The following is a 224865-nucleotide window of genomic DNA, read 5'->3' as shown; positions in this document are numbered from 1 at the left end:
GCCGACCGCCACGATCGCGAGCACCCCGTAGAGGAACAGCATCGGAGCACGCTCGATCGACATCCCCAGCAGTGTCGCGACGCCCAGGTAGATCCCGGACACCACCGGCGCGACGACCACCAGAATGCCCCATTTGAGCAGCAGCGTCCGCACGCGCGAGATCGGTGTCGCCGGGTAGTGGACGTACCAGGGACCGTATTCGGTCGGCGCGAAGCCCAGTGCCGAGTCCACCATCGCGTGGATGATCATCGCGCCGGTGAACCCGGCCAGCAGCAACAGCAGGGTGTAGAAGAACGCCGACAGTCCCCCACCGGCGCCGTCGGGGAGCTCACGGAACGGCACGACCACCACCGAGACGGGCTCGGCCAGGGCGAGGCGGCTCACGCCGGAGAGCTCGGTGGCGGGTGCGTCCGAGGTCGGCTGGAGCTGGTTGTCCACCCGCTCGAGCAGTTGCTCGCCCACCGCCTTGTTCGCCGCGTCCGTCGCCTGGGTGGTGATGCGCAGCATGATCTGCGTGGCGTAGGCACCCGCCGCCGGATTCGTTTCGACGGTGATGACGGGCCAATCGACATCGCCGGGCACGACACCGGCCGCGCCCAGGATCGACACCCGCTTGGTGAAGTCACTCGGGATGACGATCGCCCCGTAGATCTCGCCGTCGAGCATGGCCCGATGCAGGGCAGGCAGGCCCATCTCACGCACCTCGACCTTGTCGGCAGGGATCTGCTGAACCATCGAGGCCGCGATCTGATCGCCCACGTTGACCTGCTCACCTCCGATGGTGTCGCCGTCATCGAGGTTGACCAGTCCGATCGGGAAGTCGTGCATGTGCTTCTCCGGGTCGACGATGTATCCCAGATACATGGTCGCCAGCAGTGCCGCGAGCACCGCGACCACAGCACCGGGGCGCAGCCACCTCGCCAGATTCCTACCGGTGATCGCCATGGAACCACTCCTTTGTCATCAGCTCGGCAACTTCGTCGCAACCCACCACGTCGATCATCGAGCACCAGCTCTTGACTGGTCAAGCTATTACTGATGAAAAGATCAGCATGTGTCGCCGGATACCGGGAGCTCGGTACCGCCACCGCGGAGTTCGACCCGGATTCCCGAGTCGGCCACGGTCACGGACTCCGGCCGAAGCCCCAGCGGATAGTCGCGGAGGCTCTCCGTGAGCAGGTCGGCGATCTCGTTCACCAGCTGCGGCGGGACCCCGCGAGAAGAGACGACCTCGACGCGGATCACCCCATCTTCCACGTAGGGGCGCAGCCGCACCGACACCACGCCGACGATCCCGGTGACATCGACCGTGCCGTCGGCAGCGGACATCCGCACATCACCGGCCAGCCCGTGCAGCGTGCGCTGGATCGCGTCGGCGCTCCAGTCGACGCGTGCCTCGGAGCTGCCCACGGTGGCCGAACCCCCGTCCTCCGCCATCGAGACCTGATGCAGCGTGGCATGGACCGCCATGCCGACCGCCGGACCGAACCGCGCGTCGTCGCTGTCCACGGTCAGCTCGGGAATCTGCCGGTCGATCAGACCGATCACGACGGGTCGCGGACCGAGATCCACGTCCACCGAGGAGCTGAAGTCGTCTCGCAGACCGTCGGCGAGGCAGCCCTCGATGCGGTTGCGCAGATACAGCTCGGCGGACACGATCCCGAGCGCCGTGAGCACGAGCGTGACAACGAGTCCGAGCGTGACACCGCGCGTGATTCGTCGCCGTACCCGCCAACCGGGCACGTCGCCCTTGTCGACGGGATCCAACTCTTGAAGCTTCATGGGTTCTCCTCCAGATTCCCCCTGACGGACCCGGGAGATGCTCCGGGGCACGATGCGCTGCACTCACACACCGATACTGACGAAATCATCATATCTGACTTCTTCGTCCACTATGCGTGACATCGCCCACGCGTTTCCTATTGGAGGTCTGCGGATCGCCTGAGAGTTCTCTGGCGACGATTGACTGATCAAGGCGTCATATATGACGGTCTGTACCAGCAGTGAGCGCCTCCGCCGATGATGCCGGTCGCACTCCTGCCCAGGAAGACCGGTTCAGCCACCTATCGCATCGCATCTGATACTTTCATCAGCGATTCGCGCATCGCTTCGCTCGATCAGCTCGATCGAGCACTCTCCACCCCGCAGCCCCTCCCCGTTCGAGCGGACTCCGACCGCGCCGACCGGGATTTCGCGATGCACCTGAAACAACCGAAGGAAAGGACATCTCGTGAACGAATCCGATACTCCGTCGCGCGCCGGTGTGAGCCGCCGCCGCATGCTGGGAGGAGCTGTCGCAGGCACGCTCGGTGTCGCCGCGGCGACGGCTCTCCCCCTCGGTACGTCGACCGGAGTCGGCGCGGCCGGAACCGCCCGCGCCCAGTACGCCGCGCCCACCGGCACCTACCGCATCGACCTGCACACCCACGTGCTGCCACCGGACTACCGGGCGGCACTGCTGTCGAACGGGCACTACACCGTCGGCGGCTACCCCACACCCGAGTGGTCGCCCGAGTCCGCGATGCAGTTCATGGACTACTACGGCATCCAGGCCCAGGCCTTGTCGGTCTCCGACCCTGGTGTCGGGTTTCTCGCCCCGGGCAAGGAAGCCAACGACATGGCTCGCTACTGCAACGAGTACGTCGCCGGACTCACCAGGCAGTACCCCACGCGCTTCGGCTCGTTCGCGGTGCTGCCCATGCCCGACATCGCCGCCTCGGTCGCCGAGGCGATCTACGCCCTGGACGTCCTGCATGCCGACGGCATCGTGCTGCTGTCCGCCTACCAGGGCGTCTACCTGGGCGACCCGCGCTACGAGCCCTTGATGATCGCGCTGAACCAGCGCAACGCCTACGTCTTCGTGCACCCCGCCGGAATCGCCGACGACGCCAAGCCGAATCTGCCCCTGCCCGACTTCCTCATCGAGTACACCTTCGACACGACCCGGGCCGCGACGATGATGATGCTCACCGGTGTCACCAAGCGCTACCCCAACATCCGGTTCCAGCTCTCCCACGCGGGCGGCACCCTGCCGTTCCTGTCCTGGCGCGTCGGCGTCGCCTCCGAGACCACGGTCGGCGAGAACTGGCCCCAGGGTCTGGACAAGCCGTCCTTGCTCGACGCGAAGGCGCAGATCTCGCGCTTCTTCTACGACACCGCGCTGAGCGGATCCAGCGCCGCGATGTCGGCGGTGTCGGCCGTGACGAGCCGAGACCACATCGTCTTCGGCTCCGACTGGCCCTTCAGCGCGACCACGCTGCCGCAGTCCGGCACCAACGACCCCGCCCCGGGACTCAGCGAGATCTTCGACGCCGAACAGCGCATGGAAGTCGAGCACCACGCCCCGCTGCGCCAGCTCCCCCGCCTGGCCGCGGCGATCAACGCAGGCTGATCTCCACCCCTCCGGCCGGGCGCGGTGGCTCCCCACGCGCCCGGCCCGAGCCGAACGTCAGATCTCCGGCAAGGCACGTCGACTGATGTCGTGGGCCTCGTCCGCGCCGAGTCCGAGCATGCGCAGGAGGTCTTCGGTCACCTGGTCGACCGCCGCGGCGTCGTCACGGTCGGTCTGTTCGTGCAACAACTGGCCGAGGCGCAGCGCGGCGCCCGACACGATCACCAGCGCGAGTTCGACATCGCGTACCCGGAACCGGCCGGCGCGCATACCCATCTCGATGTCCCGGCGCGCTCGTGCGGCCACGCCCCTGTCCGACCCGGCGTAGACCAGTCCCTCCGCGAGCAGAACCTTGCTGGCGGTGGGTTCACGCCGATGCACCCTGCCCACCAGACGGAAGCTCTGCGCGAAGACGTGCGCCGGATCATCGATGTCGGCTGTCAGTTCGTCCAGCGCGCCACCGAGCCGGTCGAGCACCTCCCCGACGGCCACCTGCAGGAGTTGCTCCCGGCTCGAGAAATGGTTGTAGAACGACCCCATGCCGACGTCCGCGGCCTGGGTGATCTCCAGAATGGGCACGTTGAGCCTGCCCTGCGCGATGAAGACCTGCGCCGCCGCGACGAGCGCTGCCCGGGTCCGGGCTTTCCGCCGCTCCAGCCGATTGGTGCCGCCAGTGTCATCCATCGTGCCCTCCACACCGAGCCAGTCGATTACCGATCGCACAAATGACCACTATCTCATAGTTGATGTTATCCTCCAGATGATCCCAACTGATGCATACGTCTCAAGTGATGATATCGTCAGTATATGAGCAGCTGATCGGCAGAAGGAAGTAGCGTTCATGGCACACACCGTTCTCCGCGCGATCGACGGCTGGTGGCTGCTGACCTCCGCGGGCGCGGCCCGGATCGCGACCGCCGCCACCACGACCGCCGCCCTCCTCGCCGACCGCTCCGCGATCATCCGCGCGGCGCGAAACACCGATCTGGTCCCGGTGCACGAACTCTCGTTGCTCTCCCCGGTCACGGCACCGTGCCGGGTGGTCGCCCAGATGACGAACTTCGCTTCCCACGTGAAGGATTCCGGCGGAGATCCCGGATCGGTCCCGCTCACCTTCTTCCGGAAGGCATCGGGATCGATCAGTGGCCCCCACGACGACGTCGTCCGTCCGAGCCATGTGCGACTCCTGGACTACGAAGTCGAAATCGGGTTGGTGTTCGGCCGGGAAATGCCCGTCGGTACCGAGATCGACTCCGGGAATCTCGGCGAGTACATCGCGGGACTCGTCGTCACCAACGACATCTCGGCGCGCGACGTGCAATTGCCGCAGACCCAGTACTACGAGGGCAAGTCGTATCCGACCTTCACCCCGACGGGACCGGCACTGGTTCTCCTGGAAGCAGGCGAACTCGACCGATTCGTCGACTTGCGGCTGCGGCTGTGGGTCAATGGCGAGAAGCGCCAGGACATGACCGTAGAGGACATGATCTACCAACCGCTCGAGACCGTGCGGGCGCTGTCCCGATTCCAGCGGATGGAGGCCGGTGATCTGCTGCTCACCGGAACTCCGGTGGGGACCGCGATCAGCGCGCCACCCAAGCCGGTGGAGATCATCGGCGCGATGTTGCCGCCCAAGATCAAGTGGAAGCTGTTCTTCGACCGCCAGGCCAAGAACCCGAAGTACCTGCGCGACGGTGACGTCATCGAAGCGACGGTCGCCACCGATGACGGCGCGATCGATCTCGGACGGCAACGTACGACCGTGCGGCACACCTAGCGGCGGAATAGTTCGGGGTGTGTGGCCGGTTGGCTCCGGCATGACCAAAGTTGTCGGGACGTATGGGGTGTGGCGCGGGTACAAGGGGTTCACGCCGGAGGCGGCGCGGGAGATCGAGGAGTTGGGGTTCGGGGCGTTGTGGCTCGGGGGGTCGCCGCCTGCGGATCTGCCGGAGGTCGAGGCGCTGCTGGAGTCGACGGAATCGTTGACTGTGGGGACGAGCATCGTCAACATCTGGACGGCGCCGGCCGGGGCTGTGGCGGAGTCCTTTCACCGGATCGAGCAGCGGTTTCCCGGGCGGTTCCTGCTCGGGATCGGGGCTGGTCATCGCGAGGCCAATGGCGCGGACGCGATCAAACCGTATGACGCGTTGGTGCGGTATCTGGACGAACTCGACGCGGCGGGGGTGCCGAAGGAGAGCAGGGCGCTGGCGGCGCTCGGGCCGCGGGTGCTGAAGCTGGCGCGTGACCGGACCGCGGGGGCACTCCCCTATCTCACTCCGCCGGAGCACACCCGGATCGCCCGCGAGATCCTCGGTGCGGACGCGCTTCTCGTCGCCGAGCACAAGGTCGTCGTCGACGACGATGTCGACCGCGCGCGGGCCATCGCGCGGCAGATGGTTCCGATGTATCTGGGGTTGGTGAACTATGTCAGCAACCTGCGTCGTCTCGGCTTCTCCGAGGAGGATCTGGCCACGCCGGGCAGCGATCATCTGATCGATGTTCTCGCGATCAACGGCACCCCGGCCGAGATCGCGGCGGGGCTGGCCGAGCACTTGGCGGCGGGGGCGGATCACGTCGCGGTCCAGGTCCTGAACGAGGACTACCTCGCGGCGCTGCGCACATTGGCGACGGCGCTGCCGCTCGCACGCTGACCCGCTCTCCGGGTCGGGCAGGCGGCCTATCCTCCACTATATGGGAAGGCCACCGAGGCACGACGCCGATCGACTGCTGGACGCCGCCGCCGAACTCCTGGCCGGCGGCGGGCCGGCCGCTGTCACCATGTCCGGAGTGGCCAAGGCCGCCGGGGCGCCGAGCGGATCGGTGTATCACCGCTTCCCGGATCGCCCTGCGTTGCTGGCCGCGCTGTGGTCACGCGCGCTGCGGGGGTTCCACGAAGAGCTGTTCGCCGCGTTGAGTCCCGGAGAACCGCAGGAGGCGATCCGTCGCAGTGCCCGTGCGAGCCTGGACTGGGCGCGACGCAATCCCGGCGATGCGCGTGTATTGCTCGCTGGGGCAAAGGAATTGGATGAGCAGAACTGGAGCGAACAGGCTCGCGCCGACACGGCGCGAGCCAATGCCGCGCTCCACGACGCGCTCGGTGCGCTGATCGAGAACGGCGACGATATCGCTCCCGACGCGGCGGATCGGGTGCTCCTCGCGGTGGTCGACCTGCCCTACGCCATGATCAAGCGATACCTGAGCGTCGGCCGGCAGATTCCCGACCACGCGCCCGAACTCGCTGAGCAGGCTGCGGCAGCGCTGTTCGCCATGCGGCAGACCTAGACCAACCGACCGGTGTACCAACAGCACCCGACCTCGACGGATCAGCGTCCATTCCGGTGGAGCGCGGTCACCGCGCCGACGGTCGCGTAGCCACGCCATTCGAGTGCGGCGATCTCGGAGTAGCTGGCGAAGTCGACAGCCCATCCGCCGTCGGGCTGTTGTCCTTGCTCGAGCCGGTCGAGGTCGGCTTCGACCGCATCGGCGGTGAGGTATTCGCGGATCGGACGGCCGGGCTCGGGCGCGTAGTCCAGCAGATGGATCGTCTCCCCTTCCGCGCCTCCCGCGACGGCGACCGCTCCATCGGCGGAAACGAACTGGGCCAGGTGATCGAGGAGCTGGCGAGCCCGCGGGTGGGTGTCGGTGGCGATGTCGAGGAATCGCAGGGCGAAGGAGAGGACGTAGGCGAAGGGCGCGCCCTCGATCTTTCCGATCGCGTCGAAGCAGTAGTCGATCGACGCCGTCAGCCATGGGTGCGTGTGGATCGACGCGTCGGCGCGGGCGGCGCGAAGGGCCTGGGTGGTGATCGCGGCGGTGATCTGCAGTGAGGATTCGCCCGGGTCGGCCTGGACCCAGAACGGTGCGCAGGCAGTCGGATCGGCGATCGGTAAGGCGAAGGGAAGTCCGCCGTCGGCGAGGGCGGTGCGCTGCAGCCAGGTCAGCAGCGGTCCCGTGTACGCGGGGACGGCGGCCCCGGCGTCGGCGATGGCTTCCCACGCGTGCAGCGCACCGCCGGGCTGACTCTCCGGAGCCCGCAGATCCGATTCCAGGCCCCACCCGTAACCGCCGTCGGGGTTCCGGTAGGCGCCGAGGCTGCCGATGACGGCCGCTCGCGCCACGGGGTTGTCGGCGACGGCGACCTCGAAACGATGACGATCGAGCGTCCGGGCGTTCGAGGTCATGAACGCGCGTGCCCGTGCGGTACTGAAGGTCATGCCGTCACGATGTCACGGGACGGCCGCCCGAGGATTGAACGAATCGGACAGGCGCGGGCAGCGAATGCGCGCGCCCTTGGTCACGCCGGAGGGCGATACGTGACGTCCAACGCGACAGCTGCGTCGACCTGCGCGGAGGTCAGCAGACCGACGGTGTGCGAAACGGCGGCGCCGGCAGCCGCGGTGCGAATCGCGAGTGCCGCGGCCGCGACTTCGTCGGGGACGTCACCGATGACGAAAAGATCGTCCTCCCCGAAGGCGAAATAGCACGATTCCACCCGGCCTCCGACGCTCTCGACCATCTCCGTGATCGCCGCTTGCCGTGCGGTACCGCCCTCGGCGAGCAGTCCCTGCGCCCCCTCGGGGAAATAGCTGACTCGCCACAGATACTTGGGCATATCCACCAGCCTCCTCGGTCGACACGATCTCGTCGAGACAGAGCCTAGGTTCCCGAGGCCGCCGTATTCGCCCCCACCGATCGCTGTCGCCGCAATGATGCGCCACCGCAACAGCCGCGATACCTGAGAGTTCGCCGAAGAGTCACGCGATGAGGTTGCCGCCGTCAGGTCGTCACCGAAGGTTTCGACCAGGCCGAGCACCATTCGGGCTACGCGCCTGCCAGGACACGCTCGAGTGCCGCCCGGCCCGCGGGGCCCCAGTGCGGCTTTCCGCCGGGAAGGCCTCGATCTCCGTTCTGGCCCATGAGCATCAGGAAGAGGCTCTTCAAAGCGGCGAGGCCGCGGGCGCGGCAGATCGCCGCCTCGTCCGCCTGCGCATAGGTGTCGAAGAATCGGGGGGCCGTGCCCGCGGGGAGGAGGACCCAGGCGGCGGCGAGGTCCCAGGAGGGGTCGCCGGCTAGGAGGTCACCGAAATCGACTATGCCCGAGAGTGTTCCGTCCGCGACGACGACGTTCGCGGGGTGGAGGTCGCCGTGTACCCACACCGGTGGGCCCGCCCAGGCGTTGGCCGCGACGGCGTCGTGCCAGACGGTTCGGACGTCGTCGGTGATTCCGTCGGGAACAACGGCTCGCAGGACGTTCTCGAAGCTGTCCGTGTAGTTGCGGGGGTGGGCGCCGCGGTCCGCGGAGATCGGCGCCTCGGCGGGTGCCGCCACGTGGAGCGCCCGGAGGAAGCCCGCCAGTGTGTCGGCCGCGTGGGCGCCGCGGCTGATCACGCCGTGGTCCAAGGGCTCGCCGGGGATCCAGGTCATCACGGTCCAGTGCTTGGGGAAGCGGGCGGACGGTTCGCCGTGCCGCACCGGGGTCGGGACCGGGAGTGGCAGCTGCGGGGCCAGCACGGGCAGCCATCGCCGCTCCTTCAGCTGGAGGTCCGGAGTCAGGTCCATGCGTTGCATGCGCACGGCCAATTCGTCGCCGAGGCGCCACATCTGGTTGCCCCAGCCGCCCGCGACCTCGCGGATGGCCAGCCCCGCGAGGTCTGGATGTTGGTCCCGCAGCAGGTCACGGACCAGGTCCGCGGTGATCTCGATCTCGGTGCCGGTCATACGAAGTCACAGTACCGAGGCGGCGAGCCCTTCCCTCGTTGTGGAGGCTGTGCTCTAATTCGTTTTAGAGACTCATCTCTATAATTGAACGAGGAGCTGGAACATGGCTGTGGTCAACATTCATCGACGTCACCTACCCGCCTCGGAGGGCGAGGTCGGCGCGCTGGCGGACACCCTCGCCGACGAGGACGACGCGCTCTGGCCGGTGCGGTCCTGGCCGGCGATGCGGTTCGATCGCCCGCTCGGCGTGGGCGCGGTGGGTGGGCACGGACCGGTTCGGTACACGGTGGAGCACTACGTGCCGGGGCGCTGGGTGCGCTTCCGCTTCACCGGGCCCCGCGGCTTCCACGGTTTCCACGAATTCACTGTCGAGCCCGCGGCCGACGGCACCGATCTGGTTCACCTGCTCGCCATGGAGGTTCACGGCTGGGCGCGACTGAGCTGGCCCCTGGCCTACCGGTGGATGCACGACGCTCTCCTGGAAGATTGCCTGGATCGCGCCGAACACGCCCTCACCGGCACCGTTTCCCACCCCGCCCGGTGGACCCGCCGCGTCCGCGCGCTGCGCCGGATCGTTGGCGGCTAGCCCACGACGGACCGTGGATCCGCGTACGCGACGAGCATGTCGACGGCCCGGTCGAGGTCACGCTTCGCGCGGTCGGGATCGGGATTCACCAGGTATTGGATGATGAGACCGTCCATCATGGCCAAGCCCAGGCGTCCGAGGGTCGCGAACTCCACCGCGCAACGTTCGCCGGCGGCCCGGGCGGCGCGCTCCCAGAAATCGGCGACCAACGAGGTGTAGCGCTCGTACTGCAACTGCGCGAGACCGCCCTTCCCCTCGCTGCGGACCGAGTACATGGCCAGCTCGTACTGCATGATCTGCAATCCCGGCGCGTCCGCCACCAGACCCTGCCACACACGTTCCACGGCATGCCGAATCGCGTGTACCAGGCCCCGGTCGACGGCCGCGTCGGACTCGATGGCCGCCACGACATCGGCCGTGACCGTGTTGATGACGGCGCGGAGCATCGAGTCCTTGGTGGCGAACACGTAATGCAGAGTGCCGAGCGGGATTCCGGCTTCGGTCGCGACACCGCGCAGGGTGGTCCCGGCGACACCGACGGAACTGAGCACCCGGATAGCGGCAGCGACGATGTCCTGCTCGCGCTGCGCCGCCTTCACGTAGGCCACCGTGTTTCCTCCCGCCGCATTCCTCCGACGCCGACAGATCAAGTCGTACGTCCGTCCAACAATAGGGTAATCTCCGACGCCGGTGCGCACAGGCGGACCGCGTCCGCGAATGTCTAGAAGACGGCTTCGTCGAGTTCCATGATCGAGGAGTCGATTTCGGAGACGACCGCCCAGTCGGCGCTCAACCGGGGCAGCACCGTCCTGGCGAAGAACGAGGCGACGGCGATCTTGCCCTCGTAGAAGGCACTGTCGGTGCCGCCGTCGGCGGAATCCAGTACGGTGAGCGCGATTTCGGCGGCGACGAGTAGCCGCCACGCGATGAGCAGGTCGCCGACGGCGAACAGGAAACGCACGGATTCCAGGCCGATCTTGTTCAGTTCGGCGGGGGCCTGCCGGGCAGCGAGCAGGTGGCCGGTGAGTCGGCCTGCCATGTCCTGCACGTCCTCGAGCGCGGCGGCGAGCAGGATCTTCTCGTTCTTCATGCGGCCGTTGTCGACCGTGGCCTCCCTGACCCTGCCGGCGATGTGGGCCAGCGCGACGCCCTGATCGCGCGCGATCTTGCGGAAGAAGAAGTCCTGCGCCTGGATGGCGGTGGTGCCCTCGTAGAGCGAGTCGATCTTGGCATCGCGAATGTACTGCTCGATCGGGTAATCCCGCAGGAAGCCCGAGCCGCCGAAGCATTGCAGCGATTCGGTCAGGCACTGGTACGCACGTTCCGAACCCACACCCTTCACGATCGGCAGCAGCAGATCGTTGACCCGGGCGGCCAGTTCGGCGTCGGCACCCGAGACATGCTGGGCGACAACCGGATCCTGGTGGGCGGCGGTGTACAGGTAGAGTGAACGAAGACCCTCGGCGTAGGCCTTCTGCGTCATCAGCGAGCGACGCACGTCCGGGTGATGGGCAATGGTGACCTTCGCGGCGGACTTGTCGAAGACCTTGGACAGCGCGCTGCCCTGCACGCGGTGCTTGGCGTATTCCAGCGCGTTGAGGTAGCCGGTCGACAGCGTCGCGATCGCCTTGGTGCCGACCATCATCCGGGCTTCCTCGATGACCTCGAACATCTGGGCGATGCCGTCGTGCACGTCACCGACGAGCCAGCCCTTCGCCGGAACACCGTGGCCGCCGAAGGTCAGTTCACAGGTGGCCGAGGCGGTCAGGCCCATCTTGTGCTCGACATTGGTGACGAATACGCCGTTGCGGTCACCGGGTTCGCCGGTCTCGGCGTCGAAGAGATACTTCGGCACCAGGAACAGGCTCAGCCCCTTGGTGCCGGGCCGCGCCCCCTCGGGGCGGGCCAGTACCTGGTGGACGATGTTCTCGAACAGGTCGTCGGAGTCGGCGGAGGTGATGAACCGTTTCACGCCTTCGATGTGCCAGGAGCCGTCTTCCTGCTCGATCGCCTTGGTTCGGCCCGCCCCCACATCCGAACCGGCATCCGGCTCGGTCAGCACCATGGTGGCGCCCCAATTGCGTTGTACCGCAAGCGTTGCCCAGTGAGCCTGCTGTTCGGTGCCGATGCCGTCGACGATGTCGGCCATGGTCGGCCCCGTCAGGTACATGTACGCGGCGGGCTGCGCGCCGAGGAGGAATTCGCTGATCGCCCAGCTCAGCATTCGCGGCGCGGGGACGCCACCGATCGCCTCGGCCTTCCCCACCCGCCACCACTGGCCGTCGGACCAGGCGCGCACCGACCGCTTGAACGCCTCGGGCAGCCGCACCGAATGCGTCGCCGGATCGAACTCCGGCGGATTGCGATCGGCCTCGGCGAAGGACTCCGCGACGGGCCCCTCGGCCAGGCGGGCGGCTTCGGTCAGCATCGCCCGCACGGTCTCGCCGTCCAGATCACCGAACGCTCCGGTCGCCAGCACTGTCTCGAGACCGAAGACCTCGAACAGATTGAACTCGAGATCACGCACATTGCTCTTGTAGTGGCCCACCGGCCCGCCTCCTCGTTTTCGGTCACGACAACGAATCAAGTCGGTCGCTCGTACGACATATAGTAGGCCACAGCCGGCGGATCGCAGCAAGCAGCAGCCCAGGTCTTGCGCACCAGCAGCACTCTGTGGCCTACTTGATGTCGGACGCACGTCCGACATTTTGTCGCACCAAGACCGCTTCGAGACAGGGGTTGCGCATGGGGCAGGAACCAGCAGCAGGGGCACCGGAAACGGCCGTGGTGGTGATCGGCGCCGGACTGTCCGGACTCGTCGCCGCCCGTGAGCTGCGCCGCCAGGGTGTCGAGGTCGTGGTGCTCGAGGCCGACGACCGGTTGGGCGGGCGCGCGCTGAGCGAGACCACACCGCTGGGCTCGCGGGTGGATCTGGGCGGACAGTGGATCGGCCACGACCACCACCGCATCACCGCGCTCGCCGCCGAGCTCGGTGTCCAGAAGTTCACGATGCACACCGGGACGCTGCCCACCGTGCTCGACGGATCGCGGCGGCTGCCGCTCTGGTCGCCCTCGCTGCTGTTCACCGGCGTGGTCATCGCCGCCGTGGAGGTCCTCGCCCTGGTGGGTGCACCGCGGCGGTGCAACACGCTGACCCTCGCCGAGGGGCTGGGCAAGCTGCCGGGACACACCTCGCGCCGGCTGCTCGAGCTGGCCGCGCTCATCTCCTGGACCGCCGATCCGGATCGGTTCTCGATCCACGCGATGACGAAGATGATCCGCAAGCAGGGCGGCCTGCGCACCAGCCTGGCCACCCGCGGCGGCGCCCAGGAGGCGCTGCTGGTGGAGGGTTTCGGCGCCGTCGTCGACGCCATCGCCGCCGAGCTCGGTGACCGGGTGCGGTCGGGTCATCGGGTCACCTCGATCACCCAGGGCGAGGACGGGGTCACCGTGGCGACGACCGCGGGACCGGTGCGTGCCTCGAAAGTCATCGTCACCGTGCCACCGCCGAACCTGCGGCACATCGACTTCGACCCTCCCCTGCCCGAGCACCGGGCCGCGCTCGCCCGCAACACCTACATGGGTTCGGTGTACAAGGCGATCGCGGTCTACGACCGCCCGTTCTGGCGCGACCGCAGCAATGCCGAGTTCCTCGTGCTGGACGCGCCGGGCCGGGCGATCTTCGACACCAGCCCGCCGGCGGGGCCGGGCCACCTGTGTGTCCTGGTGGGCGGCCCGGAAGCGCGCGCACTCGACCACCTCGATCCCGCCGAACGGCGCGCGGCACTGTTCGGCACGCTGACCGAGCACCTCGGCCCCGAGGTACTCGAACCGGTGAGCTGGCACGAAAAGGCCTGGCATCTCGACGAATACACCGGCGGCGGCTACCTGGCACTGCCCGATCCCGGGACCACCGAGGGAGTCGTTCCGCTGGATTCGACACCGGTCGGCGACATCCACTGGGCGGGCACCGAATCCGCGGGCGACCACGCCGGCTACTTCGAGGGCGCCGTCGAGTCCGGCACCCGCGCGGCGGCCGAGGTGGTCGCGACCCTGACCCACCGGAACTGAGGAGCACACGATGCCCGGCGCACCGAATACCTCGACCATCGAACAGCCCTCACGATCGGCGCTCGGGGCGGTGGCCGCCGCGCGCGGTGTGTTCGACTCTGGCGCGACCCGGCCGCTGGACGCCCGCGCCCACCGCCTGCGGGCGCTGCGCGCCATGCTCACCGACAACGAGCCGGCGTTCGAGGCCGCGCTGTGGGCGGATCTGCGCAAGAACCGCGCCGAGGCACAGTTCACCGAGATCAGCGTGGTCGTCGCCGAGATCGACCACACGCTGCGTCACCTGCGGCGCTGGGCCCGGCCCGAACGCGGTCCGGTCCCGGTGGCACTGTGGCCGGGACGCGCGCGGGTGGTGTCCGAGCCGCTGGGCGTGGTCCTGGTGATCGCGCCGTGGAACTATCCGGTGCAGCTGCTGCTCGACCCCCTGGTCGGTGTGCTGGCCGCGGGCAACACCGCGGTCCTCAAGCCGAGCGAGCTCGCCCCGGCGACCTCCTCGCTGATCACCCGGCTGGTGCCGACGTATTTTCCCGACGGCTCGGTGCGCGCGGTCGGCGGCGGGGTCCCCGAGACGACCGCGTTGCTCGAGCAGCGGTTCGACCACATCGTGTTCACCGGCAGCGGCGCGGTCGGACGGATCGTGATGCGGGCGGCCGCCGAGCATCTGACGCCGGTCACCTTGGAACTGGGCGGCAAGTCACCGGTCTGGTTCGACGACGACGCCCATCTCGCACAGGCCGCGCGCAGACTGGCGTGGGCGAAATTCACCAACGCGGGCCAGACCTGCGTCGCGCCCGACTATGTCCTGACCACCCCCGACCGGGTGCCCGCGCTGGCCGAGGCGCTGCGCGACGCGATCGCCGACATGTGGGGCACCGACCCGCGGGCCGGTCGCGACTACGGGCGCATCGTCAACGAACGCCACTTCGACCGCCTCGTCGGCAGTCTCGACGGCGCGCGGATCCTGGTCGGCGGCGACCACGATCGCACCGACCGCTATCTCGCACCGACGGTGGTGACCCTGCCCGGGCATCCGCCCGTCCTCGGACCGGACGCCGCGCATCCGCTGATGCGGGAGGAGATCTTCGGCCCGATCCTGCCCATCGTGGCCGTCGACTCACCGCGGCGCGCGGTCGAGCTGATCAACAGCTGGGACAAGCCGCTGGCGCTGTACGTGTTCTCCGGCTCGGCCGAGACCCGCCGCCTGTTCGAACACCACACCTCCTCCGGCGCGGTGGTCCATGACGCGGGCCTGATCCACGTGGCCGCCACCGGCCTGCCCTTCGGCGGAGTGGGCGGCAGCGGCATGGGCGCCTACCACGGCATCTACTCGTGGCGCGCCTTCTCCCACCACAAGCCGATCCTGCGCAAACCCCTGACCCCCGACTCCCTGCGCCTGATCCAGCCGCCCTTCACCGGCCTCCGTCAGCGCCTGGCCACGCTGCTCATCCGCCGGGGGTGACCCGCGGCAGGACCCGACATCCCACCGCTCGTCATTCGGTGTCGCGGCGCAGGGCGCCGATCATCGTGAGCGCGAGTTGCCCTGCCTCGCCGCGCGTCTGCTCGTCGGTCGTGTCGGCGAGACTCCAGGCCAGTTCGGTGAGCAGACCGTAGATGGCGCGGACGGTGAGCTCGGGCGAGCGGTGGACGAGGGCATCGGCGCGCGACAGTTCGTCGACCAGATCGCGGATGAGGCCGACCATGTAGCGCTCGTCGAGTTCGCGCCAACGGTCCCAGCCGAGGGCGAACGGTCCCTCCTGCAGCACGATGCGCTGGTAGGCCACGTCGGTGCATTCGTCGAGGAACACGTTCACGCCGAGGACCACGGTGTCCCAGGAGGCGCCCGCCTGGCCGAGCGCACTCGTCAAACGGTCGGTCAGCTCCTGCTCGACCTGCTCGAACACGGCCTCGAACAAGCCCTGCTTGCCACCGAAGTGGTGATAGACGGCGCCGCGGGTCAGGCGCGCGTCCTTGGCGATCTCCTCGGCGGACAGTTCCGCGTACCGCCGTTCGATGAACAGTCGGCGGCCCGCGTCCAGCAGTGCCGACCGGGTGGCTTCGGCGTACTCCGCACGTCGTCCCTTGACAGTCACGACTATCAGACTACATTGACATACATCGTGTATCTGAGATGTGAGGTGTATGCGAATGTCGGATCTCGTCGATGTGATCGTGGTGGGCGCCGGTGCGGCCGGGCTCACGGCGGCCCGCGCGCTCGTGGCGGCCGGACGCGAGGTGGTGGTGCTGGAGGCGCGGGTTCGGGTCGGCGGGCGGACCCTCAATCTCGAGGTGCCGGGGAGCGACACCTACGTGGAAGCGGGCGGCATGTGGGTCGGCCCTGGTCAGGACCGGGTGCTCGCGCTCGTGGACGAACTCGGGTTCGCCACGTTCCCGACTCATGTTCAGGGCGTGAACGTCGGTGAGTTCGCCGGGCGCATGACCCGGTTCTCGGGTCGGATACCCCGGCTCAATCCACTCGTGCTCGCCGATATCGGCCTCACACAGCTCCGGCTGGACCGCTCCGCGCGGCGTATCCCCCTGCAGGCACCGTGGACAGCGCCGCACGCGCGAGAACTCGACGGTCAGACCTTCGACACCTGGCTGCGCGCGCATTCGCACACCGCCGCCGGACGCGCGTTCTTCCGGCTCATCACCCAGGCCGTCTGGTGCGCCGAACCGGAGGAGATGTCGGCACTGTGGGCGCAGTTCTACATCCACTCCGGTGGCGGGGTCGACTCGCTGATCAACACGGCCGGTGGCGCACAGCAGGATCGGGTCGTCGGCGGCACGCAGCGACTCTCGATCGCCATGGCCGAGGAGCTGGGTGAGCGGGTCGTGCTCGACGCCGCGGTGACCGAGATCGACTGGAGCGACACCGAGGTCCGGGTGCGAGCCGGACAGCGGCAGTGGCGGGCGCGGCACGCGATCGTCGCGGTCCCGCCGCCGCTGGTGCAGCGCATCCGGTTCACGCCCGGCCTGCCCGCCGAGCGCGCGCACCTGCTGCAACGGATGCCGATGGGCTGGACCATCAAGGTCAACGTGGTCTACGACGAGCCGTTCTGGCGGGCGCAGGGGCTGTCCGGACAGGCCAACAGCGACACTCGCGCGCTGGGCACGGTGTTCGACGCCGGTCCCCCGGACGGCAACCCGGCGGTTCTGGTCGGCTTCCTCGAAGCCACCCATGCCCAGACCGCATCCCGGCTGACGCCGGCGCAGCGCCGCGCCGTGGTGCTCGACGACCTCGCCGCGTACTTCGGTCCCCGTGCCCGCAATCCGGTCCACTACGTCGAACAGGACTGGGCCGCAGAGCCTTTCAGCCTCGGCTGCTACGGCGCGTTCGCCACCCCGTCGACCTTGACCCGCTTCGGCCCGGAGTTGCGCCGCCCGACCGGTCCGGTGCACTGGGCGGGCACCGAAACCGCGACGCGCTGGGCCGGGTACATCGACGGCGCCATCGAGTCCGGGCACCGCGCCGCGGCCGAGATCCTCGCCGCAACCGCACCTTGAACGGTCCGGGTGCGGGCGGCGCAGGGTGTGTCGATCGCCCACGAAACGAACTCTCGGACCTGCCGGTGTGGAGAATGGCCAGTGCGGTTCGTCGTCCTGATAGAAGGGGTAGTCGGCCCCTCGCATCGAGGAAGGGTTACGCCATGCACTATCTGGTGACGCTGGTAGGACGCGAAGACACTCCCGCCGCACGCCCCGGCACGCCGGAGTTCGACGCGGAGGTCACGCGGTACGCGGAATTCGAGGAGAAGGAGGGCGCGGCCGTCGCCGGTGGCGTGGCGCTGTTCCCGTCGGCGGAGGCGATCCAGGTCCGTCGCTCGGCCGGGCAGACCCTGGTCACCGACGGCCCGTTCACCGAGCAGGCCGAGGTGGTCGGCGGGTTCTACGTGTTCGAAGCCGACGATCTGGACGAGGCGATTCGCCTGGCGCGGCAGTTGCCCGCGGTCGACAGCGACGGGGTGGAGGTGCGCCCGCTCGTCGAGTGGCTGCCGCACGACACCCCGCGAGCGGACTGGTGGATGGCGCTGCTGTGGGAAACGCCCGCGGCGGTGGTCGAGCCGGGTACTCCGGAGTGGGAGGCGATGGCGGCCGAGCACGCGCGGTTCGGCGAGAAGTACGCCGACGCCCTTCGCGGCGGGGGCGCGTTGCGTCCGCCGTCCACCGCGACCACGGTGCGGGTGCGCGACGGGCAACTCCTGCTGACCGACGGCCCCTATCCGGAATTCGCCGAGGTGGTCGACGGGCTCTACCTGTTCGCCGCCGAGGGGCGTGACCGAGCCGCCGAGATCGCGGCGGCCATCCCGCTCGGCGCCGGCGGGCGTGCCGAGGTGCGCCAGGTCGTTGACCTGGACGCCTGACCGTGCCCACCGGCCCGGCTGTGACCGTCGACGCGGTCTACCGCGCGGAGTTCGGCCGGGCCGTGGCGACGGTCGCCGCGCTGACCGGCGATATCGGACTCGCCGAGGACGCGGTGCAGGAGGCTTTCGCCGACGCCATGCGCACCTGGCCCGACCGCGGGTGGCCCGCGAACCCGGGTGCGTGGATCACCACCGCCGCCCGCCATCGCGCCCTCGATCGGCTGCGGCGCGAAGCGGCGAGGGCGGACAAGGAACACGGCGCCGCGCTGCTGCGCGCACCGGCCGAGGAGGTCGAGGTGTCCCCGGTGGCCGACGACCAGTTGCGGATGATCTTCACCTGCTGCCACCCGGCGCTGTCGCCGCCGTCCCAGGTGGCGTTGACGCTGCGCCTGGTGTGCGGCCTGCGCACCGCCGAGATCGCGCGCCTGTTCCTGCAACCGGAACACACTGTCGCGCAACGACTCTCCCGAGCCAAGGCGAAGGTCCGCCAGGCAGGCATCCCGCTGCGGGTACCCCCGCCACACCTGCTGTCCGACCGGGTGCCGGTGGTGCTGGCCTGCGTGTATCTGGTGTTCACCGAAGGGTATTCGGCCACCGCTGGTCCGGTCGCGGTGCGTGACGAACTGTGCGACGAGGCGATCCGGCTCGGCACCCTGGTGTGTGGGCTGCTGCCCGGCGAATCGGAGGCACGGGCGCTGCTCGCGCTGATGCTGTTGCAGGACAGCAGGCGCGCCCAACGCCGTTCGGATGACGACGAATTGGTGCCGCTGGAGGACCAGGACCGCGCCCGGTGGGACCGCGCGGCCATCGCGGCCGGTCTGTCCTGTCTGGATTCGGCCGCCGACGGAGCCGGGCCGTACCTGGCGCAGGCCCGTATCGCCGCCGCGCACGCGAGCGCGCCGAGCTGGTCGGAAACGGATTGGCACGCGGTACTTTCCGGCTACGACGAGCTGCTCGCGTACACCGAATCGCCCGTGGTCCGGGTGAACCGCGCCGTGGCCGTCGGTTTCGCGCACGGTTTCCCCGCCGGGCTCGCGGCCCTCGACGAGGTCGCCGGTGACCCGCGCCTGGCGGGCACCCACCTGGTCGACGCCACCCGCGCCGACCTGCTGCGCCGCGCGGGCCGTCCGCGGGAGGCGGCCGAGCACTACCGCGCCGCGCTGGCGATCGTCGGCAACGACCAAGCGCGCCGCTTCCTGGCGCGCCGCCTCGCCGAGGTCGAGGCCGAACCCTGAATCCCACCGGAATCCGGCGCCGACCTGCCGGACGCTGTGGTGCCGCACATTCCGAACCGCTGGGTGTGACCCGCCCTGCGCAATACAGTGGACGAATGCGTGGACGATCTCGAATCCTGGCGTGTTCAGCCGCAACAGTCGCCGTGGCCCTGGCCCCGATCACCCTCCCGGCCGCGGCCGCCGAGCCGACCACCGGCCCGACCGGCTGCGCGGAGGTCCGGGTCGTCACCGTCCGGGGCACCCTCGAGCCGCAGCTCGGTAGCCTGCTGCTCACTCCGCTGGGCCGGCGGATCGCCCAGGAATCCGGACGCCACACCACGGTGACCGAACTCGAATACCCGGCCTCGATGGCCACCGACAGCTCCGTCCGCGGCATCGAGAATCTCACCACGCTGCTGAACGAGACCGCCGCCACCTGTCCGGACCAGCAGCTCGTCCTCCTCGGCTATTCCCAAGGCGCCCGCGTCATCGGGAACACCCTCGCGCGAGCCGCGCTGACCGACGAGGCGGCCGCGCGGATCGACGCCGTCGCCCTGTTCGGCAGCCCCGTGTTCAACGGTGCCGAACCCTACAACCGCGGCACCTTCGATCCCGCCCTGTCCGGCACCGGTCCGCTGCCCACCGGCGCGCTCGCCGGATTCGCCGACCGCCTGCGCGACTACTGCCACGCCGGTGACCGTGTCTGCCAGGGCGGCGACCCGGCCGTCGGCTTCGGCAACGCGCTGAGTTACGGCCACTTCGCCTACTTCGTCAACGACAACCGCGACCAGGCCGCGGCCTTCGTTCGCGAACAGCTCAGCTCGTAGCCGTCGACGCCCGCACCGCACCGCGGATCCTTCCGGACAGGCGTCACCGTATCGTGGCCACAAGCCATCCACCACTCTTCAGGAGCGCCAACGCGCATGCGCAGTGACATCTTCCACGCGAACAATTCGGCCCAGCCCGCAACCCAGCTCGGCCTCACCTTGCAGCACTCGAGGTGCGTGAAGGCGTGCGTCAACGGCGAAGTTTTTGCCCGCCAAGGCTCCATGATCGGCTACCGCGGGCAGTTCGCGTTCGAGGTCAAGAGCCAAGGGTTGGGCAACCTCGTCAAGCGATTCGCCACGGGTGAGGGTGTGCCGTTGATGAGCTGCCGAGGCCAAGGCGAGGTCTGGTTCGCCCACCATGCCTCGGAGTGCTTTCTGATCGACCTCGATCCCGGCGACGCGCTGTCGATCAACGGCAAACACATCCTGGCCTACGAGCCCTCGCTCGGCTACGAGATCCAGATGGTGTCCGGTGCAGGCGCTTTCGTCGGCGGCGGCCTGTTCAACTGCGTCTTCCAGGGACAGGGCCGACTGGCCATCACCAGCCACGGCCAGCCGATCGTCATCCCCGTCGGCCCCCAGCAACCGGTGTTCGCCGATTCCGACGCACTGATCGGCTGGTCCTCGGGCCTGCAGACCTCCATCGTGCGCACCCAGAGTTTCGGATCGATGCTGCGCGGCGGCTCCGGCGAGGTGGCACAGGTGCGATTCGACGGCGCGGGGTTCGTCATCCTCCAACCCTCGGAATTCAACTTCGGGCCGGCAGCCGCGAGGTAGCCCGCGAGCTGCCGGTGGCGGCGCTCCGGTCCCGGAGTTCGGCATCCGAGCGTGCGGCCAGGTTCGCCGAGGACTGGCATCGGCACTGGGCATGCCGGTCTGACCTTGCCCGAGTCGGCCCGGGGTGCTCGGGGGCGGCGACCCGGCCGCCGGCTTCGGCACCTGGCGAAGTCGGCATTTCGCGAGGACACTGAGGGCACAGCACCCAACTCCCTCAGGAGCACATGCGATGGCAACCAATGAACCATTCGGCATCGATCCCGAAGATTTCGAGCGTGCGCTGCGCGGGGCGGGAAGCGAACTGCTCGACCTGCTCGGCAAGGCCGGTGTGTATCTGGATCGGGTGGATCAGGCCGACCTCGGTTCACTGACATCGCTGGTCGGTCAGTTCTTCCAGCAGCAGCGGCCACGTCCGCCGAAGCCCGAAGGCGAGACCACCGGTGAAACCGGCAGCGGGGTGTGGGCGATCTACAGCATCGACGATGCCGGCCAGGCCAACGTCGACCAGGTGTTCCCCACCGAACTCGAGGCCTTACGCGCACACCGCGACAACACCGACGATCGCCGCCGGGTGCGCTTTCTGCCCTACGGAGTTCCGGCCAGCGTCTTGGACGCCCCCTGAGGTAGCCCGCACCGATTTTCCTTTCCGGTCACGCCTCGACGACGCGGGCCACCGATTCCGCGACGACCACCGGCTTCTCGCTGCCTTCGCATTCCACGACCTGGCGCAGCACGATCTGGATTCCGCCCGCGACCTGCTCGACGGAAACGATGGTGGCGCGCAGCCGAATTCGCGAGCCGACCGGGACCGGGCCGGGGAAGCGAACCTTGTTGTAGCCGTAATTCAGGCTGTGGGTGAAACCGTCGAGAGCCAGCAGTTCGGCGGACATCGCGGGCCCCAATGCCAGGCTGTACAGACCGTGCGCGATCGTTGTGCCGAACGGACTGGCCGCGGCACGCTCGGGGTCGACATGAATCCACTGGTGATCGCCGGTGACATCGGCGAAGGCGTTCACCAGCCCCTGCGTCACCTCGTGCCATCCGGTCGGACCGAGTTCGCACCCGATCAATTCGGTGAGTTCGGCGAAAGTCTTCGGGCGGACGGGCAAGGTCGTCGTGTCGACCATGACTACTCCTTCGATACTGACGGACTGGGAATCTTCGCGGTGTAGAGCTGTTCACCCGGAACAGCGCGATGGTCGGCCCGGACCTCGGCGGGATTGGTCTCGCGCAACAGCCAGGCGCTGACGACGGTGACCAGGCCCATGGCCGCGAGATAGACCGAGACCAGGGTGGTGGAGCCGGTGTTGGCAATGAGTGCGGTCATGATGAACGGGGTGCCGCCGCTCACCGTGATGGCGGCCAGTTGGTAGGCCATCGACGCACCCGAATAGCGCAGTCGCGGTTCGAACAGCTCGCCCATGAATGCCGCGAGCGGGCCATAGGTCATCGACTGGAACACCGTCCCGACGGCGAGCGCGAGGAAGAACATCGGCAGTTTCCCGGTGTCCACCAGCCAGAAATAGGGGAACGCCCACACCATGAGGCCGATCCCGCCGATCAGAATCAGCGGTTTGCGCCCGACCCGGTCCGAGGTGGCGCCGGACCACAGGATGATCGCGCCACCGAACAGCGAGACCAGTAGGGAGATGGTCAGGATGTCGTTGTACTTCATCCCGAGTTCCTGGGTGCCATAGCTCAGTACGCCCGCGATGCTGATGTAGAAGGCGGCGTTGGTGGCGGCCAGCAGACCGCAACCGAGCAGGATCTTTCGCCAGTGCAGCCGGATCGCCTCCGACAGCGGCGCGTGAGCGACGGCGGTGGTGCGTTTGTCGGCGACTTCCTTTTGCAGCTCACGGAATTCGGGCGTGTCCTCGACCCTGGTCTGGATGTAGAGCACGACCGGGAACAGCAGCGCGCTGCAGAAGAACGGCACCCGCCAGCCCCAGCTCAGGAAGGCGTCCTCGGCAACCGCACGGGCCACGATCAGGAACACCACATTGCCGAGGATCACGCCGAGCGGAACACCCATCTGCCCGAAGGTTCCCGCGAACCCCCGCTTCTTCGGATCCGCGGATTCGGTGAGCAGCAACACGATTCCGCCCCACTGCCCGCCGCAGGCCATGCCCTGGACGAAGCGCAGCGTCACCAGCAGGATCGGCGCCGCCACGCCGATAGCGTGCGCGCTCGGCAGACAGCCGATGAGGAAGGTGGCCAGACCCATGCCGAGCAGGCAGGTGACCACCGCGGGTTTGCGGCCGTACTTGTCGCCGAAGTGCCCGGCCAGCACACCGCCGAGCGGACGGGCGACGAATCCCGCCCAGAACGTGCTGAACGAGAGCAGCGTGCCCATCAGCGGGGAGCTGTCGGGGAAGAACACCTGCGGAAAGAACAGGGCGGCGGCCGTTCCGTAGAGGAAGAAGTCGTACCACTCGATGGAGCTGCCGATGAGGCCGGCGGCCAGCAACTTTCGATGGGCGCGGCGACGCTGCTGTGCTGCCGGGATGGCCGGGCCTGCCGGTTCCAATGGGGGTGCGGTCATGCGCGTACTCCTCGGGCTGCACGCCCTGTGAGAGACCTGACGGAAGTAGAACTTGACGCCAACTTCAAGTTGGTGGGATCAGTGTGGGGTAGCTACCGGGTAATGTCAATCACACTTTTCGACGCGACCTCGTCTGATCCGCGCGGTTCACCGCCGCACTCCACCGCGGAATGGCCGCTCATCTCGACGAACTCGATCCGATCGCGTGATTTGATCGGATTTGACGTCAGATTCAGATAGCGTGTGGGTCGTCGCGCTCGCCGCCGTGTTCGAAGGAGCCGCCCATGGTCGACGTCATCGATCCCATTCGCCGCCATGCCGACACCGCGCCGGACCGCTCGCCCGATTCGATGCCGGCCGAGGTCCGCGAGCAGGACGCCGAGAGGTGTCCGTGGTAGCGCGTCAGACCGGTGGCGCGCGGTGGACCACGCCGATGCCACGCACCCACAGGGTGGACAGGGTGGCCGCGGCCGCGTCGGCGTCGATCGCGGCATCGGTCTTGGCCCAGTGCGCGCAGAATTCGCGGACCATCCCGCACAGTGCGGTCGCCGCGTAGTGGGCGTCGATGTCGCGGGCGGCCAGGCGATTGTCCTGTAGCCGGGTGATCATCTTCTCTGCCCGGTCGATGAACAGGTCGATCTCGGCGCGGAGCAGCTCGTCGAGGTCGGGATTGAGTCCGGCGACCTCGCCCCACATGAGCATCAGCCGTGCGTGATCACGAAAGGCCATGACATAGGTCCGCACGGCCGATTCGATCGCCTCCACCGCGGAATCGGGCTGTGGGCCGGGGCCCGAACGCACCTTCTCGCGCATCACGGCGATGAGTTTCAGCACCACCGCGCGGAAGATCGCCTCCTTGGAGTCGAAATACACGTAGAAGGTGCCGTGGGCGACGCCCGCCTCGGCCACGATGTCGGCCACCCGGGTCTCCACGAAACCGAGCCGAACGAACACGAGTTCGGCGGCTTCCACCAATTTCGCGCGGGTGCGCTCGCCCCGTGGCGTCAATGCCGGTGATTGCCCACCTGCCCGCGTGTTCACCGAATCTGGCACCCCACCATCGTCGCAGACAGTCCCGCACACCGACGCCGACGGCCCGGCGTTCCGCCGATCGCCGGGCCGCTGACCGCGCGGAATGTCACTCGTGGAATCCGAACCTGTCGACGAGTTGGCGGTGGGTGTCCACCGCGTCGGTGTGCAGCACCCCGGCGATACCGAGCCGGGCCGCGCCCGCGAGATTCTGCGCGAGATCGTCGATCATGACCGCTCGATCCGGCCGCACGCCCAACTGGTCACAGGCGATCTGATAGATCCGGCGCGACGGTTTGCGCACCCCGATCTCGGCGGAGATCACCACCACATCCGCGAGTTCCGCCAGATCGAACCCGGCGTAGCAATCCCGGCCGAACGCGTTCGACACCAGGGCGACCGGAACACCGGCACGTCGCTGCCGCCGGATCAACTCGATACTGGCTTCGTCGCGCCGGAGTCCGTGCTGCATGCGGGCGCTGAGCCCGGCGGCCTCGACATCGGCACCGTGGGCGCGCAGCCGCTCGGCGAAACCGGTGTCGAAGGCGTCGGCGTCGATGCGACCGGACTCGTGCTCGGCGAGCAGCCTGCCCGCGGCCGCGTCGGTGCTCAGCAAGGTGAGCGGCAGCTCCGGATCACCCAGCGACGCGCCGAACTCCCGGAACGCGTCGAGCACACTCGTGGTCATCACGCCGCCGAAATCGACGAGAATCGCGTCGCGGGGATCGTGCGCCGAATCCCTCACGGCTCGAACACGATTCGTCCGACGGTCAGGCCGTCACCGAGCCGGCCGAGGCCGTCGGCGACGTCGGCGAGTGCGAGCCGCTCACTGACCAGCGGCTTGACCGCACCGGCGGCCGCGAGCCCGGTCAGCTCCGCGTGACAGTCCTGAATCGCCTGCGGGTTGTACTGCTTGTACAGACCCCAGTGCAAGCCGATTATTGAGTAGTTCTTGATCAGCGCGTGGTTGAGCGCGGGCTGCGGAATCGTGCCGCCCGCGAAACCGATCACGAGGATCCGGCCTTCGAAGGCAATGCATTTCGTGGATTTGGCGTAGGCCTCACCGCCCACCGGGTCGTAGACGACGTCGGCGCCGCGCCCGCCGGTGAACTCCTTGACGACCGGCACGAAATCCTCGGTCCGGCGGTCGATCACCAGGTCCGCGCCGAGTGCCCGGCAGTACTCGGCCTTCTCCGCGCCGCCCACGACGCCGATCACCGTCGCGCCCGCGGCTTTGCCGAGCTGCACCGCCGCGCTGCCGACACCGCCCGCGGCGGCGTGCACCAGCAGCATCCCCCCCGCCAGCAGCTTCGTGCGTCGATGCAGGGCGAACCAGCTGGTTTGATAGCCGATACTCAGCGCCGAGGCTTCGGCGTCGTCGAGTGCGGCAGGCGCCGCGAAGGCATTGGCCTCGTCGAGGACCGTGTGCTCGGCGAAGGCGCCCGCGGGCAGGTTCGGATTGCCGATCACCCGGTCGCCGACGGCGAACCTGGTCACACCGTCGCCGATTTCGACGACCTCACCGCACAGTTCGACACCGGGGGTGAACGGCAGCGGCGGCGTGATCTGATATTTGCCGCGACACAGCAGCACATCGGGGAAGTTCGCCGGTGCGGCCAGGACCCGCACCACGAGCTGCCCGGGCCCCGCGTGCGGGTCCGCGATCTCTTCCAGGCGCAGCACCTCGCGCGGCTCGCCCGTCTCGTGCACTCGCCATGCTTTCACGTTCAGCTCCTCGCTGTCTTCGCCGGAGCCACCGGCAGATCGATGAGTTCGGCGAGCCGGGCCCGGTGGCGGTAGCCGGTGCCGAACGCCAGCTGCGAACTCTTGGCGCGCTTCAGGTAGAGGTGCGCCGGATATTCCCAGGTCATGCCGATGCCGCCGTGCAGCTGGATGCATTCCTCGGCGGCGTGCACCGCCACCTCACCGCAGTAGGACTGCGCCACGGCGGCGGCGATGTCGGCATCGTCGTCGGCCCTGGCCCAGGTGTCCGCGGCATAGCGTGCCGCCGAGCAGGCCGACCCCACCTCGAGCCACAGGTCGGCGAGCCGGTGCTTGATCGCCTGGTACGAGCCGATCGCTCGGCCGAACTGCCTGCGGTCCTTCACATAGGCCAGCGTGGTCTCGAAACACCAGCTCGCCACACCGAACTGCTCGGCGGACAGCAGGGCCGCACCGCAGCGCAGCGCGTCGGTGACCGCATCGGCCGCGGCGGCGCTGACCAGGGAGGACGGTGTGGCGCCGAAGGTGAGATCGGCGAGCGGCCTTGTCATGTCCAGGCTCGGCACCGGCGTCACTGTGACGCCCTGTGCGTTCCGGTCGACGGCGTGCAGCTCGACACCGTGCGGCCCGAGCGCCGGAACAATCAGCAAATCGGCCTCCAGCGCACCCGCGACGCTGCTGACGGCGCCGGTCAGCCCGCCCGCGGTGGCCAGCACGGAGGTCATGGCCGCACCCGGTTCAGTCGACAGCGGCACCACCAGCGTCGCGGTGCGATCACCCTCGGCCAGCTCGCCGACGAAGTCGGTGTCCCCGGCGCGCAGCAACGCCAGCGTGGCCAGCACCGCGCTGGTCAGGAACGGCACCGGCGCGACCGCACGCCCGAGCTCCTCCAGCACCACCGCGGCCTCGCGGGCCGTGGCGCCCGCGCCGCCGAGTTCCTCCGGTACCAGCAGCCCGGCGACGCCGAGGTCGACCGCCAGCGCTTTCCACACCGGCGCGAAATCCCGTGGCGCCTGGTCGTAGACGCCGATCACGGCGTCCGGCGGGCATCGATCGGCGAGCAATCGCCGCACGCTGTCGCGCAGCGCTTCCTCGGTGTCGGAGTACAGCAGGTCCGCGGCGCTCATCGGGGTAGGTCCTTCCAGGCGACGGTCTTGTCGACACGATGTTCGGGCGGCAGACCGAGCACCCGCTCGGCGATGACATTGCGCAGGATCTCGGAGGTGCCGCCCTCGATCGAATTGCCCTTGGCGCGCAGATACCGGTATCCCGGCTCGCGGCCGGTGAAGTCGACGACCTCGGGCCTGCGCAGGGTCCAGTCGTCGTAGCGGAGTCCGGCTTCGCCGTGCAGTTCGATCTCGAAGCCCGAGATGCGCTGGGCGAGCCGGGCGAAGGCCAGCTTCATCGCCGATCCCTCCGGCCCGGGCTGACCGGCGGCGAGCCGCTGGCGCAGTCGTTCCCCGGTGAGACGGGCGACCTCGGCCTCGACCCACAGCCGAAGCAGTTCGTCGTGCATGGCGGGATCGCGCCGGTGCGGCTGCTCCCGCCAGGTCTGGGCGACCTTGCCGATCAGTCCGCCTTCGCGCGGCGCGCCGGATCCGATCGCCACCCGCTCGTTGTTGAGGGTGGTGGTCGCGACACCCCAGCCCTGGCCGATGCCGCCGAGCCGATTCTCGTCGGGGACGCGCACCCCGGTCAGGAACACTTCGTTGAACTCGGCCTCACCGGTGATCTGGCGCAGCGGCCGGATCTCGATTCCCGGATCGCTCATGTCGCACAGGAAGTAGGTCAGGCCCGCGTGTTTGGGCACCGACGGGTCCGTGCGCGCGACCAGGATCGCCAGCTGCGCGTTCTGCGCGCCGGAGGTCCAGACCTTCTGCCCGTCCACCACCCAGTCCGCGCCGTCGCGCACCGCGCGGGTGGCGACCGCGGCCAGGTCCGAGCCCGCACCCGGTTCGCTGAACAGCTGGCAGTAGATGTGTTCCCCGGTGAACAACGGCCGCAAGAACTTTCGCCTCTGCTCGGCGGTGCCGACGGCCGCGATCGTGGGCGCGGCCATGCCGAGGCCGATGCCGTTGCGGTCGACGGCGGGACCGGGCGCTCCAGCCGCGGCGAGCGCGGCGTCGACGCGGGCCTGATGGATCTGCGACAGCCCGAGGCCACCGTCGCCGACGGGGAAGTGCACCCAGGCCAATCCGTGATCGAAACGGGCACCGAGGAATTCGCGAACGTCTGTCGTCGCCGGATCGTGGGTCGCGAGCAGCCTCGCGACGCGGGCATCGAGATCGGCGGCGATCGCTGTCCCGGTGGTCATCTCGTCGTCCTCGTCTCTCGGCCGCGGTTCAGTCCGTCGGTCCGCCGGCGACGTACACGACCTGCCCGGAAACGAATCCCGCCCCCGCGCTGACCAGGAACGACGCGGTGTGCGCGATGTCGTCGGGAACGCCGGTGCGCTGCACCGGAATCTGCTTCGCCATGGCCGCGGTGAATTCGGCGAAGGGCAGGCCGACGCGTTCGGCGGTGGCCGCGGTCATCTCGGTTTCGATGAAGCCGGGGGCGATCGCGTTCGCGGTCACCCCGAACTTGCCCAGTTCCAGGGCGAGGGTCTTGGTCAGGCCCTGCATCCCGGCCTTCGCGGCCGAGTAGTTGGCCTGGCCGCGGTTGCCGAGCGCCGAGGTGCTCGACAGGTTGACGATCCGGCCGAACCCGGCCTCCACCATGTGCTGCTGCACCGCGCGCGTCATCAGGAAGGCGCCGCGCAGGTGCACGTTCATGACCGCGTCCCACTCGTCGACGGTCATCTTGAACAGCAGGTTGTCGCGAATGATCCCGGCATTGTTGACCAGGACCGTCGGCGCGCCGAGGGTCTCGGTGATCTGCTCGACGGCCCTGGTGACCGCGGCTTCGTCGGCGACGTCGGCGCCGACGGCCAGCGCCCGGCCGCCCGCGACGGTGATCGCCTCGACGGTGGCCGCGCAGGCGGCGGCGTCGAGATCGAGGACCGCGACGGCGAATCCGTCGGCGGCGAGGCGCTTGGCGACGGCGGCACCGATGCCGCGGGCGGCGCCGGTGACGATGGCGGTCCTGGTTTCCTGAGTCATCTGTCTCTCCTGGTTCTCGGTCAGATTCCGGCGGCGTCGGCCACTGCGGTCGCCTGGCGCACCACCGCGTCGACGCGCTCGACGGTCGGGGTGCCCGCCGGGGCCTTGTTCTCGGGTTCGTCCATGGCACGGCGCATCACGCCCTCGGCGATCACGGCGAGCTTCCACAGGCCGAACACATGCCAGTACCGCAGGGCGGCCGGGTCACGACCCGTTTCGGCCAGGTACACCTCCGCCATTTCCGCGCGGGTGGGAAAGCCGGGCAGTGACGAGGCGGGGAAGTCGCCGCCGGTGTCCTCGCCGGGTTCGGTCCAGTAGGCCAGCAGGCTGCCCATGTCGGCCAATGGCTCACCGAGGGTGGACAATTCCCAGTCCAGGGCGCCGACCAGGTCGCCGGAGTCGCGGTCGGCGATGATGTTGCGCAGGTGGAAATCGCCGTGCACGAGGGTGATCTCGCGCTGCTCCGGTATCGCGGCGACGAGCCTGCGGGTCAGGTCGTCGAGGGCGGGCAGTTCCCTGGTCTTGGACTGTTCCCATTGCCCGCCCCAGCGTTTCAGCTGACGCTGTGCGTACGGCTTGTGGCTGGCCAGCTCGGTGAGACCCACCGCCGCGATGTCTACGGCGTGGATCTGGGCCAGGGTCCGCACGAGCGACAGGGCGATCGCGCGCCGTCGCCGCGGTGTCAGCGAGCGGATGACGTCCATGGTGTCGATGACCTGGCCGTCGACGAACTCCATCAGGACCAGCGGCACCTCGGCGAGCGCCGGATCGGTGCCGACCCCCAGGATGCGGGGTGCTGGCACGGCGGTGGCCTCCAGCGCCGCCATGATCCGCGCCTCCCGCACCACATCGTGCGCGGAGGCGAGCAGATGGCCCAGTGGTGGTCTGCGCAGTACCCAGCGCCGGCCCGCGGCGTCGGTGAGCAGGTAGGTCAGATTGGACTGGCCGAGACCGATCCTGGTGAAGCGCAGCGGCGCCTTGTGTTCGATGCCCAGCGAGTCGAGCCAGCCCGCCACTGCTACCGGATCGACTGCGCCGGTGTGTGTCTCAGGCACCGGCGACCGGTCCCTTCCGGAACAGCGCGGCGTCGCCGAGCCGCTGTCCGCCGTCGATCACCATGGTTTCGCCGGTGACCCAGCTCGCGGCATCGGAGGCGAGGAAGGCGATGGCGGCGCCGATGTCCTCGGGCTCACCGATCCGGTTGAGCGCGGTGGCGTCGTTGAGCAGCTGCTCGTGTTCCTGCCACAGCGCCGCGGCCAGGCGGGTCCGCACCACGCCCGGGGCGACCGCGTTGACCCGCACCCTGGGCGAAAGCTCCAGCGCCATCTGCTTGGTGAGGTGGATGAGCGCGGCCTTGCTCGCGTTGTACAGACCGAGGTTGGCCTCGAATCCCAGCCCACCGATGGAGGCGGTGTTGATCACGGCGCCGCCGTGCTCCCCCAGCCAGGCTTCGGTGGCCAGTGCGGTCCACAGGATCGGGGCCCACAGGTTCACGTCGAAGGTCTTCTGGAATCGCGCGTAATCCTGGCTGATCACCGGGCCGTAGGCGGGGTTGGTTCCCGCGTTGTTGACGAGAATGTCCACGCTGCCGAACTTTTCGATCGCCAGGTCGACGCAGCGCCGGGCCGCGTCCGCGTCGACGGCGTGCGCGGCGACGCCGAGGGCAGCGCCCCCGACCTCCGCGGCCGCGGCGTCGGCCGATTCCTGGGAGCGCGAGGTGAGCACCACATTGCCGCCCGCGGCGGCGATGGCCTGTGCCGCGGCGAGTCCGATACCGCGCGAGGCGCCGGTGATGATGGCCGTGCGGCCGGTCAGGTCCATGGTCGTCATCAGGCCAGCACTCCCCTGCCATTGCTCTCGGCGGACACCTCGGCGCGGTACTTGCCGAGTTCCTGGCGGGCGATCGCCCGCTTGTGCACCTCGTCGGGGCCGTCGGCCAGGCGCAAGGTGCGCAGGTGCGCCCAGGCAAGAGCGAGCGGGAAGTCCTCGCTGACACCACCCGCTCCGTGCACCTGAATGGCCCGGTCCACCACCTTCAGCGCGATGTTCGGCGCCGCCACCTTGATGGCCGCGATCTCGGTGCGCGCCTGCTTGTTACCGGCCGTGTCCATCAGATACGCCGCCTTCAAGGTGAGCAGCCGGATCATCTCGATCTCGATCCGTGATTCGGCGATCCAGTCCTGGATGTTGGCGTTCTCGCTGATCGGTTTGCCGAAGGTGCTGCGCGAGCGCGCCCGCTTGCACATCAGCTCGAGTGCGCGTTCGGCCATACCGATCGAGCGCATGCAGTGGTGGATACGGCCGGGGCCGAGGCGTGCCTGGCTGATCGCGAAGCCCTCGCCCTCGCCCTTCAGCACGTCCTTGGCAGGCACCCGCACGTCGTCGAAATCGATCTCGGCGTGGCCCTCCCGGTCCTGGTAGCCGAAGACCTGCAGCCCGCGCAGCACGGTGACCCCCGGTGCGTCGATCGGCACGACCATCATCGACTGCTGGCGGTGCGCGGCGGCGTGCGGATCGGTCTTGCCCATCACGATCAGCACCTTGCAGTTGGCGTGCATGGCGTTGGAGGCGAACCACTTTCGCCCGTTGAGGACGTACTCCTCGCCGTCGCGAACCATCGACAGCTCCACATTGGTCGCGTCCGAGCTGGCCACCTGCGGCTCGGTCATCGCGAACGCCGAGGCGATGGTCCCGTCCAGCAGCGGCTTCAGATACTTCTCCTTGTGCTCGTCGCTACCGAACAGCGTGAGCACCTCCATGTTCCCGGTATCGGGGGCGTTGCAGTTGAACGCCTCCGGGGCGATGAAGCTGCGGCCCATGATCTCGGCCAGCGGCGCGTATTCCAGATTGCTCAGTCCCGGACCCCATTCCGGGTGCGGGTGGAACAGATTCCACAGGCCACGCTGTCGAGCCTCGGCCTTGAGCTCCTCCAGGATCGGCGGCTGGAAGTGCGGATCGCCGGAATCACGCATCTGCTGCTCGTAGACGGGCTCGGCGGGATAGATGTGCGAATCCATGAAGTCGAGCAGATCCGCCCGATACTTCTGCGCGCGCTCGGACAGGACGAACAGGGACATCTCGACTCCTGGGTCAATGCGGACTGGTCGGCGATCAGCAGGTGCGGTCGAGCCGACTTCGGGGGTCACGACCTGTGATCCACACCCCACACTGGTCTACATGAACTTGGCGTCACTTTCAAGTATTGCGCGTAGAAATGGCCCTGAACAGGTAATACATCAGGTTCAGGACCGTCGGGGACTGCTCACCCGGCAGGTCGGATGTGCAATGCGTTGAGCCACAGGCGGGTCGCCGTGTCGATCACGTCATCGAGCGCGGGAGGCTCGGAATCGCCGTACCCGGCGACGAAATGAGTGAACGCGAGCCTGCTGACCATCCCCGACAGCGCCCGCGAGGCCAGCACCGGGTCGACCTCCTGATCGGCCAGCCCACGCTGCTGCAGGTTCGCGATGCTGCGCGCATTGCGGAACATGAACGCATCCGCGCGATTGCGCCGTAGCTTGGCGAATTCGGGATCGATCCCGGCGACCTGCTCCAACAGCCCCATGAGGTCGGCATTGCGCCGGTACGCCTCGAAGTAGGCGCGGTTGCTCGCCGCGATGATCTCGGCCGGATCGGCGTCGTCGGCCACCCGCGGCATGCCCGGATGCATCATGTCCTCCTGGGCGACCTCCATCACCGCGGCGAAGATCTCTTCCTTGCCCGCGAAGTACGTGTAGAAGGTGCCCGACGAGCACTTCGCCGCCTCGGTGATGTCCGACAGGCGAGTATCGAGATACCCCCGCTGCCCGAAAACGCGCCGTGCCGCCGCGACCAGCGCCGCCCGCGTCCGCAAACCCCGTGGTGTCGACGGCAACTCCCGCAACAACGACGACCGCGCCATCGACGGCGGCACGTCCTGTTCCTCGACCTCGAACCCGGGCGTTTCCATTCCGCATTTATACGTCAGTGCCGACGCCCCCGGCGGCGTCGGCCACTCCGAGCGTCCCCCTATCCGCGCGGCACCAGTCTCGAGTTCGGCAGCGGCGGGGCGGGCACCGGCCGGGGCTGGCCGGCGGGGAACTCACCGAACAGGGCGCGTTTGCCCGCGTCGGCCGGGTCGGCGGGGTCGAAATCGAGTTCGGCCTGGTAGCGGCGGCGGTACTCGATGATCTCCTCGTGGCTGCGGCCGACGAAGTTCCACCACATCACGATCCGCTCGCCCAGTGGAACGCCGCCGAGCAGGATGATGCGGGTTTCGCGCTCGCCTGCGGTGATGACCAGTGTCTCGGAGCCGGGTGGGAGGTAGGCGAGGAACCGATGATCGACGGCGGCCGAGTTCACCGTGACCGCGGTGTTCTCGGCGAGGACGGCGTATTCGAAGTCCGAGCGCACCGGAAGTCGTACCGAGGCGCCGGGCTCGAGGATCAGTTCGGCGCCGAGCAGGTCGGGTGTGCGGGTCTCGATCGGCGAGGTCGAGCCGAGCAGCGATCCGATGAACACGCGCGCGGTGACACCGGGGCGGATCACCGGCTCCGGGGCGTAGTGCTCGAAGGCGTTCTCGCCGAAACGGGTCTGCTCCGGCAGCGCGTACCAGAGCTGCACACCGTGCAGCGTGCTCGTCGCGGGGTCGCTGAGCTCCTGATGGGTGATGCCGCGGCCCGCGATCATCAGGTTGAGTTCGCCCGGCACCACCGAGCCGGTGTTGCCACCGGAGTCGAGGTGCTCGACCCGTCCGGCGAACAGCCAGGACACCGTCGCGAGACCCGTGTGTGGATGTCGCGCCACCTGCATCCCGCCGGTCGCCGAGACGTCATCGGGGCCGAAGTGATCCAGAAAGCACCACGCGCCCACCAGCGATCGCTGCCGCTGCGGGAGGGTCCGGTACACGGTCATCGCCCGGACACCGCCGAGCGGCACGACCCGCGGTTCGAGGATCTCTGTCGTGGTGGCCGATCCCTCGACCGCCAGTACGTCGATCTCGGCGTGTTCGTCGAGGTTGCTCATCGGATGACCTTGCCTTTCGCATTGCGGGGACGCACCGGATGCCGGCTGAGGATCGAGATCCGGTTGAACGCGTTGATCGCGATCGCCACCCATTCGGCGGCCACGAAGGTCTCGTCGCCGAGAACTGTTCGGGCACCGAAGAGTTCGGCGTCCGCCTCCTCGGTCAGCGGGAGCGACGCGGCCGCCTCGGCCACCGCGAGCACCGCTTTCTGTCGCTCGTCGAACAATTCGGTGTCGCGCCACCCCGGCAGCAGATCCAGCCGCTGCTGGGTGATTCCGGCTTTCCTCGCCTCGCGCGCATGCAGATCCATGCAGTACGTACACCCGTTGATCTGCGACGTACGCAGCTTGATCAGCTCGGCCTCCTGCGCCGTGAGCCCCCGGCGCAACACCGCCTCGCGGATCACCGCCGAGAACTCTGCCGCTGCCTGCCATGCCTCCGGCATGACCTTGTCCACGAACGGACGCATCCCCATTCCTCTTTCTCTCATCCCCGCGGGGGGACGGCCGCGGCGATGATGACGCTGTTCACGATGGTCGCGGTGGCGGTGCGCGCCACCGCCTCCGCTGCGGCACCGGCGCCCCAGTTCCCGTTCTTCAGCTCCTCGGCACGGGCGATGACCGGTGCGGTCCAAGGGATGTCGCGGTCGAACTGCGGTAGCGTTCCGCTGCCGTAGAGCAGCGCGGCCAGGGCCGCGACGCGGGGCGTCGGCTCCGCGCCGTCGACGAGCACGGCGCGGACGTCGGCGAGCAGGCCGTCGCGGCGTCGGCTGTCGCCCGCTTCGAGCACGGAGGTCCGGAACAGGCCGAAGGTCTTGCGTGTGCCGCGGCGGAGGTCGCCTCGCTCGACGAGTCGATCCAGCAGCGGTGCGCGCAGCGTCGGACCGGTCGCGGCGAGGACGGTTTGCACGCCCCTGGGCTTGTCCGCGACATACTCCCAACTCTCCCGAAGGAGCGGATCGGACGGCGGTTTGTCGGCGACGGCCGCCACGGTCACCGTCCCCAGCCGCCCGGTGTCGGTCCGCACGTGGCCGCCGAGTCCGAGATCGGCGAGGACCGCTCCGGCGAGCACGTAGTAGAGCGTGCCCTCCCCCGCGATGCTGCCGGTCCCGGAATGGAGACCGGCATTCGGCTGGAACAGCAGCAGGAGCAGGTCCTCGGCCAGAATCGGGCTGTTGCTCGGCATCATTTGAGGAAGGCGCTCAGGGCCGCGTTGACCTCATCGGCGTGTGTCCAGAGCAGGCCGTGCGGGGCGCCTTCGATTTCGACGTACTCGGCCTCGGGGAACGCGGCGTGAAAACGTCGGCCGGTGGCATCGATGGGCAGAATGTTGTCCTTGGTGCCGTGCAGGATCAGCGCGGGCTTGCCGCTCGCGCGCACCGCTTCGATGTCACCGCGGAAATCCTCGATCCACGACGGCACGACCGCGTAGGCGGCGACCGGCGCGCTCGTGATCGCCACATTCCAGCTGCCGGTGACGGCCTCCTGGCTGATCCGCGTGCCGAGGTTCTCGTCCAGGTTGTAGAAGTCCTGGTAGAACTGGGTGAACCAGGCGTACCGGTCGCCCTTCGCGGCCGCGGCGATGCCGTCGAAGACTTCCTGCGGCACCCCCTCGGGATTGTCCTCGCGGGCAACCAGGAACGGCTCGATCGACGCGAGGAATGCCAGCTTCGCCACGCGCTCGTGCCCGTACCGGGCCACGTACCTGGCCAGCTCGCCGGTGCCCATCGAGAAGCCGACCAGCACCACATCGCGCAGGTCGAGGGTCTCCAGGACCACGTTCAGATCCGCGGCGAACGTGTCGTAGTCGTACCCGGAGCCCACCTTCGACGACTGCCCGAATCCGCGCCGGTCGTAGGTGATCACGCGGTATCCGGCGGCGAGCAGTTCCCGTGTCTGACGCTCCCAGCTGTGCCCGTTCAGCGGGTAGCCGTGAATGAGGACGACCGGCTGACCCGAGCCCTGATCCTCGTAATAGAGCTCGACCGGCGTGCTGTTCTCATCTCCGACGGTGAGGTAACCCATGAGGTGTCCTTTCGAATTCGACCAGCCGAACGCTGGCCGTTTGCTGCAAGGTTAGAAGCCGGAGCCGCGCGATTTCACCAACCGCGTTCCGCGCTGGCGATTTCCCCGTCCGCGATCGCGGCACATAGATCCGCGTGATCGACGCGGGTCTGTTCGGCGTAGGCGCGGGCAAAGCGGAGGATGCCGTCGGCGAAGGCGTTTCCTTTGCCGAGGTAGCCGGAAATGGCTTCCGGATCGCCGCTGCGCGCATGCGATTTCGCCAGCGCGTGCCCGCACGCCGCGGCGAACTGGGGCAGATATCCCGAGATCTGCTTTCCGTTGGGAATGATCTTCATGTCGCGGAATTGGCGGACGTAATAGTCATAGCCGTCGACCCGCATATGGCCCAGGAAGATGTCGCTCGCCGACTGCATGAGCCGTTGGCCGACGACGACGCGCTCGCCATGATTCGCGAATTCGCTGGGCCCGAGGAACTCCTCGTAGACCGATGCCGTCGCCTGCTTCGCCTGGGAGAACAGCGGTTGCCTACCACTGTCCCCTTCGAGCAGGTGCAGCCAGACGCGCATGCCGACGCTGCCGACACCCACGATCTGCCGGACGGAATCGACACGGCCGAATCGACCGACGAGCCGACGCAGATGAGGCGGGATCGAAGCGAGGTAGGTCTCGTAGACCTGTTCGTAGGCCCTGATCCGCTGCTCGTGGGTCATGCCCTCGTCCCGGCGCTTCATCGGATCCAAGCTGATCCGGCGCTGCCCGTCGTCCTCGGAGACGAGTTGCCTGGCCACCCCGCGATGTGTCCGTTTCCTCGCCTGCTTCTCGATGCCGCGTGCGGTGGCTTCGGCGAACTCCGAGGTCAGGCCGCGCAACGGCACATCCGAGGTGATCCGGTCGTACCAGATGTCGAGCTCCCCCATCCGGGCGTACCGGCGCATTGCCGTGCGGTATCCCTCGACCGCCGCCGCGGCAGCGTCGTCACCGCACCCGCCCGCGAGCTGTTCGGCGTCCGCGAGCACGTAGACGCTGGTGGTGAGGCGCTTCAGATCCCATTCGAACGGGCCGGGGAGGGTTTCGTCGAAATCGCGGGCGTCGAAGAGCAGCTGTCGCTCGGGCGAGGCCCAGAGCCCGAAATTGAGGATGTGCGCGTCACCGCACATCTGAACCGTCAGTCCCGAGTGCGGTGCGGCGGCGAGATCCGCGGCCATGACGGCGGCGGCGCCGCGCAAGTAGGTCCACGGCGAGAACGCCATCCGGGCGTACCGCAGCGGCAGCAGCTCGGGATCGCGCACGGACTCCTGCGCACGCAGACGATCGAGGGCGCTCCGGTGCCGAACACCGGGGTCCCACTGTGCCGCGGCCCGGCGCGGTGCCCGCCGACGCGCACGGCGACCGTCGTCGGCGCCCGCGGTGACGTTCTCCGATGCGCGCACGCGGACGGCCTGCTCGCTGTTCATGTGTCGCTCTCTCCGTTCCGAGCTGGGTTCTCGCGTTGGGCGACAACGTGATTCACGACCTGCGTGATGTCGGCGAGGACGGTGACCCGGCCACCATCGCCGGGATCGGGGTCGGGGAGCATCGATTCCGGGTCGACGAGGTAGACCTCGTGCCCGTCGAGCGTGAGCCGGCGCGCGAGCTCCAGCAGCATGCGCCGCGCCACGTCGTTGATCGACGAAACCAGCGTGAGGTCCACGACCACGCCGGGCTCCGCGGGCGCGGTGGCGACCGTCTCGCGAACGATTCGCTCGGCACCGGCGAAACCGACCCCGCCCTGCAGTTGCAGGACCCGGATCGCCGCGGGTCCGGCGCCGACGACGTGGTTCGATCGCACGACCGCTCGCGCCGCGGGCGGCACCTCCATCACGTGCATGCCCATGTCCGTGGAGAAGCGTTCGAACAGTGCCACCCCGCGCACGCTGTTGCCATGGCTGTCCAGGCGCGGCGAGAACGTGGCGATGCCGATCTGACCGGGCAGCGCGCCGATCAGGCCACCGGCGACGCCGCTCTTGGCCGGGATACCCACCTGGGTCGCCCAGTCACCGGCCGCGTCGTACATTCCGCAGGTGGACATGACGCTCAGCACCTGACGCACCACCGGTTCGCGGATCACCCGTTCGCCCGAGACGGGGTTGATCCCGCGATTGGCCAGCGTCGCGGCCATCATGGCCAGGTCGCGCGCGGTGACGAGCACCGAGCACTGGCGGATGTAACCGTCGACGACGGCGGTCGGGTCCTCGGTGAGGATGTCGTGGCTGCGGAGCATGTGGGCGATGGCGAGGTTACGGTGCGCGTGCGCCATCTCCGAGGCGCACACCGCCTCGTCCACCGTCAGCCGACGACCCGCGAACGCCGAGAGTCCCTGCACCACCCGCTCCAGCCGCGCCGCGGGATCGAGTCCCTCGGCGCCGGCCAGCGAATGCGCGGTGATCGCGCCCGCGTTGATCATGGGATTACGGGGGCGCCCGGTGTCGCTTTCGAGGGAGATCTCGTTGAACGCCTCGCCGGACGGCTCGACCCCGACCTTGGCCAGCACCGCGTCGAAGCCGCGATCCGACAGTGCCAGCGCATAGGTGAACGGCTTCGAGATCGACTGGATGGTGAACTCGGTATCGATGTCACCGACGCCGTACACCTGGCCGTCGACCGTGGCGAAGACGGCGCCGAGCCGCTCGGGATCCGCCGCGGCGAGCTCGGGGATGTACCCCGCCCGCTCGCCGGAGGTATCCGGTTCCACCGCCGCGAGTACCTCGGTCAGGTAGTCGGGAATCATGGACTGCACTGGTCGTTCTCCCTCGTTACGGATCGGCGCTCACGCCCCGCCCCGGGCGATGCGGGTGACCAGGGCGATGTCGGCCGATGTCGGTGGACGGAACACGCCGCCGTTCGCGACGAACTCATCACCATGCTTGCGCAAGTGCGCGGCGAACAGTGGGCACACCGGCACGACGGTGAGCTTCTTGCGAGTGCTGTCGGCGAGGGCTTCGCGCACCAGCAGACCGGCCAGGCCACGTCCGCCGTACTCCTGGTCCACCTCGGTGTGGAAGAAGATCCGCTCACCGGCGACCTCGGGCGAGTCGACGAAATCGGCTCTGCCGACACGAGATCCGGCGACGTTCACCACATAGGAACTGATCAGCTCGGCGAGTTCGAGCGCGACCGTCACGGCGGCACCGGTGTTGTCCGTCAGTCCTGGAGTCATCGGGTCACCGCTTCGGTCGGCACACCGGCATCGGCGGTGGGCGTGGCGAGCAGTTTGAACGTGCGGTTGATCGGCTGCTGCTCCGGGAAGACGTCCTGGAGTGCCTTGATGAGGTAGCCGCCGCGCTCTTCGATCACCGTGGTGAGGATCGTCGGGACACCGAACACCTTCGCGTATTTGGCCAGGCCGACGGTGTTGTTGACGATGGTGGTCGCGTCATGGCTGGCGAGACTGGCGAACTGGAAGGGCTGGTGGTCGATGAGCAGCAGGATGCTCTCTTCGGGGGTGAGCAGAGCTTCCAATCCGGCTTTTGCGGTGCGCGTCAAGATACGTCCTTCTGAATCGGTTGAACCCTGAAAACGAACGTACGGCGGCCATCCCACGGGCGTCCAAGACCTATTCGTCTACGAAACGATAGGATCCTTCTATCGATATCAGCCCGCGCGTCCTCCGCTACTTCATGGCCGTGGCCGAGGAACTCCACTTCGGCCGCGCGGCTTCGCGTCTCTACATCGCCCAGCCCTCTCTGAGTCATCAGATCCGCAAGCTCGAGGAATCCCTCGGCACCCCGCTGTTCGTGCGGTCGAGCCGTCGGGTGCAGCTCACCGCCGCGGGCAAGACACTGGCTCGCGAAGCGCCGGTAGCACTGGCCGCGCTGGAACAGGCCGTGCAGCTCACCCAGCTGGCCGGGTCGGGGATCGAGACGACGATCCGGTTGGGCTACACCCCGGTCACCGGCTTCGACACGCTCACAACGCTTCTCAACGCCTTCCACGAAGCGCACCCCACCTTCACCGTCGTTCCGCGCGAGATCTTCAGCGCCGAGATCCCCGGTCGGCTCTGCGCCGGTGATCTCGACATCGGTCTCGCTCTCGCACCGCAACCTTTCGACGGTGTCAGTGGCGAGATCCTGCGCAGGGAGCCCGTTTCCGCGCTCCTCGGCACACGCCACCGCCTCGCCGCCGAATCGACGATCCCGCTGAAATCGCTGCAGGACGAGACGCTGTTGCTGTTTCCGCGCCGCCTGGCCCCGGCGTACTACGACGGCATCGTCGCGGCGTGCAACGAAGCGGGCTTCACGCCGACGATCCGCGCGTTCGACGATCCGCCGGTGAACGCCATGCTCGCCCGGCTCGCCAGCGGACGCGAAGTGGGCCTCGCCCCTGCCTCGTTCGCCGAGAACGCCGCGAAGCCGTCGAGCAACATCGTTCTCCGCGACGTCGTCGATCCGCCGATCATGGCCGAACTCTCGGTGCTGTGGCCCACGAACGATCCGTCACCGGCCATCGCGGGCGTCCTGGCCACCGCCCGACGCTGCGCGCGACGCAACGGCTGGTCGACCGGTTTGTGACCGCCCGCCCAGGTGCCGGGCCAGGAAGTGCTCGAGCGTTCGGTAGAGCTCGATCCTGCTGTCGGAGTTGATGAACCAGTGCCCCTCGTGCTCGTTCAGCAGGTACTCGACCTCGATGCCACGGGCGCGCAGTGCCTCGACCATCCGGTCGGAGTGCCGTCGGGCGACGCGGACGTCGTTGGCGCCGTGGATCAGAAGCATCGGCGCGGTGATGTCCTCGACCCGGCTGATGGGTGAGCGGGCGAGCATGTCCGCCTCCTGACCGGGATCGTCCGGGTCACCGATGTAGCGCAGGTAGTTGTTCTCGATCGCCCGGCGGGCCACGGGGACGACCGACCGGACGAGGTCGGTAAGGTCGGACATGCCGGTGTAGCTGACCGCGGCGGCAAAGCGGTCCGGGGTGAACGCGGCGCCGACCATCGCGGCGTAGCCACCGTAGGAGCTGCCGTAGATCGCGACCCGGTCCGGATCGGTGTGGCCCTGGGCGATGGACCAGTCCAGGGCGTCGATCACGTCGTCGTGCATGCGCCCGGCGAACTGCCCGATGGCGGCCCGGGTGTGGGCCTTGCCGTAGCCGGTGGAGCCGCGGAAGTCGACCTGCAGCACCGCGTAACCACGGTTGGCCAGCAGCTGGACCTCCGGGTCGTAGTTCCAGCTGTCGCGGTACCACGGTCCGCCGTGCAGCAGCACGACCGTCGGCAGGTCGCGCGGCTCGAGCCCGACCGGCAGGGTGAGGTGACACGGCAGGTCGAGGCCGTCGCGGGTGGTGAGGGTGATCGGGGTGACCGGTGCGAGCCGGGCCGGGTCGAGGTGTGGGAACGGCCGGAACAATCGGCGCGTTTCGCCGGTGGCGTGGTCGTAGAACCAGGTGACGCCGGGATCGCGGTCGTGGGTGAAGTCCACGATCCACCGCTGTGCCGTGGCATCGCAGGAGACGTGGCCCAGATCCCCGTCGGAGAGTTCGGCCAGCCGTGGCAGCACGGCGGCGAAGTGCGGGTCGAGTGCGTGGATCGTCTGCCGGGCACCCAGGTATCGGACGCCGAGGAGTTCGCCGGTGCTCGGGTGCAGGATCAGTGAGGACGGGTAACGCGGGTCGACCTCGGGGCGTGGGGTGTCCAGGTCGAAGACCGGGTGGCTGTCGACGTCGATCTGCTCGCCGGTGTCCAGGTCGAGCCGGACCAGACGGGTGCGGTCCGAGCCCCGCGTCGAACCGATCCACAGGCCGTTCCCGTCCGCGGTGAGCACCATCGGAACCACCGCGTAGACCATCTCGGTGCCGGGAAACCGTGCGATCAGGCGTCGTGCGGCGGCGGTCCACTCCCAGAGCACATGGTCTCCGCCTTCCGCCATGGTGATGGCCAGCACGCGGTCGGGAGTGCTCAGCCAGTGGATGACGTCGCCGGGGTTCTCGGCGACGGTGGTCAGTTCGCCGGTGGCGAGGTCGAGTTCGAACAGGTCGATCAGGTCGGGGCGGCGCTTGTTCATCTGCACGAACGCGGTTCCCGGCCGGTTGGGTGCGAGGTGCGCGTCGGTCACCCGCACGCCCTCGAAGGGGGTCAGGTCGACGGCCGGTTCCTCGGGGCGGGCCGGGTCGACCCGGTGCAGGTGCCAGTTCTCGTCGCCGTCGGCATCCTGTTGGAACAGCAGGTAGCGCCCGTCGGCGGTCCAGAAGAAGCTCTCGATGCTGCGCCGGCTGTCGGCGGTGACGCGGCGTGCGTGCGCGCCGTCGTCGGGGGTGGACCAGTCCGAGTCCACATCCCGGACGAACACGTTGAGGCGATCTCGCCACGGGGCGAGGTAGGCGACTTTCGTCCCGTCCGGGGATATTCGGGCGTGACTGCGGGTGGGCGGGGTGAAGAACTCTTCGACGGTGATGAGCTCCGACGCGCTGGTCATGGCGGATCCTCCGGTTGATCTGGCGAGTGAGGGCCCCAGTTCAGACCCTGACGTCGCGTCGGAGTCAAGGCCGGATGCGCGCGAGCCTCGTCAGCGTTTGCCGAGCGGGACCAGGAGGTGGTCGATCCGGTCCAGTACGCGATGTTGCGCGGGATTGAGAGTCTGTTCGCTCAGCTTGCCGATCAGCGCCGAGGCCTGCGGGTCGAGCGGAGTCAGCGCGGCCAGCCGCTGCAGCAGCGGTGCCAGGTAGGCCGCCAGTTCCTGGACCAGCGAGGAGATCTCCGCCTCCGGGGCGTCGGGCGGTAGGGCGTAGAAGCGTGCCATGAGCGGTTCGGCCGCGGCCATCTCCGCGTCGATCTCACCGAACAGCGCGGCGATTCGGGCCGGACCGTCGTCACCGAGCAGATGCCCGAGCAGGACCAGTTGCTCGCGTTCGTAGCGGACCATCTCCGCCGGAGTATCCGCCGCGGGCGCGGAATGCCACGGGGACAGCTCCGGCGGCAGGTCCGGCGGGGCACCGGTGCGACGCAGCGCGGCGATACTGGCCCGACGGGCCGTGAGCTGTTCGATCTCGGCGGCGGCTCGGCGATCGAGGTCGTCGAGCAGTTCCGCCGCGGTGGTCGGATCATCCAGCACCGCGGGCAGTGCGGACAGCGGAATGCCGAGCGCGGTCATCCGGGTGATGCGAAGGAGCCGGACCAGATGGCCGACGTCGTAGCGCCGGTACCCGGCGGACGAGCGCGGCGGCTCGGGCAACAACCCGATCTGGTGATAGTGGCGCAGCGTGCGGACAGTGACCCCGGCCAGGTCGGCGAGTTCGCTACTGAGCATGGGTGTCCCCTTCGAGTCCGGATCGCGCCTGAACCATCGTCAGCCATGGTCCGCCACAGAGTTCGCGGACCGGAAGCCGGGCCCGCGGCTCATCGGGAAGTACGGCGGCACAGGCAGACCCACCCGGTGGCGGCACCATCGCTACCGCTCCGGCGCGGACAACTCCCGATCCCACTCCTTACCGCGGTGACGCGCGGCGATGAGGTCGGCGGCGGCCACGAGCAGCCACCCGCCGAATGCGGCGCCGACCACGGTGATCGCCGCCGCGCCGATGCCGTTCATCAACGCCGCCACCGGCTGCCGGGGTCGGTCGACCGGTGTGCCGGAGGGGTCGAGCCACACCGAGATCCGATCGCCCTGTTCGGTGTAGCGCGTGACCGGCACGGTGGCGACGACCGTGCCCGCCTCCGTGTTCCAGCGCACCCGGGCCTGTCGCACGTGGGACGGCTGGTATTCGGGTCGTTCCGTCACCACCGCCTCGACCATCGTGCGCTGTGCGTGCTCGGCACGGATCAGCACGGCGTCGTCGTGGTAGGCGATCGTCCCCACCGTGCCGGCGATCGGCACCGAAGCCAGGACGACGAGCACGGCAAGCAGGCGGACGAAGGCCCGCAGGCGATCCGGCCACCGCATCAGCGGGTTGGTGCTCCACGGCCGACACCGCCACCAGCGCAGCAGCAGCGCGGCCGGACCATCGATGCGGAATGTCGACGATGTCATCACGGTCACCTCGCAGCCGGTCAGCCGGTCAGGTCGCGGCGCCGGAACCCGAGCAGACCCGCTCCCGCGATGACCGCGGCCACCACCAGCAGGGCAACCAGCGCCGACGGGTCGATGTCGTCCATCGGTACCGGTGCGGTGTGCCGGAGCGGCGAGGCCGCCGCGAACCAGCCGGGCAGACCGAACGCGTCGGCGAAGATGGTCGCCACCGCGACATATCCGAAGTAGACCCAGGTGAGAGTGGCCGAGACACGGGGACACCAGCCGACCGCGGCGGTCGCGACGGCCACGATCACCCAGACCGCGGGCACGTACACCGCGGCGGCGAGCGCCAGCCGCGGCGCCTGGCTCAGCTCGTGGACGGTCACGCCGTAGGCCAACCCGGTGCCGAGGCCGCCCGCGATCAGCACGGCCGCGCTGCCCGCCATGGCCACCGCGAGATACCCGCTCAGCCACCACACGCGTCCCACCGGTCCGGCCAGGATCAGCTCCGCGCGACCGGACGACTCCTCACCACGCGCACGCAGTACGCCGCCGATTCCGTAGGCCGCGGCCGGTAGCGCCAGCATCGAGAGGGTCAGTGCCAGATACGAATTCACGGCGTCCTGAGCATCACCGGCCAGGTAGGCCGCGATCTCGGGGTTGTCGCGCAAGAACTCCTCGATGCTGTCGGCGAAGGACCCGTAGGCGATGCCCAACACGAAAACCCCGACGCACCAGGCCGATATCGCCGCCCGCTGCAACCGCCAGACCAGGCCGATCGAGGAACCCAGCAGCGGGGACGCCGTCGCGCGGCCCGTCCGGTATCGCAGCAGTCCCGCGCCGAAATCGCGGCGCTCCGACAGCAGGAACGCGACGGCGATCAGCGACGACGACGCGACGACGAACAGCGCGATCGGCCACCAGCGATCGGCGACGTAGGGCAGCGTGCGCTGACCCCACCCGATGGGCGAGGTCCAGGACACGGCGTCGGGACCCACATCGCCCACGGCGCGCAGGATGTAGGCCGCCGCGATGAGGGCGGTCACCGCGCCGTAGACCGTGCGCGGATTCTCGAACACCTGCGCGGCCACCGCGGTCGCCGCCGCGAAGGTGAAACCGACACCACCGATCGCCACCCCGAGCAGCAACGAGCCCGCCACCGGCAGTCCGGTCAGCGCCGCGGCGCCGCCGACGACCACGGCGACCGCCACATCGGCGATCAGCGCCGTGCCGAGGGCCGCGGTCATCGGGGCGCGGCGCCCCACCCGCGCCGACCTGACCAGTTCGGCCCGCCCCGACTCCTCGTCGGACCGTGTGTTGCGGCCGATCAGGAACATGTTCATCAGCGCGGCGGTGATCGCGAGGTAGGCGAAGATCTCGAAGACGACCTCGCCGCCGATCGTGTCGAGCAGACGCGTCGGTCCACCCATCGCGACGGCGGCCGCGTTCGCGCTCATGGTCTCCCGCAGCTGTGCCAGCTTCTCCGGTGTGTCGTACAGGGACTGGCTGCTCGTCGACTGCACCGCCATCAGCGTGCCGATCCCGGCCAGCCACCACGGCACGGTCCAGCGTTCCCGGCGGATCGTGAAGCGCACCAGCGTCGCGGCGCCCGCGATGCCGAGCTTCGACGGGGCCGTGCTCGGGGTGGTCACGACGCCACCGGGTCGGGCGCGTTGGCGTAGTGCCGGAGGAAGATGTCCTCCAGCGTCGCCTCGGCACAGGTCATCTCGACGACGCCGAGCCCGGCCAGCGCGCGCAGCACGTCGTCGTAGCGCACGGTGTCGACCTCGAAACGCGCCTGTCGCCCGTCCACGGTCAGGTTGCGGACGCCGGGCACGGCGGACAGCGACGCGGCCGACCGCTCGGTCTCGACGGTGATCGTGGTGGCGCGCAGCTGCCGCAGGTCGGTGAGGGAGCCGCTGTCGACGGTGCGGCCGTGGCGGATGATGCTCACCCGATCGCACAGCGCTTCGACCTCGGCGAGGATGTGGCTCGACAGCAGTACGGTGCGTCCGTCGTCGACGAGTTCACGGACACATCGCTGGAACTCCACCTCCTTGAGCGGGTCGAGGCCGACGGTCGGCTCGTCGAAGAGGAACAGTTCGGCGTCGGAGGCCAGCGCGGCCACCAGTGCCACCTTCTGCCGGTTGCCCTTGGAGTAGGCGCGGCCCTTCACCGACGGATCCAGATCGAACCGTTCCAGCAGCTCGGCCCGGCGCCGCGGATCGATGCCACCGCGGAGCTCGCCGAGCAGATCGATGGTCTCGCCGCCGGTGATGCCCGGCCAGAGCGTGACCTCGCCGGGGACATAGGCCAGCCGGGCGTGCACGGCGACCGCGTCGGACCACGGATCGGCGCCGAGCAGGCGCACCGTGCCCGCATCGGCGCGCAGCAGGCCGAGCAGGATTCGGATGGTGGTGGTCTTGCCGGCGCCGTTGGGTCCGAGAAAGCCGTGGACCTCGCCGGTCCGGACGGTGAGCTCGAGCCGGTCCAGCGCGGTGGTCCGGCCGAATCGTTTCGTCAGGCCCGCGATGACGATGGCGGGGGCGCTGTCTGTGGTCATGATTCCATCGTCGTCCGCGGCGGACCGGCGGTGGAGAGCCGAGAGTCGCGGTTCGAGTCCGCGATGGTCGCCTCGAAAGACGGCAGGCCGAGGACCTATGCCAGCACCCGGGGGGACCTTCGGCCGTATCGGCCGGTCCGGGCACGGACCACGCTGGAAACAACACTCGACCAGCAGCCGAACGGCAAGGGAGAGGAACCCGTCATGACCATTCCGGGAGATCCGAAGCAGCCGGTCGTCGTCGGTGTCGACGGTTCGGAACCGTCGCGCCGGGCGCTGTACTGGGCCGCCTACTACGCCGCGCACCACCGGGTGCCGTTGCGGGTCGTCCACGCGGCGGAGTTCCCACTCGACTACGGCCCGGGTCTGACCGGCCCGGTCTACGATCTCGAAGCGCTGCGCAGGCACGGCGAAGCGGTCGTCTCCGCCGCCGCGGCGGAAGCCGGCGAGCTCACCGCACCGATCGCCGACATCGTCATCGCGACCGATGCCGTGGCGGGGCCCGCGGTCCAGGTGCTCCGGGACCACAGCGAATCGGCGCGGCTGGTGGTCGTCGGCAGCCGCGGGCTCGGCGCCATCCGACGGACGCTGCTCGGCTCGGTCAGCACCTCCCTCGCCCGGCACGCGCTGTGCCCGGTCGCGGTGGTCCCGGAATCGACGACGCCGCTCGGTGCCGCCGTGGTGGTGGGCGTCGACGGCTCACCGTGCAGTGTCGACGCGGTCGCCATCGCCTTCGACGAAGCGGCCCGGCGCGGTGCCCGGCTGGTGGCGGTGCACGCCTGGTCGGGGTCCTACCGCAACGAGGCACACGCGACGATGCAGGCCGAAGCCGAAGCGGTGCTCGCGGAGAGTCTCGCCGGGTACGCGGAGAAGTATCCCGAGGTCGCGGTCGAACGCATCGTCGTCGAGGAGCGTCCGGCGAGAGCCGTCCTCGCGGCCGGTGCCGATGCCCAGCTGATCGTCGTCGGCAGCCACGGTCGCGGTGGCTTCGCCGAGATGACCCTCGGCTCGGTCGCCCAGGCCGTCCTCCACGGCGCCACCTGCCCGCTGATCATCGCCCGGCCCGGCGTCGGTCACTGATGGCGATGTGCTCGACGTCCGCCATCACCCTGGCATCACGCAGGGATCGCCAATAGACCGCGGGCAATGCCACCGAACACTGTGTGGTCAGGTCGATTTCGCGCTGCAGCAGCAGTCCGTAGGTGAAGGTCGACTCCCCCGCGTTCTCCGCCGTCCTGGTGATCTGGATCAGGTGGTGTTTGGCCACCGCCGCGTCCTGGTGCTCGCCGAGCAGGTCCTGCACCGCCTTCAACCCCTCGCAGGCCTGTGTGCTGCGCGACGGTGCGAGATCGTGCACGCTCTCGAGGTAATAGCGGGTGCGCCGGATCGCTTTGCGCAACGCGTGGACCGCCGCGTCGCGCGCGTCCTCCTCCCGCGCCGACTCGATCGCGCGCATCCGCGACCGCACGCGCTCCAGGAGCGCGCTGAGCACCTCCTCGTGATCCACGTCGTCGATCCCGGCCACGATCCCACCGCGCAGCAACCGTTCCTCGGCCATCATGTCCTCGATCATGGTGGGAAACCGGGGTGAGCCGAGCAGGCCGCGCGCGGCCACCCACGCGAGTCTGGCTCGCTCGCCGAAGTATTCGGTGATCCTCGCGTTCACCGGACCGCGGACATAGCGCGGCCGCAGCACGTCCACGGCGGCGTGCAGCCGGGCCGACTGCGTCCGCAGCTCGTGCGCTGCCCCGAGGTTGATGCCGAACCAGCGCAGTTCCTCGATCAGCCTGCGGACCTCCGGCTCCGAACGCACCGTTCGCCGATGTGCGCTCAGCGCACTGCGCGCCCGTCGCGCCGCGATCACCATCCCGGGCACAGAATCCGGATCGTCGTGGGTCTCGACGGTGATCTGCCCGTCCAGGATCGTCTCCCGCTGTGTGTGCAGGTAGTCGGCGAGCAGGGTGCTCGCGACTGCGGGATCGGCTGGAGTGCGCGTGTCGGCGGGGATCTCGATCTTCATCACAGGCCTGCCTCGGTGAGTGGATGAGAGGTTCTGCTTCCAGCCTGCGCCCCGCGCGGTCGCCGACCCAGGGCCGTTCGTCCCCGCCGGTCCCCGATCGGGGTGCTCTCGACGACGACCTAATACCCCCGCGACGTGGGCAATCCGCCTCTCCTCCACACAGCCGGTCCCCTGCGGCTCGTCATCACACCGGACGGTCGCGCAGGCGGCGGACCGCGTCGTCCATGTGCTCGACGAGCAGGGCACGCGCGCGGTCCGGGGAACCCGTGCCGATCGCTTCGCGCAATTCGACGTGTTCGCGCGCTTGTTCGCGCAGGTCCGGGTAGGTGGTCTGGAGTGCCCCGAGGCACATGCGGGTTTCGATGAGCAGGGTGCGGGCGGCGCGGACCAGGCGGGGACTGTCGGTGGCGGTGACGAGGGCTTCGTGGAAGGCTTGATCGGCGTCGGAGACACCGGTGGCGTCGCCCGCTTCGGCCGTGGCGAGCATGGCGGTGACGCTGGGTTCCAGTGCGGCATAGGCGATCTCGCGGCGGCCGTCAAGGAGCAGTTCCAGCGCGCCGCCTTCCAGGGCGGTGCGGGCGCGGTAGATGTCGACGACGTCGTCGGTGGTGAGTTCGATGACGAAGATGCCGCGGTTGCGGATGCTGAAGAGCAGCCCCTCCTGGACGAGGCGCTGCATGGCCTCGCGGACGGGTCCGCGCGAGACACCGAAGCCGGCCGCCAGGTCGGCTTCACCGAGCTGGGCGCCGGGGGCCAGTGCGCCGCGCATGATCGCCTCGCGCAGCCGGTCGGCGATCATCTCCGCGGTCGACTGCTGGTTGACCGGCTCGAAATCAATGATCGACATGCCGGCTCCCCCGCGCGAACAGCGCGCCGAGTTCGGGCGCGACCGGGGTGACCCCGGCCAGCCGCAGACCTTCCCAGATGGTGACCTGGTTCGCCGTGAGCACCGGCTTGCCGAGCGCGGCTTCGAGTTTCGGGAGCACTTCGAGAGTATGCATGGCGGTGTCGGGGACGAGCAGCGCCTGGGCGTCGACGTGATCGTTGGTGACGGCCAGCGTCAGGACCTGGTCGGGGGTCAGGGTGCCGACCTCGGCGGCGGTGTCGATCCCGGCACTCGACATCGACACGACCTCGATGCCCGCGTCGGCCAGGAAGTCGACGAACAGTCGTGCGACGTCCTCGGGATAACTCGCGACGACGGCGACGCGCCGCACCCCGAGCGCCCGCGCCGCTTCGACGAAGGCGAAACTCGTGCTCGACGCGGGTACCCCGGCCGCTGCGGCCAGGCTCTCGACCTGTCCACGAGCACCGTCCGGGCCGTAGACGAAACTGCCCGAGGTGCAGGCCCAGACGACGGCGGCGGGTTCGTCGGGGGCGAGCAGTTCGGCGCCATGGCGCAGTTTCTCGGGGCTGCCGAGGTCGAGGAGTTCGGGGATCGCGTGCAGGTCGGTGCCGTAGATGTGCGCCACCGGCAATGCGGCGTCGAGCAGGGCCGCGGCGCGCGGGTAGTCGTCCTCGGCGGCGTGGTCGGGATAGATGAACCCTATTGTCGGCGTTGGCATCTCACTCCGTTCAGAACACATCGACGAGCCATTTCCCCGGTCCCATCATCGGTAGTTTCATTCGGCCGAGGCAGGCCCACATGGTCAGTTGGTTGGCGGTGAGGACGGGTTTGCCGAGTGCCCGTTCGAGCGGTTCGATCACGTCGTAGGTCGGCAGGTTGGTACAGCTGACGAAGATCGCCTCCGAGCGCGGGTCGTCGGCGCGCAGGATCCGTTCGGCGATGGTGCGGTAGTTGACCTTCCAGATACCGCCGCCCAGCCCGAGGTGATCGGACTTGATCGTGGTGCAGCCCGCTTCGTCGAGGAAGTCGCGCAGTTTGCCGGTGAGGATCTCGTCGTAGGGCGTGATGACCGACATGCGGGTGAGGTTCAGGCGCCTGATCGCCTCCACCAGGGCGCCGGAGGTGGTCACCGCGTCGGGCGCACCGGCCAGACAGATCGTTTCCCGCAGTGACCGCTCATAGGCGAGCCCGTTGATGAAACTGCCCGACGTGCAGAGGTAGGCGACGACTTCCGGTTCCACGTGCAGCACGTCATGGGTGGCCGCGGTCAGGTGCAGCGGGTTCGACACCAGTTCGGCCATGGCCAGCGACACCGGCACGGGTTCATAGGGTGTGCGGGCCAGGTGCAGACTCACCTCCAGGGGCGCCCACCGCCACAGTTCCCGTTCGAGGGCGAGGTCGAACGGCGCGATCACGCCGATACCTCGTTGGGCTACCGGCCCGTCGATGTCCGGGAAGCTGAACTCCACTTCGGCCCCTCTCGCGCTCAGCCGGGCAGACCTCCGAACACGATCGGATTGTTGACAATCATACGATCTGAACTTACGGTGTCAATGTGGAAAACGGGCCGATTGTCACCGTCCTACATCGTGACAGTGCGCCCGAATCGGACCTCATGGCCCCGGTCGCCCAGCGCGCCGACGTGCGCTATACCGAGGCCGACGGGCTCGCCGATGCGCTACGCGGCGCCGATGTGTTGTTCGTCTACGACTTCCAGACCCGCGCCGTACCGGGCGCCTGGCACAGCGCCGACCGCCTGCGCTGGCTGCACATGGGCGGCGTCGGCGTGGATCCGGTGATGTTCCCGGAGCTGCGCGCCTCCGAGGTGGTGGTCACCAATACCCGCAACGTGTTCGACACCGCCATCGCCGAATACGTTCTCGGGCAGATCATCTCCTTCGCCAAGGATCTCCCCGGCTCGATCCGGTTGCAGCAGCGGCAGGAATGGCGCCACCGCGAATCCGAACGCGTGGCCGGGGCGACGGCGCTGATCGTGGGCACCGGCTCGATCGGGCGGACCATCGCGCGACTGTTGCGCGCCGCGGGAATGACGGTGCGCGGGGTCGGCCGCCGCGCCCGCACCGGCGATCCGGATTTCGGCACCGTCAGCGCCGATCTCCACGCCGAACTGCCCCGCGCCGACTACGTGATCGCGATCGCGCCGCTCACCGCGCAGACCAGGCACATGTTCGACGCCGCCGCGTTCGCGGCGATGAAACCCCATGCCAGGTTTGTCAATGTCGGGCGCGGGGAATCCGTGGTTACCGACGATCTCGTGGCCGCGCTCACCGACGGCTCGATCGCCGGGGCCGCGCTGGACGTGGTCGACCCGGAACCGCTGCCTGTCGGTCATCCGCTGTGGGATCTGCCGAATGTGGTGCTCACGCCCCACAATTCGGGCGATTTCCACGGGTGGCGCACCGAGATCGTGCGCGCATTCACCGACAACTTCGGCCGGTGGGCAGCGGGTCTGCCACTGGACAACGTTGTCGACAAGACGCTCGGGTACGTGCCCGGCTGAAGGAGCCCCGCCATGACGCAGCCCGACCCCGGTCTCCCCACCGATCCCACCGCGATGACCGCGGTGCAGCTGGTCTCGGCCTACGCGGCCGGGCAGCTCTCCCCCGTCGAGGCCACCCAGGCCTGCCTGGACGCCATCGCCACCCGCGACGGCGCGCTCAACGCCTTCTGCCTGGTCGACCCGGATCGGGCGCTGGTGCAGGCCAAGGATTCCGAGGCGCGCTGGCAGTCGGGCAATCCGCGCGGCCTGCTCGACGGCGTGCCGATCTCCATCAAGGACATCTTCCTGACCGAGGGCTGGCCGACGCTGCGCGGTTCCACCTGCATCGACGCGGGCGGGCCGTGGACAGTGGACAGTCCGGTGGCCGCCCGGCTGCGCGAGGACGGGATGGTGTTCGTCGGAAAGACGACCACCCCGGAGATCGCGTGGAAGGGCGTCACCGACAGTCCGCTCACCGGGATCACCCGCAATCCCGCCGATCCCGCGACGACCGCAGGCGGTTCGTCCGGTGGCAGCGCGGCGGCGGTGGCGGGCGGGATGACGCCGGTCTCGGTCGGCACCGACGGCGGCGGCAGCATCCGGATTCCGGCCTCGTTCTGCGGAATCGTCGGTTTCAAACCGACCCACGGGCGCGTTCCGCTCTACCCGGCCAGCCCGTTCGGGCCGCTCGCGCACGCCGGCCCGATGACGCGCACCGTCGAGGACGCGGCACTGCTGATGGACATCCTCTCGCTACCCGACCCACGCGACCCCACGGCGCTGGCACCCACCTTCACGACCTTCCGCAGCCAGATGCAGCGGGATGTACGCGGACTGTCGGTCGGCTACTCCGCCACACTCGGCTACGCGCGCGTCGACCCCGAGGTCGCCGAGATCGTCGCGGCCGCGGTCGGCCGGCTCGCCCAGGCCGATCTCACCATCGACGCCGTCGATCCCGGATTCCCCGATCCGCGTGCGGCATTCGAGACACTGTGGGCGGCGGGAGCGGCCACCATGCTGTCGAAGTTCCCCGCCGGATCCCGCGAGCGAGTGGATCCCGGTCTGGGCGAAGTGTGGGCCCGCGGTGACTCCGTGACCGCCATCGACTACCTCGACGCCCGCCACGTCGCCGCCGAAGTAGGCATCACCATGGGCAACTTCCACACGGCCTACGACGTCCTGATCACCCCCACCATGCCGATCCCCGCCTTCGAAGCCGGCCACGACGTCCCACCGGGCAGCGCCCTGACCGGCTGGCCCGCCTGGACCCCCTTCACCTACCCCTTCAACATGACCCAGCAACCCGCCATCAGCATCCCCGTCGGCACCACCCGCACCGGCCTCCCGGTCGGCCTCCAGATCGTGGGCCCCCGCCACTCCGACGACCTGATCCTCGCCGTCGCCCGCCACGCCGAATCGGTGCTGAACAGCTGAAATCGGCAGGCGTGACAGTGCTCCCCACGTGAGGTCTGGTACGAAGAGTCCTCAGGGACGGCACCGCTAGGGTCGAGATGTGGGGAACCATTTCAGCGTGGATGCGGTCGGGATGAACATCAACATGACCAACGGCGCCACCGACGTGTTCTGCGATGTGATCGCACTGGCCGGTTCCGCCGTGGCGAGCACGGTCTGGCAGCAGAACCTGGTGCTGCACTTCTGCGACCTGGCGCGATACGCCCGCGGCACGGCCGGATTCGACCTCGCCGAACTGCCGTGGACCCAGAACCACCGACAGGAACAGCAGTTCTTCATCGAGCTCCTCGACCGCGCGATCCGTCGAACCGATTGGCACAAGCTGCACTACACCCCGGCGATCGATGACCACCTCGATGCCTTCCTGCGGATGCTTACGACGTTCCGTGCCGACAGGACGGCCGACTCGAGTTTCGGTGACTGGACCATCGCCCCGAACCCGTCTCACCTCGACAGGTGCACCCGACACGGTATTTTCCAGGGCGAGTTCGAATGCCGCCTGTGCGATCCCTCCACACAACCGTGCGACGCACCCGCCCCGTCAACGAGCCACTCGACCATCGAGCCGGCAATTGGCTGCACAAGGTCATCACCTGACCACCGGCGCGATGCTCGGTCCTGAACGTCCGCCCCGTACTGGCACAGTGATCGACCGTGTGGGGGAGAGCCCGCGGCCGCTGAGTCGACAGTCGTCAATCGGTGGCACTCAAGGACAGGCGAGCCGCGTGCGTGCGGGATACCAAGACGAAATCATCCCAGATGTTGGCGTAATAGCCGTCCGGTTGGATCTCCACCTTTGCCGCGAATCGGATGGTGCCGAGCAAGCTCTCGACGTCGCGGGCGTAATCGTCTATCAGCGCGTCCAGCACGCCATCATGCGCCGACGGCCCCAGCGGTGGGGACATCCGACGGACCGCGCTGCGGAAGTGCTCTGGCCATCGTGAAACCGGCTTTATCACTACGGTGTCGACAACCGGGTCAGTTACGACGCGGAGTATGCGATCCCGCAGTGGCGTACGGCGGATGAAGAGCTCGCCATCCAACGCAATGACTGGATCGAGGCCGATGCTGACGTCGTGGTTGGTGGCCCACATCGTTTCCTCGAGTAGAAGCGCAGCGTTGGCCGCCGCTGACAACAGGGACCGGTCCGCCGGATCGGCATGGTCGCAACTGTGGCCAGTCTTCTTTCCCATGAACAGAGTATCGATCAGCGATCGGAGCCAAGCGACCGATTTCGTCTGCTGGGACCGCCGAACGAAAAGCCCGGCCATGCCCGCTTTCGGACCGTCCGAGTCGAGGAGGTCCAGTGCACGCCATCGTGCCGGGTTCCGTGGGCTTGTCATCGCCTGGCATGGTCTTGTGGGTGGGTATCTGGACAGACCAATTCCTCGCCCCCTACGAGGCGTACCTGCCGGAAGTGGCGGACTTCGCCGAGTTGGCGGCAAGCATGATTCGGTATCAGGTAGCGTGCGCGCCCTGGACACTGGTCGCCGGTGACCTGTCTGCCAATACCGAACAGCCCTCTATCGGGCTGCTCGGCGAGATCCGATCAGATGTCCGCGCCGGTTCGCTGACCGTGGGCGGCAAACGAACCACCGACACTTTTGGCCGCACCGACCAGGAGCAGGGTCAGGTTCCGCCATGGGGCCAGGCCGTGGAATCGGGACGGGTGCTGACAACCGGGAGCGACCCGTCAGAAATCGCGCCCGCACTCTCCGCCGCCCCATACGGGCGAGAGGACATCGCCATCGTCTTCGACCGGCTCGACTTCGGCAATCATGAAGTGCAGAACTACTTCTGGACGGAGGACAGCCGAATCCTGTTGACCTGTTTCGCGCTCGCCCGCCCGCAAGACCGGCCGTTGTTCGCCGATACGCTCGCTGATCCGGACAACGGCCCTGTGCACCCGGTGCAGGCATTCGTGTCGGTCGGCTACAAGCTCGGTGGAGACCGCTATCCGTGCCCGGCTATCGCCGATGCCGTGGTGCGAATGCTCGGTCCAGGCCTGGTGGTAGGTCAGACGATGGGATGAACCGCCCCGATACCTCCATTCGGCGAGGCAGGCACAGGCGCTGGTGGCCGCCTCGGTGACCAGGCCACCGCGAAAGTCTCGCTGAGCATCGCGTATCGCCGCGGGTCGCATGACAAAAGGAAGCTGACAGCCCGGCCGAACGTACCCTCGTGTCGGTTTCAGAACGATGTCACATCACTTGTTTCCCGGCGTATCCCGAGTTCAGCTGCCAGGTAGGCCAGATCGTCATCGAAATTCTGGCAGAAGGCGGTGAAGTTCAGGTGCTGCGGGTTGTCCACAGAAAGGACGCTCCGGAACGTCTCGGCGGTGCGGGTCGCAAGTGCGCGCCGCCAGGGACGCGTTTCGGTCTCAGAATTCGGATCGACCCACAGCGGCGCGTCGATCTCCGGCAGGCTGTCGGACTCGGACCATCCCAGCTCGTACATTCGGCGACGGCAATCCTCTGGGCTGAGCTCGCCATGGTCATGAAGGATGACCTCGGGCAACACATCCAACTCGCAGTAGAACTGGACGAAACTGGAGACTCCGGTGCACGACGGCGCCGAGATGATCAGCACTCCGCTCCACGGCATCGTCGTCAGCACCCACTCCAGTCGATCGACGAAATCAGCCCAGTCGGTGCATTGTTCAGCACGGCCGCGCCGTGTGGGCCGGTCCGGGACCGCCACCGAGGCCAAACCCCATCCGGTGTCGTCTCCCGGTCGATCGCGTCCCCAGACGCTCGATCGCAGATGATCAGGGCTCATACCGAGTACATCGCGCATCACCTCGATCACCGACAGACAGACTATGGCCGGCCGCTGCGCGCTGCCCGCTGACTGCCGCCACCCCGACTCCCATTGGCGCGGACCGTCGATGGGAGGACTGAACGTCCCGTCATCGTCTTCCTCGAGATAGAGATATCGTTCCCTCCACAGGTGGTCGGGATCGTTCCGGCAGTAGGCCGATAGGGCGGCCGCGTGGTGCTCATTGTCGGGTACGTCGATGAATACCTGCACGTCATTGCCGTTGGCGAAGAACTCGACTCGATAGCCGGTGCGGTGATCCCGCAGCTGGATGTGGCGTCCGTTCATCGAATGTTGCCAGTCGTCGTCGTTCCAGTCCGGCTCGAAGAACCACCGCATCCGCTCCAACAAAGCCGCCCACTGTGCCACGCTGAATTCCCTCTCCAAGGTCCGACCAGAACAACGTACCGGCAGCTCATGACAGCATTCGCCGAATATGCCATTCGCTGATCGCGCTGAGGCTAGTAGATCAACTCGATGCCTCGAGACCGCAAGACCGTCCTGAGATGGGGCGCCAGCAATTCCGCACCTAGAACCCGCTTCAAATTCGGGAGGAGATGGAGGTCGTCGAGACGGGCGACGTCGAACTGCTCGCCCTCGCCGTCCCAGTGCGGGCAGCATTCGGCGTAAATCCGGCTGCCTCCGTCGAAGATGAGCTGTTCAATCCCTGCGAGCAGTTCGGCAGAAAGCTCGAGACTCTCGAAGTGGGCTCGAGCTTCCGGCATGACCTGGTCGAAGTAGTTGTCGGTGGAGTACCCCCAGAGGTCACCGTCGAAGCCCTGGGCTACCAGCGTGTCCTCGAGGGACCACGGCGCGAGCTTGGGAGACTCGCCGTACATGAGTTCTTCGACAACTGCGAGTTTGAGATTGAAGTCCACGAACGTAGTCACACGCCCAATCTAGCGTCGGCCTACGACAACCATGTCGTGACGATCTTCGAACCAGTCGACCTCGGAGCATCAGTGTCGGCAGGTGCCGGTCTTGATCGCGTCCGAACATCGATGATGCCGCTTGCTGCGTGGTCGCGAACGTCCGCATCTACGGATGACGGCGCAGTCGCATCTGTTGTGATCGAGTTTGTCGGGGTTCGGTAATACTGTGCGGCGGTGGCAGATATCTATGAGCTCCTGATCTCGGTGGGCCTTCGCGCCGACCTCTCCGGCGAGGACATCGCGGAGTTGCGCTGGCAGGTGGGAGAGGGCGAAGCGCCCACTGATGAGCGTCGGCTCTCACGGGGGTACGTCTGTGTTGTGGAAGGTGAAGACGGGGAACTCGTCTGCACCGATCCACAACCGTTCCTGAGCCAGGACGGGCCCGCGTGGAAGATTGACGGAACGCTCAGCTCGAGCTTCCGAAAGACCTCGACCGGCTGGCACCTCGACGCCCGACAAGAGGTGCACCCCGAGGATTTCGAGATGCTGGAGCCACTGCTGATCTGGCTGTATCGACACGTCGATTTCCGGGCGATCGCAGCAGATGGTTCGGTCGAACTCGGCCGACTGCGCTGGTACGAAGACACCGATTCTCGACCTCTCGTCATACGCGACAACCAAGTCTTCTGGCCGTAATCCGTCTTTCGCCAACCGTGCGTTGTCGCGGTCACGGCCGGGTGAGCGGGTTCCCTGCGCGCGGTCCAGTGCGCGAAAGATCCCGATGAATGGGAACCCCGCATTTGATTCGGGTGAACAGCTGCTTCTGTGATACACGCCACTCCGGATTCCGGTTCTTCGGCATACCTGAAGTGGCGTTCTCCACGATGAAAGGCATTCCCACCCATGCGAATCCGATCTCTTCGATTGTCCATTGCGGTGATGGCGGCCGCAGCTGCGGCCGCAACCGCCACTACCGGTGTCGCGTCCGCCGATATCGACTTCGGAAGCTCCGGGAGCAGTTCCGGAAGCGGCTCCGGCGAAATGGTCATCACCCTGGTGCGCCATGCCGAGTCCGCCGGTAACGCCTCCGGCCTGATCGACACCAAGGTGCCCGGACCCGACCTGACCGCGCGCGGCCGGACACAGGCAGACAATCTGACCATCCAGCTGGCGGACAGGAAGTACGACTGCGCCTTCGCGTCCAACATGGTGCGTACCGAGCAGACCGCGGCACCGATCGTCGCCGAGAAGGACCTGAGCCTCGACATCCAGCCCGGTTTCCGGGAGATCGAGGCGGGCGAGTACGAGGGCACCCCGGAGGCCGAGGCGCTGTCCGGGTACCTCCAAGCGCCGATCAAGTGGCTCTCCGGCGACCTGGACGCACGGATTCCAGGCTCCATCGACGGCAACGAGTTCGACGGCCGCGTCGACCAGGCACTGCTCGCTGTGCAGCGCAGCGGCTGCGACAACCCGGTGATCTTCTCGCACGGCGGCACCATCATGTTCTGGTCGATGCTCAACGCCGACAACGCCGACCCGAACAAACTCGGCACCGATCCGATGCGCAACGGCGGCCGCGTCGTCCTCGAGGGCAGCCCGCAGAAGGGCTGGACGATCACCGAGTGGGTCGGCCACCCGGACCTGGGCTGATTCACCCTTCCGCGCCCCGGATGTCACCGACACAATCGATGGCACCGGGGCGCGATTGTCTCTCAGCGCATGGTCCCAAGGGACATTGGACCGAGATCGCGCCGCGGACCGGCGATATAGTTCCTGAGCTGTCGTCGGAGGAGGCACAATCTACGAATCTGCTCAACGAGTCGAGACCTGCGACCATTGTGGTGCAGAGGCTTTGAGCGTTGTCAATGAGTCTGTTGTCGCTGGAACGCTCGGGTGGGCTGTCGATGGCTCCTGTCGCGACTGCGACCACATTTGGCATGCCAGTGGCGACGGTGTCTCGCCGGAGGTCCGCGCGACGATCATCGCCGACAACGGTCCGAGCGGACTACGAATTTCGGACCCGACCCCCTCGGTGGGCGCAATCATGCGGGTGATCCGCAGCCGAGAACCGCTGCCGCTCAACGAACTGAGAGCCGCGGCCGGTGATCTGTTGGCGGACGGGCGTGAGGGGACCCTCGTAGAAATGTCGCTGCTACGCGAGGAACTGGAAGAGCTCGGGGTCCGGGCCGAAATCGTCTTCGCGACGCCGCGACCATCCGGACGCGCGATCAACCTCACCAAGTGCATCGTCCACATCAGCCCACCCAAACGGCTCATCGACCCCGATACCCAGGTGGCACTGGCCCCCTACAGTCTGGCCGAGGCAGAGGCCGAGCTCCTGGCCTGCTATCTGGAATCGGCGACACCGTTGGTTGTAGCCCCTGGAGTGGTTCCGGATCGACTGACCGGGCGCCTGTTGTTCCGGCTGGGTGTCGTGACCGATGGAGAGTGGGTGTGGGGTCTGGACTGGGCGGATTATGTCCGAGCCTATCGAGTGCGCCCACCCCAGGAATTCCGTGATCACGCCCGCCGTCGCAATTATTCCCCGGTCGAACTCGATGAGCACCGCACCCAGGAGATCGCTCGCACCCTCGGTATGCCCGGGTAGCGCTGGCACTGTCGTCAGCGCGCGGTCCATCGTATCGACTGGTACAGAGACTCAGTCTGCGGTCCGACTTCGGCGCGAGGACGCATCAGTCGAAGTCCTGACCGTCCAGCACCCACGCGGTGCGCTGGGCGGGGTCTTCGACGGCCAGGTGCATGTACCAGATGTCGTCGCTCCAGTCCCGCCAGGTCATGCAACGGATTCGAGCAACGAAGTCATTGATGTCGTCGACATCGGTCGACCCCGCCATCAAGTAGAGGAGCCGCCAAAGTTTCAGGCGCCCTTCGGATTCAGAGGCCCTTCCGAAGGCGCCTTCGCCACCCAGGATACTGAGCAGCGCGGGGTAGGCGTCGGAGAAGTCGACCATCGCCGCGTCTGCCGGTTCTTCCGGTTGTTCCCATTCGTTGATCGTGAGCTGGTGGGCAATGGCTTCCTCGGCTGTGCCGCGAACGACGGTGATCTGGTTGATGATCGTCTGCCCTATTTCTGCCGAGCCGAAGTCCGAGGTGTTGGCAGGCTGATCCTGGCTCTTCTTGGGGTACACGAGCATCGGGAAAGTCAGATGCACGGGAGGGAACTGGAAGGCCTCACCGCTGCTACCGCTGTGTTGTTCGTGGTAGCGCCAGAGATAGTCGGTATTCCAGTTCTCCGCTTCCCAGGGCTGCAGTCGTAGTGGGACCAACCAGCATTCGGCTTCCTCTGGTGCGCAATCATCGGGTTGCTCCGCCGAAAGGTCCCGTCCTGCCAGGTCTTCCTCGCGTAGCACGCGTGCATGGGCGACCCGTAGCCGCAGTCGAGGATCGTGGAGGTTCCCATCGGCCTCAGCCCAAGGATGATTCTGAGCGAAAATGTCGCAAAGGTGCCGTTCGAACGCCCACCAACTGTCGTCCCTGGGGATTGACTCGAGGGCTCGTGCCGCTGCATTGGTCGAGGCGCTGAGGATGGTGTATCGAATTGTCATCACTCATTCGACCCGGTATCGCATCTCCAGCTCGCGTTCCATCGCCTCCTCCTCGTCGGAGGAGAGGCAGGTCTTCGCGACCCGCTCCGCATTGGCGGCAGACCCGAATCGCGAACTCGTCCAAGAATCTCGATCGTCGACAAAGACCAGCGTGTCCCACCCTCCGCCCATGCATCGGGGACGCCCGACCAGTTGGTCGGCCAGTGCACGCCATATGACGTCATCCTCGTCGGCGAGCAGGTCTACCGCATCGGCAACGACTACGCAGCTGCGGTACCCAGAAGGGCGCTCGCCTACCGCTTCTGAGAATTGCCACAGGGTTCGCGCGGCACCATACGGAAGCTGCATGACAGTAGCGAAGTGTTCCAACGCACGCTCCAACGTCGAGCCGGCCGCCCCGAGTGCCAGCCGCACGTCGGCACCATCATTGATGTCGAAGCCATAGCTGTAGATCGATTGGAGACGAGTGACCAGTTCCGACACCTGCTCGCGATGCGGTACCTCCACCGCGACCAGCTGGCCCGGGTTCGCTGTGATCACCTCGACGATCACGTCGATTTCAGCGCTCTCTCCAGGGTGTCCGCTCGTATTCACGCTGCTATGTTGTCACGCCCGATCCGGACATACAGCACCTTCCGGCACGCACTGTATGCCGCGAACCGCGCTGACCGAACCGGCCACCGCGGCATTTCGGAGGATCAACGAATCGGGTCAGGTCCCCCGCCGGGCCTCGACTCGCTGTCCGACCGCGATGATCGAATAGATCAGGCTGGCCACCAGCGCGACGAAGCCGACGACCAGCGATATCAAACCTTCGTTCTGATTGGCCGACCGCTGCTCGGCGTAGCTGCGCTCACGCAGCGAGGAACCGCCGATCTCCTGGCAGCGGTCGCCCCGGCTCATCTGCTGGTAACCGCACGACACCCGGGTCTCGGTCAGTTTGTCGTAGCTGTTCGCGAAGCTGACGATCGCGATCACCACACCGAACAGCACCCAGACCACAGCTCGCATCGGCCATCCCCCATAACACTCGCTCCCGCCGATCGCGGGCTGGCGGGAGATTAGCAGCGGCTGTGGGTGTGACGTACAAAGGGTCGTGCTGCGGCGGTCGCGGACAAGAAGCCCTGCGGCTCAGAACGTCCGCATCTACTCCGTGCAAGACCAAACGCTGTAGCGGGCATCAGCGACCGCACCCCAGATGATTCCCGTCAGCCGCTCCATCATCTCGAATACGTAGTCCTCATCGAGCGGCTCGGGAGCATCCTCCTCTTCAGGAATCGCTGGCCCGTGCTCATCAACGACCTCGCCTTCGGCATAGATGATCTGGCGCACCAACTCTCCTTCGCGGTACCAAGCGAACCCATGAACAGTTGAGACGCTGTTGGTTACCCAGGCCAATGCTCTGCTTGCCCCCGCGATCCGCACCACGGCCTCTTCATCGAAAATCACCCGGAACCCAGGATCGGCTATGAAGGTCCAGTTGCCCACCACAGCCACCCCGTACTCGCAGGGCCGACCGTGCACCGTGTCGAGATCAACTACTTCGCCGGATTTGCGAGGACACCCTGGTAGATCGGCCGGATTGACAGACCCCTCAACGATCAACCCCTCAACTTTCCACCCCACACCCAGCCCACTTTCCGTGCCGATCTTCGTTTGCAGCACACCGGACTGTAGGTGATGGCTCCGACATCTCAGCGCGCGGTCGGACGCGCTAGCTTCCCATGAAGCTGTCGAGTTGGCGTGCGCGCTCACGAAGAGTGACGCTCCATTCGAACCCGCCGCCGTGGCCGGACGAGGGACTCGAGCGAACCTGCACGTCATGCACCCCACCCGTTCCACTGCCGGCCAGAGCAGCCCAAGACGTGACGATGCCGGCCCGCTCGGCCATGACCAACAACGTGGCGAGAAACCCGTCGGACAGCGCCTGCACAACAGCATGGTCAGTACGGCCACGCCAGGCTAGAACGGTCGCCAAGAACACTTCCAACACAACAGGGTCGACCTCGCACACGTCCGATTCCATCGGGCCGATTCCTGAGGGAACACCGAGTTCCTCCTCGAAGAATCCCGCCTGGTTCAAGAACAGCCGTGAAGCGCCGTTCGAGGGATTCCACAGTGTGGTCCCGTCCATCTCGTAGTACTGACTCATCCGATCGCCTGCCTGCCACTGAGCGAATCATGGGCTGTCCAATCCGAAGCCGCTGGTGACGATAACTGGACGCCTGACGGATCGGCGGCGTCGAAACGGCCGGGTCCAGCGCCGCGGCTGCGACAACCTGGTGATCTTCTCGCATGCGCCACCATCATGTTCTGGTCGATGCTCAACGCCGACCCGAACAAACTCGCCACCGATCCGATAAACAACGGCGGCCGCGTCGTCCTCGAAGGCAGCCCGCAGAAGGGCTGGACGATCGTCGAGTGGGTCGGCCACCCAGGACCTGGGCTGAATCACCCTTCCGTCCCCGGATTTCACCGACACGATCGATGGCACCGGGGCGCGGTTGTCTCTCAACTCAGGGCTCCACGGGCACTCGGCAACAGCTTTCACTCCCGACCGGCAGGCGCGAGCACGTCACCTGTTGCCGAGCGGCGATCCTGTTACCTTTTGCGGATCGCACTCGTCATGGATGCGAGGACCGATACGGACGGTCCCGCATCTACGACCGAAGTGGAGCAGCCGATGCTGACCAACATCATGTACGTGACGATCTACGTCACCGATCAGGACCGCGCGTTGGAGTTCTACACCGAAGGACTCGGCTTGGACAAGCGGATCGACTCCGCCAGCCCCGACGGTCGCTTCCTCACCGTGGGAATCGCCGACAGCCCGGTGCAGATCATTCTGTGGTCGCAGGCGGCAGGCAAGCTGTCCGAAGCGGCCCGGGCGGGCGCGCCGGGCCCGCTGATTCTCGAATCCAATGATCTGCGAAGGGATTTCGAGATATTCCGCAGCCGTGGTGTGACCTTCGTGGAATCCGAGCCCGAGGAGTATCCGTTCGGGATCCGCGTCGAGGCGACAGACCCGGACGGCAACCGGATCTCGCTGCGGGAGCAGCGTAGGCCGTGACCGTCAACCCATCCGGCCTGGTGGCCGAGACGTTCGAGGCACAGCGCGATCGGCTGCGCACCGTCGCCTATCGCGTGCTGGGCTCGCACGCCGATGCCGAGGATGTGGTCCAGGAAGCTTGGCTGCGTTTGACCCGCCAGGACACGACGACGATCGGCAACTTGGCGGGCTGGCTGACCACCGTGGTCGGCCGAATCAGCCTGGATCTGCTGCGCTCCCGCCGAGCCCGCCCCGAAACCGGATACGGTCAGGAATTTCCTGGGTTCGTGGTGACGGCCGACGACGACCCCACTCCGGATGAGCAAGCAGCACTGGCAGATTCGGTGGGGCTCGCCCTGCTGGTCGTGCTCGACACGCTCGCCCCGAGCGAGCGACTGGCGTTCGTCCTGCACGATATGTTCGCGGTCTCGTTCGCCGAAATCGGGCAGATCCTCGGCAAATCCGCCGAGGCCAGCAAAATGATCGCCAGCCGCGCCCGCCGCAAGGTGCAAACCACCGACCGTCGAGTGGGACCCGGACGTGAGCACCAATCGGTCGTCCAAGCCTTCCGCGCCGCGGCCCGAGCCGGTGACTTCGAAGCGCTCCTGCGCGTCCTCGACCCACAAGTGAAGCTGACCGTCGACACTTCCGACGGTGTGGTCGTCACCCTGGGCGCGACCGCGGTCGCCTCCGGCGCGCGCATGTTCTCCGGCGAGGCCGCTCGACAACGGTCCGTGCTGGTCAACGGCGTCCCCGGCCACATGTCCTGGCGTCCTGACGGCACCCCGCTCTCGGTCATCGCCTTCACCGTGACCAATGGCCGGATCACCGAGCTACACATCGTGATCGACCCGGCCGAACTTGCCTCGATCCAGTTACCCGAACCGGCCTGAACCGATGCCATCAGAGGCCTTTTGCGGCGCAGTCCATGTCGTGATCGGGTACGCGGCCTGGAAGGCCAATCGCTGATCGGCGTCGGCCGCGATCCTGTCGAGTTCTTCGTCGAGCATCATGAAGACCTGCCAGGGTTCTTGCCCGCCGGCGGCGGCCACACGCTGCACGATGAGCTGTTCGAGCTCGGGAACCCGCTTGGCCTTCCAGATCTTGTCGGCGAGACTGACCAGAAGGTCGTCCATGCCGATGTCGGGTTCGGTCCACGCGGCATGGGTGCGCGCGAACCGCGCAGCGCTTTCGTGTACTCCCTGGTCGAGCAGAAGTTGCTGCCCGGCGGCTTCGTGCGCCGAGCCTGGGCCGGACAGTTCGGCAGGGTGGAGGACCTTCCCGATGTCGTGGGTGGCCGCACCGAACAAGACCGCGTCTGCGTCGAAAAGCACCGTGTCGTAGGTGGTCTTGAGCCAATCGGCCAGCTGGCATGCCACGTCATGAACCGCCCGCAAGTGTGCGGCCAGCCGGGGCGGAGCGTCCAGCACTCGGACAATCGCCGCAGCGCTGTCGGGCAGCTGACGCAAAGGAAGTTCGGGTCGGTTGGTCAGTGCATGCTCGAGCATGCTGGAAGTCATTCGATCACGGTAACTCCCACCAGCCTGGATTCGCCGGACCTACACGGACGCAACGCTTTACCGCTGAACGGCCGTACGGTCCGATGAGGCCGAGCGCACCTCGTCGAGACACGGCCTAGCAGCGCTCGTACTGGCGCGCGTAGGGCTGCGACTCCGGTGGAACTTCGCGCCAGGAGGGCTGACAACCGCCGATGAAGACCGCGAAAACAGGCTGGACGGATGTTCCGATCGTGTAGTCGATGACGGCGCCGGGCTGGGCCAGGTACGGAAGATGTCTTTCGGCGAGTTGTATTGCCTGCGCAGCGGTGATTTGTTGACCAGCAGGCGGGTGTATTTCGACGTCCATGGTGCGGCCTGTTCTACCGGACGGGTCGTAGATGGATATATCGACGATGAACGGACTGGATTGATCGGTCAGGAACCATTCCCAGAGGTCGAGTTCGCGATCGGATGGGAAGCGGCGCCCGTCCGGCGGGGTGGGGAGTCGCCGGCCCGGATTGTGCCACCCGGGTCCCAGCTTCGAGTGCTCGTCGGACCCGCTCTCCACAGAAACGGTGGACATCGTCCACTCGTTGGGCGCCAGTTCGGGAAAGTCCTGGATGATCCGGCGCATCGCCGCAGTGGCATGGTGGGGTTCCGCCTCGGAGCCCGCTTCGAGCCGGATGGCGTTGCTCATGTTGTTCACATCGTTGCCACGTGACAACCAGTCCACCTGAGTGCCGGGGGCCGAGAGTCTCGCCCAGGCGTGTGCCGAGGTCGCTTCCCTACTCACGTCCCGGCCGAACCGCCAATTCGCGGTGAAGGAGTCCGGCATCCGGTCGAGATCGACCTCGGTCTGGTCACCTTCGTACTGCGACGGAAGCGGCTGGGCACCCATGGTGCGCACCACGGCCGCGGCCTCGTCCGGGGTCGCATCGTCCTCGAGCTGCACCGCGAGCCGGGAATGGTATGTGCGGGACTTGCCCTCGTAATCGAACAGATGTGACGCGTCGACCACCCCGGGAAGAGCTTGGATGGCGGTTTCGATCGCGCGCGACCAGCTGTCGCGCTCGGTCTGGTCTGGTCCCTGTGTCGGAATGGCGCATCCTGTCAGCAGGACTGCCGCCACCATGGACAGGACGGCCGGAATAGCAACGCGCATAACGCTTATTCTGCCGTCCGGGACGCCAGGAGGAGCCAGCGGATTTCGGTCACGGCCGTGGCGGGTGCTCAGGTGCTCGACCGTCTCACCTCCGTCGCAGACGCGATGAACGCAGCGGCGGCTACTCGTCAGGGGACGCGCGGCGATTGCGTTTGACGACCCCGCGCCGCTTCTTCGCCGAAATCCGACGTTCCTTCGCTCCGCGCGAGGGCTTGGTGGCACGGCGGACGGGCGGTGGGGCGGCAGCGGCGTCGCGGAGTAGCGAGGCCAGGCGTTCGCGGGCGGCCGCGCGGTTCTGCAGCTGTGCGCGCTGTTCCGACGCGGCGATCGTGAGTACCCCGTCGACCAGGCGGGTGGCCAGGCGGTCGAGCATCCGGGGGCGCAGCGACTCCGGCACCGAGGGCGAGTTGGCGAGGTCGAACGACAGCTCGACCCGGCTGTCGGTGGTGTTGACGTGCTGCCCGCCCGGACCGGACGATCGGGAGAACCGCTCGCGCAACTCGGACGCGGGTATCACCAGCGTCCGAGTCACCCTCAGGTCCTCTGCCATCCTCCGGCGCTCTTTTCCGGTCCGCGAGCCGATTCAGCCATGTCGGTCTCGCCGCGACCGAAGGGTGATCTGCTATAGATCTTCCACCGAGTCGCCGTTGATCAGGTCCGTGCAGCCGTGATGGTATGCCCCCGCCAGTCCGTGGGTTCCGGGAGCGGTCCCGGATCGGTGCACCATGCGATGAGTTCGGCCACATGTGATGGGCGGATCTCGCCGGGGAGGCCGAACTTCGGGCAGCGAAAGCGGCGAGCTGGGCCATTCTGGGACTCGCCGCGGAACTCGGGACCCAGCACGGTGACATGCTGGGAATCCTCGTCTTGGTTCAGGGCGTAATCGAGCAGAATCCGTCGATCGTCGGTTGCGACCGTCACGGTGGCTACACCGGGCGCGTTGTGGTTGTCCCAGTCCGGGCGGACCCACCACAGGAATTCACGATCGCCCACAACAATCCTGCGCCGACCCTTCTTTGCGATTGCCATGCGCCGAACGCTAGAACGCCGATGTGCCGAGCGCACTTGGTTTTCCGTCCGGTCCGGCACATCCAGAATCTGTCGGCGGGCTGTGACACGGTGGACCACGCGGTGTTCGACAACGAACCTGCGGGCTCGGAGGGTGACGGATAGTTCATGACAGTCGACGACTGGATCGCACAGCTGACAACCAGCGAGGAGGAAGCTCGCCAGGCGGCGGTGGAGACGCTCGTCGCCACCGGGCGTAGTGCGATACCGGCACTCTTGGGCGAATTGTGTACCACCGACTCGGAATCCGTGGCCACGGCGTGCATTCAGGCGCTCGACCGGCTCGGTCCGCTCATCCACGAGCCGGTGCTGAGAGCGCTCAGCGGTTTTCACACCGAGGCCGCGACCGAACCCATGAGCCCCACCGAGTCCCGCCTGTGCCGGTTGCTCGGCATCTCGCACATCCATGATGCCGTCGTCTACGCCAAGGATGGTTTCAGCGCGAACTTCTGGGTGCGGAAACAGGTCGCCGATGACATCGGCTGTCATGGCATCCCCGACTACGGTTTCGTGCTCGCGGTGCTGCTGGGCGACAGCAACGGCGCAGTATGCCACGCGGCAGCGAAATCGTTCGCCGCTGTCGGTAGGCCGCTGGTACCGATGCTGCAGCAGATCAGGCGTTCCGCCCTGCCCACGCGACGGGCGGCGCTGGAGGTGCTGGCCACGATCGGCTGGGACACCATCGATTCCACCGACCTCATGCTGCTCACCCGGCTCATGAACGCCGAGATCGCCCGGGAGCTGCCCAGTATCCCGTCCTGGACCAGTTGCCTGTGGTGGGCGCTGCCCACCGAGGATCAAGCAGCCGTCCTCGACGCGTTCGGGCTCTCGGACCCGATCCCGGCGACCGCGGCGATGGGTGCCGCGGTGGCTCGCAAGAACAGCGGCCTGCTGTATGCGTCCGCGCAACCCGATCAGGTCTACGTCAGTCCCGCTCTGGACGGTTGGACACTCGTGTTCGGCGACCCGATATCGCAGTACCCGCGGGATGAGAACCGGATTCGCCGAGCGCGAGAAGACGACTACTTCACCTTCTTCTACGCCGACGAGCCCGAGGAGGAACGAGCGGCCTGGCTCGAGCAGCACGCGCGGCCCTCGCGCAAGGAACGGTCTGTGGAGTTGAGCGCGCGTTTCGGCGCAGCACATTGGTACAAGGTGGTCGACGCCTACGACTGGGGTGGATGGTGCATCGCCGAGAACGGGGAAATCAAACGACTGGCACACCAGGGCGATGGGGTCAGTGATCTGGATCTGGATTCAGATCACGATCCGCATCCATCGGAGCACGGATTGCGTGCGGAGTCGGTGTCGGAGTGGTTGAGTACGCACGGCTTCGCACCAGAGATGTGGGATGAGATCAGTGATGAGATCCTGCAACGCACTCTCGGGAAACCCCCCGACGATCAGAACGCCGAATGGGACGCGGCGTGGGCGAAGTTTCAGCAGCACACCGGAATTCCCGACGAGATGACCGCGTCCCTGATCGCCGAAAGGACCTCGATCGGGCCAGGCGGGCTGGGCCCGCACACCAGGGTCACCGGTCAGGGTGTCATCGCGCTCACCGAACACGGCAGGCAAGGCGGCGGACATCGCGGTGTTCTTCGCTTGCGCACCGACGAATGAGCCCCCGCCCCGACGCTCGCATGGCGCTCTGATTCACGCGCGAGCGAAGGACAGGGTCTCGCCTTCCACTCCCCTGAGCCACAGCCCGTTGCAGGCGGTGGCGAGGTCGGGCAGACCTTCCTCGATAGTGGCGAAGACGCTGCCCGGGACCCAACCGAGGTCGCCGTTGATCAGGAGGTTGTTACGGCCGTAGAACAGGGCAAGATCGGTGGCACCCTGGGCGTGGTGGGCGGCGGAGCCCGGTTCGTAGCCGTAGGCGGGGTTGCCGATTTCCCAGGGTTCGAAGTCGAAGAGGCACACGTCGCCGGGAATCGGTGTGACGGTGGGGTTTTCGCGGTGGGGAGCCGCGGTGATGCGGGGTAACAGGGTGTAGACCTCGTTGCGTGCGTATTTGGCGTGGAAGGCGTCGCCCTCCTGCGGGAGCGCGTCCCAGACGGCGTCGCAGGTGCGTGGCGCTTCGTCGTCGAGGAGGCGGGCGCGGCAGGTGATGCCGGCCTTGGTGAGGGTGATGCTCATGTAGCGGGCCATCGGGTCCTGCTTCCTGTGCGGTGCGAGAGGAACTGGTGCGATCTAGAGCTCGGCGAGGACTTCCGACCAGATCGCCAGCGCGTCCTCGACCTGAGTATCGGTGACGATCAGCGGCGGAATCATCCGCACGACGTTCATGTGCGCGCCGCAGGTGAGCAGCAGCAGTCCCTTGTCCACGGCGGCCTTCTGGGCGGCCGTTGCCATCGCGGTGTCGGGTTCACCTGTCGCCGTGGTGAATTCGGCGCCGACGAGCAGGCCGAGACCGCGGACATCCCCGATCGCCTTCGTGGCGAGCCGCTCGACGCCGCTGCGCAACTGGGCTCCGCGCACGGCGGCGTTGTCGACCAGCCCCTCGGCCTCGATGACATCGAGCGTCGCGACGGCGGCGGCACAGGCCACGGCATTGCCGCCGTAGGTCCCGCCCTGGGATCCCGGCCAGGCCTTCGCCATCAATTCCCGCGACGCCGCGATGCCCGAGAGCGGGAACCCACTGGCCAGCCCCTTGGCGATGGTGATCACGTCGGGACGAACGTCGAAGTGCTGGTGGCCGAAGAACTTTCCGGTGCGGCCGAAGCCGGTCTGGATCTCGTCGAAGACCAGCAGGATGCCGTGCCGGTCGGCGCGTTCGCGCAGGCCCTGGAAGAACCGGGTGTTGCCGGGGATGTAGCCGCCCTCGCCGAGCACCGGTTCGACGATGAACGCGGCGGTCTCGGCGGGTGAGGTGAGGGTGGCGAGCAAGTAGTCGAGCTCGCGCAGCGCGAAGTCGGTGGCTTCCTCCTCGCTCCACCCGTAGCGGAAGGCGGTCGGGAACGGAGCAACGTGCACGCCCGACATCAGCGGGCTGAATCCCGCCGAGAACCGGGTTCCCGAGGTGGTCATGGTCGCGGCGGCGACGGTGCGGCCGTGGAAACCGCCGTGGAAGACGACCACGTTCGGACGCCCGGTGGCCTGGCGCACCAGGCGCAGTGCCGCCTCGACCGCCTCGCTGCCGGAATTGGCGAAGAACAGCGTGTCCAGACCTTCGGGCAGCACGGCGCCGAGCCGCTCGGTGAGTTCCAGCAGCGGCCGGTGCATCACCGTCGTGTACTGGCCGTGGATCAGGCTGGCGACCTGCGCCTGGGCCGCAGCGACCACGGTCGGATGACAGTGCCCGGTGCTGGTGACGCCGATCCCGGCGGTGAAATCCAGGTAGCGGCGACCGTCGGTGTCGTAGAGGTAGCAGCCCGCACCGTGGTCGACGAGCACGGGCGTGGCCTGCTTCAGAACGGGGGACAGCTCGGTCATCAACGACTCCCCAGATTGTCTATTGTCGGATTGTTGACAATATGCATAACATGGCGGGACCATGCACAGCAATGGGTGATCCACCGCGTCGGGAGGCAGGCACCGCATGAACGAGTCCGGGGGCAGCGCACAACTGCTCGAGAACCTGAGCGCCGCCGAGCGAGCCGCCATCGACAGCGTCCCGAAGGGGTTGTTCCTCGGCGGCAGATGGCGCGACTCCCCCGCCGCGCTGCCCGTCCTCGATCCCGCGACCGGCGCCCAGCTGTGCTCGGTGGCGGACGCGACCGCGGCGGACGGACTCGACGCGCTCACCGCCGCGGCCGATGCCCAGGCGGACTGGGCGAACACCCCGGCACGCACCCGCAGCGACATCCTCTCGCGTGCCCACCACGCGCTGCTGGCCGACACCGAACGCCTCGCGCTGATCATGACGCTCGAGATGGGCAAGCCGCTGCCGGAGGCACGCGGCGAAATCGCCTATGCCGCCGAGTTCTTCCGCTGGTTCGCCGAGGAAGCCGTTCGTCTCGACGGTGGGTACCTGCAGGCGCCGACGGGTGGTTCGCGCTTTCTGGTCACCAAGCAGCCGGTGGGGCCGAGTCTGCTGATCACGCCGTGGAATTTCCCGATGGCGATGGGCGCCCGCAAGATCGCGCCCGCGCTGGCCGCCGGCTGCACCTGTGTGGTGAAACCCGCTGAGCAGACGCCCCTTTCGATGCTCGCCCTGGCTGCGATTCTGGCCGATGTCGGCGTTCCCGCCGGTGTCGTCAACGTGATCACCACGGCCGACCCCGGCGCGGTGACGGCGCCGATCATCGCCGATCCGCGCTCGCGCAAACTCTCCTTCACCGGATCGACCGCCGTCGGGAAGTTGCTGCTCGAGCAGTGTGCCCGCACCGTCATGCGGACCTCCATGGAGCTCGGCGGCAATGCCCCGCTGCTGGTGTTCGACGACGCCGATCTCGACGAGGCGGTCGAGGGCGCGCTCGCGGCCAAGATGCGCAATATCGGGCAGGCGTGCACGGCGGCGAACCGAATCCTGGTGCAGCGCGGGATCGCTGACGAGTTCGCCGCGCGGCTCGCGGCGCGGATGGCGGCGCTGCCGATGGGGCGCGGTACCGAGGCGGGTGTGGTCGTCGGGCCGCTCATCGATGCCGACGCCGTAGCCAAGGTCGAGCACCTCGTGGCCGACGCACGACAGCGCGGCGCGCAGGTGCTGCTCGGTGGCACGGCGATCGACGGCCCCGGCACGTTCTACCCCGCGACCGTCCTCACCGGTGTCCCCGACGACGCCGAGTTGTGCCACACCGAGATCTTCGGACCGGTCGCCGCGATCGGCACCTTCGACACCGAGGACGAAGCGATCACTCGCGCGAACGACACCCCCTACGGGCTGGTCGCCTACGTGTTCACCGAGAACCTGCGGCGTGGGCTGCGCGTCTGCGAAGCACTGGAAACCGGGATGGTCGGCCTCAATCAGGGCGTGGTCTCCAATCCGGCCGCGCCGTTCGGCGGGGTGAAGGAGTCGGGACTCGGGCGCGAGGGCGGGTTCACCGGGATCGACGAATTCCTCGAGACCAAATACATCGGCGTCAAGGTTTAGGGAGACAGCGTGCGCGCATACCGGATCGCGACCATTCCGGGCGACGGGATCGGCGTCGACGTGACCGCCGAGGCGGTGAAGGTGCTCGACCGGGTGCTGCCGGGAATCAGCTGGACCGAATTCGACTGGTCGTGTGAGAACTACCTGCGGACCGGCGCGATGATGCCGCCGGACGGGCCCGAGCAGCTCGCCGAATTCGACGCGATCCTGTTGGGCGCCGTCGGTTTTCCCGGCGTGCCCGATCACATCTCCCTGTGGGGCTTGCTGATTCCGTTGCGCCGCGCCTTCGGCCAGTACGTCAATCTGCGGCCGGTGCGACTGCTGCCCGGCACGGAATCGGCCCTGCGCGACCGCACCGCCGACGACCTCGACATCCTCATCGTGCGCGAGAACTCCGAGGGCGAGTACTCCGAGATCGGCGGCATCCACAATCCCGGCAGGCCGGACGAATTCGTGCTCCAGGAATCGGTGTTCACCCGCACCGGCTGCGAACGAATCATCCGCTACGCCTTCGACCGTGCCGCACAACGCTCGGGAAAGCTCTGCTCGGCGACGAAGTCGAACGGCCTGATCCACTCGATGCCGTACTGGGACAGCATCTTCGAGCGCATCGCCGCCGAATACCCGTCGGTGCAGACCCGCCAGATGCACGTCGACGCCCTCGCCGCCGAAATCGTGCTGCACCCCGACCGGCTCGACGTGATCGTCGGCTCGAACCTGTTCGGCGACATCCTCTCCGACCTCGCCGCCGCCGTCACCGGCGGACTCGGCCTCGCCCCCTCGGGCAACATCAACCCCGCCGCGGACGCCCCGTCGATGTTCGAGGCCGTGCACGGCAGCGCCCCCGACATCGCGGGCCTCGGCATCGCCGACCCGGTGGCACAGATCCTCGCCGGCGCCATGCTGCTGGACCACCTCGGCGAGCACACCGCGGCCGCAGCCGTCGACCGCGCGGTCTGCGACGTCCTCGCCGCGGGCAGGGTCTGCACCCCCGACCTCGGCGGCACCGCCACCACCACCGATCTGGGCACCGCCATCGCCGACCGCGCCGCCGAACTCGCGAACGCTCTCACCGAAGCCTGACCGCCGCAGCGCAGTAGGTACCGGGCCCGGTCAGGGGTTCGAAGCCGGGCGCGGGTTCTTCGCCAGGAGCCTGGCACGGTCGAACGTGACAGTCACCGGATAGCCGCCGGCCTCGGGATCGAACTCCGCGCCGTCGATCTCGAGGCTGTCGGTGCTCGCCACCAGAACCTGCCAGCCGATCCCGGTGTCGTCGATCGGGTTCGGCACGGCGGTCAGGCCCTCGACCCGAACGCGCATACCGGCGGTGTCGGCGGTGAACTCGCAACGGATCTCGGTTTCGGGCACCGCGTGCACCATCATGCAGGTGGCGATCTCGTCCAAGGCCACCCGCAGATCGGTGACCTCCTCCATCACGAACCCGGCGACCATGGCGGCCGCCTCGGCGACCGTGCGCAGCATCAGCAACTGGCCGATCTCGGCTTTCACCGTCATACCGAGTGCCGTGTTGCGGATCTGCCGAGCCGCCATGGATCTGTCGGACGGATTCGCCATGGTGGATTCCCCTCGTGTTCTCGACGCTACTGATGCCCGGATACCCGACCGAGGGGTCTCTGAACCGTGAGCAACGGTACCGACCGACCATGCGAGTGCGCTGATTGGTCACGCGAGGCGCGGGAATACGCCCTGGGATCAGCAGAACACCACGGTGGCCAAGGCGACATTCAATGGGGTGGTACATAATTGGGCCCTGCGCAACGGTGCGGTCAATGTCTCGGTCGCCCGGCACCGGCAGGTCGTCGACTCGGCGGCCGCACAACACTGCCCCGACGTTCGCGACCAGGTCACGCAGGTACTCGACATCCCGGATCTGGCCTCGGGACTGGCCGGGATCTGACGACAGCAGTCGGCGACATCCGATGAGTTCGAACACATTTCGGCCCCGGCGTCGCCGCGACGGGACGTGCCCGGTGGTGCCCGGCGTTTGATCGACGCACCGAAAGGCAATCCTGCAGACACCGGACAGACCCGTCGCAGGCCAGGAGCTGATCAGATGTCGCCGTCCACCGCACGCCGTTTCGCCGCCGAACCCACCGTGACCTACGACCGCCCCGAACCGCTGTTCGTGCGGTGGTCGCAGACCGATCCGGGATCGGACGAGCACGCCGCGCTGCGCGACCGGATCATCGAGGTCTGCCTGCCGCTGGCGGAGAACATCGCCCGCCGGTTCACCGGTCGTGGCGAGACCTTCGAGGACCTGCTGCAGACCGCGCGTGTAGGGCTGGTGGTCGCGATCGACCGCTATGACGTCACCCAGGGCTCGCCGTTCCTCGGTTTCGCGGTCCCGACCGTGATGGGTGAGGTGCGCCGGCACTTCCGTGACCGCACCTGGGCCCTGCACGTGCCGCGCCGCGACAAGGAACTGCACGCCCAGATCCGGCCCGCCACCGAGAAGCTCACCCGCGAACTCGACCGCTCCCCCACCGCCTACGAGCTGGCCGATGAGCTCGGCGTGGAACTCACCGACATCACGCGGGCCATGACCGCGGCCGAGGCCCACCACACTCGAAGCCTCGATGTCCGCGTCGAGGACGCCGAGGGCGGTCCGGGACAGAGCATCGCCGACACCGTCGGCGCCGAGGACCCGTCGTTCGAGCTGGCCGAGCGCTCGCTCAGCGTCGCCCCGCTGCTGCGGACCCTGTCCGAGGACGACAAGCAGTTGCTGGCGTGGCGGTACTACGACTCACTCACCCAGGCCGACATCGCCGAGCACCTCGGGGTGTCGCAGATGAGCGTCTCGCGCAAGCTCACCCGGCTCCTTGCTCGACTGCGCGCGCATGCCGCCGACACCGGCGATCACCGGGTGGCCTGACTCCCCTCGCGAGGGATCAGCATGTCGACGACGGTGCCGGTGGCCGAGGGCTGCACGGCGAACTCGCTGCTCAGCGCGCGCATCATGGCCATCCCACGCCCACGCGTGGGGTCGGCGGCCGGGTCGGGTGTCACCCATCGGCCCCGGTCGGCCACCACGACGCGGATGTGCGAGCCGGTGAGCGCGGCGGACAGCTCGACGGTGTCGCCGTCACCGTCGTGGCCGTCGCCATCGCAACCTTCCTTTCGTTCGACCTGGAACGGGTCGCGCCCGCACCACTCTCACGCCTCGGCAGTACCCACCCGGCCGTCGTCCACACAGCGCCCACTCATGCGCGAGCGGGTTTACGACCCGACCGGCTAGGGTAGGTTGCCTAGGCGAGAATCGCTCGCGGAGTTCGCCGGACCGGCGCAGCTGAAGGCAGAGGTACAGAATGTCGAACCGTGACCAGGGAGTCCTCCGGTGACCGTGGAAGACAGGTTCAGCGACCTCGATGTCCAGGTGCGGGCGCAGGACGGATTCGAGATCCTCACGGTGCGTGGTGAAGTGGACATGGCCTCGGCTCCCCAGTTGCAGGCGGCGCTCGAGAAGGCTCGTGAGGGCGGCAGGACCCTCGTGGTCGACATGACCCAGGTCGGTTTCCTCGGCTCGGCCGGGCTCAGTGCCCTACTGATCGTGTCCAAGGGCGCGCCCGACCAGCTGCGTGTGGTGGCCTCGCGCGAGGTGGCCCGGCCGATCGAACTGACCGGGCTCGACAAGTTGCTTGCCGTCTACGACACCCTCGACGCGGCGATCGCCGCCGAGGCGCGCAGCTCCTCGAACTAGCTCGGTGGGCGCGACGCCCGCACTCGTGGCAGGCGCACGACCTGCACGAAGAACTCGTCGATCTGTCGGATCGCGGCGATGAACTGGTCGAGGTCCACCGGTTTGGTGACGTAGGCGTTCGCGTGCAGCTTGTAGCTGCGCAGGATGTCCTCCTCGGCCGCGGAGGTGGTGAGCACGACCACGGGAATGTGCGTCAGCTCCGGGTCGGCCTTGATCTTCTCCAGCACCTGTCTGCCGTCGTACTTCGGCAGATTCAGATCCAGCAGGATCAGGTCCGGGCGCGGGGCCTCGACGTGGGCACCGGTGCGGTAGAGGAAGTCCAGCGCTTCCTGCCCGTCGCGCACCACGTGCAGCGTGTTGCCGATCTTGTTGTCCTCGAAAGCTTCCCGGGTCATCAGCTCGTCGCCGGGATCGTCCTCGACGAGCAGGATGTCGATCGGCTGGCCTGGGTCGGTCATGCGGTGGTCTCCTTCTGGGCGGGGGTGGGCGGCGCGGACGCGTCGGCCCGCAGCGTGAAGCACAGGCGGGTGCCGTGCTGGTGGTCGGTGTCGATCCAGATCCGACCACCGTGGAACTCCACGATCTTCTTGCAGACGGCGAGGCCGATTCCGGTGCCGCCGTAGGCATCCCGGGGGTGCAGACGCTGGAAGATCACGAAGACCTTCTCCGCGAACTCGGTTGCGACGCCGATGCCGTTGTCCGACACCGAGAACTGCCACTCCTCGTCCTCGGCGCCGGGAGCGCAGGAGACGCGGACGACCGGTGCCAGATCGGGAGCGCGGAATTTGATCGCGTTGCCGATCAGGTTCTGCCACAGCATGATCAGCAGGGTCGGTTCGCCGACCAGCCGCGGCAACGATGCCGGCCGTTCGATCCTGGCCCCGGATTCCTCGATGCTCGCCGACAGGGCCGACAGGGCGTCGTCGAGGGTCCGATCGAGCTCGACGGGTTCGGTGCCCTCCGACACCCGGCCGACCCGGGAGAAGGTGAGCAGGTCGTTGATGAGGATCTGCATGCGTTTGGCGCCGTCGACCGCGAAATCGATGTACTGCTTGGCGCGATCGTCGAGCTGGTCGCCGTAGCGTTTGTCGAGCAGCTGACAGAACGAGGCCACCTTGCGCAGCGGCTCCTGCAGGTCGTGGGAGGCGACGTAGGCGAACTGCTCCAGCTCGGCATTGGAGCGGCGCAGTTCCTCGGCCTGCTGCTGCGACAGGCCCTCCTGGATCCGCGAGGACTCGAGTTCGGTGACGATCTGGTGGCGCATGTTCTCCACCGCCTCGCACACCAGGGCGATGTCGGAGGGCCCGACCGCGTCGATGCGGGAGCCGAATTCGCCCGCGGCCACGCGCCGGGACGACTCGGTGAGATACCGCAACGGCGCGACCACCAGCCGCCGCATCAGCACGGTGAGCAGTACCCCGATCAGCAGGAAGGCGGCGAGGATGCCCGACAGCACGACCGTGCGCGTGGTACGCATCGACGCCAGGTCGACGGTGTCCCTGTCGACCGCGGCGGTGAGATCGTCGTGCTGCGCCGCGAGGCGGTCCCGCAGTTCGTCGAAGAGTGCCTTCCCGGCCACCGCGACCGTCGCGTCGGCGCCGCTGCCCGCGTCGGCGGGCGAGGAGGTGGCGACGGGTTCGGCGTAGTCGAGACGCCACCGCTGGGCGGCCTGTTCGACCGCGGTGAGGTCGGCGAGCAGCTCCGGGTGCCCGGCGAACAGCTCGCGCAGGCGAGCCGCGGCCACCGCCTGCTCGTGCCTGCCCTCGGTGTAGGGCTCGAGGAACTGCGGGTCACCGGTGCCGGCGTAGCCGCGGATCCCGGTTTCCTGGTTCACCAGCGCGTTCTCCAGGCGAGCGGCCTCGGTGGCCGCGGGCCGGGTCTGCGTGAGCAGGCGGTCGGTGACCCGGTTGGTGTGCGCGATGACCTGCGCGCCCGCCGCGGCACCCACGATGACCGCCAGGATCATCAGCGCGAACACCAGCTGGAACCAGCCCTGCGCGGTCATCCGGCCCGCCAGCCGCGGCGAACCGCCGAATCCCCTCGTCATGGCCGCTGCCCTCCCGTATCACGCCACCGCACGTACAGCACGGCCACATCGTCGTCCAATCCACCTGCCGCCGAGGACAAGTCCGCCACGCGCGCGATCACCGCGTCGACGAAGACCTCCGGTGGCCCGGCCCGCAGGCTGCGTGCCAGCTCGAGCAGACCCGCTTCGCCGAGCCGTTCACTGCCGCGGCCGACGTGTCCCTCGAACAGGCCGTCGGTGAACAGCATCAGCCCGGAGTCCGCCGCCAGCGGCACCGCGTGCGCGGGCCACCGCGCGTGGCCGGGCACGAAGCCGAGGGCAGGCCCGCCAGGGACCTCGATCCAGTCCACCGCTTCGGGACCGTGGCGCACCATGCCGGGGTGTCCGGCGCGCCGGACCAGCACCTGGTCGGTCGCCGGGTCCAGCAGCAGGCTGGTGGCGGTGGCGAAGGTCTGTTCGTCGGCGCGTTCGGCGAGCAAGACCTCCTCGAGCAGATCCAGCTGCCGGGCGCCGGTGACGCCGCTGAGGACCAGGGTGCGCCAGGCCAACCGCAACGCGACCCCGGTCGCGGCGGCATCGGGCCCGTGGCCGGAGACATCGCCGATGATGGCGTGCACCAGGCCGTTCGGGTCCTGCACCACGTCGTAGAAGTCGCCGCCGAGCAACGAGTGGTCGCGACCCGGCCGATACCGCGAGACCACGTCGACCACGCGGTCGACGCCCAGCAGCGGCGTCGGCAGCAATCCCCGCTCGAGGCGGGCGTTCTCCTGGGCCCGCATCTGGCTGGCCTGTAGCGCGGCACTGGTGCGTTCGGCCTGCTTGCGCTGGATCGCGTAACGCACCGCGCGCCCGAACAACTCCGGCTCCACCCGGCCCTTCACCAGGTAGTCCTGCGCTCCCGACGCCAGTGCGGCGAGCCCGGTGTGTTCCTGGTCGAGGCCGGTCATCACCACGATCGCGACCCGGTCGTTGTCCGCGCGGATCCGAGCCAGCGCTTCCAGCCCGGTGGCATCGGGAAGGTGCAGGTCCAGCAGCACGCAGTCGGGAACGTCGGTGCGCAGGAGATGGCCCGCCTCGGCGAGCGTGCGCACCCAGACCAGTCGCGGGCGCGGGGTGAGGTCGACGACCATCTCCTCGACCAGAACGGCGTCGCCGGGATCGTCCTCGACCAGCAAGATGTGGGGTCGACCTCGCTCGTGCGCAGAGACCTCGTCGTCGAGCGGATCGGCGTTCAACGCGTCACCACGCGCCACGACCACGACCGGCCTGACGGTTCCGCGGCCGGCTCCGGTCGCCCGGCTGCCACCTCGACCCTTCCCAGACGGACAGCACGAATCCCACGGGGTGCACGAATGCCTCCGATCACAAGCGCCCACAGCGCGACACTGACTCCGTCGGCCGGTTGCTGGACCGAGTGGTGCGAGAATGTTATCCGATCTTCGACCACTCACCACGCCATCGGCGCGCGTCTCGGCCCCGGCCACCGATCGCCACCGAGATCACCTGTCCCGCTTGGGTATTCGATTGCCGACGACGACGGTGTCAGAGGGAACCCAGTCTCATGGCGACCGGCCAGGCGATCGGGCGGGTTGTCGAGGGATCGCCCCACACGGCGGCGAGGTCGGCGGCGAAAGCGCGCAGGATCTCGGAGTTGCCCGCGTCGTCGACACGGCGGACCGCGGACCAGGTCGAGAGATAGCCGAGGAACTCGTCGAGGGTCCACTGTTTCGTGAGGCGCATCGGCGGCGCGGGATGCTCGTCGAACGGGAACTCGATGTCGGCGTAGCCGGTGTCGACGAGTCGGCGTTCCGGTGGCCAGTACGGGCCGATCTCGTCGTGGTAGAAGCGGTGGAAACGTTCGGCCAGGTCGGGTTCGAGCTCGACCACGCCATAGCTGACCAGAGCCAGCACCGCCCGGTCGACGGCGATCCGGCGGACCTCGGCGTAGAAGGCGGCCCGGTCGAACCAGTGGGCCGCCTGCGCCGCGGTGATCAGCGACGCGCGCTGCTCGCCGACCGGCAGGTTCTCGGCCGGCGCCCGCAGGTAGCTCACCCGATCGCCGGGCTGGGCGTGCTCGAGCTGAGAAGCACTCGGGTCGATCCCGATCGTCTGGTCGAAGAACGGGGCGAGGCGGGTGGTGAGCTGTCCGTTCCCGCAGCCCACATCGACCGCGAGATCCGCGGACGGCGCCAGCGAGGCCAGGAACTCGGCGAGCGGATCCGGATACTCGGGCCGGTACTGCGCGTAGGCCCGACCACCCCGCTCGAACCAGTTCACCACCGGCTCTCGCGTGGACGGTTGCGTGGTCTCCTGCTGCCGATCAAGGGGCTCCTGCACAAGCCACGGTATCGCGACACCGATCGACCCGGCCACCGCGCGAAGTCCGTCCATCACGTGACGTCCGGTCCTCACCACCGGTGCGGCTAACGTGTGAAGTGCGGCCGGGGATGCTCGGTTGACCGTCATCCCCGGGATGACGGCCCGTGCCGGGTGACCGGTTGCGGTCCGGCCGCGGAGTCAACGACGACGAGAAGGAGCCAACCGGTGGCCGTCCTGGACGCGAAGCTGAGCGACATCTACGACGAAGTGCTGCGGCGCAACCCGGGGGAAATCGAGTTCCACCAGGCCGTCCGCGAGGTGCTCGACAGCCTGGCGCCCGTTGTCGTCAAGCATCCGCACTATGCCGACGCGGCCGTGATCCGCCGGTTGTGTGAGCCCGAGCGGCAGATCATCTTCCGGGTGCCGTGGGTCGACGATTCCGGCGCCGTGCAGATCAATCGTGGCTTCCGGGTGGAGTTCAATTCCGCGCTCGGCCCGTACAAGGGCGGACTGCGCTTCCATCCTTCGGTGTACCTGGGCATCGTGAAATTCCTGGGGTTCGAGCAGATCTTCAAGAACGCGCTCACCGGACTACCCATCGGCGGCGGTAAGGGCGGTTCGGATTTCGATCCGAAGGGTCGTTCCGAGGGTGAGGTGATGCGGTTCTGTCAGGCGTTCATGACCGAGCTGTACCGCCATCTCGGCGAACACACCGACGTCCCGGCCGGTGACACCGGCGTGGGTGGCCGGGAGATCGGTTATCTGTTCGGTCAGTACAAGCGCATCACCAACCGCTACGAGTCCGGTGTGCTCACCGGCAAGGGCCTGACCTGGGGCGGTTCGCAGGTACGCCGGGAGGCCACCGGATACGGCGTGGTCTATTTCGTCAACGAGATCCTGGGTGCGTCGGGTCGTTCCCTGGACGGCCAGCGGGTGGTGGTGTCGGGCTCGGGCAATGTCGCGATCTACGCGATCGAGAAGGTCCAGGAGCTCGGTGGCACTGTGGTGGCGTGCTCGGATTCGAGCGGTTACGTCCTCGACGAGCAGGGCATCGACCTCGACGTGCTCAAGGAGATCAAGGAAGTCCGGCGTGGGCGGATCGCCGACTACGCCGAGAACCGTGCGGGTACCGCGCGATTCGTCTCGGGCGGTTCGCTGTGGGAGGTGCCCTGCGATATCGCGCTGCCGTGCGCGACGCAGAACGAACTCGACGGTGCCGCCGCGGGCAAACTCGTCGCCAACGGCTGCCACATCGTCGCCGAGGGCGCCAACATGCCGTGCACGCCGGACGCGGTGCGGGTGTTCGGCGAGGCCGGGGTGATCTTCGCACCGGGTAAGGCGGCCAACGCGGGCGGCGTGGCGACCAGCGCGCTGGAGATGCAGCAGAACGCCTCCCGCGACTCGTGGAGCTTCGAGCACACCGAGGAGCGGCTGGCCGAGATCATGCGCGGCATCCACGACCGCTGCCTGGCCACCGCCGACGAATACGGCGTACCGGGCAACTATGTGGCGGGCGCCAACATCGGCGGCTTCATCCAGGTCGCGGACGCGATGCTGGCCCTCGGCGTCATCTGAGCGGTTCGCCGCCCGTATCGACCGGCGGTTCAGCGTGATCCGGAACGGGGTCGTTGGTCCCGGGGATACGGGCACCTCGACTCTGCTCCGGCGGGCGGTTCGCGCGCGAGGCTGACTGTATGACCACGACACCCGCACCTCGAATCGCTGTCCTGTACGCCACCGCGCACGGCTCGACCCGCGACATCGCCGAGTTCGTCTGGGAAGACCTGGTCGCGCGCGGCGCCCGCGGCGAGCTCTACGACATCGACCACGCACCCGACCTCACCGGCATCGACGCCGTCGTGCTCGGCAGCGCCATCCACGACATGGCACTGTTGCCCGAGGCCGCCGCCTACATCCGGCACAATGCGCGCACGCTGGACGACAAGGACGTCTGGCTGTTCAGCGTCGGGCTCGGACCGGCGCTGCGCGGTCCGGTCGGGCGCTGGGTCGGACGACGGGCGCCTCGCAAGATCGCGGCGGTCCGCGATCTCCTGCGGCCCCGCGGCTACGCCGCCTTCGCCGGTTGCTACGAACGCGAAGGCGTCTCGTGGCGGGCCAGGACGATGTATCGAATACTCGGCGGCGCCCGCTACGGCGATCTGCGGGACTGGCAGGCCGTGCGCGAATGGTCGAGCGGGATCGCCGACGCACTCGCCCTCCCCCATGCCCCGGCCCACACGATCCATCCCTGACCGGGACTGTGATCCGGGCGCGCTTCCCGCGCGCGGCGGGCACGAGGAGGATCGAGGCGTGCACGGCGAACGAAGGTCCGCGGCTGCGCGAGCGAGGCGCCGCCCGTGGTGATGCGACTGGAGCACCTGCCGGTACCGGCGGGCAGGACCGCGAACGGTTTCGGCGCGGTGGTCTTCGACATGGACGGGGTGGTCACCGACACCGCCTCCGTGCACGCCGCGGCCTGGAAGCGCCTGTTCGACGACGTACTGCCGCGGCTGGCCGACGGGGAGGTCGCCGGGTTCGACATCGACGCGGACTATCGGCGCCATGTCGACGGGCGCAGTCGTGACGACGGCATCCGGTGCTTTCTGGCAGCCCGCGCCATCACCGTCCCCGACGGCTCGGCGCAGGACGGCCCCGACGCGCTGACGGTGGCCGGGATGGCCGCCCGCAAGCAGGACCTCTTCGCCGCCGAACTCGCCCGATCCGGCGTGCGCGTGTTTCCCGACGCCGCCGCGCTGCTGCACCGGCTCCGCGCCACACGGGTGCCCACGGCGCTGGTCACCGCCAGCGCCAACTGTGCCGCGGTGCTCGACGCGGCCGGTCTGGCCGAGGCGTTCACCGTGCGCGTCGACGGGACCGACGCGCTGCGCGATGCCCTGCCCGGCAAGCCCGATCCGGCGATGTTTCTCGAAGCCGCGCGCAGGCTGCGGGTCGCGCCGATCGACGCCGTGGTGCTCGAGGACGCCACCGCCGGCGTGCAGGCGGCCGTCGAGGGCAGGTTCGGTCTCGTCATCGGGGTCGACCGCGTGGGGTCGGCCGCGCTACTCGCGCAGGTGGGCGCCGACATCGTCGTCACCGATCTGGCCGATCTGGCCCTGGTCTCCGCGAACGCGGACCCGATTCCCGCGGCCGCGCCACGCTGGGGCGGCGGCGCGGTCCGCGCGAGTTCCGGCGGCTGGAATCTGATCTACGACGACTTCGACCCGGCGCAGGAAGGGACGCGCGAAGCGCTGTGCACCACCGGCAACGGCTACTGGGCCAGCCGTGGCGCGGCCGCGGGATCGGTGGCCGACGAGGTGCACTACCCCGGCACCTACCTGGCCGGGATCTACAACCGGGTCGTCTCGACGGTGGGTGCGCGCGTCATCGAGACCGAACACCTCGTCAACGCCCCGGACTGGACCTTCGTCGCGCTCCGGCACGCCGACGGAACGGTTCTTCGTCCCGGTGGACCGGACATGGTCGGCCACCATCAGAACCTGAACGTGCGCGCGGGCATCCTCACCTGCATCGACCGGTACGCCGACGGCGCGGGCAGGCAGACGACGGTGACCACCCGGCGATTCCATTCGATGGCCGACCCCTACGTCGCGGTGCTGGAACTATCCGTCCAGGCCCAGAACTGGACCGGTGAGCTGGTCGTCGAGTCGACGGTCGAGGGCGCGGTGGGCAATCGCAACGTCGCCGCGGACGCGGCGTTGAACCCCCACCACGTCGACGCGGGCACCCATCGAAGCCTCGACGACGAGACGATCCTGTACGAGGCGCGGACGACCCAGTCGGGTCTGACGATCGCCACGGCCACGCGCACCCGGATCGACGGGACGCTGCTCGACCGCCGTGTCCTCGACGAACCCGCCAGGGCGGGTGTGGTGGCGACCGTCCGGATCGGCACCGCCGATCCCGTCCTCGTCGAGAAGGTGGCCGTGGTCAGCACCGCACGCGACCGCGGCATCAGCACTCCAGGGCTGGCCGCGGCGGACCGGATCGCCCGGGCCCCGCGCGCATCCGCGCTCCGCGATGCGCACGTGACCGCCTGGGCGCAGCTGTGGGACCGGTTCGCCATTCGCCTGAGCGAAGGCCACGACAGCAGCCTCGCGCTCAACCTGCACGTCTTCCATGTCTTGCAGGCGGTGCACATCTCGGCGACCGATGTCGATGTCGGCGTCCCTCCGCGGGGCCTGCACGGCGAGGGGTATCGCGGGCACATCTTCTGGGACGAACTGTTCGTCCATCCGATGCTGACCCTGCGGCAACCCGAGCTGACCAGGGCACTGCTGCAGTACCGCTACGAACGGCTGGCCCGGGCCCGTGACGCGGCCCGCGCCGCCGGGCTCGACGGTGCCCTGTTCCCCTGGCAGAGCGGCAGCGACGGCCGCGAGGAGACCCCCGCGGAGCTGTTCAACGTCCGCAACGGCCGGTGGATGCCGGATCATTCGCACCGGCAACGCCATGTCGGCCTGGCCGTCGCCTACAGCATCTGGCAGTACTACCAGACCACCGGCGACGAACGATTCCTCGTCGACACCGGCGCCGAGATCATGGTCGAGGTGGCCCGCGCGTTCGCCGCGATGGCGGTGTACGACCCGGCCGACGACCGGTTCGACATCGACGGCGTCATGGGCCCCGACGAATACCACGACGGCGGTCCGGACTCGCCGGGACGCGGGCTGCGCAACAACGCCTACACCAATGTGCTCGCCGCGTGGACGTTGACGCGTGCTCGCGATGTGGTGCGCCTGCTGCACGGCCGCGACTGCGCGTCGCTGTGGCATCGACTGCAACTACGCGCCGACGAACCGCTGCACTGGGATCGCGTCGGCAGGCGCCTGCGGGTGCCGTTCCATCGCGACGGCGTCATCAGCCAGTTCGAGGGCTACGAGGAGCTCGCCGAATTCGACTGGGCCGCCTACCGGGCCCGCTACGGCAACATCGAACGGCTCGACCTGATCCTGCACGCCGAAGGCGACACCACCAACCGCTACAAACTCTCCAAGCAAGCCGATGTGCTGATGCTGTTCTATCTCTTCTCCGCCGAGGAGCTGCGCCACGTCCTCGAGCGGCTCGGCTACTCGCTCGCCCCCGAGATCGTGCCGCGCACGGTCGAGTACTACCTGGCCAGGACCAGCCACGGCTCGACGCTGAGCCGCCTCGCGCACGCCTGGGTGCTGGCCCGCACCGACCGCGCCGCCTCGTGGTCGCTGTTCGCCCGCGCGCTCGAGGCCGATCTGGCCGACACCCAGGGCGGCACGACCCGCGAGGGCGTGCACCTCGGCGCGATGGCGGGCACCGCCGACATGGTCCTGCGCTGCTACTGCGGCATCGAGACCCGCCACGACGTGCTCCGCCTGCACCCGGTGCTGCCCGCCGAACTGCCCGAGGTGGAGTTCACCGTCTCCTATCGCGGGCAACCGGTGACGGTGTCGGTCACCCACACGCGCGTGCGGCTGCGTCTGCACCCGAGCGCCGCCGAACCCATCCGGGTCGATGTCGAGGGCATCGAGCGTGTGCTCGCCGCGGGACAGATCTGGGAGGTCCCGCTCGCGGGCGGCGCCCGGCGGGCCCGCTAGCGCGGTGGGAACTCTCGGGACCAATGCCAGCGCACAGCCAGGACCTTCGACCGTATCGGCGGCAGGCGGCACGGACGACGCTGGAACTGGAAACGATGCCGAGCACCGACGGGAAGGTTCGATCATGGCTGATCTTCATGGACGCAGCGTCGTCGTCACCGGGGGTGCGCGCGGGATCGGCGCGGCCGTGGCACGCACCCTGGTCAAGGAGGGCGCCGGGGTCGTCATCGCGGACCTGCTCGCGCGGGAGGGCCGCGAGACCGCGGAAGCCCTCGGACCCCAGGCGGTGTTCCGGCACCTCGACGTCACCGACGAGCACGAGTGGCGCCGGGTGCTCGACGACGCCGAGGCGGTCTTCGGCCCGCTGGCGGTGCTGGTGAACAATGCCGGCATCGTCGATTTCGGTGGTGTCGAGTCCGAGTCGCCCGCGCAGTTCCGCCACGTGCTGAACGTGAATCTCGTCGGCGCCTGGCTCGGGATGCACCTGGCCGCGCCGCGACTGCGGGCGGCGGGTGACGGTGTCATCGTCAATGTCTCCTCGACCGCCGGGCTGATCGGCTACTCCGGGATCTCCGGCTACGTCGCGAGCAAGTGGGGGCTGCGCGGCTTGACCAAGGCGGCCGCGCTCGAACTCGGCGCGGCGGGCGTGCGAGTCTGCTCGGTGCACCCGGGACCGATCCGCACTCCGATGACGGCGGACATGGACCCCGGCATCGCTGCCGGACAACCGCTTCCCCGGTTCGGTGAGCCCGAGGAAGTGGCCGCGATGGTCGGGTTCGTCGTCACCGAGGCGACCTTCTCCACCGGTTCGGAATTCGTCCTCGACGGCGGCGCGACGGCAGGCGCCGCGCTGGTGGTGCCGTCGTGAACGCGTCGATCGGGGTCGGCCAGGCGCAGGTGCGCGAGACCCACACGGGCGTGGTCTTCCTCTACGGCGATCGCGCCTACAAGGTGAAGAAGGCACTGCGCACCGACTTCCTCGACTTCAGCACATCGCGGCTGCGCGACCGCGCCTGCGCGCGCGAACTGGCGCTCAATGCGCGACTGTCGCCGGATGTGTACATCGGGGTGGGTCACCTCGACGATCCCGGTGGCGGGCCCGCCGAACCGGTGCTGATCATGCGCCGGATGCCCGCCGATCGACGCCTGTCCGCCCTGCTCGCCCGGCCCACGCGGACCTCGGCCACCCTCGCCGAGCTCATCCACCTGCTGGTGCGCTTCCACAACGACGCCGAGCGCGGGCCCGAGATCGACAGCGCGGGCACGGTTTCCGCTGTCCGCGCCCGCTGGCGTTCGCTCCTCGACCCGCTGCGCGCCGGTGTCCGCGACCCCGCCGACGCCGAGGTGCTCGCGCGGATCGATCGGGCGGCGATGCGCTATCTCGACGGCCGGGCCCCGCTGCTGGAGAGCAGGATCGCCGAGGGGCGCATCGTCGACGGCCACGGTGACCTGCTGGCCGAGGACATCTTCGAGCTCCCGGACGGCTTCCGGGTGCTGGACTGCCTGGACTTCGACGATCGGCTGCGCTACGTCGACCGGGTCGACGACATCGCCTTTCTCGCCATGGATGTCGAGTTCCTCGGGCACCCCGAGCTGGCCACCGGATTCCTCGACGAGTACCTCCACGAAACCGGCGATCCCGCCCCGCCGTCACTGCGCGACCACTACATCGCCTACCGGGCGACCGTGCGCGCGAAGGTCGACCTGATCCGCGCCGAGCAGGGCGATCCCGCCGCGGCCGACCAGCTGCGCGCGCACCTGCGGCTCGCCGACCACCATCTGGCCCACGGCGCGGTCCGTCTCGCCCTGGTCGGCGGGCTGCCCGGCACCGGCAAATCGACCCTGGCCAGGGAACTCTCGGCGCGCACCGGAGCGGTCGTGCTCTCGAGCGACCGGGTCCGCAAGGAAATCGCGCGGGTCACGACGGTGGGCGGTGAGGTCGGCCGGTTCGGCGCGGGACGCTACTCCGCCGCGAATCGGTCCAGGGTCTACGACGAGCTCCGGTGGCGGGCACGGGTCCTGCTCGCCGAGGGTGTCTCGGTGATCCTCGACGCGAGCTGGACAGATCCCGAACAGCGCCGGCGGGCGGCGGCGCTGGCCGAGGAGGCCCGCGCCGATCTCGTCGCCCTGCGCTGCGCGTGCCCCACCGAGCTCGCCCACCAGCGGATCCGCGCACGCCACGCCCACGAATCCGATGCCACCACCGACATCGCCGACGCGATGGCCGCCACCGCTGCGAGATGGCCCGATGCCGTCACCATAGACACCGAGGGCGCACTGACCGATTCCGTCACCGCGGCCTGTCGTGGCTGGCACGCGACGCCCGAGAGGCGCGCCGAATCCGTCGAACGACCAGCGTGATCCGCACACCCGACCAGGAGGGCACGATCATGACCCAGGACAGCGACAGCCCGCACGGGATGTCCTCGGCGGCGGTTGTCGTCGGCATCGACGGATCGGCCGGCTCCGGCAACGCGGTGCGCTGGGCCGCCCGCATCGCCGCCGAGCGCGGCCGTGCGTTGCACCTCGTGCACTGCACGGAACCGTTCGCCGCCAGAACACCGCGCAGCGCCTACGACGCGTTCATCTACGCCACGATGCAGGACATCCATCTCGCCGCCGAGCAGACCCTGACCGCCGCACGTGAGCAGGCCATCGCCGCCGCCCCGCAGGTCACGGTGACCACCGAGCTCGCGACGGGCAATCCGGCCCGGACGCTGATCGAGGCGTCGGCGCAGGCGTATCTGGTCGTCCTCGGCGTGACCTCGGCGGCGGGTTCGATCGTCCACCTCGGCTCCACCCTGCTCGCGGTCACCGCGCACGCGCGCGGTGCCGTGGTGATCGTGCGCGGATCCGATCCCGACCGCCGCACCGGACCGGTCGTCGTCGGTGTCGACGGCAGCCCGGTCGGTGAGCCCGCCGTCGCCGCGGCGTTCGCCGAAGCCACCCAGCGCGGTACCGAGCTCGTCGCCGTGCACGGCTGGAGCGATCTCTCGCGCGGTGAACTCGGCGGAACCGACCGTCTCGCGCTACCGGTCGACGACTTCGTGGCCGCGGAGACGGCACTGCTGGCCGAGCGGCTGGCCGAGTGGACCGAGCGGTATCCCGATCTCGTCGTCCGGCGCGAGGTGGAGATGTACGGGGTGCGCGACCGGTTGACCGAGTGCTCGCGCACCGCGCAGCTGGTCGTCGTCGGCAGCCGCGGCCGGGGCGGATTCCGCGGCCTGCTGCTCGGGTCGACCAGCAACTACCTGGTGCAGCACGCCGACTGCCCGGTCATGGTCGTCCACCCCGACTGATCACCGTTCGCTGCGGACCACGATCGTGGGAATCTCCACCGAGTGCAGCAGCGCGTTGCTCGTCGATCCCAGCAGCATGCTGGTGAACCCGCCCCGTCCGCGACTGCCGACCACCAGCAGCTGCGCCGACGCGGATTCGGCGAGCAGCGAACGCACCGGACGATTCGCGACCACGATCCGCCGCACGGACACGTCCGGGTACTGCTCGGCGTAGCCACTGAGATTCTCGGCCAGCGTGGCCTCGGCGCTCTGCCTGCCGACCTCCCAGCCGAACGCGGGCAGATCGAGCCCACTGGCATCACTGAAAGCGTGCAACGCGACCAGTTCCACCTTGCGCCGCGAGGCCTCGTCGAAGGCGAGTTCCACCGCGGGCACGCTGTTGGCGGTGCCGTCGACGCCGACCAGCACCGGGCGCGCCGCCGACACCGGGTCGACGGCGGCACTGTCGTGGATCACCGCGACCGGGCAGTGCGCGTGATGGACCGCCGCCCGGCTGACCGAGCCGAGCAGTCCGCGCTGGAACGCCCCGAGGCCACGGCTGCCGACGACGAGGATCTGCGCCGAGCCCGAACGCCCGATCAGCAGCGGCGCCGCCAACTCGAAACTCACCTCGGTGGTGATCACCAGGTCCCGGTCGGGCACCGCGGCGCGCGCGACCCGTTCGGCTTCCTTGACGACGCGCTCGGCGTCGACCCGCAACCACTCCAGGTCCTCCGCGCCCAGCGACATCCCCGGTTCCATCCCGGTCTGGACCGCGCCGGAGGTGAGGATGTGCAGCGGCAGCTTGCGCAGCACGGCTTCGGCCGCGGCCCACGCGGCGGCCTGATACGAGCTCGCCGACCCGTCGACCGCGGCCAGCACCGGCCGGACCCCCTGCTCGGTGGGCACGTGTTCGTTGTCCGACATCATCGCTCCCTTCGTCGTCGCGATCGGGATCGATCGCTCGTCTGCCTCGAGCATCGTCCGGTCCGATTCCCGGCAGCAGGGGACAAGGTCCCCGCCGGAGCGGCCGATCGGCCCGGATTCGGGGTCACGGCACCAGCACCGCCGCCCCGTCGAATCGGCCGAGCGCGAGATCACCCAGCGCGCGATCGGCGTGGTCGAGCGAGTACCGATGGGTCGACACGGTCAGCCGATGCCGCTGCGCCGAGGCGAGAAACGCGCGGGCCTGGGCTCGCGTATTGGAGGTGACACTGCGGAGCTGGCGTTCCCGGAACAGGTGCCGCTGATAGTTCAGCGCCGGGATGTCGCTGAGATGGATCCCGGCGACGGCCAGCGTGCCACCGCTGTCGAGTGCCGCCAGCGCGGGCAGCACCAGTTCGCCGACCGGCGCGAACAGGATCGCCGAATCCAGCGGCTCCGGCGGCACGGCCGCGGCGTCGCGCGCAGAGGCCGCGCCGAGCGCGAGGGCCAGCTCCCTGGCCGCGGCGCCGCGGGTCATCACGTGCACCCGCGCGCCCTGGGCGATCGCCACCTGCGCGGTGAGATGGGCACTGCCGCCGAAGCCGTAGATTCCCAGCACCCCGCCCTCGGGAACCTCTGCGCGAACCAGCGCGTGATAGCCGATGATCCCGGCGCACAGCAGCGGTGCCAGCTCCTCGTCGCTGTATCCACGCGGCAGTGGCAGCACGAAATCGGCAGGGGCGGTGGCATATTCGGCGTAGCCGCCGTCGTCGTCCCAGCCGGTGTAGCGCGAGTGCGGGCACAGGTTCTCGGCGCCACGCGCGCAGTAGCGGCACACCCCGCAGGTGTGGCGCAGCCACGGAACGCCGACCCGGTCCCCGACCGCGATGTCGGTGCGGCCGTCCGGGACCGAGACCACCTCGGCGACCACCTCGTGCCCCGGCACCACGCCCGGTCGATGGACGGGAAGATCGCCTTCGACGACGTGCAGATCGGTGCGGCACACCCCGCACGACAACACCCGCACCAGCAGGTCGCCGGGCCCCGGAACCGGGATCGGTTCACGGCCCATCACCAGGGGTCCGTCCGCGATCGGACCCGGTCGTCGCACTCGCCAGACTCGCATCATCTCGTCGCCTTCGATGGTCTGCTCGCTGCCGCCGTCTCCACCATCGCACACACACCTTTGGGCCCATCGATCGAGGACCAATGCCCGCAGTGGGACCGGCGCGCACCCTCGTAGCGTGATGAACACGCACTCCACCTGATGGTCAGGGAGCAGGACTATGACGTGCGATTCGTGGCATGCGCTCGATCCGGACGTGACACTGGACCGGCTCGATTCGACGGTGACCGGGCTGAGTTCGGCGGAGGCCGCGCGGCGGCTGGCCGTGCACGGACCCAACTCGCTGCCCGCCGGGCGCACGGACCGCTGGTGGTGGCGGCTGCTGCGCCAGTTCCACAACGTCCTGCTGTACGTGATGATGGGCGCCGCCCTCATCACGGCGTTCCTCGCGCACTGGGTCGATACCGCGGTGCTGCTCGGCGCGGTCGTGATCAACGCGATTCTCGGGTTCGTCCAGGAGGGGCGGGCCGAGTCGGCGCTCGGTTCGATCCGCGCGATGCTGGCGCCGCGCGCCCGCGTGCACCGCGACGGTGTGGTGGTGGATGTACCGGCGGTCGAACTGGTGCCGGGCGATGTCGTCCGGCTCGTCTCCGGTGACCTCGTCCCGGCCGATCTGCGTTTGATCGACGTACACGAACTACGCATCGACGAATCCGCGCTGACCGGCGAATCGGCGGCCGTGACCAAGACCGCCGCGTCGGTGGACGCCGACGCCGACCTGGCCGACCGGTACTCGGCCGCCCATGCCGGAACCGTGGCGGTGTTCGGACAGGGCGACGGCGTCGTCACGGCCACCGGAGTCGACACCGAGCTGGGCCGGATCAACGCGCTGCTGGCGGGCATCACCAAGACCACCACCCCGCTGCTGCGGCAGATCGCGACCTTCGGCCGGTGGCTGGCGGTGGTGATCCTGGCGGCCGCCGCGGCGACCTTCGTCCTCGGCGTGCTCTGGCGCGGGGAGAGTCCCGCCGAGATGTTCACCCTCGTCGTCGCCCTCGCCGCCTCCGCCATTCCCGAGGGGCTGCCCGCGATCATGACGGTGACCCTGTCGCTGGGGGTGCAGCGGATGGCTCGCCGCAATGCCGTCATCCGGCGGCTTCCGACGGTGGAGACCCTCGGCGCGGTCACGGTGATCTGCTCGGACAAGACCGGAACGCTGACCCGCAATCAGATGACCGTGCAGAAGGTGGTGTGCGCGCACCGCACGGTCGATGTCGGCGGTGTCGGCTACGCGCCCGTCGGCGACTTCAGCCAGGGCGACGGCGTCCCGGTCGATCCGGACACCGATCCGGCGCTGCGCCTGGCGATCCGCGCCGCGGTCTCGTGCAACGACGCGCGGTTGTACCGCAGCGAGGGGGCCTGGACGATCGACGGCGATCCCACCGAGGCCGCGTTGCTGGTGCTCGGGGCGAAAGCCGGTCTCGACCACGAGGCCGCCGAGCGGAGGTGGCCGCGCCTGGACGTGATTCCCTTCGAGTCCGAGCGCCGCTACATGGCCACCCTGCACCGGGGAGACCGCGCCGGCACCGAACAGATCTACCTCAAGGGCGCACCGGAACGGGTGATCAACGCCTGTGCACATCAACTCGAGAACGGGCGAGCCGTCCGGATCGACGTCGCCCGCTGGCAGCGGCGCGCCGCGGAGACCGCCGGTCGCGGACTCCGGGTACTGGCCCTGGCATATCGCGACCGGCGAGCGACCGGAGCACCCCTCGAGCTCGTCGACGCCGAGCACGGATTCACCCTGCTCGCACTCGTTGGCATCATCGACCCACCGCGCGACGAGGCGATCGAGGCGGTCCGCGACTGCCACCGCGCGGGCATCACCGTCAAGATGATCACCGGCGACCACGCCGCCACGGCCGCGGAGGTCGGCGCCCAGATGGGCATCGGCGCGGGCCGTCCGCCGGTCACCGGCGCCGACATCGAGAAACTCGACGACGCCGCCCTGCGGGAAGTCGCCGCCGGCACCGCGGTCTTCGCCCGCACCAGCCCCGAACACAAGGTGCGCTTGGTCCGCGCCCTGCAGGCGGACGGGCAGATCGTCGCCATGACCGGCGACGGCGTCAACGACTCCCCCGCGCTCACCCGCGCCGATGTCGGCATCGCCATGGGACGCGGCGGCACCGAGGCCGCCAAGGAGGCCTCGGACCTGGTGCTCGCCGACGACAACTTCGCGACCATCGCCGCCGCGGTCGCCGAAGGACGCGGCATCTACGACAACCTGAAGAAGTTCGTGCTCTTCATGTTGCCCACCAACGGCGGTGAGGCCCTGGTGGTGATCGCGGCGATCCTGTTCCAGCTGACCCTGCCGCTGATACCGGCGCAGGTGCTGTGGATCAACCTGGCCACGGTCAGCACCCTCGGTCTCGCGCTCGCCTTCGAGCCGACCGAGTCCTCGGTGATGCGGCGAGCACCCCGACCGCCCACCGAGGCACTGCTGTCCGGCTTCTTCATCTGGCGGGTCGCGTTCGTGTCGACCCTGATGATGCTCGGCGCCCTCGGATTGTTCCTGTGGGAACTCGAATCCGGCACCTCGGTCGAGGTCGCCCGCACCATCGCGGTCAACGCCATCGTGGTCACCGAGATGTTCTATCTGATCAACAGCCGCCACATCCACGCCTCGGTCCTGCACCGAGAGGGCCTGTTCGGCAACCGGTACGTGCTCGCCGCGATCGCCGCCTGCGTGCTCCTGCAGCTGCTGTTCACCTACCTGCCCGCCATGCAGACGATCTTCGGCTCGGCCGGCCTCACGCCGATCGAGTGGGCCAAGGTCGTCGGGGTCGGTGTGACGGTGTTCCTGCTCGCCGAAGCGGAGAAGGCGATCATCGCCCGGCGGAACCGCTCCCCGAGCCGCTCCCCAGGGCGCGCAGCGGATTCGCCCACGAAGTCGCGTGCGGCGAGCACGACATCGCCGCCCACATTCCCGATCCCGCCGAAGGCCTGACCCGTTCGACCGTGCCGTAGAGCGGAAACTTCACCACTGTCACAGCGGCGTTGTTCGGTTGGGTACGAGGTGGGCGGTCAGGAAGTCGATCTGATCGGCGACGATCTGGTCGACGGCCGGTGGGTGGTAGACCGTGAAGTGGTCGGCGTCGTAATGCCTCAGGACCGCGCGTGGTGCCGTGGCGGCCACCCGGCCCGCGATGGCGGGGTCGATCAGATTCTCCTGCTCGCAGGCGCACACCAGCAGCGGGCAATGAACGTGTGGCGCCGAGGATGCGGCGTTGTAGAACAACATCCCCAGACCCGATGCCGCCGTGATCCGGTTGTCGAAGTGGTGGCCGGGCGGTGTCACCGACTGCCAGCCCTCGAGGGCGCCGGGCTGGTTCACGAACGCCAGATCTCCGGGCTTGCCGACCAGCGGGACGTAGCGGCGCGGCCGACCGAAGGCGGCGCGGACCAGGTCGGCGGCGATCGGCACGGTGAAGCGCAGCAAGTGCGGTATCCCCGCCCGTGACACGACAGCACGCCCGCTGAAGACCGGGCACTGCACCACCGCGGCGCGAAGGTCGTCGTGGCGCGCGGCGGCTGCCAGGACATGGCTGGCACCGAAGGAGGTGCCCCACAGCGCGATTCGATGTGCATCCAATTCGACGCGGGAGCGAGCGAAGTCCAGGGCGGCATCGACATCCTCGGCGTAGCGCCGCTGACTCACGAGTTGGCGCGGGTGGCCGCCCGATTCGCCGAGGTGACGGAAGTCGAAGGCCACCACGGCGATTCCGGCTTCGGAGAACCACTTCTCATACTGGGCGAGCATCATGTCGTGGGTCGCGCCGCCGCCATGGACGAGTACCACGGCGGGGTGCGGACCTGGCCTGTCGGGCAGGGTCAGCCATGCCGCGCACTCGTCGCGGCCAGAAGTGAAGGTGGTGCGAATGGTCATGACACCTCGATATAAGTACGTTGTACGTGAACGAGCCCCAGTTAAACACGTACGATGTACTTAAACAAGGAGGAGCATGCCTGCCCCCAGAAGATTCGCGCGCGAACAGCTCCAGATCGCCGCCCTGGCCTTGGTCGACGACCAGGGTCTGTCCGGCCTGACCATGCGTAGCCTCGCGTCGGCCCTCGGCACCGGCCCGATGACGATCTACAACTACGTCGACGGACGTGAGGGGCTCGAGCAACTCGTCACCGAGGCCGTGATGGCCGAAGCGCGCTGGGACTCCACGGTTCCCGACAGCTGGGAGGACGAGGTACTCGCGATCGCCGAGGGAATGTGGCACGCCGTGCGCGCGCATCCCCACGCCATCCCGCTGATCCTCACCCGCCGTAGCCTCGACCTGGCAACACTGCGGCCGACCGAAGCCCTCTTGCAGGCGCTCGCGCGCAGCGGTCGATCCGCCACCGCGTTGCTGGTGGCGTTCCGTACCGTGTCCGGCTTCATCACCGGATACGCACAAGCCGAACTCGTCGGCCCTTTGTCCGTGGCGCGCGAAGAGGACCTCACGACGATCACCGACCGGATCGCCGCCTTGCCGCCCGAGCAGTTCCCCAAGCTCATCGAGATCGCGCACGCCGCCGCCTCGAGCGACCCCGCAGCCGAGTTCCGGGCCGGGGTACGAATAATCCTGGGCGGACTGACGAGACCGGATTCCCTTCCGTGAGGAGCCTCCGGAAGGGAGATCAGCGCATCATCTCTCCGAGGAACCGCTTGCCGATCCACTCCCCAGAATGCACAGCGGATTCGCCACCATCGCCGCCTGCGCCGAACCCGACGACGAACCGGTGATCCCGGACTCGACCGGTGGTGTGTTCGGCGCCGGTGCTGCCGGGTTGCCCGAGCCGCCCGTCAGCATCGACCTGCCGTCGAGATTCGCGGGAGCCGAGACGTCGAGCAGGTCGAGCACGGTCGGGGTGATGTCGGCGAGGGTGTATCCGTTGTTCTCCGTTCCCGCCGCGAACCCCGGTCCCCGCGCGATCACGAAACTGGCTGTCTCGTAGGCACTCTGCCCACCGTGCCCGCCGTCGGGCTTGTGTCCGTGGTCGGTGGTGACCAGAATCGTCCACCGCTCGTTCGAGTGCGAAGCCGCTCGCGCGTCGACCGCGGCCGTGATCTTGCCGACCAGGCCGTCGGCTCGGGCGATGGCATCGCGGTAGGCCTGGGGCCAGATTCCGCGCAAGGTGTGTCCGACGATGTCCACCTGGTCGAGGTGGGTGAACAGCAGATCGGTCCCCTCGGCGATGGCCGAGACGACCTGCGCGGTGGCGTTGGCATCAGCGGTGGTCTCGCAGACGCCCGCACCGGTGGGATCGATCTGCGTGACGGTCACCCGGTCGGCCCGCGGGCTGCCGGTGCGCGCGATCATGCCGATTGTGTCCCAGGTCCCGATGGAGGCCGTCGACAACGCCGGACGTGCCCGCTCCACCTGCGTGAACACCGTCGGATACTGCGCGAAAGGTCCTGCGTTGCAGGTGGACCCATTGTCCCGAATCCCGTGCTTGTCATCCCACACGCCGGTCAGCGCCGTCGCCCACGAGACGCACGACATGGTGGTGTGCGGGGCGATGGAGGTGCGTGCCAGGGTGCCTTCCGCGGCCAGGCGGTCGAGGTTGGGGGCATCGGCCGCCACCACCTCGCTCCACAGTGTGCCGTCGATACCGATGACCACGACCTTGTTCACGATCGGAGCCGCCGGGGCCGGCGCTGCCACGGCGAAGGGGACAGCGGCCAGGGCGGCGGCCGCGAGGATGCGGAGAGTACGAGACATGCGCGGCACCGTAGTCGCCGAGCACGGCCCGCCACCCTCCGACACAAAATCTGAAATGAAACTGTGTCTGAAAGTGTCGGCGGAACCGGCGACCAGTGGAGAGAATTGGCCACAGCGGTTCGGCGGGATTCAGCACCTGCCGCACCGCCACGAATACCCTTCGGCGACAAAGGACTTGGACGATGAACAGGTTGTCGAGATCCGCCGCCGCGACGTTGGTTGCCGCCGTCGTCGCGGTCGGAACCGCGGCGGTCGGCGTCGCGCGGGCGGAAACCGCTGGCGCGTACCCCTGCACCCCGTACACCGCGATCTTCGGGCCGGGGACCTGGGAGACCACGCTCGGCGCCGACCCCCGGGTGCCCGTCGGCATGCTCCGGCCTGTCGGCGAGGGCCTGCAACGGCAGTTCGGTCGCGACATCACCGCGCTCTACGTCCCCTATGCCGCAAGCGCTTTCGACCAGGGTCTGAGCTACGCGGAGTCCCTGAGCACCCTGGAATCCCGCGTGCGCCAAATGCTGCGCGGCCTGTGCGGTTCGACGCGGGTCATCCTCGCCGGATACAGCCAGGGTGCCCACGGCATCGGCGATCTCGCCACCGAGATCGGCAACGGCGAGGGTCCCATCGATGCCGATCGAGTGGTCGGTGTCGGACTACTGGCCGATCCGCATCGCGATCCGAACACCACACTCTCCCTGGGCAATCCGCAGCCCGGCCGCGGTATCGCCGGAACGCGGGGCCGGGACTTCGGCGCGTTGACCGAGCGCGTTCGCACCCTGTGTGCCGACGGTGACCTGTACTGCTCCCTCGATGCCGCCACCTCCCCCTTCCTCGCCGTGCTGGGCCGGGTCCTGAGCGGTGATCCCGCACCGATCGCGAACGTCATCCCCGCCACGGTCGATCCGCGCAGCCTGATCGCGCAAGCCGTGACCATGGGCGCGGGCTGGACCGCCACCGCGGCCAACCTGCCCACCATTCTCGACGACCTCACCCGCCTCCCCGAGCTCCTCGCGGCGGGTGACATTCGCGGTGCGCACCGCACCGCGAATGCCCTGAACCTCGCTCTCGCTCCCCTGGTCCAGGCCGCGGCGGGTGTCGATCGAGTCCTGGTCGCCCAGGTCATCCGCGCGGCGGCCGCCGCCGATCCCTCCGGCCGGACCGCGGGCATCAGCGTCATCGCCGATGCCCTCGTGCACATAGATTTCCTGAGCATCGCCGACGGGGTCGGCCGAATTCAGGAAATCCTGTGGCGTGCGGTCGACTCCCTCGACCGCAACGACCCCCTCGCCGCCGCCACCCACCTGGCGACCTCGATCGCCACCGGCGCCGAGCTCACCGGCTCCGTGCTCGGCCCCGTCGCCACCGGCATCCGCGCCGACCTCCAGGCGACCAGCCGAACCCTGCTCAGCATCACCGATCCCGCCACCGTCGACGAGCTCGTCCAACTGGGCCGCCAGGGCGTGGACATGGCCAACTTCTACGCCTCCGCCGCCCACATCGACTACGGCGACCATGTCCAGATCCTCCTGGGCTACCTGAGTTCCCAGGTCGTTTCGTAGCCCTGGCGGCCCGTGACGCTCAGATCAGCACGACACTGCGTCTCCGGCCGAGTTGTCGAGACGCACCCCCAGCACCCTCTTCAACTCACCGACACTGTCGGCACTGGGTGTCACCACATCGCGTTCCCAACGGCTGATCTGGTTTCCGTCCCGGATTCCGATCCAGTCGGCCAACTCCGCCTGCGTGAATCCGGAGGCCGTCCTCGCCGCCCGAATGGCTTTGCCGATCGTGGACATGGTCTCCCCTCTCTCTCGATGCCCTCGGCGCGGACCGCGTCAGCGGGTGTCCATCGGCGAACACTCGTACTCCTGAAGCGATCTCGCGCGACCACACTCGAACGATATCGGTGAATCGGACGTCGAAAGAGACTGTGACTGCGCAGCAGCTGACTGTGCACGCACAAACTCGGGCGGGCGCGGAACTCCGGCTACTTCGGTGGGTTCTCGGGATCGATGGCGCTGCGGCGCCAGTCCCGTGGCGTCATACCGAACGCTTCGCGGAAGCGCCGGGTGAAGTGGGCGGCGTCGCGGAAACCCACGGTAGCGGCCACCGAAGCGATGGACCGGTGCGCGTAACCCCGGTCGATGAGCATGTCGCGGGCCCGGACCAGGCGTTGCTCGATGATCCACTGCTCGAGGCTGATTCCCGACTGCGCGCAGACCTTGTACAGATGCCGCACCGAGATGTTGTTGGCGGCGGCGATATCGGGGATCTTCAAGGCCGAATCGGCCAGGTGGGTCCGGACGTATCCGAGGATCTGCTCGATCAGCAGCTGGTCCGGGATGGCCGCGCCGTCACCCGGCCCGCGCCCGGCCGCCGAAATCAGCAGTGCCCGAACCATTTCCAGGCACGACTCACCCAGGGAGGCGGCGGCCGGATCGGTTTCGAGCTGGTCGGCGATCCCGACCATGTGCTGGATCTGCGCCTTGACCATCGGATACAGCGGCGATGCCGCCAGCCGCCCGTGCGCCGCGGCGACCGTTTCCACGGAGATGCCGAGGCGCTGCCTGGACAGCTGCAGGCACAGCGTTCCGCCGAGGCCGTACCAGCCGGAGGCGAACGTGGTCGCCAGGTCGATCACTTCGCAGGCACCGGGTTCGATCAGCGTCTGCGCGCCGAATTGCTCGTGCCTGCGGAGCTGTCCGTTCTGCACGGTCACCGTCAGGGTGTCACTGGGCGTGGCGCGCTCGTGCCGACTGGTTCGGCAGACCTGGTGACCGGACACCTCCGAGCGGGTGAGCGCGATCGGACCGAGCATCCAGGACTGGTGCCGGCTGACCACCTCGGCGGGCGCGTCCCACATCTGCAGGTTGGCCCCGAGATCGGCTTCCTGCAGGATCGCGGTGACCGCCTCCCGCCGGTCCGTCGGCGCGAAATACTCGGAGTCGATCAGCACTGCCATGGACGATCTCCACTTCGGATTCTCGCCGGGCGGTGGAGTCCCTCCCGTCACCGGCCGCTACGCGTTTCGGGTGGTGGCAACTCGGGCGAAGGTGATTGCCCGGGGCCCCTAGTCGGCGATGCTATCGCGCCGTGGCGCACCCCGAGCCCGATTCGGCAGGGTTCTACCGACCCACGGTCGCGTGTTCCCGTGCTGCAGTGGGCCGCAACGCCAGGATTCGACGTTCGGCAGCCGTCGCCGTCGCGACCCATTCCGGCTGTACAGCGGCATAGGTGCACACGTCACGCCACCGGCCCTGGGTTCGATACAGCTGTCGCAGCCGAGCTTCCGGCGTCAAGCCCACTCCCGCCATCACCGTGTCCATCACCGGATGATCGTGCCGGTGCCCCGCCCATACCCGGTGAATCCCGAGCGGCCCGAAGGCGAAGGCCGCCAGGAGCCGCCCCGCCTCGATGCCACCCGCCCGCAACGCCCCTTCCGGCACCACGACCAGTCCGCCGATCATCGCGTTGCTGCCGTAATCCTCCACCAGCAGGCCGATGGTGCCGACCATGGTGTCCGCACCCGGTGCCGTGATCGCCAGTGTGTATTTGCGCCGCGGACTCTCGCCGCGCGAGCACAGGGCCGTGTCGAACGACGCCGCGGCCGCGCGGACACCCATGCTGTCGGTGCCCATGTACCGGGTCAGCTGCGGGTCGGTGAAGATCCGTTGGTACACACCCAGATCACCGGCACGCAGATCCCGCAACCGCAGCCGCGAGCCGACCAGTTCCACATCGCGCAGGTCGATCGTCAACGGACCTCCTCCAATTCCCGCACGAATGCCGGTGCGGTCTGTCGACCTGTCGCGGGTATGAGCTCGTCGAGGTCGATATAGGTTCGCCCCGACGGGATCGGCTCGCCGAGCAGGATCCGGCGAGCCGTGTCCGTCACCAAGGCGCCGCCGAGCATCACCCCGGAGGCGAGTTGCGGCCAGCTGGACAGACTCCGGCCGATCTCCCCGATGGCGTCACGCATCGCCGGGCTCAGCCGCGGCTCGTCGACCACCGCCAGCAGCAGCGACAGCAGTTCGTCCCGGTCCATCCGCGCGACATCGGCCGAGGTCGACCCGCCGGCGCGGCCGTGGAACAGCGGGCGATGGGGTTCGTGATCGAAACGCTCCACATCCAGCAGGCCGCGATCGTTGGCGTCCATCAGCACCGGGATCCCCCGGTGCCGCGCGAACTCGCGGGCGGCGACCTTCGCCCAGACCGTGTCGCACTCCTCGACCAGCAGATCCAGCGGCCGGGTGCCGCCCACGCCGTCGAAGAACGGCCCGATCGAGTCCTCGGTCAATCCGCCGGTGAACACCTCGATGTCGAGATAGGGGTCGATCTCGAACATCTGCCGCGCCGCCAGCACCGCTTTGGACACCCCGAGATCACCGATCCCGGCCCGCAGCCGGTTCAGATTCGACAGCCCCACGGTGTCGAAGTCGGCCAGCCGGAACGATCCGCCGACCCCTTCCATCGCCAGCGTCACCGCCGCGCTGTTGCCCACCGACAGCCCGACCACACCGATCCGCCGCGCGCGCAGATCTCGCTGCTGCACCCGGTCGAGCTTGTTGCGATTCCGATCGGTCCGCACCCGCTGGAAACCCTTGCGCGGCAGCACATGTACCAGCCGGCCGTTCCACGGATAGAACACCCACGTTCCCCATTGCCACAGTGGCGTCTCGCCACAGATCCGCCGTCGAGACGCCGCGAGGGAGCCCGGCGAATGCGCGACCGCGGGGTCCTCGCAGCGGATCAGTTCGTCGAGCTGATCCTCGATCGTGTCGTGCACGGCGCCGACCGCACTCGACGCCGCCAGTGCTTCGAGGTCACGCAGTCCTTCCCGGCTCGACGCATCGAGCAGCACTGGACGGAAATGCGATGTCGCGACGCCGGGCGTGAGTACCGCCGGACGCGGAACCGCGCGATGCAGAACCATGTGTGCACAACCTCCGACCCTCATGAGGCGAACGGACACCCGCTCGTCCCCGTCGACCAGGACGCGCAAAGAATACCCACAGCACACTTTCAGCTAATCGATTCTCGGTCCACCGGCATGGCGCGGTCAAACCTCGGACAAACAGGGACTATGACGAGCCGGATAGGCGTGACAGATCATCCACTCGATCACTTATGCGCATTCTCGCAATAATCCCGCAAGCATCGATTCCAGAGCCTCCGGCGACGACGGTGCCGGATATGTCGGCTTCTTCTATACTGGGCTGACACCCGTCGCTGAGATTCAGCGAGGAGAAGGGCCATGGACGACCCTCACAGACCCAGCCGCCCACTCCTCTATGAGCGGGCGCCATGACCCTGGATACGGTCGTCAACATCGCGCTGGTCGTGGTCTTCATCCTGATCGGCGGTGTGTTCGCCGGTACCGAGATCGCGCTGGTGACACTGCGTGAGAGTCAGATCCGCCGGCTCGCCGAGACCGGGGAACGCGGCGCGCGAACGGCGGCGCTGGCCAGAGATCCGAACCGGTTCCTGTCCGCGGTGCAGATCGGGGTCACCGTCGCGGGATTCTTCTCCGCGGCCTTCGGCGCCGCCACGCTGGCGCCCGATCTCACCCCCGTACTCGAATCGTCGGGGCTGCCTGGCGGGGCCGCATCGGTCACCGCTCTCATCGCGACGACGCTGGTCATCGCCTATCTGTCGCTGGTGCTCGGCGAGCTGGTGCCCAAGCGTCTGGCACTGCAGCGGGCCACCGGAGTGTCATTGGCGACGGCCCCGGCGCTGGGCCGGTTCGCCACGGTGATGCGTCCGGTGATCTGGTTGTTGTCGGTGTCAACGGACGCGCTGGTCCGGCTGCTCGGCGGTGACCCGAAGGTCACCGGGCAGGAGATCACCCACGAGGAGCTGCGGGATCTGCTCGTCGGGCACTCCGGTGTGCCGGAGGAGGAACGCGTCATCCTGACCGAGGTCTTCGATGCCGGTCACCGGCGCCTCGCCGCGGTGATGCGCCCACGGACCGGCGTCCGATTCCTTTCCGCCGCAACCCCGATCGGCCAGGCGAAGGCCGAGGCGTTGCGCTGCGGACACACCCGGTACCCGGTCACCGCCGGGTCGCTGGACGAGGTGACCGGATTCGTGCACCTGCGGGATCTGCTGCGCACCGACACCGGCACGGTGGCGGAGGTGTCGCGCTCGATCCTGCAGTTCCCCGCCTCCAAGCCGGCACTGGCCACGCTCGCGGAGATGCGTCACCACAACCAGCAGATCGCGATCGTGGTCGACGAATACGGCGGCACCGCGGGCATCGTCACGCTCGAGGACCTCGTCGAGGAGGTCGTCGGCGAGATCGGCGACGAATTCGACCAACCGGCCGAGCAGCACCCCCACCGATCGACGCGCCGCCACGTCGACGGACTACTGGTCCTCGACGACTTCGCGGCCGCGACCGGAATCACCCTGCCGAAAGGCCCGTACGAAACTGTCGCCGGCTTCGTCCTCGACACCCTGCAACGAATACCCCAACTCGGCGACACCGTCTCCGTCGACGGCCACCGCCTGACAGTCAGCGCCCTCGAGGGACACCGAATCGCCCAACTCCGGGTAACCACACCCGCCCGCCGCAAGCGACACCGAAGCCACCGCCGCTGAGCCGTCGACACAGACCAGCGCCACGGCCGTTCAGTTGCTACAGCGATCGTGCGATGAGGCCCCTCATCACTTCGTTCGTACCGGCCAGAATTCGCAGAACACGGGCGTCGGTGTAGATCTGGGCGATGGGGTACTCGACCATGTATCCATAGCCACCGAACAGCTGCAAGCACCGGTCTGCGACAACTCCGAGCTGGTCGGTGAGCCAGTACTTCGCCATCGCGGCGGTTGCTACATCGAGCTCCGCACGCAGATGCTTGCTGATGCAGTCGTCGAGAAAGACACGGCTGATACGGGCGATGGTCGCGCATTCCGCGAGCTCGAACTCGGTGTTCTGCATGGCCAGCAGTGGTTTGCCGAAGGCATGACGATTCTTGGCGTATTCGACGGTGAGGTCGACTGCCCTTTCCATCATCGCGACGGCCATGATCGCGGTGACCAACCGTTCTTGGGCGAGCAGCTGCATCATTTGATAGAAGCCCTGCCCCTCATCCGAACCGAGCAGATTGCCCTTCGGTACGCGAAGACCGTCGAAGAAGAGCTCGGCGGTGTCCTGGCCCTTGCCGCCGATCTTCTGCAGAATACGTCCGCGGGAGAACCCCGGAGTGTCGTCGCCGACTTCGGCGAAGATCAGCGATACACCCGCGGCCCCCTTGGCCGGATCGGTTTTGGCCGCGATGACGATTCCGTCGCACAGCCAGCCGTTGGTGATGAAGATCTTGGACCCGGTGATGACATACTCGTCGCCGTCTTCGACAGCGCGGGTCTGGATATTCTGCAGATCGGATCCGGTGCCGGGTTCGGTCATGCCGATCGACAGCACCATTTCGCCGGCCGCGACCCTGGGCAGGACCGACTTCTTGAGGCTCTCGGAGCCGAACTCGGCAAGGTAGGGGGTGACGATGGAGCTGTGAATCGATGTGCCCATCGAGGAATCGCCCGCGTAGCACTGTTCCTCGATGATCGCGGCCTCGTGGGCGAACGTTCCGCCGCCACCGCCGAATTCCTCGGGAATGGAGACACTCAGCAGACCGAGCTTTCCCGCTTTGTCGTACAGGTCGCGATCGGGATGTCCCTGCGCGAGGTGTCGTTCCGCGCGAGGCATCACTTCCCGCACGAAGAAGGACCGGGCGAGTTCACGGACGGCGTCGACGGTGTCGTCTGCCCATGGGGGACGAGGCATGGCTTTCTTCCTTCGTTGTGATCGGAAAAGCGACGGCCGCACCGGAGTTGGGGCACAGCCGGTGAGCGCGGGACAATCAGTCGGGTCTCGATGCGAGCCAGCGCCGGTAGCGGCGCAGCGCACGGCGCTGGACCAGGAGGTCGGCGACCAACGCCAAGACCGGACCAACACCTACCGAGGTGTCCAGACCTCGGGCCAACCGGCGGATTCGATGCCGAACCAGCGCCATATCGGCAGCCGTGGCCAGCGACCGGTCCGACCAGGTCACCGGAGGCAACGTGTCCTCGGCCTCGAGGTTGTGGCGCCAGCGGTACGGCAGATCGGGTGTCACCGCCAGAGCAGAGCCCATGCCTATCATCGCGACACCATCGGCGAGGACCTTCTCGGCGGTTGCCCGCTGGGTGATTCCCCCGGTCAACATCAGCGGCAGGGGGCTGGTCGCAACCAATTCCGCGGCAAGATCCGAGAAGTAGGCTTCGCGGGCCCGGGTACTTCCCTCCACGCGGCGACCGGCCATGGCAGGGCTTTCGCAGCTGCCACCGGACAGTTCGACCAGGTCCACACCGAGCGGGGCCAGCATCGCGATGACGGCGCGTGCGTCGTCGGCGTCGAAACCGCCGCGCTGGAAGTCCGCGGAGTTCAGTTTGACCGCGACCACGAACCGGGGCGAAACCAGCGCGCGAATGGCCCGCACCACCTCGAGCAACATTCGGGCTCGGTTCTCCAGCGAACCACCCCACTCATCGGCGCGCGTGTTGACCAGCGGCGACAAGAATTGCGACAGCAGGAAGCCGTGCGCGGCGTGGACCTCCACACCGTCGAAGCCGGCTTCCTCGGCACGCCGGGCGGTGGTGGCGAACCGTGTGATGGTCGCGTCGATCTGCGCAGTGGTCATGGCAGTCGGTTTGCCGAAGCGGCTGCTGAGGCGACCCACGTCGACCGCGAGATCAGAAGGCCCCCACACGATGCCGGGCTGATCTGCCGGTGTCTGACGGCCGGGATGACTGATCTGCATCCACATGGCCGAACCACCTGCCTTTCCCGCCTTCGCCCACTCCACGAACGGCTGCAGCGGCGAGTCCGCATCGAGCACAACTCCGCCCGGCCCTGCCAGCGCCTGTGCGTGAACCATCACGTTCCCGGTGATCAGGACGGCCGCGCCACCGGCACCCCAGCGCCGGTACAGCGTGATGAGACGTTCGTCGGGCACTTGCGCCTGCCCTGATATTCCTTCGTCCATGGCAGCTTTCGCGATCCGATTGCGCACAACCGGGCCGGATGGCAGCTGCAGTGGGGCGAAGAGCCGGGTGCTCTTCATGGCTTCTGGCGCCGGGACGCCAGACCCAAGCGAGCCCGACCGCGGGCATTGACGAACCGCATGGCCCGGAGAACGAGTCCCTGCCGCTTCGGGGTGTACGGGTACCAGAAGACTTCCTGCTCGGGCACGGGCAGCATCGGCGCGGAGATCGTCTTGACGCGGGTGTATTTCAGGATTCCGTAATCGCCGCCACGCGAACCTATTCCGGATTGCTTCCACCCACCAGCGGGAAGGTTCGGGCAGAACGAGGCGATCGCGTAGTCGTTGACGTTCACCGTTCCCGTGTCGATCAGTCGCGCGACGCGCTCACCCTCGGCAGCGGTGCGGGCGAACACCGTGGCGCCCAGCCCGTAGTGGGAGTCGTTGGCGAGACGAACACCCTCGGCTTCGTCCTGCACCCGCATGATGGGAAGGACCGGGCCGAACGTCTCCTCGGTCATGATCTTCATGGTGTGGTCGACATCGACCAGCACAGTCGGCTCGAACCAGTCGCCCGCACGATTGTCCGCGCTGCCTCCGGTGAGGACCTTGGCGCCTTTACTCACCGCATCCTGGACATGATCGCCGATGATCGAGACCTGCGGTGGTGAGGTGATGGCTCCGAGATCGGAGTCGGTCTCGGGGCCATCGATCCCGCGCCTCAACTCCTTGACACGCTGCACGACGTGATCGACGAACTCGGCGTAGATGGGCGCTTCCACATACACCCGCTCGATCGACATGCACACCTGCCCGTTGTTGGCGAACGCGCCCTGCACGGCGCAGTTGGCCGCGCGCTTGACATTCGAACCGTCGAGCACGAGAAACGGGTCCTTGCCGCCGAGTTCGAGACTGACCGGCGTCAGAGTCGCCGCCGCCCGCTCGGCGACTTTCTTTCCCGTGGCCACGGAGCCGGTGAAGGCGATGTAGTCCGAGGCGTCGATCACCGCGGTGCCGGTCTCGGCGGCTCCGTAGACGATGTCGAGAACGGGTGGGGCGCCGATCTCGCCCCATCCTTTGACCACCGCGCGCAGCGCGAGGGGGGTGACCTCGGACGGCTTGAGGAGCACCGCTGAACCAGCCAGGAGCGCGGGTACGGCGTCTCCGATGGAGAGAAGAAGCGGGAAATTCCACGGTGCGATGACGCCGACGAGCTCATGGGGGCGTCGCACGACGCTGAAGCGTTTTCCGATCATCAGGGGCGAATGCGATCGAATTCGTTCGTCGCTGAGCAGGCGAGGGGCCCGTCGCGCGTTGTCGTTGATGACATCGCAGACCCAGTTGATCTCTACCAGCGCTTCGGTGCGCACCTTGCCGCACTCGGCCTGCAGTAGGTCGGCAACATCGGTGGCATTGTCGAGCAACCAGTCACGCATCCGCTCGAGCCATTCTGTTCGGGCGCCGAGTCCTATTGCCTCCCAAGCGGATTGGGCTGACCGAAGGGCCGCGGCTTTTTCGGCGACGACATCCCGCCCGTCGATCGCGACGTCGTCCAGAAGCGTCCCGTCCGCAGGTCGGTAAACGTGAATCACCCCCCGGTCGGCGTCAGACAGTGACGACGTTCGACTCGGCATAATTCCTCCATTGGAAATCGGTTGAGGGTCACCACCTGGCAGCGATACCACCCAAATTACACACTTGCTGGTTGCCTCACAAGTATGTTGCACAGAATGCTCGCCCCCGATGAACACCTACTGGAAAGCAGCTGATCCGACCCGAAACCACGGCCCCTACGGGCGAGGCGAATTCGACGCTTCGGCCGGCGGGTGGGTGGTCAGCGCGCGCCCAAGGCGCCACGCACCATATCGATGCACGCCTTGATCGCGGCCGCGCGGTCGACCGCATCGGGATCGATCAGGATCTGCTGGAGCACGCCCCGCAGGATTCCTTCGATCACGATCGAGACACCATCGATGTCGGCGGGGGGCTCGATCTCGCCGAGCTCGACAGCCTCACCGATCCATTGCCCGATCACGGTCCGGATGAACTGGTTGTTCGCCGCGACCCCGGGAAGAAGATCCGGGGCCGCTGTCATGGCTTCGACCATGACGACGTACATCGCACGCGCGGAGGAGGCATAGGGCGAACGATCACTCAGGTAGGTTTCGAACAGGGCGTCGATCGACGCCAGACCCCGTATCTGCGCCCGCTCCTGCAAGTCGTAGCCGATGGTTCGGACGATGTGCGCGACCACCTCGACGATGCATTGTTCTTTCGAACCGAAATGGTGAGTGACCAGTCCGCGGCTCAGTCCCGCCGCGTCCCCGATCGCGGCGAGGCTGGTACGCGCGTACCCGCGGGTGGCCAGCAGTTCGATGGCGGCTTCGATGAGTCGGCGGCGTGACTCGGCTGTCCGCTCCTCCTGCGTCTTACGTTTCTCCACCCGAACAACGTATCGACCCGACCCCGGCATCACCGCATCCGCACCTTCCCATCACCACTCCCCCGCCGACCCCGCGCAGCTTCAGCGCCCCTTCCACACCGGCTTTCGCTTCTCGACGAACGCCGCCAAGCCCTCGACGACATCCTCGGCGGTCAGCGCCCGCGCCGCGATCGGCAGCTGCGCTTCCCATGCCTCCGTCTCGGTCGCCCACTGGGCGGACTGTTGCATGATCTCCTTCGAGGCCGCCACCGCCGTCGGGCCGTTGACCTGAAGCGACCGCGCGAGCTCGACCGCGGCCCGCAGCGCCTCCCCGGCGGGAACGACACGATTGACCACACCCCACTGCCGGAAGAAGTCGGCACTGCGCAGCTCGCCGGTCAGGGCGACCTCCATCGCCAGGTGATACGGCAACCGCTGGGGCAGGCGGAAGAGGCCGCCACCGACCGCGACCACGTTGTGCCGCACCTCCGGCAGCCCGAACTGCGCGGTGTCCGCGGCCACGATCAGGTCGCAGGACAGGCACAGCTCGAAACCACCACCGACCGCGAACCCCTCGACTGCCGCGATGAGCGGTTTGCGTGGGGGCTTGCGGAACACGCCGAATCCCCCGCGCTTCTCCGTCGAGCCACCCTTGTCACCGCGGGCGGCCGCTTTCAGGTCGGCACCGGCCGAGAAGGTGCCGCCCGCACCGGTGATCACTCCCGCGAACAGCTCGTCGGTGTCCTCGAGCAGGTCCATCGCCTCCTCGATCTGCACCGCGGTCGCGTAATCGACGGCGTTGCGGGCCTCGGGTCGATTGATCGTGATGACGAGGACGTGGTCGTGCCGCTCGAGAAGTACCTTGTCGGTATCCGGGTCCAGCATGTCGTGCTCCTTCAGAGGGAAAGGGTGAAACCGCCGTTGACCGGATAGGTCTGGCCGGTGATCCACGAGCTGGCATCCGACGCCAGGAACAGCGCCATGTTCGCCACGTCGACCGGTTGCCCGGGCCGCCGCACGATATAGCTCGACAGCGCCTTCTTCAGCAGTTCCGGAGCAGCTTTCATCTGCGCGGCCGTTGCCGGGGTCTCGGTCGCCGCGATGGCGATGTTGTTCGCGGTGATCTGATGGCGACCGAGCGTGCGGGCCACACCACGCATGAAACCTGCCGCGCCGGCCTTCGCCCCGCCGTAGATTTCCAGACCGGAGTCCCCGTAACGGCTGGCGTCGGAGACGATGGTGATGATCCGGCCGGGTGCGTTGCGCGCGATGAGCCCCGGTACGACCGCGCTGACGCAGTTCAGCACACCGTAGAAGTTGACGCCGATCGCGCTGTTCCACACCGCCGGACCGGTCTCCCAAAACGGTTTGTACACCTCAGGATTCGGGTTGGCGCCCATGTTGCCCGCGTTGTTCACGAGCACGCCGATCGTCCCCAGCGCGGCTTCGGTCTCGATGACCATCTCCTTGACCGAGTCGATGTCGCTGACGTCGGCCTGCACCGCGAACGCCCGGCCGCCCGCCTCTTCGATCTCGGCGGCTACCTGTTGGGCCCGCTCCAAGACGTAGTCGTTCACCGCGACGCCGCCGCTGGTGTGCTGTGCCAGCCGCAACGCGATCTCGCGGCCGACGCCCTGGCCCGCGCCGGTCACCAGGGCGACGCGTCCATCCAGATCGAGAATGTCGGTACTCATACGTTGCGCTCTCTTCCTTCCCAGTACGGAGCCCGGATATCTTTCTTGAGCAATTTGCCCATGACATTGCGCGGCAGTTCATCGACGATTTCGATCGATTTGGGCCGCTTGTAGGAGGCGAGGGTGTCGCGCGCGACCGCCATGAGGTCTTCCGGCGTGGCGTGCGCGCCCGGCTTGAGCTCGACGAAGGCCTTGACCTGTTCACCGAATTCCTCGTCGGGAATTCCGATGACCGCGACATCCTGCACCTGGTGCGCACTGAGCAGGGCCGCCTCGATCTCCGCGGGATAGAGGTTCACGCCGCCGCTGACGATCATGTCCTTGGCACGATCGGTGATGAACAGATAGCCCTGCTCATCGACGTAGCCGACATCGCCCGTGCGGAAGAACCCGTCGGAGTCGAGCACATCCGGGCCGAACGGGGCAGCGTTGAGATAGCCGTCGATCACGACCGGCGTCCGCACCCAGAGCTCCCCCTGCTCGCCGGATGGAAGGGCGGTGCCGTCAGGGCCGCGGACGCTGAAGGTCACGTGCGCATGGGGGCGCCCCGACGTCGCGGGTCGGTGCCTGAGCATCTCCGGGGTGGCCAGGGTCAGCACGCCGACCTCGGTCGTCCCGTAGGCCTCGTGCAGGATGTCGCCGAAGTATCCGACCGCCCAGTGCTTGAGGTTCGTCGCGACCGGCGCGGCGCCGGTGGCCACCTGGCGCAGGGTGGTCGGGCGCTTGCGAGTGAGCACGTCCTCGGGCAGGGCGGCCAGGCGCTTGAGCATCGTGGGCACGGTGGCCCAGGTGGTGACCCCGTAGCGGTTGATCAAGTCCAGCGCGCATTCTGGCTCGTAGCGGCGTAGGAAGATGACGCGGGCGCCCACCATCAGACACATGCGCGTCTGGCTCGGTCCTGCCCCGTGCGAGTACGGCATCGTCGCCAGGTAGGTGTCGACCGGGGTCGCGGCGATGGATTTGGCGACTTCGAAGTAGTACTCGAGCGCTTCCTTCTCCTGACCGGGCCGCATCTTGATCTCCACGCCCTTGGGCCGACCCGTCGTCCCCGAGGTGTAGATCACCAGGCGAGCGGGTGCCGAGGAGATCCGATGGGGAGCGGGAACCCGGATGAGTTCGTGATAGTCGAGGAATCCCGGCGCCGAGCCGTCCAGCGAGACCGCGACCGAGACCGCGGTACCTTCCAGTGCTGGGGCCAACAGAGTGGGATCGGCGTCGTCGCAGATCAACCCGACTGCCGCGCTGCTGATCAGCATGTGCTGAGCCTCGCTCGGCGTCAGCCGCCAGTTCATGCCGAGCAGTCGACATCCCAGTTTGCTCAGCGCCGTATCGATGACGACCCATTCCATCCGGATCTGAGTCCGCACGGCGACGATGTCGCCTTCGCCGAGGCCGCGTTGCGCGAGCGATTCGGCGAGGCTGTCCGACGCTCGATCGATCTGTTCCCAGGTCATCGTTCGCTCGTCCTCGAACAGGATCTCGCGGTGTGGGTCCGTGCTGGCCCAGTGCTCGACCGATCCCATTCGGGCGGACGGAACGGCATTCTGTGTTTCTTGGACTGTCATATTCTTTCTCCACCTGTGACTGCGACACCGGCCACCGCGGCCAGTTCGCACGAGGGCAACATTCGGGTCAGCGCGTCGGAGCTCACGGACGCACCAGGACGTGGGCGTAGCCGACCGCGCCGAGACCCACCATGTGGGCCAAGCCGATTCGGGCGTCGGCGTGCTGGCGGGAACCCGCCGCGCCGCGGAGTTGGAGCGCGATCTCGCCCACCTGGCCGACTCCGGTCGGCCCGATGGGATGGCCCATCGCGATCAGGCCGCCCGAGGGATTCACCGCGCACTGTCCGCCGATGTCGAAGGCACCCGCCTCGAGCATCGGCACGTATTCCCCTGGTCGGCAGATACCCGATGCCTCCACGTATTCCGCCTCCTCGATCGTGAAGGCGTCGTGGAGTTCGAAGACGTCGATCGAGTCGGCGGGCACCTGCGCCTCGTACAGCGCACGGGCGATGACCTCGGCGCTGACCTGCTTGTCCGACGAGGAGGCGGTCTCGGTGACCGTCGCTGACGAAGCAACCCGCACCGCCTTGGCCGGATCGATGCCCAGCCTGGCGATCGCGGCTTCCGAGGCGACCAGGACAGCCGCGGCCCCTTCCCCCACCGGGCAGCATTGCAGCGACGTCAACGATCCGGCCACGACGTTCCCGCCGAGGATCTCGTCCAAGGTCCGCGCCCGCTGCCGGTGCGCGTGTGGGTTGAGCGCGCCGTTGCGGTGGCTCTTGACCGCGATGCGGGCGATGTCCTCATCGCTCACGCCGTAGGCCGTCTGATACTCGCTGCCGAGCAACGAGAAGTGGGTGAACGGCATGATGGCGTCGTCGGCGAGACCATCGGTTCCGGTCGGGGCCCGATAGGGCATGCGCGGCTTGTCGACGCCCAGCACCAGTGCGACATCGCTGAGGCCGGCCGCCACAGTGATGCAGCCGAGGCGGAAAGCCGCCGAACCCGAAGCCGATGCGTTCTCCACATGGACGAGGGGCTTACCGAACGCACCGAGGTGCTTGAGCACAGAACGTCCCGCGGCCATGCCCAGATGCCCTGTCCCGATGAATGATTCGTCGACATCGGCCCAGGTGATGCCGGCGTCGGTGAGCGCGCCACGGACGGCGGTCAGGCCCAACTCGACGTGATTCGTCTGGCTCAGACGTTGGTAGCGGTGCCATCCTGCGCCCACCACGAAGGCAGGCCGGAGATCGCCGAGAAGCTTGGCCATCAGTTCGACTCCCCATGGGGTGCGACGCGGATGGCGAACCGCTCGTCGTCGACATCGCACGGAACGGTCGTCAGTTCGACCCGGTCCCCCACCTTCGTGTTGGCGTCATCGACGCTGACGCCGCGAAGCACCGGACCGTCGTCGAGGGTGAGCTGGACGATCCGGAAGGGTGCGGCTCGACGCGGATCATGGTGCCGGTGCACGACAGTGGCCGCCGTGCAAGTGCCCTGCCCGCGCAGCGACACCACCTGCAGTGACTCCCCGTAGGCGCCGCACTTCTCGCAGCCGTAGGCCTGAAAGGGAAAGAAAACGAACCCGCACGCGCGGCACGAACCGCCACGAAGCCGCGGTGGAACAACCGACAAATCGAGGATCGACGTCATTGTCACACTTCCTGTTTGACCTAACCGGAGCATGTCCGACCCTAACATACTAGTTGGCTAGCCAACAATTATTTCTGAACTCCCTCGTGCGCGCCGCCGAGCAGCGGCGACATTAAGTTGTTGGTCAGCCAGCATGTTACTATCCATGGCATCAGCTTGCTACCGCTCGGCCGACCCGCCGGTTCGGCCGAACCCCGGTCGATCGAGCCGACCGCCAGAAAGGGCGTATCCCTCGTGCTCAATGAATTCGCTCAATTGCCCGGAGTTCCGGCGATCACGCTCAGCCAGGACGAGCTCGCGGCCCTCCCCGAGAACACAGCACCCGCACCGTGGCCACTGGTGGCACGGGCGATCTTCTGGGCGGGCCGCCCGGACGCAACGGCGCGCGCGGCGATCGAAAAGGTTGTACCGCAAGAGATTCGCGATGGCGCCACACCGCTGGCCGTGTACGGCGGCCTCATCCGGTACGACCGAACCCCGGTTGGGGTCTACTCCGAAGTCACGGCGGTCGTGGTCTACCGGCGAGGACGGCATCTGTTCACGACCGTCCCCTTCATGGCCGTCGACTCGCCGACGAGCGTGGCCGGCGGTCGGGAGAACTGGGCCCTGCCCAAGACCCTCGCCACCTTCACCGGCGAGCCGCAGAACCATACGACGATGTCGGCAACGGGACCGGGCTGGCGGGTAGCGGCATCGATCCATGCCGGTCGAGTGCCTATGCCCTTCGTCGCCCCCAGCCTACTGCCGCAGGTCCAGAAAGGTCCTGGTGGAGAACTGTATTCGGTACGACTCGGCGGACGCGGTATCGCTCGACGTGCCCGGGTGGACATCGCAGTGGACGCCCCACCCGCCCTGCGCGACTGGTTTCCCGAGGGGCAGCGTTCCGGGATACTCCAGACGAGGCTCGTGAGTCACTTCGGCGTCGCCGACCGCAGCACTGCTGGTTAGCGGATCACCGCGGCGGCTGCTCGCCGGAACAGTTCGGCGTTGTTCGGATTGCCGGTGCCGGTCAGGAAATTGAGCGGGTCGGCCGGGTCGAAGGTGTCCGGGACGCCGAGCCGGATGACCACCAGGTCCAGGCTGGGGATCATCACGGCGAACTGGCCGAGTGCGCCGGAGAAGGTGTACGTGTCGGCGGGCAGGCCCTCGAGGACTCGCCGGTCTCGCAGTTGGGCGGGCACATCGACGCTGCGATAGTTCTCGCCCGCGTTGAGCCACCACAGGAACCCGTATCCGCCGTTGGCGGCGCTGGGGGTGGTGCCCGCGCGGATGAAGGCCGGGTCGATCAGCGGGCGATCGGCCCAGCGGCCGTCCTGCAGCAGCAATCGGCCGATGCGGGCCAGATCGGCGGCGCGCATCGACAGCCCGCCGGCGACGGCGGCCTTGCCGGAATCGTCCCGGCTCCAGTTCCAGGCGCCGCGGTCGATGCCGAGCGGGGCCATGAGCTCCTGGTGGACGAAGTCCACGAATTCGGTTCCGGTGGTGCGTTCGACGATCTCGGCCAGCAGGACGAGCACGTTCTGGGCGTAGAGGAACGTCGTGCCCGGCTCGGCGGCCACCGGTGCGGTGAGCGCGGCGGTGACGGAGTCGCTGTTGGCCGTGGACGCGATGTCATCGGCCCAGGTGAAGTGCAGGCCGCTGGTCTGATTCAGGATCTGCCGCACCGTGATTCGGGCGTGCGCCGGGTCGGCTTCCGGGAAGAATGTCCCGATGGGGTCGTCCAGACCGAAGTGACCGAGGGTGATCGCCCGTCCCACCGCGACCGCGGCCACCCCTTTGCTGCCGCTGGCCAACGGCATCGGGAGTTCGCCGGTGGCGAGGTGCTGACCGACCAGGCAGCCGTGCCGATAGATCTGCACGGCGTGCGCCAGATGCTGCGCGCCGAACGCGACGGCATCGGCGACCGCCGCCGCGTCCATGCCCACCGTTTCGGCCGCCCGGATCTCGGGCACCGCGCCCGGGGCCGGTTCCGCACACTGCGCGGGCGGCGCGGCGGTCGCGGCAGGGGCGAGCAGGGCGGCGACGCTCAGCAGTGCGATACCGGAGCCGGCGAGCCGGGCGATGGAACGAGAAGACATGGTCAGCGAGTGTATTCCGTTCGGCGGCTCAGCCGTGCACCAATGGGCTCAGTGCCTTGCCCGCCAGTTCGAGGATGCCCGGCTCGTGACCGTTGGCGACCATGTTCACGATGATGCCGTCGACCCCGTGATCCAGGATGCGGCGCTGGACCTGCTCCGCCACATCGTCGGGGGTGCCGGCGAACACGCTGTCCGCCGAGATCACCACCACGACATCCCGCCGCAGGAACTCCCGGGCCAGCTTGCGCGCCCGCTCGCCGTCCTCGTCGACGACAACGACGGCGCGGAAGCTGGTTTCCAGGGTCTGCGGGTCGCGCCCGGCCTCCTCGCACCGCTGCCGCAGTGCGGCCAGTTTCCGCGGCAGGTCGGTGGTGTGGCAGAGCAGGTTCAGGTGGTCGGCGTACCGCGCGGCCAGCCCGAAAGTCTTGTGCTCACCGCTGCCACCGAGCAGGATCGGCAGGTCCTCGCGCACCCGCGGCTCGTTGATCGCGTTCTCGGCGCGGTACCACTCGCCCTGGAAGGTCGGCCGCTGCCCGCGCAGCATCGGCGAGATGATCCGCAGGGCCTCGTCCAGTCGCCGGAACCGCTCGGTGAAGCTGCCGTATTCGAAGCCGTAGCCGATGTGCTCCAGCTCGAACCAGCCCGCGCCGATGCCGAGGGCCGCGCGGCCGCCGCTGACCACGTCGAGCGTGGTGACGATCTTGGCCAGCAGCGCCGGATTGCGGAAGGTGTTGCAGGACATCAGGGTGGCCAGCTGGATTCGCGCGGTGACGGTGGCCAGCCCGGCCAGGGCGGTGTAGGCCTCGAGCATCCAATCGTCGGGCTGCCCATAGACCTGATAGAGGTGGTCCATGAAGAGCACGGCATCGAATCCGGCCGCCTCCGCCTCCTGCGCCTGCGCGATGACCTGCGGGAACAGTTCGCGCGGGGACACCGCGTAGCCGAAGTAGGGCATCTGGTATCCGAGACGAATGCTCATGCCCGCCGACCCTACGGTCGTTCACCGCGCCGTCGGGGACCGATAATCCATGGCAATCAATCAGGACAGCTTCTCGAGCAGTTGCTCGGCCACGCCCGCGGAGGAAGCCGGGTTCTGGCCGGTGACGAAGTTGCGGTCGACCACCACGTTCGGCGTCCACGGCTCGGCTTCGGAGAAGTCGGCGCCGAGCGCGATGAGGCGGTCCTGCAGCAGCCATTTCGCCTTGTCGGCGAGCCCGGCCTGGGTCTCTTCCGCGTTGGTGAACCCGGTGAGGCGGTAGCCGCTGAAGGCATTGACGCCGTCGACCCTCGTCGCCGCCAGCAGAGCGGCGGGCGCGTGGCAGACGACCCCGAGTGGCTTGCCCGAGTCCAGGGCCGCGACGAGCAGCGCGCCGGAGGTGGGGTCGACGGCGAGGTCTTCCATCGGGCCGTGGCCACCGGGATAGAACACCGCGTCGTAATCGGCCGGCTGAATCTTCTCCAGTTCGACCGGGTTGTTCAATTCCGAGCTGTCGGAGATGATCCCGGCCCGGTGGTCGGAGGTCTCCTGGCCACCGTTGGCCTCGGGCGCCAGACTGGCCTGATCCACCGTGGGTACGACGCCACCGGGTGTGGCGACCACGATCTCGTGACCACCCGCTTTCAGGGTCTCGAAGGGAACGACGAACTCCTCGGCCCAGTATCCGGTGGGGTGGCGTGTTCCGTCGGCCAGAGTCCAGTGGTCGACACCGGTCATCACGAACAAGATCCTTGACATGATCCGCCTTTCGGGTACGCCGTCGATTCGGCATCGAAGTCCGCGAAGCTCGCGGCGACGTCTCGAAAGTAGCGTCGGCGTACTACCGGATGCCAATAGCAATGCCGATGTCCCCTATTGAAATTTCAATACCTAGGCGACAGTCCCGATCACCAGCGCCGCGCCTCGGTGCGCAGGTGTCGCGCCACCCGGTCGACATGACCTCGACCCGCAGCGCCATGTCGGCGCGCCAGGAAGGCGGTGTTGATCGGTGGGTCGTCCGGCTCGAGCAACTCGACGACGCGACCCGCCGCACGCTCGGACTCATACAGATAGCTCGGCAACACACTGATGCCCGCGCCGCCGCACACCGCCGTCAGGACCGCGCGCAGATCATCGACGACCAGTGCCGGTTCGGCATCGAGACGAGTGCCGAAGACATGGCGCCAGTAGCGCCGCAGGATCGGCAGGTCGGCGGCGTAGCTGAGCAGAGGTATGCCCGCCAACGCGATCGGCCCTTGCTCGGCGAGCCGCTCGCGGTCGATCCGGACGGCGACCTCCGGCGCCGCGACCAGCCCGAACGTCTCGTCGCAGAGAGCATCGGCGATCAGTGTTCGACCACGCGGGCGCTGCGTCGAGATGACCAGGTCGAGATTGCCCGCGCGCAGGTCGGCCAGCAGATCGTCGGTCAGACCGGTCCGCACATGCACTCTGACCCCGTCGGCGATCAGCGGAGCCAGCGTCGGCATCGCCACCACCGCGAGAAAGTCCGCTGGGCCACCCAGCAGAACCGGCGGTTCCGGAACGGCCGGGTGATCGGGCGTGAACACCGCGGCCAGGGTGTCGAGCGCGCCGGAAACCCGCGCTGCCAGATCATGCGCCGCCGGTGTCGGAGCGACACCGCGCGGCAGACGTTCGAACAGCGCTCGTCCCAGGTGCCGTTCGAGTGCCTGGAGTTGCTGTGTCACCGCGGGCTGGGAGTACCCGACCTGACGCGCACCCGCGGTGATCGAACCCGCTCGATACACCGCCAAGAACGTGCGCAGCCGAGTCAGATCGAGCTGGGGATCAGCAGACTTATCGACCACCGATCAAACCTATCGAAGCACCGATCGCCGCGACAGACCGAGCTCGGCGGCGAGTGCCCGAAAACCGTTGGAACAGCGGTGCTGTGTGTCATTACCATGCTGCCCAACCACGTCGTCTAGACAAGGACATTCCGCTGTACATCCAGTGAGACCTCCCCAGCGCTGAATCACCGCGCGACGCGCATACGCGCCGCGCTCCTTCTTGCTGCGAAATTCTCACCGAACGGGTGTACTTCCATGCTCAAAATCTGGGCCGTCGTGCCCACCTGCCTACCGCTCGTCGTCCGCCGTTGCCACACGTGCGCGTCCGAGCGCTTCCGGGCGAACGGAAAATTCCGGGTCAACGCACACCACAAGCTCATCGACGCTTGGCTCCTCGCGCTCTGCACCGGATGCGGGGAAACCACCAGGCTCACGGTCCTCGAGCGAGTGAACGTGCGCTCGATACGACCTGAACTGCTGGACCGGCTCCATGACAACGACCCCGCGTTGGCTGCTGAGCTGCTCCAAGATCCGGTCGTGCGGCGCCGCAATCGCGTCGCCCTCGATTGGGACAACGCGTGGCGGCTCGATGTCGGCGAACCGGACCATCTGGACCGCGAGGTGGTCGAGGTCTCGGTCCGTTTCGCGGCCCGGATCCCGGTCCGGCCGGTGCGCCTGATCGCTGAAGGTTTCGGTCTTTCGCGGGCCGAGGTCGACAGGCTCCTCACGGAGGGGAACCTGGTTTCGGCAGTCCGATTGAGCGGCAAGCTGTCCGGCGACTTCACCTTCACCCTCAAGCACTGAGCCCGGCTCGAGCCGGAGTCCTGTCCGCCAGAACATGCCGGACAGGACTCCGCGGGGCGTGCGGTTCGGTGTCAGCAGTGACCGGACGGCCGCAATCTGATGGAGTCACCCGGCTCGACCCGCAGATCCGAGGGTGAGCAGGTCGGAGTGCCCTGCGGAACGATCGCTGCGACAACGGTTTTGCCGGTGGTGACATCGGTGAGCTGGATGGGCGGCCCGTCGGCGTCGCCGAGATAGCGGTCACCCCATTGCATGAGACCGACGATCACGGGATAGAGATCCCACGCCTTGGCCGTCGGCCGATACTCGTAGCGCTCCCGATCGCCGGTCTCGCGGTACGGCTCACGACTGAGCAGCCCCTCGTCGACCATCTCCTTGAGCCTGCGACTCAGAACCGACGGCGAGATGCCGAGATGATCGAGGAAGTCCTCGAAGCGGTGAACCCCGTTGAATGCTTCGCGCAACACGATCAGCGTCCAGCGATTGCCGAGGACATCGAGCGCCCGCACGATCGGACAGTTACCCAGATCGACCGATGTCCACTCCACGGTCCACACCCTACCTCTGGATTCTAGAACAGTATCCAGATAGGGTCTGACTACTGTTTCAGTAGTTTGAGGAGTCCGGTGAGCTACACCTACGACACGCTGCGGATCCGAGTGGAAGACGGCGTCGCATTCGCCGCCATCGACAACCCACCGATCAACCTGCTCGACACGGCACTGATCGCCGATCTGGCACGATTCGAGACCGAGGTTCGCGATGACGAGGCGATCCGGGTGCTCGTCTTCGAAAGCGCCGACCCGGAGTTCTTCATCGCGCACGGCGACATGCGCCTTGTCGTCGATCCAGGTGCCCTGGCGGAGTTCGTCACCGGGCCCGGCGTCGAGCTGTACCAGCGTTACCGCACCCTCCCCCAGGTCACCATCGGCAAGGTCGCCGGCCGGGCCCCCGGCGGCGGCGGTATGCGGCTGGATCCACGCAACGTCGATGGTCAGGGGAACCCGGTGCTGGCAATCCGATCAAGGCCATTTGCCGAATGGGAGGTGCTCGAAATCGACCCCGAATGCTTCGCCTGCCTGTTCGAAGTCGGAGATCTTGGATTGTGTGGAGTAGACGATCAGGACCGACGGCGGTGAGGCCGGCACTGTTGTCCTCGGCCAGGTTTCGAATCCTGTTTCCGTAGGCGCGGTGAGCAAGCTCAGCTCACGTCGGACCCCGAGGGCCGCCCGGACGATCGCCTTTTCGAACCTGGCAACGTGCTTGCACTCGATGCCGAGGACGACCTCGTGGTGGCGCGGATAGCCAGTCACCTCGCTGCCGACCAGCACGATGTCGAGTTCGTGACGGTCGCTGGCGACAGGGCGGCCCTGCTTTCGTTGGCCGCTGTTCGTTCTGAGGTGGTGCCCGAGGGTGACGAACTCGATGTCGGTCCAAGCTTTCAGGGTGGCGCCGCTGTTCCGGTCCCGAAGGTCGAAATGCGAGAAGTTCGGCTTGATCGGCCCAGGAGAGGAACGCAGGTGCAAGTACCCGTCCGCCGACCTGAGCCGGATGTCGAATCCTTCTTCGTTCTTCAGCCTGCGGAGGACGTAGGCAAGGACGTAGGCCTCGTAGAGTTTGCCGAGGCGGGTATCGGCAGTGACGCTGGCGGGCAAGGATGCGTCGATGTCGGCGTCGTCGGCGTGGCGGAAGGACTCGAAGATGGTGTCGATCCACGTTTTCACCTCATCGGGCGTCATCGGCCGGGGTCCTGTGTCTCGGAAAGTACTCGTGTGAGGGCATCCATTTGGGCGATGAGTCGTTTCAGCCCAGGCGAGGCGATGAGATCTACCGACTTCACGCCGACGCTGAGTTCAACACCGTCGACGTCAATCCCGGCCGCGTCGAACATTCCCATGACCGCCCGTGCCGCGGGATCACTGCCTTGCGACAACACGTTCCTCGTCGCTTCGAGGTACCGGATGAGAAGGCCAACCGAGTCGGACCGATACGCGTTGTTGTGCGGCAATCGTTCCCGTTCATAGTCAATTGCCGTATCCAGGCCGGGCCGGATCGATGCTGCCTGTTCCCGGAGGTGGCCAATCAGATTGGCGACGTCACGTTCGTCCACTATTCTCTCCAATTGCCGTGTGCCACTGGATATCTCAGTCTCACGCTACCGTACCGACAGGAAGCGGTATCGGTATGCTTGCTGCTGCGGCGCGCAGGCGAGCGTGTCGAAAGTCATGCTTCCGCGCGATCCAGCAGGCCGCGAACGGCCTTCGAATTGCCGTAGCGGATCTGGCCGTGCGGCAGCCCGCCGCACACGTGAGCGTGGACGTTCGTCCGGGGGAACGCTCCTGGTTCTTCGCGGCCAATCAATGATGCCGAGACGACGGCGGGCATGCTCGAACAGCCAAAGGATGTGCCGGTCACGACCGGCAGAAGCCCGCCTCCAATGCGCCTACGAAGCTCACGTAGGTAGCGGCCGAGTTCACGACAAGGGACGGCAGACCCAGATGCGTCCATGACAATCCCCCGGTGTTGGCGGGGGGACACCGTTGGCTGGGGTGGCGGTGAGGCGTTGAACTGCTCAACCGAACCCTTACCAAGTGCCAGCAAGTACTGGGCCACGACCAGGGCCCCATCATTTTCGCAGTGCGCAAGACCGTCGCGAAGTGAACCAGAGTTCACTCGCGTAGGTCGACTACCTGCGACGCACAGGAGCGCCTGGCCTTCTGCAGACAATGTGGCGTTAGACACACGGCTGGATCAAAGCCAAGAAGTGGCCGCTGCGAAGCAATACGGCTACTTCGCGAAGGTTGTCTGGAGCGCGCTCGGGGCCATTTTTGTGCAATAAGGATTTGAACCTGCGACCACCTGCCCAACGCGCAAGTCTTGCCCGGCTTACCGTAATCGACCGGTGAACCTCGCTAGCGATTCCCCTCGTCACCTGCCCACGCCACGCATTCCATGGCCCACTCGCCGTACTTGCTTGTCCAGTTGGATCTTCAAAGCCGGTCGCCTCGGCAAGTTCATCTCGTAACCCGACTCAACTGGGTCAGCCAGATTTTCGAACGCCGTGTGGGCCGCGGCGATCGCGGGCGGACGGCCCGGTCTGCGGTCCAAGCCGCCCGACCCGCGTCAACCGTATCAATATTGTTGCCCTGCAACACTCTTCGACGACCACCAGGTCATTCCGTCATGGGTCTGGGCCCTGCTTCACTGTGCGCCAAACCATGCCCGAAGGGAAAGACGTCCAGCTACTCAGGCTGTGAGCCGGTCTACATCCCCAGATCGATGACTGTCTCCTCTACACTCGGAACTGGAAGAGCGACTGACCCGGAGAAACTCAGGTCTCCCATGCCTTCCCATGAGCCTCGTTCGGCAGCTCCACGTTCGAACCGCAGGACAAATCCGCAACAGCCGTCCCCGCCCGACGACGAAACCTGGTTGAGCACTGCCGAACTCGCTGCTCGCCTGAAAATACCTGCCAAAACACTCGCGACATGGGCTAGTTCCGGCACCGGGCCTCGCTATGCCCGGATCGGCCGCTACCGACGCTACCGACTAGGAGATATCCGCGCCTGGGAAGCCGAGCGGCTGGATGACAGCTGTGGTGGATGAGGTGGTCACAGAGTCGACGCGCTCGCCGTCCTCCGGGCACCAGTCGGCGATGCGGTAACTCGGACGAGCGAACCACGCTCCGGGACCAGCCAGCACGTTCAGTGCCACTGCTCATCCCGCCTTGCTCGCCTCAGCACAGACCTTCACCGCACGGCGAGACGAAACACCCACATCCGCGCGTTTGACGCCGCCCAACGCCTCGCCCGTCGTACCCACCTACGCGTCGACAACTGCGCGACACCAGCCCGACATGCTCCGCGATGCCCCGACGGCTCATCGAATAGTCGGATTCTCGCTCACCAACCTGGGAGTTCTGATGCCAAATCCACCACTCGCCATCGGTACCTACGGCTCCATCAGCGCCAAACGACAGCCCAGCGGTCGCTGGCGAGCAAGTACCCGCTTTCGCGACGACGACGGTGTCACCCGACCGGTCCAAGCTTTCGGGCCCACCAAACCCCGTGCCATCGCGGCGTTGAAGGATCGCGTGAAGGACCGCCGTCATGCCGGTAGCCGTGCTCTGGACCTGACTCTCGAGACCAAGCTGTCCGAGCTGGCCGACTGGTGGCTCGCCGAGCTCGAGTTCGAGGAGCGGGTTTCGCCGCAGACCATCGACCACTACCGCCGCCACCTCTACCCGGCGAGCAAACGGATCCGAGATGGCACCGTCAAGATCAACACAGCACTGGGCGGATTGCGTATCCGGGAGGCCACCACCACCCGCTTGGATGCTCACCTCAAAGCGATAGCGCGGACAGCTCCTGCGAAGGCGAGGGCCCACAAAGTCGTCCTCACGGGAATGATGGCCTTCGCCGTCAGGCACGACGTCATCCGACACAACCCTGTGCTCAACGTCGCCCGGATCCCGCGCAGGATTCAACGTCCCCGTGCGGCCGACCTCACCACCCTGCGTGAACTCCGAGCCCAGCTCGAAACATGGGTCGCCGGCGCGGCGATCCCGGGCACTGCGGCCCACCCCGGCCGCGGTCCCCGCCGGTCCCGCATCGTTCTCGACGTGGCGGACTTCCTGCTGGGAACCGGCGCTCGCACCGGTGAAGCGCTCGCGATGCGGTGGCAGGACATCGATCTCGACGCGGCACCGCCCCGAGCAACGATCTGCGGAACGATCGTCCGGATCACCCACCACGATGGCGTGCTCCGACCGATCCGGCAGGAATGGACCAAGACGCACGCCGGGTACAGATCCGTCGTGCTCCCTCAATTCGTCGTCGAGGCACTGCGGCGCCGAGCCACCGAGGCCGTTCCCAACCCGTTGGACCTGGTGTTCACCGTCCGCACCGGTGGGATCTATGACCCGCACAACTTCCGGCGTAGTTGGCGCTCGGCGCGAGGCAGCCGGTTCGCCTGGGTGACTCCCAAGACCTTCAGGAAGTCGGTCGCGACACTCATCGCGAACGAGCACGGCGCCGATCGGGCCGCCCAGCAGCTGGGCCACGCCGACCGCGGACTCACCGCGCACCGTCACTACATCGATTCGCCGAGCCAGGTCGGCGACTTCACCAGCGTTCTCGACGACCCGGCACGGTGAACTCGTGTCGAAAGCGTGTCAGAAGTCGAATTCCGGCGCTGGAGGTAAGGGCTGTTGACGCCGTCTTCCATCGGAGTTTCGGGGCCGATCGGGCCCCGTGAACCGGTGCGGGAGAATGGTCTGGTGAGCACCGACGACCTTCTCGACCAAGCCCCTGACCTGCGGGTGTTGCCGCAGGTGGAGTGGCAGGCCGCGGCGGAGTCGCATCGGGAACGGCTCGATCGGCTGGTGGGTCCGTATCTGGAGCGGCGGGCCGCGGGGACCAGTCATCCGGTTGTGGATTTTCTGTTCACCTACTACGGCAACAAGCCCGCGCAGTTGCGGCGGTGGCATCCCGGGTTCGGGATCGGGTTGCGGGGGGCGCGGGAGTACGCGGAGGCTCGGGGGTATCACCGGGTGGCTGGGGAGGAGGACGTGTACACCGCTGATCCGGGGTATCTGGTCAAGCGGCGGGACACGATCGAGTTCGTCGACCGGCTGCTCGGTGCGACTGTGCGGCGGCCCGCGCAGTTGTCGTGCTTCGGGTTGCACGAGTGGGCGATGGTGTATCGGACCGAGGAGGTGCGGCATCAGCAGGTGCCGTTGCGGCTCGGGCACGCGGGGACCGATGCGGTGGTGGAGTCGATGTCGTTGCGGTGCACGCACTTCGACGCGTTTCGGTTCTTCACCCCGGATGCGGTGGGGCGCAATGCCGAACCGCTCACCCGGGAGGGTCAGGTCGATCGGGAGCAGCCGGGCTGCCTGCACGCGAACATGGATCTGTACAAGTGGGGGTTCAAGCTCGCGCCGCTGATTTCGTCGGCCCTGCTGCTGGATTGTTTCGAACTCGCCTGCACCGCACGCGAACTCGACATGCGGGCCAGTCCGTACGACCTGAGCGAGTACGGGTACGAGCCGGTGCGCATCGAAACGCCCAGTGGGCGGGCCGAATACGTGCGCGCGCAGGCCGCCGTGGCCGAGGACGCCGAGGCGTTGCGGGTTCGGCTACGGCGGGCCTGCGCCGAGTTGTCGGCGGCGCTGCGCCGGATCGAGGGTCAGCCCGGCCGCTGATCCTTGTCGAGGCCGATGGCCACGGTGGTGGTGATCTCGTCCTCGGCCGGTTCGGTGACCAGGGTGAAATCGCCCTCGTGCTGCTCGGTGCCCATGTCGACGGCGGTCTCGACGAGGACGGCGCCGCGGTCGGCCCGCAGGATCAGCGGATCCTCGCGCAGATCCTTGTACAGCGACACGCACATCGCCACCATCACCACCAGGAACGGCAGTGACACCACCGTGGTGAGCGCTTGGAGGCCGGTCAACGCGCCGCCGAGATTGTCGGAATCGGCGATCACCAGCATGATCGCCGCGACCGCGCCGGTGGCCGCGCCCCAGAAGATGACGACCAGCTTCGAGGGTTCGATGCTGCCGCGCTGGGACAGGGTGCCCATCACGATGGACGCCGCGTCCGCGCCGGAGACGAAGAAGATGCCGACCAGGATCATCACCAGCACCGTGGTCACCGCGGTGATCGGGTACTGGTCGAGCAGGTGGAACAGGGCGAAGGTCGAGTCGACCGAGCCGTCGTCCTCGGTGAGGGCGCCGTCGGCGGTCTGCTCGAAGATGCCCGCGCCGCCGAAGATCGCGAACCACAGCAGGCTGACCACGCTGGGCACCAGCAGCACACCGGTGACGAACTGCCGGATGGTGCGGCCGCGGCTGATCCGGGCGATGAACATGCCGACGAACGGGGTCCACGAGATCCACCAGGCCCAGTAGAAGATGGTCCAGCTCGACAGCCACGCCTGCATTGCCTCGTCACCCGCGCCGGTGCGCGAGGCCATCGTCGGCAGGTACTCGGCGTAGTCGCCGATCGAGGTCGGCAGGATGTTGAGAATGAACAGCGTGGGCCCGGCGACGAAGACGAACGCCGCGATCACCAGCGCCAGCACCATGTTGATGTTGGACAGCCACTGGATACCGCGCTCGATGCCCGACACCGCCGACACGACGAAGGCGACGGTCAGGCCCGAGATGATCGCGACCAGACCGATTTTGCCGATTCCGTCGATCCAGCCGTTGAACTCCATGCCCGCGCCGATCTGCAGGGCGCCGAGGCCGAGGGAGGCCGCCGAGCCGAACAGGGTCGCGAAGATCGCCATCATGTCGATGGCGCGGCCGCCGATGCCGTCGGCGTGGCGGCCGAGCAGCGGACGGAACACCGCGGAGATCAACTGCGAGCGGCCTTTTCGGAACGTTCCGTAGGCGATGGCCAGACCGGCGACCGCGTAGATGGCCCACGGGTGCAGGGTCCAGTGGAACAGCGTGGTCGCCATCGCGACCTCGGCGGCGGCGGGGCTGCCGGGTTCGGCGGTGTGCGGCGGCGGGTTCACGAAGTGCGACAGCGGTTCCGCCACGCCCCAGAACATCAGGCCGATACCCATGCCCGCGCTGAACATCATCGCGATCCAGGAGACCGTGCGGAATTCGGGCTTCTCGTCATCGGCGCCGAGCGGGATCCGCCCGTAGCGGCTCACCGCCAGCCAGATCACGAAGACGACGAACGCGGTGGCGACCAGGACGAACAGCCAGCCGGTGTTGGTGATGACCCATTTCTGCGCGGAATTGGCGGCCGAGGCGAGACCCTCGTCGTCGAGCACGCCCCAGGCGACGAAGGCCAGAGCACCGATCGCGGTGGCGCTGAACACGAACAGGTCGAGCCGGGGCTTGCCCCGCGATCGACCGGCAACCGCGGGTTCGGCCGCGCCTCCGGACCTGCCTTCGACATCGTTCGACATGGAATCCGAGTCCTTTCCGGTCGCGGGGACAGGTCGGTACATCAGCCCGCTGTTCGATCACAGCAACCGTACAGCGTGGCAGCGATGACCTGAGGTATTGCGCGACCCAGCTCTGACCTTGTTCCCCGAAACCACTCTCGGCAACCATGCGATCGACCTATCATTCGTGACGCGGCACAACTGTCTCAGCCAGTTGCGTTGTCCGGCATCATCGAAACGGGAGGCAATGATGCACCCAGACACCCGCACGGCCCAGGCGATGTCGAGGCCACGCCAGTGGTGGCGACGCTCCGCGCGGCGTGGCACAGCGCTGGCTGCGGTCGCCGCGCTGGTGGCGATCGGCCTGCCCTCGAGTGCGGCCGCGGATCCGGTCGCCGAGCTGTCCGGCATGGTGCGGGAGTTCCTCGATGTCGGGCGCACGGCGGTGCCGCGCGCGGAGTGCGGTCCGGGGTCGCTTCCGGAGACGGGGTTGCAGGGCGACGTCCCCGCCGGTGACCGAGACAGTGGCCGCAGCACCCAGGGATACCGCTGCAACATGTCGCTGGTCGGCGGCTACACCGGGCGCGGGGCGGGGATCACCTCGACCAGTTTCGAGCACTGCGCCTATGTCGGTTCGTTCTTCCCCGGGACGCTGCTCAGCGAGCATCCGGGCGTGCAGGTGATCGACGCGTCCGATCCAGCGAATCCCCGGCTGACCGCGACGCTCACCGAACCGGCCATGCTGGCGGGGACCTGGGAGACGTTGAAGGTCAACACCGCTCGCAAGCTGCTCGTCGGCACGGGGGTGCCGGTGGGCATGGGCGCGGGGTACCTGTCGGTCTACGACGTCTCCGATTGCGCGCATCCGCGCCTGCTCAATCCGGGCACGGGCACCAATCCGCTGATGCCGCTGCCGATCACCACGCACGAGGGCGGCTTCTCCCCCGACGGGCGCACCTACTGGGCCTCGGGGCTGGTGCCCGGGTTCCTCAGCGCGATCGATCTCACCGATCCGGCGAATCCGCGCGTGATCTGGCAGGGGCTCACCGGCATCGAGGCACACGGCTTCGGCGTGAGTCCCGATGGGAACCGGCTCTACATCTCCGCGCTCGGCGGTTTCACCGTCCTCGATGTGAGCGCGGTGCAGCGGCGTGACCCGAATCCGCAGGTGCCGCACCTGGGCCGGACGTTCTGGACCGACGGCTGGGCCACCCAGCACAGTGTGCCGGTGACCTATGGCGGTGTGCCGCACCTGTTCACCGTCGACGAGGGCGGCTCGGGCGGAGTGAAGCTCATCGATGTGTCCGTCGACGGCGCACCGCGGATCACGGCCAAGATCAAGCTCGAGATCAACCTGCCCGACAACATCGACAGCGGAATCGGTTCCAGCATGGGCGGTTCGGCGTTCTCCTACGAATCGCACTACTGCACCGCCGATCGGCCCGTCGATCCGACCGCGCTGGCGTGTGGCTGGATCTCCTCCGGCATCCGGGTGTTCGACGTGCGCGATCCCGGCGCGATCCGCGAGATCGCCTACTTCAATCCGCCCGCGCGGACCGGGCACAACCTCGAGATCTGGAACTCGCCGCACGCGCTGGCCTCGATCATCGGCGTCCCGGTGATGAGCGCGCCCGCGGCGCTGCGGGCGATGGCCGAGGGCCTGTTCGATCCGGCGCAGGTCCTGTCCGCGCGGGCGGGCCGGATCGCCTTCGGTGACCTGTCCAGCGACTGGTGCCTGTCCCCGCCGGAATGGCGCGGCAATCAGCTCTACGTGACCTGTTCCGACAACGGATTCATGGTGCTGCGGCTCGACGACGCCGTCTACACCCCGCCCGCGAATCAGCAGTCCACCCTCGGGTCGTGAGCATGTCCCGCACGCTGCGCGCCGCCGCCTTCGCCGTCGCCGCCGTGTTCCTCCTGGTGCTCGGCGCGGCATTGCGACCACTGGTCTTCCCCGAGATCACCACGCCCGCACCGGTACTCACCGCGACCGAACTCGGTTTCGTCCAGGACATGACGGCCCACCACCAGCAGGCGCTGATTCTCACCGAGCGCCTCGACCCCGCCGCCGATCCGGCCGTGCGCAGGCTCGCCGACCAGATCGCCGACACCCAGCGGATGGAGATCGGCACCCTGCTCGGCTGGACCCAACTCGCCGGGGCCGCACCGACTTCGACCCAGCCGATGGCGTGGATGACCGGCTACCACCACGACACCGCGCCTTCGGCCACCATGCCCGGGATGGCCACCACCGCCGACCTCGACGCGCTGTTCGCCGCTCGCGGCGCCGACGCCGAAACGCTCTTCCTGCAACTCATGTACCGCCATCACGCGGGTGGCGTCACCATGGCCCGCGCCGCCGACGCCCAACTCGGCACCGGCCCGGTCAAACAGGCCGCCCGCGCCATGGCCCAGTCCCAGAGTCAGGAGCTCGGCTACCTCGGCGTGCTCCTCGACCTGCGCGGCGCCCTCCCCTCACCCTGACCGATCACTCGTCCAGAGGGTGGAAGACCTCGTTGAGGATGGACTGTGGGAGTTGGGATTCGGCGTAGGTGAAGGTGCCGCGGGTGAGTTCGGTGGCGGCGTCACGCAGGTGCCGGTAGAGGGTGCGGGCCAGGCTGCCGCCGACGGTGACCCGGCGGACGCCGAGCTCGGCGAGCTGGGCCATCGACAGGGTGGAGCCGGTCAGTCCCATGACCACGTTGAGCGGGCCGTCGAGTTCGCGGACCAGGGTGGCGATGGTGGCGGGGTCAGCGGCGCCGGGGACGAACACGCAGTCCGCGCCCGCGGCCAGGTAGGCGTTGCCGCGGCGGATGGCCGCGGGGAGGCCCTCGTCGACGAGGAGTGCGTCGGTGCGGCCGACGAGGACGAACGGTTCGGCGCTGGCGACCACCGCGGCTCTGGCTGCCCGCACCCGATCGACCGCGAGCCGCTCGTCGAACAGGGGCGTGTCCCGCTCACCGGTGAAGTCCTCGATGTTGCCGCCCGCCGCGCCGAGGGCGATCGCCTGCGCGATGGTGGCGGCCACGTCCTGCGGTGTCGGACCATAGCCCTCCTCGAGATCGGCGCTGACCGGGATCCGCACCGCGTCGGTGATCTCGGCGATGCGGCGCATCATGGTGGTGCGGTCGACCCGGCCGTCCTCGCCGTGCTCGGCGAAGAAGTCGTGATCGGGGCGGCCGAGGGAGAACGCGATGCCCGCGCTGGTGGTGGCGATCGCGGGGAAACCGGCCGCGGCCAGGATGCGCGCGCTGCCCGCGTCCCAGGCGTTGGGTAGCAGGAAGCAGCCCGACCGGTGCAGGTCGGCGAAAGCGGCTGCGCGAGTGCGTCGATCGGTGTCCACTGCGTCCTCCTGGCGCGAATCCGTGGTTTCTCGGACCGACCGTAGTCCACCGGTCCGACAGGTCCGGCTGCGATCGGCCGCGCGAGGAAGTACGGTGTCGGGACCACCACGACCCCTGTCCGGCCCCTCGCGCCGCGATGTGTCCGACTGCGCACCGCCACCGGGCCGATCGGGTGAGCACAACGTCACCGAGGGGCAACTGCGCAGAAAATCGCAGGCAATGGCCGATGCGCACGATGTGTCGGATTGTCGGCGAAGTGTGGCGGAGGCGAACGTGGTGGTGAGCGCACGAGCGGGCGTGGTCGTTCCGGCGGTGGACTGCGGGCTCGCCCGGGTGCGCACGCGGATCGTGGAGTGTCTGCGGCCGATCGGGGTGCGGGAGTTCCCGGTGGCCGACGCGGTCGGGGCGACCCTTGCCGTCGCCCTCACGACCGGGACTCCGCTGCCGCGGGTGGACAGTGCGGCGATGGACGGCTACGCGGTCGCTGGGCCGGGTCCGTGGTGGCGGCTGCATCCGCAGGTCCGCTATGCAGGTCGGGCCTGCTCGGTGGTGCTCGCGCCCGGTGAAGCGGTGCGGATCGCGACCGGCGCGGCCACGCCCCTCGGCACCACCGCGACCCTGCGCGACGAGCACACGGTGACCACGACCGTCTCGGGCAAACCGGTGGTGATGCGCGCGCCCGGCGCCCCGGTACGCGATGACACCCGCCGCCAGGGCGAGCACTGGGACAGCGGCACCGAACTGGCCGCGGCGGGCACCCGGGTCTCGGTGGCGTTGGCCTCGGCCGCGCTCAGCGCCGAAGCCGAGACGGTGACCGTGCGCGGCCCGGTGCGCGCCGACGTCGTGATGACCGGCGACGAGATCCGGGCGGTCGGCCCGCTCGGTGCGGGCGAGACCAGGGATTCCCTCGGCCCGGTCCTGCCGGAGTTCTTGCGCCGCTGCGACATCGAGAGCACCGGACTGTGGCATCTGGCCGACGGACACGACCTGCTGCGCTCGTGGCTGGCGCTGCGCTCACACGCCGATCTGGTCGTGATGGTGGGCGCGACCGGCCGCGGGGCCGCCGATCACCTGCGCGCGCTGCTGACCGAACTCGGCGCGCAGGTGGTGATCGACCGGATCGCGATCCGCCCCGGCGGTTCCACCCTGCTCGCCCAGCTCCCCGACGGGCGTGTCCTGCTGGGACTGCCCGGCAACCCCCTCGCCGCCGTCGCGGCCCTGCTGGCCATCGGCCCGGCCGTGGTCGACGCGCTGACGCTGCGGTCCCCGGGACCGACCATGTGGGGCCGCCTCTCCGACGCCGGAGTCGGGGCAGGCGAGGCAACCCGCATCGTGCCCGTGCAACAGCAGACCGGTGGCGTCTGGCGCAGCACCGGCCCCGCGCACACCCCGCACCTGGCCGGTCTCATCGGCTGCCAGGCCCTGGCCGTCCTCCCGCCCGGCACCGGCCGCGGCACGCTGGTCGAACTCCTCCCGCTCCCCCACTGAGGTCGGCTGCGAACCCGCCTCGCCCGTAACCGCGCGTGTGGGGCGAGCTACGGCAGCCGTTTCGAGCGATCCGGCCCTCACCTGGGGCGACGCCGAAGGCTACGGCCCCGCTACGCAGATGCGCGACGGGGCCGTTGTGCGTGTGCCGGGATCAGTGTTGCGGCGGCTGCCAGGGGCGACCGTACGGGTCGTCCGGGCGCGGTGCGGGCGGCTGCTGGGGGCGGCCGTACTGGGCCTCGGGGTTCTGCGGCTGCTGTTGCTGCGGCGGCGCGGGCTGGTGCTGCGGCGGGGCCGGGTTCGCCTGGGGCGAGATCGGCGGCGGGACGGGCAGCGGGGCCGGAGCCGGCGGCTTCGGGCGCGGGTTGTCGAGGCTTTCGACGGGGGTGCGGGCGGTGGCCTCGGCGGCGCGCACGGCCTGCTCGATCTTGGGATCGGAGGCCGTCTCGAACCAGTCGGCGACGTCGGAGTCGTCCTCGATCTTGACCGGCGGGGTGTCCTCGGTGGACGGCTCGTAGCGGAACACGCCGTCCTCGCCCTTGGTGGCGAAGTTGTTCGCGAAACCTTCGAGGGCCTTGCCGAAGTCGCTGGGCACCATCCACACCTTGTTGGCGTCGCCGCGCGCCACCATGGGCAGGGTCTGCATGTACTGGTAGGCGAGCAGTTCCGGCGTCGGCTTGCCGTTCTTGATGGCCGCGAAGACCTTCTCGATCGCCTTCGCCTGACCCTGTGCCTGCAGGTAGGACGCGGCGCGCTCACCCTGGGCGCGCAGGATGCGGCTCTGGCGCTCACCCTCGGCCGACAGGATCGAGGACTGCTTGCCACCCTCGGCCGCCAGGATCTGCGCCTGCTTGGCGCCCTCGGCGGTCTTGATCTGCGACTCGCGGGTGCCCTCGGCGGTGAGGATCATCGCCCGCTTCTCGCGGTCGGCCTTCATCTGCTTCTCCATCGATTCCTGGATCGACGGCGGCGGATCGATGGACTTGAGCTCGACGCGGGCCACGCGCAGGCCCCAGCGGCCGGTGGCCTCGTCGAGCACGCCGCGCAGCTGGTTGTTGATCTGGTCGCGGGAGGTCAGCGTCTCTTCCAGGGTCATGCCACCGACGACGTTGCGCAGGGTGGTGACGGTGAGCTGCTCGACCGCGGCGATGTAGTTGCTGATCTCGTAGACCGCGGCCTGCGGGCTGGTGACCTGGAAGTACACCACCGAGTCGATCTGCAGGGTGAGGTTGTCCTGGGTGATCACCGGCTGCGGCGGGAACGAGACGACCCGCTCGCGCAGGTCGACTTTCGCGCGGATGCGATCGGCGAACGGAACGAGGAACGTCAGCTGGCCCGACACCGTCCGCGAGTAGCGTCCGAGCCGTTCGATCACCGCCGCCTCGGCCTGCGGGACGAGCGCGATGGACTTGAAGACCACCACCACGACCAGCAGAATCAGGACTGCGGCCACGATCAAGGCAACCATAGGTTCAGGGACCCTTCCAGACGACGGCGGTCGCGCCGTCGATCTTCATCACGTACACGGTGACACCGGCTTCGTACACATCGCCGGGATCCAGCGGGCGCGCGGTCCACACCTCGCCGTCGAGCTTGATCCGACCCGAATGCGCCGCGATCTCCTCGAGCACGAGGCCCGACTTGCCGGGCAGCGCATCGGCATTGGTCGGCATGGGCGGCGGGGTGCCGAAGCGGCGGCGCAGGACCGGCCGCACGCCGAGGAACAGCACGCCCGACACCCCGGCGAACACCAGCGCGTCGCCCCAGAGCGGGAGACCGGCGGCGGCGCTGATTCCGGCGGTGCCCAACGCGGCGACACCCAACATGAGCAGGGTGAGATCCCCGGTGAGCATTTCGGCCGCCGCGAGGACAATGCCCGCGATCAGCCAGAGTATTGCGGCCACACCACCACCGTACCGTCTCAACGGACATTTCGGCCGCACTAGCAGCAAGGTGGTGGCCCGCCGACCAGGTCCTGCGTTGGGGCAGTTGGCAGTTCGCCGGGTGCGGTGATCCCGCCGATCCCGGCCGGGGCGCGGTAGTTTCGGGGAGTGAGTGCACGTGGCGGATACGGCGACATCTTCGCCGGACATCAACGGAAGACGAAGACACCGGTACCGACGGTGAGCGCCGAGCGCGATCTGGTGGTCGAGGACGCGGCGAGCGGATTCTGCGGCGCCGTAGTCGGTTTCGACCGCAGCTACGACGGCGACTTCGTGAAACTCGAGGACGGTCGCGGTGCGGTGCGGCTGTTCGCGCTGCGCGAGGCGGCGTTCCTGATCGACGGGAAACCGGTGACGCTGGTGCGCCCCACCGCGCCGGCGCCGAAGCAGCCGACCCGATCGGCCTCCGGGTCGACCCGCGTCGACAACCTTCGGGCCAGGGTCGCGCGCACCAGCCGGATCTGGGTGGAGGGCGTGCACGACGCCGCGCTCGTGGAGCGGGTCTGGGGGCACGATCTGCGGGTCGAAGGCGTGGTCGTCGAACACCTGGAAGGGCTGGACAATCTCGGTGCCCGGCTCACCGAATTCGGGCCGGGCCCCGGCGCGCGGGTCGGCGTGCTGGTCGACCATCTGGTGACCGGATCCAAGGAGACCCAGCTGACCACCGGGCTGGGTCCGCACGTGCTGGTGACCGGTCATCCGTTCATCGATGTGTGGCAGGCGGTGCGCCCGGCGGCAGTCGGTATCGAGGCCTGGCCGGTGGTGCCGCGAGGCGAGGACTGGAAGACCGGAATCTGCGCGCGCCTCGGCTGGGGAACACCGCAGGAAGGGTGGCGACGTGTCTACGATGCGGTCGGCTCGTTCCGGGATCTGGAATCCCCGCTCATCGGCGCCGTCGAACGGCTCATCGACTTCGTGACCGAGCCCGAGTAGCGCACCGCAGGTCAGACCGGTCCTCAGTGCCCGCACGCGAATCCGGGCGAACCTTTATGCTCGATGATTATGTGCTCCCCCAGTGCCACGTTGACGGTGTGGGCCGGCTCCTGGCTGGCCGGTACCAGCGCGCCCGACGACGTGCTGGAAGCGTTGCACGCGTGGGCGTCGCGGCACACGATCGCCGCGGGCGACCCGGTCACCGGTGGGCGCACCGACCTACCGTGGACCTCCCGCGGTGACCTCACCGGCACCGGCGCCATGCTGCTGCTCAAGGTGATTCGCGAGGCCATGGCCCCGGCCGGCGCGCAGCTGCGCCTGGTGCTGCCCGCCCCCGGTGACGTGCGCGGGCTGCCGGTCGGCACGGCCTTCGCCGCCGACGCGATCGACGCCGAGGAAGGTCTGCTGCTCGGCGTCCCCGGCCGGGAGGGCACCGGCCTGATTCCGCAGTGGGACGACGACGAGACCCTGCAGTGGACCGTGTACAGCGTGGACATCCCACCCGCCACGGCGGCCGACATGTCGCTGGGCGAGGCCGAATACACCATGCGCGAAGCCGTCCGCGACGCCGCCGACGCGCTCATGCAGTTGCACACCACCGCCGTCGGCGCCACCGAGGCCGATCCGCGCGAACAGATCGAGGCCCAGCTGGCCGCCTATGCCCGCCACGCCTACCCCGACTCGATCCCGTTGCGCGCCAAGCGAATTCTCGACACCGCCGATCACGTCGCGGCGATCCTCACCGTCGCCCAGCACGAACCGGCGTCCTCCCCCACCTCCGCCACCGCCATCGGCGCGCACGAATCGCTGCTGCGCCCGCTGTGGAACACGATCCGCGACGCCCGGCTGGTCGCGGTCCACGCCGCCGCGGGCACGCTCGGCTGAGGCGGGTCACCGCGCACCCGAAACGGCAAGGGGCGGTTCAGAGTCCGGCGATGGCCGTCTTCAGGTCCGGTAGTTCGAGCACGTCGAGCGTCGCGGTGCGGACCTCGGGGCAGGTGTCTTCGGTGACGGTGTCGACGATGTGGCGGTCGTAGGAGATCGCGGCACTGGCCACGCCGTCACGAATGGTCCACAGCCGCATGGCGCCGTCGAAGGCCACCCGCGCCACGGGCGGGCCGATGGCCTTCCATGTCCCCTTCTGGGCATCGAGAATGCCGCACAGATCGTTCACTGTCTCCTGGGACATGATCGGCGCGCTGGGTTGTGGTTCCTGGGTCTCGTACCCGGAATCGCCGCCGCAGCCGCTGAGGCCCAGCGCGGCGACGGCCAGGACGAGCAGCGCACCCGTCATCCGGCCGCGGCGAGGCGTTGTCGATCGCATCGGAATACCTCCGATCAGTCGAGCACACGTCCGGAAAGCCTACTCCCCGCGCGGGAGGTTCCAGGCGAATGTTTATCCGGTTGTGCTCAGCGCCGCGCGGGCCGAGCGGGCAGTTCGCAGCAGCCGGGCGCGCACAGGGCGCCGTCGATGGTGCACCCGTACCCGGGGACTTCACCGAGTTCACGCACCGGACCGGCGCTCGCCCGCTCCTGGACCAGCTCCACCACCATGCGCGAGAACCGGGGATCGGTGCCGGGGGTGGCCGCGCGGGCGAAGGCCATCCCGAGTTCGTCGGCGCGGGCCGAGGCTTCGTTGTCGAGGTCCCAGATCACCTCGAGGTGGTCGGAGACGAAGCCGACCGGGCACACCACCACGGCGTCGATGCCCTTGCCGTGCAGGACGTCGAGGTGGTCGACGATGTCGGGTTCGAGCCACGGCACCCGCGGCGGGCCCGAACGCGACTGCCACACCACGTCGTAGTCGGTGAAACCCGTTGCGGCGGCACACAAGCGGGCCGCCTCGGCGACCTGCCTGCTGTAGAGGCGGCCGCCGTCGGCGGGTGGACCGGCGGCGGTGTCGGCGGCGACCGGGATGGAGTGCGCGGTGAAGACCAGGCGCACACCGTCGCGGCGGTCGGCCGGGATCGTGCCCACCGCGGCGGTGATCGCGTCGGCGAAGGACTCGATCAGCAGCGGGTGGTCGAAGTACTGGCGCAGTTTCACCAGCTCGGGGGCACCGGCGCCCACGGCGGCGCGGGCACGGGCGATGTCCTCGTCGTACTGGCGACAGCCGGAGTAGCCGCCCCACGCCGAGGTGGGAAAGACCAGCGCCGAGCGCACGCCGTCGGCGGTCATCCGGGCGACGGTGTCCTCGACCATCGGATGCCAGTTGCGATTGCCGAAGTACACCGGCAGATCCAGTCCGGCATCGGCCAGATCGGCCTCGACCGCGGCGATGATCCCGAGGTTCAGCGCGTTGATCGGCGAGATCCCACCGAAGTGCAGGTAGTGCTGCGCGACCTCGGCGAGCCGTTCCGGCGGTACCCCGCGGCCCCGAGTGACGTTCTCCAGGAAGGGGAGCACGTCCTCGGGGCCTTCGGGGCCACCGAAGGACAGCAGCAGCAGCGCCTCGTGCATCAGTTGGCGGTGAAGCCCTCGGGGAACCACATGTTGTGGCTGGCGCCGCCGTCGACGTAGATGATCGAGCCGGTGGTGCCGGGCAGCCAGTCCGAGAGCAGCGCGACGACGGACTTGCCGACGACACGCGCGTCGGCACCGTCCCAGCCGATCGGCGAGGAGCCGTCCCAGTACTCGTCGAGCTGGCGCAGCTGCTTCGCGTCGTCGGTGGCGGTGCCCGCGATGGCCTTGGCCGCGAGGGTCTTCACCGGACCGGCCGCGATCAGATTGGAGCGAATCTTCTTGGCGTAACCCACTTCCCGGGCCACGTACCGGTTCACCGACTCCAGCGCGGCCTTCGACACGCCCATCCAGTTGTAGTACGGCATCGCCACGCGCGGATCGAAGTCCATGCCGACGATCGAGCCGCGTTCGTTCATCACGGGCAGCACGGCGCGGGCCAGCGAGGCGTAGCTCCACGCGGAGATCTCGAAGGACTTCGCCACATCGGGGCCGGGGCCCTCCAGGAACGGCACCGCGTCCGGGCCCATCAGGGTCTTGGGCGCGAACGCGATCGAGTGCAGCACGCCGTCGATGCCCTCGGGGGCCAGCTCGCGCAGCTTGTCGGCCAGCGCGCCCAGGTACTCCTCGTCGGTGACATCCAGCGGGATCGCCGGGGGCACCTCCTGCGGGAGCCGCTTGGCGATGCGGTCGATCAGCCGCAGCCGCTCCGGGATACCGGTGATGATCACCTTCGCGCCCTGCTCCTGCGCGACCGCGGCCGCGCTGAACGCGATCGACGAATCGGTGATGATGCCGGTGACCAGGATGGTCTTGCCTTCGAGCAGTCCGCCCATGAGTTCTCGGTTCTCCTGAAATCTGTTGGTTGCGCCACCGGAATGTCGGTGGCGCGGTGCGATCCGTTAGCGGATCAGTGGCCCATGCCCATGCCGCCGTCGACCGGGATGACGGCGCCGGTCACGTAACGGGAGTCCTCGGAAGCCAGGAAGCTGATCACCGCGGCGACATCCTCGGCCTGGCCGAGACGGCCCAGCGGGATGAACTTCTTGGCGGTTTCCTTCAGGTCCTCGGGCAGCTCGGCGGTCATGTCGGTCTCGATGAAACCGGGCGCGACCACGTTGGCGGTGATCGAACGCGAACCCAGCTCGCGGGTGATGGAGCGGGCCATACCGATCACGCCGGCCTTGGACGAGGCGTAGTTGATCTGACCGGGGCCGCCACCGAGGCCGACGACCGAACCCAAGAAGATCATCCGGCCCCAGCGAGCGCGCAGCATGGCGCGGTTGGCGCGCTTGGCGACCCGGAAGGCACCGGTGAGGTTGGCGTCGATGACGCGCTCGAACTGTTCCTCGGTCATCCGCATCAGCAGGGTGTCGTCGGTGATGCCCGCATTGGCCACCAGCACCTCGACCGGACCCTGGTGCTCCTCGACCTCGGTGAACGCACGGTCGACCGAATCACTGTCGGTGACATCGCATTTCACGCCGAACAGGCCGTCGGGTGCACCCGATCCGCGATGGGTGACGGCGACCTTGTGGCCGTCGGCGGCCAGCCGCTGGGCGACCGCGAGACCGATACCGCGATTACCGCCGGTGACCAGGACCGACCGGGATGTGACGTTCGACATAGGGTCCAACCTATCTGTTCCAGTTCGTGGGCCCCGCGTCAGGGTCGCGCCGTTGCGACGGCTCACAAACGCGGGGCGGTGCGTGCTAGGGCAGGCGTTGACGATAGAGCAAGCTGAACACGACACCGGCCGCGATGGACACCATGCCCAGCAGCAGCCAGGGCCTGCTCGCGTCGCCGCGGGTGGTCTCGTAGCCGATCTGCTCTTCGAGGGTGTCGTAGACGGCGGTGAGCTCGGCCAGCGAGGACGCGGTGTAGAAGTCGCCACCGGACAGCTCGGCGATCTCGCGCAGCGAGTCGTTGTCGACGGGCACCTTCACCCGCTGGGAGCCGCGGCCGTCGGTGTCGGGGATCTCCACCGAACCCCATTCGGTGCCGAAGGAGATCGTCGAGACCGGGATGCCCTTGTTCTTGGCCAGGCGCGCCGCGGTGAAACCGTGGCGGGGATTGTCGACGTCCTTGTCGTCGGGCACGGTCTGCTTGCCGTCCGACATCAGCACCACGCGCGCGGGCGGAGGCGTCTCGGCGCCGCCGAGCACGGCGGCGAGGGTATCGATCGACTGCAGCGCGGTGAGGATGCCCTCGCCGGTGGCGGTGCGCTCGGCCAGCTTCATGCTGTCGATCGCGTGCTTGACCGCCTCGCGATTGGTGGTCGGTGACACCATCACCGAGGCGGTGCCGGCGTAGGTGACGAAACCCAGGTTGATGCCGGGGGTCAGGCCGTCGACGAAGTTCTTGCCCGCCTCCTGCGCGACCTCGAGCCTGCTCGGCGGCACGTCGGTGGCCTCCATCGACAGCGACACGTCGACCACCAGCACGACGGTGGCCCGGTTGCGCGGCACCTTCTGCACCGCGGTCGGTCCCGCGGCGGCGATGGTGAGCAGGATCAGGCCGACCAGGATCAGCGCGATCGGCGCGTGCCGCATCGGGCTCGGCCGCGAGGGGGCGACCCGTTCGAGCACCGCCATGTTGCCGAACTGCAGCATGCGCTTGTGCCTGGCCCGCTGGACCAGCACATAGCCGAGGACGAGCAGCGCGACGACGGCGAGGAAACCCAGCCAGGCGGCGGCCGTGAAATGCGAAATACTCACTGGCGAGGCACCCGCCCGGTCGGGGCGCCGAGGCTGTGGCGCCGGGTGGAGACGAACCGGACCACGTCGGCGATCCAGTCCCGGTCGGTCTGCAGGGTGAGCACCGGCGCGCCGCAGCTGCGCAGCGCCTGATGTACATCCTCGCGCTGCGCCTTGGCCGCGGTCGCGAAATCGGCGCGCAGGGTGGGCGTGACGCTGAACTCGCGGGTGCGCCCGGATTCGGGATCGTGCAGCACCACGTCACCGCTGTCGGGCAGGGCGACGTCGAGCGGGTCGAGTACCTCCACCGCGAGCAGATCGTGGCGCGCGGAGATGGCGCGCAGTGAGCGCTGCCATTCGACCTCGCCGAGGAAATCGCTGATCACCACGGCCAGACCGCGTTTGCGTTGCGGGCGGCGCAGCGATTCGATGCCCGCCTTCAGGTCGCCGCGCACACCGTCGCGAGCGTGCGGGGTGGTGGCGATGCCGCGCAGCATGGTCTGGGCGTGCAGGCGGCCGCTGCGGGCCGGGATGCGCACCAGGTCCTGGCCGGTGGCGACGACGGCGCCGATGCGGTTGCCGCCGCCGGAGGTGAGATGGGTGATGGCCGCGGCCGCCGCGATCGCCAGATCGCGCTTCTGCACCCGGCCGGTGCCGAAGTCCAGGCTCGACGACAGGTCGACCACGAGCCAGGTCTCGAGCTCACGGTCGGCGATCATCTGCCGCACGTGCGGATGGGTGGTGCGGGCGGTCACCGACCAATCCATCTGTCGCACATCGTCGCCCGGCTGGTACAGCCGCGCCTCCCCCGGTTCCGAACCCGGACCGGGGATCAGGCCCTGGTGGTCACCGTGCAGCACCCCGTCCAGGCGGCGGCGCACGGTGAGTTCCAGCGTCTTGAGTGCGGCGGCCAGCTTCGGATCGGTCAGCTCACCGGCACGGAACGACGGCGGCGCGTGGGACGACATCGGCACTCGGACAACGGGTTCGGGCGCACTCACTGGGGCGCGACGTGGCCGGCGGGCTGGGACTGCTGCCCGTTCACCGGCTGCGGCACGGGCTGAGGCTGGGCGGGCGGCTGCGGCACCGGCGGCTGCTGCGGTGCCTGCTGGCCGCCGACGGCCTGCGGGGCGACCTGGGGCAGCCCGACGGTCTGCAGCACGCGCTTGATGACGTGCTCGGGCGAGACCTCGTCGGCCAGCGCGTCGTAGGACAGGACGAGGCGGTGGCGCAGCACGTCCGGGATCACCTCGACGACGTCCTGCGGGACCACGTAGTCACGACCGCGGATCAGCGCCACCGAGCGGGCCGCGGCGATGATGCCGAGGCTGGCGCGCGGGGAGGCGCCGTAGGAGATCCAGTTCGCCACATCGGGCATGCCGAACTCGGCGGGAGTGCGGGTCGCGGTGATCACCCGGACCACGTAGTCGACCAGCGCGTGGTGCACGAAGGTGTTGGCGGCCAGCTTCTGCAGCCGGATGATGTCCTCGGGGGCGAGGATCTGCTTGGGCTCCGGCGCCGACACACCCATCCGGTAGATGATCTCGCGCTCTTCCTCGACCGAGGGGTAGTCGACGACGACCTTGAACAGGAAGCGGTCGCGCTGGGCCTCGGGCAGCGGGTAGACGCCCTCGCTCTCGATCGGGTTCTGGGTCGCCATGACCAGGAACGGATCGGGCATCGGGTAGGTCTTGCCGCCGATGGAGAGCTTGCGCTCGGCCATCACCTCGAGCAGCGCCGACTGGACCTTGGCCGGTGCGCGGTTGATCTCGTCGGCCAGGACGAAGTTGGCGACGACCGGGCCGAGTTCGGTGTCGAACTCCTCGCGGCCCTGCCGGTAGATGCGGGTACCGATGAGGTCGGTGGGCACCAGGTCCGGGGTGAACTGCACCCGGGAGAACGAACCGCCGACGACCTTGGCGAAGGTTTCCACGGCGAGCGTCTTGGCGACGCCGGGCACACCCTCGAGCAGCACGTGACCACGGGCCAGCACTCCGACGAGCAGCCGCTCGACGAGCTGATCCTGACCGACGATGACCCGCTTGACCTCGTATATCGCCTTCTCGAGAGTCTGGACGTCACGCTCCAGGGTGCTGGGCGTAGCCGATCCGGCGTCCTTCGCCAGCTTCGGCCCGCTCACACCTTCCGTCGAAGTCACCAACATCCCCGCTTTCGCTTTGGTCCTGTGCGTGCCGCCCCAACTATTCCAGGTAATAGCCCGGCGCGCCGCAACCGGCCAGGAGTGGACGCGAATTCGTCGTATTACCCAGCCCAGCTCGGTATGCCCGCCACCCTACGCATGTCGGATTGCGGCCGCCTGTGGGACACGGGCCGCCTGCCCAGTGCCGAACCGCACATGCCACTACCGCAATTATTCGGCAACATGAGCTTGCTCGCAACGGACCTGCGGCATAACGATGCGGATTCAACGGCGGACGGACACCCAGCAAGCGGCCGCATTCTCGAACCTGGTGTCCTTGAACACACAGCTCAACGGCATCTTTCCAGCCTGTTCAACGGTTCTATGGCCTGTATCCGGACACCGGTCCACGGTGCGGACGATTACCAGCCATCAGGCTGATTTCTCTCCATAGAAGGTGATCTGCATGTGGTTCTCCCCCTCAGTTCGGTTATCTCGCGGTTTGCTGTCGTCCGCCGCCCTCGCCACCGTGACCGCCGTCGGCCTCGCCGCCGCACCGATGGCGGCCGCGCAACCGCCGACGCTGCCCGGCGTCAGCGTGGTCGGTATCGACACCGGTTCGGCGGGCCTCGGCGCGGCGGGTGTGCTCGCTCCCGGCAGCGCCGGGAGCGATGCGGTGGGCACTGAACTCGGCCTCGGCACGGGCAGCGCCACACCGCTCGGCTCGGGCAGCGGCACGGCGGCCGGCGCACTCGGCACCGGTAGCGCTGACGCACTGGGCAGCGGCGGTGCGGCAGGCACCGAACTGGGCCTCGGCACCGGAAGCGCGGGTGCGCTCGGCACCGGGACCGGCAGTACGGACGCGGGAACCGGTGGGGTGCTCGGCGCGGGAACAGACGCACTCGGCACCGGTTCCGCGGTGGGCACTGGCAGCGCCGAAACACTGGGTGCGGGTAGCGCATTGGGTGCGGACACACTCGGCAGCGGATCGGCACTCGGGGCTGGGAGCGCCGACGCACTCGGCACCGGTTCCGCGCTGGGCACCGGAAGTGCCGATGCACTCGCGACCGGTTCCGCGCTGGGTACCGGCAGTGCGTTGGGCGCCGGGAGCGCCGCCGACCTGCTGGCGACCGGGAGTTCGGCCGCGGGCCTCGGCGCACTCGCGGCCTTGCTCGACACCGGAAGCGCGGTGGGCGCCGGTGGCGCGGCACTCGGCCTCGGAGCGCTGCTCGGCACCGGAAGCACGGCCGGTGGCCTCGGAATCAGCAGCAGCTTGGGAACCTTGGCCCTGCTGCTCGGCACCGGCAGCGCCGGTGTCGGCAGCGCGGCAGTTGGCAGCGCGGCAGTCGGCAGCGCGGCAGTCGGCAGCGCGGCAGTCGGCAGCGCCGCAGTCGGCAGCGCCGCAGTCGGCAGCGCGGCGCTGGGCGCGGGCGCAGCGCTGGGCGCGGGCGCAGCGCTGGGCGCGGGCGCAGCGCTGGGCGCGGGTTCCTCGCTGACTCCCGCGGCACCAGGCCAGGGCGGGCCCACTGCCCCGACGGCACCAGGGACTCGGGGCGGTCCGGGCACCCCGGACAGCGACGGCTCGGGCGACTCGACAGCACCGAAGAACGGCGGGTCGAGCGACTCGGCGGCACCGAACAGCAGCGGCGGTTCGTCAGCGCACAGCGGCTCGCCACAGGCCAGTGGTCCGGCCGGTGACAATTCGTCGACGAACTCGACAGCGGCGGGCGGATACGCCGCACCCTCCGGCGCACCGGAGACCGGTTCCGGCGGGCGCTTGACCGACGATCGGTTGATGCTGGCGGGTTTCGGTGTTCTGGCCCTGCTCGGCGCGGCCGTCGCCGTGCGGGGGAATCAGCGGTCCGCGCGGCGGAGCCGGGCGTGACCGATCGGCCGAAGCGGCGTTCGCGGATCGCGTTGTCCCGCGGGATGGCGCTGGTGCTGGTCGGGGTGGCGGCGGTGTTGTTCACCGCCGCCGTCACCCAGACTCCCCGCCGCGCCGACCCGCCGCCCGTCGCCGCGGAGACCACGCTGCCCGGTGCGGTTCGCGCGGCCACACCGCTGAACCGCTCGGCACCGACCCGGCTCGAGATTCCGCGGATCGGCCTCGATACGAGCCCACAGCGCAGCGGCACCACCGCGACCGGAGCACTCGCCGCGCCCTCGGATTTCGAGCACGCGTCCTGGTTCGAACCGGGTCCGAGCCCCGGCGAAGCGGGCTCCGCAGTCGTTCTCGGGCACGTGGATTCGACCGGCGGACCCGCGGTCTTCTTCCGGCTCGGCGAGCTGACCGCCGGTGACGATGTGCGGGTGACCCGGCGCGACGGCAGTACCGCCCGCTACGTCGTCGACCGCACCGAGACCGTGGACAAAGACCTGTTCCCCACCGACCGGGTGTTCGCCGACGACGGCACCGCCCGCCTCCGGCTCATCACCTGCGGCGGCGCGTTCGACCCCGCCCACCGACGCTATCTGGCCAATGTCATCGTCTCCGCGACCCTCGTCGCCACCACCGGGCCGACAGCCGCCCTCGACGACGCGGTGAGCAGCGACCGCTGACTCGAATGCGCCTCAGGTGACGATGCGCACCGCGTACGGCATGATTCCGGCGGTGCGGACCGGCGAGATCTTCACGACGTCACCGGATTCGGGCGCCTCGATCATCGTGCCGTTGCCCAGATAGAGGGCAACGTGGGCGCTGCCGCCGGGGCCCCAGAACAGCATGTCGCCACGTTCACGATCTGCGACGTCCACGCGGGTGCCGGCGTTGTACTGGTAGCCGCTGTAGTGCGGCAGCGAGACGCCGATCCCGGCGAAGGCGTAGAGCATCAGGCCCGAGCAGTCGAAGCCGACCTTGTTGTAGTCGCCGTGCCGGTCGGCGACGCCGCCGTCGCGGATGCCGAGGGTCGGGCCGTCCTCGTCACCGCCGCCCCAGGCGTAGGTGACACCCAGTTGCGACATCGCCCGGTCGATCACCGTCTCGATCGCCGCGGAGCCGGTGACCTGCGGGGTGGTCGGCCTCGGCTTGGTCTTGCGTGGTGAGGCGGGCGTGGATTCCAGATCGGTGTGCGGACGCTGGCCCTCGCCCAGCTGGGCGGCGCGATCGCGGGCGGCCTGATCGGCGGCGGCGCGGGCGGCGGCGGCATTGGCGGCGGCCAGCAGCGCGGTCAGCTCGGCCTGGCGCTGGTCGTCCCAGGTCAGGAAGATCTCGCGCTGGCTCTGCAGCCCGGCCACGGTCGAGCGCGCCACGTCGAGGGCGGACTGGGCGGCGGCGCGGTCGCGCTGCAGGGTGTCGCGGGCGGTGGCCTGGGTGTCGAATTCGGCGCGGGCGACCTCGACCGCGCTCTGGGCGGCGTTCTTCCGCTGTTCGGCCGCGCCCGCGGCGGTGTCGGCGTCGGCCTTGGCCTGGCGGGCGGCCGAGTTCTGATTGGCCTGGGCGATCTGGGCGCGCCGCAGGCCGTCGAGGACCTGGCGCTGATTCTTCGAGACCAGGCTCAGCACCTGCGCGCGGTCCATCGCGGCGTCGGGTGTCGAGGAGGCGAGGTAGGTGACGACCGAGCTGGTGGCGGGACGCACGTAGGCCTGGGTGGCGAGCTGATCGAAATCCGCCCGCGCCGCATCGACTTTCGTGCCCGCGTCGGTGAGCTGGGCCTGACTGTCGGCCACCGCGGCCGCGGCGGCGTCGGCGGCGTCGCGGGCGGTCTGCAGATCGACCAGCGCCTGGTTGACCGCCTCGCGTTTGACCGCGAGCGCGTCGTCGAGGGCCTGCAACTGCTGATCGGCCGCGGCGACCCGGTTGATCAGCACCCCGATCTCGCCCACCCGCGCGTCGACTTCCGCACCCGCGCCGACGATCTCGGCATCGGACGGATTGGGGGGAGGTGGTGGCACCGCCGCGACCGGTCCCGCGCTCACCAGCACCGCCAGCGCCGCCAGCAAACCGATCGCTATCCGTAATAGACCTGGCTCGTCCTGCCTGCCCGCACCGCGCACGGCACCTCCGAGTGACTCGACTCGTCCTACGCCACCGGCGCACCAGCCGACTCATCGACCACAGGAGTCGTCCAATGCCCCCTGAACCACTGCTTTCACGATCGCGAACATCGCCACCGTACGACACATACTTCACAAAGGAAACATCTGCCACGGGAACATCGGGCGGCGATTCGCCGATTGCCCAGAATTAGCCTGACGAGCAACAGGTTTTCCCTGCTAAGAACAGACCAGTGGTCTGGAAATGTGACTGGAGTGAAACCAGTTAGCGGGTGGAGCCCGCATCGGTGCGCGCGGGGACCCCGGCGTCGTCCGGCCCGCGACGAGCCTTCACGATGTACAGCCCGGCGATCGCCAGGGCGGTGAGGGCCAGCAGGACACCGGTGATCACGCCCCAGGAGACGCCCTCGGGCTGCTCGAGCCGGTCGACGAAGGCCTGCACGGCCTCTTCGGGGTGGTTGCCCCGGTACTTGGCCACATCCTCGGCCCACTCGAGGCGCACCCGGCTGATGCTGTCGCTGTGCGTGCCGATCCAGTCGTCGCTGACCACCGCGATCGTGCCCTGGGTGGTGTTACCCAGCTCGGTGGCCAGGTCGCGTAGGCTCGAATCGTGGCCGGGATTGCCGGGGACGACGACGACGCTGAGCGGAATGCCCTCGGCGCGCGCCTGGGCGACGATCGCGGCCAGTTCTTCCTGGTCCTTGCCCTTGGGTGCGGCGACGCCGTTGTCGGCCAGATCGGACCGAACGCTGCTCAACTCGATGTTCGGCGGCAGTTCCGCGGCCATCGGGGCGAAGGTGTAGAAGACGGTCATCATCCATCCGGTCTGTCGAGCCACGTTCGCCTACGTCGCGACGGGCATCCAACACTGCCAAGGTGAGCGTCACTGCGTCTATCCCCGACCCGCTCGACAGGCACAGTACGCGACGCCGTGCCCGGACACCGCCACACGGCGCCCCGAACCGGCCCCGCGTATTTCATAGGACAAGCGTACTGTTAGGCTCGTACGGCGAGGAAACCGGCGCTCACGGCGCCGGATCCCCTCCGAAGACGCGAGCCACCGGCACAGCCCCGCCGGTGGCACACCCTCACACATGAGTGGAGCTGACGTGACGAAGATTGATACCTTCGGCGCCAAAGGCACGCTCGAGGTCGGAAGCAACTCCTACGAGATCTTCCGTCTCTCGGCTGTTCCCGGCACCGAGAAGCTGCCCTACGCCCTGAAGGTGCTTGCGGAGAACCTGCTGCGCACCGAGGACGGCGCCAACATCACCGCCGATCACATCCGCGCGATCGCGAACTGGGATCCCTCGGCGCAGCCGAGCGTCGAGATCCAGTTCACCCCCGCGCGCGTGATCATGCAGGACTTCACCGGCGTGCCCTGCATCGTCGACCTCGCCACCATGCGTGAGGCCGTCACCACTCTCGGTGGCGACCCGAGCAAGGTGAACCCGCTGTCCCCCGCCGACATGGTCATCGACCACTCGGTGATCCTGGACGTCTTCGGCCGCGCGGACGCGCTGGAGCGCAACGTCGACCTCGAGTACGAGCGCAACGGCGAGCGTTACCAGTTCCTGCGCTGGGGCCAGGGCGCCTTCGACGACTTCAAGGTCGTCCCCCCGGGCATGGGCATCGTCCACCAGGTCAACATCGAGTACCTGGCGCCCACCGTCATGGTCCGCAACGGCCAGGCCTACCCCGACACCTGTGTCGGCACCGACTCGCACACCACCATGGTCAACGGCCTGGGCGTGCTGGGCTGGGGCGTCGGCGGCATCGAGGCCGAGGCCGCGATGCTGGGTCAGCCGGTCTCCATGCTGATCCCGCGCGTGGTGGGCTTCAAGCTCAGCGGCGAGATCAAGCCGGGCGTGACCGCCACCGACGTGGTGCTCACCGTCACCGACATGCTGCGCAAGCACGGCGTGGTCGGCAAGTTCGTCGAGTTCTACGGTGCCGGCGTGGCCGAGGTGCCGCTGGCCAACCGCGCGACCCTGGGCAACATGAGCCCCGAGTTCGGTTCCACCGCGGCGATCTTCCCGATCGACGGCGAGACCATCAACTACCTGCGCCTGACCGGCCGCACCGACGAGCAGCTCGCGCTCGTCGAGGCGTACGCCAAGGAACAGGGCATGTGGCACGACGCCGACAAGGAGCCGGAGTACTCCGAGTACCTCGAGCTCGACCTGGGCACCGTCGTCCCCTCGATCGCCGGTCCGAAGCGCCCGCAGGACCGCATCCTGCTGAGCGAGTCGAAGATCGCGTTCCGCAAGGACATCTACAACTACACCGACGACGCGGTCGCCACCCCGCACACCCAGCTCGACGAGGCGATCGAGGAGTCCTTCCCCGCGTCGGATCCCGCCGAGCTGTCCTTCGCCGACGACGGCGCGATCGACGTGACCTCGGCCGCCAACGGCTCCGAGGGCCGTCCGTCCAAGCCGGTGCGGGTCAAGTCCGAGCGCGGTGAGTTCGTGCTCGATCACGGCGCCGTCGTGGTCGCGGGCATCACCTCCTGCACCAACACCTCCAACCCGTCGGTCATGCTCGGCGCCGCGCTGCTCGCGCGCAACGCCGTCGAGAAGGGCCTGTCGTCCAAGCCGTGGGTGAAGACCAACATGGCGCCGGGTTCGCAGGTCGTCACCGACTACTACGAGAAGGCGGGCCTGTGGCCCTACCTCGAGAAGCTCGGCTTCTACGTGGGTGGCTACGGCTGCACCACCTGCATCGGCAACACCGGTCCGCTGCCCGAGGAGATCTCGGCCGCGATCAACGACAACGATCTCTCGGTCACCGCGGTGCTCTCGGGCAACCGTAACTTCGAGGGTCGCATCTCCCCCGACGTGAAGATGAACTACCTGGCCTCGCCGCCGCTGGTCATCGCCTACGCGCTCGCGGGCACGATGGACTTCGACTTCGAGACCGACTCCCTCGGCAAGGACACCGACGGCAACGACGTGTTCCTGAAGGACATCTGGCCCTCGGCCCAGGAGATCGACGACACCATCAAGTCGGCGATCAGCCAGGACATGTTCCGCAAGTCCTACGCCACCGTCTTCGCCGGTGACGAGCGCTGGCAGGGCCTGAACACCCCCGAGGGCGACACCTTCGAGTGGGACGAGAACTCGACCTACGTCCGCAAGGCGCCGTACTTCGACGGCATGCAGATGGAGCCGTCGCCGGTCTCCGACATCAAGGGCGCGCGCGTGCTGGCGCTGCTGGGCGACTCGGTCACCACCGACCACATCTCCCCGGCCGGTCCGATCAAGCCGGGCACCCCGGCCGCGCAGTACCTGGATTCCCACGGTGTGGAGCGCAAGGACTACAACTCGCTGGGCTCGCGTCGTGGTAACCACGAGGTGATGATCCGCGGCACCTTCGCCAACATCCGGCTGCGCAACCAGCTGCTCGACGACGTCTCGGGTGGTTACACCCGCGACTTCACCCAGCCCGGTGGCCCGCAGGCGTTCATCTACGACGCCTCGCAGAACTACCAGGCCGCGGGCATCCCGCTGGTCGTGCTCGGTGGCAAGGAATACGGTTCGGGCTCCTCGCGTGACTGGGCCGCCAAGGGCACCAGCCTGCTCGGCGTCAAGGCCGTCATCACCGAGTCGTTCGAGCGCATCCACCGCTCCAACCTCATCGGCATGGGCGTCGTCCCGCTGCAGTTCCCGGTGGGCGAGTCGGCGCTGACCCTGGGCCTGACGGGCACCGAGACCTTCGACATCGAGGGCATCACCGCCCTCAACGAGGGTGTCACCCCGAAGACCCTCAAGGTCACCGCGACCAAGGAAGACGGCGAGAAGGTCATCTTCGACGCGGTCGTGCGCATCGACACCCCCGGTGAGGCGGACTACTACCGCAACGGCGGCATCCTGCAGTACGTGCTCCGGAACATGATCCGCGGCTGATTGCCCGTCCGAGGTGGCGCGACATCCGATGATGCCGCGCCGCAATGGCATCCCTCGTGGATGCCACATAGTGCGACAGCCCCCGTCTCGGTTCGCCGGGGCGGGGGCCCGCGTATTCGCCAGCTGGAGGACTCATGCCCAAGGTCAGCGACGACCACCTCGCCGCCCGGCGCAGCCAGATCCTCGACGGTGCTCGGCGGTGCTTCGCCGAATACGGCTACGACGGCGCCACCGTGCGCCGTCTGGAAGAAGCGATCGGCCTCTCGCGCGGCGCCATCTTCCATCACTTCCGGGACAAGGACGCCCTGTTCCTCGCCCTGGCCAAGGACGACGCCGAACGAATGGCCGAGGTCGCGGCCACGCAGGGCATCGTGCAGGTGATGCGCGACATGCTCGCGCGCCCAGAGGAATTCAACTGGCTCGGCACCCGGCTCGAGATCGCCCGCCGGGTCCGCACCGATCCCGACTTCCGCGCGAGCTGGACCCAGCGCTCGGCCGAGCTCACCGCGGCCACCCTGGCCCGCCTCGAGCGCCGCAAGGCCGCGGGCGCCCTGCGTGACGACGTGCCCACCGACGTCCTGCTCGGCTACCTCGACCTGGTGCTCGACGGCCTGATCGCCCGCATCGCCTCCGGTCACACCGACGACAATCTCTCTGCCGTGCTCGACCTGGTCGAGGCCTCGGTCCGCCGGCGCGACTGACGGCCCGAGAACCGCTCCGCCGCAGCCCTTTCGGGTAGGGTGAGAGGTGTCCGTCAGCCGCGAGTTCGTCCTCGATCTCACCCGCAGAGCCGCCCGTGATCAGGGCATGCGCACCTACTGGACCTCCTGGATCCTGCTGCTGGCGCTGTGGCAGGCGTGCCGCCGTGACGCGCTGAGCCTGCCCGCCGCGGCCCGTCACGACGCACAGCGCAGCGAACTGGCCGACGAACTCGGCGAACTCCGTGACATGGTGTGGCGCGCGGGGATCGATCCCGATCGGGCCGCCGAGACGGCCGCGGCGACCTGGCGTGCCGACCACTCCGCACCGTGCCACGAGGACGAACCGCGCCTACGCCCGCACACGCAGGCCACCCTGGTCTTGGGCCGCATGCACGAGCGGGCCGCGGCCGATCCCCGCGCCACGGGCGGCGACGGCGAGCCCGATCCCCGTGCCGTCCACCTGTTCCTGGGCCTGCTCGACCACCCCGACGGCACCGTCGGCACGTTCCTGCGCGAGCTCGGCACCGATGTCGTCACGGCCAGGGAGGCTGCGGCCGTGCCGGGCGACGAGTGGGCACTGGGCGAGGTGGTCGACGAGCGCTACGAGGTCACCGCGATCATCACCGCGGGCGGGATGGGCGTGGTCTACCGGGTCCACCACCGCGATTGGGGCGTCGATCTCGCGGTGAAGGCACCGCGCGGGGAGCATTTCGCCGACCCGTCGGTGCTGCCGATGTTCGAGGCCGAGGCCCGTGCCTGGCTCGAACTCGGCGAGCACCCGAATGTCGTGGCCTGCCGCTATGTGTCGCGGTATCGCGGACTGCCGCGGGTGATGGCCGAGTGGGTGCCCGGCGGCAGTCTCGCCGACGCGATCGAGGACCGCAGGCTCTACGCGCAGGGCCGGTCGACCGCGCTCGCCCGGATTCTCGACATCGCGATCCAGAGCGCGTGGGGCCTCGATCACGTGCACCGGTGCGGTCTCGTACACCAAGACGTCAAGCCGGGCAATATCTTGCTCGCGTCCGAGCCCGACGGCCGCACGCTCGCCAAGATCACCGACATCGGCCTGGCCAGGGCGTGGACGGTGGGCGTGCCCCGGCAGGTCGAGGCCCTGCGCCGGGCGGTGGATCTGGCCGGGACCGTCGCCGCCGGATACGCCGGATTCACCCCGGCCTTCTGCTCCCCCGAGCAGTACGCCTGGTCCACCGGAACCCGGCAGCTGCTCGACCGCTCCACCGATGTGTGGTCGTGGGCGGCGACGGTCCTGGCGATGTTCCACGGCCACCGCCCCTCGACGCTCGGCACCGAGGCGCCCCACCTGCTGGGCCTGCTCGTCGACGGCACCGGCCCGGCACCGCGTCCCGCACAGGATGTCCCCCCGCTGCCGCCGGAGATAGCCGAGGTGCTCGCACAGTGCCTGCAGCCGTACGCCTCTCGGCCGCACGACATGAACGCCGTCGCCGACCGGCTGATCGCCGCCCACCGTCGGCTCTTCGGTGTGGACCATCCGCGCAGGCGCCCGGCCGCGCCCGAGCGGCGTCCGGTCGAGGCCGTGGTCAACGAGGCGCTGTCGTGGCTGGAGCTCGGCGAGCTCGGTACCGCTCGCGCGCTCCTGACCGCCGCGGTCGAGCAGGACCCCACCCACCCCTACGCGGTCTACCATCGTCTCCGGCTGGACTGGAAGACCGGCGCGATCACCGACCTCCAGATGCGGGCGGGTGTGCTGGACGCGCAGCGCTCGGATCCGCTCGACCCGGTGTACGAGCTGCTCCTCGGCGCGGTCGCGCTGGAACGGTGCGACGGCGGCGGGTCGCGCAGGCACCTCGACCTGCTCTCCTGGCAGCTGCCCCACGATCCGATGGCCCAGCGCCTGCTGGCCACGGCCCATCACCGCCAGGTCCACGGCACGGCGTCCACCGAACGGATCGGCGCACCCATCGGGCGCCTCGATGCCGACGGAGGTGTCCACCTTCTCGCGGACGCACCCGCGACGCCACCGCGTTCCGCCGGAACCGATCCGGCATCGCCGATCGTCGCGACGAGTGCCGACGGCGCGCTGGCCGTGGTCGGCACGGCCGCGGGCGCGGTGTTCCTCGCCGAGGTGTCCACCGGCCGGGTTCTGCGCACCCTCGTCACCGGGGGCCCGCCGGTGACCCACGCCGTCCTGGCCGACCGGGAAACGAAGGTCGTGGTCGCGACACAGAACGGCACGGTGAGCACGTTCTACGTCTCCCGGCGCGTCGAGGCGCCACTGCTGCTGCCACCGCCGGGGTGGCGGCACCGGCACCGGGCCGTGCGCGCCGCCGTCGACCTGACCCGGCAGCTCCTCGACGCCGGGAAACTGCCCGAGGCACGCGCCTGCCTGCGCGCGGCAGACCAGCTGCCGACCGCGCAGCGCCACCCCGCGCTGGTCCGGTTGCGGCGCGAGGTCCTCGGCCACCGGCGCGGGGAATTCCAGGCGCTGTGGCCCCGGCCGCTGGGCATCCGGTCGTGCGAACGGATCCACCTCGCCGCCGACGGCGCCCGGGTCGCGGTGCTCGCTCCCCGGGACTTCGACGGGGTCACCACGCCGGGCTGGTGGTGGATCGACACGATCACCCGGACGATGACCCCGGCCGACGAGCCGGTGCCCGGCGTCGCGCGGCTGGCCGACGGGTCCCGGCTGGACGTCGACCCGAACGGTCAGCTGACCAGGACGACGGCGGAGGGGCAACCACACCCGGTCGGTGTGGACGGCGTGGACCGGGTGCAGGTCAGCGCGGACGGGCGCACCGCCTTGCTCACCGGACACGACGGCTCCCAGCGCGTCTGGTATCCGGACCAGGAGCGGACCGGTGCGGCCCTGCCACCCGGTCCGGTCACCGCGGCCGCGCTCGCGGCCGACGGCACCTTCGCGCTCGTATACCGCAGCGGACTGAAACTGTTCGACCTGTCCACCGGCGAACTGTCCGACGGCACGTACCGTTCCTTCACCGGCCTGGCCGAGATCCAGCTGTCCGCCGACGGTCGCACCGCGGTCACCCGCGAACCCACCGCTGTCACCGTCTGGGAGCTGCTCTGGGACTGATCCGCCGTCGGCAGGATCAGGTTTCCCACTCCCGCAGGAGTTCTCGTGCGATGCGGTCCAGGGCCGCGCGGTCGGCGGGGGCCAGGACCGACAGCATGGCCGTCTCGTTCTCGGTGTGTGCCACCACCACCGTGTCGACGAGCTCGCGCCCCTGCTCGGTGAGTGCCACCCGGACCGCGCGCCGGTCCGCGCGATCGGCGATCCGGCGGACCAGGCCCGCCGCCTCCAGCCGGTCGATCCGCCCGGTCATCCCCGCCCGCGACAGCATCAGGGTGTCGGCGAGCACCGAGGGGTTGAGTTCGAAGGGCTCCCCCGAACGGCGAAGTGCCGCAAGCACATCGAACTCCCCGCGCTGCAATCCGTGCGCCGTGAACACCTTTTCGATGCGGGCGGTGGCCACGCCCATCAACCGGCCCAGCCTGCCGAAGACCGCCATCGCCGTCAGGTCGAGTTCGGGCCGTTCCCGGCGCCACTGCGCCGCGATCGCATCCACCGCGTCCGGGGTCGGTTCATCCATGGACAGGATTCTATTCGATGGGATATAGTTCGATAGCGAATTATCAACCGACGAACGGAATGGCCATGACGAACACCCGCGACATCGCCCTCTGCCGGCCGCAGGACGCCGAGACCCTCGGCACCGACTCCGTGCGGATGCGCCTGCTCATCGACGCCGATGCCAGCGCCGGGGCCGTCAGCACGCTCGAGGTCACCATGAACCAGGGCGCCGACGGGGCCGCGCCGCACTACCACACCCGATCCGACGAGCTGTTCTACGTCGCCGACGGCGAACTGCAGGTCATGGCGGGTGACGAGATCCTGACCGTGGGCGCGGGCGGCTCGCTGGTGGTGCCGCGGCAGATGCCGCACGCCTTCGGCGCCACCCCCGACAGCGGCGCGCGCATTCTCATCGCGCTGATGCCGGGCGTGCAGCGCTTCGAGTACTTCCGCCTGCTCGACCGGCTGCTGCGCGGCGAGGGCACGCACGACGAATTCGTCGCCGCCCAGGAGGAATTCGACAATCACTTCGTCGACGCGCCCGCGTGGTGGGCCGAGCGCACCGCCCACCGCGCCTGAGCTGGGGCCATACCGGACCGGCGGCACTGTGGCCGAGATTGCACCCGCCTCGGGAACAAGTGCCGCGAAGACCTCGGTTATACACCGTATGACGTTCTCCGTACCGGTCCTCGTCCGCGGCTACGAGCTCGACACCCAGGGCCACCTCAACCACGCCGTCTACCACCAGTACGGCGAGCACGCCCGCTGGGAGCTGATGCGCGCGGCGGACATCCCGCAGGACAAGTTCATCGCCAGCGGCATCGGCGCGGTGGTGCTCGAGTCGACGATCAAGTACCGGCGCGAGCTGCGCGGCGGCGACGAGGTCACCGTGACCTGCGAGTTCGACTGGCAGGAGGGCGAGAAGGTGTTCCGCTTCCACCACCGGATCATCAAGCTCGACGGCACCGTCGCCGCGGAGATCACCGTGGTGGCAGGCGCGATGGATCTGCGAACCCGCAAGCTCGTCCCCGAACCGGCCGAGCACTTCCGCAACCTCGCCGAGAATCCCGAACTGCTCGGCCTCTGACTCCGACGCCACGGCGCGGCAGGAATCATCCGGCAACCGTCCGGTGATACCGGCCGCGCCGTCGTCATTCCGGTTTGCTGATCGATTGCCCAGGCGACGGGGCGATCTCGCGCCGAGTTGTCCGAAATTCTCTCCCCACAAGGGGATCACGCGCCGCTCGGCGGTTTGCCCGGGGCTCTGCAAATCTCGCGAACCGGCTCGGCGGCGCACGCGATCACGCTATGATCCGAAGCACCTTCAGGGGTTCTGGCAAATCGCGAGCAGACGAGAAGATCGGAGTGAGTGCCCATGACCGACGCCATCCACCTCCCCGCTACCGCGTCGTCCCGGAGTCGGGGACCCGCCTTGCGCGGACTGCTGGTGGCCGAGTCGGACCGCGACATCTCGGTCCGGGTCGACGGCGGTACCTGGACCTTCGATCGTCGCGATGTCGTGCGGCTCACCGCCGATCACGGCGGGGCCGACCAGCGGGAGGTACAGGTCGACATCCGGCCCGGCGCCACCGCCGATTTCACCCGCAGGATGCGCGTGGAGCTGGTCGACCGGCCGATCACACTGGCGCAGGAACCGTCCGAGGCGCTCGGTGACGACCTGCTGGCCAAGGCCACCCGCGGCTGGGCGGCCAAGTTGCGAATCGCCGAACGAGGCGGCGTCACCGGGGCCACGTTCACGTTCCGCGACGGCATCAACTGCGACAGCCTCGACTGAAGCGGCCGACGGGCATGGAACGCGCGACCGACGCCGTACTCGTCATCTCCGAGACCGACGACCTACACGCCGATGCGATGGCCGCCACCCTCAGAGAACAGCACGGACTCGATCCGATCCGGCTCGATCTGCGCGACTTCCCCACCGAGACAGGCAGTTTCCGGCTCGACAAGGCGGGCACCAACCGCGCCATGTCCCATGTCCACGGGCTCGACGACGTGCGCGCGGTCTGGTGGCGCCGCCCGCATCCGTGCCGGGTGCCCAGCGGCGTGCGCGCCGCCGACGACGAATTCCGCCAGGCCGAGTGCGACGGGTTCATCCAGGGCATGCTCTGGTCGATCCCGGCGTACTGGGTCAACGATCCGGCCGCCGAACGCACCGCGGCGCGCAAGATCGTGCAGCTCGAGACCGCCCAGCGCGCCGGGTTCACCATCCCGGAAACACTGATCACCAACGACCCGGACGAGGCCCGCAGTTTCGTCGAATCCCGTTCCGGCCCAGTGGTGTACAAGCGCACCGGGACCGGCCGCGGCGAGTTCTCCGAGACCAGGATCATCACCCGCCCGGAACTGGGCAGGCTCGTCTCCATCCGGTCGACGCCGACCACGTTCCAGGACTACGTCGAGGCCAGCTGCGATCTGCGGGTGGTGTGGGTCGACGGCGTCGAGTGGACGGTGCGGATCGACTCCCAGGCCGGGGTTGGCCGGGTCGATTCCCGGCTCGACACCTCGGTGGCGTTCGCGCCCGACCGGCTGCCCGCCTCGGTCAGCAAGTCACTGGCCACCCTGATGGGCGCGCTCGGACTGAGCTTCGGCGTCGTCGACCTGCGCCTCGGCACCGACGGGGAGTACTACTTCCTCGAGGTGAATCCGCAGGGGCAGTTCGCCTACCTGGAGATCAAGACGGGTCTACCCCTGTTCACCAGCCTGGCGAACCTGCTGGTCCGCGGGGACGGAGCAGTGTCGGGCTGGTGAGAACCCGCGGCACCAGCCGCCGAGAAACTCAGTCGGCTGGATTCTTGCGCCGGTTGGCGCCACCGCGCCCGCGCAGTTCGACGTGTGATTCGACCAGCACATTGTGGATGAAGCCGTACGAGCGGCCGGTGGACCTGGCCAGGGAGCGAATGCTCGCGCCCGCCTCGTACTGCTTCTTCAACTGGGTCTGCAGCCGGTCACGGGACTTGCCCGTGACCCGGGTGCCCTTTCCCAGCGCGGCCTTGCCGATCGTCGATTTACCCTTGGCCGACCTAGCGGCCTGTCTGGCACTGTCGCTCATGGCTTCCTCCGAGTCGCCGAGCAGCTCATTCCAGGCTAGACACTCCGCACCCGGTGATCAACGGGGAACAGTGATCGAAATCACCCCGACACAGCGAGTTCCCTCGCGACACACCGGATCAGGCCGAGATCACCACAGGATTCAGGCGAGATCGATCAATTCCGCGTACTCCGAGGACCAGTGGTCCTCGGTGCCGTCGGGCAGCAGGATGACCCGCTCCGGGTTCAGTGCCTCGGCCGCGCCCGGGTCGTGGGTCACCAGAACCACCGCGCCGGCGTAGGTGCGCAGCGCGTCGAGGACCTGCTCGCGCGAGATCGGGTCGAGGTTGTTGGTCGGCTCGTCGAGCAGCAGCACGTTCGCCGACGACGACACCAGCCCCGCCAGCGCGAGCCGGGTCTTCTCACCACCGGACAGCGTGCCCGCGGGCTGCTCGAGCTGCGGGCCGGTGAACATGAAGGCGCCGAGCAGGCTGCGCAGCTCCTGCTCCCCCGCGTCCGGAGACGCGTGCCGGATGTTCTCCCAGACCGTGGCCTGGTCGTCGAGGGTGTCGTGTTCCTGGGCGAAGTAGCCGACCTTGAGGCCGCGGCCCTGCTCGACCCCGCCCGCGGTCGGCGTCTCGACCCCGGCGAGCAGTTTGAGCATGGTCGTCTTGCCCGCGCCGTTGAGTCCGAGGACGACCACACGGCTGCCCTTGTCGACGGCGAAGTTGACGCCGGTGAAGATCTCGAGCGAACCGTAGAGCTTGGTGAGGTCCTTGACCATGAGCGGTGTCCGGCTGCACGGCGCGGGCTCGGGGAAGCGGATGCGGGCCACCTTGTCGGCCACGCGCACGTCGTCGAGTTCGGACATCAGGCGCTCGGCGCGACGCACCATCTGGTGTGCCGCAGCGGCTTTGGTGGCCTTGGCGCCGAGCTTGGCGGCCTGCTGACGCAGCGCGCCCGCCTTCTTCTCCGCGTTGGCGCGCTCGCGCACGCGACGCTGCTCGTCGGTGGCGCGGGCGTCGAGGTACTTCTTCCAGCCCATGTTGTAGACATCGGGCTCACCGCGCACGGCGTCGAGGAACCACACCTTGTTGACCACGGCGTCGAGCAGTTCCACATCGTGGCTGATCACGATCAGGCCGCCGTCGTGGTTCTGCAGGAAGCCGCGCAGCCAGGTGATGGAGTCGGCGTCGAGGTGGTTCGTCGGCTCGTCGAGCAGCAGGATGCGGTCCGAGCGCCCGCCACTGCCGTCGGAGGCCGAGAACAGGATGCGGGCGAGCTCGATCCGGCGGCGCTGACCGCCGGAAAGGGTGCGCAGCTGCTGGCCGAGGGCCCGGTCGGGCAGGCCGAGGCTGTTGCAGATGCGGGCGGCCTCGCTCTCGGCGACGTAACCGCCGAGGGAGGAGAACTGGTCCTCGAGGCGCCCGTACTTGCGGATCGCCTTCTCGCGTTCGTTCTCGTCGGCGACCTCGGCCATGCGCAGCTGCTGCTTCTCCATGTCCCGGATCAGCGTGTCGAGGCCGCGCGCGGACAGCACCCGGTCGCGGGCGATCACGTCGAGATCGCCCTCCTTGGGATCCTGCGGCAGATAGCCGATGTCGGTGGAGCGCACGATCTTTCCGGCATACGGCTCACCCTCGCCTGCCAGGATGCGCAGGGTGGTGGTCTTGCCCGCACCGTTGCGCCCGACCAGTCCGATCCGGTCGCCGGACTGCACCCGCAGCATCGGCCCCGGGGCCGAGAGCAGGGTGCGGACTCCGGCCCGGACCTCCAGGTCGGTCGCCGTGATCACAGTGCTTCTCCTCGTGTAAGTACCTCGATGGTCACCGCGCCGATCCATCGTGCACCGTCGGTGGCGGCAAGAACCACTTATTTTACCGTCGCCGCGTTTGCGGACCGAACCCGGCGCTGCCGGATGTGAGCGTGGTTACTCTCGTCGCATGACTACCGATCTACTCGGGCGGACCGCCCTCGTCACCGGCGCCAGCCGCGGCATCGGCCTGGCGACCGCCGCCGAACTGCTCCGCCGTGGCGCCAACGTCGTGATCACCGCCCGCAAACCCGAGCCGCTGGAAGCCGCCGCCGAGGAGTTGCGCGCCCTCGGGCACAAGGGGCAGGTGAGTGCGATCGCCGGTAACGCCGGTGATGCCGACGCCCGCGCCGAGGCCGTGAGCCGGGCGGTCACCGAGTTCGGTTCGCTCGACATCCTGATCAACAACACCGGCATCAACCCGGTGTACGGCTCGCTCATGGAGGCCGATCTGGGCGGGGTCAGCAAGATCTTCGACGTGAACGTGGTCGCCTCGCTGGGTTATGTCCAGCAGGCGTACAAGGCCTGGATGGCCGAGCACGGCGGCGCGATCGTCAACGTGGCCAGCGTGGCCGGCATCCGCTCCTCGGGCGTGATCTCCGCCTACGGCGCCTCCAAGGCCGCGCTCATCCGCCTCACCGAGGAACTGGCCTGGCAACTCGGCCCGAACATCCGCGTCAACGCGGTGGCCCCCGGCGTCGTGAAGACCAAGTTCGCCGACGCCCTCTACGCCGCCGACGAAGCCGCCGCCGCCAACCCCTACCCCCTCAAGCGCCTCGGCGTCCCCGAAGACGTGGCCCGCCTGATCGCCTTCCTCGTCTCCGACGAGTCCGCCTGGATCACCGGCGACTGCATCCGCGTCGACGGCGGCCTCCTCGCCACCGGCGGCATCTGACGACCTCGACCGAGCCGTTGGGCGGCAGCGACCCAACAGTCGCTGCCGCCCAACCTCTTTCGACTACCGAGCCGCGTCGATCGGCGTGATGCCCGGCTGCGCACCCGGCACGGCGCTGCCGGACTGGATGCCAGGAATGACAACAACTCCCGGCTGTTCATCCGGAGCACCGCACAACGGCTGCACGCCCGGGACCGTTTCGGACTGCTCACCCGAGTCGTCACACACCGGCTGCGCCTCCACGACCTGGATCATGGCGACCCCGGGCCGAGGCGGCGCCGCATTGGTGATGCCGGCGCACGCGAGAGCGCCTGCCGCCGGCACCACGGCGAGCACGAGAGCACGGCGTGTCCAGGACGCGCGCACACGGATGTTCATCTGGGACCCCCACTTATTTCGCTGAGAACGTCGAACGCGCTCAACATAGAAGGGGGTCGCCGCTCCCGCATAATCACGTGCAGCCGGTCACTCGGACCTTGATTCCGTATGACGCGCATACCTGGCTCGGCGTCGGCTGCCTGGGCAGGCTGGGTCGCACCTACCGATGTCGACCCAGCCATGAGCCTGCGAATCGCGCGGACACAGATGGCCGTCCCGCCTTGCCGTCAGTCCGCGGTGTCCCGCCGACCCGTCGCGGTGGCGAGATCGCCCTCGGTCCGTGTGCCCTCGTCGGCGCGCGCTGCTTCTTCCCGAGCGGCCTCGGCCCTGGCCGCTTCGGCGCGGGCGAGTGGATCGACCACGGTGACTTCTTCGGTGGGCCTGCCGGTGACGCCGAGTGGATCACGGACCGGTACATCGTGTTTCGAGGATCGGGGGCCGCCCTCGTCGAGGCCGAAGCGGTCGTGCAGGCGGCGTAGGAAGTCCGGGGCGTACCAGTTGGCGTCGCCGAGGATTTTCATCGCGGCGGGCAGGAGGAAGCCGCGGACGAGGGTGGCGTCGACGATGACCGCGAGGGGCAGGCCGATGCCGAAGGCTTTCATGAAGGTGATGTCGGAGGCGAGGAAGCCGAGGAAGACCAGGGAGATGAGGATCGCGGCGGCGGTGACGATGCGCCCGATCCGTTCCAGCCCGTGCGCGACGGCGGTCTCGTTCTTGCCGGTGCGGTCGTACTCCTCGCGGATGCGCGAGAGCAGGAACACCTGGTAGTCCATCGCCAGGCCGAAGGCGGCGGCGAACAGCATCACCGGCACGGTGGCGGCCAGATCACCGGTGACGGTGAAGCCGAGCAGCCCGGACAGGTGCCCGTTCTGGAAGATCCACACCAGCGCGCCGAAGGTCGCGGTCAGGCTGAGCGCGCTCAGGATCACCGCCAGCACGGGCAGCACCACGCTGCCGGTGAGCAGGAACAGCACGATCAGCATCAGGACGATCACGAAGGCGAGTGCCCAGGGCAGCGCGTCGGAGATCGCGGTGAGCGAATCGGCGTTGGCCGCGGCGACACCGCCGACGAGCAGTTCGCTCGGGACGTCCACCGCGCGCACCTGCTCGACGAGTCCGGTCAGCGCGGCACTGTCGGTGGTGGCCGGGACGATCGACAGGTAGGCGGCCCGGTCGGCGCGGAAGCGTTCATTGGCCGCGGTGGGCGCGGCGAGCAGACCGCCCTGGGCGTAGCTGCCGGTGGCGGTGTCGACCCGGCGCACGTGGTCGAGATCGGAGAACTCGCGGGCGATGGCGTCCAGACCCGAAGCGCTGTAGGCGCTCTCGGGCAGGACCGCGACGAGGGTGTTCTGATCGCTCTCGCCGAAGTCGCGGTGCACGATCTCGGTGACCTGGCGGGAGGTCATCGACGCGGGCAGGGTCCGCTCGTCGGGGAAGCCGAGTTTCACGCCGAGGAACGGTGCGCCCAGGAGCAGCAGCAACAGCGTCACGGTGAGCCCGATCGGGATCGGCTTGCGCATCACCGCGGTGGCCAGCTTGTGCCAGGTGCCCTCGCCCGGGGAGGGCCGTGGCGCGCGCAGGAACCACCAGCCGAGCTGGCCCTTGTCGATCCGGGTACCGAGCAGCAGCAGGGTGGCGGGCAGCACGGTCAGCGAGACCAGCGCGGCCAGTCCCGCGACGATGATGCCCGCGTAGCCCATCGAGCGGATCGCCAGCAGCGGGAAGAACAGCAGGCCGGCCAGCGCCACCGCGACGGTGAGCGCCGAGAAGGCGACCGTGCGGCCCGCGGTGCGCATCGTGACGGCCACCGCCCTGGCCGGAGTGACACCCGCGCCGAGCTCCTCGCGATAGCGGTTGACGATCAGCAGGCTGTAGTCGATGGCCAGTCCGAGGCCGAGCAGGGTGGCCACGTTCGCCGCGGTGACCGCGAGCGGCGTGAACAGCGTGAGCAGCCACAGCGCGCCCATCGTCATCAGCACGGTGACGATCGCGACCAGCAGCGGCAGACTCGCGGCGACCAGGCCACCGAAGACGAACAGCAGCGCGATCAGCGTGAGCGGGAACGCGATGGCCTCGCCCTTGGCGATGTCGGTCTTGGACTGCTCCACGGTCTCGTGCATGAGCATGGCGAAACCGCCGACGCGCACCTGCAGGCTGCCGTTGGCACCGGACAGTTCGTCGGCGACGGCGGCGGCGCGCTGGTCGATCTCGCGTTCACTGCCCAGCACACTGGCCACGATCAGGCCCTGTTTGCCGTCGACGCTGCGCAGCGCGGGCTGATGGGTGGTCCAGTACGACACCACATCGGTGATGCCTTCGCGTTCGCGCAGGTTGGCGACCAGTCCGGTCGCCGCGGCGGTGGCTTCGGGGTCGTCGACCGAGCTCTCGGTCTGCACCAGCAGCACCAGATTCGGTGAGCCCTGGCCGAATTCCTCGCGCAGGACGGTGAGCGCCCGGCTCGATTCGCTGCCCTGGTCGGTGTATCCGCCGCCATCCACTCGATCGAACAGCGAGGCGCTGAGTGCGCCGAGCACCAGTGCCAGCACCGCGAATACGCCGAGCACCCAGCGGCTGCGCCGCTCGGTGAATTCGAACACCGGAATCTCCTCACTCGTCACCACATCGCGGCACGCACCAGACCTGCGGTCTCCGGCATGGCCGAGCCGGTCCGTCGCATCGCCCGAACCTGTTGTCGGGTCGGCGTGTTCGCCCGCGCATGGTAGCAACTCCGTGGCGCTCGCGCCGTCGCTCAGGTCGACCTTTCCGACCGGCCTCGGCCGACGGCGCCGCCGAGGCCGAGGACCGCCGTCACGAGGGTGCCGCGCAGGCGGGGCGGCAGGGCGGTGAACAGGGCGCGCATCGCCGCGACGGTGCCGCGCAGGTCGTCGTGTCCGGACAGGTAGGCGCGCTGGAGTGGGACGGGCAGGGCGAAGAAGGCGTCGAAGAAGATCGCGACGTCGCGCGGTGGGAGCGCGAGCAGCGAACGCAATCCCGCGCGGCGCAGGGCGGCGACGGCGCGTGCGTCGGGCGTCCACATCCGCGCGCCCGCGACGACGGTGTCGGCCGCGCGAAGCGAGGTGGCGACGCTGTAGCCGGTCGCGGGGTGGGTCAGCCCGCCCGCCGCGCCGAATCTGCCGCGACCCGGTTTTCCGCCCTGGACCGGAAAGCGCACGCGCTCAACGGGTTCGGTGCCGGACAGCGGGATGTCACGTTCGCGCAATCGGTGTTCGAGCCTGCACCGCAACATCGCCGGGGACAGCGCGGGGCGACCGGCCAGGCAGGTCTCCTCGTAGAGCACCGTGTCCGGGCCGAGGGGAACGACGTAGAGGAACGAGGGCGGCTCCTCGGGGGCGGCGCCGTTGTCGGGGCGCCAGTCCATGAACAGGGTCGGGTGGTCGGCGAGCAGGTCGCGTCCGAGGATCACGCCGTAGGCGGTCTGTTCGGCCCGGCGCGGGGAGCGGGACAGTCCGCGGGCGTCGATGACCCGTCCGCTGTGCACCGATCCGGTCGCCGTGCGTACCGTTCCTCCGTCCACCGTCACGACCCGATCGGCAAGCACCCGCGCGCCGTCGAGGGCCAGCGAACGTTGCAGCGCCGCGGTGTCGAGCACCTGGTAGGCGCGGTCGAGGCGATGCTCACGCACCGCCCATGCCGTCGGGGCGGCGACGGTCGCGGCGACCGCGGCGGGGTCGAGCCAGTCCGGCAGTTCATCGGCCCAGGCGGCGTAGGTGGGAGTCCACACCCGATCCGGGTGCGGGTCGATCACGGTCACCGACTGTCCGTCGGCCAGCGCACGATGGGCAACCGCCCGGCCCGCGGGACCGAGTCCGCAGATGATCAGGTCGGCGCGCACCCGTCGATTGGACCAGACGGCACGAACACAAGCACCACCGCATCACGGCCGGGCACCGTTTCGGTATTGGTCCCTCGCCCCCGGGCAATTCTTCGGCCATCATGGGCTCTATGAGATCGATCTGGAAGGGCTCGATCGCATTCGGGCTGGTCAACGTCCCGGTCAAGGTCTACACCGCGACCGAGGACCACGATATTCGGTTCCACCAGGTCCACGCCGAGGACGGGGGCCGGATCAAATACGACCGCGTCTGCACGGTGTGCGGCAAATCCGTCCAGTACGCCGACATCGACAAGGCCTACGTCGACCCCGACGGTGACCAGGTCGTGCTCACCGACGCCGATTTCGCCAAGCTCCCCGCCGCGGAGAAGCACGAGATCCCGGTGCTCGAGTTCGTGCCGTCCGATCAGATCGACCCCGTCCTGTTCGACAAGAGCTACTACCTGGAACCGGACTCGTCCACGCCCAAGGCCTACCAGCTGCTCGCGGCCACCCTCGAACGCATCGACAAGACCGCGCTGGTGCACTTCACCCTGCGCCAGAAGACCCGGCTGGCGGCGTTGCGCGTGCGCGAGGGCGTGCTGGTCCTGCAGACGCTGCTGTGGCCCGACGAGGTGCGTGCCGTGGACTTCCCCGTCCTCGACGACGCGCCGACGCCACGGCCGCAGGAACTGAAGATGGCCGAGACCCTGGTCGAGTCGATGTCGGGCGATTTCGACCCGACCGAATACACCGACGAGTACCAGATCGAATTGCAGAAACTGCTCGACGAGGCGATCGCCAGCGGCACCGGCAAGGTCACCAGCGCCGAGGCCGCCGAACCGGCCGAGCAGGCCGACGCCGAGGTGGTCGACCTGGTCGCCGCCCTGCAGCGCAGCCTCGAGGCCAGCGGCCGCCGCGAGGGCGGTGCGCCCGCCGCGGAACCGAAGAAGAAGCCGGCGAAGAAGGCCGCGGCCAAGAAGGCGGCCCCGCGCAAGGCCGCCAGCAAATCCACCGCGAGTAGGACCGCGACCCGCAAGGGCGCGTAGGGCACACTGGCCCCATGGACCCCGCGATCGCTGTCGTGCCGATGGGTTTGGGACATCTGCGCCAAGTCCTCGACCTCGGCCACCAGGTGTTCGACACGACCATCAAGCCGTACACGTCGTGGTCGCTGACCGCGGTCGCCGAGCATCTCGACAGCGCCGACAACGCCTGCTGGGTGGCGCTGGACTCCGACCGGGTGGTCGGCTTCGTGCTCGGGTCGATGGAATTCGAGCATCGCGACGACTGGGGCTATCTGGAGTGGATCGCGGTCGCCCCCGACATGCAGGGCCACGGCATCGCCCGGCGCCTGGTGAACGTGTGCTCCGAAGCGCTGTTCGCGCGCGGCGCCCGCCACATCGTCACCGATGTCGAGGACCGCAACAGCGCCTCGGCGGCCCTGATGACGGGCAGCGGTTTCGTGCCCGCCGCCACCGTCACCCTGCTCGTGCGCGCGAATCCCGACGAGCCCGACGACGCCGAGCCCACGCTCCCGCCGATCACCAAGCGCGACCTGGTCCGGCGCGGCCGCCTGTCGGTCGACCACCCGCGCCGCTGAGCACCTGGGTCACTCGCGGAACTTCGCCTCGAGCTCACGCAGGGTCGCCTGCAGGTCGGCCGCGTCGTTGGTCTTGAAGATCCCGGCGTAACCGGTCTCGGCCTGCACCGCCGCCACGACCTCGGGATCGTGGTAGAGCTGGGCCAGTTTCAGGTAGGTCGGGTTGTCCTTGTCGGCCTCGCGCGCGGCGAAGACATTGATGTACTGCTTGAGTTCGGGCCGCTCAGGGTCGTCGGTGAAGATCACCTGGTCCTCGGTCAGGCCGGCGGGCCCGGCGAAGGTGTCGTCGACGAAGGCGGCGTCGACGCTGTCGAGCGAGGACGCGGTCAGGGTCGGGTCGAGGGCGGTCAGCGTCACCTTCGAGGCGGCGGTGTCGACGTCCTCGATCTTGGAATCCCAGCTCGCCCCGCCCTTGACCACGATCAGGCCCGCGGCGGCCAGGCCGAGCAGCGGACGCACCTGCTGGGCGGGATTGTTGCTGAGGGTGATCGTGCCGCCCTGGGGGATCTCGGCGATGTCGGAGTGCTTCTTCGAATACAGGGTGAGCGGGAAGATCTCGGTGGCCCCGATCGGCACCAGGGTGTCGTTGTTGGCCACGTTGTAGTTGGCCAGGTATCGCACGTGCTGGAACTTGTTGAGATCGACCCGCTTCTGGGCCAGCGCCGGATTGGGCTGGTTGTAGTCGGCGAAGTTGACGTATTCGACGGTGATGCCCTGCTCGGCGGCCTTGCGCTGGTACACGTCCCAGTGCGGCTGGGCGACGTCGTTCACACCGATGCGCACCACGTCGGCGGGGTGGTCTTCACCACAGGACACCGCCCCCGCGGCCACCGCGACCAGGACCGGAATCGCCGCAAGACGGCGCAGGATTCGCATTGTCCGCAATTTAGACGGACGTCCAATTGTTAGCGAGGGTTTCGATCACCGCAATTCCAACCGTTGTCGGCGGGTACCGGCCACAGCTTCGATGACCGGGTTCATCATCAGCGAGCAACTCAGGAGTACAAGTGACATTCCGTCGGGTACTGGCGATCCCGGTCCTGGTAGCAACCGCGGCCATCACCCTCGCGGCGTGCGGTTCGGACGACTCCGATTCCGGCACCGTCGTGCGCATCGGCACCACCGATCAGAACGAGGCGTGGGAGGTGTTCGAGGACAAGGCCAAGGAGCAGGGCATCACCCTGAAGATCACCAACTTCTCCGACTACCAGCAGCCCAACGCGGCGCTGGCGCAGAAGCAGATCGACGTCAACCTCTTCCAGCACCTGCAGTTCCTTGGCCAGTACAACGTGGCCAGCAACGACACGCTGACCCCGATCGGCTCCACCTACATCGTGCCGCTCGGCCTCTACTCCAAGAAGCACACGGCGCTGGCCGACATCCCGCAGGGCGGCGAGATCGCGATCCCCAACGATCCGACCAACCAGGCCCGCGCGCTGTTCGTGCTGCAGTCCGCCGGGCTGCTGAAGCTGGTGGGCGACTCCGCTCAGCCCTCGCCCGCCGACATCGACAAGGCGGCCTCCAAGGTCACCGTCACCCCGGTCGACGCCGCGCAGACCGCGCTGTCGCTGCCCTCGGTCGACGGTTCGGTCATCAACAACACCTTCCTCGAGCGCTCCGGCGTCGACCCGAATTCGGCGCTGTTCAAGGACGATCCGAAGGACCCGGCCGCCGAGCCGTACATCAACGTGATCGTCACCCGCGCCGAGGACAAGTCCGATCCGACCTACCTGAAGCTGGTCGAGATCTGGAAGGACCCCGAGGTGGTGGCCGCCCACGACAAGATCACCAAGAACACCTCCGTCGACGTGACGCGTCCGGCCGCCGAGCTCGAACAGATCCTCGACCGGGTGCAGCAGGGCATCCGCGCGAACAAGTGAGTTCGAAGCACCCCGCGGCGGTCGAATTCACCTCGGTCACCAAGGTCTTCGGCTCCGGTGCCGATCGTCACGTCGCGATCGACGAGATCGACCTGCGGATCGAGCAGGGCGAGATCTTCGGTGTGATCGGCTATTCCGGGGCGGGCAAGTCCACCCTGGTGCGGCTGATCAACGCGCTGGAGAAGCCCACCTCGGGCACGGTCACGATCTCCGGCACCCCCATCACCGGGGTGCCGGAGTCGGCGGTGCGCAAGCTGCGCCGCGACATCGGGATGGTGTTCCAGCAGTTCAACCTCTTCCGGTCACGCACGGTCGCGGGCAATGTCGAGTACCCGCTCAAAGTGGCAGGCTGGAAGCGAGCCGAGCGCAAGGCGCGCGTCGCCGAGCTGCTCGAGTTCGTCGGCCTGAGCGAGAAGGCACGCGCCTATCCCGATCAGCTCTCCGGCGGGCAGAAGCAGCGCGTCGGCATCGCGCGGGCGCTGGCCACCTCGCCCTCGCTGCTGCTGGCCGACGAGGCCACCTCGGCGTTGGACCCGGAGACCACCGGTGAGGTGCTGCGGCTGCTCAAGAAGATCAACACCGAACTCGGGGTGACCATCGTGGTGATCACCCACGAGATGGATGTGATCCGCGCGGTCGCCGACCGGGTGGCGGTACTCGCCGAGGGCAAGATCGTCGAATTGGCGCCCACCTTCGACGTCTTCGCCGATCCGCAGGCCCCGCCGACCCGGTCGTTCGTGGCGACCGTGTTGCACAACCGGCCCGATCCGACCGAGCTGGACCGCTTGCGGGCCCTGCACGGCGGCCGGCTCGTGACCGTCGATGTCGACGACCAGACCGGCATCGGCGCGGCCCTGGCCGCCGCCACCGCCGCCGACGTGCGCTTCGAGATCGTCTACGGCGGCGTGAGCACCCTGCAGGACAAGACCTTCGGTTCCCTCACCCTCGCTCTGTACGGCCCCGATGCCGCACTGGACCGGGTGGTCGCCGAGCTGGCACGGAAGGCGGGCTGAGATGGACGCCAACTGGGAAAGACTGCGCCCCATCCTGTTCGAGGCGATCGGCACCACCATCTATCTGGTGGGCGTGACCTTCGTCGTCGCGGGCGTGCTCGGACTGGCGCTGGGCACGGCGCTCTACACGACCCGCAAGGGCGGGCTGCTGGCCAACGCGCCGGTGTATCTGGTGCTCAATGTGCTGGTCAACATCGTGCGCCCGATTCCGTTCATCATCCTGCTCGCCGCGCTGGGTCCGGTCACCCTGGAGGTGGTCGGCACGACCATCGGCTCCGAGGCCGCGCTGTTCGTGATGATCGTCGCGGCGACCTTCGGCATCGCCCGGATCGTGGAGCAGAATCTCGTGACCGTCGATCCCGGCGTGATCGAGGCGGCTCGGGCGGCCGGTGCCGGACCGTTGCGGATCATTCTCACGCTGCTGATCCCGGAGGCGCTGGGGCCGTTGATCCTCGGCTACACCTTCGTGGTGATCGCGATCGTCGACATGTCGGCGATGGCGGGCACCGTCGGCGGTGGTGGCCTGGGCGATTTCGCGATCACCTACGGCTATCAGCGGTTCCAGTGGGAAGTCACGCTGGTCGCGGTGCTGATCATCATCGCCGGTGTACAGGGTGTGCAGTTCTTCGGCAACTGGCTGGCACGAAAAGTGCTGCGTCGCTAGGAAACGCACGGCATACAGCAGGGGCACGGACCGTCACCGGTTCCGTGCCCCTGCTGTTTTCGGTCGAGCGGATCAGACGTTCGCCGTGCAGGCGGACAGGATGACGCTCGCCGCGCGCGGCGAGGCCGAGCCCGGGTCCGGGAACGGCGGTGCGCTGATCCCGAGCACGTCGACCGCGGAACGCTCGGCGGCGTGCAGGGTGTGGTCCCAGGCCCAGCCGAAGCGGTAGTCCGCGCCCTGGGCGACGGCGCCGCAGGCATTGCGGAACTCGACGACGATCTGGCAGTCCCACACGCCGCACTCGGCCAGTGCGGCGGCACGCGCGGAACCCCAGCTGCCGTAGTTGACCGCCGAGGCGACCACGGCCTGCTTCGACGACAGCGCCAGCGCGCCGTAGAGGTCACCGGCGGCGGCGTCGAAGCCGCCATCGCGCGAGACCGCGGTGTAGCCGGGCGCCTCCGCGATCGCCACACCACTCTCGGCCGCGGCCGCCGGACCGGCGGTCACGACCGTGAACGCGGCCACCGCGGACAGCGCGGCCACACCCAGGGCATATTTGCCCACAACAGACATCAGTGAATCTCCCCATCGAAAAAGCGGCTTCGCGGTCGAAGCCGGTTCCAGCATGAACCGGCGCCGGGCCGATCGGAAATAGTTACTCCGCATGGCCGTGGCGACGGTTCACCGGAATCCGCGACGGCACCGACACCGGGTCGGCGACAACGAATTCCGGTTGTCGCGACGAACGTTTCCTCCCGAACCGTTCGTCCGCCCCAGATTAACAACCCCCACCGACACATTCGCCCCGCCGGAACGACGCACGGCACCGGCCGGACACGGGGCGCGGCTGCGGCTTTCGCGGGCCGCGCTCGCCTATCGTCATTCGCGAACCCGATGCGATCTCCCGCGCTCGCGGCAGCGAGGGCACCGGCCGCGCAGTGAGGAGTTCCGATGAACGAGACCGCTGGGCGGCGCACCGGATTCGGAGCGCGGAATCTGCGCGCGGCACTGCCCTGGTGGGCTGCCGTGCTCGTCGGGCTGGCCTGCGTCGTCATCGGCCTCGTGCTGGTCGGCCGACCACTCACCTCGGTGACACTGCTCGCCGTCGTGCTCGGCGTGGCATGTGTGCTCACCGGCGTGGCCGATCTGCTCGATGCCAGGCGCTCGGCGACACCGCGCACCGGCGTGGTGCTCGGTGTGCTGTGGATCGGGTTCGGCCTGGTCGTGCTGGTCTGGCTCGCGGAGTCGATCGAATTGCTGGCACCCGCCTTCGGCATCGCCCTGCTGGTCGGCGGTGCGCTCCGGTTGGTGCGGGCGGTGCGCGGTGGCGTCGACCAGCGGTTGGCGGCGGGGATCTTCGCCGTGGCCGAACTCGTGCTCGGCGTCCTCGCCCTGCGCTGGCTGGACCTGACCCTGCTCGCGGTGGCTTTGCTCTTCGGCGTGCGCACCCTGGTGTTCGGTGTCGCACTGCTCATCGACGGGGTATCCGACGCGGTCGCGCGGCTCCGAACGGGGCGGGACACGTCGGCGCCGGACCGGAGCGGGGAACCCACCGGCGCCGAGGAACAGTCGGAACGACCAGCATCGGGCGGGACCCGAGAAGATATCCCAGAAGGATCAGGGTCGCGAGACTCGACCGAGGAGTTCGGCCGGGAACGCGGAGCAACGGGACCCGCGCCACGACTCGGCGCCGAGAGCCTCGGGCGGCGCGAGAAGCACTCGGGTCCGAGCGGTCTTGCCCGGTTCGGGAAGGTGGCGGTGGCGGTGGTCGCACTGGCCGTCGCGGTCGCGGCGGCAGCCGTCGGTGCGCATGTGCGACAGGCCGCGCCCACCGTCGACGCGTTCTACGACGCGCCCGCCGAGGTCCCCACCGAGCCGGGAGTTCTGCTGCGGGCCGAGCCGTTCACTCGCGGCATCCCCGCCGACGCGGATGCCTGGCGCATCCTCTACACGACCACCCGCGACGACGACGAACCCACCCTCGCCAGCGGACTCGTGATGGTGCCGAAGCAGCCGAGTCCGGCGCCGCGCCCGGTCATCGCGTGGGCGCACGGCACCACGGGCTATGCCCGCCACTGCGCGCCGACCGTGGTCGACGACCCGCTCACCGCGGGCGCGCTGCCCGCCCGGCAGCAATTGCTGGCCGAGGGGTGGGCGCTGGTCGCCACCGACTACGCGGGGATGGGCACCGCGGGGCCGCAGCCGTATCTGATCGGGCAGGGCGAAGGCCGGTCGGTGCTCGACGCCGTGCGCGCGGCACACAGCCTCGGCGAGATCCAGCTGTCCGACCAGACCGTCGTCTGGGGTCATTCCCAGGGTGGGCACGCCGCGCTGTGGGCGGGGCTGCTCGCGCCGACCTACGCCCCCGATGTCGAGGTGCGCGCGGTCGCCGCGGTGGCCCCGGCCGCCGACATCATCGGCCTCACCCGGCATCTGCCCGACGTCACCGGCGGCAGCGTCTTCGCCTCCTATGTGGCGGCCGCCTACGCCGACACCTACCCCGACGTCGACCTCGACACCTACATCATCCCGGCGGCACGAACCCTGGTGCGGGAGATGTCGACCCGATGCCTGTCCGAACCCGGCATCCTCGCCTCGGTCCTGTCGGCCCTGTCGATCTCGCGCGATCACTCGATCTTCCGCACCGACCCCACCACCGGCCCGTTCGGCGACCGGCTCACCGCCAACATCCCGACCGGACCGATGACGGTGCCGGTCCTGCTCGCTCAAGGTAGCAGCGACCCGCTCGTCGAACCCACGATCCAGGACGCCTACGCGGCGGCACGCTGTGGCGAGGACTGGGAGCTGGACTACCGCGTCTATCCCGGTCGCGACCACATGGGCGTCGTCGCCGACGATTCCCCGCTCATCCCCCAGCTCATCGAGTGGACGACGCAGCGCCTGGACGCGGCCGCACCCACTCCCACCTGCTGAGGACGCGCCCGCATCCGGCGCACAGGCGCCACAGGGTTACATATGCGCACATGCGCATGTTACGATTCGGAATGTCGGTATCGGTCTCGACGGTGACATCACCGCAGCGGCAAGGGAGGTTCGCCAGTGGGCGCAGGACACAGTCACGGCACGAGTAACCCGGCGCAGGGCAGCGCGTCGAACAGGTACACCACGCGCCTCGCGGTGGTGATCGTGCTGGGCCTGATCACCTTCGTCGCCCAGGTGACGGTCGGCTTCTCGACCTCGTCGCTGGCGCTGCTGTCGGACTCCGCGCACGTGTTCACCGATGTGTTCGGTGTGGCCATGGCGCTGCTGGCGATCCTGATCGCCCGGCATGCCACCCGCGGCGGGTCCCGCTCGTTCGGCATGTACCGCGCCGAGGTCTTCGCCGCGCTGTTCAACGCGATCCTGCTGTTCGCGGTCGCGGGCTGGGTGCTCTACGAGGCGTTCGGGCGCCTGTCCGACCCGCCGGAGGTGCCCGGCCTGCCGGTGGCGCTGGTCGCGCTCGTCGGCTTGGCGATGAATGTGATCAGCATGCTGCTCCTGCGCGAAGGCGCCAAGGAGAGCCTCAATGTTCGTGGCGCGTACCTGGAGGTCATGGCCGACATGCTCGGCTCGCTCGGCGTGCTGGCCAGCGGCCTGATCACGCTGATCTTCGGTTGGCGCTACGCCGATCCGGCCATCGGCGTCGCCATCGGCCTGTTCGTGCTGCCACGCGCGTTCAACCTCGGCCGCCAGGCCCTGCGCATCCTGTTCCAGCACGCCCCCGCCGAACTCGACCTCGCCCAGCTCGAGCAAGCCCTGCGCGACCTCGACGGCGTCCGCCAGGTGCACGATCTGCACGTGTGGACCCTGACGCCGGGCATGGAGGTCGCCACCGCCCACCTGGTGACCGACCCCGACACCGACCCCGACGCGGTCCTGCGCACCGCCCAGCACCTGCTCACCGAGACCTACCACCTCGGCCACGCCACCCTGCAGATCGAACCCGAGGACGACAGCGAACACTGCCGCGACCAGACCTGGTGAAGGACACGATGATGACCGCTTGGTGGGCACTGGCCCTCTACCTGAGCTTCGGCGCGCTCGGCTTCGGCTGGCGCAGCTGGCGCCAGCACCGCGCCACCGGATCCACCGGCTTCCGCGGGATCAGCGGCCGACCCGGTTCGCTGGAATGGCTGGCCGGCGTCGGCTTCCTCGTCGCCATCGCCGTCGGCGTCGCAGCCCCGATCCTGCAACTGACCGGCCTCGTCTCACCCCTGACGATCCTCACCGCCACCCCGATCCAAACGCTCGGCGTCATCGCGGCGCTCGCAGGCATCGCGGCCACGCTCTACGCGCAGAACCAGATGGGCGATTCCTGGCGGATCGGCGTCGACCCCACCGAAACCACCACCCTGATCCGCACCGGCGTCTTCGGCCTCGTCCGCAACCCGATCTTCACCGCCATGCTCATCTTCGCCGCCGGCATCACCCTGCTCATCCCGAACCCCCTCGCCCTCACCGCATTCGCCCTGCTGCTCACCACGATCCACCTCCAGATCCGCATCGTCGAAGAGCCCTACCTCACCCACACCCACGGCCCCGACTACCGCACCTACCTCGCCACCACCGGCCGCTTCCTCCCCGGCATCGGCCAGGTACCGAGGACATAGGCCAGCGGCAGCACCTTCGCCGCCGTGGCGGTTGCCTACCCGTCGACGCCCAGCTCGGCCCTGGCGCGCATCAAGGCAAAGCCGAGCAGGTTGAGCCCACGCCACCGCGCGGGATCGGTCGCCCGCGCGTCGTCGGCCGCCAGCCCGATCCCCCAGATCCGATCCACCGGACTGGCTTCCACGAGCACCCGCGTCCCGGTGCCGAGCAGATAGCTCCGCAACGCCTCGTCCTGACCGAACTTGGCCACGCTGCCCGCCACCACGATCTCGAATCGAGCCTGTTCCCAGATGGTTTCGTCGAAGTCCCGAATCTTTCGGCCGAGGTTCTTGGCCTGACTCGGATGCGCGGTCTCGAGAATCCGAGCCGCCGTCTCCTCGTCGTCGAACAGCAATGCCTTGCGCCACATCATGTAGTGCTCGGCACCGGCGAACGTGACACCGTCGACCACGAATGCCGCGGGCCACCACTGACTCAGGCAGCTCGACCCGATCGAGCCGTCGCGACGCGGGGCATGTCCCCAGAACGGCAGATACTTCGGGGCGGCCCCCTCGGCGATCGCCCGGCGCAGCTCCTCGACGGATTCGATTGTCATCACCCCTCCTTGTTTTGGTCAGAATAACCATATGTGATCGAAGAGGGTTCGCGCGAACGATATTTCGGGTGAGCGCCGATGCACTGGCATCGGTCACAGGAGCCACGACACCGATTCGGAGAACCGACAGCGTGGAAGAAGGGCCTGGTCGGTGGGGTGGAAATTAGGCTTTCGGCGGAGGTGGCGTGATGCCGGAGACCGTCGAGAGCGCTGCTGTCGGAGCCCCTGTTCGGTTCGCTTGGCGGGCTGTCGGGGTGGTCGCCGTGGTGGCGGGTGGGCTGTTTCTGAGTCGGCTCGGGCGGTATGAATTCGGGGGCGACGAACTGTATTTCATCGCCGCGGGGCGGCAGCTGGCATTCGGGTATGCGGATCAGGGGCCGGTGGTGCCGTTGCTGGCGGCGCTGGCCGATGTGCTCGCGCCGGGGTCGCGGGAACTGCTGCGGCTGCCCGCGCTGCTGGCCACGGTGGCGTCGATCGTGTTGGCTGCCGCCATCGCCAGGGAATTCGGTGGTGGGGCGCGGGCCCAGACGATCGCCGCGGTCTGCTACGCGTGTACGCCGGCGGCGGTCATGCAGGCGGCGATGGCCTCGACCTACGCACTGGACGCGGCGTTGACCGCGGGGATCAGCTGGTTGTTCATCCGCTGGGTGCGCACCCGCGCCGATCGGCTGCTGGTCGTCGCCGGGCTGCTCGCCGCGGTGGATTTCCAGGTGAAGTGGCTCGCGCCGATGGTGTGGGCGGGGCTGGCGGTCGGGGTGGCCGTGTTCGGTCCGCGCGCGCTGTTGCGTTCGCGCGGTTGGTGGTTCGGGTCGGCGATCCTGGTGGTCGCGGCGGTGCCGACGGTGGTGTGGCAGCAGCGCAACGGCTGGCCGCAGCTGGCGATGGGCGCGGTGGTGCGGGCCGAGCAGCTCGCCACCAGCGGTGGCCTGGTCACGATGCCCTGGCAGGTGGTACTGGTGACCGGGCCGCTCGGCGCGCTCGCCCTGGCCGGGATCTGGGCGGGGTTACGGGACGAGCGGCTGCGGCCGTACCGGTTCGTGGTACCGATCGTCGTGGTCGGGCTCGTCGGCGTGGTCGCGGGTGGATTGCGGCCGTACTTCGTGGTCGGCGCGCTGCCCGGATTGTTCGCCGCCGGTGCTGTTTTCGTCGTCGACCGGCCCTGGCGCCCGGCCCTCGTCCGCGGCGGTGCCGCACTCACCGCGTGCTCGGCGCTGCTGGCCGTGGCACTTGTGCTCGTCCTCCCGCTGCCCGGCCATCTCCTCCGGACACCCACCGATCGCTACGACCAGATCGACACGCGCAGCAAACTCTTCGGCCCGACCGGCTGGCCGGCGCTGATCGACGGCGTCACCACCGCGACCCACCGGATCCCCACCGCGGAACGATCCGGACTCGCCATCGTCACCGAGAACTATTGGCAGGCAGCAGCATTGGAGACACTCGGCCGCGATCGCGCGCTGCCCCCGGTGTTCAGCCCCAACCGTGGGTACGGCTATTTCGGCACACCCGACGACGACACGACAGCGATCCTCTACGTCGGATTGCAGGTCCCCCACCAGACCATGTCCGGCGTCCTCACCCACTGCACCCCCATCCACCGGATCGACGACCGCCTCGGCTATCCCGGCGTCAACCGCAACGTCACCATCTGGTGGTGCGCGACAACGCGACAACCGTGGTCGACCACCTGGCCGAGCCTGCGCACCCTGCCGCTGTTCGACGGCACCACCTGACCCCTACGGCGTCAGCAGCCCGGCGGCCCGCTCCCAGAACGCGTGCATGTCACGCTCCCAGTACCCCCACGAATGCGTCCCCGCCACCCGAAAGTCGAAGGTCGCCGGAATGGCCAACTCCGCCAGCCGATCACGCAGCATCCGCGTACACACCACGGTGATCCCGTCGAGCACGCCACCGATCAGCAGCTGATCGGCCAGCTTCACCGGACTGTGCGCGATGCCGGGACCACTCAACGTGTCCAATGGCCCGGGCAGACCGTTCCCGGTACTCACATAGACCTGGACTCCACGCAGCTTCTCGGCATGAAGGAACGGGTCGTTGGCCGCCCACGCCGGATCCCCCGGCGGCCCCCACATGTTGAGCGGATTCCCTCGGCGCGCGGTGACGATCGAGGCCACCATCGCCTGCCCGGCCGGATCGCTGGTGCGCACACAGCCGCTGAACGAGCCGACCATGCGAAATCGCCGCGGCGCCTCCTGCGCCATCCGGAACACCGCCGAACTCGCCATCGACAGCCCCGCCACCGCATCGCGGCCCGTGCCGTGGAAGGCCGAGTCGATGATCGGCGGCAGCTCCTGGGTCAGGAAGCTCAACCAGCGGTGCCGTCCGGTCACCGGATCATCGGCCTGCCAGTCGGTGTAGAAGCTGCCCGCACCGCCGATCGGCATGACGATCGTCGCCTGCGCGGTACCGAAGAAGTCGATGGCGTCGGTCTTGGTGAGCCAGTTGCTGCCTTCGCGCCAGTCCGCGGTGTCGGTGCCGCCGTCCACGCCGTTGATCAGATACAGCGCGCCCGCCGGGGCGTCCGGATCGGCGGCGGGCAGCACCGCGACGGTGATCGGGCGGCCCATCGCCGCCGAGTACACGGTCAGATCGATCACCCGGCCCGGACCGTTCGCCACCGCGGCCACCGCCCGTGATCCGTCCGGTGCGGGCTCGGCCGCCGCCAGCGCCCGGGCGGCCACCGTCTCCGGCGCCGCCTGCGCCACGACCACCGGTACCCCCGCGACGGCCAGCGCCGTCGCGAGCGCCAGCCGCCGCACCATCGAACCCCACATCACGCCTCCGTCGTCGCCGTGGGGCCGAACCTAGGCCGAGCGGGCACCACCGAGGTCGGGACCGACGCAGGTCTGGGCATCCGACCGCGCCCGCCGCACGGCACTGGGATCGCCCACAACACTCGCCCGCCCGGCGGTGGCCAGCGCACCGGTCGACGGTTCGACCGTCGGCCCGCTGTGGAAACTGCGCGCGATCATCGACGACCGCAACTGCCACAGCCCCGAGGCCTGGGTCGGATCGAGCCCGGTGAGCTGGGCGACCCGGCGCAGCCGGTAATCGACGGTATTGGTGTGGATGTGCAGCAGCCGCGCGGTGCGCTGACGGTTCATGTTGTTGGCGATGTGCACCCGCAGCGTCTCGTACAGCTCGGGGTGATTGTCCAGCGGCGTGAGCAGTTCACCCAGGCGCGCCCGGCCCGGACCCGGCCGGGTCAGCTGATATTCCAGGGCCAGATCGCCGAAGCGGTAGAGCCCGGGCGCGCAGTCGAGCCGCTCCACCATGTCGAGCAACTCGTGGGCGCGCTGGGCCGCGTCGGGGATCTCCGCGGTGCTCGCGGGCACGAGCGCCGCCATCAGGTCCACCCGGGCCGCCCGCGCCAGCGAGTCGATCAGCGTGTCGAGTTCCGCGGCCGCCAGCAGTTCGGCGGGAATCAGCAGGGTGCCACCGTCGACCGAGAGCAGCGACAGCGCCTGCTCGCCACAGTGGTGCGCCAGCGCCGCCTGCACCCTGCGCAGCTTGCGCCGGGCGACCACCGAGGCGTTCAGGCGCGGATCGTGCTCGTCGGGATGTTCCCGGATCGACAGGGCCAGCACCGAATACGTGTCGGCGACGGTGATGCCGCACTCGCGCGCCATGGTGATGGTCGGCTGCCCGGCCAGCAGCGCCGAGACGAGAGTGTGCACGGCCGTGTGGTGTTCGCCCGCGATCTCCCGGTGCTCGCGGATGTAGGCGCGGGTCACCGTGGTACACAGCAGATCCGAGATCTCCATGACCCGGCGGAAGCCGTGCAGCAGGCTGGCGCGGTCCTCGTCGGCGACCTCGTCGTACACCGTGTCGAAGCCCAGCCGGAAGCCCTCGTGGAAGGCCTGCAGGATGGCATCGATCGGCACGCCCTCGCGCGCCCAGGCCGCGGCCGCGTTCGCGAGCCGGTTCAGCTTCGCCTGTTCGTCGCGGCCGTCCAGCATCCCGCCGACGATTTCCAGGCACATCCTGGTCACCGTGGTGACCTCACCGGAGATCGCGTCGCCGGGCAGGGTCCGGCAGGTCGCCACGTTGTCCACGAAGTGGCCGACGAGTCTGCCGGTCAGCGTTCGGACATCACGCAGGGGCTGCCACATCGTCGCAGTGCCCAGTGGGATCGTCATCGTCGACTCCTCCTTCTACACCGACCGGGCGACCCGGCGGTGGTTCCGCTTCCGGAGCGAGGGGCCGCTGTGATGGCCTACACTCCGGTTTCTTCGTGATCATGACTCTAGGGTGAGTGAGTACTCACCTTCTACTCCTCTTTCCGACGAGGTCCACAGATGCCACCGCAAGCCGATAAGCAGCGCAAACGCCCCAAACAGGATCGAGCGAGGGAGACAAGGACACGCATTCTGACGGTGTCCGCTCAGCTTTTCGGCACCCGCGGCATCAGCAACACCTCGACCAACCGCATCGCCGCCGAGGCGGGGATGAGCATCGGCACCCTGTACCGGTATTTCACCGACCGCGACGAGATCGTCAAGGAGCTCACCGACAGCCTGTTCCTGCAGGTGGAGGAGCGATACGCCAAGCTGCTCACGGTGGCGGTGGACAAGACCCCGCGCGATGCCGTCGCCGAGGTCATCCACATCGCGGTCGAGGTCCTCGTCGCCAACGGACCGCTGGTGCGCGCGCTGGTGGCCGATCTGCAGTTCTACGGCAGCGGGATCCCCGAGTTCGAGCCCCGGCTGCGCATGATCATCAAGCTCTACCTGATCCAGATCCTCGGTCCCACCAACGGCATCGATTTCGACACCATGGCCTTCATCTTCCTCAACACCGGGTTCGCCACCGCGTTGCGCTCGGTGGAGATGGAGGAGCAGGGCCTCGACCGGGATGTGGTCATCGCCAAGACCGCCGACATGATCGGTTCCTGGATCACCGCGGTGATCCAGGAGGGCGCGAATCAGGGTGCCGCCGAACAGGTCCGGTGAACACGGCACGGGCCCGGATCCTCCGAGGATCCGGGCCCGTGCGTCAGGTCCTGCGTCAGCCGGCGTTCGCGGTGCAGACCACGTCGATGACCTCGGTGCCCGCCAGGTTCGCCGAACCGGTGGTCGCCAGGACCGCGAGCGGGCTCAGCTCCGACAGGCTCAGGTAGGCCGCGTTCTCGGCCTCGGACCTGGTGGCACCGGTGCCGACCGCGATCGAGCCGTCCTCGGCGCCGACGATCACGCCGCAGCCGTCGGACCAGGCGGCCCAGATGTGGCAGTCGGCCTCGTCGCAGTTGGCCAGGGCGACGTCCTCGGCGGCCCGCGCGCTCGGCTCGTTCACGCTGTACTCGTAGATCCACGCCTCGTCGCTGAACGCGATCGCCGCGTGCAGGCTCGCCGCGTTCGCCGATCCGGCACCGAACACCGACGCTGCCGCGAGACCCGCTGCCGCGACTGCGAAGCCGACCTTGGTCTTGACACTCATTCGAACGATCTCCTCTGAGAATGGCCACGATTCCGCAGCCACCAAGATCATTATCGATGCCTTCGAAACAGCCAAAACGGGCGGACCGGATCACACAGCCTCCGTGGCCGCATCACCACGGGCCGACGAGATACTCCAGCAGTGCCAGCGCGAGCGCGCCGAGGAACGCGACGCCGAGACCGACCAGGACGGCGATCGTGTAGGTGCGCGGGGTGGCGGGCCGCCGGGGCCCCGCCACCAGCAGTCCACCCGCCCCACCGATCGCGCCGACGAGCACCGCCCCACCGAGCACCAGATAGAACAGACTCCCGGCGGCGGCGGTCAGCGCTCCCCCGAAACCGCTGGTGTAGCCGACGAGCGGCACCGGGAACCGGTACACGATGGCGATGACCGCCGCGGCGACGGGCGCCAGCACGATCGCGGACAGCCCACCGACCACCGCGTGCTTCATCCGATCCGCGGTACCCGCCTCCACCATGCCCCCATGATCCGCGACGCACGGCCACCGCGTCGACCGCCACACCCGCGAAAAACACCGCAGGCCCGGATCCAGCGGGATCCGGGCCTGCGGGTGTGGTGATCCTAGACGGTGAAGCCGAGGGCGCGCAGCTGTTCGCGGCCGTCGTCGGTGATCTTGTCCGGGCCCCACGGGGGCATCCAGACCCAGTTGATCTCGAGGTCCTCGACCAGGCCGCTGCGCACCAGGGCGTTGCGGGACTGGTCCTCGATGACGTCGGTCAGCGGACAGGCCGCCGAGGTGAGCGTCATGTCGAGGCGGCAGACGTTGTCGTCGTTCACCGACATGCCGTAGACCAGGCCGAGGTCGACGACATTGATGCCCAGTTCGGGGTCGACGACATCGCGCATGGCCTCCTCGAGGTCTTCGAGGTGTTTGATCTGTTCGGCCGTGAGCTCCACTTCGGGAGCGGGCGCGGCGGTTTCGGTGGCTTCGGGAGCCTGGGTCTCACTCATCACGCTTCTCCATTTCCCATGGCGGGCTTGGCGTCCTCGGCCGAGGCGATCTGCACGACAGCGTCCTTGAACGCCATCCAGCCCAGCAGCGCGCACTTCACGCGCGCCGGGTACTTGGCGACACCGGCGAGCGCGATGCCGTCGCCGATCACGTCCTCGTCACCCTCCACGGTGCCACGGCTGGAGATCATCTCGCTATAGGAGTCGACCACCTTCAGCGCCTGCTGCACCGGCAGGCCGATCACCTGATCGGTGAGGATCGAGGTGGCGGCCTGGCTGATCGAGCAGCCCTGACCGTCGTAGGAGACGTCGGCGACCTCGCCCGCGTCGTCGATGTGCACGCGCAGGGTCACCTCGTCACCGCAGGTGGGGTTCACGTGGTGCACCTGGGCACCGAACGGTTCCCGCAGCCCGCGGTGGTGCGGGTGCTTGTAGTGGTCCAGGATCACTTCCTGGTACATCTGCTCCATGCGCATGTTCTATGCAACTCCGAAGAAGCTCTGAGCCTTCCGCACGGCCTGCACCAGCGCGTCCACCTCGTCGAGGGTGTTGTACACGGCGAACGACGCGCGCGCGGTCGCCGCGACACCGAACTTGCGGTGCAGCGGCCAGGCGCAGTGGTGCCCGACCCGGATGGCCACACCCTGGTCGTCGAGGATCTGACCCACGTCGTGGGCGTGGATCCCGTCGACCACGAACGACACCGCGCCACCGCGGTCCACGTTCTCGGTCGGGCCGATGATCCGCACGCCGTCGATCGCGCCGAGTCCGTCGAGCGCCGCGCCGGTCAGCGCGTGCTCGTGGGCGGCGATCGCGTCCATGCCGAGATCGTCGAGATAGCGCACCGCGGCGGCCAGCCCGACGACCTGCGAGGTCATCGGCGTGCCCGCCTCGAAGCGCTGCGGCGGCGGCGCGTAGGTGGTCTGCTCCATCGTGACGGTCTCGATCATCGAGCCGCCGGTGATGAACGGCGGGGTTTCCTCGAGCAGCGCGCGCCGCCCGTAGAGTCCGCCCACACCCATCGGGCCCAGCATCTTGTGCCCGGAGAACGCGGCGAAGTCGACGCCGAGCGCACGGAAGTCCACCGCCATGTGCGGCACCGACTGGCAGGCGTCGAGCACGACCAGCGCGCCGACTTCCTTTGCCCGGCGGACCAATTCGGCCAGCGGCGCCACCGCACCGGTGACATTCGACTGGTGCGTGAACGCGAGAACCTTTGTCGCGGGCGACAGTTCGAGCGAATCCAGATCGATCCGGCCGTCGTCGGTGATCCCGTACCACTTGAGCGTGGCACCGGTGCGACGCGCGAGTTCCTGCCACGGCACGAGATTCGCGTGGTGCTCGAGCTCGGTGATCACGATCTCGTCGCCCGGGCCCACCTTGTACGGGAACCGGTCGTCCCCGAAGGCGTTGGCCACCAGGTTCAGCGACTCGGTCGCGTTCTTGGTGAACACGATCTCCCCGGCATCGGCACCGACGAAGCGCGCGATGGCGACGCGGGCGTCCTCGTAGGAGTCGGTCGCCTCCTCGGCCAGCTGGTGCGCGCCACGGTGCACCGCCGAGTTACGGGTGAGCAGGAAGTCGCGCTCGGCGTCGAGCACCTGCAGCGGACGCTGCGAGGTCGCACCGGAATCCAGGTACACCAACGGTTTCCCGTCCCGGACCGTGCGGTTCAGGATCGGGAAGTCGGCCCGGATCCGGGCGACATCGAGGGCGGAGCCCGAAACGGACACGGCGGTCATGCGATCAGGCTCCGGCGGTCGCGGACGTGAAGCGCACGTAGCCGTTCGCGTCGAGCTCCTCGGCCAGCTCGGACCCACCCTCGGCGACGATCTTGCCGTTGATGAACACGTGCACGAAGTCGGGCTTGATGTAGCGCAGGATGCGGGTGTAGTGCGTGATCAGCAGCACGCCGCCGTCCTCGCGCTCCTTGTAGCGGTTCACGCCGTCGGAGACGATGCGCAGCGCGTCGACGTCCAGGCCCGAGTCGGTCTCGTCCAGGATCGCGATCTTGGGCTTGAGCAGGCCCAGCTGCAGCACCTCGTGACGCTTCTTCTCGCCACCGGAGAAGCCCTCGTTCACGCTGCGGTCGGCGAAGGCCGAGTCGATGTCGAGCTCCTTCATCGACTCCTTCACCTCCTTGACCCAGGTGCGCAGCTTCGGGGCCTCGCCGCGCACGGCCGTGGCCGCGGTGCGCAGGAAGTTCGACATCGAGACGCCGGGCACCTCGACCGGGTACTGCATGGCCAGGAACAGGCCCGCGCGGGCGCGCTCGTCGACCGACATCTCGAGGACATCCTCGCCGTCGAGGGTGATGGTGCCCTGGGTGACGGTGTACTTCGGGTGACCCGCGATCACGTAGGACAGCGTGGACTTGCCCGAACCGTTGGGGCCCATGATGGCGTGCGTCTCGCCCGAGCGCACGGTCAGGTTCACGCCGTTGAGGATCTGCTTGGCCTCACCCTCGGGAGTGGTGATCTCGGCGTGCAGGTCCTTGATTTCCAAGGTGGTCATCGAATTCGAATCCTTTTTTGTGAAGTAGGTGTCAGATGCCGACAGTGGCGAGCTCGGCCTCGATGGCCGCCTCGAGCCGCTCCCGGACCTCGGGGACCGCGATCTTCTGGATGATCTCGAAGAAGAAGCCGCGCACGACCAGGCGGCGGGCGACGTCCTCGGGAATGCCGCGAGCGCGCAGGTAGAACAGCTGCTCGTCGTCGAAACGGCCGGTGGCACTGGCGTGTCCGGCACCGGCGATCTCGCCGGTCTCGATCTCCAGGTTCGGCACCGAGTCGGCGCGCGCGCCGTCGGTGAGCACCAGGTTGCGGTTCGCCTCGTAGGTGTCGGTGCCCTCGGCGGCGGCGCGGATCAGCACGTCACCGACCCACACCGTGCGGGCATCGCCCTTCGGCGACTTCGGGTCACCCTGCAGCGCACCCTTGTACAGCACATTGGACTTGCAGTTGGGCTCGGCGTGATCGACCAGCAGCCGCTGCTCGAAGTGCTGACCGGCATCGGCGAAGTACAGGCCGAACAGCTCGGCCTCGCCGCCGGGGCCGGCGTAGCGCACGGTGCCGGTGAGGCGCACCAGATCGCCACCGAGGGTGGCCGACACGTGACGCAGGTTCGCGTCGCGACCCAGCTTCAGGTGATGCGCGGTCACGTGCACGGCGTCCTCGGCCCATTCCTGGACCGCGACGACGGTGAGCTTGGCGCTGTCCCCGAGCACGAATTCGACGTTCTCGGCGTAGGTTCCGCTGCCGCGCTGGTCGATGACCACGGTGGCGACGGCGAAGTTGTCCAGGCGGATCTGCAGGTGCCCGTAGGCGGTCTTGCCCTCGCCCGGACCGGTGATGGTCACGGTGACCGGGTCCGAGACCTCGGTCTCGGGACCCACGGTGATCACGGTCGCCGACTCGAAGCCCGAATAGGCCTGAGCGGCAACACGATCGGCGGGGGTACCGGCCTGGCCGAGGCGAGTGTCGGTGCGGTCGACCGTTTCCACGGTGACTCCGGCGACCTCGCTCACCTCGACGGTGGCCTCACCGTCGCGCACGGCGGTGCCGTCGTGCAGCCCGCGCAGGCGGCGCAGCGGGGTGAACCGCCACGCCTCGTCACGGCCCGACGGGACCTCGAACTGGTCGACGTCGAACGAGGTGAAGACCTCGCCCTTGTTGACCGCGGCGCCGGCGCCCGGGTTCTGAATCGGCGTCTCGAGCGTCGACATCAGCCCACGGCCCCTTCCATCTGCAGCTCGATGAGCCGGTTCAGTTCCAGCGCGTATTCCATCGGCAACTCCTTGGCGATCGGCTCCACGAAGCCGCGCACCACCATCGCCATCGCCTCGTCCTCGGTGAGGCCGCGGCTCATCAGATAGAACAGCTGGTCCTCGGAGACCTTCGAGACGGTCGCCTCGTGACCCATGGTCACGTCGTCCTCGCGGATGTCGACGTAGGGGTAGGTGTCGGAGCGGCTGATCGTGTCGACCAGCAGCGCGTCGCACTTCACCGTCGACTTCGAGCCGTGCGCGCCCTTGTTGATCTGGACCAGACCGCGGTAGGACGCGCGCCCGCCACCACGCGCCACCGACTTCGACACGATGGTCGAGGAGGTGTGCGGGGCCAGGTGCAGCATCTTCGCGCCGGTGTCCTGGTGCTGGCCGACGCCCGCGAACGCCACCGAGAGGACCTCGCCGTGCGCGTGCTCGCCGGTCATCCAGACCGCCGGGTACTTCATGGTGACCTTGGAGCCGATGTTGCCGTCGACCCACTCCATGGTGGCGCCCGCCTCGGCCTTGGCCCGCTTGGTGACCAGGTTGTAGACGTTGTTGGACCAGTTCTGGATGGTCGTGTAGCGGCAGCGGCCGCCCTTCTTCACGATGATCTCGACGACCGCGGAGTGCAGCGAGTCGGACTTGTAGATGGGGGCTGTACAACCCTCGACGTAGTGGACGTAGGCGTCCTCGTCGACGATGATCAGCGTCCGCTCGAACTGGCCCATGTTCTCGGTGTTGATCCGGAAGTAGGCCTGCAGCGGGATGTCGACGTGCACGCCCGGCGGCACGTAGATGAACGAGCCACCCGACCACACGGCGGTGTTGAGCGCGGAGAACTTGTTGTCGCCCGCGGGGATCACCGAGCCGAAGTACTCCTGGAAGATCTCCGGGTGCTCCTTGAGCGCGGTGTCGGTGTCGAGGAAGATGACGCCCTGCTTCTCCAGATCCTCGCGGATGGAGTGGTAGACGACCTCCGACTCGTACTGCGCGGCGACACCGGAGACCAGGCGCTGCTTCTCCGCCTCGGGGATGCCGAGCTTGTCGTAGGTGTTCTTGATGTCCTCGGGCAGGTCTTCCCAGCTCTCGGCCTGCTTCTCCGACGAACGCACGAAGTACTTGATGTTGTCGAAGTCGATGCCGTCGAGGTTGGAACCCCAGTTGGGCATGGGCTTGCGGTCGAAGATGCGCAGCGCCTTGAGGCGGATGTCGAGCATCCAGTCCGGCTCGCTCTTCTTGGCCGAGATGTCGCGGACGACAGCCTCCGACAGGCCGCGTTGCGCGCTGGCACCGGCCACATCCGAATCGGACCAGCCGTAGCCGTAGTTGCCCAGCGAGGCGATGGTCTCGTCCTGGGTCAAAGGCTGTACCTGGTCGGTGGTCGTCGTCATTCGGCACTCCTTCCGGAGTCGTTCGTTCGTCCCGCCGCGGGCTGTGCGGCGGATGGGGTGGAAGCTGTCTTCGGCAGTGCGACGAGCGGTACGTGGGTGGTGCAGGCGCAATCGCCGTTGGCGATGGTCGCAAGTCGCTGAACGTGGGTTCCGAGCAGGTCCCGGAACGCGTCCAGTTCGGCGTCGCACAACTGCGGGAACTCCTCGGCCACGTGCGCGACCGGGCAGTGGTGCTGGCAGATCTGTACGCCCGCGCCGACCTGTCGGGTGGTCGCGGCGAATCCGGCGTCGGTGAACGCGCCCGCGATCTCCTCGGCCTTGGCCTCGATCAGCGGCGCGGTGTGCTCGGCGACCGGGGCGATTCCGGCGACGATCGTATTCGCCCGCTTGCGCGCGAACTCCGCGATCGCCTCGTCACCGCCGATCTCGCCGAGCTGGCGGATCGCCGCGCCGGCCAGATCGTCGTAGGCGTGCCCGAGATGGCCACGCCCCGCCGCGGTGAGCTGGTATTGCTTGGCCGGCCTGCCGCGCCCCTTCTGCTGCCACGGCGCGGACCGACCGGCCCTGGCCTGACCGGCGTCGATGAGCGCGTCGAGATGCCTGCGCACCCCGGCGGGCGCGAGCCCGAGCGCGGTCCCGATCGCCGTCGCGGTGATCGGCCCCTGCTCGAGCAGCAACTGGACGATCGCCGCCCTGGTCTGCCCCTCGTGCGCGGTCGCGACGGGCGCGGCGGACGACCGAGCACCGGTCGTCTTACGACCGGTCCCTTCCACGTCTGTCCGCAAACCCACGGTTTTCACAACACCAGTGTGGCGGAATTACTTCCTTAAATCTAATAAGGGTCGCCTGACAAAGGGTGCCCTGACCTGCGACAAAGATCGTTCCCCTGCCGTCACCCCCACCAAAACCCCAGGTGCAGCCCCCGCCAACCCACCCAACCCCCGCCTCGAGGTGACTCATCGCACACGAAAGACGACCGTCCGAACACCACCGCGCTCGCCTGGGCCCCGACCGCCGACGCCGGAAGCCCGCGCCCACTCGCCCGAATACACGGCACGGCGGACCACCGCCAGGTGCGATAAATTCTGCCCGGCCGTGTGCTCGACCGGCCCGGAGGGGGAAACATCATGCGCCGACTGCTGCTCGCCGCCGCACTGCTCGTCACCGTCATCGGGTGCGGGTCACCGGAACCCGCACCCTATTGGACCGTCGAGGCGACGACCGACGAGCAGGTGTTCGAGGTGTTGACCCAGGCCAGAAGCGTCGAGGCGTGCGCCTTGCTGCCACGTGCCGAACTCGCCGAACTGGGAACGCCGGGGCCCGACCAGCTGCGCCGGACCGAAGGCTGCGAGGTGAAGCTGGAGACACCGGCCGGTCAGGGCAGCTTCAGACTCCTTGTCGTCGCCGGGATCTTCGACGGCACCTGGGGCATCGTCCCCGACGCGAGCGAGTCCGTCACGGTCGACGGCGCGACGCTCACCACGGTCGACGACAGCAGGAGTGACGGCACGGCGCCCGATGGCGAGCGCTGGTGCCGCGTCGATGTGAAGTACCCGGCGTCGGTCGGGTATCAGGTGAGCCTCTACCTGCCGGCGGGCAGCGATCCGTGCCCGGCCGCCGAGCGCCTGGCGCGGGCCGCGATGAGCCGCTGGGTCGAACAGCCCCCGCACGGCACCACCCCCGGCCTCCCCCGCAGCATCCTCACCGGGGTCGATCCGTGCGCGGTCCCGGCGTCCCTCGGCGCGACCATCGAAGCCGACCAGCAGCAACTCGGCGCCTGCTCGTTCACCCTGGACGGCACTGCGGGCGGCTTCCTCTTCGACTACTTCACCGAGGCCGGCTTCGCCGAGGGACGGCGGGACGACCGCGGCCGATACATCCTTCCCGATGGCCCCGCGCTGATGAAGGGCCAGCTCGGCCCGGTTTTCGGCACCGGCGACGACGGCCCGCTCGTCCCCGCCGTCCTCGTCGGCGGCGACACCCCAACTTCCCACCGCATCATGAACGCCCTCCTCGACCACTTCCAACGCTGACCCACCTGGACCGTTGATCACCACGCTCTGGTGGCGGTGGTCTCTCGGGCGATGCCGCCACCAGAGCGTGGTGATCGAGCGTCCTTTGTCTGGCGGGGCGGGTGGGTGGGGGCGTGGCACGATGGGAGGGTGTCGAACCCGCCCACACCGACGTGTGTCCGTCATCCTGATCGCCCTACCGGACTTGCCTGCACTCGGTGCGGGAGGTCCGCGTGCCCGGAGTGCCTGCGGCCCGCGGCGGTGGGGCAGCACTGCGTGGATTGTGTGCGGCAGGGGCAGCGGGATGTGCGGCCGGTTCGGACCGTGGGTGGAGCCCGGGCCGACGGTGGCGCCGTTCCGTATGTGACCTACGGGTTGATCGCGGTCAATGTGCTGGTCTACGTGATCACCGCTGCGCAGGCGGGCGACCCGATGAACAACTATCGCGGGTCGGCGCTGTTCCGGGAGTTCGTGCTGGTGCCGCGGATCGTGGCCGATGGGGAGTTCCTGCGGCTGATCGGCTCCGGGTTCCTGCACTACGGCGCGATTCACCTGCTGGTCAACATGTTCGCGCTCTACATCGTCGGGCGTGATCTCGAGCGGGTGCTCGGCCGGGTCCGCTACGGCCTTGTGTACCTGATCTCGCTGCTCGGCGGTTCGGCCGCGGTGATGGCGCTCTCCGATCCGATCACCGCGACGGCCGGTGCCTCCGGTGCGGTCTACGGCTTGTTCGGCGCGGTCACGGTGACCCTGATCCGGTTGCGGCAGAGCCCGACGCCGATGCTCGTCGTGATCGGCATCAACGTGCTGATCAGCTTCTCGCTGCCCGGCATCTCGCTGTGGGGCCACCTCGGCGGCCTCGCCGCCGGCACGCTCAGCGCCCTCGGCATCCTGTTCGCGCCCGCCTGGCTGTCGGCACGCTCGCAGGAGGCGGCCCAGCGCATCGGCTGGGCGGCGCTCGGCGCGGTCACGGTGGCCTGCCTGGCCGTGATCGTCGCGGCGACGGTCTACCTGCGCTCCCAACCGCCGGTCATCATGATCGGTGCCCCCGCCACCACCGCCGAGGTCGCGACACAGCGGTAGCGCGCACGCGGCACGGTGATGCCGCGGTGGTGGCGCGGGAGCTGTCTCCCCAGGTCACCCCGATGCGCCCGACCGGCAGGGCGGCGATCGCGGGCGCGCACACTAGGCTCCGTGTTCGTGGCGGTACTGGAGGGCGCGGCGCGCAAGACATCGGCGTTCGGACGGCGGGTTCTCGGGCTCGACGTCCCCGCGCCCGATCACACCGTCGCGGTGCTGCACCGCGACGAGAGCGAGGTCCCCGGACTCGACAAGCGCGAACGGGCCCAACTCGACCGCATTCGCCTGATGGGCGCCACCGGCGCGGTCCTCATGGCCATCGCGGCGCTGGGCATCGGCGCCCAACCCGTGCACCAGAACCCGGTGTCCGGGATGCGCGTGTTCGGCATCTTCGCGCGAGCGCACACCGGCTCGCTGGCGATGTGCATGTTCGGGACCGTCCTGGTGATCGGCGCGTGGCTGCTGCTCGGCCGCTTCGCCATCGGTGGCCTGGCCGGCTCCCCGCTGCACCGGCTCACCCGCTCGCAGCTGGACCGCACGCTGCTGCTGTGGATCATCCCGCTCTCGGTGGCCCCGCCGATGTTCAGCAACGACGTCTACTCCTACCTGGCCCAGAGCGAGATCGCCGCGCGCGGGATCGACCCTTACGACGAGGGTCCGGTCGCCGGCCTCGGGATCGACAACGTCCTCACCAACAATGTGCCGACGATCTGGCGCGACACCCCCGCGCCGTACGGTCCGCTGTTCCTGTGGATCGGCCGCGGCATCGCCGAGCTGACCGGCGACAACATCATCGCCGGCGTGTGGGTGCACCGGCTGCTCGCGCTCGCCGGCGTGGCCCTCATCGTGTGGGCGCTACCGCGGCTGTCGGTGCGCTGCGGTGTCGCGCCGGTGAGCGCCCTGTGGCTGGGCGCGGCCAACCCGCTGGTGCTGTTCCACCTGGTCGGCGGCGTGCACAACGACGCGCTCATGCTCGGCCTGATGCTGGCCGGTGTGGAACTGACGCTGCGGGCGATCTACGGCAACGGCGGCAAACCCGACCTGTTGACCTCCCGGGACCGGCCTCCGTTCGACGCCCGCGCCTACGCCCTGCTCATCGGCGGCGCGGTGGTGATCACGCTGTCGTCCTCGATCAAGTTCACCTCGATCATCGCGCTCGGCTTCGTCGGCATGGCGCTGGCCTGGCGGTGGGGCGGAACCCTCAAGGCGGTGTTCAAAGCCGCGGTCCTGCTGGGCGTGATCGCCATGGCCACAACCCTTTTCGTGAGTTATGCCAGCGGACTCGGATTCGGCTGGATCTTCACGCTGAACACCGCCAGTGCGGTGCGCAGCTGGATGTCACTGCCGACCGTGATCGGGATCATCACCGGATTCGGTGGCGTCCTGCTCGGCCTGGGCGACCACACCACCGCCCTGCTCTCCATCACCCGGCCCATCGCGGCGGTGGTCGCGGCCTATGTGGTGGTCCGCATGCTGGTCGCCACCGGCACCGGCAGGCTGCACCCGGTCGGCGCGCTCGGTGTCGCGCTCGGCGCCGTCGTGCTGCTGTTCCCGGTGGTCCAGCCCTGGTACCTGCTGTGGGCCATCGTCCCCTTGGCCGCCTGGGCCACCCAGCCGGTGTTCCGCATACCCGCCGTCGCGTTCTCGGCGGTGGTCTCGATGCTCGTGATGCCACGCGGCGCCGAGTTCCAGGTTTTCCAGATCATCGGCGCCGCCTTGGCCGCCGCGGTCTGCTTCGCGCTGTTCTTCGCGCTCACCCGCCACACCTTGCCCTGGCGGGCTCAGGCGGGGGTGTCGGCTCGGTCACAGGAGGGCACGGCTTACCGTGTGACGTCGTGAGGGAGCGTAGCGAGCGAGCCATGGGCACAGCACCCTTTGGCGCGACGGAGCCGAGCGCTAGCGAGGCGCCGTCGTGACAAGACGCCAAGGACCTGCCGTCTGCGTCGACGGTGTGGTCAAGCGCTACGGCGAGACCACCGCGGTCGACGGCTTGAAGTTCGAGGTCGACCCGGCCCAGGTCTTCGCGTTGCTCGGCCCCAACGGCGCGGGTAAGACCACGACCGTCGAGATGTGCGAGGGCTTCGTGCGCCCCGACGCGGGCAGCGTGCGTGTCCTCGGCCTCGACCCGATCGCCGACTCCGAACAGTTGCGCCCGCGCATCGGTGTGATGCTGCAGGGCGGTGGCGCCTACCCCGGTGCCCGCGCGGGCGAGATGCTCGACCTGGTCGCGGCCTACTCGGCCAACCCGCTCGACCCCGACTGGCTGCTGTCCACGCTCGGCCTGCGCGACCATCGCCGCACCCCCTACCGTCGCCTCTCCGGTGGCCAGCAGCAGCGGCTGGCTCTGGCCTGCGCGCTGGTGGGCAGGCCGGAGATCGTGTTCCTCGACGAGCCGACCGCCGGTCTGGACGCCCAGGCCCGGCTGATCGTGTGGGAACTCGTCGACGCCCTGCGCCGCGACGGGGTGAGCGTGGTGCTCACCACGCACATGATGGACGAGGCCGAACAGCTCGCCGACCAGCTGGTGATCATCGATCACGGCCAGGTCGTCGCCCAGGGCACTCCCGCCGAGGTCACCGCGCACGGCGCCGCGGGCCAGCTGCGGTTCTGCGCCCCACCGAAACTCGACATCGCCCTGCTGAAATCGGCACTGCCGGAAGGCTTCTGTCCGCGCGAGACCACGCCGGGCACCTATCTCGTCGAGGGTGAGATCAACCCGCAGGTGCTGGCCACCGTCACCGCCTGGTGCGCCCGGATGGACGTGCTGGCCACCGATATCCGCATCGATCAGCGCCGCCTCGAAGACGTGTTCCTCGAACTGACCGGACGGGATCTGCGCGGATGACCGACACCACCCCTCGCTTCGCCCCCGGCACCTTCACCGCCGATCCACGCCCCGCCTCCCGCGCGGCCATGCTCACCGCGCAGACCGGGCTCGAGCTGAAACTGTTGCTGCGCAACGGCGAACAGCTGCTGCTCACCATGTTCATCCCGATCACGCTGCTGATCGGCCTGACCCTGCTGCCCTTCGGCGACCTCGGCGACCACCGGGTCGACAAGATCGTGCCGATGGTGATGATGACCGCGGTGATGTCGACCGCGTTCACCGGCCAGGCCATCGCCGTGGGCTTCGATCGCCGCTACGGCGCGCTCAAGCGCCTCGGCGCGACCCCGCTGCCCCGGTGGGGCGTGATCGCGGGCAAGTGCGCGGCGGTGCTGATCGTCGTCGTGTTGCAGGCGGTGTTGCTCGGCGTGATCGGCGCGGCGCTGGGCTGGCGGCCCGGTCTGGGCGGGCTGGCGCTGGGCGCGCTGGCGATCGCGCTCGGCACCGCGACCTTCGCGGCGATGGGCCTGCTGCTCGGTGGCACGCTCAAGGCCGAGGTCGTGCTGGCCGTGGCCAATATCGCCTGGTTCGTCATGCTCGGTATCGCGAGTCTGGTGCTGGTCGGCGACACGCTGCCCACCGCGCTCACGGTGCTCGCCCGGCTCATCCCGTCCGGCGCGCTGGCCTACACCCTCGAACTGGCCCTTTCCGGCTCGATCGACTGGTTCGGTGTGGCGGTGCTCGCGGTGTGGGGCCTGGTGTGCGGGTGGCTCGCGACCCGGTTCTTCCGGTTCCACTGACCCGTCAACGACGTCATGTAGTAGCCCAGGTTCCGGGCGGAAATTCCCGACCAGTACCATCGTGACGTGCTGTATCGCGCCTTCCTGGGACTCGTCGACCGGCTTCCGCTCCCCTCGCTGCGGGTGCAGCGGCTCATCGCCGTCACGGTGATCCTCAGCCAGGCCGGAATCTCGGTGACCGGCGCCATCGTGCGCGTCACCGCCTCCGGCCTCGGCTGCCCGACCTGGCCGCAGTGCTTCCCCGGCAGCTTCACCCCGATCGGGGTGTCGGAGGTGCCGGTCCTGCACCAGACCGTCGAATTCGGCAACCGCCTGCTCACCTTCGTGGTGACGCTGTGCGCCGCGCTGATCGTGCTGGCCGTCGTGCGCGCGCGCCGCCGCAAGGAAGTGCTCGTCTACGCCTGGCTGATGCCCGGCGGCACCGTCGTGCAGGCGATCATCGGCGGCATCACCGTGCGCACCGGACTGCTGTGGTGGACCGTGGCCGTGCATCTGCTCGCCTCGATGGTGATGGTGTGGCTCGCGGTGGTGCTCTTCGCCAAGATCGGCGAGCCCGACGATGGCATCGACACCGTCCAGGTCCCGGCTCCCCTGCGCTGGCTCACCGCGCTCAGCGGCGTGGCGCTCGCGGGTGTGCTGATCGCGGGCACCCTGGTCACCGCGGCCGGGCCGCATGCCGGGGACAAGAGCATCGACCGGCCGGTCGAGCGGCTGCAGGTCGAGATCGTCACCCTGGTGCACCTGCACTCGCAGCTGCTCATCGGCTATCTGGCGCTGCTCGTCGGTCTGGCCTTCGGCCTCTACGCCGTCGGGATGTCGGCGGCGATCCGCAAGCGGTTGTTCGTGGTGCTCGGCATCGTCGTCGCGCAGGCGCTGGTCGGGATCGTCCAGTACTTCACCGATGTGCCCGCGGCGCTGGTCGCGATCCATGTCGGTGGCGCGGCCGCCTGCACCGCCGCGACCGCGGCCCTGTGGGCCTCGCTGCGCACCCGGGAGAAGGTCGAGGCACCCGCGGTGGTGTCTCAGCCCGCCGCACACTGACACCCCGACCGCAGCGTCGCCGGGGCGCTCGGCACGGTCGGCCGCCCCGCGAACACTGCCCAGGAACAGCAACAGCCCGCGATCACGAATGATCGCGGGCTGTTCGTCGTCGAGGGTCAGGCGCCCGCGAACAGCTTCCAGTTGCGGGCCTTCGGGAAGCGGGTCTGATGGGCGACCCAGCCGGCCATCCGGTCCCAGTGCTTGGCGGTGGGGGTGACGATCGAGCCGAGCTCGCGGTCCCACTCGTCGGTCTCGGTGAGCCCGTCGACGCGCTCGACGAGGGCCTTGGCGGTCGCCAGGTCGGCCACCACGCGGTCACCGAGGATGCCGTCGGCACCGACCAGGGTGATCCGCACCCCCTGCTTGCCGATGTACTGCAGCACCGCCGTGCCCGAACCACCGTGCTCGGCGACGAACTTCGCGACGGACTTCTCGACCGCGGCGGGCACCTTCACGGCCGCGGGGGCGTCGGTAGTACTCATGGGCGAGAGTTTACCGGCAGGTAGTTCCGCGTCCACCCCCGAGTGAGGTCGAACACGGGGTGTACAAAGGACACTCATGCACGCGATTCAGGTTTCCGAGCACGGTGGTCCCGAGGTCCTGCGCTACGTCGAGGTGGCCGATCCGCAGATCGGGCCCGGCCAGCTGCTGGTCGAGACCCAGGGTGTCGGCGTCAATTACATCGATATCTATTTCCGCACCGGCCAGTACCCGCAGGCGACGCCCTACATCCCCGGCTCCGAGGGGACCGGCGTCGTCGCGGCGGTCGGTGCCGAGGTCACCGAGTTCGCGGTGGGCGACCGGGTGGCGTGGGCGTCGGCGCCGGGCAGTTACGCGAACAAGGTCGCCGTCGACGCGGCCGTCGCGGTGCGGGTGCCCGACGGGGTGGACCCGACCGTCGCGGCCGCCGCCCTGCTGCAGGGCATGACCGCGCACTACCTGGTCGAATCGGTGTTCCGGCCCGAACCGGGCGACCCGGTGCTCGTGCACGCCGGTGCCGGTGGCGTCGGTCTGCTGCTCACCCAGCTGGCCGTGGCCAAGGGCGCGCGCGTGATCACCACCGTGTCCACCGACGCCAAGGAGAAGCTGTCCCGTGAGGCGGGCGCGTCCGAGGTCCTGCGCTACGGCGACGACCTGGCCGACCAGGTCCGCGCGCTCACCGACGGCGCCGGTGTCGCCGCGGTCTACGACGGTGTCGGCGCGAGCACCTTCGAGGCGAGCCTGGCGTCGCTGCGCGTGCGCGGCACCCTGGCACTGTTCGGCGCGGCCAGCGGCCCGGTACCGCCGTTCGACCCGCAGCGCCTCAACCCCGCCGGTTCCCTGTGGCTGACCCGCCCGTCGCTGGGCGCCTACACCCGCGACCGCGCCGAATTCCTGTGGCGCGCAACCGACATCTTCGACGGCATCGCCACGGGCACCCTCGAGTTCCGCATCGGCGCCACCTATCCCCTCGCCGACGCCGCCCGCGCGCACGCCGACCTGGCGGGCCGCCACACCACCGGATCCATCGTCCTGCTGCCGTAGATCCCGTCCACACCGCTGGTACACCGACCTGGACCGTTGATCACCAGGCACTGATGGCGGCCGCCTCTCGGCCGATCCTCGCCTGAGAGCCTGGTGATCAACCGTCCAACGGGGAACGGGTCAGAGCCCGACGAGGCTGCCCAGGGTGGTCCAGCCGAGGACCGAGTCGATGGCCAGGCCGCAGAACACCACGGCGAGGTAGTTGTTCGACTGCAGGAACAGGCGCAGCGGCTTCACCGATTCGCCGCGGCGGACACCGGCGTAGAGCTGGTGGGCCATCAGCAGGAACCAGGCGCCTGCCACCAGGGCGACCGCGGCGTAGATGACACCGGTCGCGGGAACCAGCGCGAGGGTCGCGAGCACGGTCAGCCAGGTGTAGATGACGATCTGCTTGGTGACCACCTGCTCGGTCGCCACCACCGGCAGCATCGGCACACCGGCCGCGCGGTAGTCCTCCTTGTAGCGCATGGCCAGCGCCCAGGTGTGCGGCGGCGTCCAGAAGAAGATCACCGCGAACAGCACGATCGCGGGCCAGCCGATGTTCCCGGTGACCGCGGACCAGCCGACGAGGGCGGGCATACAGCCGGCGGCACCGCCCCAGACCACGTTCTGCGAGGTCCGGCGCTTGAGGCCCTTGGTGTAGACGAAGACGTAGAACAGGATCGTCGCGACGACGAGCAGGCCGCTGAGCAGGTTGGCCTGCCACCACAGCCAGGCGAAGGAGAGCGCACCGAGCACCACGCCGAAGATGAACGCGTTGCGGGTGGGGACGGCGTCGCGGGCCAGTGGGCGCCGGGCGGTCCGCTTCATCACCTTGTCGATGTCGGCGTCGGCCACACAGTTGAGGGTGTTGGCGCTGGCCGCGCCCATCCAGCCACCGAACAGGGTGACCAGGATGAGCCGGATGTCGACGTTGCCGCGATCGGCCAACAGCATCGTGGGGATGGTGGCGACGAGCAGCAGCTCGATGACGCGGGGCTTGGTGAGCGCGATGTAGGCCAGGGGCTTACGCACCACCCGGGCGGTGAGCCCGTCCCCGGCGAGGCGGTCGGCGAGCGCTGTCGACGACGATCCGTGCGCACCGCTACTACCCGGCTGGTGACCGATCCGCACTGTTTCTCCTCGTACGCGCTTCGCATCCGGCATTGGAACGAGCAGCGCGCGGCTGCGGCGCGGCCACTACTACAGAGGATGGTAGACCCACGCCGGTCCCGCTCGACGCCAGGCCCCTGCCACGGTGGGGGCGGTCACTCCGCCCCACGCGGGCACCAGCCGAATTAGACTCAGTGCCAGGGTTCGCGCCAATCCGGTGGAACGGCACCTCTAGGGTATTCCTGTACATCGGTACGCACCCCGGCCGCGTGCGACCCGAACGACACCATCGCCGCTGCCATGTATCGCCGTCGACGAAACCTAGGTCAGGAGAACCACGGTCGTGTCAGTCACAGACGACATTCGCGCCCTCACTCAGCGGAACTACCCCAGCGACTGGACGGACCTGGACACCAAGGCCGTCGACACGGCCCGTGTACTCGCCGCGGACGCGGTGCAGAAGGCGGGCAACGGTCACCCGGGTACCGCGATGAGCCTCGCACCGGTCGCCTACACCCTCTTCCAGCGCACCATGCGCCACGATCCGACGCAGCCGAGCTGGGTCGGGCGCGATCGCTTCGTGCTGTCCTGTGGGCATTCCAGCCTCACCCTCTACATCCAGCTCTACCTGGCCGGTTTCGGTCTGGAGCTCGAGGATCTCGAGCAGCTGCGCCAGTGGGATTCGCTGACCCCGGGTCATCCCGAGTTCCGCCACACCGACGGTGTCGAGATCACCACCGGCCCGCTGGGCCAGGGCCTGGCCTCGGCGGTCGGCATGGCGATGGCGGCGCGCCGCGAGCGCGGCCTGTTCGATCCGGACGCCCCCGCCGGCACCAGCCCGTTCGACCACTTCATCTACACCATCGCCTCCGATGGCGACCTCCAGGAGGGCGTCACCGCCGAGGCCTCCTCGATCGCGGGCACCCAGCAGCTGGGCAATCTCGTGGTGATCTACGACGACAACGAGATCTCCATCGAGGACGACACCGACATCGCCTTCACCGAGGACGTGGCGGCGCGCTACGAGGCCTACGGCTGGCACGTGCAGGTCGTCGAGGGCGGCGAGGACGTCGTCGCGATCGAGGCCGCCATCGAGGCCGCCAAGGCGGTGACCGACAAGCCGTCGATCATCATCCTGCGCACCATTATCGGCTTCCCGGCCCCGAACAAGATGAACACCGGTGGCGCGCACGGCGCGGCGCTCGGCCCCGACGAGGTCGCCGCGACCAAGAAGGCGCTCGGCTTCGACCCGGAGAAGTCCTTCGACGTGGACCCGGCCGTCATCGAGCACACCCGCAAGGCGCAGGTCCGCGGCACCGAGGCCAAGGCGCAGTGGCAGCAGGGCTTCGACGCCTGGGCCGCCGCGCATCCGTCGAACAAGGCGCTGTTCGATCGCCTGCAGACCCGTTCGCTGCCCGCGGGCTGGACCGAGGAGCTGCCGAGCTTCGAGCCCGACCCGAAGGGCATGGCCACCCGCAAGGCCTCCGGCAAGTTCCTGGCCGCGGTCGCCGATGTGCTGCCGGAGCTGTGGGGCGGTTCGGCCGACCTGGCCGAGTCCAACAACACCACCATGCCGAACCAGCCGAGCTTCGGCCCGGAGTCGATCTCCACCGCCGCGTGGAAGGCGCAGCCCTACGGCCGCACCCTGCACTTCGGCATCCGTGAGCACGCGATGGGCTCGATACTCAACGGCATCGCGCTGCACGGCCCGACCCGCCCCTACGGCGGCACCTTCCTGGTGTTCTCCGACTACATGCGCCCGGCCGTGCGCCTGGCCGCGCTGATGCGAGTGCCCGCCATCTACGTCTGGACCCACGACTCCATCGGTCTGGGCGAGGACGGCCCGACCCACCAGCCGATCGAGCACCTGGCCGCGCTGCGCGCGATCCCCGGCCTCAACGTGGTCCGCCCCGGCGACGCCAACGAGACCACCTACGCCTGGCGCACCATCCTCGAGCGCGACTCCGACGAGCACACCTCGCACTTCCCGACCTACGAGGCACCGCACCAGGACGGCCCGTCCGCGCTGGCGCTGACCCGGCAGGACGTGCCGACCCTCGAGGGCACCAGCTACGAGGGTGTCAAGAAGGGTGGCTACGTGCTGGCCGAGGCTTCGACCGGAACGCCGCAGGTCATCCTGGTGGGCACCGGTTCGGAGCTGCAGCTCGCGGTCGCCGCGCGCACTACCCTGGAGGAGCAGGGCATTCCGACCCGCGTGGTCTCGATGCCGTGTGTGGAATGGTTCGACGCGCAGGAGCAGTCCTACCGCGACGAGGTGTTCCCGCCCGAGGTCCGCGCCCGCGTGGTCGTGGAGGCCGGTATCTCGATGCCGTGGTACCGCTTCGTCGGCGACGCCGGGGAGATCGTCTCGATCGAGCACTTCGGCGCGTCCGCGAACTTCAAGAAGCTCTACAGCGAGTTCGGTATCACCGCCGATGCCGTGGTCGCCGCGGCGCAGCGTTCGCTCGACAAGGTGAAGGGGTAAAACCATGGCACAGAACGAGAATCTCGCCGCGCTCTCGGCCGCGGGGGTCTCGGTGTGGCTCGACGATCTGTCCCGCGACCGCATCAAGTCCGGCAATCTCGCCGACCTGATCGCGACCCGCGGCGTCGTCGGTGTCACCACGAACCCGTCGATCTTCCAGGCCGCACTGAGCCAGGGACACGACTACGACGCGCAGGTGAAGGAACTCGCCCAGCAGGGCGCCGACGCCGACGCGGCCATCCGCACAATCACCACCGATGACGTGCGCGCCGCCTGCGACGTGCTGGCGCCGGTGTTCGAGGCCAGCGGTGGCGTGGACGGTCGCGTGTCGATCGAGGTCGACCCGCGCCTGGCCTTCGACGCCGACAAGACCGTCGCCCAGGCGGTCGAGCTGTGGAAGATCGTCGACCGGCCCAACCTGTTCATCAAGATCCCAGCCACCGAGGCGGGCCTGCCCGCCATCACCGCGGTGATCGGCGAGGGCATCAGCGTGAACGTGACGCTGATCTTCTCGGTGCCGCGCTACCGCGCGGTGATGGGCGCCTACCTCGACGGCCTGCGCAATGCCAAGGTCGCCGGGCACGATCTGGCCAGGATCCATTCCGTCGCTTCGTTCTTCGTCTCCCGCGTGGACACCGAGATCGACAAGCGCCTGGAGGCGATCGGCACCCCCGAGGCGCTCGCGCTGCGCGGCAAGGCGGGCGTGGCCAACGCCCGGCTGGCCTACGCCGAGTACCAGGACGTGTTCGACGGTGGGGCGCACACCTCCACCTACAACCACCTGGCCTCCCAGGGCGGCAACCGGCAGCGGCCGCTGTGGGCGTCGACCGGGGTGAAGAACCCGGACTACCCCGACACCCTCTACGTCACCGAACTGGTCGGCACGAACACGGTCAACACCCTGCCGGAGAAGACGCTGCAGGCCTTCGCCGATCACGGCGAGGTCCGCGGCGACACGCTCAGCGGCCACGCGGTCGAGGCGGCCCAGGTCTTCGCCGACCTCGAGGCCGTCGGCATCGACCTGACCGACGTGTTCGACCTGCTCGAGCGCGAGGGCGTCGACAAGTTCGAGTCCTCCTGGGGCGAGCTGCTCGAGGCCACCACCGGCGAACTGCGTACCGCGGCGGCGGGGGGCAACTGACCCGATGGCAGGCACAGCATCGACGGATCAGGCGGGGCTGTGGCAGAACCCGCTGCGCGACGAACGTGACAAGCGGGTCCCCTTCATCGCGGGCCCGTGCAGCCTGGTGATCTTCGGTGTCACCGGAGATCTGTCCCGCAAGAAGCTGATGCCTGCCATCTACGACCTGGCGAACCAGGGGCTGTTGCCCCCCGGTTTCGCCCTGGTCGGTTTCGCCCGGCGCGACTACGCCGACGAGGATTTCGCCGAGGTCGTGCTCGACGCGGTGAAACAGCATGCCCGCACGCCCTTCCGCCAGGAGGTCTGGGACCACCTGGCGGAAGGCCTGCGGTTCGTCCAGGGCAGTTTCGACGACGACGCCGCCTTCGCGACGCTCGCGCGGACCCTGGCCACCCTGGACATCGAGCGTGGCACCGGCGGCAATCACGCCTTCTACCTGTCGATCCCGCCGAACATGTTCCCGGTGGTGCTCGACCAGCTCTCCGAACACGGCCTGGCCAAGCCGACCGCCACGAACGCCGAGGGCTACACGCCCTGGCGGCGAGTGGTGATCGAGAAGCCCTTCGGGCACGACCTGGCCAGCGCCAAGGAGCTCAACGCCCTGGTCAACCGGGTGTTCCCAGAGGAGACGGTCTTCCGCATCGACCACTATCTCGGCAAGGAGACGGTGCAGAACATCCTGGCGCTGCGCTTCGCCAACGAGCTGTTCGAGCCGATCTGGAACGCCAATTACGTCGATTCCGTGCAGATCACCATGGCCGAGGACATCGGATTGGGCGGGCGCGCAGGGTATTACGACGGGATCGGCGCCGCACGTGACGTCATCCAGAACCACCTGTTGCAACTGCTGGCACTGACCGCGATGGAGGAACCCACCTCCTTCGAACCGGTGCAGCTCACCACCGAGAAGATCAAGGTCCTCTCCGCCACCAAACTCGTTGCGCCACTGGACGAGACGACCGCGCGCGGCCAGTACACCGAGGGGTGGCAGGGCAGCGAGCACGTGGTCGGCCTGCACCAGGAGGAGGGTTTCGACCCGCAGTCGCGCACCGAGACCTACGCCGCGATCACCGTGCACGTGGAGAACCGCCGCTGGGCCGGTGTCCCGTTCTACCTGCGCACCGGAAAACGCCTGGGCCGCAGGGTGACCGAGATCGCGGTGGTGTTCAAACGCGCACCGCACCTGCCCTTCGACCAGACCATGACCGAGGAACTCGGCCAGAACGCCCTCGTCATCCGGGTACAGCCGGACGAGGGCATCACCTTGCGCTTCGGCTCCAAGGTCCCCGGCTCCGGGATGGAGGTGCGCGATGTGAACATGGACTTCAGCTACGGCGAGGCGTTCACCGAGTCCTCCCCCGAGGCCTACGAGCGGCTCATCCTCGACGTGCTGCTCGGCGTGCCCTCGCTGTTCCCGGTGAACGCGGAGGTCGAATTGTCCTGGCGCATCCTCGATCCCGTGGTCGAGCACTGGGCCGCGCAGGGCAAACCCGAACCCTACGAGGCGGGCACCTGGGGCCCGGCCTCGGCCGAGGAGATGCTCGCGCGCAGCTGGCGGGAATGGCGGCGCCCGTGATCGTCGACATGCCCGACACCGACACCGTCGAGGTCGGCAAGCGGATGGTGCAGTTGCGCGAGACCAACGGCGTGATCACCCAGGGCCGCGTGCTCACCCTGGTGGTGTGCACGCTGGATTCCTCCGAGGCCGAGGACGCGATCGACGCCGCCAACGACGCCAGCCGCGAGCATCCCTGCCGGGTGATCGTGCTGGCCCGCGGTGACCGCGACGCCGAAACCCGCCTCGACGCCCAGATCCGCGTCGGCGGGGATGCCGGTGCGGCCGAGGTCATCGTGCTGCGGCTCCAGGGCCCACTGGTGAACCACGAGTCCAGCGTCGTCACCCCGTTCCTGCTGCCCGACACCCCCGTGGTGGCGTGGTGGCCGCGCGGCGCACCGGATTTCCCGTCGCTGGATTCGGTGGGCAAGCTGGCCAAGCGCCGGATCACCGATGCCACCTTCGCGCCCGATCCGCAGGCCGCCATCAAGAAGCGCCGCTACTCCTACGCGGCGGGCGACACCGATCTGGCGTGGAGCCGGATCACCTACTGGCGCGCCCTGCTCGCGGCGGCGCTCGACGAACCACCGTTCGAACCGGTCCAGTCGGTGACCGTGTCGGGGCTGGCCAGCGAGCCCGCGCTCGATACCCTGGCCGGGTGGCTCGCCGCTCGGCTGAACTGCCCGGTCGTCCGCAAGACCGGCGAGCTGCGGGTGGAGATCCACCGCGCCACCGATTCGATCGCCATCGCACGACCGCAACTCGGAAGAACCGCAACCCTGACCCGCACCGGTGACCCCGACCAGCGCATCGCGTTGGCGCGCCGGGAAACTCGCGACTGCCTCGCCGAGGAACTGCGCCGGCTCGATGCCGACGAGATCTACGCCGAGGCGCTCGCCGGAATCGAAAAGGTGACCTATGAGTGAGCACATCGACGTGCACGACGACCTCGGCGCCGAGTTCCCCGCGAACACGATCGAGGTGCACGACGACTCCGACAGCCTCGCCGACGCCGCCGCCGAACGTTTCGTCTCGGTGATCGTCGCCGCGCAGGCCGAACGTGGCACCGCCTCGGTGTCGCTCACCGGCGGCAGCGACGGCATCCGCCTGCTCGAGCGCGTCCGGCGCGCCCCCGGCGGCATCGACTGGTCGCGGCTCTACGTCTACTGGGGCGACGAGCGTTTCGTCCCCGACGGCGACGCCGACCGCAACGAACTGCAGGCCAGGCAGGCGCTGCTGGATCACGTCGCGCTCGACCCTGCCCATGTCTTCCCGATCGCGCCCTCGGACGGCACCTACGGCTCCCCCGAGGAAGCCGCCGCCGCCTACGCGCAGATCATCCACACCGAACTCGACGAACGCGGCGAATTCGACCTGACGATCCTCGGCATGGGCCCCGAAGGTCACGTCAACTCCCTGTTCCCGCACTCCCCCGCCATCCGGGAAACCGTCGATTACGTTGTCGCCGTCCACGATTGCCCCAAACCCCCACCGACCCGGGTCACCCTCACCATGCCCGCGGTCCACCGCTCCCGCCACGTCATGCTCGTGGTCAGCGGCGTCGCCAAGGCCGCCGCCGTAGCCGCCGCCGTCAACGGCGCCGCCCCCGACGACGTCCCCTCCGCCGGTGCGGTGGGCATCGAATCCACCACCTGGGTCATCGACGAGGCCGCCGCCACCGACCTCCTCCTCGACGACGAATAACCCGAGGCCACGGCCGGGTCCACCCCGGACCCGGCCCTGCCCTCGAACTACTTCGCCATCGTCTCCGGCAGATCGGCCTCCGACTCCCCGCAGGCGACCAGGAACGCGAACAAACACAGCACCACCGACAACAACTCTGTATCCGCGGGGGATATTCAAGTCACCAATTCAGAATCTCATCTGGCATGTGGCCTTCCACCTTCGCGATCCTCCGACTCTTCTCCCACTCACCCTCCGCGCTACGGTCGACCCGCGAGGTTCCGACGTCAGCAGAGTAGATCCACAGCTGCTCCGGCGCACTCGACAACCAGCCCACGGTATAACCATGTAGCCGACTGGTGCTGTAGTTCTCGACGTCCTTGTAGACCTCCGCACCCGTCCGCTTGTCGGTGATCGACACATACATCGACAGATTCCCACTGGGGTTCACATGCGCCTCGAAAGACCCGCTCGGAGACGTCACAGGAACTCCAGGCAGCGCGAACCTGCCATCCCCTTCGGCGGTGACCCGATCATTCCCGCACGCCACCGAGGCGAGCAGGAGAACCACCGCAACCAACGGCGTTATGAGTGCTCTCATGATGCGGGGTACCCCTCCATGCTGATCACCTTTCCAGATTCGTCCACGATGACAGTGGCGTCAGCGTTCCAGGTGATCTTTATTTTGTATTCCTCAGCTTTCCCCAAGCTGATCAATTCAGCGAAATCATTCTTGACCTGATCGGTCTGATATTTGGGATTCTCATTGATTATGTCATTCCAGGTATAGCTGTTATACATCTTTATCTCGTAGGTGCCGTCACCCCTCGGCGTAACTACCGAGTTCGGCCTGAACGTGAAATCTCCGACAGTTTCATCCGTCCCGTGGAGATACTGGTAACCAACCATGCTCTCACCGTTCTCCATCTCCGCGTGGAACTTCTGAGGAGTACCGGGCTGCGAGGAATTTCCATTCTGCAGATACCCTTGCAATGCGCTCGCCGCGGCAGTCGCAACCGGCTCGTCAAGTTGCCTGCGCAGCACTTCATTCGCCATCATGTATTCCGACCACTTGGGATCATCAACAATCGTCCAGTCGCCCATGCCTTTGAGGTAGCGGATCAGGATTGCCCGTCCGGCCGCATCCGACTCTGTATGTTGGCTCCTGTTTTCATTCTGGTAGACAATAAAAGAATCCGCTTCGGGCAGACTCACGAACGCGCTCTCGATCGCCGACTGCACCTTCGCGGCAGCAGTGCACGCGTTCTCGAGTGCTTGCTTCACCGCGGCCGTCGACGCATCCGCATCGACCTGCAGGGCGCCCGCTGCCACCGAATACGACGACGCATCCGGCAGCTGGGACAGCAAGGTTTGGTGGGTGCTCGCCGAGATGGTGGCGGTGCCGTCGTCACCGATCTCGTAGCCCTTGGATTCCGCGGACTTCACCGCGTCGACTACAGCCGTTTTCGCTGAATCCAGCCTGCTCGCACCGGTTTTGGCCGCGGTTGCGCCATCTTGCAGGGCTGCGATGACAGTCCTCGTGGTGGTGCGGATCTCGTCGTGCCTGGTTCGCATCGCGTCCGCCGCGCTACCCGTCCAGAAGTCACGGCCGGCATCGACGGCCCGATACTGGGTGTCGTCGAAGCTGGTCAGCTTCGACGCTTGGGCAGACCAGGCGTCACCTCGCGTTGTCAAGGTCGAGGGCTGCCAGGCGAGAACCTGTGCGACGGTCGGAGTTGTCGCACCGGTCTCGGTCGACTGCTGTTCTGCGGTACCGAGCGTGGTCATGCCAGTGCGCTTCGCGCGGCGGTGATGTCGCTCGCGTTCTGGGTGTCCCTGTTCTGGAACTCCGTCACCGCGGTCGATGTTGCCGTGGACAGCGCATCGTAGTCGGCGATCAGGGTTTTCGCGGCCGTGACGACCTTGCCGATTGCCGCCAGCGAGACATCGGGAATCGTCGTTCCCGGCAACGTCAGCTCGACCTCGCCGGTCTCTCCGGCGAACACTGCCGCGGCTATCTCGGTCTCCGCCTTGCCCAACGTCGTCGAAAGCTCTTGTGCCCGTGTCGGATCGAGATCCAGGTCCGTTGCGCCGGCCATGATTCCCCCATTTTCCCCGTAGTTCCGTCGGCGGTCACGCTAGCGATCACGACGCACCCGTGCAACAACGCGACCTGCGTCGACACCTCAACTCGTGATCGATAGGCTCTCTGAACAATTCAGATGGAGAAGGTCACCGCATGGGAGATATCGATCCGGTCTCCGGGCACATCGAGCGGCTCCAGCGTGCGCTCACCGATGCCAGGGGTACGGCGACAAGTGCCGACGGTTCCCTGCGGGTGGAAGTCGGCGCGAACGGCGCATTGCACAGGATCGAATTGGGTGCGGATGGTGTCGATCGAGACCCGCACCGAATGGTCGCGATGATCGTCGAACTGCATCGCGAGGCGATGGCCGATGCGGCGGCGGTCATGCGTGAGGCGGTGGCGGCGCTGGGGAGCGATCCGCGTCTGCAGGAAGGCCGTCAGGAAGTCGCCGACAAGCTGAGTCGACCCCAATCTGCCAGTGGCACTGAGCTTTCCCCGCTTGCAACCGGAGAAGCCGATTCCCCAGTGGTGGCCCGATCCTCGCCCGACCAGCAGCACTCAGCACCAGGGCCCGCTGAGGCTCCGACGCCGACTCGGCTCCCGCCCAGTCGGTCAGCACGACCAACGTCGGGCTCGGCGGAACTGCCCACGAAGGCGCCGCGCCGGCCCACACCGGCTCGGATCTCCGAATGCGACCCCATCAGCTTCGCTCCGGTCACCCGGACCCGCCGGGCACCTGAGCAGCACCCCGGCGATCCAGGACGAACCCAGCCCGATCCCCCGCGCGAGGCGGCCGAAAGAGCGCCTGCCAGCGCCCTACCCCGACCGGTCACCGACGACTCGGCCGAACCACTGCCGCAGCCCGAGCCCCCTGTCGACACCGAACCCACCGAGTCGGTGATCGCCTGGGGCGACCCCGCCGACGACTCGGTCATCCCCCACGACACCTGGCCCGACGACTACTTGATCATGTCCGACGAGTGGTGGGGCTTTCCCTCGACAGACGGGAATTAGCCAGCCCCCAGATTCTGCGGCCACCGACCTCCTGGACGACGAGTAGCCGCCCGCAGCACCGTGGCTCCGTCACCCCGATTCGACTGTCACCCGGCTCCGCTATCGTCGATGCCGTGCGACAGCGGAAGGGACGTTCAGGGGCATGATCCAGACCGAGGCAGTGACCATTCCGGAGCACGTGCACGGGTACCCGCAGGTGGCATTCGGGGGCTATGTGGCCGGAATGCTGGCGCGCCGTTCCGGTGCCGAGACCGTCCGGGTCGATTTCCGCCGGGCGGTCCCGGTCGGCACCCCGGTCACGCTGCCCGTCGAGGAACCCGGGCACGCGAGTCTGGTCGATATGGACGGCACCCTGCTGGTGCAGGCCGCGCCCGCCACCCTGTACACCACCCCGCCACCCACTCCGTCCTGGGACACGGCCAACGCCGCCACCGAGTCCGCGCTCGCGAGCCCGAAACGCCAGGTCACCGACTGCTTCGGCTGCGGCATCGAGTGCGCACCCGGCCACGGCCTCCGCCTGTTCTCCTGGGCGATCCCCGATCACCGGATCATGACCGCCGCGTGGACCCCGGATCCACGCCTCGCCGACGACACCGGCGAGCTACCGCCGGAGATCATCTGGTCAGCCCTCGACTGCCCCGGCGGTCTCGCCGCCATGGTCTTTGATGGTCTGGCGCGCGGCGCGGTCACCGCCGCCCTCACCGCCACCCGCTACCGACCCACCCCCGCCGACGCGGACTACATCGTGCACGCCTGGCCGATCCACCACGACGGCCGCAAACACACAGTGGGCGTGGCCCTTTCCACCCGAAACGGCGACCTGTGCGCTCTCGCCGAGGCCCTCTGGATTGGACCCCGGACCGCAAGCTGAGGATCCGTCGTCACTACCAGTCGTCGACTTCGGCCGGAATGTACTGGGGGCTCAGGGTTTTGAGCCAACCGCCATCCGGTTGACGATCGAAACGAGCGGTCCCGACATCTCCCGAGTACACCCACAACTGCTCGGGCTCACCCGAAAGCCAGCCGACAACATAACGGTGATGCCGGCTGGTGCTGTACTCGTCCACATCCCGGAAGACCACCTCCCCGGTCTCCACCTCGACGATGGACACCGACATCGCCAACGGCTCACCAGGATTCACCTCGCGACGGTTCGGGCGTCGCACACCCCACCGCGCCCACAACGACGAGTGCCACTACCGCCCCAGCAAGACGACCCTTCATTCCCTCGACCCCCAGTAACCTCGTGCTCGTACTTCGACTTGCGCTGAAGAGAGCGGAGAACAGCGATTCCCTCGACATCTTCGAACGGACTCACCAAGCGGAACTACTTCTGGCGAAAGGTAATTGGGCTCTGTGTCGCCATGGGTGCCGTCTCGGTCGGAATCGGAGGATGCTCGTCCTCCCAGGCGGGCGACATGAGCCACTTGGCGACGTGCGCCGACATTGTCTTCCCGGAGGGTGCGGATGTCGTGTGGTTCGAGCACGAGAGCCGGTTCCGGGAGTCGACTTCGGTCGCGGTGGTCGACATTCCGATCGGCTCCGTTGATGAGTTCGAGCGGCGATCCGGCTTCGGGGAGTTCGCGCCGGGGGTTCCCCCGTCTTGGAAGTATTGGGGCGCGACGGGATTGGACGATCCGTTGGCGACGGAGATCGGAAACGAGCACTCGGTGGAGGGTTATCGGGACCCGAGGCGATATGTCGTCATCCACGACGGCGGCGATGCGACGCGGCGGGTCTTCGTTCACGCGGATTGCTGACCGCGTAGGTCCGTTGATCACCAGCCTGTGGTTCTCCTCTGACGCTCACCCGAGAGCGTGGTGACCAAGCGCGAAGGACATCAGCAACCACGTGAAGAACATCCCCGCCACCAGGCAGCCCACGATCGCCGATTTCCAGACGGTCCGAGCATTTGGGAGCTTCACCCAGAGCAGGCCGATGAGCGCGAGCGGGATCGCGACCGGCACCAGCCAGGTGTCGGTCCAGTACGGCAATCGAATTGCCGGAAAACGGATTTCGAGCTCGAGCACGGCAAGACCGCAACCCCAGTAGAGCAGCCAGCCCGCCACGAACCCGAGGATCGACTGCGCGACGATCCCCGCGGCGCGGCGGGCCGACAGCCCTTGCGCGGTCACACCAGCCAGCTCTTGCGCTGGAAGTACTCCGCTTCGGGGTCGTCCTCGTCGTCGTAGACGAGCCGGTCGGGTACCCGGGCTCCGCGGCCCAGGGTCCGTGCGGTCGCGTCGATGCGGTCTTGGAGCTGACGCAGGATTTCGTCCGGGGCCCCGGGGGTGACGGCGATGTCGTCGGCGCTGTGCTCGTGCAGGAGGTAGCGCCCGTCGTTCGGGTAGTCGAGCCAGAGGAAGGCGCGGCCGTCGTCGGTCGGCTTGGAGTCGAGGGCGAAACCGGGCAGGACGGTGATCTCACCCATGCCCGAGCGAGGGCGGCGGAAGAAGCGCTGCGTGTCCTCGGCCGGTGACAGGCGAGTGGGGTGGCGACCGTAGGTTTGCTGATGCAGATCACTGCGTCGGCCCTGGAACGACCGGTGGGAACCGGCGGCCAGACGCGGGATGCGGCCGATCACCTCGGCGGCGATCCGGTGCGATTGGTGCGTGCTGACGGTGATGTCGGTGCCGTACTCGCGGGTCCGCCCGGGGCGCTGGACGGCCAAAGTGGCTGTGCCGCCGGTGATTCCGGCGTGGATGCGGACCACCTGGGTCTGGTCGGGTCCGTAGAACCCGTAGACCTCCACGCGCATCTCGGGTTCGAGCAGCACCGCGAGAGCGTTGTAGAGGGTCTCGTCGAAGCGCGTCGCCAGGCGCTGGGCGGCCGCGGCGCGGCTGCGTTCGAGGTCGTCGGGGAACTCGAGCTCACGCGGGAACCAGCTCAGGGGATACGGCAGTCGGTCGCGGCCGAGTGCCTCGAGGGCGATGGTGAAGGTGAGACCTTCCATCTGCCAGGTGGATCCGGTCATTCGCCGATCACCCCGCCCGGCGGCAGCACGCGCGGTTGCACGCCCAGCAGTTCGGTCTCCCGGTCCTGGATGAGATAGTCCGGGATCTTGTGCTCGCTGTCGTCATCGCCCTTGCCGCCACGCCCCGCACCGGCACCCATTCCGGGCATGCCCGACATGCCGCGTCCGGCGCCGGCACCCGTGCCACCGGCACGCGCGGCCGCCGCGGTGCCCGCCGCCTGTCCCGGCGATCCGGGTAGCGAGGCACCGAGGCCCGGAGTGCCGGTGCCGGGCGAGCCGCCTGGCGATCCGGTGCCTGGGCTGCCGCCGGTACCCAGCGGTGACTGCGTGGTCGGGGTGCCCGCCGGAGTGGTGGCGGCCGGTGTCGTCGGCGTGGTCGCCGCCGGTGTGGTGCTGGTCGGATCCTCGGCGTTCGGGGTGGTCGCGGCAGGAGTCGTCGTGGTCGGTGTCTCCTGCGTTGTCGGCGTCTCCGGGGTCGTCGGAGTCGTCGGGGTCGTCGGCTCCTGCGGGGTGGAGGGTTCGCCCGTGTCGCCGTTGGGCTTGTCGCCTTCGTTCGGCTTGCCGTCGCCGGGATCGGTTGGGGTGTCGGCCTTGAAGGTGCTCACTGCCTTCGCGAGCACCGGGGTCTTTTGGTCGACTTCCTGCGCCACCGGCTGATAGACGGTCTTCATGACCTCCTGCGCGGCCTTCGACGATTCGTCGGCGCGATGTTTCGCGGTCTTCAGCAGACCGGTGCCGGGAATCACGGCGACCGCCTTGTCGAAGGCCGAGACGTCTTCGGGCTCACCGACCGCGGCTTTCGCGTGTCCGAGTGCGCCTTCCAGCAGGTCGATGCTGTTGGCCACCATCTCGAAGGTCATTGCCAGCTTTTCCGCCTCGACACCGTAGGCGCGGGTGCTCTCCATCGACGCGGTGGCCGCCTTGCCCGTCCAGTGCGTTTCGATCGCGCGCTCGACCTCGGTACGGAACGTGGTGACCGCTTCGCGCATGCCCCCGCCGCCGCCCTGGCCGTCATCGAGCCGCCGCCAGCCGTCGGCACCGGCATTGATGTCGCTCGCCTTGACCGCGGACTTTCCGTTGTTTCCCTGGAGTGCGTCCCAGATCTCCTGGTGCGTCCAGGTGCCGAAATCCTCGTGCTTGACGATCTTCGTCCCGGCGTATTCACCATCGAACCGGCCCTGCAGCATCGATCGCTCGTTGCTGATGATCTGCTTGTCGCCACCGTAGGTGTTGGCGGCGTCCTGGTTTCGCGACTTCTGCTGGTCGGCGTTCGTGGACGCCTGGGAATAGTTGTCGTAGACCTTCGCGCCGCCGATGGTGATGATGGCGGGAAGAGCTGCGGCGAAGGGGAACACCATCAGATTTCCCCTGTCTTCTGACCGAGCACGGTGGCGAATTTCTGGTCGGTTTCCTGCAGCTTGCCGATCGCGGCGGCGTAGGTGTCGCGCATGAGAGTGGCGATTTCGATGTGTTGGTCCAGGCGCTTCAGGGCGGAGTCATCGGGATTGTCACTTTCGCCGTTGACGGCCTTGTTCTGGAACTTCTCCCTGAGCAAATCAGCCGAAGGGATGCCGCCGTACCCCGAGAGATGCTCCAGGAATCGAGCGTCCTCTTTCAACTTCTCGAGCTTTCCCACATATGTCGCGCATGCTGCGCGGAGCGCTTCACCAACACCCTCCTCCATGCGGAATTCACCGGCAACGGCTTGCTGTTTGAGCGTTTTCCACTGCGCGATGTCCGTGCCGAGTCCATCAGCCATGAATGTGCGTCCCCCATTTGCAATCACTCATTCGACAAACCTATGCCGGAAGGTGCGGCTCGAGATCAGCAGCGTGCTTCGCAGCGATCGTGCAGGAATCCACGTCCTTCTTCCCGTTCGACAGCCAAGAGGCGTAAATCTCGAACATCCCCTGGGCCGCGGGGAACGCGACATAGCATCCGTCAGGGTTCGACTTCTCTCGGAATGTGATGCCCGAGCGGCCACCAACCGTTGTGTCACCAAGGATGGTCACGGATTCCTTGGCACGCGTCTCGTCGAGGGTGTGACTCGAAGACGCCACCGTCAGCACGTACGGATCACCCTCCGGATACCACGAGCACACCCGCCAACTCGTCGGCCCCGACTGCGCATCGGTGACGGTCCGCTTGGAATCCGGATCCACCCCCGTCGCCCGCAGCACATCCGCGCTCAACTCCGTGCACGGGTTGTAGACCTCGATCGAATCGATGTCGCGAGTAGTGGTCGCTACAGTCGTCGCCGTGCCGTCGACCGAGGTCCCGCACCCCACGACTCCCACCAAGCACGTACCGGCGAACACCGCACCGAGAATCCGACCGTTTCGCACGTATCTCCTTCGATCCCCATCCGAGGGCGCCCGGCAGGCACCGCCACCCAACGATTCCCCCGCTGATGCGTCCCCGCCAGCCGAGTCAGATCTCACAGAATACACAGCGCTCCCAGCCATCCGCCGCCGTCGAGCCCGCTCCACGACGCACCCGGCGGCGACACGACCGCCACCACCCGGGTCCTTCCACACGCTCACAGATGCGTTCCGATCCGCCATCGGTTCGCTCCGCTTGCCTGGCGTCGAGCGCGCCGACGGTTCGTGCTCAGGAGACCGGGGCCAAGGTGCTTGCCCAGAAGTCCGCGTAGCGGCCGTTGTGGCTGAGGAGTTCGGTGTGGGTGCCGTCTTCGACGATGGTGCCGTTGTCGAGGAAGACGATGCGGTCGGCGCGTTGGACGGTGCGGAGGCGGTGGGCGACCATGACGACGGTTCGGCCTGCCATCAGGCGTTCGATTCCCGCGTGGACGGCGGCCTCGTTGACGGGGTCGAGGGCGGAGGTGACCTCGTCGAGCAGGACGACGGGGGCGTTCTTCAGGAGGGCGCGGGCGATCGAGACGCGTTGGCGCTCACCGCCGGACAGCAGGGCACCGCCTTCGCCGACGTGGGCGGACAGGCCGCCGGGGAGTCGTTCGATCACCTCGTCGAGGCGGGCCGCGTGGATTGCCGCCTGTAGTTCGGCGTCGGTCGCGTCGGGGTGGCCGAGGCGGATGTTGTCCTCGATGGTGCCGTCGAAGAGGTAGACGTCCTGGAAGACGATCGCGAACTGGGCGGTGAGGTCCTCGGTGCCGATGGCGCGCACATCGACACCGCCGATCCGGACCGTGCCCGCGTCCACGTCGTAGAACCGGGCGATCAGTTGCAGCAGCGTGGTCTTGCCTGCACCCGACGGGCCGACCACGGCGAGTCGCTGACCGGCGGGCACCGACAGGGTGACCTCGTCGAGGACCGTGCGGTCGCCGTGTCGGAAGGTGACGGATTCGAAAGCGAGGTCATGGTTTTCGGGCCGGGTCGACACGGCGGGTTCGGGTAGAGGTTCGGTGCTCAGGACCTCGTCGAGGCGCACCAGTTCCGACCGTGCGGCGCGCAACTGTCCGGCCATGTCTGCCAGCGACAGGAGTGGATCGGCGCAGCGTGCGGCGAGGACCAGGATCGCGAGAACCTCTGCGGCACCGATGTTTCCGCCGAGCGCGAGGTAGGTGCCGAGGACGAGCAGCGCGGTGAACATCGCCTGCACCACCAGCGACAGCCCGAGGATGCCGGGCAGTGCTGTCAGCGCGCGACGGTGGGAGGCGCGTTCGACCTCGTGCAGGGAGTCGTCGAGCAACCGGAATCGTTCGGCCGTGCGGCCACCGGCCCGCAGCACCGGCTGGGCCTGCAGGTATTCGATGACGCGTCGCGCCGCTTCGTGATCGCGTTCGTGCCGCTCGGCATCACCGACGGCCATTGCCCGCCCGCTCCAGAGCTGGACCGCCACCACGATCGGCACGGCGGCGGCCGCGGCCAGGCCGAGCTGCCAGTGGTAGGCGAGCATCACGACCACGATGGTCAGTGGTGTGACGGCGGCGGAGATCAGCGGCGAGAGCAGGTGCGCGATGACGCTCATCGCCTGCAGCACACCGCGACTGGCCAGCACCGACACCTCACCGACCCGTCCGGCGGTGTACCAGCCGATGGGCAGCACGGCCAGGTGCTCGCCGAGCCGGTGGTACACCCCGCGCAGCAGGGTGGTGCCGGCGCGGAAACCCGACAGGTCGCTGTAGTAGCGCAGCAGCGCGTAGCCCGCGACGGCGGCGCCGAGCGCGATCAGCCACGGCCAGGCGTCGGCGGGTGCGGGTCCGAACAGGGCCCGCAGCACGGGGACCAGCAGCGCGTAGGACAGTCCTTCGACGACCGAGGTCACGGTCATCAGCGCCACGGTGCGCCGGACGGGTGTGGCGTACTCGTGGCCGAGCACGCGCAGCAGTAGGCGAATCATCAGTGTTCTCCCGGTGGTTCGGTGGCGGCGATCGCCGCTCGGTGCGCGTCGAAGAGGGTCGCGAATTCGCCGCGCCGGGCCAGCAGGTCGGCGGGCCTGCCCTGTTCGACGATCGCGCCGTTGTCCAGCACGACGACGGTGTCGGCGTCGGCGATGGTCTCGAGCCGGTGGGCGATGACCAGGATGGTCCGGTCGCCGCCGAGGCTCGCCAGTGCGCGGCGCACGGCCTGTTCGGTCTGCGGGTCGGCGAAGGCGGTCGCCTCGTCGAGGACGAGCACGGGGGCGTTCGCGAGCAGGGCGCGGGCGAGTGAGATCCGTTGTGCCTCACCGCCGGACAGGGTGGTCTCGTCACCGATCTGTGTCTCGTAGCCGTGCGGCAGTTCGAGGATGCGATCGTGGATGTTGGCCAGGCGGGCGGCACGGACCACCTCGTCGCGGTCGGCGTGCGGCACGGCGAGGGCGATGTTGTCGGCGACCGACGCGCGCAGCAGGCGCACGTCCTGGAACACGAACGACACCGTCCGGTAGAGCTCGGCACTGCCGAGTTCACGCAGGTCGACACCGCCGAGCAGGACCGCGCCGTGGGTCGGATCGAAGAACCGTGGCAGCAGCTGGACCAGCGTGGACTTGCCGCTGCCCGAGGGCCCGACCAGCGCGGTGACCGTGCCGGGCTCGAGCACCAGGTCGATGCCGCGCAGCACCTCGTGCCCGGTCTCGTAACCGAAGCGGACGTCCCGCAACTCGACCCGATGCCCCTGCGGCGCGAGCGGATGCGCGGGTTCGGGCAGGGCGGGCTCGTCGAGTACGTCGCGGATCCGGCCGAGCGCGCGCCGGGCCGCCTGCAGGTCGTCGAAGCCGTGGCCCAGTGCCGCCACCGGCGCGGTCAGGCCGAGACCGAGCAGGACGAACGGCAGCAGGTCCGCCGGTGCCATGCCACCCGAGGTGATCAGTACGGTGCCGCCGGCGAGCACGACGAACAACACGAACGGCGGCGACAGCGCCACCTGCATCCCCGCGGCCACCCCGGCCAGGCCGCGCACCATCCGCAGGAAGATGTCGGCGAAATGGTCTGCGGCCGTGCGGAATCGACGGTGTGCGCGCTCGGAGCCGCCGAAGGCCTTCACCACGGCGATGCCCTGCACGAACTCCACGACGGCGTCGGCGATCCGTCCCATGGCGGCGTCGAAGTCCTCCTGTTCGCGCAGCCGCGTCGGCGTCATCATCAGCGGGACCAGCGCCACCGCCAGCAGCACGGGAATCAGCGTGATCAGGGTGAGCCGCCAATCGACGGTGAACAGGTAGATCAGTGCCACCAGCGGCACCACGAACGCCGACACCAGCTCGCCGGGCGCGTGGGCGATGACCGGATGCACCGCGCTCACGTCCTCGCCGACGACCTTCGCCAGCTCGCCGGTGCGCCGCCGGGAGAACCAGCCGATCGGCACCCGGCCGAGCCGATCGGCCAGCTGCCGCCGCAGCGACAGCTGCACCCGGTTGTCGAGCAGGTGCCCGATGCCCGAAGACGCCGCCGTGCACACCAGCCGGACCAGCAGGCCGAGCGCGCCCGCGAGCACGACGAGCCAGACGTGCCGGTGGTCGACCGGGCCGGACGACAGCAGCGTGCGGCCCAGTTCCACGACCGCGAGCAGGGGCGCGAGCCCCGCGATCGCGCCGACGACCTGCAGGATCACCACGGCGGCGAATCCGCCCGCATGCGGGCGCAGCAGGCCCGGCGCGGTGTCGGCCGCGGGCGCGCGCACCTCGGTGACGGTCATCGCTTGGCGTCCGAGCGCTCGAGCAGGTGGCTGCGCAGGTGCGCGAGGATCTCCGCGCGGGCGGCGACGGCCGAGGGAACCATCCCGGACATGCTCAGGAAGGCGTGGGTCGCGTCCGGATAGCCGGTCAGTGTCGTCTCGACGCCCGCGCTCCGCAGCCGCTCGGCGTAGGCGGTCGCCTGGTCTTCGAGTGTGTCGGTGCCGACGGATTGGATCAGCGCCGGTGCCAGCCCGGTGAGATCGTCGAACGACAGCGGCGAGATGGTGCGGGCGTCCAGGGTCGGTGGCACCGCGAGGCGCAGCACCGCACGGCAATTCGCCGGGGTCGAGGTCGGGCTGTCCGCGTTCTCGGTGAAGGAGGGATAGTCGAAGGCGCGCTCGGTCCAGTCCAGTTGCGGGTTGACCAGCACCTGCGTGCGCATCGGCACCCCGCGCTCGCACGCCCGGATCGCGACGAGCGCCGCGAGCGTGGCGCCCGCGCTCGCACCGAGCACGGCGACCCGGGTGGGATCGGCACCCCACTGTCCGGCCTGCTCGACCAGGTGTCGCGTGGCGTCGCGGGCGTCGTCGACGGCCGCGGGCAGCGGATGTTCCGGGGCGAGCCGGTAGTCGACCGAGGCGACCACCGCCGGGCACTGTGCCGCCAGGTGACTCAGCAGCCAGTCGTCCTGCTCGGGCGTGCCGGAGATGCAGCCGCCGCCGTGGAAGGCGACGATCAGCGGCAACGGCGCGTCGGCGCGGTCCGGCTGATACATCCGCACGTCGATCCGGCGACCCGGCAGTTCGAGGGTGTGGGTCGTGATGCGGGCGCCGCCATCGGGTCGGCCGGTGACGAGTCGGCCGATGCTCGACCCGCGCAGGCGGTCCTGCGCCGCGCGGATCTCGACGACCTGGTCGGGGGTGACCGAGTCCCAGTCCGGGCCGCTGGACAGTGCGGCCAGAATTCGCATTCGTAGGGGGACTTTGCCTCGCATGATGTGGCCTTTCGGGCGTCTCGTCGTGCTCTTCGCCGGCCGCTGTGCGGGCGGCGTAGCGATACCCTGGCAGGTGTGACCGTGGGTGCGCTTTCGGAAATATGCGGTCCGACCCGCTCGCCGCTGGTCTGGATCCGGCCCGGGCATGCCGGATACATCGGGCCCGAGCTCGGCGTCGACCCGCATTCGGGGTCGGTGGCGGTGCTCAGCGTCGGATTGGACGGGCCATTCGTGCTCGACACCGCCACCCACGGCGAGATCACGACGCGCAGTTCGCTCTCACCGGCCCGCGCGGTCCACCGGGTCAACGCGCTCGGCGAGCCGATCCTGCTGCTGTTCGTCGACGTCGCCGGTGCGGCGGCCGCCGCCATCGCGGCCGAGATGACGGACACGGCCGGTCCCTATGGCCTCGGGCACCGGCGCGAACGCGAGATCGTCGCGCGGTGCCGTGACGAGGTGGTCGACCCGGAACTGGTCTTCGCTCAGGCCGTCGCCGGGCGCACGCTGGTCGTCGATCCCCGGATCGAAGCCGTCACCGACGCGATCCGGCGCAACCCGCAGCGCACGTTCCGGGCCGAGAGCGTGGCCGCGGAACTCGGCCTGTCCACATCGCACTTCCTGCGCCTGTTCGCCCAGCAGTGCGGCACCACGTTCCGCCGCTATCAGCAGTGGTCACGGGTGATCCACGCCCTGCGTGGCGCGGCACAGGGCCGCGATCTCACCCGATGTGCCATCGACGCCGGGTTCGCCACGCCGTCGCACTTCAGTGAAACCGTCCACCGGATGTTCGGCATGTCGATCAGCCCGGTGCTGCGCGCCGGGGTGCGCTTCGATCTCGGTACCGCGCCTTGATGTTTCGCGCGGACCGGGCTCAGCCCAGGACCGCGCGGGGGTCCGGCACGAACATGCGCGCCTTGTCGCGCACCATGCCCCACATCGCCAGGCCGAGCATCGGAGTGTTCTGCGCGATCAGCATCTGGCGACCGCTGAGATCGACCACGGCGGGCACGACCACGGTCCCGTAGCTCATCGCCTTGTTGGTGACGGCGCCGAAGCTCTGTGGCTGCACCCGTTCGGAGACCAGCGCGGCGATCGCGCACGCGCCGCCTTTCACCGCGAAGGCGCTCGGTCGCCGGATGGACCGCGCGAATTCGTCGACCTGCCGGGTGAATCCGGCGACGGTGGCCGGGGAGATCTCGCCCGCGTGCCCGACACACACGGCCAGCTCGATCGGATTCAGCGAGCTCTTGATCACCGCGCCGATCCCGATCGTGGTGAACACCGGCCCCACCCAGTTCCGGCTCACCTGCAGACCACCCATCGCCATGTGGTGGGCTACCGCGGCCAGGTAGGTCTGCATCATGGGACTCTCCTCCGGCCCCGCGGGCATCGAAGGGGGTTGCTGCACAGCGGGATTCGACTGCTGCGCGCCGTACTGCGCGGGTGGATACCCAGACTGCGGGTAGCCCGGCTGCCCGTAGGGCTGCGGCGGCGCGCCGTAAGGCGCCGGCTGCTGCGGGTACGGCGGCGGCGCGCCGTACGACCCCGGCTGCTGCGGATACGGCGGGTAGGGCGCCGGTTGCTGCGGATACGGCGGCGGCGCACCATACGGCCCCGGCTGCTGCGGGTATCCGTAGGAACCACCCGTTCCACCTGGCGTCGTCATTGCCCCTCCTCCACCGGTCCCGCGCTTCCGCCTGGAGTGCAGCACAACCGACGACTCACCGCATCGACCCCGCCCAGACACTGAACCCGGACCCTACCTGGTCCCCCACAACCGACGGCACGCGCACTCGGACCTCATCCAGCCCCAAGAGACACATTAGTGATACTTTTTGAGAGAAAAGTATCACTAATGTCAATCACTGGTACCTAAGTAGCACTACACTTCAGTAGTGATACTTTCACCGGACTAAGTATCACTAATCCTGGCCAGATGGGTGGAGGTTACATGCGGATCGAAGACTTCTCCCCCGCTCAACAGGCCAATGTGGTCCGGGCCGAGAAGGGGTACCAGGCCTTCACACCGCCACCACTCCCACCGGCCGTGGCACTGGCACCGTCGCTCATTCGGCAATTGTCGACCGCCGATCGAGCGGTCGGCGAACTGGCCGGACTGGGGCGCAGCCTACCGAGTCCGGAACTGTTCGGCCGTGCGCTGGTCCGACGCGAAGCGGTCTTGTCCAGCCGCATCGAAGGCACTGTCGCGTCCCTCTCCGATGTCGCGATGTACGAAGCCGAGCGACCCGCCAAGCCCGCCGGTGACGTGCAAGAGGTGTTCAACTACATGAGCGCCATGGATCATCTGCTCGACGAGGACCGCAGGTTGCCGTTGAGCCTTCCGCTGCTGCGCGAGGCGCACCAGATCTTGATGACCGGCGTTCGCGGCGACCATGCCACCCCGGGCGAGTTCCGGCGCAGCCAGAACTGGATCGGACCGCCCGGGTCCACGATCTCGACGGCGCGGTATGTCCCACCGCCGCCGGAGCTACTGTGGTCACCCCTCGACGCGTTCGAGAAGTACCTCCATGCAGAGGGCGAACTTCCCCCGCTGCTGGCGATCGCGGCGGCACACTGTCAATTCGAGGCGATCCACCCCTTCATCGACGGCAACGGCAGAATCGGGCGGCTACTTGCGGTCCTGCTGCTCGTCGAGTGGGGTCTGCTCCCCGCGCCGCTGCTCGATCTCTCGTCTTATATCGAGCCTCGACGAGACCGTTATTACGAAGGGCTGCTGCGGGTTTCGACCGAGGGTGACTGGCACGGGTGGTTCGAGTTCTTTCTCGAAGTGATCGAGCGGCAGGCCCGCGACAGTCTGGCTCGCGCGGTCCGGCTGGACACCCTGCGGTCCGACCTCCGCGCGCGTGTCGCCACTGCTCGTTCTTCCGGACTGCTGGCTGTACTCGTGGACGAACTGTTCCGCGCGCCGGTGATCAGCATCAATATCGCCAAAGCCGCGCTCGGCGTCACCCATCGCGCCGCCACCGCCAATGTCGAGAAGCTGGTCGCCGCGGGCATTCTCGTCGAGGTGACCCGGGGCCGTCAGCGCTTCTTCGCAGCTCCGGAGGTTCTCGATGTCATGAGCGGGGGCTGATTCGGCGCGGGATCGCCGGCTGGTGGCACTAGCATCGGGGGCGGTGTATGCCGACGGATCGGACGTCGACTCGACTGCGGGCGAGGAGTGGGTGCGATGGGCGAGAGGGCGAGGGGTTCGCTCGATGTGGACGCGGCTTTTCGGGGCGCGCTGGCCGGGCTCGTCGCGCCGAGCGGGGTAGTGGAGGGTATCGATTCCGCGTTCGGGCTGGAGTTGTTCGAATCCCAGGTCACCAGTAGACATCTCGATCTGGCGGCGCGGCGGTTGGGGGTGGCGCGGCAGGGTTTCTACAGCATCGGGTCGTCGGGGCACGAGGGCAATGCGGCGGTGGCGGCCGCGGCGCGGGTCGACGATCCGGCGTTGCTGCACTACCGGTCGGGGGCGTTCTTCGTGCAGCGGTGCAGACAGATTCCCGGGCTCGATCCGATCCGCGACGTGCTGCTCGGGGTGGTCGCGGCGGCGGCCGATCCCATTTCCGGGGGCAGGCACAAGGTGTTCGGGAGCGCGCGTGCCTCGATCATCCCGCAGACCTCGACCATCGCCTCGCATCTGCCGCGCGCGGTCGGCCTGGCTTTCGCACTGGATCGCGCTGCCCGCCAAGGTATTTCGTGTCCGTGGCCCGCGGATGCGGTGGTGGTGTGCAGTTTCGGTGATGCCTCGGCCAATCACTCCACCGCCACCGGCGCGATCAATGCCGCCCTGCACGCCGCGCATCAGGGCGTGCCGATGCCGATCGTGTTCGTCTGCGAGGACAACGGACTCGGCATCAGCGTGCCGACCCCGCCGGACTGGATCGAACGCGCCTACGGCCCGCGCCCCGGGCTCACCTACCTCGCCGCCGACGGCTGCGATCTGCCCGATGTCCTCGGCGCCGCCGAGGACGCGGTCCAGCTGGCCCGATCCTGGCGGGTGCCGGTCTTCCTGCACCTGCGCACGGTCCGCCTCGGCGGGCACGCGGGCTCCGATGTCGAGGCGGCCTATCGCGGTCCGGCCGAGACGGCCGCCGATCTCGCCCGCGATCCCCTGGTCGGCACCGCCCGCTATCTGATCGCGGCGGGCGTCACCGACGCGGACGACCTGCTCGCCCGCTATGAGCGGATCGGTGCGCAGGTGCGCGAGACCAGCGACAAGGTGGTGCGCGAGGCGCGGCTGGACTCGGCGGCAGCAGTCGTCGCGCCACTCGCCCCGGCACATGCCGACGCCGTCCGCACCGATGTCGTTCGCGCGGTGCCGCGCCCGGCGCTGTCCGAGGATTCGCCACCGTCCGGGACCAGCCCATCCGCGATGACACTCGCCCAAGCGATCAACCACACGCTGGGTGAGATCTTGGCGCGGGATCGCGATGTGCTCGTGTTCGGCGAGGATGTCGGGCGCAAGGGTGGGGTGTACGGGGTCACCAAGGGGCTCAGGAAGCGGTTCGGCGCGCGGCGGGTGTTCGACACGCTGCTCGACGAGCAATCCGTCCTCGGGACCGCGCTCGGCACGGCGCTGGCCGGGTTCGTGCCGATCCCGGAGATCCAGTATCTGGCCTATGTGCACAATGCCGCCGATCAGATCCGCGGCGAGGCGGCGACGCTGTCGTTCTTCTCCAACGGGCAATATCGCAATCCGATGGTGGTGCGGGTCGCCGGACTCGCGTATCAGAAGGGCTTCGGCGGCCACTTCCACAACGACGATTCCCTTGCGGCCCTGCGGGACATCCCCGGTGTCGTGGTGGCGGTGCCCGCCCGCGCCGATGACGCGGCCGCCATGCTGCGGACGTGTGTGTCCGCGGCCAGGGTGGATGGTCGCGTGTGCGTGTTCGTCGAGCCGATCGCGCTGTACCACACCAGGGACCTGCATCCCGGCGACGAATCCTGGCTCGCGTCCCCCACCGACGCGCACGTGCCGATCGGCAGTGCCCGCCTGTACGGCGACGGCGCCGATCTCACCATCGTCACCTTCGGCAACGGCGTCCCCATGAGCCTGCGCGCCGCCGATCACCTTGCCGCCCAAGGCATACACGCCCGCGTTCTCGACCTGCGCTGGCTCAACCCACTCCCGGTCGCCGACCTGCTCACCCAGGCCGAGGCCACCGGCCGGGTGCTGATCGCCGACGAGACCCGCCGCGGCGGTGGCGTTTCCGAGTCGGTGTACGCCGCGCTCATCGACAACGGCTATCGGGGCGCGCTGGCCCGCGTCACCAGTGCGGACAGTTTCGTCCCACTGGGTCCCGCCGCCGATACCGTCCTGCTGAGCGAAGCCGACATCGAAGCCGCCGCAACAGCACTGATGACCGGCTGATTCCGGGCAGCCGGACTCACCTGGTGGGTGTGGTCAGCCCATCGGCGCGCAACCACTGCTGGAGCACATGGGCCGATCGTGCCTGGTGCCGACGCAGATGAGGCGACCGGTTCGGCGCGGGCAAACGGCAGTTGTGCTCCCAGTACCCGGCGAGCGCCACCAGGAACCCCACGATCACCGCCCGGTCGACGTCGATGGTGGCGGGATGCTCGGCCAGGATCGGACCCGGGTCAACGCCCGCGACGAGCAGCGACGGCACCAGACATGCCAGGTCGATCCAGCGGGCGCCCCGGCACGGTGACGCCCAGTCCACGACGAGAACCGTGCCGTCGGCGGCCCGGATCATGTTGTCGGGTCGCAGGTCGGTGTGCACGAGCGCGGTGCCCTCGGCGGCGGCGAGCCAGCGGGTCTCGTAGTCGGCCAGGATGTCGAGGCGCGAGCAGGCCCACCGGCTCAGCCCTGGCGGCGGACCGTGCTCGGCGAAGACCGTCCAGTAGGCGAGGGCGGGACCGAAGCACTCGGCGAACGGGGTGAGCGACAGGTCCGAGATCGGCAGGCGACCGAGCTGGTCGACGGTGGCCGAGACGGCCGCCCATTCGTCCGGTCGGTCGAAGCGGGGATGGCGGCCCGGCACGTCCTCGAACACCAGGGCGACCCAGCCCGCGAACGCACCGGCGAACAGCAGGGCCGGGCTCGGAGTCGCCGCGGGCAGTCCGGCCACGGCCGCCGCCTCGCTTCGATAACTCGCCGCGAGCGGTTCTGTCGCCTCGATCGCCTTGACGAACACCCGCCGCCCGTCACCGAGCAGCAGCCGTGCCGCGAGACCGGAGGTGAATCCACCCTGCGGCGTACGCGCCGAGCGCACGGTGGTCCCGAGTCGGTGTTCGATCGCGGCACGCACTGGCTCGGGCACGTCGAGCCAGTCGGGCCGTACGGCCGTGTTCCCGGTCATGCCGCTATGGAAGCACGGCTCCCCCGTTGGGCGTCAACGGAATTCGGGCGGACCCGGCGCGATCAGCCGAACTTGATCTCCAGGCCGATGCCGAGGATCGCGATGACCCAGACGATGCCGACAAAGATGGTGATCCGGGTGAGGTTCTTCTCGACCACGGTCGAGCCGGACAGGCTCGACTGGACGCCGCCACCGAACAGGCTGGACAAGCCTCCACCTTTGGCGCGATGCAACAGCACCAGCAGCACCAGCAGCAAGCTGGTGACGACGAGGAGGATATCGAGGAACAGCGACATGGCGTTCATCCTAGGTGGTGGTCGGACTGCCGGTCTAACCAGGCTCGACCGCGACCAGGTGGGCCACGGTCTGCGAGCCCGCGGCGAAGTCCGCGACGGTCAGCTCGATCTCGTGGTCACGCGCGGTGAGCCGGACCTGATGCTGGTGCATGTGCTCGGCCCACGACCGCACCACGAACGCCTCGACGTACCGGTCGACGGTGCCGACATCGCGGTAGAGCCGCCATTCCATCGCCCCGGTCCGCTGCCGTGACCGCCCGACCAGCGCCATCGCCGCGGTGAACTCCGCCACACGTTCGGGTGGCACGTCGTAACCGCGCATCACCAGCACCGGCCCGTCCTCGGGATCCGGTTCGACGACGAGCTGCGGTTCCGGCCAGAACGCCGCCGGGGAGAGGTCGAGGTCCTCGACGTTGTGCCGGATCGGCCACCACAGCGTGCTGACCGCGCAGCAGGCCAGCATTCCGGCGGCGATCAGCAGCGCCGTCACCGCGCCATAGGCCCCGGCGACCAGGCCCCACAGCAGCGAGCCGATGGCCTGCCCGCCCATGAAGACCAGCATGTACACCGACAGCCCGCGGGCCCGCACCCAGGCGGGCAGCAGCAGCTGCATGGTCGAGTTCAGCGTCGACATGGCCAGCAGCCAGGCCAGGCCCGCACCGACCAGCAGCACGAGCACCACCGGCACGCTCGGCACCAGCGCCGTGGCCACCGCGCCGAAGCCGAACAGGATCGCGGCCAGCGCGAGCCGCTGGGTCGGGGTGAACAGCACCCGCAACCGCGACAGCCCCAGCGCGCCACACACGGCGCCGAGCCCGAGCGCGCCGAGTAGCAGGCCGTAGCCGTCGGAGGACAGGCCGAGCCGGGAGTGCGCGATCACCGGCAGCAGCGACCACACCGCGCTGGCCGGGGCGATGAACAGGATCGCCCGGAAGAGCACCCGCCGGATCGCGGGCGCCGCGCGAATGAAACGGGTGCCCGCCTGCAGGGCGGCCAGCGGCCGTTCACTGGGCAGGGTGCGGGCGCGCGTCGGCCACTTCGAGACCACCAGCACCGCGACGATGCCGAGGAACGAGAGCGTGTTGAACCCGAACACCACGGTCGGCCCCGCCACCGAGACGATCACGCCCGCGATCGCGGGTCCGACCGCCCGCCCGATGTTGATGCTCATGCTGCCCAGCGCCGCCGCCGAGGTGATCTGGTCGCGCGGCACGAGCTCCGGCTGGATCGCCTGCCAGGCGGGGGCGGTGAGCGCCTGCCCGCAGCCGAGCAGGAACAGCAGCGACAGCAGGACCGCCGGGGTGGTGTGGCCGGTGGCGGTGAACACGGTCAGCGTCAGCGAGGCCAGCGCCATCCCCGCCTGCGCGCCGATCAGCAGCCGGCGCCGGTCCACCAGGTCTG

General features: G+C 68.5%; 221 protein-coding genes and 2 pseudogenes (2 of these 223 only partly in view). 89 read left to right on the top strand and 134 right to left on the bottom strand.

The genetic code is table 11. The features are described from left to right. Both ACFVVM_RS03555 and ACFVVM_RS03550 read right to left on the bottom strand, forming a co-directional pair. Positions 1–945: the 5' portion of a YhgE/Pip domain-containing protein gene (locus ACFVVM_RS03555; protein WP_387612585.1), read on the bottom strand. 345 nt of this gene lie to the left of the window's left edge; only the first 945 of its 1290 coding nucleotides appear in the window; its start codon is at positions 943–945; its stop codon lies beyond the left edge, outside the window. A gap of 102 nt (positions 946–1047) precedes the next feature. After that, entirely contained in the window at positions 1048–1782 is a 735-nt protein-coding gene (locus ACFVVM_RS03550) for a DUF2993 domain-containing protein (protein ID WP_387612584.1), read from the bottom strand. A gap of 448 nt (positions 1783–2230) precedes the next feature. On the opposite strand from ACFVVM_RS03550, the gene ACFVVM_RS03545 reads away from it, so the two are divergent. Next, positions 2231–3391: an amidohydrolase family protein gene (locus ACFVVM_RS03545; RefSeq protein WP_387612582.1), complete on the top strand. Its 1161-nt coding sequence runs from the start codon at positions 2231–2233 to the stop codon at positions 3389–3391. A gap of 57 nt (positions 3392–3448) precedes the next feature. Here ACFVVM_RS03545 and ACFVVM_RS03540 read toward each other — a convergent pair whose 3' ends face one another. Further along, complete coding sequence (locus ACFVVM_RS03540; RefSeq protein ID WP_387612581.1) at positions 3449–4075, bottom strand: TetR/AcrR family transcriptional regulator; 627 nt, start codon at positions 4073–4075, stop codon at positions 3449–3451. A gap of 157 nt (positions 4076–4232) precedes the next feature. Here ACFVVM_RS03540 and ACFVVM_RS03535 point away from each other — a divergent pair, with 157 nt between their 5' ends. From ACFVVM_RS03535 to ACFVVM_RS03525, 3 genes are read left to right on the top strand one after another with little or no spacing between them, the layout of a single operon-like run. Further along, positions 4233–5168: a fumarylacetoacetate hydrolase family protein gene (locus ACFVVM_RS03535; RefSeq protein WP_387612579.1), complete on the top strand. Its 936-nt coding sequence runs from the start codon at positions 4233–4235 to the stop codon at positions 5166–5168. A gap of 40 nt (positions 5169–5208) precedes the next feature. Continuing rightward, the gene (locus ACFVVM_RS03530; protein ID WP_387616734.1) at positions 5209–6042 is read left to right on the top strand and encodes an LLM class F420-dependent oxidoreductase; all 834 of its coding nucleotides are present in this window, start codon (positions 5209–5211) and stop codon (positions 6040–6042) included. Positions 6043–6082: 40 nt separating this feature from the next. After that, positions 6083–6673 carry a TetR/AcrR family transcriptional regulator gene (locus tag ACFVVM_RS03525; RefSeq protein WP_387612577.1) on the top strand — a complete coding sequence of 197 codons (591 nt, stop codon included), beginning with the start codon at positions 6083–6085 and terminating at the stop codon, positions 6671–6673. Between the two features lie 41 nt (positions 6674–6714). On the opposite strand, the gene ACFVVM_RS03520 is transcribed toward ACFVVM_RS03525, so the two are convergent. The 3 genes from ACFVVM_RS03520 to ACFVVM_RS03510 all read right to left on the bottom strand — a co-directional run bounded on the left by ACFVVM_RS03520 (position 6715) and on the right by ACFVVM_RS03510 (position 9109). Further along, on the bottom strand, positions 6715–7605 hold the full coding sequence (locus ACFVVM_RS03520; protein WP_387612576.1) for a hypothetical protein: 891 nt from the start codon (positions 7603–7605) through the stop codon (positions 6715–6717). A gap of 80 nt (positions 7606–7685) precedes the next feature. Next, positions 7686–8003, bottom strand: a complete 318-nt coding sequence (locus ACFVVM_RS03515; RefSeq protein WP_387612575.1) for a GYD domain-containing protein — start codon at positions 8001–8003, stop codon at positions 7686–7688. 209 nt (positions 8004–8212) lie between these two features. Continuing rightward, positions 8213–9109 (bottom strand): aminoglycoside phosphotransferase family protein, encoded by an 897-nt coding sequence (locus ACFVVM_RS03510; RefSeq protein ID WP_387612573.1) that lies wholly within the window; start codon positions 9107–9109, stop codon positions 8213–8215. Between the two features lie 103 nt (positions 9110–9212). On the opposite strand from ACFVVM_RS03510, the gene ACFVVM_RS03505 reads away from it, so the two are divergent. Continuing rightward, complete coding sequence (locus tag ACFVVM_RS03505) at positions 9213–9695, top strand: SRPBCC family protein (RefSeq protein ID WP_387612571.1); 483 nt, start codon at positions 9213–9215, stop codon at positions 9693–9695. On the opposite strand, the gene ACFVVM_RS03500 is transcribed toward ACFVVM_RS03505, so the two are convergent. Next, positions 9692–10303, bottom strand: coding sequence for a TetR/AcrR family transcriptional regulator (locus ACFVVM_RS03500; protein WP_387612569.1), 612 nt, complete (start codon positions 10301–10303; stop codon positions 9692–9694). The genes ACFVVM_RS03505 and ACFVVM_RS03500 overlap by 4 nt on opposite strands. A gap of 113 nt (positions 10304–10416) precedes the next feature. Further along, positions 10417–12243 carry an acyl-CoA dehydrogenase gene (locus ACFVVM_RS03495; protein WP_387612568.1) on the bottom strand — a complete coding sequence of 609 codons (1827 nt, stop codon included), beginning with the start codon at positions 12241–12243 and terminating at the stop codon, positions 10417–10419. Positions 12244–12440: 197 nt separating this feature from the next. On the opposite strand from ACFVVM_RS03495, the gene ACFVVM_RS03490 reads away from it, so the two are divergent. Together ACFVVM_RS03490 and ACFVVM_RS03485 are read left to right on the top strand one after the other, a co-directional pair. Next, on the top strand, positions 12441–13766 hold the full coding sequence (locus ACFVVM_RS03490) for a flavin monoamine oxidase family protein (protein WP_387612566.1): 1326 nt from the start codon (positions 12441–12443) through the stop codon (positions 13764–13766). A gap of 10 nt (positions 13767–13776) precedes the next feature. After that, positions 13777–15222, top strand: a complete 1446-nt coding sequence (locus tag ACFVVM_RS03485; RefSeq protein WP_387612564.1) for an aldehyde dehydrogenase family protein — start codon at positions 13777–13779, stop codon at positions 15220–15222. Between the two features lie 31 nt (positions 15223–15253). Here ACFVVM_RS03485 and ACFVVM_RS03480 read toward each other — a convergent pair whose 3' ends face one another. Continuing rightward, positions 15254–15853, bottom strand: coding sequence for a TetR/AcrR family transcriptional regulator (locus tag ACFVVM_RS03480; protein ID WP_387612562.1), 600 nt, complete (start codon positions 15851–15853; stop codon positions 15254–15256). A gap of 55 nt (positions 15854–15908) precedes the next feature. Here ACFVVM_RS03480 and ACFVVM_RS03475 point away from each other — a divergent pair, with 55 nt between their 5' ends. The 6 genes from ACFVVM_RS03475 to ACFVVM_RS03450 all read left to right on the top strand — a co-directional run bounded on the left by ACFVVM_RS03475 (position 15909) and on the right by ACFVVM_RS03450 (position 21564). Beyond that, the gene (locus ACFVVM_RS03475) at positions 15909–17267 is read left to right on the top strand and encodes a flavin monoamine oxidase family protein (protein WP_387612560.1); all 1359 of its coding nucleotides are present in this window, start codon (positions 15909–15911) and stop codon (positions 17265–17267) included. Positions 17268–17410: 143 nt separating this feature from the next. Beyond that, on the top strand, positions 17411–18124 hold the full coding sequence (locus tag ACFVVM_RS03470; RefSeq protein WP_387612558.1) for a YciI family protein: 714 nt from the start codon (positions 17411–17413) through the stop codon (positions 18122–18124). A gap of 20 nt (positions 18125–18144) precedes the next feature. Beyond that, positions 18145–19359, top strand: a complete 1215-nt coding sequence (locus ACFVVM_RS03465; protein WP_387612557.1) for an RNA polymerase sigma factor — start codon at positions 18145–18147, stop codon at positions 19357–19359. Between the two features lie 95 nt (positions 19360–19454). Beyond that, positions 19455–20165: a cutinase family protein gene (locus tag ACFVVM_RS03460; protein ID WP_387612555.1), complete on the top strand. Its 711-nt coding sequence runs from the start codon at positions 19455–19457 to the stop codon at positions 20163–20165. A 96-nt stretch (positions 20166–20261) separates the two neighbouring features. Beyond that, positions 20262–20942: an AIM24 family protein gene (locus ACFVVM_RS03455; RefSeq protein WP_387612553.1), complete on the top strand. Its 681-nt coding sequence runs from the start codon at positions 20262–20264 to the stop codon at positions 20940–20942. A 229-nt stretch (positions 20943–21171) separates the two neighbouring features. Beyond that, positions 21172–21564 carry a hypothetical protein gene (locus ACFVVM_RS03450; protein ID WP_387612551.1) on the top strand — a complete coding sequence of 131 codons (393 nt, stop codon included), beginning with the start codon at positions 21172–21174 and terminating at the stop codon, positions 21562–21564. Positions 21565–21592: 28 nt separating this feature from the next. Here ACFVVM_RS03450 and ACFVVM_RS03445 read toward each other — a convergent pair whose 3' ends face one another. From ACFVVM_RS03445 to ACFVVM_RS03350, 20 genes are all read right to left on the bottom strand, one after another. After that, on the bottom strand, positions 21593–22069 hold the full coding sequence (locus ACFVVM_RS03445) for a MaoC family dehydratase (protein WP_387612549.1): 477 nt from the start codon (positions 22067–22069) through the stop codon (positions 21593–21595). 2 nt (positions 22070–22071) lie between these two features. After that, positions 22072–23484 (bottom strand): MFS transporter, encoded by a 1413-nt coding sequence (locus ACFVVM_RS03440; RefSeq protein ID WP_387612547.1) that lies wholly within the window; start codon positions 23482–23484, stop codon positions 22072–22074. A gap of 402 nt (positions 23485–23886) precedes the next feature. Beyond that, entirely contained in the window at positions 23887–24525 is a 639-nt protein-coding gene (locus ACFVVM_RS03435) for a TetR/AcrR family transcriptional regulator (RefSeq protein WP_387612546.1), read from the bottom strand. Between the two features lie 97 nt (positions 24526–24622). Beyond that, on the bottom strand, positions 24623–25258 hold the full coding sequence (locus ACFVVM_RS03430; protein ID WP_387612544.1) for an HAD family hydrolase: 636 nt from the start codon (positions 25256–25258) through the stop codon (positions 24623–24625). Continuing rightward, positions 25255–26238 carry an NADPH:quinone oxidoreductase family protein gene (locus ACFVVM_RS03425; RefSeq protein ID WP_387612542.1) on the bottom strand — a complete coding sequence of 328 codons (984 nt, stop codon included), beginning with the start codon at positions 26236–26238 and terminating at the stop codon, positions 25255–25257. Before ACFVVM_RS03425 ends, ACFVVM_RS03430 begins: the two co-directional genes overlap by 4 nt. 2 nt (positions 26239–26240) lie before the next feature. Beyond that, on the bottom strand, positions 26241–27362 hold the full coding sequence (locus tag ACFVVM_RS03420) for an acyl-CoA dehydrogenase family protein (RefSeq protein WP_387612540.1): 1122 nt from the start codon (positions 27360–27362) through the stop codon (positions 26241–26243). Next, positions 27359–28549: an acyl-CoA dehydrogenase family protein gene (locus ACFVVM_RS03415; RefSeq protein WP_387612539.1), complete on the bottom strand. Its 1191-nt coding sequence runs from the start codon at positions 28547–28549 to the stop codon at positions 27359–27361. The genes ACFVVM_RS03420 and ACFVVM_RS03415 overlap by 4 nt, the downstream gene beginning before the upstream one ends. 28 nt (positions 28550–28577) lie before the next feature. Beyond that, on the bottom strand, positions 28578–29336 hold the full coding sequence (fabG, locus tag ACFVVM_RS03410) for a 3-oxoacyl-ACP reductase FabG (RefSeq protein WP_387612537.1): 759 nt from the start codon (positions 29334–29336) through the stop codon (positions 28578–28580). 20 nt (positions 29337–29356) lie between these two features. Continuing rightward, the gene (locus ACFVVM_RS03405; protein ID WP_387612535.1) at positions 29357–30391 is read right to left on the bottom strand and encodes a phosphotransferase family protein; all 1035 of its coding nucleotides are present in this window, start codon (positions 30389–30391) and stop codon (positions 29357–29359) included. After that, positions 30384–31166, bottom strand: a complete 783-nt coding sequence (locus ACFVVM_RS03400; RefSeq protein WP_387612533.1) for an SDR family oxidoreductase — start codon at positions 31164–31166, stop codon at positions 30384–30386. Before ACFVVM_RS03400 ends, ACFVVM_RS03405 begins: the two co-directional genes overlap by 8 nt. After that, entirely contained in the window at positions 31166–32413 is a 1248-nt protein-coding gene (locus ACFVVM_RS03395) for an acyl-CoA dehydrogenase family protein (RefSeq protein ID WP_387612532.1), read from the bottom strand. The genes ACFVVM_RS03400 and ACFVVM_RS03395 overlap by 1 nt, the downstream gene beginning before the upstream one ends. Before the next feature lie 185 nt (positions 32414–32598). After that, positions 32599–33285 carry a TetR/AcrR family transcriptional regulator gene (locus ACFVVM_RS03390; protein ID WP_387612530.1) on the bottom strand — a complete coding sequence of 229 codons (687 nt, stop codon included), beginning with the start codon at positions 33283–33285 and terminating at the stop codon, positions 32599–32601. A gap of 59 nt (positions 33286–33344) precedes the next feature. Continuing rightward, the gene (locus tag ACFVVM_RS03385; protein ID WP_387612528.1) at positions 33345–34340 is read right to left on the bottom strand and encodes a pirin family protein; all 996 of its coding nucleotides are present in this window, start codon (positions 34338–34340) and stop codon (positions 33345–33347) included. Continuing rightward, positions 34337–34810, bottom strand: coding sequence for a carboxymuconolactone decarboxylase family protein (locus ACFVVM_RS03380; RefSeq protein WP_387612527.1), 474 nt, complete (start codon positions 34808–34810; stop codon positions 34337–34339). Before ACFVVM_RS03380 ends, ACFVVM_RS03385 begins: the two co-directional genes overlap by 4 nt. 17 nt (positions 34811–34827) lie before the next feature. Then, the gene (locus ACFVVM_RS03375; protein ID WP_387612526.1) at positions 34828–35526 is read right to left on the bottom strand and encodes a GPP34 family phosphoprotein; all 699 of its coding nucleotides are present in this window, start codon (positions 35524–35526) and stop codon (positions 34828–34830) included. Next, positions 35526–36365 carry an alpha/beta fold hydrolase gene (locus tag ACFVVM_RS03370; RefSeq protein WP_387612524.1) on the bottom strand — a complete coding sequence of 280 codons (840 nt, stop codon included), beginning with the start codon at positions 36363–36365 and terminating at the stop codon, positions 35526–35528. Before ACFVVM_RS03370 ends, ACFVVM_RS03375 begins: the two co-directional genes overlap by 1 nt. 74 nt (positions 36366–36439) lie before the next feature. Further along, positions 36440–37819, bottom strand: coding sequence for a DUF2252 domain-containing protein (locus tag ACFVVM_RS03365; RefSeq protein WP_387612523.1), 1380 nt, complete (start codon positions 37817–37819; stop codon positions 36440–36442). Further along, a complete protein-coding gene (locus ACFVVM_RS03360; RefSeq protein WP_387612521.1) occupies positions 37816–39141 on the bottom strand; it encodes a glutaminase in 1326 nt (441 codons plus the stop codon). The genes ACFVVM_RS03365 and ACFVVM_RS03360 overlap by 4 nt, the downstream gene beginning before the upstream one ends. A gap of 30 nt (positions 39142–39171) precedes the next feature. Then, positions 39172–39561, bottom strand: coding sequence for a GNAT family N-acetyltransferase (locus ACFVVM_RS03355; protein ID WP_387612520.1), 390 nt, complete (start codon positions 39559–39561; stop codon positions 39172–39174). Next, on the bottom strand, positions 39558–39887 hold the full coding sequence (locus ACFVVM_RS03350) for a hypothetical protein (protein ID WP_387612519.1): 330 nt from the start codon (positions 39885–39887) through the stop codon (positions 39558–39560). Before ACFVVM_RS03350 ends, ACFVVM_RS03355 begins: the two co-directional genes overlap by 4 nt. A 101-nt stretch (positions 39888–39988) precedes the next feature. On the opposite strand from ACFVVM_RS03350, the gene ACFVVM_RS03345 reads away from it, so the two are divergent. After that, positions 39989–40912 carry a LysR substrate-binding domain-containing protein gene (locus ACFVVM_RS03345; RefSeq protein ID WP_387616732.1) on the top strand — a complete coding sequence of 308 codons (924 nt, stop codon included), beginning with the start codon at positions 39989–39991 and terminating at the stop codon, positions 40910–40912. Here the strand turns inward: ACFVVM_RS03345 and ACFVVM_RS03340 are convergent. The 5 genes from ACFVVM_RS03340 to ACFVVM_RS03320 form a co-directional block, all read right to left on the bottom strand. Next, on the bottom strand, positions 40838–42808 hold the full coding sequence (locus tag ACFVVM_RS03340; RefSeq protein WP_387612518.1) for a S9 family peptidase: 1971 nt from the start codon (positions 42806–42808) through the stop codon (positions 40838–40840). The genes ACFVVM_RS03345 and ACFVVM_RS03340 overlap by 75 nt on opposite strands. A 90-nt stretch (positions 42809–42898) precedes the next feature. After that, positions 42899–43639, bottom strand: a complete 741-nt coding sequence (locus ACFVVM_RS03335; RefSeq protein ID WP_387612516.1) for a MerR family transcriptional regulator — start codon at positions 43637–43639, stop codon at positions 42899–42901. Positions 43640–43780: 141 nt separating this feature from the next. Next, positions 43781–44359, bottom strand: coding sequence for a hypothetical protein (locus tag ACFVVM_RS03330; RefSeq protein WP_387612514.1), 579 nt, complete (start codon positions 44357–44359; stop codon positions 43781–43783). Positions 44360–44379: 20 nt separating this feature from the next. Further along, positions 44380–45993 carry an ABC transporter permease gene (locus tag ACFVVM_RS03325; RefSeq protein WP_387612513.1) on the bottom strand — a complete coding sequence of 538 codons (1614 nt, stop codon included), beginning with the start codon at positions 45991–45993 and terminating at the stop codon, positions 44380–44382. Beyond that, entirely contained in the window at positions 45990–46904 is a 915-nt protein-coding gene (locus tag ACFVVM_RS03320; protein ID WP_387612511.1) for an ATP-binding cassette domain-containing protein, read from the bottom strand. Before ACFVVM_RS03320 ends, ACFVVM_RS03325 begins: the two co-directional genes overlap by 4 nt. A 204-nt stretch (positions 46905–47108) precedes the next feature. Here ACFVVM_RS03320 and ACFVVM_RS03315 point away from each other — a divergent pair, with 204 nt between their 5' ends. Continuing rightward, complete coding sequence (locus ACFVVM_RS03315) at positions 47109–47984, top strand: universal stress protein (protein ID WP_387612509.1); 876 nt, start codon at positions 47109–47111, stop codon at positions 47982–47984. Here ACFVVM_RS03315 and ACFVVM_RS03310 read toward each other — a convergent pair. The 4 genes from ACFVVM_RS03310 to ACFVVM_RS03295 form a co-directional block, all read right to left on the bottom strand. Continuing rightward, on the bottom strand, positions 47956–48924 hold the full coding sequence (locus ACFVVM_RS03310; protein ID WP_387612507.1) for a CHAD domain-containing protein: 969 nt from the start codon (positions 48922–48924) through the stop codon (positions 47956–47958). The two genes, ACFVVM_RS03315 and ACFVVM_RS03310, sit on opposite strands and share 29 nt — an antisense overlap. 184 nt (positions 48925–49108) lie before the next feature. Further along, positions 49109–49771, bottom strand: coding sequence for a GntR family transcriptional regulator (locus ACFVVM_RS03305; protein WP_387612505.1), 663 nt, complete (start codon positions 49769–49771; stop codon positions 49109–49111). Then, positions 49758–50489, bottom strand: coding sequence for a maleate cis-trans isomerase (locus tag ACFVVM_RS03300; protein ID WP_387612503.1), 732 nt, complete (start codon positions 50487–50489; stop codon positions 49758–49760). Before ACFVVM_RS03300 ends, ACFVVM_RS03305 begins: the two co-directional genes overlap by 14 nt. A 10-nt stretch (positions 50490–50499) precedes the next feature. After that, positions 50500–51240, bottom strand: coding sequence for an Asp/Glu/hydantoin racemase (locus ACFVVM_RS03295; protein ID WP_387612502.1), 741 nt, complete (start codon positions 51238–51240; stop codon positions 50500–50502). A gap of 86 nt (positions 51241–51326) precedes the next feature. Here ACFVVM_RS03295 and ACFVVM_RS03290 point away from each other — a divergent pair, with 86 nt between their 5' ends. The 3 genes from ACFVVM_RS03290 (at position 51327) to ACFVVM_RS03280 (ending at position 54366) form a co-directional block, all read left to right on the top strand. After that, the gene (locus ACFVVM_RS03290) at positions 51327–52292 is read left to right on the top strand and encodes a D-2-hydroxyacid dehydrogenase (RefSeq protein WP_387612500.1); all 966 of its coding nucleotides are present in this window, start codon (positions 51327–51329) and stop codon (positions 52290–52292) included. Between the two features lie 12 nt (positions 52293–52304). After that, the gene (locus ACFVVM_RS03285; RefSeq protein ID WP_387612499.1) at positions 52305–53705 is read left to right on the top strand and encodes an amidase; all 1401 of its coding nucleotides are present in this window, start codon (positions 52305–52307) and stop codon (positions 53703–53705) included. 124 nt (positions 53706–53829) lie between these two features. After that, positions 53830–54366, top strand: coding sequence for a hypothetical protein (locus tag ACFVVM_RS03280; RefSeq protein WP_387612497.1), 537 nt, complete (start codon positions 53830–53832; stop codon positions 54364–54366). A 70-nt stretch (positions 54367–54436) separates the two neighbouring features. On the opposite strand, the gene ACFVVM_RS03275 is transcribed toward ACFVVM_RS03280, so the two are convergent. Next, positions 54437–54937 carry a hypothetical protein gene (locus tag ACFVVM_RS03275; RefSeq protein ID WP_387612495.1) on the bottom strand — a complete coding sequence of 167 codons (501 nt, stop codon included), beginning with the start codon at positions 54935–54937 and terminating at the stop codon, positions 54437–54439. A 113-nt stretch (positions 54938–55050) separates the two neighbouring features. Between ACFVVM_RS03275 and ACFVVM_RS03270 the strand changes: the two genes are divergently transcribed. Beyond that, the gene (locus ACFVVM_RS03270) at positions 55051–55776 is read left to right on the top strand and encodes a hypothetical protein (RefSeq protein WP_387612493.1); all 726 of its coding nucleotides are present in this window, start codon (positions 55051–55053) and stop codon (positions 55774–55776) included. Between the two features lie 158 nt (positions 55777–55934). On the opposite strand, the gene ACFVVM_RS03265 is transcribed toward ACFVVM_RS03270, so the two are convergent. After that, positions 55935–56930: a hypothetical protein gene (locus ACFVVM_RS03265; protein ID WP_387612492.1), complete on the bottom strand. Its 996-nt coding sequence runs from the start codon at positions 56928–56930 to the stop codon at positions 55935–55937. A gap of 92 nt (positions 56931–57022) precedes the next feature. Continuing rightward, complete coding sequence (locus tag ACFVVM_RS03260) at positions 57023–57451, bottom strand: DUF6892 domain-containing protein (RefSeq protein ID WP_387612490.1); 429 nt, start codon at positions 57449–57451, stop codon at positions 57023–57025. A gap of 216 nt (positions 57452–57667) precedes the next feature. On the opposite strand from ACFVVM_RS03260, the gene ACFVVM_RS03255 reads away from it, so the two are divergent. From ACFVVM_RS03255 to ACFVVM_RS03245, 3 genes are all read left to right on the top strand, one after another. Beyond that, positions 57668–58129, top strand: a complete 462-nt coding sequence (locus ACFVVM_RS03255) for a hypothetical protein (protein WP_387612488.1) — start codon at positions 57668–57670, stop codon at positions 58127–58129. A 345-nt stretch (positions 58130–58474) separates the two neighbouring features. Then, the gene (locus ACFVVM_RS03250) at positions 58475–59083 is read left to right on the top strand and encodes a histidine phosphatase family protein (protein ID WP_387612487.1); all 609 of its coding nucleotides are present in this window, start codon (positions 58475–58477) and stop codon (positions 59081–59083) included. Between the two features lie 493 nt (positions 59084–59576). Continuing rightward, the gene (locus ACFVVM_RS03245) at positions 59577–60041 is read left to right on the top strand and encodes a hypothetical protein (protein WP_387612486.1); all 465 of its coding nucleotides are present in this window, start codon (positions 59577–59579) and stop codon (positions 60039–60041) included. A gap of 85 nt (positions 60042–60126) precedes the next feature. Here the strand turns inward: ACFVVM_RS03245 and ACFVVM_RS03240 are convergent, their stop codons facing one another. The 5 genes from ACFVVM_RS03240 to ACFVVM_RS03220 form a co-directional block, all read right to left on the bottom strand. Then, complete coding sequence (locus ACFVVM_RS03240; protein ID WP_387612485.1) at positions 60127–60804, bottom strand: hypothetical protein; 678 nt, start codon at positions 60802–60804, stop codon at positions 60127–60129. Positions 60805–61002: 198 nt separating this feature from the next. Then, entirely contained in the window at positions 61003–61593 is a 591-nt protein-coding gene (locus tag ACFVVM_RS03235) for a hypothetical protein (protein ID WP_387612483.1), read from the bottom strand. A gap of 117 nt (positions 61594–61710) precedes the next feature. Further along, positions 61711–62010, bottom strand: a complete 300-nt coding sequence (locus tag ACFVVM_RS03230; RefSeq protein ID WP_387612481.1) for a hypothetical protein — start codon at positions 62008–62010, stop codon at positions 61711–61713. A gap of 135 nt (positions 62011–62145) precedes the next feature. After that, positions 62146–62664 carry a hypothetical protein gene (locus ACFVVM_RS03225; RefSeq protein ID WP_387612480.1) on the bottom strand — a complete coding sequence of 173 codons (519 nt, stop codon included), beginning with the start codon at positions 62662–62664 and terminating at the stop codon, positions 62146–62148. A 49-nt stretch (positions 62665–62713) separates the two neighbouring features. Then, positions 62714–63151 (bottom strand): DUF6086 family protein, encoded by a 438-nt coding sequence (locus ACFVVM_RS03220; protein WP_387612478.1) that lies wholly within the window; start codon positions 63149–63151, stop codon positions 62714–62716. 168 nt (positions 63152–63319) lie between these two features. Here ACFVVM_RS03220 and ACFVVM_RS03215 point away from each other — a divergent pair, with 168 nt between their 5' ends. Both ACFVVM_RS03215 and ACFVVM_RS03210 read left to right on the top strand, forming a co-directional pair. Further along, on the top strand, positions 63320–64069 hold the full coding sequence (locus ACFVVM_RS03215; protein ID WP_387612476.1) for a VOC family protein: 750 nt from the start codon (positions 63320–63322) through the stop codon (positions 64067–64069). Next, positions 64066–64941, top strand: a complete 876-nt coding sequence (locus ACFVVM_RS03210) for a sigma-70 family RNA polymerase sigma factor (protein ID WP_387612474.1) — start codon at positions 64066–64068, stop codon at positions 64939–64941. The genes ACFVVM_RS03215 and ACFVVM_RS03210 overlap by 4 nt, the downstream gene beginning before the upstream one ends. Here the strand turns inward: ACFVVM_RS03210 and ACFVVM_RS03205 are convergent. The 4 genes from ACFVVM_RS03205 to ACFVVM_RS03190 form a co-directional block, all read right to left on the bottom strand. Continuing rightward, the gene (locus ACFVVM_RS03205; RefSeq protein WP_387612472.1) at positions 64924–65568 is read right to left on the bottom strand and encodes an HD domain-containing protein; all 645 of its coding nucleotides are present in this window, start codon (positions 65566–65568) and stop codon (positions 64924–64926) included. The genes ACFVVM_RS03210 and ACFVVM_RS03205 overlap by 18 nt on opposite strands. Positions 65569–65683: 115 nt before the next feature. Beyond that, positions 65684–66709 carry a hypothetical protein gene (locus tag ACFVVM_RS03200; protein WP_387612471.1) on the bottom strand — a complete coding sequence of 342 codons (1026 nt, stop codon included), beginning with the start codon at positions 66707–66709 and terminating at the stop codon, positions 65684–65686. Between the two features lie 121 nt (positions 66710–66830). After that, a complete protein-coding gene (gene arfB, locus ACFVVM_RS03195; protein WP_387612469.1) occupies positions 66831–67259 on the bottom strand; it encodes an alternative ribosome rescue aminoacyl-tRNA hydrolase ArfB in 429 nt (142 codons plus the stop codon). A 101-nt stretch (positions 67260–67360) separates the two neighbouring features. Beyond that, on the bottom strand, positions 67361–67738 hold the full coding sequence (locus tag ACFVVM_RS03190; protein WP_387612468.1) for a hypothetical protein: 378 nt from the start codon (positions 67736–67738) through the stop codon (positions 67361–67363). Positions 67739–67885: 147 nt separating this feature from the next. Between ACFVVM_RS03190 and ACFVVM_RS03185 the strand changes: the two genes are divergently transcribed. Continuing rightward, positions 67886–69400, top strand: coding sequence for a hypothetical protein (locus ACFVVM_RS03185; protein ID WP_387612466.1), 1515 nt, complete (start codon positions 67886–67888; stop codon positions 69398–69400). Between the two features lie 33 nt (positions 69401–69433). Here the strand turns inward: ACFVVM_RS03185 and ACFVVM_RS03180 are convergent, their stop codons facing one another. Then, a complete protein-coding gene (locus tag ACFVVM_RS03180) occupies positions 69434–69928 on the bottom strand; it encodes a DUF3830 family protein (protein ID WP_387612464.1) in 495 nt (164 codons plus the stop codon). A 42-nt stretch (positions 69929–69970) separates the two neighbouring features. Continuing rightward, entirely contained in the window at positions 69971–71212 is a 1242-nt protein-coding gene (locus tag ACFVVM_RS03175) for an aspartate aminotransferase family protein (protein ID WP_387612463.1), read from the bottom strand. Positions 71213–71318: 106 nt separating this feature from the next. Here ACFVVM_RS03175 and ACFVVM_RS03170 point away from each other — a divergent pair, with 106 nt between their 5' ends. Next, complete coding sequence (locus ACFVVM_RS03170) at positions 71319–72812, top strand: NAD-dependent succinate-semialdehyde dehydrogenase (RefSeq protein ID WP_387612461.1); 1494 nt, start codon at positions 71319–71321, stop codon at positions 72810–72812. 9 nt (positions 72813–72821) lie between these two features. Beyond that, the gene (locus ACFVVM_RS03165) at positions 72822–73895 is read left to right on the top strand and encodes a tartrate dehydrogenase (RefSeq protein WP_387612460.1); all 1074 of its coding nucleotides are present in this window, start codon (positions 72822–72824) and stop codon (positions 73893–73895) included. A 30-nt stretch (positions 73896–73925) separates the two neighbouring features. On the opposite strand, the gene ACFVVM_RS03160 is transcribed toward ACFVVM_RS03165, so the two are convergent. Continuing rightward, positions 73926–74387: an anti-sigma factor gene (locus ACFVVM_RS03160; protein ID WP_387612458.1), complete on the bottom strand. Its 462-nt coding sequence runs from the start codon at positions 74385–74387 to the stop codon at positions 73926–73928. Between the two features lie 154 nt (positions 74388–74541). Here ACFVVM_RS03160 and ACFVVM_RS03155 point away from each other — a divergent pair, with 154 nt between their 5' ends. Both ACFVVM_RS03155 and ACFVVM_RS03150 read left to right on the top strand, forming a co-directional pair. Further along, on the top strand, positions 74542–74730 hold the full coding sequence (locus tag ACFVVM_RS03155) for a hypothetical protein (protein ID WP_387612457.1): 189 nt from the start codon (positions 74542–74544) through the stop codon (positions 74728–74730). A 156-nt stretch (positions 74731–74886) separates the two neighbouring features. Next, positions 74887–75705 (top strand): SigB/SigF/SigG family RNA polymerase sigma factor, encoded by an 819-nt coding sequence (locus ACFVVM_RS03150; protein WP_387612455.1) that lies wholly within the window; start codon positions 74887–74889, stop codon positions 75703–75705. Here ACFVVM_RS03150 and ACFVVM_RS03145 read toward each other — a convergent pair. After that, a pseudogene (locus ACFVVM_RS03145) lies at positions 75690–75911 on the bottom strand (ATP-binding protein); the annotation flags it as partial. The gene ACFVVM_RS03150 and the pseudogene ACFVVM_RS03145 overlap by 16 nt on opposite strands. A gap of 256 nt (positions 75912–76167) precedes the next feature. On the opposite strand from ACFVVM_RS03145, the gene ACFVVM_RS03140 reads away from it, so the two are divergent. Beyond that, positions 76168–76530, top strand: a complete 363-nt coding sequence (locus ACFVVM_RS03140; RefSeq protein WP_387612453.1) for an STAS domain-containing protein — start codon at positions 76168–76170, stop codon at positions 76528–76530. On the opposite strand, the gene ACFVVM_RS03135 is transcribed toward ACFVVM_RS03140, so the two are convergent. From ACFVVM_RS03135 to ACFVVM_RS03120, 4 genes are all read right to left on the bottom strand, one after another. Further along, complete coding sequence (locus ACFVVM_RS03135; RefSeq protein ID WP_387612451.1) at positions 76527–76988, bottom strand: response regulator; 462 nt, start codon at positions 76986–76988, stop codon at positions 76527–76529. The genes ACFVVM_RS03140 and ACFVVM_RS03135 overlap by 4 nt on opposite strands. Beyond that, positions 76985–78577 carry a CHASE3 domain-containing protein gene (locus tag ACFVVM_RS03130; protein WP_387612450.1) on the bottom strand — a complete coding sequence of 531 codons (1593 nt, stop codon included), beginning with the start codon at positions 78575–78577 and terminating at the stop codon, positions 76985–76987. Before ACFVVM_RS03130 ends, ACFVVM_RS03135 begins: the two co-directional genes overlap by 4 nt. Then, positions 78574–79791, bottom strand: a complete 1218-nt coding sequence (locus ACFVVM_RS03125) for a PP2C family protein-serine/threonine phosphatase (protein ID WP_387612448.1) — start codon at positions 79789–79791, stop codon at positions 78574–78576. The genes ACFVVM_RS03130 and ACFVVM_RS03125 overlap by 4 nt, the downstream gene beginning before the upstream one ends. A gap of 307 nt (positions 79792–80098) precedes the next feature. After that, positions 80099–80947, bottom strand: coding sequence for a class I SAM-dependent methyltransferase (locus ACFVVM_RS03120; RefSeq protein ID WP_387612446.1), 849 nt, complete (start codon positions 80945–80947; stop codon positions 80099–80101). Between the two features lie 153 nt (positions 80948–81100). Between ACFVVM_RS03120 and gdhA the strand changes: the two genes are divergently transcribed. The 6 genes from gdhA (at position 81101) to ACFVVM_RS03090 (ending at position 89762) form a co-directional block, all read left to right on the top strand. After that, the gene (gene gdhA / locus ACFVVM_RS03115; protein WP_387612445.1) at positions 81101–82450 is read left to right on the top strand and encodes an NADP-specific glutamate dehydrogenase; all 1350 of its coding nucleotides are present in this window, start codon (positions 81101–81103) and stop codon (positions 82448–82450) included. Between the two features lie 119 nt (positions 82451–82569). Beyond that, the gene (locus tag ACFVVM_RS03110) at positions 82570–83127 is read left to right on the top strand and encodes a flavodoxin domain-containing protein (protein WP_387612443.1); all 558 of its coding nucleotides are present in this window, start codon (positions 82570–82572) and stop codon (positions 83125–83127) included. A gap of 111 nt (positions 83128–83238) precedes the next feature. Continuing rightward, positions 83239–86463 (top strand): beta-phosphoglucomutase family hydrolase, encoded by a 3225-nt coding sequence (locus ACFVVM_RS03105; RefSeq protein ID WP_387616731.1) that lies wholly within the window; start codon positions 83239–83241, stop codon positions 86461–86463. A 124-nt stretch (positions 86464–86587) separates the two neighbouring features. Beyond that, complete coding sequence (locus ACFVVM_RS03100; RefSeq protein WP_387612442.1) at positions 86588–87331, top strand: SDR family NAD(P)-dependent oxidoreductase; 744 nt, start codon at positions 86588–86590, stop codon at positions 87329–87331. Further along, positions 87328–88824 (top strand): AAA family ATPase, encoded by a 1497-nt coding sequence (locus ACFVVM_RS03095; protein WP_387612440.1) that lies wholly within the window; start codon positions 87328–87330, stop codon positions 88822–88824. The genes ACFVVM_RS03100 and ACFVVM_RS03095 overlap by 4 nt, the downstream gene beginning before the upstream one ends. Before the next feature lie 29 nt (positions 88825–88853). Next, entirely contained in the window at positions 88854–89762 is a 909-nt protein-coding gene (locus tag ACFVVM_RS03090; RefSeq protein WP_387612438.1) for a universal stress protein, read from the top strand. Here the strand turns inward: ACFVVM_RS03090 and ACFVVM_RS03085 are convergent, their stop codons facing one another. Further along, a complete protein-coding gene (locus ACFVVM_RS03085; RefSeq protein WP_387612436.1) occupies positions 89763–90668 on the bottom strand; it encodes a universal stress protein in 906 nt (301 codons plus the stop codon). A gap of 124 nt (positions 90669–90792) precedes the next feature. Then, entirely contained in the window at positions 90793–91791 is a 999-nt protein-coding gene (locus tag ACFVVM_RS03080) for a zinc-binding alcohol dehydrogenase family protein (RefSeq protein WP_387612434.1), read from the bottom strand. A gap of 160 nt (positions 91792–91951) precedes the next feature. Here ACFVVM_RS03080 and ACFVVM_RS03075 point away from each other — a divergent pair, with 160 nt between their 5' ends. Further along, positions 91952–94738, top strand: a complete 2787-nt coding sequence (locus ACFVVM_RS03075; RefSeq protein ID WP_387612432.1) for a cation-transporting P-type ATPase — start codon at positions 91952–91954, stop codon at positions 94736–94738. 39 nt (positions 94739–94777) lie between these two features. On the opposite strand, the gene ACFVVM_RS03070 is transcribed toward ACFVVM_RS03075, so the two are convergent. Next, entirely contained in the window at positions 94778–95677 is a 900-nt protein-coding gene (locus ACFVVM_RS03070) for an alpha/beta hydrolase (RefSeq protein ID WP_387612430.1), read from the bottom strand. A gap of 76 nt (positions 95678–95753) precedes the next feature. Between ACFVVM_RS03070 and ACFVVM_RS03065 the strand changes: the two genes are divergently transcribed. Beyond that, positions 95754–96401, top strand: coding sequence for a TetR/AcrR family transcriptional regulator (locus tag ACFVVM_RS03065; protein ID WP_387612428.1), 648 nt, complete (start codon positions 95754–95756; stop codon positions 96399–96401). A 27-nt stretch (positions 96402–96428) separates the two neighbouring features. Here the strand turns inward: ACFVVM_RS03065 and ACFVVM_RS03060 are convergent, their stop codons facing one another. Next, the gene (locus ACFVVM_RS03060) at positions 96429–97505 is read right to left on the bottom strand and encodes an alkaline phosphatase family protein (protein WP_387612426.1); all 1077 of its coding nucleotides are present in this window, start codon (positions 97503–97505) and stop codon (positions 96429–96431) included. A gap of 182 nt (positions 97506–97687) precedes the next feature. On the opposite strand from ACFVVM_RS03060, the gene ACFVVM_RS03055 reads away from it, so the two are divergent. Further along, complete coding sequence (locus ACFVVM_RS03055) at positions 97688–99061, top strand: cutinase family protein (RefSeq protein ID WP_387612425.1); 1374 nt, start codon at positions 97688–97690, stop codon at positions 99059–99061. A 24-nt stretch (positions 99062–99085) separates the two neighbouring features. Here the strand turns inward: ACFVVM_RS03055 and ACFVVM_RS03050 are convergent, their stop codons facing one another. From ACFVVM_RS03050 to ACFVVM_RS03035, 4 genes are all read right to left on the bottom strand, one after another. Further along, entirely contained in the window at positions 99086–99298 is a 213-nt protein-coding gene (locus tag ACFVVM_RS03050) for a helix-turn-helix domain-containing protein (protein ID WP_387612423.1), read from the bottom strand. A gap of 191 nt (positions 99299–99489) precedes the next feature. Continuing rightward, entirely contained in the window at positions 99490–100464 is a 975-nt protein-coding gene (locus ACFVVM_RS03045; protein ID WP_387612421.1) for a helix-turn-helix transcriptional regulator, read from the bottom strand. Positions 100465–100627: 163 nt separating this feature from the next. Further along, positions 100628–101260, bottom strand: a complete 633-nt coding sequence (locus ACFVVM_RS03040; RefSeq protein ID WP_387612419.1) for a GNAT family N-acetyltransferase — start codon at positions 101258–101260, stop codon at positions 100628–100630. Continuing rightward, complete coding sequence (locus ACFVVM_RS03035) at positions 101257–102435, bottom strand: ThiF family adenylyltransferase (protein WP_387612417.1); 1179 nt, start codon at positions 102433–102435, stop codon at positions 101257–101259. Before ACFVVM_RS03035 ends, ACFVVM_RS03040 begins: the two co-directional genes overlap by 4 nt. A 371-nt stretch (positions 102436–102806) precedes the next feature. Here ACFVVM_RS03035 and ACFVVM_RS03030 point away from each other — a divergent pair, with 371 nt between their 5' ends. Further along, a complete protein-coding gene (locus ACFVVM_RS03030; protein ID WP_387612415.1) occupies positions 102807–104102 on the top strand; it encodes a hemolysin family protein in 1296 nt (431 codons plus the stop codon). A 37-nt stretch (positions 104103–104139) separates the two neighbouring features. On the opposite strand, the gene ACFVVM_RS03025 is transcribed toward ACFVVM_RS03030, so the two are convergent. The 10 genes and pseudogenes from ACFVVM_RS03025 to ACFVVM_RS02980 form a co-directional block, all read right to left on the bottom strand. Continuing rightward, positions 104140–105285, bottom strand: a complete 1146-nt coding sequence (locus tag ACFVVM_RS03025; RefSeq protein WP_387616729.1) for an acyl-CoA dehydrogenase family protein — start codon at positions 105283–105285, stop codon at positions 104140–104142. 76 nt (positions 105286–105361) lie between these two features. After that, entirely contained in the window at positions 105362–106603 is a 1242-nt protein-coding gene (locus tag ACFVVM_RS03020; RefSeq protein WP_387612413.1) for an NADH:flavin oxidoreductase/NADH oxidase family protein, read from the bottom strand. Beyond that, positions 106600–108156, bottom strand: a complete 1557-nt coding sequence (locus ACFVVM_RS03015) for an aldehyde dehydrogenase family protein (RefSeq protein ID WP_387612412.1) — start codon at positions 108154–108156, stop codon at positions 106600–106602. The genes ACFVVM_RS03020 and ACFVVM_RS03015 overlap by 4 nt, the downstream gene beginning before the upstream one ends. A gap of 200 nt (positions 108157–108356) precedes the next feature. Further along, positions 108357–108995, bottom strand: coding sequence for a TetR/AcrR family transcriptional regulator (locus tag ACFVVM_RS03010; protein ID WP_387616727.1), 639 nt, complete (start codon positions 108993–108995; stop codon positions 108357–108359). 51 nt (positions 108996–109046) lie between these two features. Then, the gene (locus tag ACFVVM_RS03005) at positions 109047–109829 is read right to left on the bottom strand and encodes a crotonase/enoyl-CoA hydratase family protein (protein ID WP_387612410.1); all 783 of its coding nucleotides are present in this window, start codon (positions 109827–109829) and stop codon (positions 109047–109049) included. An 11-nt stretch (positions 109830–109840) separates the two neighbouring features. After that, on the bottom strand, positions 109841–110596 hold the full coding sequence (locus ACFVVM_RS03000) for an SDR family NAD(P)-dependent oxidoreductase (protein ID WP_387612408.1): 756 nt from the start codon (positions 110594–110596) through the stop codon (positions 109841–109843). A 38-nt stretch (positions 110597–110634) separates the two neighbouring features. After that, positions 110635–112161 carry a class I adenylate-forming enzyme family protein gene (locus ACFVVM_RS02995; RefSeq protein ID WP_387612407.1) on the bottom strand — a complete coding sequence of 509 codons (1527 nt, stop codon included), beginning with the start codon at positions 112159–112161 and terminating at the stop codon, positions 110635–110637. A gap of 124 nt (positions 112162–112285) precedes the next feature. Further along, the gene (locus tag ACFVVM_RS02990) at positions 112286–113416 is read right to left on the bottom strand and encodes a thiolase family protein (RefSeq protein WP_387612405.1); all 1131 of its coding nucleotides are present in this window, start codon (positions 113414–113416) and stop codon (positions 112286–112288) included. Next, positions 113416–113664, bottom strand: a complete 249-nt coding sequence (locus ACFVVM_RS02985) for an OB-fold domain-containing protein (RefSeq protein ID WP_387616725.1) — start codon at positions 113662–113664, stop codon at positions 113416–113418. Before ACFVVM_RS02985 ends, ACFVVM_RS02990 begins: the two co-directional genes overlap by 1 nt. Positions 113665–113694: 30 nt before the next feature. Further along, positions 113695–113799: pseudogene (locus ACFVVM_RS02980) on the bottom strand (zinc ribbon domain-containing protein); the annotation flags it as partial. Positions 113800–113919: 120 nt separating this feature from the next. On the opposite strand from ACFVVM_RS02980, the gene ACFVVM_RS02975 reads away from it, so the two are divergent. Further along, positions 113920–114747: an acetoacetate decarboxylase family protein gene (locus tag ACFVVM_RS02975; protein WP_387612404.1), complete on the top strand. Its 828-nt coding sequence runs from the start codon at positions 113920–113922 to the stop codon at positions 114745–114747. Here the strand turns inward: ACFVVM_RS02975 and ACFVVM_RS02970 are convergent. The 4 genes from ACFVVM_RS02970 to ACFVVM_RS02955 form a co-directional block, all read right to left on the bottom strand. Further along, on the bottom strand, positions 114744–115877 hold the full coding sequence (locus tag ACFVVM_RS02970) for a serine hydrolase domain-containing protein (protein ID WP_387612403.1): 1134 nt from the start codon (positions 115875–115877) through the stop codon (positions 114744–114746). The genes ACFVVM_RS02975 and ACFVVM_RS02970 overlap by 4 nt on opposite strands. Before the next feature lie 28 nt (positions 115878–115905). Beyond that, positions 115906–116856, bottom strand: coding sequence for a TIGR03560 family F420-dependent LLM class oxidoreductase (locus tag ACFVVM_RS02965; protein WP_387612401.1), 951 nt, complete (start codon positions 116854–116856; stop codon positions 115906–115908). A 60-nt stretch (positions 116857–116916) separates the two neighbouring features. Beyond that, positions 116917–117612, bottom strand: coding sequence for a type 1 glutamine amidotransferase domain-containing protein (locus tag ACFVVM_RS02960; RefSeq protein WP_387612399.1), 696 nt, complete (start codon positions 117610–117612; stop codon positions 116917–116919). A gap of 149 nt (positions 117613–117761) precedes the next feature. Then, the gene (locus ACFVVM_RS02955) at positions 117762–118679 is read right to left on the bottom strand and encodes a LysR family transcriptional regulator (protein ID WP_387612397.1); all 918 of its coding nucleotides are present in this window, start codon (positions 118677–118679) and stop codon (positions 117762–117764) included. Positions 118680–118916: 237 nt separating this feature from the next. Here ACFVVM_RS02955 and ACFVVM_RS02950 point away from each other — a divergent pair, with 237 nt between their 5' ends. After that, a complete protein-coding gene (locus ACFVVM_RS02950; protein ID WP_387612395.1) occupies positions 118917–119465 on the top strand; it encodes a DUF1062 domain-containing protein in 549 nt (182 codons plus the stop codon). 71 nt (positions 119466–119536) lie between these two features. Here the strand turns inward: ACFVVM_RS02950 and ACFVVM_RS02945 are convergent, their stop codons facing one another. Continuing rightward, complete coding sequence (locus ACFVVM_RS02945) at positions 119537–120013, bottom strand: winged helix-turn-helix transcriptional regulator (RefSeq protein WP_387612393.1); 477 nt, start codon at positions 120011–120013, stop codon at positions 119537–119539. Between the two features lie 78 nt (positions 120014–120091). Between ACFVVM_RS02945 and ACFVVM_RS02940 the strand changes: the two genes are divergently transcribed. Then, a complete protein-coding gene (locus tag ACFVVM_RS02940; RefSeq protein ID WP_387612391.1) occupies positions 120092–120604 on the top strand; it encodes an enoyl-CoA hydratase-related protein in 513 nt (170 codons plus the stop codon). On the opposite strand, the gene ACFVVM_RS02935 is transcribed toward ACFVVM_RS02940, so the two are convergent. After that, positions 120488–121204 (bottom strand): hypothetical protein, encoded by a 717-nt coding sequence (locus ACFVVM_RS02935; RefSeq protein ID WP_387612390.1) that lies wholly within the window; start codon positions 121202–121204, stop codon positions 120488–120490. The two genes, ACFVVM_RS02940 and ACFVVM_RS02935, sit on opposite strands and share 117 nt — an antisense overlap. Next, the gene (locus tag ACFVVM_RS02930; protein ID WP_387612388.1) at positions 121201–121575 is read right to left on the bottom strand and encodes a hypothetical protein; all 375 of its coding nucleotides are present in this window, start codon (positions 121573–121575) and stop codon (positions 121201–121203) included. Before ACFVVM_RS02930 ends, ACFVVM_RS02935 begins: the two co-directional genes overlap by 4 nt. 842 nt (positions 121576–122417) lie before the next feature. Between ACFVVM_RS02930 and ACFVVM_RS02925 the strand changes: the two genes are divergently transcribed. The 3 genes from ACFVVM_RS02925 (at position 122418) to ACFVVM_RS02915 (ending at position 125670) form a co-directional block, all read left to right on the top strand. Next, positions 122418–123071, top strand: a complete 654-nt coding sequence (locus tag ACFVVM_RS02925) for a helix-turn-helix domain-containing protein (protein WP_387612386.1) — start codon at positions 122418–122420, stop codon at positions 123069–123071. Positions 123072–123387: 316 nt separating this feature from the next. Beyond that, entirely contained in the window at positions 123388–124620 is a 1233-nt protein-coding gene (locus ACFVVM_RS02920) for a tyrosine-type recombinase/integrase (RefSeq protein WP_387612384.1), read from the top strand. Between the two features lie 123 nt (positions 124621–124743). Then, complete coding sequence (locus tag ACFVVM_RS02915; RefSeq protein WP_387612382.1) at positions 124744–125670, top strand: 3-methyladenine DNA glycosylase; 927 nt, start codon at positions 124744–124746, stop codon at positions 125668–125670. On the opposite strand, the gene ACFVVM_RS02910 is transcribed toward ACFVVM_RS02915, so the two are convergent. Continuing rightward, a complete protein-coding gene (locus tag ACFVVM_RS02910) occupies positions 125655–127394 on the bottom strand; it encodes a BCCT family transporter (RefSeq protein WP_387612380.1) in 1740 nt (579 codons plus the stop codon). The genes ACFVVM_RS02915 and ACFVVM_RS02910 overlap by 16 nt on opposite strands. 259 nt (positions 127395–127653) lie before the next feature. Here ACFVVM_RS02910 and ACFVVM_RS02905 point away from each other — a divergent pair, with 259 nt between their 5' ends. Together ACFVVM_RS02905 and ACFVVM_RS02900 are read left to right on the top strand one after the other, a co-directional pair. Next, the gene (locus ACFVVM_RS02905; protein WP_387616723.1) at positions 127654–129237 is read left to right on the top strand and encodes an LVIVD repeat-containing protein; all 1584 of its coding nucleotides are present in this window, start codon (positions 127654–127656) and stop codon (positions 129235–129237) included. A gap of 2 nt (positions 129238–129239) precedes the next feature. After that, positions 129240–129857 carry a DUF305 domain-containing protein gene (locus tag ACFVVM_RS02900; protein ID WP_387616721.1) on the top strand — a complete coding sequence of 206 codons (618 nt, stop codon included), beginning with the start codon at positions 129240–129242 and terminating at the stop codon, positions 129855–129857. 4 nt (positions 129858–129861) lie between these two features. Here ACFVVM_RS02900 and ACFVVM_RS02895 read toward each other — a convergent pair whose 3' ends face one another. Next, on the bottom strand, positions 129862–130716 hold the full coding sequence (locus tag ACFVVM_RS02895) for an isocitrate lyase/phosphoenolpyruvate mutase family protein (RefSeq protein WP_387612378.1): 855 nt from the start codon (positions 130714–130716) through the stop codon (positions 129862–129864). Between the two features lie 280 nt (positions 130717–130996). Here ACFVVM_RS02895 and ACFVVM_RS02890 point away from each other — a divergent pair, with 280 nt between their 5' ends. Next, a complete protein-coding gene (locus ACFVVM_RS02890; RefSeq protein ID WP_387612377.1) occupies positions 130997–132205 on the top strand; it encodes a molybdopterin-binding protein in 1209 nt (402 codons plus the stop codon). A 151-nt stretch (positions 132206–132356) separates the two neighbouring features. Here ACFVVM_RS02890 and ACFVVM_RS02885 read toward each other — a convergent pair whose 3' ends face one another. Next, complete coding sequence (locus ACFVVM_RS02885) at positions 132357–133670, bottom strand: SPFH domain-containing protein (RefSeq protein WP_387612375.1); 1314 nt, start codon at positions 133668–133670, stop codon at positions 132357–132359. A 4-nt stretch (positions 133671–133674) separates the two neighbouring features. Next, a complete protein-coding gene (locus tag ACFVVM_RS02880; protein ID WP_387612373.1) occupies positions 133675–134106 on the bottom strand; it encodes an NfeD family protein in 432 nt (143 codons plus the stop codon). Positions 134107–134253: 147 nt separating this feature from the next. On the opposite strand from ACFVVM_RS02880, the gene ACFVVM_RS02875 reads away from it, so the two are divergent. After that, positions 134254–135078 carry a DUF3097 domain-containing protein gene (locus ACFVVM_RS02875; RefSeq protein ID WP_387612371.1) on the top strand — a complete coding sequence of 275 codons (825 nt, stop codon included), beginning with the start codon at positions 134254–134256 and terminating at the stop codon, positions 135076–135078. Between the two features lie 69 nt (positions 135079–135147). Further along, the gene (locus ACFVVM_RS02870) at positions 135148–135963 is read left to right on the top strand and encodes a hypothetical protein (RefSeq protein WP_387612369.1); all 816 of its coding nucleotides are present in this window, start codon (positions 135148–135150) and stop codon (positions 135961–135963) included. A gap of 37 nt (positions 135964–136000) precedes the next feature. Here ACFVVM_RS02870 and ACFVVM_RS02865 read toward each other — a convergent pair whose 3' ends face one another. The 7 genes from ACFVVM_RS02865 to ACFVVM_RS02835 all read right to left on the bottom strand — a co-directional run bounded on the left by ACFVVM_RS02865 (position 136001) and on the right by ACFVVM_RS02835 (position 142398). After that, positions 136001–136402 (bottom strand): hypothetical protein, encoded by a 402-nt coding sequence (locus ACFVVM_RS02865; protein WP_387612367.1) that lies wholly within the window; start codon positions 136400–136402, stop codon positions 136001–136003. An 86-nt stretch (positions 136403–136488) separates the two neighbouring features. Beyond that, on the bottom strand, positions 136489–137538 hold the full coding sequence (locus ACFVVM_RS02860) for a ferrochelatase (RefSeq protein ID WP_387612365.1): 1050 nt from the start codon (positions 137536–137538) through the stop codon (positions 136489–136491). After that, positions 137538–138374 (bottom strand): NADH-dependent enoyl-ACP reductase InhA, encoded by an 837-nt coding sequence (gene inhA, locus ACFVVM_RS02855; protein ID WP_387612363.1) that lies wholly within the window; start codon positions 138372–138374, stop codon positions 137538–137540. Before inhA ends, ACFVVM_RS02860 begins: the two co-directional genes overlap by 1 nt. Positions 138375–138448: 74 nt before the next feature. Next, entirely contained in the window at positions 138449–139165 is a 717-nt protein-coding gene (fabG1, locus tag ACFVVM_RS02850) for a 3-oxoacyl-ACP reductase FabG1 (RefSeq protein WP_387612361.1), read from the bottom strand. An 85-nt stretch (positions 139166–139250) separates the two neighbouring features. Next, on the bottom strand, positions 139251–140255 hold the full coding sequence (locus ACFVVM_RS02845) for a VWA domain-containing protein (RefSeq protein ID WP_387612359.1): 1005 nt from the start codon (positions 140253–140255) through the stop codon (positions 139251–139253). Continuing rightward, the gene (locus ACFVVM_RS02840) at positions 140252–141202 is read right to left on the bottom strand and encodes a DUF58 domain-containing protein (RefSeq protein WP_387612357.1); all 951 of its coding nucleotides are present in this window, start codon (positions 141200–141202) and stop codon (positions 140252–140254) included. The genes ACFVVM_RS02845 and ACFVVM_RS02840 overlap by 4 nt, the downstream gene beginning before the upstream one ends. Positions 141203–141231: 29 nt before the next feature. Beyond that, on the bottom strand, positions 141232–142398 hold the full coding sequence (locus tag ACFVVM_RS02835) for an AAA family ATPase (protein WP_387612355.1): 1167 nt from the start codon (positions 142396–142398) through the stop codon (positions 141232–141234). Between the two features lie 478 nt (positions 142399–142876). Here ACFVVM_RS02835 and ACFVVM_RS02830 point away from each other — a divergent pair, with 478 nt between their 5' ends. Further along, a complete protein-coding gene (locus ACFVVM_RS02830; RefSeq protein WP_387612354.1) occupies positions 142877–144259 on the top strand; it encodes a beta strand repeat-containing protein in 1383 nt (460 codons plus the stop codon). Further along, a complete protein-coding gene (locus ACFVVM_RS02825) occupies positions 144256–144933 on the top strand; it encodes a class F sortase (protein ID WP_387612352.1) in 678 nt (225 codons plus the stop codon). The genes ACFVVM_RS02830 and ACFVVM_RS02825 overlap by 4 nt, the downstream gene beginning before the upstream one ends. A gap of 12 nt (positions 144934–144945) precedes the next feature. Here ACFVVM_RS02825 and ACFVVM_RS02820 read toward each other — a convergent pair whose 3' ends face one another. Next, positions 144946–146313, bottom strand: a complete 1368-nt coding sequence (locus ACFVVM_RS02820) for an NlpC/P60 family protein (protein ID WP_387612350.1) — start codon at positions 146311–146313, stop codon at positions 144946–144948. Between the two features lie 319 nt (positions 146314–146632). After that, positions 146633–147205 (bottom strand): DUF6676 family protein, encoded by a 573-nt coding sequence (locus tag ACFVVM_RS02815; protein WP_387612348.1) that lies wholly within the window; start codon positions 147203–147205, stop codon positions 146633–146635. Positions 147206–147476: 271 nt separating this feature from the next. Here ACFVVM_RS02815 and acnA point away from each other — a divergent pair, with 271 nt between their 5' ends. The 3 genes from acnA (at position 147477) to ACFVVM_RS02800 (ending at position 154043) form a co-directional block, all read left to right on the top strand. Further along, on the top strand, positions 147477–150275 hold the full coding sequence (acnA, locus tag ACFVVM_RS02810; protein ID WP_387612346.1) for an aconitate hydratase AcnA: 2799 nt from the start codon (positions 147477–147479) through the stop codon (positions 150273–150275). A 134-nt stretch (positions 150276–150409) separates the two neighbouring features. Next, positions 150410–150976 carry a helix-turn-helix domain-containing protein gene (locus ACFVVM_RS02805; protein ID WP_387612344.1) on the top strand — a complete coding sequence of 189 codons (567 nt, stop codon included), beginning with the start codon at positions 150410–150412 and terminating at the stop codon, positions 150974–150976. Positions 150977–151022: 46 nt separating this feature from the next. After that, positions 151023–154043, top strand: coding sequence for a protein kinase (locus tag ACFVVM_RS02800; protein WP_387612342.1), 3021 nt, complete (start codon positions 151023–151025; stop codon positions 154041–154043). A gap of 16 nt (positions 154044–154059) precedes the next feature. On the opposite strand, the gene ACFVVM_RS02795 is transcribed toward ACFVVM_RS02800, so the two are convergent. Further along, positions 154060–154560 (bottom strand): MarR family winged helix-turn-helix transcriptional regulator, encoded by a 501-nt coding sequence (locus ACFVVM_RS02795; protein ID WP_387612341.1) that lies wholly within the window; start codon positions 154558–154560, stop codon positions 154060–154062. A 65-nt stretch (positions 154561–154625) separates the two neighbouring features. Between ACFVVM_RS02795 and ACFVVM_RS02790 the strand changes: the two genes are divergently transcribed. The 4 genes from ACFVVM_RS02790 (at position 154626) to ACFVVM_RS02775 (ending at position 157310) form a co-directional block, all read left to right on the top strand. Beyond that, the gene (locus ACFVVM_RS02790) at positions 154626–155120 is read left to right on the top strand and encodes a cupin domain-containing protein (protein WP_387612339.1); all 495 of its coding nucleotides are present in this window, start codon (positions 154626–154628) and stop codon (positions 155118–155120) included. A gap of 88 nt (positions 155121–155208) precedes the next feature. Then, positions 155209–155628 (top strand): acyl-CoA thioesterase, encoded by a 420-nt coding sequence (locus ACFVVM_RS02785; RefSeq protein ID WP_387612337.1) that lies wholly within the window; start codon positions 155209–155211, stop codon positions 155626–155628. 288 nt (positions 155629–155916) lie between these two features. Next, positions 155917–156336 (top strand): hypothetical protein, encoded by a 420-nt coding sequence (locus tag ACFVVM_RS02780; protein WP_387612335.1) that lies wholly within the window; start codon positions 155917–155919, stop codon positions 156334–156336. A 14-nt stretch (positions 156337–156350) separates the two neighbouring features. After that, positions 156351–157310, top strand: a complete 960-nt coding sequence (locus tag ACFVVM_RS02775; RefSeq protein WP_387612333.1) for an MvdC/MvdD family ATP grasp protein — start codon at positions 156351–156353, stop codon at positions 157308–157310. Positions 157311–157338: 28 nt separating this feature from the next. On the opposite strand, the gene ACFVVM_RS02770 is transcribed toward ACFVVM_RS02775, so the two are convergent. Beyond that, the gene (locus ACFVVM_RS02770; protein WP_071928851.1) at positions 157339–157611 is read right to left on the bottom strand and encodes a helix-turn-helix domain-containing protein; all 273 of its coding nucleotides are present in this window, start codon (positions 157609–157611) and stop codon (positions 157339–157341) included. Between the two features lie 141 nt (positions 157612–157752). Next, a complete protein-coding gene (locus tag ACFVVM_RS02765) occupies positions 157753–159384 on the bottom strand; it encodes an ABC-F family ATP-binding cassette domain-containing protein (protein ID WP_387612331.1) in 1632 nt (543 codons plus the stop codon). Positions 159385–159532: 148 nt separating this feature from the next. On the opposite strand from ACFVVM_RS02765, the gene ACFVVM_RS02760 reads away from it, so the two are divergent. After that, positions 159533–160297, top strand: a complete 765-nt coding sequence (locus tag ACFVVM_RS02760) for an SDR family oxidoreductase (RefSeq protein WP_387612329.1) — start codon at positions 159533–159535, stop codon at positions 160295–160297. Positions 160298–160360: 63 nt separating this feature from the next. Here the strand turns inward: ACFVVM_RS02760 and ACFVVM_RS02755 are convergent, their stop codons facing one another. The 3 genes from ACFVVM_RS02755 to ACFVVM_RS02745 form a co-directional block, all read right to left on the bottom strand. Further along, the gene (locus ACFVVM_RS02755; RefSeq protein WP_387612327.1) at positions 160361–160675 is read right to left on the bottom strand and encodes a hypothetical protein; all 315 of its coding nucleotides are present in this window, start codon (positions 160673–160675) and stop codon (positions 160361–160363) included. 227 nt (positions 160676–160902) lie between these two features. Next, a complete protein-coding gene (locus tag ACFVVM_RS02750) occupies positions 160903–163272 on the bottom strand; it encodes an MMPL family transporter (RefSeq protein WP_387612325.1) in 2370 nt (789 codons plus the stop codon). A 152-nt stretch (positions 163273–163424) separates the two neighbouring features. After that, entirely contained in the window at positions 163425–164528 is a 1104-nt protein-coding gene (locus tag ACFVVM_RS02745; protein ID WP_387612324.1) for a lycopene cyclase family protein, read from the bottom strand. Positions 164529–164638: 110 nt separating this feature from the next. Here ACFVVM_RS02745 and ACFVVM_RS02740 point away from each other — a divergent pair, with 110 nt between their 5' ends. Next, on the top strand, positions 164639–165556 hold the full coding sequence (locus ACFVVM_RS02740) for a Ku protein (protein WP_387612322.1): 918 nt from the start codon (positions 164639–164641) through the stop codon (positions 165554–165556). A gap of 14 nt (positions 165557–165570) precedes the next feature. Beyond that, a complete protein-coding gene (locus ACFVVM_RS02735; RefSeq protein WP_387612320.1) occupies positions 165571–166110 on the top strand; it encodes a GNAT family N-acetyltransferase in 540 nt (179 codons plus the stop codon). A gap of 9 nt (positions 166111–166119) precedes the next feature. Here the strand turns inward: ACFVVM_RS02735 and ACFVVM_RS02730 are convergent, their stop codons facing one another. After that, positions 166120–166986 (bottom strand): MetQ/NlpA family ABC transporter substrate-binding protein, encoded by an 867-nt coding sequence (locus ACFVVM_RS02730; protein WP_387612318.1) that lies wholly within the window; start codon positions 166984–166986, stop codon positions 166120–166122. A gap of 131 nt (positions 166987–167117) precedes the next feature. Here ACFVVM_RS02730 and ACFVVM_RS02725 point away from each other — a divergent pair, with 131 nt between their 5' ends. The 3 genes from ACFVVM_RS02725 to ACFVVM_RS02715 are packed head-to-tail and all read left to right on the top strand — an operon-like array spanning position 167118 to position 169667. Beyond that, positions 167118–167990, top strand: coding sequence for a MetQ/NlpA family ABC transporter substrate-binding protein (locus tag ACFVVM_RS02725; protein WP_387612316.1), 873 nt, complete (start codon positions 167118–167120; stop codon positions 167988–167990). Beyond that, positions 167987–169003 carry a methionine ABC transporter ATP-binding protein gene (locus ACFVVM_RS02720; RefSeq protein ID WP_387612314.1) on the top strand — a complete coding sequence of 339 codons (1017 nt, stop codon included), beginning with the start codon at positions 167987–167989 and terminating at the stop codon, positions 169001–169003. The genes ACFVVM_RS02725 and ACFVVM_RS02720 overlap by 4 nt, the downstream gene beginning before the upstream one ends. A 1-nt stretch (position 169004) precedes the next feature. Beyond that, positions 169005–169667, top strand: a complete 663-nt coding sequence (locus ACFVVM_RS02715; protein ID WP_387612312.1) for a methionine ABC transporter permease — start codon at positions 169005–169007, stop codon at positions 169665–169667. Positions 169668–169739: 72 nt separating this feature from the next. Here the strand turns inward: ACFVVM_RS02715 and ACFVVM_RS02710 are convergent, their stop codons facing one another. Then, on the bottom strand, positions 169740–170240 hold the full coding sequence (locus ACFVVM_RS02710) for a DUF4189 domain-containing protein (protein WP_387612310.1): 501 nt from the start codon (positions 170238–170240) through the stop codon (positions 169740–169742). A 378-nt stretch (positions 170241–170618) separates the two neighbouring features. Here ACFVVM_RS02710 and ACFVVM_RS02705 point away from each other — a divergent pair, with 378 nt between their 5' ends. The 3 genes from ACFVVM_RS02705 (at position 170619) to ACFVVM_RS02695 (ending at position 174277) form a co-directional block, all read left to right on the top strand. Beyond that, on the top strand, positions 170619–172601 hold the full coding sequence (locus tag ACFVVM_RS02705; RefSeq protein WP_387612309.1) for a lipase family protein: 1983 nt from the start codon (positions 170619–170621) through the stop codon (positions 172599–172601). Between the two features lie 126 nt (positions 172602–172727). Further along, entirely contained in the window at positions 172728–173651 is a 924-nt protein-coding gene (locus ACFVVM_RS02700; RefSeq protein WP_387612307.1) for a cation diffusion facilitator family transporter, read from the top strand. A gap of 11 nt (positions 173652–173662) precedes the next feature. Further along, positions 173663–174277 (top strand): methyltransferase family protein, encoded by a 615-nt coding sequence (locus ACFVVM_RS02695; RefSeq protein WP_387612306.1) that lies wholly within the window; start codon positions 173663–173665, stop codon positions 174275–174277. A gap of 35 nt (positions 174278–174312) precedes the next feature. On the opposite strand, the gene ACFVVM_RS02690 is transcribed toward ACFVVM_RS02695, so the two are convergent. Further along, positions 174313–174870, bottom strand: a complete 558-nt coding sequence (locus ACFVVM_RS02690) for an NADAR family protein (protein ID WP_387612304.1) — start codon at positions 174868–174870, stop codon at positions 174313–174315. A gap of 188 nt (positions 174871–175058) precedes the next feature. Between ACFVVM_RS02690 and ACFVVM_RS02685 the strand changes: the two genes are divergently transcribed. Further along, complete coding sequence (locus ACFVVM_RS02685) at positions 175059–176603, top strand: ArnT family glycosyltransferase (RefSeq protein ID WP_387612303.1); 1545 nt, start codon at positions 175059–175061, stop codon at positions 176601–176603. A gap of 3 nt (positions 176604–176606) precedes the next feature. Here the strand turns inward: ACFVVM_RS02685 and ACFVVM_RS02680 are convergent, their stop codons facing one another. Continuing rightward, positions 176607–177665 carry an alpha/beta hydrolase gene (locus ACFVVM_RS02680; protein WP_387612301.1) on the bottom strand — a complete coding sequence of 353 codons (1059 nt, stop codon included), beginning with the start codon at positions 177663–177665 and terminating at the stop codon, positions 176607–176609. Positions 177666–177695: 30 nt separating this feature from the next. Next, on the bottom strand, positions 177696–179030 hold the full coding sequence (locus ACFVVM_RS02675) for a PucR family transcriptional regulator (protein WP_387612300.1): 1335 nt from the start codon (positions 179028–179030) through the stop codon (positions 177696–177698). 237 nt (positions 179031–179267) lie between these two features. On the opposite strand from ACFVVM_RS02675, the gene ACFVVM_RS02670 reads away from it, so the two are divergent. Beyond that, positions 179268–179843, top strand: a complete 576-nt coding sequence (locus tag ACFVVM_RS02670) for a TetR/AcrR family transcriptional regulator (RefSeq protein WP_387612298.1) — start codon at positions 179268–179270, stop codon at positions 179841–179843. Positions 179844–179898: 55 nt separating this feature from the next. Here the strand turns inward: ACFVVM_RS02670 and ACFVVM_RS02665 are convergent, their stop codons facing one another. The 9 genes from ACFVVM_RS02665 to ACFVVM_RS02625 all read right to left on the bottom strand — a co-directional run bounded on the left by ACFVVM_RS02665 (position 179899) and on the right by ACFVVM_RS02625 (position 187250). Beyond that, on the bottom strand, positions 179899–180327 hold the full coding sequence (locus ACFVVM_RS02665) for a DUF4189 domain-containing protein (RefSeq protein WP_387612296.1): 429 nt from the start codon (positions 180325–180327) through the stop codon (positions 179899–179901). Between the two features lie 112 nt (positions 180328–180439). Further along, positions 180440–180805, bottom strand: coding sequence for a hypothetical protein (locus ACFVVM_RS02660; protein WP_387612294.1), 366 nt, complete (start codon positions 180803–180805; stop codon positions 180440–180442). Positions 180806–180909: 104 nt separating this feature from the next. Continuing rightward, positions 180910–181299, bottom strand: a complete 390-nt coding sequence (locus tag ACFVVM_RS02655; protein WP_387612293.1) for a metal-sulfur cluster assembly factor — start codon at positions 181297–181299, stop codon at positions 180910–180912. Continuing rightward, positions 181299–181775, bottom strand: coding sequence for a Fe-S cluster assembly sulfur transfer protein SufU (gene sufU / locus ACFVVM_RS02650; RefSeq protein WP_387612291.1), 477 nt, complete (start codon positions 181773–181775; stop codon positions 181299–181301). The genes ACFVVM_RS02655 and sufU overlap by 1 nt, the downstream gene beginning before the upstream one ends. Before the next feature lie 3 nt (positions 181776–181778). Further along, complete coding sequence (locus ACFVVM_RS02645; RefSeq protein ID WP_387612289.1) at positions 181779–183041, bottom strand: cysteine desulfurase; 1263 nt, start codon at positions 183039–183041, stop codon at positions 181779–181781. 4 nt (positions 183042–183045) lie between these two features. Continuing rightward, positions 183046–183813, bottom strand: coding sequence for a Fe-S cluster assembly ATPase SufC (gene sufC, locus ACFVVM_RS02640; protein ID WP_387612287.1), 768 nt, complete (start codon positions 183811–183813; stop codon positions 183046–183048). Positions 183814–183844: 31 nt separating this feature from the next. Then, positions 183845–185023, bottom strand: coding sequence for a Fe-S cluster assembly protein SufD (gene sufD, locus ACFVVM_RS02635; protein WP_387612285.1), 1179 nt, complete (start codon positions 185021–185023; stop codon positions 183845–183847). Then, the gene (gene sufB / locus ACFVVM_RS02630; RefSeq protein WP_387612283.1) at positions 185023–186459 is read right to left on the bottom strand and encodes a Fe-S cluster assembly protein SufB; all 1437 of its coding nucleotides are present in this window, start codon (positions 186457–186459) and stop codon (positions 185023–185025) included. Before sufB ends, sufD begins: the two co-directional genes overlap by 1 nt. Beyond that, on the bottom strand, positions 186456–187250 hold the full coding sequence (locus ACFVVM_RS02625; RefSeq protein WP_387612281.1) for a helix-turn-helix transcriptional regulator: 795 nt from the start codon (positions 187248–187250) through the stop codon (positions 186456–186458). Before ACFVVM_RS02625 ends, sufB begins: the two co-directional genes overlap by 4 nt. 336 nt (positions 187251–187586) lie before the next feature. Between ACFVVM_RS02625 and ACFVVM_RS02620 the strand changes: the two genes are divergently transcribed. The 6 genes from ACFVVM_RS02620 to ACFVVM_RS02595 all read left to right on the top strand — a co-directional run bounded on the left by ACFVVM_RS02620 (position 187587) and on the right by ACFVVM_RS02595 (position 194216). Continuing rightward, positions 187587–188492, top strand: coding sequence for a hypothetical protein (locus ACFVVM_RS02620; protein WP_387612280.1), 906 nt, complete (start codon positions 187587–187589; stop codon positions 188490–188492). A 51-nt stretch (positions 188493–188543) separates the two neighbouring features. After that, entirely contained in the window at positions 188544–189554 is a 1011-nt protein-coding gene (locus ACFVVM_RS02615; protein ID WP_387612278.1) for a rhomboid family intramembrane serine protease, read from the top strand. Between the two features lie 117 nt (positions 189555–189671). Continuing rightward, positions 189672–191390 (top strand): polyprenol phosphomannose-dependent alpha 1,6 mannosyltransferase MptB, encoded by a 1719-nt coding sequence (gene mptB, locus ACFVVM_RS02610; RefSeq protein ID WP_387616719.1) that lies wholly within the window; start codon positions 189672–189674, stop codon positions 191388–191390. Between the two features lie 73 nt (positions 191391–191463). Further along, positions 191464–192396 carry an ABC transporter ATP-binding protein gene (locus ACFVVM_RS02605; protein WP_387612276.1) on the top strand — a complete coding sequence of 311 codons (933 nt, stop codon included), beginning with the start codon at positions 191464–191466 and terminating at the stop codon, positions 192394–192396. After that, complete coding sequence (locus ACFVVM_RS02600) at positions 192393–193175, top strand: ABC transporter permease (protein ID WP_387612275.1); 783 nt, start codon at positions 192393–192395, stop codon at positions 193173–193175. The genes ACFVVM_RS02605 and ACFVVM_RS02600 overlap by 4 nt, the downstream gene beginning before the upstream one ends. A gap of 66 nt (positions 193176–193241) precedes the next feature. Then, positions 193242–194216, top strand: coding sequence for a heme A synthase (locus ACFVVM_RS02595; protein ID WP_387612274.1), 975 nt, complete (start codon positions 193242–193244; stop codon positions 194214–194216). A 116-nt stretch (positions 194217–194332) separates the two neighbouring features. Here ACFVVM_RS02595 and ACFVVM_RS02590 read toward each other — a convergent pair whose 3' ends face one another. Further along, a complete protein-coding gene (locus ACFVVM_RS02590) occupies positions 194333–194698 on the bottom strand; it encodes a hypothetical protein (RefSeq protein ID WP_387612272.1) in 366 nt (121 codons plus the stop codon). A 76-nt stretch (positions 194699–194774) separates the two neighbouring features. On the opposite strand from ACFVVM_RS02590, the gene ACFVVM_RS02585 reads away from it, so the two are divergent. After that, entirely contained in the window at positions 194775–195740 is a 966-nt protein-coding gene (locus ACFVVM_RS02585) for a quinone oxidoreductase family protein (RefSeq protein WP_387612271.1), read from the top strand. A 120-nt stretch (positions 195741–195860) separates the two neighbouring features. Here ACFVVM_RS02585 and ACFVVM_RS02580 read toward each other — a convergent pair whose 3' ends face one another. Next, entirely contained in the window at positions 195861–196853 is a 993-nt protein-coding gene (locus ACFVVM_RS02580) for a heme o synthase (protein ID WP_387612269.1), read from the bottom strand. 322 nt (positions 196854–197175) lie between these two features. Between ACFVVM_RS02580 and tkt the strand changes: the two genes are divergently transcribed. Genes tkt through pgl form a run of 5 tightly spaced genes read left to right on the top strand, consistent with a single transcriptional unit; the run spans position 197176 to position 203717 of the window. Further along, positions 197176–199317, top strand: coding sequence for a transketolase (gene tkt, locus ACFVVM_RS02575; RefSeq protein ID WP_387612267.1), 2142 nt, complete (start codon positions 197176–197178; stop codon positions 199315–199317). A gap of 4 nt (positions 199318–199321) precedes the next feature. After that, the gene (gene tal, locus ACFVVM_RS02570; RefSeq protein ID WP_387612265.1) at positions 199322–200458 is read left to right on the top strand and encodes a transaldolase; all 1137 of its coding nucleotides are present in this window, start codon (positions 199322–199324) and stop codon (positions 200456–200458) included. Positions 200459–200462: 4 nt separating this feature from the next. Further along, the gene (gene zwf / locus ACFVVM_RS02565) at positions 200463–202034 is read left to right on the top strand and encodes a glucose-6-phosphate dehydrogenase (protein WP_387612263.1); all 1572 of its coding nucleotides are present in this window, start codon (positions 200463–200465) and stop codon (positions 202032–202034) included. After that, positions 202031–202939, top strand: a complete 909-nt coding sequence (opcA, locus tag ACFVVM_RS02560; RefSeq protein WP_387616717.1) for a glucose-6-phosphate dehydrogenase assembly protein OpcA — start codon at positions 202031–202033, stop codon at positions 202937–202939. The genes zwf and opcA overlap by 4 nt, the downstream gene beginning before the upstream one ends. Next, complete coding sequence (pgl, locus tag ACFVVM_RS02555) at positions 202932–203717, top strand: 6-phosphogluconolactonase (RefSeq protein ID WP_387612261.1); 786 nt, start codon at positions 202932–202934, stop codon at positions 203715–203717. The genes opcA and pgl overlap by 8 nt, the downstream gene beginning before the upstream one ends. Before the next feature lie 160 nt (positions 203718–203877). Here the strand turns inward: pgl and ACFVVM_RS02550 are convergent, their stop codons facing one another. Genes ACFVVM_RS02550 through ACFVVM_RS02540 form a run of 3 tightly spaced genes read right to left on the bottom strand, consistent with a single transcriptional unit; the run spans position 203878 to position 205795 of the window. Continuing rightward, entirely contained in the window at positions 203878–204297 is a 420-nt protein-coding gene (locus ACFVVM_RS02550) for a hypothetical protein (protein WP_387612259.1), read from the bottom strand. Then, complete coding sequence (locus ACFVVM_RS02545; protein ID WP_387612257.1) at positions 204294–205484, bottom strand: WXG100 family type VII secretion target; 1191 nt, start codon at positions 205482–205484, stop codon at positions 204294–204296. The genes ACFVVM_RS02550 and ACFVVM_RS02545 overlap by 4 nt, the downstream gene beginning before the upstream one ends. Then, positions 205481–205795, bottom strand: a complete 315-nt coding sequence (locus ACFVVM_RS02540) for a hypothetical protein (RefSeq protein ID WP_387612255.1) — start codon at positions 205793–205795, stop codon at positions 205481–205483. The genes ACFVVM_RS02545 and ACFVVM_RS02540 overlap by 4 nt, the downstream gene beginning before the upstream one ends. A gap of 140 nt (positions 205796–205935) precedes the next feature. Here ACFVVM_RS02540 and ACFVVM_RS02535 point away from each other — a divergent pair, with 140 nt between their 5' ends. Both ACFVVM_RS02535 and ACFVVM_RS02530 read left to right on the top strand, forming a co-directional pair. Continuing rightward, positions 205936–206796 carry a YbaB/EbfC family nucleoid-associated protein gene (locus ACFVVM_RS02535; RefSeq protein WP_387612253.1) on the top strand — a complete coding sequence of 287 codons (861 nt, stop codon included), beginning with the start codon at positions 205936–205938 and terminating at the stop codon, positions 206794–206796. A gap of 142 nt (positions 206797–206938) precedes the next feature. Next, a complete protein-coding gene (locus ACFVVM_RS02530; protein WP_387612251.1) occupies positions 206939–207667 on the top strand; it encodes a PaaI family thioesterase in 729 nt (242 codons plus the stop codon). Between the two features lie 13 nt (positions 207668–207680). Here ACFVVM_RS02530 and ACFVVM_RS02525 read toward each other — a convergent pair whose 3' ends face one another. Further along, positions 207681–207908 carry a hypothetical protein gene (locus ACFVVM_RS02525; RefSeq protein ID WP_387612250.1) on the bottom strand — a complete coding sequence of 76 codons (228 nt, stop codon included), beginning with the start codon at positions 207906–207908 and terminating at the stop codon, positions 207681–207683. Positions 207909–208214: 306 nt separating this feature from the next. On the opposite strand from ACFVVM_RS02525, the gene ACFVVM_RS02520 reads away from it, so the two are divergent. Further along, entirely contained in the window at positions 208215–208556 is a 342-nt protein-coding gene (locus ACFVVM_RS02520) for a hypothetical protein (RefSeq protein WP_387612248.1), read from the top strand. Positions 208557–208601: 45 nt separating this feature from the next. Here the strand turns inward: ACFVVM_RS02520 and ACFVVM_RS02515 are convergent, their stop codons facing one another. From ACFVVM_RS02515 to ACFVVM_RS02480, 8 genes are all read right to left on the bottom strand, one after another. Beyond that, positions 208602–208931: a hypothetical protein gene (locus ACFVVM_RS02515; protein WP_387612246.1), complete on the bottom strand. Its 330-nt coding sequence runs from the start codon at positions 208929–208931 to the stop codon at positions 208602–208604. Beyond that, complete coding sequence (locus tag ACFVVM_RS02510) at positions 208928–209770, bottom strand: ESX secretion-associated protein EspG (RefSeq protein ID WP_387612244.1); 843 nt, start codon at positions 209768–209770, stop codon at positions 208928–208930. Before ACFVVM_RS02510 ends, ACFVVM_RS02515 begins: the two co-directional genes overlap by 4 nt. Continuing rightward, complete coding sequence (locus tag ACFVVM_RS02505) at positions 209767–211128, bottom strand: hypothetical protein (protein ID WP_387612243.1); 1362 nt, start codon at positions 211126–211128, stop codon at positions 209767–209769. Before ACFVVM_RS02505 ends, ACFVVM_RS02510 begins: the two co-directional genes overlap by 4 nt. After that, positions 211128–211529, bottom strand: a complete 402-nt coding sequence (locus tag ACFVVM_RS02500) for a hypothetical protein (protein ID WP_387612241.1) — start codon at positions 211527–211529, stop codon at positions 211128–211130. Before ACFVVM_RS02500 ends, ACFVVM_RS02505 begins: the two co-directional genes overlap by 1 nt. Before the next feature lie 40 nt (positions 211530–211569). Then, positions 211570–212115 carry a DUF3558 domain-containing protein gene (locus ACFVVM_RS02495; protein WP_387612239.1) on the bottom strand — a complete coding sequence of 182 codons (546 nt, stop codon included), beginning with the start codon at positions 212113–212115 and terminating at the stop codon, positions 211570–211572. Between the two features lie 265 nt (positions 212116–212380). Continuing rightward, positions 212381–214090 carry an ABC transporter ATP-binding protein gene (locus ACFVVM_RS02490; RefSeq protein WP_387612237.1) on the bottom strand — a complete coding sequence of 570 codons (1710 nt, stop codon included), beginning with the start codon at positions 214088–214090 and terminating at the stop codon, positions 212381–212383. Beyond that, on the bottom strand, positions 214090–215865 hold the full coding sequence (locus tag ACFVVM_RS02485) for an ABC transporter ATP-binding protein (protein ID WP_387612235.1): 1776 nt from the start codon (positions 215863–215865) through the stop codon (positions 214090–214092). Before ACFVVM_RS02485 ends, ACFVVM_RS02490 begins: the two co-directional genes overlap by 1 nt. After that, positions 215862–216839: an alpha/beta hydrolase gene (locus tag ACFVVM_RS02480; protein WP_387612233.1), complete on the bottom strand. Its 978-nt coding sequence runs from the start codon at positions 216837–216839 to the stop codon at positions 215862–215864. Before ACFVVM_RS02480 ends, ACFVVM_RS02485 begins: the two co-directional genes overlap by 4 nt. 75 nt (positions 216840–216914) lie before the next feature. Between ACFVVM_RS02480 and ACFVVM_RS02475 the strand changes: the two genes are divergently transcribed. Beyond that, complete coding sequence (locus ACFVVM_RS02475) at positions 216915–217691, top strand: helix-turn-helix domain-containing protein (protein WP_387612231.1); 777 nt, start codon at positions 216915–216917, stop codon at positions 217689–217691. A gap of 19 nt (positions 217692–217710) precedes the next feature. Here ACFVVM_RS02475 and ACFVVM_RS02470 read toward each other — a convergent pair whose 3' ends face one another. Then, entirely contained in the window at positions 217711–218505 is a 795-nt protein-coding gene (locus ACFVVM_RS02470; protein WP_387612229.1) for a hypothetical protein, read from the bottom strand. A gap of 285 nt (positions 218506–218790) precedes the next feature. Between ACFVVM_RS02470 and ACFVVM_RS02465 the strand changes: the two genes are divergently transcribed. Next, positions 218791–219933, top strand: a complete 1143-nt coding sequence (locus tag ACFVVM_RS02465) for a Fic family protein (RefSeq protein ID WP_387612227.1) — start codon at positions 218791–218793, stop codon at positions 219931–219933. A 96-nt stretch (positions 219934–220029) separates the two neighbouring features. Beyond that, positions 220030–222216 (top strand): thiamine pyrophosphate-dependent enzyme, encoded by a 2187-nt coding sequence (locus ACFVVM_RS02460; protein ID WP_387612225.1) that lies wholly within the window; start codon positions 220030–220032, stop codon positions 222214–222216. 16 nt (positions 222217–222232) lie between these two features. Here ACFVVM_RS02460 and ACFVVM_RS02455 read toward each other — a convergent pair whose 3' ends face one another. The 3 genes from ACFVVM_RS02455 to ACFVVM_RS02445 all read right to left on the bottom strand — a co-directional run. Then, the gene (locus ACFVVM_RS02455; protein ID WP_387612223.1) at positions 222233–223168 is read right to left on the bottom strand and encodes a phosphotransferase; all 936 of its coding nucleotides are present in this window, start codon (positions 223166–223168) and stop codon (positions 222233–222235) included. A gap of 62 nt (positions 223169–223230) precedes the next feature. Continuing rightward, positions 223231–223464: a preprotein translocase subunit SecG gene (secG, locus tag ACFVVM_RS02450; protein ID WP_387612221.1), complete on the bottom strand. Its 234-nt coding sequence runs from the start codon at positions 223462–223464 to the stop codon at positions 223231–223233. 34 nt (positions 223465–223498) lie between these two features. After that, on the bottom strand, positions 223499–224865 hold the 3' portion of the coding sequence (locus ACFVVM_RS02445; protein ID WP_387616715.1) for an MFS transporter. Its footprint extends 205 nt past the window's final position; only the last 1367 of its 1572 coding nucleotides appear in the window; its start codon lies off the right edge, out of view — the gene reads right to left on this strand; its stop codon occupies positions 223499–223501.

The organism is Nocardia sp. NPDC058176, from assembly GCF_042883805.1.
In the GTDB taxonomy this organism is placed as follows: domain Bacteria; phylum Actinomycetota; class Actinomycetes; order Mycobacteriales; family Mycobacteriaceae; genus Nocardia.
Note: the sequence above shows the minus strand (reverse complement) of the source record. Positions and strands in the feature narration are given on the sequence as shown.

Coding starts and splice junctions, on each gene's coding strand:
- ACFVVM_RS02520 (WP_387612248.1), top strand. CDS start 208,215: ATGAGCCACTTGGCGACGTGCGCCGACATTGTCTTCCCGGAGGGTGCG.
- ACFVVM_RS03335 (WP_387612516.1), bottom strand. CDS start 43,639: ATGCTCAGTAGCGAACTCGCCGACCTGGCCGGGGTCACTGTCCGCACG.
- ACFVVM_RS03470 (WP_387612558.1), top strand. CDS start 17,411: ATGCACTATCTGGTGACGCTGGTAGGACGCGAAGACACTCCCGCCGCA.
- ACFVVM_RS03120 (WP_387612446.1), bottom strand. CDS start 80,947: ATGGACGGACTTCGCGCGGTGGCCGGGTCGATCGGTGTCGCGATACCG.
- ACFVVM_RS03460 (WP_387612555.1), top strand. CDS start 19,455: ATGCGTGGACGATCTCGAATCCTGGCGTGTTCAGCCGCAACAGTCGCC.
- ACFVVM_RS03280 (WP_387612497.1), top strand. CDS start 53,830: ATGACCAACGGCGCCACCGACGTGTTCTGCGATGTGATCGCACTGGCC.
- ACFVVM_RS03215 (WP_387612476.1), top strand. CDS start 63,320: ATGCTCAACGCCGACCCGAACAAACTCGCCACCGATCCGATAAACAAC.
- ACFVVM_RS02675 (WP_387612300.1), bottom strand. CDS start 179,030: ATGACGATCCCACTGGGCACTGCGACGATGTGGCAGCCCCTGCGTGAT.
- ACFVVM_RS02925 (WP_387612386.1), top strand. CDS start 122,418: ATGGCCCACTCGCCGTACTTGCTTGTCCAGTTGGATCTTCAAAGCCGG.
- ACFVVM_RS03525 (WP_387612577.1), top strand. CDS start 6,083: ATGGGAAGGCCACCGAGGCACGACGCCGATCGACTGCTGGACGCCGCC.
- ACFVVM_RS03505 (WP_387612571.1), top strand. CDS start 9,213: ATGGCTGTGGTCAACATTCATCGACGTCACCTACCCGCCTCGGAGGGC.
- sufC (WP_387612287.1), bottom strand. CDS start 183,813: ATGACCACCTTGGAAATCAAGGACCTGCACGCCGAGATCACCACTCCC.
- ACFVVM_RS03285 (WP_387612499.1), top strand. CDS start 52,305: ATGACGCAGCCCGACCCCGGTCTCCCCACCGATCCCACCGCGATGACC.
- ACFVVM_RS03035 (WP_387612417.1), bottom strand. CDS start 102,435: ATGGTTCTGCATCGCGCGGTTCCGCGTCCGGCGGTACTCACGCCCGGC.
- ACFVVM_RS03375 (WP_387612526.1), bottom strand. CDS start 35,526: ATGCCGAGCAACAGCCCGATTCTGGCCGAGGACCTGCTCCTGCTGCTG.
- ACFVVM_RS03365 (WP_387612523.1), bottom strand. CDS start 37,819: ATGAACAGCGAGCAGGCCGTCCGCGTGCGCGCATCGGAGAACGTCACC.
- ACFVVM_RS03510 (WP_387612573.1), bottom strand. CDS start 9,109: ATGACCGGCACCGAGATCGAGATCACCGCGGACCTGGTCCGTGACCTG.
- tal (WP_387612265.1), top strand. CDS start 199,322: ATGGCACAGAACGAGAATCTCGCCGCGCTCTCGGCCGCGGGGGTCTCG.
- ACFVVM_RS03420 (WP_387612540.1), bottom strand. CDS start 27,362: ATGAGCGCCGCGGACCTGCTGTACTCCGACACCGAGGAAGCGCTGCGC.
- ACFVVM_RS02790 (WP_387612339.1), top strand. CDS start 154,626: ATGACGAACACCCGCGACATCGCCCTCTGCCGGCCGCAGGACGCCGAG.
- ACFVVM_RS02480 (WP_387612233.1), bottom strand. CDS start 216,839: ATGCGAGGCAAAGTCCCCCTACGAATGCGAATTCTGGCCGCACTGTCC.
- ACFVVM_RS02740 (WP_387612322.1), top strand. CDS start 164,639: ATGAGATCGATCTGGAAGGGCTCGATCGCATTCGGGCTGGTCAACGTC.
- ACFVVM_RS03060 (WP_387612426.1), bottom strand. CDS start 97,505: ATGTCTCGTACTCTCCGCATCCTCGCGGCCGCCGCCCTGGCCGCTGTC.
- ACFVVM_RS02780 (WP_387612335.1), top strand. CDS start 155,917: ATGACCGACGCCATCCACCTCCCCGCTACCGCGTCGTCCCGGAGTCGG.
- ACFVVM_RS02760 (WP_387612329.1), top strand. CDS start 159,533: ATGACTACCGATCTACTCGGGCGGACCGCCCTCGTCACCGGCGCCAGC.
- ACFVVM_RS03185 (WP_387612466.1), top strand. CDS start 67,886: ATGACAGTCGACGACTGGATCGCACAGCTGACAACCAGCGAGGAGGAA.
- ACFVVM_RS03450 (WP_387612551.1), top strand. CDS start 21,172: ATGGCAACCAATGAACCATTCGGCATCGATCCCGAAGATTTCGAGCGT.
- ACFVVM_RS02465 (WP_387612227.1), top strand. CDS start 218,791: ATGCGGATCGAAGACTTCTCCCCCGCTCAACAGGCCAATGTGGTCCGG.
- ACFVVM_RS03440 (WP_387612547.1), bottom strand. CDS start 23,484: ATGACCGCACCCCCATTGGAACCGGCAGGCCCGGCCATCCCGGCAGCA.
- zwf (WP_387612263.1), top strand. CDS start 200,463: ATGGCAGGCACAGCATCGACGGATCAGGCGGGGCTGTGGCAGAACCCG.
- ACFVVM_RS03385 (WP_387612528.1), bottom strand. CDS start 34,340: ATGAGCAACCTCGACGAACACGCCGAGATCGACGTACTGGCGGTCGAG.
- ACFVVM_RS03550 (WP_387612584.1), bottom strand. CDS start 1,782: ATGAAGCTTCAAGAGTTGGATCCCGTCGACAAGGGCGACGTGCCCGGT.
- ACFVVM_RS02860 (WP_387612365.1), bottom strand. CDS start 137,538: ATGCACGAGGCGCTGCTGCTGCTGTCCTTCGGTGGCCCCGAAGGCCCC.
- ACFVVM_RS03415 (WP_387612539.1), bottom strand. CDS start 28,549: ATGACCACCGGGACAGCGATCGCCGCCGATCTCGATGCCCGCGTCGCG.
- ACFVVM_RS02500 (WP_387612241.1), bottom strand. CDS start 211,529: ATGGCTGATGGACTCGGCACGGACATCGCGCAGTGGAAAACGCTCAAA.
- ACFVVM_RS02705 (WP_387612309.1), top strand. CDS start 170,619: ATGAACGAGACCGCTGGGCGGCGCACCGGATTCGGAGCGCGGAATCTG.
- ACFVVM_RS02530 (WP_387612251.1), top strand. CDS start 206,939: ATGATCCAGACCGAGGCAGTGACCATTCCGGAGCACGTGCACGGGTAC.
- ACFVVM_RS03135 (WP_387612451.1), bottom strand. CDS start 76,988: ATGACCGACCCAGGCCAGCCGATCGACATCCTGCTCGTCGAGGACGAT.
- ACFVVM_RS03515 (WP_387612575.1), bottom strand. CDS start 8,003: ATGCCCAAGTATCTGTGGCGAGTCAGCTATTTCCCCGAGGGGGCGCAG.
- ACFVVM_RS02680 (WP_387612301.1), bottom strand. CDS start 177,665: ATGTGGGGTTCGATGGTGCGGCGGCTGGCGCTCGCGACGGCGCTGGCC.
- ACFVVM_RS03320 (WP_387612511.1), bottom strand. CDS start 46,904: ATGACCACAGACAGCGCCCCCGCCATCGTCATCGCGGGCCTGACGAAA.
- ACFVVM_RS02510 (WP_387612244.1), bottom strand. CDS start 209,770: ATGACCGGATCCACCTGGCAGATGGAAGGTCTCACCTTCACCATCGCC.
- ACFVVM_RS02470 (WP_387612229.1), bottom strand. CDS start 218,505: ATGACGACGCCAGGTGGAACGGGTGGTTCCTACGGATACCCGCAGCAG.
- ACFVVM_RS02785 (WP_387612337.1), top strand. CDS start 155,209: ATGACGTTCTCCGTACCGGTCCTCGTCCGCGGCTACGAGCTCGACACC.
- ACFVVM_RS03180 (WP_387612464.1), bottom strand. CDS start 69,928: ATGGCCCGCTACATGAGCATCACCCTCACCAAGGCCGGCATCACCTGC.
- ACFVVM_RS02835 (WP_387612355.1), bottom strand. CDS start 142,398: ATGTTGGTGACTTCGACGGAAGGTGTGAGCGGGCCGAAGCTGGCGAAG.
- ACFVVM_RS02805 (WP_387612344.1), top strand. CDS start 150,410: ATGCCCAAGGTCAGCGACGACCACCTCGCCGCCCGGCGCAGCCAGATC.
- arfB (WP_387612469.1), bottom strand. CDS start 67,259: ATGGCAGAGGACCTGAGGGTGACTCGGACGCTGGTGATACCCGCGTCC.
- ACFVVM_RS03305 (WP_387612505.1), bottom strand. CDS start 49,771: ATGTCGATCATTGATTTCGAGCCGGTCAACCAGCAGTCGACCGCGGAG.
- fabG1 (WP_387612361.1), bottom strand. CDS start 139,165: ATGTCGAACGTCACATCCCGGTCGGTCCTGGTCACCGGCGGTAATCGC.
- ACFVVM_RS03065 (WP_387612428.1), top strand. CDS start 95,754: ATGCCTGCCCCCAGAAGATTCGCGCGCGAACAGCTCCAGATCGCCGCC.
- ACFVVM_RS02870 (WP_387612369.1), top strand. CDS start 135,148: ATGTGCTCCCCCAGTGCCACGTTGACGGTGTGGGCCGGCTCCTGGCTG.
- ACFVVM_RS03105 (WP_387616731.1), top strand. CDS start 83,239: ATGCGACTGGAGCACCTGCCGGTACCGGCGGGCAGGACCGCGAACGGT.
- ACFVVM_RS03015 (WP_387612412.1), bottom strand. CDS start 108,156: ATGCCGAGTCGAACGTCGTCACTGTCTGACGCCGACCGGGGGGTGATT.
- ACFVVM_RS03485 (WP_387612564.1), top strand. CDS start 13,777: ATGCCCGGCGCACCGAATACCTCGACCATCGAACAGCCCTCACGATCG.
- ACFVVM_RS02540 (WP_387612255.1), bottom strand. CDS start 205,795: ATGGCCGGCGCAACGGACCTGGATCTCGATCCGACACGGGCACAAGAG.
- ACFVVM_RS03310 (WP_387612507.1), bottom strand. CDS start 48,924: ATGAAGATCGAGATCCCCGCCGACACGCGCACTCCAGCCGATCCCGCA.
- ACFVVM_RS03085 (WP_387612436.1), bottom strand. CDS start 90,668: ATGTCGGACAACGAACACGTGCCCACCGAGCAGGGGGTCCGGCCGGTG.
- ACFVVM_RS02910 (WP_387612380.1), bottom strand. CDS start 127,394: ATGTCGAACGATGTCGAAGGCAGGTCCGGAGGCGCGGCCGAACCCGCG.
- ACFVVM_RS02685 (WP_387612303.1), top strand. CDS start 175,059: ATGCCGGAGACCGTCGAGAGCGCTGCTGTCGGAGCCCCTGTTCGGTTC.
- ACFVVM_RS03535 (WP_387612579.1), top strand. CDS start 4,233: ATGGCACACACCGTTCTCCGCGCGATCGACGGCTGGTGGCTGCTGACC.
- ACFVVM_RS02655 (WP_387612293.1), bottom strand. CDS start 181,299: ATGAGTGAGACCCAGGCTCCCGAAGCCACCGAAACCGCCGCGCCCGCT.
- ACFVVM_RS02490 (WP_387612237.1), bottom strand. CDS start 214,090: ATGATTCGCCTACTGCTGCGCGTGCTCGGCCACGAGTACGCCACACCC.
- ACFVVM_RS02590 (WP_387612272.1), bottom strand. CDS start 194,698: ATGAGTACTACCGACGCCCCCGCGGCCGTGAAGGTGCCCGCCGCGGTC.
- ACFVVM_RS02920 (WP_387612384.1), top strand. CDS start 123,388: ATGCCAAATCCACCACTCGCCATCGGTACCTACGGCTCCATCAGCGCC.
- ACFVVM_RS03150 (WP_387612455.1), top strand. CDS start 74,887: ATGTCGCCGTCCACCGCACGCCGTTTCGCCGCCGAACCCACCGTGACC.
- ACFVVM_RS02715 (WP_387612312.1), top strand. CDS start 169,005: ATGGACGCCAACTGGGAAAGACTGCGCCCCATCCTGTTCGAGGCGATC.
- ACFVVM_RS03045 (WP_387612421.1), bottom strand. CDS start 100,464: ATGGCAGTGCTGATCGACTCCGAGTATTTCGCGCCGACGGACCGGCGG.
- ACFVVM_RS03490 (WP_387612566.1), top strand. CDS start 12,441: ATGGGGCAGGAACCAGCAGCAGGGGCACCGGAAACGGCCGTGGTGGTG.
- ACFVVM_RS02665 (WP_387612296.1), bottom strand. CDS start 180,327: ATGAGTGTCAAGACCAAGGTCGGCTTCGCAGTCGCGGCAGCGGGTCTC.
- ACFVVM_RS03475 (WP_387612560.1), top strand. CDS start 15,909: ATGTCGGATCTCGTCGATGTGATCGTGGTGGGCGCCGGTGCGGCCGGG.
- ACFVVM_RS03370 (WP_387612524.1), bottom strand. CDS start 36,365: ATGGGTTACCTCACCGTCGGAGATGAGAACAGCACGCCGGTCGAGCTC.
- sufU (WP_387612291.1), bottom strand. CDS start 181,775: ATGCGCATGGAGCAGATGTACCAGGAAGTGATCCTGGACCACTACAAG.
- ACFVVM_RS02460 (WP_387612225.1), top strand. CDS start 220,030: ATGGGCGAGAGGGCGAGGGGTTCGCTCGATGTGGACGCGGCTTTTCGG.
- ACFVVM_RS03190 (WP_387612468.1), bottom strand. CDS start 67,738: ATGGCAATCGCAAAGAAGGGTCGGCGCAGGATTGTTGTGGGCGATCGT.
- ACFVVM_RS03250 (WP_387612487.1), top strand. CDS start 58,475: ATGGTCATCACCCTGGTGCGCCATGCCGAGTCCGCCGGTAACGCCTCC.
- ACFVVM_RS02995 (WP_387612407.1), bottom strand. CDS start 112,161: ATGGGATCGGTCGAGCACTGGGCCAGCACGGACCCACACCGCGAGATC.
- ACFVVM_RS02970 (WP_387612403.1), bottom strand. CDS start 115,877: ATGTCTTCTCGTTCCATCGCCCGGCTCGCCGGCTCCGGTATCGCACTG.
- ACFVVM_RS03100 (WP_387612442.1), top strand. CDS start 86,588: ATGGCTGATCTTCATGGACGCAGCGTCGTCGTCACCGGGGGTGCGCGC.
- ACFVVM_RS02695 (WP_387612306.1), top strand. CDS start 173,663: ATGACCGCTTGGTGGGCACTGGCCCTCTACCTGAGCTTCGGCGCGCTC.
- ACFVVM_RS03030 (WP_387612415.1), top strand. CDS start 102,807: ATGACCCTGGATACGGTCGTCAACATCGCGCTGGTCGTGGTCTTCATC.
- sufB (WP_387612283.1), bottom strand. CDS start 186,459: ATGACGACGACCACCGACCAGGTACAGCCTTTGACCCAGGACGAGACC.
- ACFVVM_RS02755 (WP_387612327.1), bottom strand. CDS start 160,675: ATGAACATCCGTGTGCGCGCGTCCTGGACACGCCGTGCTCTCGTGCTC.
- ACFVVM_RS02775 (WP_387612333.1), top strand. CDS start 156,351: ATGGAACGCGCGACCGACGCCGTACTCGTCATCTCCGAGACCGACGAC.
- ACFVVM_RS02905 (WP_387616723.1), top strand. CDS start 127,654: ATGTCGAGGCCACGCCAGTGGTGGCGACGCTCCGCGCGGCGTGGCACA.
- ACFVVM_RS03275 (WP_387612495.1), bottom strand. CDS start 54,937: ATGGGAAAGAAGACTGGCCACAGTTGCGACCATGCCGATCCGGCGGAC.
- ACFVVM_RS03315 (WP_387612509.1), top strand. CDS start 47,109: ATGACCATTCCGGGAGATCCGAAGCAGCCGGTCGTCGTCGGTGTCGAC.
- ACFVVM_RS03160 (WP_387612458.1), bottom strand. CDS start 74,387: ATGGCGAATCCGTCCGACAGATCCATGGCGGCTCGGCAGATCCGCAAC.
- ACFVVM_RS02935 (WP_387612390.1), bottom strand. CDS start 121,204: ATGACGCCCGATGAGGTGAAAACGTGGATCGACACCATCTTCGAGTCC.
- ACFVVM_RS03455 (WP_387612553.1), top strand. CDS start 20,262: ATGCGCAGTGACATCTTCCACGCGAACAATTCGGCCCAGCCCGCAACC.
- ACFVVM_RS03080 (WP_387612434.1), bottom strand. CDS start 91,791: ATGCGAGTCTGGCGAGTGCGACGACCGGGTCCGATCGCGGACGGACCC.
- ACFVVM_RS03530 (WP_387616734.1), top strand. CDS start 5,209: ATGACCAAAGTTGTCGGGACGTATGGGGTGTGGCGCGGGTACAAGGGG.
- ACFVVM_RS02645 (WP_387612289.1), bottom strand. CDS start 183,041: ATGACCGCCGTGTCCGTTTCGGGCTCCGCCCTCGATGTCGCCCGGATC.
- ACFVVM_RS02865 (WP_387612367.1), bottom strand. CDS start 136,402: ATGCGATCGACAACGCCTCGCCGCGGCCGGATGACGGGTGCGCTGCTC.
- secG (WP_387612221.1), bottom strand. CDS start 223,464: ATGTCGCTGTTCCTCGATATCCTCCTCGTCGTCACCAGCTTGCTGCTG.
- ACFVVM_RS03130 (WP_387612450.1), bottom strand. CDS start 78,577: ATGACGAGGGGATTCGGCGGTTCGCCGCGGCTGGCGGGCCGGATGACC.
- ACFVVM_RS02585 (WP_387612271.1), top strand. CDS start 194,775: ATGCACGCGATTCAGGTTTCCGAGCACGGTGGTCCCGAGGTCCTGCGC.
- ACFVVM_RS02990 (WP_387612405.1), bottom strand. CDS start 113,416: ATGGCCAAGCTTCTCGGCGATCTCCGGCCTGCCTTCGTGGTGGGCGCA.
- ACFVVM_RS02600 (WP_387612275.1), top strand. CDS start 192,393: ATGACCGACACCACCCCTCGCTTCGCCCCCGGCACCTTCACCGCCGAT.
- ACFVVM_RS03520 (WP_387612576.1), bottom strand. CDS start 7,605: ATGACCTTCAGTACCGCACGGGCACGCGCGTTCATGACCTCGAACGCC.
- ACFVVM_RS03075 (WP_387612432.1), top strand. CDS start 91,952: ATGACGTGCGATTCGTGGCATGCGCTCGATCCGGACGTGACACTGGAC.
- ACFVVM_RS03390 (WP_387612530.1), bottom strand. CDS start 33,285: ATGGAAACGCCCGGGTTCGAGGTCGAGGAACAGGACGTGCCGCCGTCG.
- ACFVVM_RS03025 (WP_387616729.1), bottom strand. CDS start 105,285: ATGCCTCGTCCCCCATGGGCAGACGACACCGTCGACGCCGTCCGTGAA.
- ACFVVM_RS03050 (WP_387612423.1), bottom strand. CDS start 99,298: ATGTCCACGATCGGCAAAGCCATTCGGGCGGCGAGGACGGCCTCCGGA.
- ACFVVM_RS02840 (WP_387612357.1), bottom strand. CDS start 141,202: ATGTCGTCCCACGCGCCGCCGTCGTTCCGTGCCGGTGAGCTGACCGAT.
- ACFVVM_RS03330 (WP_387612514.1), bottom strand. CDS start 44,359: ATGACATCGTCGACATTCCGCATCGATGGTCCGGCCGCGCTGCTGCTG.
- ACFVVM_RS02505 (WP_387612243.1), bottom strand. CDS start 211,128: ATGGTGTTCCCCTTCGCCGCAGCTCTTCCCGCCATCATCACCATCGGC.
- ACFVVM_RS03380 (WP_387612527.1), bottom strand. CDS start 34,810: ATGCGTCCGTTCGTGGACAAGGTCATGCCGGAGGCATGGCAGGCAGCG.
- ACFVVM_RS03540 (WP_387612581.1), bottom strand. CDS start 4,075: ATGGATGACACTGGCGGCACCAATCGGCTGGAGCGGCGGAAAGCCCGG.
- ACFVVM_RS03355 (WP_387612520.1), bottom strand. CDS start 39,561: ATGACTCCAGGACTGACGGACAACACCGGTGCCGCCGTGACGGTCGCG.
- ACFVVM_RS03395 (WP_387612532.1), bottom strand. CDS start 32,413: ATGTCCCTGTTCGTCCTGTCCGAGCGCGCGCAGAAGTATCGGGCGGAT.
- ACFVVM_RS03200 (WP_387612471.1), bottom strand. CDS start 66,709: ATGCGCGTTGCTATTCCGGCCGTCCTGTCCATGGTGGCGGCAGTCCTG.
- ACFVVM_RS03055 (WP_387612425.1), top strand. CDS start 97,688: ATGAACAGGTTGTCGAGATCCGCCGCCGCGACGTTGGTTGCCGCCGTC.
- ACFVVM_RS03205 (WP_387612472.1), bottom strand. CDS start 65,568: ATGACTTCCAGCATGCTCGAGCATGCACTGACCAACCGACCCGAACTT.
- ACFVVM_RS03400 (WP_387612533.1), bottom strand. CDS start 31,166: ATGACGACCATGGACCTGACCGGCCGCACGGCCATCATCACCGGCGCC.
- ACFVVM_RS03300 (WP_387612503.1), bottom strand. CDS start 50,489: ATGCCAACGCCGACAATAGGGTTCATCTATCCCGACCACGCCGCCGAG.
- ACFVVM_RS02960 (WP_387612399.1), bottom strand. CDS start 117,612: ATGTCAAGGATCTTGTTCGTGATGACCGGTGTCGACCACTGGACTCTG.
- ACFVVM_RS02545 (WP_387612257.1), bottom strand. CDS start 205,484: ATGACCACGCTCGGTACCGCAGAACAGCAGTCGACCGAGACCGGTGCG.
- ACFVVM_RS02615 (WP_387612278.1), top strand. CDS start 188,544: ATGCCGCCACCAGAGCGTGGTGATCGAGCGTCCTTTGTCTGGCGGGGC.
- ACFVVM_RS03005 (WP_387612410.1), bottom strand. CDS start 109,829: ATGCTGGACCCGGATACCGACAAGGTACTTCTCGAGCGGCACGACCAC.
- ACFVVM_RS02660 (WP_387612294.1), bottom strand. CDS start 180,805: ATGGTGGAGGCGGGTACCGCGGATCGGATGAAGCACGCGGTGGTCGGT.
- ACFVVM_RS03020 (WP_387612413.1), bottom strand. CDS start 106,603: ATGAAGAGCACCCGGCTCTTCGCCCCACTGCAGCTGCCATCCGGCCCG.
- ACFVVM_RS02690 (WP_387612304.1), bottom strand. CDS start 174,870: ATGACAATCGAATCCGTCGAGGAGCTGCGCCGGGCGATCGCCGAGGGG.
- ACFVVM_RS02885 (WP_387612375.1), bottom strand. CDS start 133,670: ATGGTTGCCTTGATCGTGGCCGCAGTCCTGATTCTGCTGGTCGTGGTG.
- ACFVVM_RS03230 (WP_387612481.1), bottom strand. CDS start 62,010: ATGCGAGCTGTGGTCTGGGTGCTGTTCGGTGTGGTGATCGCGATCGTC.
- ACFVVM_RS03175 (WP_387612463.1), bottom strand. CDS start 71,212: ATGACCGAGCTGTCCCCCGTTCTGAAGCAGGCCACGCCCGTGCTCGTC.
- sufD (WP_387612285.1), bottom strand. CDS start 185,023: ATGTCGACGCTCGAGACGCCGATTCAGAACCCGGGCGCCGGCGCCGCG.
- ACFVVM_RS02535 (WP_387612253.1), top strand. CDS start 205,936: ATGGGAGATATCGATCCGGTCTCCGGGCACATCGAGCGGCTCCAGCGT.
- ACFVVM_RS02710 (WP_387612310.1), bottom strand. CDS start 170,240: ATGTCTGTTGTGGGCAAATATGCCCTGGGTGTGGCCGCGCTGTCCGCG.
- ACFVVM_RS03010 (WP_387616727.1), bottom strand. CDS start 108,995: ATGCCGGGGTCGGGTCGATACGTTGTTCGGGTGGAGAAACGTAAGACG.
- ACFVVM_RS02950 (WP_387612395.1), top strand. CDS start 118,917: ATGCTCAAAATCTGGGCCGTCGTGCCCACCTGCCTACCGCTCGTCGTC.
- fabG (WP_387612537.1), bottom strand. CDS start 29,336: ATGACTCAGGAAACCAGGACCGCCATCGTCACCGGCGCCGCCCGCGGC.
- ACFVVM_RS02455 (WP_387612223.1), bottom strand. CDS start 223,168: ATGACCGGGAACACGGCCGTACGGCCCGACTGGCTCGACGTGCCCGAG.
- ACFVVM_RS03445 (WP_387612549.1), bottom strand. CDS start 22,069: ATGGTCGACACGACGACCTTGCCCGTCCGCCCGAAGACTTTCGCCGAA.
- ACFVVM_RS02730 (WP_387612318.1), bottom strand. CDS start 166,986: ATGCGAATCCTGCGCCGTCTTGCGGCGATTCCGGTCCTGGTCGCGGTG.
- inhA (WP_387612363.1), bottom strand. CDS start 138,374: ATGGGCGGACTGCTCGAAGGCAAGACCATCCTGGTCACCGGCATCATC.
- ACFVVM_RS02735 (WP_387612320.1), top strand. CDS start 165,571: ATGGACCCCGCGATCGCTGTCGTGCCGATGGGTTTGGGACATCTGCGC.
- ACFVVM_RS02965 (WP_387612401.1), bottom strand. CDS start 116,856: ATGAGCATTCGTCTCGGATACCAGATGCCCTACTTCGGCTACGCGGTG.
- pgl (WP_387612261.1), top strand. CDS start 202,932: ATGAGTGAGCACATCGACGTGCACGACGACCTCGGCGCCGAGTTCCCC.
- ACFVVM_RS02550 (WP_387612259.1), bottom strand. CDS start 204,297: ATGAGAGCACTCATAACGCCGTTGGTTGCGGTGGTTCTCCTGCTCGCC.
- ACFVVM_RS03110 (WP_387612443.1), top strand. CDS start 82,570: ATGACCACGACACCCGCACCTCGAATCGCTGTCCTGTACGCCACCGCG.
- ACFVVM_RS03070 (WP_387612430.1), bottom strand. CDS start 95,677: ATGACCATTCGCACCACCTTCACTTCTGGCCGCGACGAGTGCGCGGCA.
- ACFVVM_RS02485 (WP_387612235.1), bottom strand. CDS start 215,865: ATGACCGTCACCGAGGTGCGCGCGCCCGCGGCCGACACCGCGCCGGGC.
- ACFVVM_RS02620 (WP_387612280.1), top strand. CDS start 187,587: ATGCGCCGACTGCTGCTCGCCGCCGCACTGCTCGTCACCGTCATCGGG.
- ACFVVM_RS03220 (WP_387612478.1), bottom strand. CDS start 63,151: ATGAGTCAGTACTACGAGATGGACGGGACCACACTGTGGAATCCCTCG.
- ACFVVM_RS02770 (WP_071928851.1), bottom strand. CDS start 157,611: ATGAGCGACAGTGCCAGACAGGCCGCTAGGTCGGCCAAGGGTAAATCG.
- ACFVVM_RS03090 (WP_387612438.1), top strand. CDS start 88,854: ATGACCCAGGACAGCGACAGCCCGCACGGGATGTCCTCGGCGGCGGTT.
- ACFVVM_RS02900 (WP_387616721.1), top strand. CDS start 129,240: ATGTCCCGCACGCTGCGCGCCGCCGCCTTCGCCGTCGCCGCCGTGTTC.
- ACFVVM_RS03170 (WP_387612461.1), top strand. CDS start 71,319: ATGAACGAGTCCGGGGGCAGCGCACAACTGCTCGAGAACCTGAGCGCC.
- ACFVVM_RS02795 (WP_387612341.1), bottom strand. CDS start 154,560: ATGGATGAACCGACCCCGGACGCGGTGGATGCGATCGCGGCGCAGTGG.
- ACFVVM_RS03340 (WP_387612518.1), bottom strand. CDS start 42,808: ATGACCAGCGCGTCGGAGCTCATCACCGTCGAAGAGTTCTTCACCCCG.
- ACFVVM_RS03245 (WP_387612486.1), top strand. CDS start 59,577: ATGTCGCTGCTACGCGAGGAACTGGAAGAGCTCGGGGTCCGGGCCGAA.